General features: G+C 53.3%; 220 protein-coding genes, 2 tRNA genes and 5 pseudogenes (1 of these 227 cut by a window edge). 124 read left to right on the forward strand and 103 right to left on the reverse strand.

What is annotated here, in order from left to right; all coding sequences use genetic code 11:
* The first annotated feature begins 207 nt into the window (after positions 1-207).
* Positions 208-1506 (forward strand): NCS2 family permease, encoded by a 1299-nt coding sequence (locus LH22_RS10175; RefSeq protein ID WP_231638511.1) that lies wholly within the window; start codon positions 208-210, stop codon positions 1504-1506.
* A 258-nt stretch (positions 1507-1764) separates the two neighbouring features.
* On the forward strand, positions 1765-2454 hold the full coding sequence (locus LH22_RS19935; protein ID WP_234472761.1) for an MICOS complex subunit MIC60: 690 nt from the start codon (positions 1765-1767) through the stop codon (positions 2452-2454).
* A 48-nt stretch (positions 2455-2502) separates the two neighbouring features.
* Here LH22_RS19935 and LH22_RS10190 read toward each other — a convergent pair whose 3' ends face one another.
* The gene (locus LH22_RS10190) at positions 2503-3951 is read right to left on the reverse strand and encodes an AMP nucleosidase (protein ID WP_038646283.1); all 1449 of its coding nucleotides are present in this window, start codon (positions 3949-3951) and stop codon (positions 2503-2505) included.
* Positions 3952-4353: 402 nt separating this feature from the next.
* On the opposite strand from LH22_RS10190, the gene LH22_RS10195 reads away from it, so the two are divergent.
* From LH22_RS10195 to ybiX, 9 genes are all read left to right on the forward strand, one after another.
* The gene (locus LH22_RS10195) at positions 4354-5412 is read left to right on the forward strand and encodes a branched-chain amino acid ABC transporter substrate-binding protein (RefSeq protein WP_160868152.1); all 1059 of its coding nucleotides are present in this window, start codon (positions 4354-4356) and stop codon (positions 5410-5412) included.
* Positions 5413-5492: 80 nt separating this feature from the next.
* Positions 5493-6407 (forward strand): ABC transporter permease subunit, encoded by a 915-nt coding sequence (locus tag LH22_RS10200; protein ID WP_038646285.1) that lies wholly within the window; start codon positions 5493-5495, stop codon positions 6405-6407.
* Between the two features lie 10 nt (positions 6408-6417).
* Positions 6418-7701, forward strand: a complete 1284-nt coding sequence (gene livM, locus LH22_RS10205; RefSeq protein ID WP_038646287.1) for a high-affinity branched-chain amino acid ABC transporter permease LivM — start codon at positions 6418-6420, stop codon at positions 7699-7701.
* Entirely contained in the window at positions 7694-8569 is an 876-nt protein-coding gene (locus LH22_RS10210; protein ID WP_038646289.1) for an ATP-binding cassette domain-containing protein, read from the forward strand. Before livM ends, LH22_RS10210 begins: the two co-directional genes overlap by 8 nt.
* Positions 8562-9311 carry an ABC transporter ATP-binding protein gene (locus LH22_RS10215; protein ID WP_038646291.1) on the forward strand — a complete coding sequence of 250 codons (750 nt, stop codon included), beginning with the start codon at positions 8562-8564 and terminating at the stop codon, positions 9309-9311. The genes LH22_RS10210 and LH22_RS10215 overlap by 8 nt, the downstream gene beginning before the upstream one ends.
* Before the next feature lie 120 nt (positions 9312-9431).
* Positions 9432-10844: an EmmdR/YeeO family multidrug/toxin efflux MATE transporter gene (locus tag LH22_RS10220; protein ID WP_034824533.1), complete on the forward strand. Its 1413-nt coding sequence runs from the start codon at positions 9432-9434 to the stop codon at positions 10842-10844.
* A 135-nt stretch (positions 10845-10979) separates the two neighbouring features.
* A complete protein-coding gene (locus tag LH22_RS20710; RefSeq protein WP_167540446.1) occupies positions 10980-11147 on the forward strand; it encodes a hypothetical protein in 168 nt (55 codons plus the stop codon).
* 359 nt (positions 11148-11506) lie between these two features.
* On the forward strand, positions 11507-13786 hold the full coding sequence (locus LH22_RS10225; protein ID WP_038646293.1) for a catecholate siderophore receptor Fiu: 2280 nt from the start codon (positions 11507-11509) through the stop codon (positions 13784-13786).
* A 47-nt stretch (positions 13787-13833) separates the two neighbouring features.
* Complete coding sequence (ybiX, locus tag LH22_RS10230) at positions 13834-14511, forward strand: PKHD-type hydroxylase YbiX (RefSeq protein ID WP_038646295.1); 678 nt, start codon at positions 13834-13836, stop codon at positions 14509-14511.
* Positions 14512-14765: 254 nt separating this feature from the next.
* On the opposite strand, the gene LH22_RS10235 is transcribed toward ybiX, so the two are convergent.
* The 3 genes from LH22_RS10235 to LH22_RS10245 all read right to left on the reverse strand — a co-directional run bounded on the left by LH22_RS10235 (position 14766) and on the right by LH22_RS10245 (position 16563).
* Positions 14766-14841 (reverse strand) — tRNA-Asn (locus LH22_RS10235).
* Positions 14842-14944: 103 nt separating this feature from the next.
* On the reverse strand, positions 14945-15712 hold the full coding sequence (gene mtfA / locus LH22_RS10240; protein WP_038646298.1) for a DgsA anti-repressor MtfA: 768 nt from the start codon (positions 15710-15712) through the stop codon (positions 14945-14947).
* 170 nt (positions 15713-15882) lie between these two features.
* A complete protein-coding gene (locus LH22_RS10245) occupies positions 15883-16563 on the reverse strand; it encodes a hypothetical protein (protein ID WP_038646300.1) in 681 nt (226 codons plus the stop codon).
* 590 nt (positions 16564-17153) lie between these two features.
* Between LH22_RS10245 and LH22_RS10250 the strand changes: the two genes are divergently transcribed.
* Both LH22_RS10250 and LH22_RS10255 read left to right on the forward strand, forming a co-directional pair.
* Positions 17154-17852: a phosphohydrolase gene (locus LH22_RS10250; RefSeq protein ID WP_038646302.1), complete on the forward strand. Its 699-nt coding sequence runs from the start codon at positions 17154-17156 to the stop codon at positions 17850-17852.
* A gap of 76 nt (positions 17853-17928) precedes the next feature.
* Entirely contained in the window at positions 17929-18177 is a 249-nt protein-coding gene (locus LH22_RS10255; RefSeq protein ID WP_034824521.1) for a hypothetical protein, read from the forward strand.
* Positions 18178-18222: 45 nt separating this feature from the next.
* Here LH22_RS10255 and LH22_RS10260 read toward each other — a convergent pair whose 3' ends face one another.
* Positions 18223-19824 (reverse strand): methyl-accepting chemotaxis protein, encoded by a 1602-nt coding sequence (locus tag LH22_RS10260; protein WP_038646305.1) that lies wholly within the window; start codon positions 19822-19824, stop codon positions 18223-18225.
* Positions 19825-19946: 122 nt separating this feature from the next.
* Entirely contained in the window at positions 19947-21347 is a 1401-nt protein-coding gene (gene dcm, locus LH22_RS10265) for a DNA (cytosine-5-)-methyltransferase (protein WP_038646307.1), read from the reverse strand.
* A gap of 127 nt (positions 21348-21474) precedes the next feature.
* On the opposite strand from dcm, the gene LH22_RS10270 reads away from it, so the two are divergent.
* The 6 genes from LH22_RS10270 (at position 21475) to dgcQ (ending at position 25536) form a co-directional block, all read left to right on the forward strand.
* Positions 21475-21951: a very short patch repair endonuclease gene (locus LH22_RS10270; RefSeq protein WP_038646309.1), complete on the forward strand. Its 477-nt coding sequence runs from the start codon at positions 21475-21477 to the stop codon at positions 21949-21951.
* A gap of 70 nt (positions 21952-22021) precedes the next feature.
* A complete protein-coding gene (locus LH22_RS10275) occupies positions 22022-22297 on the forward strand; it encodes a hypothetical protein (RefSeq protein WP_038646311.1) in 276 nt (91 codons plus the stop codon).
* 11 nt (positions 22298-22308) lie between these two features.
* Positions 22309-23220, forward strand: a complete 912-nt coding sequence (locus LH22_RS10280; protein ID WP_038646314.1) for a DUF808 domain-containing protein — start codon at positions 22309-22311, stop codon at positions 23218-23220.
* A gap of 36 nt (positions 23221-23256) precedes the next feature.
* On the forward strand, positions 23257-23391 hold the full coding sequence (locus LH22_RS20975; RefSeq protein WP_255253243.1) for a hypothetical protein: 135 nt from the start codon (positions 23257-23259) through the stop codon (positions 23389-23391).
* A gap of 180 nt (positions 23392-23571) precedes the next feature.
* Positions 23572-23751 (forward strand): YodC family protein, encoded by a 180-nt coding sequence (locus LH22_RS10285; protein WP_034824498.1) that lies wholly within the window; start codon positions 23572-23574, stop codon positions 23749-23751.
* 132 nt (positions 23752-23883) lie between these two features.
* The gene (gene dgcQ / locus LH22_RS10290; protein ID WP_038646318.1) at positions 23884-25536 is read left to right on the forward strand and encodes a cellulose biosynthesis regulator diguanylate cyclase DgcQ; all 1653 of its coding nucleotides are present in this window, start codon (positions 23884-23886) and stop codon (positions 25534-25536) included.
* On the opposite strand, the gene LH22_RS10295 is transcribed toward dgcQ, so the two are convergent.
* From LH22_RS10295 to yodD, 3 genes are all read right to left on the reverse strand, one after another.
* Complete coding sequence (locus tag LH22_RS10295; RefSeq protein WP_038646319.1) at positions 25533-26753, reverse strand: glycosyl transferase; 1221 nt, start codon at positions 26751-26753, stop codon at positions 25533-25535. The genes dgcQ and LH22_RS10295 overlap by 4 nt on opposite strands.
* 23 nt (positions 26754-26776) lie before the next feature.
* Positions 26777-27574 carry a mannosyl-3-phosphoglycerate phosphatase-related protein gene (locus LH22_RS10300; RefSeq protein WP_038646322.1) on the reverse strand — a complete coding sequence of 266 codons (798 nt, stop codon included), beginning with the start codon at positions 27572-27574 and terminating at the stop codon, positions 26777-26779.
* Between the two features lie 363 nt (positions 27575-27937).
* Complete coding sequence (gene yodD, locus LH22_RS10305; protein WP_038646324.1) at positions 27938-28171, reverse strand: YodD family peroxide/acid resistance protein; 234 nt, start codon at positions 28169-28171, stop codon at positions 27938-27940.
* Positions 28172-28489: 318 nt separating this feature from the next.
* On the opposite strand from yodD, the gene LH22_RS20195 reads away from it, so the two are divergent.
* Positions 28490-28648 carry a YqaE/Pmp3 family membrane protein gene (locus LH22_RS20195; RefSeq protein ID WP_034824466.1) on the forward strand — a complete coding sequence of 53 codons (159 nt, stop codon included), beginning with the start codon at positions 28490-28492 and terminating at the stop codon, positions 28646-28648.
* Positions 28649-28715: 67 nt separating this feature from the next.
* Positions 28716-28910 carry a protein DsrB gene (dsrB, locus tag LH22_RS10320; RefSeq protein ID WP_034824463.1) on the forward strand — a complete coding sequence of 65 codons (195 nt, stop codon included), beginning with the start codon at positions 28716-28718 and terminating at the stop codon, positions 28908-28910.
* 77 nt (positions 28911-28987) lie between these two features.
* On the opposite strand, the gene LH22_RS10325 is transcribed toward dsrB, so the two are convergent.
* The 15 genes from LH22_RS10325 to fliF all read right to left on the reverse strand — a co-directional run bounded on the left by LH22_RS10325 (position 28988) and on the right by fliF (position 42952).
* The gene (locus LH22_RS10325) at positions 28988-30694 is read right to left on the reverse strand and encodes a methyl-accepting chemotaxis protein (protein ID WP_038646329.1); all 1707 of its coding nucleotides are present in this window, start codon (positions 30692-30694) and stop codon (positions 28988-28990) included.
* Positions 30695-30870: 176 nt separating this feature from the next.
* Positions 30871-31506, reverse strand: coding sequence for a transcriptional regulator RcsA (rcsA, locus tag LH22_RS10330; protein ID WP_038646331.1), 636 nt, complete (start codon positions 31504-31506; stop codon positions 30871-30873).
* Between the two features lie 629 nt (positions 31507-32135).
* Positions 32136-32924 (reverse strand): flagellar biosynthetic protein FliR, encoded by a 789-nt coding sequence (gene fliR / locus LH22_RS10335; protein WP_038646333.1) that lies wholly within the window; start codon positions 32922-32924, stop codon positions 32136-32138.
* Positions 32924-33193 carry a flagellar biosynthesis protein FliQ gene (fliQ, locus tag LH22_RS10340; protein ID WP_034824451.1) on the reverse strand — a complete coding sequence of 90 codons (270 nt, stop codon included), beginning with the start codon at positions 33191-33193 and terminating at the stop codon, positions 32924-32926. Before fliQ ends, fliR begins: the two co-directional genes overlap by 1 nt.
* Positions 33194-33270: 77 nt before the next feature.
* Positions 33271-34002 carry a flagellar type III secretion system pore protein FliP gene (gene fliP, locus LH22_RS10345; protein WP_034825234.1) on the reverse strand — a complete coding sequence of 244 codons (732 nt, stop codon included), beginning with the start codon at positions 34000-34002 and terminating at the stop codon, positions 33271-33273.
* On the reverse strand, positions 34002-34397 hold the full coding sequence (fliO, locus tag LH22_RS10350) for a flagellar biosynthetic protein FliO (RefSeq protein WP_038646335.1): 396 nt from the start codon (positions 34395-34397) through the stop codon (positions 34002-34004). Before fliO ends, fliP begins: the two co-directional genes overlap by 1 nt.
* A gap of 2 nt (positions 34398-34399) precedes the next feature.
* Positions 34400-34807 carry a flagellar motor switch protein FliN gene (gene fliN / locus LH22_RS10355; protein ID WP_034824445.1) on the reverse strand — a complete coding sequence of 136 codons (408 nt, stop codon included), beginning with the start codon at positions 34805-34807 and terminating at the stop codon, positions 34400-34402.
* Positions 34800-35807, reverse strand: coding sequence for a flagellar motor switch protein FliM (gene fliM / locus LH22_RS10360; protein WP_034824442.1), 1008 nt, complete (start codon positions 35805-35807; stop codon positions 34800-34802). Before fliM ends, fliN begins: the two co-directional genes overlap by 8 nt.
* 4 nt (positions 35808-35811) lie before the next feature.
* Entirely contained in the window at positions 35812-36297 is a 486-nt protein-coding gene (fliL, locus tag LH22_RS10365) for a flagellar basal body-associated protein FliL (protein ID WP_034824439.1), read from the reverse strand.
* 130 nt (positions 36298-36427) lie between these two features.
* Positions 36428-37705 (reverse strand): flagellar hook-length control protein FliK, encoded by a 1278-nt coding sequence (locus tag LH22_RS10370; RefSeq protein ID WP_038646336.1) that lies wholly within the window; start codon positions 37703-37705, stop codon positions 36428-36430.
* Positions 37702-38145: a flagellar export protein FliJ gene (gene fliJ / locus LH22_RS10375; protein WP_038646338.1), complete on the reverse strand. Its 444-nt coding sequence runs from the start codon at positions 38143-38145 to the stop codon at positions 37702-37704. The genes LH22_RS10370 and fliJ overlap by 4 nt, the downstream gene beginning before the upstream one ends.
* Positions 38146-38168: 23 nt before the next feature.
* Positions 38169-39533 (reverse strand): flagellar protein export ATPase FliI, encoded by a 1365-nt coding sequence (gene fliI / locus LH22_RS10380; RefSeq protein ID WP_038646341.1) that lies wholly within the window; start codon positions 39531-39533, stop codon positions 38169-38171.
* Positions 39533-40234 (reverse strand): flagellar assembly protein FliH, encoded by a 702-nt coding sequence (gene fliH / locus LH22_RS10385; protein WP_038646344.1) that lies wholly within the window; start codon positions 40232-40234, stop codon positions 39533-39535. Before fliH ends, fliI begins: the two co-directional genes overlap by 1 nt.
* Positions 40227-41219, reverse strand: coding sequence for a flagellar motor switch protein FliG (gene fliG / locus LH22_RS10390; protein WP_038646347.1), 993 nt, complete (start codon positions 41217-41219; stop codon positions 40227-40229). Before fliG ends, fliH begins: the two co-directional genes overlap by 8 nt.
* On the reverse strand, positions 41216-42952 hold the full coding sequence (gene fliF / locus LH22_RS10395; protein WP_038646349.1) for a flagellar basal-body MS-ring/collar protein FliF: 1737 nt from the start codon (positions 42950-42952) through the stop codon (positions 41216-41218). Before fliF ends, fliG begins: the two co-directional genes overlap by 4 nt.
* A gap of 235 nt (positions 42953-43187) precedes the next feature.
* Here fliF and fliE point away from each other — a divergent pair, with 235 nt between their 5' ends.
* The 3 genes from fliE to LH22_RS20560 all read left to right on the forward strand — a co-directional run bounded on the left by fliE (position 43188) and on the right by LH22_RS20560 (position 44728).
* Positions 43188-43499: a flagellar hook-basal body complex protein FliE gene (fliE, locus tag LH22_RS10400; protein ID WP_034824419.1), complete on the forward strand. Its 312-nt coding sequence runs from the start codon at positions 43188-43190 to the stop codon at positions 43497-43499.
* Between the two features lie 109 nt (positions 43500-43608).
* Positions 43609-44316, forward strand: a complete 708-nt coding sequence (locus tag LH22_RS10405; protein ID WP_038646352.1) for a YnfC family lipoprotein — start codon at positions 43609-43611, stop codon at positions 44314-44316.
* A 229-nt stretch (positions 44317-44545) separates the two neighbouring features.
* Positions 44546-44728, forward strand: a complete 183-nt coding sequence (locus LH22_RS20560) for a hypothetical protein (RefSeq protein WP_045815127.1) — start codon at positions 44546-44548, stop codon at positions 44726-44728.
* A 46-nt stretch (positions 44729-44774) separates the two neighbouring features.
* On the opposite strand, the gene LH22_RS10410 is transcribed toward LH22_RS20560, so the two are convergent.
* Positions 44775-45989 carry a diguanylate phosphodiesterase gene (locus LH22_RS10410; protein WP_038646355.1) on the reverse strand — a complete coding sequence of 405 codons (1215 nt, stop codon included), beginning with the start codon at positions 45987-45989 and terminating at the stop codon, positions 44775-44777.
* A gap of 247 nt (positions 45990-46236) precedes the next feature.
* On the opposite strand from LH22_RS10410, the gene LH22_RS10415 reads away from it, so the two are divergent.
* Positions 46237-46485 (forward strand): hypothetical protein, encoded by a 249-nt coding sequence (locus LH22_RS10415; RefSeq protein WP_038646357.1) that lies wholly within the window; start codon positions 46237-46239, stop codon positions 46483-46485.
* Between the two features lie 57 nt (positions 46486-46542).
* On the opposite strand, the gene LH22_RS10420 is transcribed toward LH22_RS10415, so the two are convergent.
* The gene (locus tag LH22_RS10420; protein ID WP_052059387.1) at positions 46543-47190 is read right to left on the reverse strand and encodes a helix-turn-helix domain-containing protein; all 648 of its coding nucleotides are present in this window, start codon (positions 47188-47190) and stop codon (positions 46543-46545) included.
* Positions 47191-47334: 144 nt separating this feature from the next.
* Here LH22_RS10420 and LH22_RS10425 point away from each other — a divergent pair, with 144 nt between their 5' ends.
* The 4 genes from LH22_RS10425 to LH22_RS10440 all read left to right on the forward strand — a co-directional run bounded on the left by LH22_RS10425 (position 47335) and on the right by LH22_RS10440 (position 49194).
* Entirely contained in the window at positions 47335-47724 is a 390-nt protein-coding gene (locus LH22_RS10425; RefSeq protein ID WP_034824400.1) for a hypothetical protein, read from the forward strand.
* A complete protein-coding gene (locus tag LH22_RS10430) occupies positions 47705-48034 on the forward strand; it encodes a hypothetical protein (protein ID WP_038646360.1) in 330 nt (109 codons plus the stop codon). The genes LH22_RS10425 and LH22_RS10430 overlap by 20 nt, the downstream gene beginning before the upstream one ends.
* Before the next feature lie 82 nt (positions 48035-48116).
* Positions 48117-48800: a hypothetical protein gene (locus LH22_RS19940; RefSeq protein ID WP_156102787.1), complete on the forward strand. Its 684-nt coding sequence runs from the start codon at positions 48117-48119 to the stop codon at positions 48798-48800.
* 127 nt (positions 48801-48927) lie between these two features.
* Positions 48928-49194, forward strand: a complete 267-nt coding sequence (locus LH22_RS10440; protein WP_038646362.1) for a hypothetical protein — start codon at positions 48928-48930, stop codon at positions 49192-49194.
* A 19-nt stretch (positions 49195-49213) separates the two neighbouring features.
* On the opposite strand, the gene LH22_RS10445 is transcribed toward LH22_RS10440, so the two are convergent.
* On the reverse strand, positions 49214-49453 hold the full coding sequence (locus LH22_RS10445) for a DinI-like family protein (RefSeq protein WP_038646364.1): 240 nt from the start codon (positions 49451-49453) through the stop codon (positions 49214-49216).
* Positions 49454-49622: 169 nt separating this feature from the next.
* On the opposite strand from LH22_RS10445, the gene iraP reads away from it, so the two are divergent.
* On the forward strand, positions 49623-49916 hold the full coding sequence (iraP, locus tag LH22_RS10450; protein WP_038646367.1) for an anti-adapter protein IraP: 294 nt from the start codon (positions 49623-49625) through the stop codon (positions 49914-49916).
* A 197-nt stretch (positions 49917-50113) separates the two neighbouring features.
* On the opposite strand, the gene LH22_RS10455 is transcribed toward iraP, so the two are convergent.
* Positions 50114-50437 (reverse strand): DUF6388 family protein, encoded by a 324-nt coding sequence (locus LH22_RS10455; protein WP_034824381.1) that lies wholly within the window; start codon positions 50435-50437, stop codon positions 50114-50116.
* A 148-nt stretch (positions 50438-50585) separates the two neighbouring features.
* Between LH22_RS10455 and yedD the strand changes: the two genes are divergently transcribed.
* The gene (gene yedD, locus LH22_RS10460) at positions 50586-51053 is read left to right on the forward strand and encodes a lipoprotein YedD (protein WP_038646369.1); all 468 of its coding nucleotides are present in this window, start codon (positions 50586-50588) and stop codon (positions 51051-51053) included.
* Between the two features lie 70 nt (positions 51054-51123).
* Here the strand turns inward: yedD and fliT are convergent, their stop codons facing one another.
* The 3 genes and pseudogenes from fliT to fliD form a co-directional block, all read right to left on the reverse strand.
* A complete protein-coding gene (gene fliT, locus LH22_RS10465) occupies positions 51124-51477 on the reverse strand; it encodes a flagella biosynthesis regulatory protein FliT (protein WP_038646372.1) in 354 nt (117 codons plus the stop codon).
* On the reverse strand, positions 51477-51884 hold the full coding sequence (gene fliS / locus LH22_RS10470) for a flagellar export chaperone FliS (protein ID WP_038646375.1): 408 nt from the start codon (positions 51882-51884) through the stop codon (positions 51477-51479). The genes fliT and fliS overlap by 1 nt, the downstream gene beginning before the upstream one ends.
* 9 nt (positions 51885-51893) lie before the next feature.
* A pseudogene (fliD, locus tag LH22_RS10475) lies at positions 51894-53320 on the reverse strand (flagellar filament capping protein FliD).
* A 335-nt stretch (positions 53321-53655) separates the two neighbouring features.
* Between fliD and LH22_RS10480 the strand changes: the two are divergent.
* The 11 genes from LH22_RS10480 (at position 53656) to LH22_RS10530 (ending at position 64678) form a co-directional block, all read left to right on the forward strand.
* Entirely contained in the window at positions 53656-55341 is a 1686-nt protein-coding gene (locus LH22_RS10480) for a FliC/FljB family flagellin (RefSeq protein WP_038646378.1), read from the forward strand.
* A 114-nt stretch (positions 55342-55455) separates the two neighbouring features.
* Positions 55456-55824: a cell envelope integrity TolA C-terminal domain-containing protein gene (locus LH22_RS10485; protein WP_038646382.1), complete on the forward strand. Its 369-nt coding sequence runs from the start codon at positions 55456-55458 to the stop codon at positions 55822-55824.
* 170 nt (positions 55825-55994) lie between these two features.
* On the forward strand, positions 55995-56963 hold the full coding sequence (locus LH22_RS10490) for an HNH endonuclease signature motif containing protein (RefSeq protein ID WP_038646383.1): 969 nt from the start codon (positions 55995-55997) through the stop codon (positions 56961-56963).
* Between the two features lie 143 nt (positions 56964-57106).
* Positions 57107-57829, forward strand: coding sequence for an RNA polymerase sigma factor FliA (locus LH22_RS10495; RefSeq protein ID WP_038646384.1), 723 nt, complete (start codon positions 57107-57109; stop codon positions 57827-57829).
* A gap of 49 nt (positions 57830-57878) precedes the next feature.
* Complete coding sequence (gene fliZ / locus LH22_RS10500) at positions 57879-58382, forward strand: flagella biosynthesis regulatory protein FliZ (protein ID WP_038646386.1); 504 nt, start codon at positions 57879-57881, stop codon at positions 58380-58382.
* Between the two features lie 131 nt (positions 58383-58513).
* Positions 58514-59500 (forward strand): D-cysteine desulfhydrase, encoded by a 987-nt coding sequence (locus LH22_RS10505; RefSeq protein WP_038650031.1) that lies wholly within the window; start codon positions 58514-58516, stop codon positions 59498-59500.
* A 143-nt stretch (positions 59501-59643) separates the two neighbouring features.
* Complete coding sequence (gene tcyJ, locus LH22_RS10510; RefSeq protein ID WP_034824352.1) at positions 59644-60444, forward strand: cystine ABC transporter substrate-binding protein; 801 nt, start codon at positions 59644-59646, stop codon at positions 60442-60444.
* Positions 60444-61112, forward strand: a complete 669-nt coding sequence (gene tcyL, locus LH22_RS10515) for a cystine ABC transporter permease (RefSeq protein WP_034824349.1) — start codon at positions 60444-60446, stop codon at positions 61110-61112. Before tcyJ ends, tcyL begins: the two co-directional genes overlap by 1 nt.
* On the forward strand, positions 61109-61861 hold the full coding sequence (gene tcyN, locus LH22_RS10520; protein WP_038646388.1) for an L-cystine ABC transporter ATP-binding protein TcyN: 753 nt from the start codon (positions 61109-61111) through the stop codon (positions 61859-61861). Before tcyL ends, tcyN begins: the two co-directional genes overlap by 4 nt.
* A 236-nt stretch (positions 61862-62097) precedes the next feature.
* The gene (locus LH22_RS10525) at positions 62098-63186 is read left to right on the forward strand and encodes an acyltransferase family protein (protein WP_038646389.1); all 1089 of its coding nucleotides are present in this window, start codon (positions 62098-62100) and stop codon (positions 63184-63186) included.
* A 409-nt stretch (positions 63187-63595) separates the two neighbouring features.
* The gene (locus LH22_RS10530; protein WP_038646391.1) at positions 63596-64678 is read left to right on the forward strand and encodes an acyltransferase family protein; all 1083 of its coding nucleotides are present in this window, start codon (positions 63596-63598) and stop codon (positions 64676-64678) included.
* An 88-nt stretch (positions 64679-64766) separates the two neighbouring features.
* Here the strand turns inward: LH22_RS10530 and putA are convergent, their stop codons facing one another.
* On the reverse strand, positions 64767-68711 hold the full coding sequence (gene putA, locus LH22_RS10535) for a trifunctional transcriptional regulator/proline dehydrogenase/L-glutamate gamma-semialdehyde dehydrogenase (RefSeq protein ID WP_038650033.1): 3945 nt from the start codon (positions 68709-68711) through the stop codon (positions 64767-64769).
* A 443-nt stretch (positions 68712-69154) separates the two neighbouring features.
* On the opposite strand from putA, the gene putP reads away from it, so the two are divergent.
* The 5 genes from putP (at position 69155) to phoH (ending at position 75950) form a co-directional block, all read left to right on the forward strand.
* Complete coding sequence (gene putP, locus LH22_RS10540; RefSeq protein ID WP_038646394.1) at positions 69155-70639, forward strand: sodium/proline symporter PutP; 1485 nt, start codon at positions 69155-69157, stop codon at positions 70637-70639.
* 658 nt (positions 70640-71297) lie between these two features.
* Entirely contained in the window at positions 71298-72131 is an 834-nt protein-coding gene (efeU, locus tag LH22_RS10545; protein WP_038646397.1) for an iron uptake transporter permease EfeU, read from the forward strand.
* Between the two features lie 54 nt (positions 72132-72185).
* Positions 72186-73304, forward strand: a complete 1119-nt coding sequence (gene efeO / locus LH22_RS10550) for an iron uptake system protein EfeO (RefSeq protein ID WP_034824332.1) — start codon at positions 72186-72188, stop codon at positions 73302-73304.
* A 2-nt stretch (positions 73305-73306) separates the two neighbouring features.
* The gene (gene efeB / locus LH22_RS10555) at positions 73307-74587 is read left to right on the forward strand and encodes an iron uptake transporter deferrochelatase/peroxidase subunit (protein WP_038646398.1); all 1281 of its coding nucleotides are present in this window, start codon (positions 73307-73309) and stop codon (positions 74585-74587) included.
* 574 nt (positions 74588-75161) lie between these two features.
* On the forward strand, positions 75162-75950 hold the full coding sequence (phoH, locus tag LH22_RS10560) for a phosphate starvation-inducible protein PhoH (RefSeq protein ID WP_034824330.1): 789 nt from the start codon (positions 75162-75164) through the stop codon (positions 75948-75950).
* Positions 75951-76018: 68 nt separating this feature from the next.
* Here the strand turns inward: phoH and LH22_RS10565 are convergent, their stop codons facing one another.
* Both LH22_RS10565 and LH22_RS10570 read right to left on the reverse strand, forming a co-directional pair.
* The gene (locus tag LH22_RS10565; protein ID WP_052059391.1) at positions 76019-76897 is read right to left on the reverse strand and encodes a retroviral-like aspartic protease family protein; all 879 of its coding nucleotides are present in this window, start codon (positions 76895-76897) and stop codon (positions 76019-76021) included.
* Positions 76898-76986: 89 nt separating this feature from the next.
* Positions 76987-78000 carry a nitrilase family protein gene (locus LH22_RS10570; protein ID WP_038646399.1) on the reverse strand — a complete coding sequence of 338 codons (1014 nt, stop codon included), beginning with the start codon at positions 77998-78000 and terminating at the stop codon, positions 76987-76989.
* Between the two features lie 95 nt (positions 78001-78095).
* On the opposite strand from LH22_RS10570, the gene LH22_RS10575 reads away from it, so the two are divergent.
* A complete protein-coding gene (locus tag LH22_RS10575; protein WP_038646401.1) occupies positions 78096-78971 on the forward strand; it encodes a LysR family transcriptional regulator in 876 nt (291 codons plus the stop codon).
* A 64-nt stretch (positions 78972-79035) separates the two neighbouring features.
* Here LH22_RS10575 and LH22_RS10580 read toward each other — a convergent pair.
* A tRNA-Ser gene (locus tag LH22_RS10580) sits at positions 79036-79123 on the reverse strand.
* A gap of 245 nt (positions 79124-79368) precedes the next feature.
* On the opposite strand from LH22_RS10580, the gene phoA reads away from it, so the two are divergent.
* Positions 79369-80775, forward strand: coding sequence for an alkaline phosphatase (phoA, locus tag LH22_RS10585; RefSeq protein ID WP_038646403.1), 1407 nt, complete (start codon positions 79369-79371; stop codon positions 80773-80775).
* A gap of 50 nt (positions 80776-80825) precedes the next feature.
* Here phoA and LH22_RS10590 read toward each other — a convergent pair whose 3' ends face one another.
* The 4 genes and pseudogenes from LH22_RS10590 to LH22_RS10605 form a co-directional block, all read right to left on the reverse strand.
* Positions 80826-82142, reverse strand: a complete 1317-nt coding sequence (locus tag LH22_RS10590; protein ID WP_038646406.1) for an IS4 family transposase — start codon at positions 82140-82142, stop codon at positions 80826-80828.
* A 131-nt stretch (positions 82143-82273) separates the two neighbouring features.
* Positions 82274-83284, reverse strand: a complete 1011-nt coding sequence (gene gap, locus LH22_RS10595; protein WP_038646408.1) for a type I glyceraldehyde-3-phosphate dehydrogenase — start codon at positions 83282-83284, stop codon at positions 82274-82276.
* Positions 83285-83362: 78 nt separating this feature from the next.
* The gene (locus tag LH22_RS10600) at positions 83363-84340 is read right to left on the reverse strand and encodes a GlxA family transcriptional regulator (RefSeq protein ID WP_038646410.1); all 978 of its coding nucleotides are present in this window, start codon (positions 84338-84340) and stop codon (positions 83363-83365) included.
* A gap of 51 nt (positions 84341-84391) precedes the next feature.
* Positions 84392-85415, reverse strand: a pseudogene (locus LH22_RS10605) (LacI family DNA-binding transcriptional regulator).
* A 294-nt stretch (positions 85416-85709) separates the two neighbouring features.
* Here LH22_RS10605 and LH22_RS10610 point away from each other — a divergent pair.
* The 5 genes from LH22_RS10610 to LH22_RS10630 all read left to right on the forward strand — a co-directional run bounded on the left by LH22_RS10610 (position 85710) and on the right by LH22_RS10630 (position 90765).
* A complete protein-coding gene (locus LH22_RS10610) occupies positions 85710-86030 on the forward strand; it encodes a PTS sugar transporter subunit IIB (protein WP_038646412.1) in 321 nt (106 codons plus the stop codon).
* Positions 86030-87346 (forward strand): PTS sugar transporter subunit IIC, encoded by a 1317-nt coding sequence (locus tag LH22_RS10615; RefSeq protein ID WP_038646415.1) that lies wholly within the window; start codon positions 86030-86032, stop codon positions 87344-87346. The genes LH22_RS10610 and LH22_RS10615 overlap by 1 nt, the downstream gene beginning before the upstream one ends.
* Positions 87347-87354: 8 nt before the next feature.
* Positions 87355-87687: a PTS lactose/cellobiose transporter subunit IIA gene (locus tag LH22_RS10620; RefSeq protein WP_038650038.1), complete on the forward strand. Its 333-nt coding sequence runs from the start codon at positions 87355-87357 to the stop codon at positions 87685-87687.
* A 30-nt stretch (positions 87688-87717) separates the two neighbouring features.
* Positions 87718-89151 (forward strand): 6-phospho-beta-glucosidase, encoded by a 1434-nt coding sequence (locus LH22_RS10625; RefSeq protein WP_038646416.1) that lies wholly within the window; start codon positions 87718-87720, stop codon positions 89149-89151.
* Positions 89152-89352: 201 nt separating this feature from the next.
* Positions 89353-90765 carry a 6-phospho-beta-glucosidase gene (locus LH22_RS10630; RefSeq protein WP_038646417.1) on the forward strand — a complete coding sequence of 471 codons (1413 nt, stop codon included), beginning with the start codon at positions 89353-89355 and terminating at the stop codon, positions 90763-90765.
* Positions 90766-90883: 118 nt separating this feature from the next.
* Here LH22_RS10630 and LH22_RS10635 read toward each other — a convergent pair whose 3' ends face one another.
* The 4 genes from LH22_RS10635 to pth all read right to left on the reverse strand — a co-directional run bounded on the left by LH22_RS10635 (position 90884) and on the right by pth (position 95112).
* Positions 90884-91912 (reverse strand): methionine synthase, encoded by a 1029-nt coding sequence (locus LH22_RS10635; protein WP_038646419.1) that lies wholly within the window; start codon positions 91910-91912, stop codon positions 90884-90886.
* A gap of 27 nt (positions 91913-91939) precedes the next feature.
* A complete protein-coding gene (locus LH22_RS10640; RefSeq protein ID WP_038646423.1) occupies positions 91940-92917 on the reverse strand; it encodes a DUF1852 domain-containing protein in 978 nt (325 codons plus the stop codon).
* 404 nt (positions 92918-93321) lie between these two features.
* Complete coding sequence (ychF, locus tag LH22_RS10645; protein WP_034824290.1) at positions 93322-94413, reverse strand: redox-regulated ATPase YchF; 1092 nt, start codon at positions 94411-94413, stop codon at positions 93322-93324.
* 111 nt (positions 94414-94524) lie between these two features.
* Positions 94525-95112: an aminoacyl-tRNA hydrolase gene (pth, locus tag LH22_RS10650; RefSeq protein ID WP_038646426.1), complete on the reverse strand. Its 588-nt coding sequence runs from the start codon at positions 95110-95112 to the stop codon at positions 94525-94527.
* 259 nt (positions 95113-95371) lie between these two features.
* On the opposite strand from pth, the gene ychH reads away from it, so the two are divergent.
* Positions 95372-95647 carry a stress-induced protein YchH gene (gene ychH / locus LH22_RS10655; RefSeq protein WP_038646429.1) on the forward strand — a complete coding sequence of 92 codons (276 nt, stop codon included), beginning with the start codon at positions 95372-95374 and terminating at the stop codon, positions 95645-95647.
* Here ychH and LH22_RS10660 read toward each other — a convergent pair.
* From LH22_RS10660 to lolB, 4 genes are all read right to left on the reverse strand, one after another.
* Positions 95644-96819 (reverse strand): GGDEF domain-containing protein, encoded by a 1176-nt coding sequence (locus LH22_RS10660; RefSeq protein ID WP_038646431.1) that lies wholly within the window; start codon positions 96817-96819, stop codon positions 95644-95646. The two genes, ychH and LH22_RS10660, sit on opposite strands and share 4 nt — an antisense overlap.
* Positions 96820-97044: 225 nt before the next feature.
* Positions 97045-97992: a ribose-phosphate diphosphokinase gene (gene prs, locus LH22_RS10665; RefSeq protein WP_034824282.1), complete on the reverse strand. Its 948-nt coding sequence runs from the start codon at positions 97990-97992 to the stop codon at positions 97045-97047.
* Between the two features lie 137 nt (positions 97993-98129).
* Complete coding sequence (gene ispE / locus LH22_RS10670) at positions 98130-98984, reverse strand: 4-(cytidine 5'-diphospho)-2-C-methyl-D-erythritol kinase (protein ID WP_167540456.1); 855 nt, start codon at positions 98982-98984, stop codon at positions 98130-98132.
* The gene (lolB, locus tag LH22_RS10675; RefSeq protein WP_034824277.1) at positions 98984-99607 is read right to left on the reverse strand and encodes a lipoprotein insertase outer membrane protein LolB; all 624 of its coding nucleotides are present in this window, start codon (positions 99605-99607) and stop codon (positions 98984-98986) included. The genes ispE and lolB overlap by 1 nt, the downstream gene beginning before the upstream one ends.
* Before the next feature lie 217 nt (positions 99608-99824).
* Here lolB and hemA point away from each other — a divergent pair, with 217 nt between their 5' ends.
* Genes hemA through kdsA form a run of 6 tightly spaced genes read left to right on the forward strand, consistent with a single transcriptional unit; the run spans position 99825 to position 105135 of the window.
* Complete coding sequence (gene hemA, locus LH22_RS10680) at positions 99825-101081, forward strand: glutamyl-tRNA reductase (protein ID WP_038646436.1); 1257 nt, start codon at positions 99825-99827, stop codon at positions 101079-101081.
* 41 nt (positions 101082-101122) lie between these two features.
* Positions 101123-102205 carry a peptide chain release factor 1 gene (gene prfA, locus LH22_RS10685; protein WP_038646438.1) on the forward strand — a complete coding sequence of 361 codons (1083 nt, stop codon included), beginning with the start codon at positions 101123-101125 and terminating at the stop codon, positions 102203-102205.
* Entirely contained in the window at positions 102205-103074 is an 870-nt protein-coding gene (gene prmC, locus LH22_RS10690) for a peptide chain release factor N(5)-glutamine methyltransferase (RefSeq protein ID WP_052059395.1), read from the forward strand. Before prfA ends, prmC begins: the two co-directional genes overlap by 1 nt.
* Positions 103049-103447, forward strand: coding sequence for a SirB2 family protein (locus LH22_RS10695; protein ID WP_034824269.1), 399 nt, complete (start codon positions 103049-103051; stop codon positions 103445-103447). Before prmC ends, LH22_RS10695 begins: the two co-directional genes overlap by 26 nt.
* Positions 103444-104253: an invasion regulator SirB1 gene (gene sirB1, locus LH22_RS10700; protein ID WP_034824266.1), complete on the forward strand. Its 810-nt coding sequence runs from the start codon at positions 103444-103446 to the stop codon at positions 104251-104253. The genes LH22_RS10695 and sirB1 overlap by 4 nt, the downstream gene beginning before the upstream one ends.
* 27 nt (positions 104254-104280) lie before the next feature.
* On the forward strand, positions 104281-105135 hold the full coding sequence (gene kdsA, locus LH22_RS10705) for a 3-deoxy-8-phosphooctulonate synthase (RefSeq protein ID WP_038646441.1): 855 nt from the start codon (positions 104281-104283) through the stop codon (positions 105133-105135).
* 49 nt (positions 105136-105184) lie between these two features.
* On the opposite strand, the gene LH22_RS10710 is transcribed toward kdsA, so the two are convergent.
* The gene (locus LH22_RS10710) at positions 105185-106501 is read right to left on the reverse strand and encodes an IS4 family transposase (protein WP_038644473.1); all 1317 of its coding nucleotides are present in this window, start codon (positions 106499-106501) and stop codon (positions 105185-105187) included.
* A gap of 136 nt (positions 106502-106637) precedes the next feature.
* Positions 106638-107729 (reverse strand): sodium-potassium/proton antiporter ChaA, encoded by a 1092-nt coding sequence (gene chaA, locus LH22_RS10715; protein ID WP_038646443.1) that lies wholly within the window; start codon positions 107727-107729, stop codon positions 106638-106640.
* 367 nt (positions 107730-108096) lie between these two features.
* Here chaA and chaB point away from each other — a divergent pair, with 367 nt between their 5' ends.
* Positions 108097-108327 carry a putative cation transport regulator ChaB gene (chaB, locus tag LH22_RS10720; protein ID WP_038646446.1) on the forward strand — a complete coding sequence of 77 codons (231 nt, stop codon included), beginning with the start codon at positions 108097-108099 and terminating at the stop codon, positions 108325-108327.
* Positions 108328-108566: 239 nt separating this feature from the next.
* Positions 108567-109235 carry a gamma-glutamylcyclotransferase gene (locus LH22_RS10725; RefSeq protein WP_038646448.1) on the forward strand — a complete coding sequence of 223 codons (669 nt, stop codon included), beginning with the start codon at positions 108567-108569 and terminating at the stop codon, positions 109233-109235.
* On the opposite strand, the gene LH22_RS10730 is transcribed toward LH22_RS10725, so the two are convergent.
* The 8 genes from LH22_RS10730 to LH22_RS10765 all read right to left on the reverse strand — a co-directional run bounded on the left by LH22_RS10730 (position 109236) and on the right by LH22_RS10765 (position 118224).
* Positions 109236-110654, reverse strand: a complete 1419-nt coding sequence (locus tag LH22_RS10730) for a serine/threonine protein kinase (protein ID WP_038646451.1) — start codon at positions 110652-110654, stop codon at positions 109236-109238. It lies immediately after the preceding gene.
* Positions 110655-110719: 65 nt separating this feature from the next.
* Positions 110720-111670 (reverse strand): hypothetical protein, encoded by a 951-nt coding sequence (locus LH22_RS10735; RefSeq protein WP_038646453.1) that lies wholly within the window; start codon positions 111668-111670, stop codon positions 110720-110722.
* Between the two features lie 14 nt (positions 111671-111684).
* Positions 111685-112461 carry a PP2C family protein-serine/threonine phosphatase gene (locus LH22_RS10740; RefSeq protein ID WP_038646455.1) on the reverse strand — a complete coding sequence of 259 codons (777 nt, stop codon included), beginning with the start codon at positions 112459-112461 and terminating at the stop codon, positions 111685-111687.
* Positions 112458-113573, reverse strand: a complete 1116-nt coding sequence (tagH, locus tag LH22_RS10745; RefSeq protein ID WP_038646457.1) for a type VI secretion system-associated FHA domain protein TagH — start codon at positions 113571-113573, stop codon at positions 112458-112460. The genes LH22_RS10740 and tagH overlap by 4 nt, the downstream gene beginning before the upstream one ends.
* A gap of 33 nt (positions 113574-113606) precedes the next feature.
* Entirely contained in the window at positions 113607-114305 is a 699-nt protein-coding gene (gene tagF, locus LH22_RS10750; protein ID WP_038646459.1) for a type VI secretion system-associated protein TagF, read from the reverse strand.
* A gap of 13 nt (positions 114306-114318) precedes the next feature.
* Positions 114319-116433: a type VI secretion system membrane subunit TssM gene (gene tssM / locus LH22_RS10755; protein WP_038646461.1), complete on the reverse strand. Its 2115-nt coding sequence runs from the start codon at positions 116431-116433 to the stop codon at positions 114319-114321.
* On the reverse strand, positions 116433-117647 hold the full coding sequence (gene icmH, locus LH22_RS10760) for a type IVB secretion system protein IcmH/DotU (protein ID WP_038646464.1): 1215 nt from the start codon (positions 117645-117647) through the stop codon (positions 116433-116435). The genes tssM and icmH overlap by 1 nt, the downstream gene beginning before the upstream one ends.
* Positions 117648-117732: 85 nt before the next feature.
* Complete coding sequence (locus tag LH22_RS10765; protein WP_205624975.1) at positions 117733-118224, reverse strand: SH3 domain-containing protein; 492 nt, start codon at positions 118222-118224, stop codon at positions 117733-117735.
* A gap of 480 nt (positions 118225-118704) precedes the next feature.
* Here LH22_RS10765 and LH22_RS10770 point away from each other — a divergent pair, with 480 nt between their 5' ends.
* The 10 genes from LH22_RS10770 (at position 118705) to flhE (ending at position 134369) form a co-directional block, all read left to right on the forward strand.
* The gene (locus LH22_RS10770; RefSeq protein ID WP_038646466.1) at positions 118705-119925 is read left to right on the forward strand and encodes a nitrate regulatory protein; all 1221 of its coding nucleotides are present in this window, start codon (positions 118705-118707) and stop codon (positions 119923-119925) included.
* Positions 119926-120189: 264 nt separating this feature from the next.
* The gene (locus LH22_RS10775; protein ID WP_430904018.1) at positions 120190-121446 is read left to right on the forward strand and encodes a CmpA/NrtA family ABC transporter substrate-binding protein; all 1257 of its coding nucleotides are present in this window, start codon (positions 120190-120192) and stop codon (positions 121444-121446) included.
* Between the two features lie 11 nt (positions 121447-121457).
* Positions 121458-122333: a nitrate ABC transporter permease gene (ntrB, locus tag LH22_RS10780; protein WP_038646472.1), complete on the forward strand. Its 876-nt coding sequence runs from the start codon at positions 121458-121460 to the stop codon at positions 122331-122333.
* A 10-nt stretch (positions 122334-122343) separates the two neighbouring features.
* Positions 122344-123132 carry an ABC transporter ATP-binding protein gene (locus LH22_RS10785; RefSeq protein WP_038646473.1) on the forward strand — a complete coding sequence of 263 codons (789 nt, stop codon included), beginning with the start codon at positions 122344-122346 and terminating at the stop codon, positions 123130-123132.
* Between the two features lie 10 nt (positions 123133-123142).
* Positions 123143-127210: a nitrite reductase large subunit NirB gene (gene nirB, locus LH22_RS10790; RefSeq protein ID WP_081946725.1), complete on the forward strand. Its 4068-nt coding sequence runs from the start codon at positions 123143-123145 to the stop codon at positions 127208-127210.
* Positions 127207-129810: a nitrate reductase gene (locus LH22_RS10795; protein WP_038646476.1), complete on the forward strand. Its 2604-nt coding sequence runs from the start codon at positions 127207-127209 to the stop codon at positions 129808-129810. Before nirB ends, LH22_RS10795 begins: the two co-directional genes overlap by 4 nt.
* An 11-nt stretch (positions 129811-129821) precedes the next feature.
* Positions 129822-130643, forward strand: coding sequence for a uroporphyrinogen-III C-methyltransferase (gene cobA, locus LH22_RS10800; protein ID WP_038646478.1), 822 nt, complete (start codon positions 129822-129824; stop codon positions 130641-130643).
* 87 nt (positions 130644-130730) lie between these two features.
* Entirely contained in the window at positions 130731-131882 is a 1152-nt protein-coding gene (gene flhB / locus LH22_RS10805) for a flagellar biosynthesis protein FlhB (RefSeq protein ID WP_038646480.1), read from the forward strand.
* Positions 131875-133962 carry a flagellar biosynthesis protein FlhA gene (flhA, locus tag LH22_RS10810; protein ID WP_038646483.1) on the forward strand — a complete coding sequence of 696 codons (2088 nt, stop codon included), beginning with the start codon at positions 131875-131877 and terminating at the stop codon, positions 133960-133962. The genes flhB and flhA overlap by 8 nt, the downstream gene beginning before the upstream one ends.
* A 2-nt stretch (positions 133963-133964) precedes the next feature.
* Positions 133965-134369 carry a flagellar protein FlhE gene (flhE, locus tag LH22_RS10815; RefSeq protein ID WP_034828625.1) on the forward strand — a complete coding sequence of 135 codons (405 nt, stop codon included), beginning with the start codon at positions 133965-133967 and terminating at the stop codon, positions 134367-134369.
* 35 nt (positions 134370-134404) lie between these two features.
* Here the strand turns inward: flhE and argS are convergent, their stop codons facing one another.
* Positions 134405-136135, reverse strand: coding sequence for an arginine--tRNA ligase (gene argS / locus LH22_RS10820; protein ID WP_038646485.1), 1731 nt, complete (start codon positions 136133-136135; stop codon positions 134405-134407).
* 168 nt (positions 136136-136303) lie between these two features.
* Complete coding sequence (locus tag LH22_RS20980) at positions 136304-136426, reverse strand: hypothetical protein (RefSeq protein WP_007889544.1); 123 nt, start codon at positions 136424-136426, stop codon at positions 136304-136306.
* 319 nt (positions 136427-136745) lie between these two features.
* Between LH22_RS20980 and LH22_RS10825 the strand changes: the two genes are divergently transcribed.
* Positions 136746-137300 (forward strand): VOC family protein, encoded by a 555-nt coding sequence (locus LH22_RS10825; protein ID WP_038646487.1) that lies wholly within the window; start codon positions 136746-136748, stop codon positions 137298-137300.
* Here the strand turns inward: LH22_RS10825 and LH22_RS10830 are convergent.
* Positions 137297-138435 (reverse strand): annotated as a pseudogene (locus LH22_RS10830) (MalY/PatB family protein). The gene LH22_RS10825 and the pseudogene LH22_RS10830 overlap by 4 nt on opposite strands.
* Before the next feature lie 85 nt (positions 138436-138520).
* Between LH22_RS10830 and cutC the strand changes: the two are divergent.
* From cutC to LH22_RS10845, 3 genes are all read left to right on the forward strand, one after another.
* Complete coding sequence (cutC, locus tag LH22_RS10835) at positions 138521-139273, forward strand: copper homeostasis protein CutC (protein ID WP_038646489.1); 753 nt, start codon at positions 138521-138523, stop codon at positions 139271-139273.
* Positions 139274-139442: 169 nt separating this feature from the next.
* On the forward strand, positions 139443-140303 hold the full coding sequence (locus tag LH22_RS10840; protein ID WP_038646491.1) for a hypothetical protein: 861 nt from the start codon (positions 139443-139445) through the stop codon (positions 140301-140303).
* 115 nt (positions 140304-140418) lie between these two features.
* Positions 140419-141039: a LysE family translocator gene (locus LH22_RS10845; protein ID WP_034828637.1), complete on the forward strand. Its 621-nt coding sequence runs from the start codon at positions 140419-140421 to the stop codon at positions 141037-141039.
* Positions 141040-141042: 3 nt separating this feature from the next.
* Here the strand turns inward: LH22_RS10845 and cmoB are convergent, their stop codons facing one another.
* The 3 genes from cmoB to LH22_RS10860 all read right to left on the reverse strand — a co-directional run bounded on the left by cmoB (position 141043) and on the right by LH22_RS10860 (position 143635).
* On the reverse strand, positions 141043-142011 hold the full coding sequence (cmoB, locus tag LH22_RS10850; protein WP_038646493.1) for a tRNA 5-methoxyuridine(34)/uridine 5-oxyacetic acid(34) synthase CmoB: 969 nt from the start codon (positions 142009-142011) through the stop codon (positions 141043-141045).
* A complete protein-coding gene (gene cmoA / locus LH22_RS10855) occupies positions 142008-142736 on the reverse strand; it encodes a carboxy-S-adenosyl-L-methionine synthase CmoA (protein WP_038646496.1) in 729 nt (242 codons plus the stop codon). The genes cmoB and cmoA overlap by 4 nt, the downstream gene beginning before the upstream one ends.
* Positions 142737-142813: 77 nt before the next feature.
* Complete coding sequence (locus LH22_RS10860) at positions 142814-143635, reverse strand: DUF72 domain-containing protein (protein WP_038646499.1); 822 nt, start codon at positions 143633-143635, stop codon at positions 142814-142816.
* Between the two features lie 233 nt (positions 143636-143868).
* Between LH22_RS10860 and aspS the strand changes: the two genes are divergently transcribed.
* The 6 genes from aspS (at position 143869) to ruvB (ending at position 149550) form a co-directional block, all read left to right on the forward strand.
* Complete coding sequence (gene aspS, locus LH22_RS10865; RefSeq protein ID WP_038646502.1) at positions 143869-145650, forward strand: aspartate--tRNA ligase; 1782 nt, start codon at positions 143869-143871, stop codon at positions 145648-145650.
* Complete coding sequence (gene nudB / locus LH22_RS10870) at positions 145650-146081, forward strand: dihydroneopterin triphosphate diphosphatase (protein ID WP_038646505.1); 432 nt, start codon at positions 145650-145652, stop codon at positions 146079-146081. The genes aspS and nudB overlap by 1 nt, the downstream gene beginning before the upstream one ends.
* 325 nt (positions 146082-146406) lie before the next feature.
* Positions 146407-147150 (forward strand): YebC/PmpR family DNA-binding transcriptional regulator, encoded by a 744-nt coding sequence (locus LH22_RS10875; RefSeq protein WP_038646507.1) that lies wholly within the window; start codon positions 146407-146409, stop codon positions 147148-147150.
* 37 nt (positions 147151-147187) lie between these two features.
* The gene (gene ruvC, locus LH22_RS10880) at positions 147188-147715 is read left to right on the forward strand and encodes a crossover junction endodeoxyribonuclease RuvC (protein ID WP_038646509.1); all 528 of its coding nucleotides are present in this window, start codon (positions 147188-147190) and stop codon (positions 147713-147715) included.
* 207 nt (positions 147716-147922) lie between these two features.
* Positions 147923-148537, forward strand: coding sequence for a Holliday junction branch migration protein RuvA (gene ruvA / locus LH22_RS10885; protein ID WP_034828652.1), 615 nt, complete (start codon positions 147923-147925; stop codon positions 148535-148537).
* An 8-nt stretch (positions 148538-148545) separates the two neighbouring features.
* Positions 148546-149550 carry a Holliday junction branch migration DNA helicase RuvB gene (gene ruvB / locus LH22_RS10890; RefSeq protein WP_038646511.1) on the forward strand — a complete coding sequence of 335 codons (1005 nt, stop codon included), beginning with the start codon at positions 148546-148548 and terminating at the stop codon, positions 149548-149550.
* Between the two features lie 70 nt (positions 149551-149620).
* Here ruvB and znuB read toward each other — a convergent pair whose 3' ends face one another.
* Together znuB and znuC are read right to left on the reverse strand one after the other, a co-directional pair.
* Positions 149621-150406: a zinc ABC transporter permease subunit ZnuB gene (gene znuB / locus LH22_RS10895; protein WP_038646513.1), complete on the reverse strand. Its 786-nt coding sequence runs from the start codon at positions 150404-150406 to the stop codon at positions 149621-149623.
* Positions 150403-151158: a zinc ABC transporter ATP-binding protein ZnuC gene (gene znuC, locus LH22_RS10900; RefSeq protein WP_038650045.1), complete on the reverse strand. Its 756-nt coding sequence runs from the start codon at positions 151156-151158 to the stop codon at positions 150403-150405. The genes znuB and znuC overlap by 4 nt, the downstream gene beginning before the upstream one ends.
* Positions 151159-151235: 77 nt before the next feature.
* Between znuC and znuA the strand changes: the two genes are divergently transcribed.
* The 3 genes from znuA to lpxM all read left to right on the forward strand — a co-directional run bounded on the left by znuA (position 151236) and on the right by lpxM (position 154655).
* Positions 151236-152207: a zinc ABC transporter substrate-binding protein ZnuA gene (gene znuA, locus LH22_RS10905; protein ID WP_038646515.1), complete on the forward strand. Its 972-nt coding sequence runs from the start codon at positions 151236-151238 to the stop codon at positions 152205-152207.
* A gap of 14 nt (positions 152208-152221) precedes the next feature.
* Positions 152222-153550: a murein DD-endopeptidase MepM gene (gene mepM / locus LH22_RS10910; protein WP_038646518.1), complete on the forward strand. Its 1329-nt coding sequence runs from the start codon at positions 152222-152224 to the stop codon at positions 153548-153550.
* Positions 153551-153677: 127 nt separating this feature from the next.
* The gene (gene lpxM / locus LH22_RS10915) at positions 153678-154655 is read left to right on the forward strand and encodes a lauroyl-Kdo(2)-lipid IV(A) myristoyltransferase (protein ID WP_038646521.1); all 978 of its coding nucleotides are present in this window, start codon (positions 153678-153680) and stop codon (positions 154653-154655) included.
* 25 nt (positions 154656-154680) lie between these two features.
* On the opposite strand, the gene LH22_RS10920 is transcribed toward lpxM, so the two are convergent.
* From LH22_RS10920 to LH22_RS10930, 3 genes are all read right to left on the reverse strand, one after another.
* Positions 154681-155916, reverse strand: coding sequence for an MFS transporter (locus LH22_RS10920; RefSeq protein ID WP_038646523.1), 1236 nt, complete (start codon positions 155914-155916; stop codon positions 154681-154683).
* Positions 155917-156008: 92 nt separating this feature from the next.
* Positions 156009-157451: a pyruvate kinase gene (gene pyk / locus LH22_RS10925; protein WP_038646525.1), complete on the reverse strand. Its 1443-nt coding sequence runs from the start codon at positions 157449-157451 to the stop codon at positions 156009-156011.
* Positions 157452-157568: 117 nt separating this feature from the next.
* On the reverse strand, positions 157569-158414 hold the full coding sequence (locus LH22_RS10930) for a MurR/RpiR family transcriptional regulator (RefSeq protein ID WP_038650048.1): 846 nt from the start codon (positions 158412-158414) through the stop codon (positions 157569-157571).
* Positions 158415-158787: 373 nt separating this feature from the next.
* Between LH22_RS10930 and zwf the strand changes: the two genes are divergently transcribed.
* The gene (gene zwf, locus LH22_RS10935) at positions 158788-160263 is read left to right on the forward strand and encodes a glucose-6-phosphate dehydrogenase (RefSeq protein ID WP_038646527.1); all 1476 of its coding nucleotides are present in this window, start codon (positions 158788-158790) and stop codon (positions 160261-160263) included.
* Positions 160264-160448: 185 nt separating this feature from the next.
* On the forward strand, positions 160449-161087 hold the full coding sequence (locus tag LH22_RS10940; RefSeq protein ID WP_034828669.1) for a bifunctional 4-hydroxy-2-oxoglutarate aldolase/2-dehydro-3-deoxy-phosphogluconate aldolase: 639 nt from the start codon (positions 160449-160451) through the stop codon (positions 161085-161087).
* Positions 161088-161189: 102 nt separating this feature from the next.
* On the opposite strand, the gene purT is transcribed toward LH22_RS10940, so the two are convergent.
* Positions 161190-162368: a formate-dependent phosphoribosylglycinamide formyltransferase gene (gene purT / locus LH22_RS10945; RefSeq protein ID WP_038646529.1), complete on the reverse strand. Its 1179-nt coding sequence runs from the start codon at positions 162366-162368 to the stop codon at positions 161190-161192.
* 161 nt (positions 162369-162529) lie between these two features.
* On the opposite strand from purT, the gene LH22_RS10950 reads away from it, so the two are divergent.
* Together LH22_RS10950 and LH22_RS10955 are read left to right on the forward strand one after the other, a co-directional pair.
* On the forward strand, positions 162530-163171 hold the full coding sequence (locus tag LH22_RS10950; protein ID WP_034828672.1) for a tellurite resistance TerB family protein: 642 nt from the start codon (positions 162530-162532) through the stop codon (positions 163169-163171).
* A 118-nt stretch (positions 163172-163289) separates the two neighbouring features.
* Entirely contained in the window at positions 163290-165353 is a 2064-nt protein-coding gene (locus LH22_RS10955) for a prolyl oligopeptidase family serine peptidase (RefSeq protein ID WP_038646531.1), read from the forward strand.
* Here LH22_RS10955 and exoX read toward each other — a convergent pair.
* Both exoX and LH22_RS10965 read right to left on the reverse strand, forming a co-directional pair.
* Positions 165347-166015: an exodeoxyribonuclease X gene (gene exoX / locus LH22_RS10960; RefSeq protein ID WP_038646533.1), complete on the reverse strand. Its 669-nt coding sequence runs from the start codon at positions 166013-166015 to the stop codon at positions 165347-165349. The genes LH22_RS10955 and exoX overlap by 7 nt on opposite strands.
* Before the next feature lie 7 nt (positions 166016-166022).
* Positions 166023-166253, reverse strand: coding sequence for a DNA polymerase III subunit theta (locus tag LH22_RS10965; RefSeq protein ID WP_038646535.1), 231 nt, complete (start codon positions 166251-166253; stop codon positions 166023-166025).
* A 153-nt stretch (positions 166254-166406) separates the two neighbouring features.
* On the opposite strand from LH22_RS10965, the gene copC reads away from it, so the two are divergent.
* Genes copC through LH22_RS10980 form a run of 3 tightly spaced genes read left to right on the forward strand, consistent with a single transcriptional unit; the run spans position 166407 to position 168045 of the window.
* Positions 166407-166784 carry a copper homeostasis periplasmic binding protein CopC gene (gene copC, locus LH22_RS10970; RefSeq protein WP_038646537.1) on the forward strand — a complete coding sequence of 126 codons (378 nt, stop codon included), beginning with the start codon at positions 166407-166409 and terminating at the stop codon, positions 166782-166784.
* Positions 166785-166787: 3 nt separating this feature from the next.
* Positions 166788-167669 carry a copper homeostasis membrane protein CopD gene (gene copD / locus LH22_RS10975; RefSeq protein ID WP_038646539.1) on the forward strand — a complete coding sequence of 294 codons (882 nt, stop codon included), beginning with the start codon at positions 166788-166790 and terminating at the stop codon, positions 167667-167669.
* A gap of 28 nt (positions 167670-167697) precedes the next feature.
* The gene (locus tag LH22_RS10980; RefSeq protein WP_038650051.1) at positions 167698-168045 is read left to right on the forward strand and encodes a YebY family protein; all 348 of its coding nucleotides are present in this window, start codon (positions 167698-167700) and stop codon (positions 168043-168045) included.
* 313 nt (positions 168046-168358) lie between these two features.
* Here the strand turns inward: LH22_RS10980 and LH22_RS20565 are convergent, their stop codons facing one another.
* Positions 168359-168901 carry a tyrosine-type recombinase/integrase gene (locus LH22_RS20565; RefSeq protein ID WP_156102789.1) on the reverse strand — a complete coding sequence of 181 codons (543 nt, stop codon included), beginning with the start codon at positions 168899-168901 and terminating at the stop codon, positions 168359-168361.
* Between LH22_RS20565 and LH22_RS10990 the strand changes: the two are divergent.
* Positions 168891-169655, forward strand: a pseudogene (locus LH22_RS10990) (phage portal protein); the annotation flags it as partial. The gene LH22_RS20565 and the pseudogene LH22_RS10990 overlap by 11 nt on opposite strands.
* Positions 169656-169691: 36 nt before the next feature.
* Here LH22_RS10990 and LH22_RS10995 read toward each other — a convergent pair.
* From LH22_RS10995 to LH22_RS11005, 3 genes are read right to left on the reverse strand one after another with little or no spacing between them, the layout of a single operon-like run.
* The gene (locus LH22_RS10995; protein WP_038646541.1) at positions 169692-170393 is read right to left on the reverse strand and encodes a hypothetical protein; all 702 of its coding nucleotides are present in this window, start codon (positions 170391-170393) and stop codon (positions 169692-169694) included.
* The gene (locus LH22_RS11000; protein WP_038646543.1) at positions 170390-171487 is read right to left on the reverse strand and encodes a hypothetical protein; all 1098 of its coding nucleotides are present in this window, start codon (positions 171485-171487) and stop codon (positions 170390-170392) included. The genes LH22_RS10995 and LH22_RS11000 overlap by 4 nt, the downstream gene beginning before the upstream one ends.
* A gap of 1 nt (position 171488) precedes the next feature.
* Complete coding sequence (locus LH22_RS11005) at positions 171489-172553, reverse strand: hypothetical protein (RefSeq protein ID WP_038650057.1); 1065 nt, start codon at positions 172551-172553, stop codon at positions 171489-171491.
* Between the two features lie 34 nt (positions 172554-172587).
* On the opposite strand from LH22_RS11005, the gene LH22_RS20570 reads away from it, so the two are divergent.
* On the forward strand, positions 172588-173013 hold the full coding sequence (locus tag LH22_RS20570) for a hypothetical protein (RefSeq protein ID WP_156102790.1): 426 nt from the start codon (positions 172588-172590) through the stop codon (positions 173011-173013).
* A 197-nt stretch (positions 173014-173210) separates the two neighbouring features.
* Here LH22_RS20570 and LH22_RS21035 read toward each other — a convergent pair whose 3' ends face one another.
* Together LH22_RS21035 and LH22_RS11015 are read right to left on the reverse strand one after the other, a co-directional pair.
* The gene (locus tag LH22_RS21035) at positions 173211-173324 is read right to left on the reverse strand and encodes a phage filamentation protein Fil family protein (RefSeq protein ID WP_156102791.1); all 114 of its coding nucleotides are present in this window, start codon (positions 173322-173324) and stop codon (positions 173211-173213) included.
* Positions 173325-173333: 9 nt separating this feature from the next.
* Complete coding sequence (locus LH22_RS11015) at positions 173334-173843, reverse strand: phage regulatory CII family protein (protein WP_038650059.1); 510 nt, start codon at positions 173841-173843, stop codon at positions 173334-173336.
* A gap of 540 nt (positions 173844-174383) precedes the next feature.
* Between LH22_RS11015 and LH22_RS20210 the strand changes: the two genes are divergently transcribed.
* The 5 genes from LH22_RS20210 to LH22_RS20715 all read left to right on the forward strand — a co-directional run bounded on the left by LH22_RS20210 (position 174384) and on the right by LH22_RS20715 (position 177577).
* Positions 174384-175034 (forward strand): helix-turn-helix domain-containing protein, encoded by a 651-nt coding sequence (locus tag LH22_RS20210; protein WP_346420835.1) that lies wholly within the window; start codon positions 174384-174386, stop codon positions 175032-175034.
* Positions 174953-175225: a hypothetical protein gene (locus LH22_RS21010; RefSeq protein ID WP_346420836.1), complete on the forward strand. Its 273-nt coding sequence runs from the start codon at positions 174953-174955 to the stop codon at positions 175223-175225. The genes LH22_RS20210 and LH22_RS21010 overlap by 82 nt, the downstream gene beginning before the upstream one ends.
* An 82-nt stretch (positions 175226-175307) precedes the next feature.
* Entirely contained in the window at positions 175308-176624 is a 1317-nt protein-coding gene (locus tag LH22_RS11020) for a DUF6602 domain-containing protein (protein WP_038646545.1), read from the forward strand.
* Positions 176625-176974: 350 nt separating this feature from the next.
* Positions 176975-177301 carry a hypothetical protein gene (locus tag LH22_RS11025; RefSeq protein ID WP_038646546.1) on the forward strand — a complete coding sequence of 109 codons (327 nt, stop codon included), beginning with the start codon at positions 176975-176977 and terminating at the stop codon, positions 177299-177301.
* Between the two features lie 108 nt (positions 177302-177409).
* On the forward strand, positions 177410-177577 hold the full coding sequence (locus tag LH22_RS20715; protein WP_167540447.1) for a hypothetical protein: 168 nt from the start codon (positions 177410-177412) through the stop codon (positions 177575-177577).
* 42 nt (positions 177578-177619) lie between these two features.
* Here the strand turns inward: LH22_RS20715 and LH22_RS11030 are convergent, their stop codons facing one another.
* Positions 177620-177898, reverse strand: coding sequence for a hypothetical protein (locus LH22_RS11030; RefSeq protein WP_038646548.1), 279 nt, complete (start codon positions 177896-177898; stop codon positions 177620-177622).
* A 62-nt stretch (positions 177899-177960) separates the two neighbouring features.
* Positions 177961-178221 (reverse strand): DUF3761 domain-containing protein, encoded by a 261-nt coding sequence (locus LH22_RS11035; protein ID WP_038646550.1) that lies wholly within the window; start codon positions 178219-178221, stop codon positions 177961-177963.
* A gap of 466 nt (positions 178222-178687) precedes the next feature.
* Between LH22_RS11035 and LH22_RS11040 the strand changes: the two genes are divergently transcribed.
* The gene (locus tag LH22_RS11040; RefSeq protein WP_034828689.1) at positions 178688-179335 is read left to right on the forward strand and encodes a metallophosphoesterase; all 648 of its coding nucleotides are present in this window, start codon (positions 178688-178690) and stop codon (positions 179333-179335) included.
* Positions 179336-179337: 2 nt separating this feature from the next.
* On the opposite strand, the gene rsmF is transcribed toward LH22_RS11040, so the two are convergent.
* From rsmF to yebS, 3 genes are all read right to left on the reverse strand, one after another.
* Positions 179338-180762: a 16S rRNA (cytosine(1407)-C(5))-methyltransferase RsmF gene (rsmF, locus tag LH22_RS11045; RefSeq protein ID WP_038646552.1), complete on the reverse strand. Its 1425-nt coding sequence runs from the start codon at positions 180760-180762 to the stop codon at positions 179338-179340.
* Positions 180763-180837: 75 nt separating this feature from the next.
* Positions 180838-183471 (reverse strand): PqiB family protein, encoded by a 2634-nt coding sequence (locus LH22_RS11050; protein ID WP_038646554.1) that lies wholly within the window; start codon positions 183469-183471, stop codon positions 180838-180840.
* Positions 183440-184684, reverse strand: a complete 1245-nt coding sequence (gene yebS, locus LH22_RS11055; RefSeq protein ID WP_038646555.1) for a membrane integrity lipid transport subunit YebS — start codon at positions 184682-184684, stop codon at positions 183440-183442. The genes LH22_RS11050 and yebS overlap by 32 nt, the downstream gene beginning before the upstream one ends.
* Before the next feature lie 216 nt (positions 184685-184900).
* On the opposite strand from yebS, the gene LH22_RS11060 reads away from it, so the two are divergent.
* The 4 genes from LH22_RS11060 (at position 184901) to htpX (ending at position 189336) form a co-directional block, all read left to right on the forward strand.
* Positions 184901-185401 (forward strand): GAF domain-containing protein, encoded by a 501-nt coding sequence (locus LH22_RS11060; RefSeq protein WP_038646557.1) that lies wholly within the window; start codon positions 184901-184903, stop codon positions 185399-185401.
* A gap of 96 nt (positions 185402-185497) precedes the next feature.
* Positions 185498-186178 (forward strand): RNA chaperone ProQ, encoded by a 681-nt coding sequence (gene proQ / locus LH22_RS11065; RefSeq protein ID WP_038646559.1) that lies wholly within the window; start codon positions 185498-185500, stop codon positions 186176-186178.
* A gap of 19 nt (positions 186179-186197) precedes the next feature.
* Positions 186198-188237 (forward strand): carboxy terminal-processing peptidase, encoded by a 2040-nt coding sequence (gene prc, locus LH22_RS11070; protein ID WP_038646561.1) that lies wholly within the window; start codon positions 186198-186200, stop codon positions 188235-188237.
* A 217-nt stretch (positions 188238-188454) separates the two neighbouring features.
* Positions 188455-189336, forward strand: a complete 882-nt coding sequence (htpX, locus tag LH22_RS11075) for a protease HtpX (protein WP_038646563.1) — start codon at positions 188455-188457, stop codon at positions 189334-189336.
* Between the two features lie 52 nt (positions 189337-189388).
* On the opposite strand, the gene LH22_RS11080 is transcribed toward htpX, so the two are convergent.
* Positions 189389-190771 (reverse strand): MFS transporter, encoded by a 1383-nt coding sequence (locus tag LH22_RS11080; RefSeq protein WP_038646565.1) that lies wholly within the window; start codon positions 190769-190771, stop codon positions 189389-189391.
* Between the two features lie 193 nt (positions 190772-190964).
* On the opposite strand from LH22_RS11080, the gene kdgR reads away from it, so the two are divergent.
* Complete coding sequence (kdgR, locus tag LH22_RS11085) at positions 190965-191756, forward strand: DNA-binding transcriptional regulator KdgR (protein ID WP_038646567.1); 792 nt, start codon at positions 190965-190967, stop codon at positions 191754-191756.
* A gap of 36 nt (positions 191757-191792) precedes the next feature.
* On the opposite strand, the gene LH22_RS11090 is transcribed toward kdgR, so the two are convergent.
* Positions 191793-192029 (reverse strand): YobH family protein, encoded by a 237-nt coding sequence (locus LH22_RS11090; RefSeq protein WP_038646569.1) that lies wholly within the window; start codon positions 192027-192029, stop codon positions 191793-191795.
* A 218-nt stretch (positions 192030-192247) separates the two neighbouring features.
* Here LH22_RS11090 and LH22_RS11095 point away from each other — a divergent pair, with 218 nt between their 5' ends.
* The 5 genes from LH22_RS11095 (at position 192248) to rlmA (ending at position 195393) form a co-directional block, all read left to right on the forward strand.
* Positions 192248-192523 (forward strand): YebO family protein, encoded by a 276-nt coding sequence (locus LH22_RS11095; RefSeq protein WP_038646571.1) that lies wholly within the window; start codon positions 192248-192250, stop codon positions 192521-192523.
* Between the two features lie 18 nt (positions 192524-192541).
* Positions 192542-193552 carry an MBL fold metallo-hydrolase gene (locus LH22_RS11100; protein ID WP_038646573.1) on the forward strand — a complete coding sequence of 337 codons (1011 nt, stop codon included), beginning with the start codon at positions 192542-192544 and terminating at the stop codon, positions 193550-193552.
* Between the two features lie 527 nt (positions 193553-194079).
* On the forward strand, positions 194080-194154 hold the full coding sequence (locus tag LH22_RS20580) for a DUF2627 domain-containing protein (protein WP_128599124.1): 75 nt from the start codon (positions 194080-194082) through the stop codon (positions 194152-194154).
* A gap of 83 nt (positions 194155-194237) precedes the next feature.
* Positions 194238-194447 carry a transcription antiterminator/RNA stability regulator CspE gene (gene cspE / locus LH22_RS11105; RefSeq protein ID WP_034828712.1) on the forward strand — a complete coding sequence of 70 codons (210 nt, stop codon included), beginning with the start codon at positions 194238-194240 and terminating at the stop codon, positions 194445-194447.
* 139 nt (positions 194448-194586) lie between these two features.
* Positions 194587-195393, forward strand: a complete 807-nt coding sequence (gene rlmA, locus LH22_RS11110; RefSeq protein ID WP_038646575.1) for a 23S rRNA (guanine(745)-N(1))-methyltransferase — start codon at positions 194587-194589, stop codon at positions 195391-195393.
* Here the strand turns inward: rlmA and LH22_RS11115 are convergent.
* From LH22_RS11115 to manX, 4 genes are all read right to left on the reverse strand, one after another.
* Positions 195390-195848, reverse strand: a complete 459-nt coding sequence (locus LH22_RS11115; protein WP_038646577.1) for a DUF986 family protein — start codon at positions 195846-195848, stop codon at positions 195390-195392. The genes rlmA and LH22_RS11115 overlap by 4 nt on opposite strands.
* A gap of 92 nt (positions 195849-195940) precedes the next feature.
* Complete coding sequence (locus LH22_RS11120; RefSeq protein WP_038646579.1) at positions 195941-196786, reverse strand: PTS mannose transporter subunit IID; 846 nt, start codon at positions 196784-196786, stop codon at positions 195941-195943.
* A gap of 14 nt (positions 196787-196800) precedes the next feature.
* Positions 196801-197601: a PTS mannose/fructose/sorbose transporter subunit IIC gene (locus LH22_RS11125; protein ID WP_034828717.1), complete on the reverse strand. Its 801-nt coding sequence runs from the start codon at positions 197599-197601 to the stop codon at positions 196801-196803.
* 57 nt (positions 197602-197658) lie between these two features.
* A complete protein-coding gene (gene manX / locus LH22_RS11130; protein ID WP_038646581.1) occupies positions 197659-198624 on the reverse strand; it encodes a PTS mannose transporter subunit IIAB in 966 nt (321 codons plus the stop codon).
* A 511-nt stretch (positions 198625-199135) separates the two neighbouring features.
* On the opposite strand from manX, the gene LH22_RS11135 reads away from it, so the two are divergent.
* Positions 199136-200701, forward strand: coding sequence for a TerC family protein (locus tag LH22_RS11135; RefSeq protein ID WP_038646583.1), 1566 nt, complete (start codon positions 199136-199138; stop codon positions 200699-200701).
* A gap of 588 nt (positions 200702-201289) precedes the next feature.
* Here the strand turns inward: LH22_RS11135 and LH22_RS11140 are convergent.
* From LH22_RS11140 to pabB, 4 genes are all read right to left on the reverse strand, one after another.
* Positions 201290-202852 (reverse strand): EAL domain-containing protein, encoded by a 1563-nt coding sequence (locus LH22_RS11140; protein WP_038646585.1) that lies wholly within the window; start codon positions 202850-202852, stop codon positions 201290-201292.
* 219 nt (positions 202853-203071) lie between these two features.
* Positions 203072-204436 (reverse strand): L-serine ammonia-lyase, encoded by a 1365-nt coding sequence (locus LH22_RS11145; RefSeq protein WP_038646587.1) that lies wholly within the window; start codon positions 204434-204436, stop codon positions 203072-203074.
* Positions 204437-204627: 191 nt separating this feature from the next.
* On the reverse strand, positions 204628-205197 hold the full coding sequence (locus LH22_RS11150) for a CoA pyrophosphatase (RefSeq protein WP_038646589.1): 570 nt from the start codon (positions 205195-205197) through the stop codon (positions 204628-204630).
* Entirely contained in the window at positions 205198-206556 is a 1359-nt protein-coding gene (pabB, locus tag LH22_RS11155) for an aminodeoxychorismate synthase component 1 (RefSeq protein WP_038650062.1), read from the reverse strand.
* Between the two features lie 110 nt (positions 206557-206666).
* Here pabB and LH22_RS11160 point away from each other — a divergent pair, with 110 nt between their 5' ends.
* Positions 206667-206852: a YoaH family protein gene (locus LH22_RS11160; protein ID WP_034828730.1), complete on the forward strand. Its 186-nt coding sequence runs from the start codon at positions 206667-206669 to the stop codon at positions 206850-206852.
* Between the two features lie 12 nt (positions 206853-206864).
* On the opposite strand, the gene LH22_RS11165 is transcribed toward LH22_RS11160, so the two are convergent.
* Positions 206865-207209, reverse strand: coding sequence for a RidA family protein (locus LH22_RS11165; protein WP_038646591.1), 345 nt, complete (start codon positions 207207-207209; stop codon positions 206865-206867).
* A 123-nt stretch (positions 207210-207332) separates the two neighbouring features.
* Here LH22_RS11165 and LH22_RS11170 point away from each other — a divergent pair, with 123 nt between their 5' ends.
* The 5 genes from LH22_RS11170 (at position 207333) to rnd (ending at position 213754) form a co-directional block, all read left to right on the forward strand.
* Positions 207333-209243 (forward strand): ATP-dependent DNA helicase, encoded by a 1911-nt coding sequence (locus tag LH22_RS11170; protein WP_038646593.1) that lies wholly within the window; start codon positions 207333-207335, stop codon positions 209241-209243.
* 52 nt (positions 209244-209295) lie between these two features.
* Positions 209296-209994 (forward strand): tRNA (adenosine(37)-N6)-threonylcarbamoyltransferase complex dimerization subunit type 1 TsaB, encoded by a 699-nt coding sequence (tsaB, locus tag LH22_RS11175; protein WP_038646595.1) that lies wholly within the window; start codon positions 209296-209298, stop codon positions 209992-209994.
* Between the two features lie 59 nt (positions 209995-210053).
* Positions 210054-210650: a Slp family lipoprotein gene (locus tag LH22_RS11180; RefSeq protein WP_038646597.1), complete on the forward strand. Its 597-nt coding sequence runs from the start codon at positions 210054-210056 to the stop codon at positions 210648-210650.
* 207 nt (positions 210651-210857) lie between these two features.
* Positions 210858-212534, forward strand: a complete 1677-nt coding sequence (gene fadD / locus LH22_RS11185; RefSeq protein WP_156102817.1) for a long-chain-fatty-acid--CoA ligase FadD — start codon at positions 210858-210860, stop codon at positions 212532-212534.
* 98 nt (positions 212535-212632) lie between these two features.
* On the forward strand, positions 212633-213754 hold the full coding sequence (rnd, locus tag LH22_RS11190) for a ribonuclease D (RefSeq protein ID WP_038650065.1): 1122 nt from the start codon (positions 212633-212635) through the stop codon (positions 213752-213754).
* Between the two features lie 54 nt (positions 213755-213808).
* On the opposite strand, the pseudogene minE reads toward rnd, so the two are convergent.
* The 3 genes and pseudogenes from minE to minC all read right to left on the reverse strand — a co-directional run bounded on the left by minE (position 213809) and on the right by minC (position 215643).
* Positions 213809-214083, reverse strand: a pseudogene (minE, locus tag LH22_RS11195) (cell division topological specificity factor MinE).
* Between the two features lie 3 nt (positions 214084-214086).
* Positions 214087-214899, reverse strand: a complete 813-nt coding sequence (minD, locus tag LH22_RS11200; protein ID WP_034828743.1) for a septum site-determining protein MinD — start codon at positions 214897-214899, stop codon at positions 214087-214089.
* Between the two features lie 33 nt (positions 214900-214932).
* Positions 214933-215643 carry a septum site-determining protein MinC gene (minC, locus tag LH22_RS11205; protein WP_038646603.1) on the reverse strand — a complete coding sequence of 237 codons (711 nt, stop codon included), beginning with the start codon at positions 215641-215643 and terminating at the stop codon, positions 214933-214935.
* 153 nt (positions 215644-215796) lie between these two features.
* On the opposite strand from minC, the gene LH22_RS11210 reads away from it, so the two are divergent.
* The 3 genes from LH22_RS11210 (at position 215797) to LH22_RS11220 (ending at position 217511) form a co-directional block, all read left to right on the forward strand.
* Positions 215797-216072, forward strand: coding sequence for a YcgL domain-containing protein (locus LH22_RS11210; RefSeq protein ID WP_038646605.1), 276 nt, complete (start codon positions 215797-215799; stop codon positions 216070-216072).
* A gap of 267 nt (positions 216073-216339) precedes the next feature.
* Positions 216340-216999 (forward strand): fumarylacetoacetate hydrolase family protein, encoded by a 660-nt coding sequence (locus LH22_RS11215; RefSeq protein ID WP_038646607.1) that lies wholly within the window; start codon positions 216340-216342, stop codon positions 216997-216999.
* Positions 217000-217064: 65 nt separating this feature from the next.
* Complete coding sequence (locus LH22_RS11220) at positions 217065-217511, forward strand: YcgN family cysteine cluster protein (protein WP_038646609.1); 447 nt, start codon at positions 217065-217067, stop codon at positions 217509-217511.
* Between the two features lie 39 nt (positions 217512-217550).
* Here the strand turns inward: LH22_RS11220 and dsbB are convergent, their stop codons facing one another.
* Entirely contained in the window at positions 217551-218084 is a 534-nt protein-coding gene (gene dsbB, locus LH22_RS11225) for a disulfide bond formation protein DsbB (protein ID WP_034828752.1), read from the reverse strand.
* Between the two features lie 316 nt (positions 218085-218400).
* Here dsbB and fadR point away from each other — a divergent pair, with 316 nt between their 5' ends.
* On the forward strand, positions 218401-219120 hold the full coding sequence (gene fadR / locus LH22_RS11230) for a fatty acid metabolism transcriptional regulator FadR (RefSeq protein WP_038646611.1): 720 nt from the start codon (positions 218401-218403) through the stop codon (positions 219118-219120).
* Between the two features lie 37 nt (positions 219121-219157).
* Here fadR and LH22_RS11235 read toward each other — a convergent pair whose 3' ends face one another.
* Positions 219158-220693: a SpoVR family protein gene (locus tag LH22_RS11235; RefSeq protein ID WP_034828757.1), complete on the reverse strand. Its 1536-nt coding sequence runs from the start codon at positions 220691-220693 to the stop codon at positions 219158-219160.
* Positions 220694-221194: 501 nt separating this feature from the next.
* Between LH22_RS11235 and LH22_RS11240 the strand changes: the two genes are divergently transcribed.
* Entirely contained in the window at positions 221195-222496 is a 1302-nt protein-coding gene (locus tag LH22_RS11240) for a D-amino acid dehydrogenase (protein ID WP_038646613.1), read from the forward strand.
* A 21-nt stretch (positions 222497-222517) separates the two neighbouring features.
* A complete protein-coding gene (gene dadX / locus LH22_RS11245) occupies positions 222518-223588 on the forward strand; it encodes a catabolic alanine racemase DadX (RefSeq protein ID WP_038646615.1) in 1071 nt (356 codons plus the stop codon).
* Here dadX and LH22_RS11250 read toward each other — a convergent pair.
* The 5 genes from LH22_RS11250 to LH22_RS11270 form a co-directional block, all read right to left on the reverse strand.
* On the reverse strand, positions 223581-224774 hold the full coding sequence (locus tag LH22_RS11250; RefSeq protein ID WP_038646617.1) for a multidrug effflux MFS transporter: 1194 nt from the start codon (positions 224772-224774) through the stop codon (positions 223581-223583). The two genes, dadX and LH22_RS11250, sit on opposite strands and share 8 nt — an antisense overlap.
* 118 nt (positions 224775-224892) lie before the next feature.
* A complete protein-coding gene (gene wbaP / locus LH22_RS11255) occupies positions 224893-226359 on the reverse strand; it encodes an undecaprenyl-phosphate galactose phosphotransferase WbaP (RefSeq protein ID WP_038646619.1) in 1467 nt (488 codons plus the stop codon).
* A 377-nt stretch (positions 226360-226736) separates the two neighbouring features.
* Positions 226737-226970 (reverse strand): DUF1480 family protein, encoded by a 234-nt coding sequence (locus LH22_RS11260; protein WP_034828766.1) that lies wholly within the window; start codon positions 226968-226970, stop codon positions 226737-226739.
* Between the two features lie 77 nt (positions 226971-227047).
* Positions 227048-228775 carry a potassium/proton antiporter gene (locus LH22_RS11265; protein WP_038646621.1) on the reverse strand — a complete coding sequence of 576 codons (1728 nt, stop codon included), beginning with the start codon at positions 228773-228775 and terminating at the stop codon, positions 227048-227050.
* Positions 228776-229005: 230 nt separating this feature from the next.
* Positions 229006-229468: the 3' portion of a YeaH/YhbH family protein gene (locus tag LH22_RS11270; RefSeq protein WP_034828771.1), read on the reverse strand. The gene runs 815 nt beyond the window's last position; 463 of the gene's 1278 nt are visible here — the last part of the coding sequence; its start codon lies beyond the right edge, outside the window — the gene reads right to left on this strand; the stop codon is at positions 229006-229008.

Genomic DNA, 229468 nt, shown 5'->3' on the forward strand with positions numbered 1-229468 from the left:
CAGAATTATCCTAACCGTAACCGCATTTTGAAACGTAAACGATTGCGTACGGTGATGGCATAGCTATTGCTATGTGGACAGGGGAAAGCGGAAGGTGTGTCTGCCTTGGGTCCAGCGTGTGTCGCTTTCATCAATACAATAATTAGTTTGTTAACCACATTGGCAAGAGAGAACGTGCACCCGTGCCGTCTCCGCTCATGAGAGATGATGATGTTAGAAAAACTCTTCAAACTTAAAGCGCACAACACCACCGTGCGCACCGAAATCATTGCGGGTATCACTACCTTCCTGGCCATGGCCTACATTCTGTTTGTTAACCCGAGCATTCTCGGTGCGACCGGCATGGATAAGGGTGCGGTCTTTGTGGCGACCTGCTTAGCGGCGGCAATTGGCTGTGTGCTGATGGGGCTGATCGCCAACTATCCCATCGCGCTGGCACCGGGCATGGGTCTCAATGCTTTCTTCACTTATACCGTTGTGCTGCACATGGGTTACACCTGGCAGATCGCACTCGGTGCGGTATTCCTGTCAGCGGTGATCTTCTTTGCGCTGTCAATTTTTAAAATTCGTGAGTGGATTATTGCCAGTATCCCGCTTCCCTTGCGCGCGGGTATCGCTGCGGGTATCGGCTTGTTCCTGGCATTGATCGCGCTGGAAGGCGCGGGCATCGTGGTGGATAACCCGGCAACACTGGTTGGCCTGGGCGATCTGACCAAACCGGGTCCGCTGCTGGCTCTGTTAGGGTTCTTCATCATTGTGGCACTGGAAGCGCGTCGCGTAACCGGCGCGGTGCTGATTGGCATCCTGATTGTCACCTTTATCTCGATGGGGATTGGCCTGACGCCATTTGGTGGCGTGTTCTCCGCACCACCGTCAATTGCACCGACCTTTATGCAGTTGGATATCGCGGGTGCGTTTAACGTGGGTCTGGTGAGCGTCATCTTCGCCTTCCTGTTTGTGGATGTGTTCGATAACACCGGCACGTTGCTGGGTGTGACCAAGCGTGCCGGTCTGGCTGATGAGCAAGGCAATGTGCCGAAAATGGGTCGTGCGCTGATCGCTGACAGTGCGGCTGCACTGTTTGGTTCATTACTGGGCACCTCAACCACCACCAGCTATGTGGAATCGGCTGCGGGTGTCAGTGCTGGTGGTCGTACCGGTTTGACGGCGATTGTGGTTGCGGTGTTGTTCCTGCTAAGCCTGTTCTTCTCACCGCTGGCCGGAAGCGTTCCGGTATACGCTACCGCACCGGCATTGCTGTTTGTGGCGGTGTTAATGGCTTCTGGTCTGGCCGAAATCGACTGGAAAGATATCACCACGGCTGCGCCAGTGACCGTGACCGCGCTGACCATGCCTTTGACTTACTCAATCGCTAACGGTATCGCCTTCGGTTTCATTACCTGGACCGTAGTCAAACTGCTGAGTGGCCGTACGAAAGAGATCAATGCCGCACTGGTGATTCTCTCGATTCTGTTCGTTATCAAACTGGGCTGGCTGAGCGCTTAAGTTTTGGTTTCCGGAAGCCCGCTCGGGCTTCCGTGTTTTCAGTTTCATCCCCCGCAAATATTTCCTGTGCGATTTCTCGCAATCCTTCGCTGTGGCGGCTTTTGTTATTTCTCTGCCAGTTTTAGCCTGTGCGGCGTATTGATGCCTGCCTGATTTTTTTTGCCGTGTATGGCGGGTTCGTGGAATGTTTAATCGGCTCGAATCTGTTTCACTACTCTGCAAGGTGAAGAGGTAGCCGGGACGCTCTGGAGGTTTGTAATGGAATACGCCATGCGTACTGCCCCGTTTCTTCCGCCACTTATTTACGTCGTCAGGAATATCGGAGGTTCAAAAATGGAAGAGCTTACTCAACGAGTCGGGTTGTTGGAAAAGACCACCCATCAAATTCAACAGGATGTTGCCGTCCTGACCGCGCGATCGGAGAATTTTGCGACCAGAGCTGATATCTGCACGCTGCGTAGCGAACTGCTGGGTGAAATGGGACAGTCGGAAAAGCGTAGCGATGGCAAGTTTGACAAGATGGCGCTGAATTTCGACGACAAGCTTGGAAAAATGGCGTTGCACTTTGACGATAAATTGGAAAAGTTAGAAGTGCGTATCGACGGCAAGCTGGACAAAATGGCGCTGCACTTTGACGATAAACTGGAAAAGTTAGAAGTGCGTATCGACGACAAGCTGGACAAAATGGAACTGCGCATCGACGACAAGCTGGACAAAATGGAACTGCGCATCGATGACAAGCTGGACAAAATGGAACAACGCATCGATGTGAAGTTTGAACGCATGGATGAAAAATTCGAGAAGAAATTTGTCAGGATCGATGAGAAGTTTGAAAAGCTGAATGTGAAATTTGAAAAGCTGAATGATCGACTAACCTGGTCAATTATGGTGCCCGCTATTCTGGCTGTGCTGGCCTGGTTTGTGAAAGACCTGTTGGTGAAAGTTTGACCTGTAATCCAATATCATTCCGGCCCCAGTGGGACCGGAATGAAGCATTTACCTGAACGGTGGTTCATTAAAGGTGCGCAGTTTCCTTGAATGCAACTTATCGCCCTCAGCACGCAGCAGCTCAACCGCGCAGATGCCGATCTGCAGATGCTCAGAAATCGCCCCTTCATAGAAGCGATTCGCCTGGCCCGGCAGTTTAATTTCGCCGTGCAGTGGTTTATCCGACACGCACAGCAAGGTGCCATAGGGAACGCGGAAGCGATAACCCTGTGCCGCGATAGTGGCGCTCTCCATGTCTACCGCGACCGCGCGGCTCAGGTTGAAACGCAGCGCGGAAGCGGAGTAACGCAGCTCCCAGTTGCGATCGTCCGTTGTTACCACCGTACCCGTGCGCAGCCGCTGTTTCACCTCTTCTCCCGGCATGCCGCTCACGGCCTTAGTGGCGTCATACAGCGCTCGCTGCACTTCAGCAATGCTTGGAATAGGAATGTCCGGCGGCAGCACGCTATCCAGCACATGGTCGTCTCGCAAATAAGCATGCGCCAGCACGTAATCACCGATGGTCTGGCTTTCGCGCAGGCCGCCGCAGTGACCAATCATCAACCAGGCGTGCGGACGTATCACTGCGAGGTGGTCGCAGATGGTTTTGGCATTGGACGGACCCACACCAATGTTCACCAGTGTGATGCCACGACGATTTGGTGACGTCAGGTGCCAGGCGGGCATCTGGTGCTTTTTCCACGCCAGATCAGACATCATTGCTGTGGGATCCTGGGTGTCAGCGGTGATCACCACATCGCCAGCACAGGCAAGGCTGTCATAAGGTGTGGAGGGATCCTGAACCTGTTCAATGGCCCAACGCACGAACTCATCAACATAACGCGTGTAATTGGTAAACAGCACAAACGGCTGGAAGTGCTCCACAGCGGTGCCGGTGTAATGGCGTAAACGCGCCAGAGAGAAGTCGGTGCGCAGCGCATCGAAATGTGACAGCGGGAAAATCGCGTTGGCATGGAAGAGGCCGTCTGCGGTTTCATCGCCAATCTGTGACAGTTCAGTGGTAGGGAAATGGCGCGCAATGCTGGCGCTCATCGAGCGATCCAGTGTCAGGCCATCGATCACGTAGGGGTACGGGATCTCCTGCTGGGAAGGCACCACTTCAACCAGGACGTCGTACTCTTTCTCCAGCATCTGCAGCTGCTCACTCAGATAGTGGCGCAACAGTGCCGGGCGGGTAATGGTGGTGCTATAACTGCCGGTGTGGGTAAAACGTCCCCATGCACGAGTGCGGTTTTGCTGTGGGCCTTCACCCAGCCAGGTGATGCGCAGTTCCGGATAAACAAACAGGCCTTTCTGTCGCGCATCCTCATCCGGTAGCGTGCCCTGTGTCGTGAAATCGCGAATCGCATTACGCAGTGCTTCCACCGCACTGTCATACAGGCGCTCCAGCTCATCCAGTGCTTGCTGGCTACTCAATCCGTTCCGTTGCGTATTCATAGATTCTCCTTCAGGAAACGTGGACCGATTTGACCAGAGCATAGCGGATAAACACCCCAGCACGATGAATAATCTGTGATCGACCGCATTCTGCACCATCACGGTGCTGGTATGCGGCTTAACTCTGGCTATGTTTATGATTAGCAGGGATGTCAACTCGCGCCTTGTCTGCCCTGGCGCGATGTCACTGCAAAAAGCTGCCACCGACCGTCTTCTTTGGCGAGTTTCTTGCTTATTTCATAACCGTGGCCCTACCAGCCACACTATGCGCTGCAAAAGTTTCAGAAATTGATTTCTCCCAGGCCGTGGTATGGCTCCGTTCCTGACCCGTTGAGGATTGAAAGCATGTCTTTGAAATTCATGAAACACCCAGTGAAGGTGGTACTTGCAGGTTGCCTGAGCATGGCATTTTACGCTCAGGCGGATATCAAGATTGGTGTGGCAGGCCCGTTCTCTGGCCCGAATGCGACCTACGGGGCGCAATATTGGAAGGGCGCAAGTCAGGCAGCCGATGATATCAATGCCGCTGGCGGTATTAACGGCGAAAAAATTGTGCTGGTGCAGGGCGATGATGCCTGTGAACCCAAGCAGGCGGTGTCGGTAGCAAACCGACTTGTCGATCAGGACAAAGTGATGGCGGTGGTGGGGCACTTCTGCTCCTCTTCCACCATGCCCGCGTCAGAGGTGTATGACGAAGCTGGCGTGCTGGCGATTACTCCCGGATCAACCAACCCGCAAATTACCGAGCGCGGCATGAAAACCATGTTCCGTATGTGTGGCCGTGACGATCAGCAAGGCGCGATTGCAGCGGACTTCATTATCGACAAACTGAAAGCGAAAAAGGTGGCGGTCATCCATGACAAAGACACTTACGGTCAGGGGCTGGCCGATGCCACCAAAGCTGCGCTGGAAAAACGCGGAGTAAAAGAGGTGCTTTATGAAGGGCTTTCTCGCGGTGAGAAGGACTTCAATGCGCTGGTCACCAAGATTGGCGCGGTGAAACCCGACGTGGTCTATTTTGGTGGCTGTCACCCGGAAGCCGGTCCTTTGGTGCGCCAGATGCGTGAACAAGGCGTGAATGCCGCCTTCTTCTCCGGTGACTGCATCGTGACGGAAGAGATGGTAACAGCGGCAGGCGGCCCTCAGTACACCAAAGGGGTATACATGACCTTTGGCAATGACCCGCGCACCATTCCGGATGGCAAAGCGGTGATTGAGAAGTTCCGTGCCAGCGGTTTCGAACCGGAAGGTTACACCCTGTACGCTTACGCCTCTGTGCAGGCCATTGCGGCGGCTTACAAAGCGGCGGGTAAAGACAACGCGAAAGCCAGCGATTGGTTGAAAGCGAATAGCGTTGACACCGTCATGGGTAAAAAAGCCTGGGATGGTAAAGGCGATCTGAAAGTCTCGGATTATGTGGTTTATCAGTGGGATGACAAAGGCAAATATCACCAACTGTAATTCGATACGCGGCCCCGTATCACGGGGCCTTTCGCCATTGGGCGCGAGGTATGCGCTCCCTTTACGCGCGGGATGGATTTATGGACGCCTTCTTCTTACAGCAGTTGATCAACGGCCTGACGCTGGGCGCAGTGTATGGGTTGATCGCCATCGGTTACACCATGGTTTACGGCATTATCGGCATGATCAACTTCGCGCATGGCGAGTTGTATATGATCTCCGCCTATTTGTGCGCGATAGGCTTAGCACTCCTGAGCTTCTTCGGTATTCACTCCTTCCCGTTGCTGATTTTTGGCACTTTGCTGTTCACCATTATTGTCACGGCGGCTTATGGCTGGGCCATCGAGCGTATTGCTTATCGCCCCCTGCGTAACTCGACACGTCTTGCACCGTTGATTTCCGCCATCGGCATGTCGCTGATTCTGCAAAACTACGTGCAGCTCAGCCAGGGCCCCAACCAGCAGGGCATTCCGACGCTGCTCACGGGGGTGTTGCGCATGGAAGTGGATGGCGGCATTGTGCAAATCACCTGGACCAAGGTCTTTATCCTGATAGCCGCGTTTTGTGGTATGGCGCTGCTCACCTGGATTATTCAGTACACCAAACTTGGGCGCATCTGCCGGGCTGTTCAGCAGGATCGGCGCATGGCATCCATTCTTGGCATTAACACCGATCGCGTGATTTCGCTGGTGTTTGTCATCGGCGCAGCCATGGCCGGACTGGCGGGTGTGCTGGTGACCATGAACTATGGCACGTTTGATTTTTATGCGGGATTCATCATTGGTATCAAAGCCTTCACGGCGGCGGTGCTGGGCGGTATCGGTTCTCTACCTGGTGCCATGCTCGGTGGACTGCTACTTGGGGTAGCGGAAGCGCAGTTTGCGGGGCTGGTTAACTCTGACTACAAAGATGTGTTCTCGTTTTCGCTGCTGGTGGTGATTTTAATCTTCCGTCCGCAGGGACTGCTGGGTCGTCCGCTGGTCGCGAAAGTGTGAGGAAGCCACGATGAATGCAATGACGCAAAAAGCGGGCGTGCGTGAAGCATTGCTCGACACGCTGCTGGCGGGAGTAATTGCGCTGGTGGTGTTTGGTCCGATTGTGGGTGTGGTGCTGGATGGTTACAGCTTCAAACTGTCGCCGCAACGTGTAGCGCTGTTGGTGGGACTGGTGATGGCAGGGCGCTTAATGCTCAGCCTGTTCACCAGTACGCTTTATGGTCAACGCTTTATACGCAAGTTTGAAGGCAATGATGATGGCGTATATGTCCGCGAGCCGGGTTATCGCTCGCGGATGCGCTGGATATTGCCGCTGATACTGATTGCTGCGCTGGCCTTTCCTTTTCTCTCCAGTAAATACCTGCTAACGGTCGCTATTCTGGGGCTGATTTATGTGCTGCTGGGGCTAGGGCTCAATATTGTGGTGGGGTTGGCCGGATTACTCGATTTGGGTTATGTCGCATTTTATGCCATCGGCGCTTATGGCCTGGCGCTGGGCTACGAGTACCTCGGCCTGGGGTTCTGGAGTATGTTGCCGATCGCGGCATTAATGGCGGCGTTTGCCGGAGCGTTGCTGGGGTTTCCGGTGCTGCGCATGCATGGTGACTATCTGGCGATTGTGACCCTCGGCTTTGGTGAAATCATCCGTCTGGTCTTAACCAACTGGTTGTCATTTACCGGCGGCCCCAATGGCGTATCGGTGCCTTCACCGACATTTTTTGGCCTCGAATTTGCTCGCCGGGCGCGGGACGGGGGGGTGCCTTATCACGAGTTTCTGCATCTCGATTACAACCCCAATATGAAATTTATCTTCATTTATGTGGTGCTGGTACTCGTGGTGCTGCTGGTGCTGTTGATCAAGCATCGGTTAACGCGCATGCCCATTGGCCGCGCCTGGGAAGCATTGCGGGAAGATGAAATTGCCTGCCGCGCCATGGGGCTTAACCATGTACTGGTCAAACTCTCCGCCTTTATGTTGGGTGCCTCGACAGCCGGGATTGCCGGGGTGTTTTTCGCCAGCTATCAGGGGTTCGTCAATCCCACTTCCTTTACTTTTTTCGAATCGGCATTAATCCTGGCGATTGTGGTTCTGGGGGGGATGGGCTCGACACTCGGCGTGGTGCTTGCCGCCTTTGTGCTGACGGTCGCGCCGGAACTGCTGCGTAGTTTTGCCGAATATCGCGTGCTGCTGTTTGGCATGCTGATGGTGTTAATGATGATTTGGCGACCACGCGGATTGGTTCGTACCGCGCGTGTGGGTGTTCCGCTGCGGAAAGGAGTGCGCCATGAGTGATGCCATTCTACAAGTTGATCACTTAATGATGCGCTTTGGCGGCATCAAAGCCCTGAACGATGTCAGCCTTTCTGTGGCGCGCGGTTCGGTTACCTCATTAATCGGTCCGAACGGGGCGGGAAAAACCACGGTGTTCAACTGCCTGACCGGGTTTTATCGCGCCACCGGCGGGCGCATCATACTCAATGCCCACCAGCGCAGTACCGACGTGATTCAGGTACTGGGGCAAAAAATTCATCCGCAGGACTGGCTTCATCCGGCACGGCTGGGATCGCGTGTTTGGTACAAAATGTTTGGCGGCGCGCATCTGGTTAACCGTGCTGGACTGGCGCGGACGTTCCAGAACATCCGCTTGTTTCGTGAGATGTCGGTGGTAGAGAACCTGCTGGTGGCGCAGCACATGCAGGTCAATCGTCAACTGCTGGCCGGTGTATTGAATACCCGTGGTTATCGCGAAGCAGAAAACCGCGCGTTAGACCGCGCGTTCTTCTGGCTGGAAAATGTGGATTTGGTCTCCAGCGCCAATCGACTGGCTGGCACGCTCTCGTATGGTCAGCAGCGCCGACTGGAGATTGCGCGCGCCATGTGCACGCGACCGGAACTCATTTGCCTGGACGAGCCCGCAGCGGGACTCAATCCCGTTGAAACCGATGCGCTGAGTCAGATATTGCATCGCTTACGCGCCGATCACCGTATCAGCGTGTTGTTGATTGAGCACGACATGCCGATGGTCATGCGTATCTCCGATCACATTGTGGTGCTGGATCATGGCGATGTTATTGCACAGGGGACGCCGCAGCAAATTCGCCACGATCCCAACGTTATCGCCGCTTATCTCGGCGCAGATGAGGAGAGCGACCATGACTGAACCGATGTTAAGTTTTGAACAGGTGGACGTGTTTTATGGCCCGGTTCAGGCGCTCAGACAGGTTTCCCTGACGGTGAACCAGGGGGAAACGGTGGCGCTGATCGGCGCTAACGGCGCGGGAAAATCTACGCTGCTGATGTCGATTTTTGGCCAGCCGCGCATTGCCAGTGGTGACATTCGCTTACGCGGCGAGTCGATCAGCCATCGCAGCACCCATTTTATCGCCGCCAGCGGCATTGCGCAGGCGCCCGAAGGCCGCCGCATCTTTCCCGATATGACGGTGGAGGAGAACCTGCTGATGGGCACGATTGCGGTGGGCGACCGCTTTGTGAAAGAGGACAAGGAGCGGATGTACCAGCTGTTCCCACGTCTGCTCGAACGCCGCAAACAGCGTGCGATGACGCTTTCCGGGGGTGAGCAGCAGATGCTGGCGATTGCGCGTGCGCTGATGAGCCGCCCTAAATTGTTACTGCTGGATGAACCGAGTCTCGGGCTGGCGCCGATTGTGGTGAAGCAGATCTTCAACATCCTTCGCGAACTCACCCAGCAGGGCATGACGCTGTTCCTGGTAGAACAAAATGCCCGTCATGCGCTGCGACTGGCCGATCGCGGTTATGTGATGGTCAACGGAGAGATAAAACTGAGCGGCAGTGGGGAAGAACTCCTAAATAACGATGAGGTGCGCAGCGCTTATCTCGGTGGTGCAGCGGATCCTGCGGTGGTGGCGACAAAAAGTTTGTAATAATGATTAAATGGTGATGGGAAACACTTTGCATATTTCTCAGTGGCCTATCATCATTATTACTCTTCTTCCTCTCCAAAGTGATTTGGTACTCCCTTGCAAAATCCTGGCGTAGCAGTGATGCGGGCGGTCAGAAATACGGCGTGGTATCCGAAACGTCGCTCTTATCGCACGCTGTTGTGGCGTGAAATTACCCCGTTAGCCGTGCCCATCTTTATTGAAAATCTGTGCGTGATGCTGATGGGCGTCCTGAGTACTTTCCTCGTGAGCTGGCTGGGGAAAGAGGCGATGGCGGGCGTGGGTCTGGCCGACAGCTTCAACATGGTGATTATCTCCTTCTTTGCGGCGATTGATCTCGGCACCACGGTGGTGGTGGCCTTTAGCCTTGCCAAGCGCAACGGCAAACGCGCGCGCGCAGCTACGCGGCAGTCGCTAGGCTTGATGACGGTGCTGGCATTCGTGCTGGTGATTGTGATTGAGATCTGGGGGCATCTGATTATCGATGTTATTGCGGGCAGCGCGGAACCCAAGGTGAAGGAACTGGCGCTGAGCTACCTGCAAACGTCGGCGTGGAGCTATCCGGCCGCGGCGATCGCCCTGATCGGTAGCGGCTCGCTGCGCGGAGCGGGAAACACCAAAATTCCGATGCTGATTAATGGCGGCATGAATATCCTTAATATCGTGATCAGTAGCGTACTGATTTATGGTGCGATGGGGTGGGAAGGGATGGGCTTTGTCGGGGCCGGGTTGGGATTAACCATTTCACGCTATATCGGCGCGGCGGCCGCCATTTATGTGCTGTATCGTGGCATTACGCCGGCATTAAGAATCAGTATCGCCAGCTATTTCCGTCGCTGGGATCGCAACATCCTGATGGAAGTGCTGGGGATCGGGGTACCGGCCAGTATTGAGTCGGTGCTGTTTAACGGCGGTAAATTGCTGACGCAGATTTTTGTGGCAGGTATGGGCACCAATGAAATCGCGGGTAACTTTATCGCGTTCTCCATTGCCACTTTAATTAACCTTCCGGGCAACGCCCTCGGTTCGGCTTCCACCATCATTACCGGTAAGCGGCTGGGTAAAAATCAGGTGATGCAGGCGGAAAGGCAGATTAAACATGTGTTCTGGCTGGCGATGATTGGGCTGTGCACACTGGCATTGATTACCGTACCACTGGCGGGCACGCTGGCTAAATTTTACACCCGCGATCCCGAAGTTATCGAAGTCACCAAACACCTCATCTGGCTCAATGCGGCCTTTATGCCCATCTGGACCGCATCCTGGGTGCTGCCTGCTGGTTTGAAAGGCGCGCGCGATGCGCGTTACACCATGTACGTGTCGATGTTCAGCATGTGGGGTGCGCGCGTAGTTGCCGGCTACGTGTTGGGGATCATGCTCGGTATGGGTGTGGTCGGGGTGTGGCTGGGTATGTTCCTCGATTGGACGGTGCGCGGTGTGTTCTTCTGGTTCCGTTTGACCAGTGGCAAGTGGCTTAACAATTATCGACGCATGCTGGCCAAAAGCCGGGCATAACCTGCATGGCCGCCGTAGCAGTAGGCGGCCATGAATATATGCATTAATTGGGATTCCATCGCATAACTAATCGTTTTGGTTATAAAGCAAGTTACGCTTTACTGTCAGGGTCAACCATTACTGGAGAACCTGACGATGAAAACGATGCTGTCACAGTGGTTCCATCGCCTGATCAACGCCACATCGACACCCGCTGAAGAGCGTGAATTCGATCTCAGCAATCATATTGATCTGCTGATCCCGGTCAGCCAGCTTTATGGCATTGAATTCCACCCGTCGGTTTATCGCTACTATGAGCGATGAACGCCTGCATCACGTTATGCGTTACAGCTACTGGAATGAACTGTGCGCGCTGCTTAAAAACCCGCTGCCCTGTCCAGCGGGTTTTTTGTGCCTGAATGATAGCCCTTCCTGACGACTTCTTGAGCAAACCCTGACGCAACTCTCCTGCTGGCACTGATTGTATTAATTATGTAAGGCCACCGTAAAGAAATGTATTCCCAAGCCGCTGCGCTCATGCAAGAATAAAAAAGTAAATGATAACCATTGGCGTTATCATTTAGGTGTTGCATCCCGAGGCAGTGGAGGTCAGGGCAGGTTACATGCGCTGATTTGCCGGATGCGATGAGCCCGTCAATAACGATAAGAAATTTACCTTTTAAATGGAAAACAATCGCAATTTGCCGTTTGGCAGTTTCAATTCGCTGACCCTGTTCACCGGGCTATGTATCGGTATTTCACCTGCTGCCGCTCTGGCCGCTGATAATGCCAACAAAAAAACAGACGATACTCTCGTGGTGACGGCGCAAACGCCTTCACTGTATGCGCCTAATACATCTGCCGATCCCAAATTCACGCGCCCGCTGGTGGATACCACCCGCACCATGACGGTGATTCCTGATCAGGTTATTAAAGATCAAGGCGTCAATAACCTGACCGATGCACTGAAGAATGTGCCAGGTGTGGGGGCGTTTTATGCTGGGGAAAATGGCAGTTCTTCGACCGGTGATGCCGTGTATATGCGTGGCATGGATACGTCGAACAGCATCTATGTGGACGGTATTCGTGATATTGGTAGCGTGACACGCGATACCTTTAATACTCAGCAGATTGAAGTGATTAAAGGGCCGTCCGGCACCGATTACGGTCGCAGCGCGCCGTCGGGTTCAATCAACATGATCAGTAAGCAGCCGCGTCTGGACACGGGCCTGGATGCATCGGTCAGTGTCGGTAGTGCGTGGATGCGCCGCGGTACGCTGGACTATAACCAGGCTATCAACGACAGCAGCGCGTTTCGCCTCAATCTGATGGGCGAGAAAACCCACGATGCCGCACGCGATAATGTGCAAAATGAGCGTTATGGTGTCGCGCCTTCACTGGCATTGGGTCTGGATACGTCAACACGTTTATACCTGAACTATCTGCATGTACATCAGAACAATACGCCAGATGGTGGCATCCCAACCATCGGCCTGCCGGGATACGCATCGCCGACGGCAGCCACTTCTGCACTCAACCATTCTGGCAAAGTGGCGACCAGCAATTATTACGGCACCGATTCCGATTTCGATAAATCCACCACGGATAGCGGCACCGTTCGCTTCGAGCACGATCTCAGCGACAGCACCACGATTCGTAACACCACACGTTGGTCGCGCGTGAAGCAGGAGTATCTGCTGACCGCAGTAATGGGCAGCACCATTACTACGCCAAATCCTAATGATGTTGGCACCTGGACCTGGACGCGCAACGTAAACCTGAAAGATGTCAGTAACCGCATTCTTACCAACCAGACCAATATTACCTCGAAATTCTATACCGGTTCAGTGGGGCATGATGTCAGTGCTGGCGTGGAATTCACGCGTGAAAACCAGACCAACTACGGCGTCAACGCCATTACTGCGCCTGCGGTTAACATCTACCATCCGATCAGCAGCATTTCTGTGGGAGGGCTGGATCGCAACGGCGCCAATGCCAACGGGCAGACCGATACCACCGGAATTTATGCCTTCGATACGCTGGCTATGACCAAAAACTTCGAGCTGAACGGCGGCATTCGTCTTGATAGCTATCACACCGATTATGACAGTGCCACGGCGTGTGGCGGCAGCGGGCGCGGTGCACTAGCGTGTCCGACGGGCATCGCACGCGGCACGCCGCTCACTACCGTTGATACGGCCAAGTCTGGCAATCTGGTGAACTGGAAAGCGGGTGCGCTCTATCGTCTGACCGAGCAGGGCAATGTTTACGTCAACTATGCTATTTCTCAGCAGCCTCCAGGCGGCAGCAGCTTTGCGCTGGCGGCAGGTGGCACCGGCAATAGTGCTAACCGCACTGATTTCAAACCGCAAAAAGCCAAATCAAGCGAAGTGGGAACCAAATGGCAGGTGCTGGATAAACGCCTGTTGTTGAATGCTGCACTGTTCCGTACCGATATCGAGAATGAAGTGGACGCTAACGACGACGGCACTTATTCGCAAACCGGTAAAAAACGCGTAGAGGGCTATGAGCTTTCAGCTACCGGCAACATCACCCCAGATTGGGAAGTGATCGCCGGTTACACCCAGCAGCACGCTTCGGTGAAAGAGGGCGCAGCGGTTGCTCAGGATGGCTCTTCTGCTATCGCTTATACACCGAAACACGCCTTCACCTTGTGGACGCAATATCAGGCCACTGATGCGATTTCTGTTGGCGCGGGTGCGCGTTACGTGGGCAGTTTGCGTCGCGGCAGCGATGGTGCGGTAGGCACGCCAGACCATACAGAAGGATATTGGGTGGCCGATGCGAAGCTGGGCTACAAGGTTAATAATAACCTCGATCTGCAGCTCAACGCGTACAATATTTTCGATACCAACTATGTGGCTTCCATCAATAAGAGTGGTTACCGCTACCATCCGGGTGAGCCACGTACCTTCCTGTTAACGGCAAACGTGCACTTCTAAGATTCACCATGGGGCGTTCGCGCCCCTATTTATGAGAGAACACCGCGATGATGTATCACATTCCTGCAGTACTGACGCCAGAAGACGTGGCGAATTTCAGTTCGCTGCTGCAACAGGCCGAATGGATTGACGGACGCGCCACGGTGGGCAGCCAGGGCGCCACGGTAAAAAATAATCAGCAGATTGATACGCGTACGCCGCTTTATGATCGCTTGCAAACCGCAGTGATGCAGGCTTTGAACAACAATCCGCTGTTCTTCTCTGCTGCACTACCGCGCTCCATTTCTACACCGCTGTTTAACCGTTACGAACAGGGTGAAACCTACGGCTTTCACGTTGATGGCGCGGTGAGACATAACGGTGCCGCTGGCTGGATGCGAACCGATCTCTCGGCCACGCTCTTTCTCAGTGAACCTGACAGTTATGACGGCGGCGAACTGGTGATTGAAGACACTTATGGTCAACATAAGGTGAAATTGCCTGCCGGCCATCTGGTGCTTTACCCTTCGAGCAGTCTGCACTGTGTCACACCGGTGACGCGCGGCGCACGTGTGGCGTCGTTTCTGTGGATTCAGTCGATGGTGCGTGATGATAAGCAACGCGCCATGCTGTTCGAACTGGACCGCAATATCCAAAGCCTCAAAGCGCGTCATGGTGATAGCGATGAGCTGCTGTCCCTGCTGAACATGTATCACAACCTGTTGCGGGGGTGGACGGAAGTGTAACGAATGAGGGGGGCTTGCAGAGTGCACGCCTTCACCTGATGACGCAAAGGTTCATATTTGAACCTTTGACCTGTTCTATTGAGCGTCCTGGCGTTTAAAATTCAAATCACGCTATGAAAGGCTCAATAAATGAACCTTAAGCGCGCAAAGTCTGGTGAGTGATGTCGAAGTCAGTGTGCCAGAGACGAGGGAGCAACCGTGTGATTAACAGCAAAAAGCCCGCTCAGGTTTCCCTGAGCGGGCTTCTCTAAATATGGCTCCTCTGACTGGACTCGAACCAGTGACATACGGATTAACAGTCCGCCGTTCTACCGACTGAACTACAGAGGAATCGTGTGAACGAGGCGCATATTAATGGCACCTCCTGAATGTGTCAACAGCTAGAAATACATTTGCATTCAACTGGCTAGCAATAGTACAAAGCGATCGCGATTTAATCAGAACCTGCTGAAAGACGCGCCATCGGGTCCTGACGATAAAACAGTTGTAAGTGGCGATACATCGCAGGGAAGCGATCCGCCAGTAAATCAGGGGCGCTGAAAAAGTATTCCGACAGCACTGCAAAGCATTCGGCAGGATCGCTGGCAGCGTAGGGATCGATAGTCGCCGCCTGTTCACCCACCAATTCCACTTCCGCCTCAATCTCTTCCATCGCCTGTAGCAAGTCCTTCTCCCATTGGGCGACATCTCGTAAGGCAATGGCGGGAATACCGCTGGTATAGCCGCTGCCGCGTGCATCGAGTTTATGCGCGATTTCATGGATGACGAGGTTGTAGCCGGAAAGGTCGAAAGAGTCCTGAATATCCAGGGCATTTAACACCACCGGACCTTGTGTCCAGCTTTGACCAGCATGCACTGCAGGTGCCTGGTGGACTAAGCCGCTGCTGTCTTCCCAACGGTCGTCAACATTGAAGGGCTCGGGATAAATTAACACTTCATGAAAGCCATCCAGCCACTCCAGACCGAGCTTCAACACGGGCAGGCAAAACAGCAAGGCAAGGCGTGCCAGCTGTCGTTCGTCGAGTTGCAGTCCATTCAACAGCGAGATTTTTTTTTGTTGCAGAAAGCGTTGGGCAAGCGTGGTCAGGACGCTTTGCTCTTCAGTCGTCAGCAGCGAGAAGATCGGTTGCGCCAGCGCCTGTTGCCAGGGAAGTGCCGTGACGGTTGTATCTACCTGCGCATTCCATGGCCATTTGAACATCGCGCGACTCACTCTGCAGGGCGGAAAGGGTTATCCTGGCGCGACAAAAAAGAAAATGCCAGCGCGGAATCAAAGCCGTGTATTCAATCAGTTACTGCAGGTTTTTTCTGTGATTAAGATGGCAAAGCAGGAAAATTGCCCTCACCCAGGCGGGTGAGGGCTGAAGACAGTTAACTCTCGCGATCAACGCGTTGAAACTCGATCACCCATACCCACGGGTTCACTTCCCAACTGGTGGCGCCATACTGCTTCTGCCACGCTTTACGATAGGCTTCTTTCGGCGATTCTGCGTTCATGTTCATCGTGAAGAAGTTATTCAGGAAGTGCGTATCTGTTTGTACGCCTTCAGCCATGATGTCATCTTCACTGATGTCCTGAATCTTTTCAGCACGTACCGAGGTAATCGCCAAATCAATACGGCTGGCCCAGCGCGGCATATGAATCGCCGTTTGCCAGCCAAACTGCTCGGCGTGCTCCACATCGTCATCCAACTGACCCAGTTCATTGCTGTCGGAACGATACTGACAGAAAGCCGGGCTACGGAACGGCAGTGGATCGCGTTCATATTCGGCGAGTTGCTCTTCTGGCACGATGGGGCCGCGCCAGGTTTCACGCACCCACAATCGGTCACCTGCCTGGCCAAACGGGCAGTGCGAGCTGACATCTGCCATCGACATCAATTTATAGCCATGCAAATGGTTGGCGCTAACGTCAAATGCATGCACGCCTTCGTGATGATCCTGGCCTGGGCCAAAAGCCTGGGTTTTCATAATGCGCCGGGTTTGCGTCTGCTGGCCAACCAGCAGGGCGCGGACCCGCTGTTCGGAAAAAAGAATCGGCCGTTCTTTCATTACGTACCTCATGTAGTGTTACTCACCCGGAAAACTTCGACGAATCACCCGCATCAGCAGATGTGAGAGTTAGCATAATGGGTTTGAATCAATTTGCTTAATAATTTGTCGCCTCAGTATCAGGCTATTCCTGCATATTCCGGTTTTAAAAATGGCGCTTAAGCAAAATACATGCTGGAAATGCCTTCTCAGGCGAGAGAAAACCAGAAATATCCCCTATACAGTACGTTATAACGGCCTGCATGGGAATCTTTTCAGATTTTCCCGTGAGCGTTTATCGCTTTTACCTTGTGATAGTTAGCATCATTAACTGGAATAATTCAAAAGCGTGAATACTGTTGATGGTGGAAATAGATTACGCCTGTTTAACAGAGTTATTTAACTGCAATGACGCTAAGGAAATGCCTAAAACGTGATCTCCGCTGGGAAAGCGACATTAACAGCGCTATAACAAGATCGGGATCGCATTTTTACGCTTTGCACATCCAGGAAGGATGTAAAAAAAGTGTCACGACCAGACCGCTATGATGTCCCCAGGAGCAGCACCCTGAATTGGCGGTGCTTTTATAACAGCAATAAGGAGAAGCACGATGTCACTCACCCGCTGGCAACAACGCTACGAGAACTGGCTGCAGCAAAACTGGCTGCACGATGATAAAGCCCATGATATCGCGCACCTGCGTCGTGTCTGGATGAGCGCCACGCGCATCATGCAGCACAGTGCAGCCGATCCTATGGTGGTCCTCACCGCCTGTTACTTCCATGACGTGGTTAACCTTCCCAAAAACCATCCAGAGCGCCATCTGGCTTCCACCTATGCGGCTGAAGAGACACGCCGAATTTTGCAGCAGGACTTTCCGGACTTCCCACAGGAATTGCTCGAGGGTGTCGCCCATGCTGTCCAGGCGCACAGTTTCAGCGCACGCATCACGCCACTGACATTGGAAGCAAAAATTGTTCAGGATGCCGATCGCCTCGAGTCTTTAGGTGCTATCGGCCTCGCACGCGTTTTCTACACGGCCGGGGCGTTGGGCCGTCCGCTGTTTGACAGTGAAGATCCATTAGGAAAAGAACGTGAATTAGACGATGTGAAATGGACGTTGGACCACTTCCAGAAGAAACTTTTACGCTTGCCCGAAACCATGCAAACCGAAGCGGGGCGCCTGCTGGCGGAGCATAATGCGGATTTCCTGGTGCACTATATGGCTAAGCTGTGCGCGGAATTGCAGGGCAATCTCACCAGCATTGATGAGTCTGTATTAAGGGATTTCAGCCCTATACACTCTTAATATTAAATTTTTATGACAGTCTGTTAACTTTCATCTTCTTCCGCTACGTTGTTGTAAATCAAAAGGGAGTATGAAGATGACCGAGACCGTTAACTTAACCATTAAAATTGACCCGGCTCTGAAAGAGCACATCAAACAGTTAGCCGCCGATAACCAAATCTCCATGAGTCAGGAGATCGTTAACCGCCTGCAGGCCAGTTTACATGCGGTTGAGCAACCGGCCGTCGATAGTCTGAATACCGAAGAAGCGGTCGCTGAACAGCTCTCCGCGTCTGAACTGAAGCAGGTACGTGCACTGCTGAAGAAAGGCAAAAAGAAAAAATAAGCGATATAAAAAACCCGTCATTGACGGGTTTTTTTATCTTTGTACTCAAGCGGCATCGACGCGGAATTGCTGTGCCCGCTGGGCGAGGCGATCAGAGAGTTCACGCAATTGTGTAGCCGAATTGACCTGATGGGCGTTGAGCGCTTCGTTTTGCTGTAGCTGATTACTCATCTCCACCACTTCGTGCGCAATTTTACTGACGCGGTGACTTTGCGCGGTGCTATTTTGCTGCAACTCATCGAGTTGCGTTACGACTCCCGACACCGCGCCGCTGATTTGTGTAAACAACACTTCCAGCGCTTTCACTTTGTCAAAACCATCATTCACATGCTGCTGGGTGTGCTGAATTAAACCATCAATCTGACGCGTTGATTCACCACTCTTTTGCGACAGCAGTCCCATCTCTTTGGCGACGACGGAGAAACTGCGACCGTACGAACCGGCGTGGGCGGATTCAATCGCGGCATTCAACGACAGCAAACGGGTTTGCATCGACAGGCTATCCAGCATGCCGACAATTCCGGCGATATCACCCGAAGCTGTAACGATCTGCTGCATTTTGAGTTCCATATTGTCGACTTCCGTGGCGCAGTTGCGCATCAGGGCATCGGCTGACTGCGCCTCCTGTGTGGCCTGCTGCGAGAACTGCGCACCAATTTCGACCTCTTCAGACACGCGATGTAAACGCTGTGACAAATGGTGGAAGCTGGCATTCTGCGCCTGATGTTGTTGCATGACTTGTTCGTTATGCTGCTGCATATCTTCTGCACCGGCCGCCACGCTGACCGCAACAGTATTAATGTCACTGACAATCTGCTGCAGACCGAAGCGCATCGACTCGATCGACTGAAACAGCTGGCGCGTCTCCAGGCACTGGCGACGCGGCGTGTCATGGCTCGGTACCAGGTCACCTGTGGCAATCTGTTCCAGCTGTCGGTTGGCGCGTCGTAGCGGCAATAGCACGCCGCGCATCAGCAGGCTGGAGGCCAGCACCAGTAGCGCCATCAAAATGGCACTAACGATCAGCGACATATTGCGACTCTGCTTTAGCGTACTGAGGGTATTTTGATTCACGCTGCTCAACTGATGGTTGGCTTGTTCAATCTCGCTGAACCAGGCATCGTTAAACTGCTGCTGGAATGCCTGCATCGGCACCATAAAGAAGGCATTGATGTCATTGGCCGCTAACCCTTTCAACTGCTCTTGCAAACCTTCCGCTAACATTGCAAAGCCCTGAGCCAGCGGGCTGTCCGCTTTAGCATGGTAGGCGGTGAACAGTGCTTGGGCTTTTTTTAACGAATCATCAGAGGCGGCCGCCAGACTTTTCCAGCTATCGACTGAGCCGCTTTGCTGATCCTGCATTAAATAGATACCGGCACGGTGGCTGTTATCACTGGCGGTGAGCAACTCGATACGTGCTTTATCCAGCAGGGCCAATCTTTCCCGCAGTTGATTGGCTTGCTGGAGTGAAATTTGCGTCTGATTAACGTGATTACTGAGCAGCAGTACGCCCGCGAACTGCAGTAAACAAAACAGCACGATAAACAGCAAAAACTGGCTGCGCAGGCTGGTCAGCCAAAGCGGCATACGCCAGGTAAGACGAGTACGTAAACGCAGCGGTAACGAGATTACAGAAAGGAGTGACATCTAACGCCCCCAAAAATAAAAAGGAGTATTGGGAGCGGGCGTGACAGTTCGGTGACAGCGGACGCGATTCAGCGCAAAACAGCATAATGCGCGTCCCTAAAGGAAATTATGGCCCTGTGGCGCTAAGCGTTTTGGCTAAGATGCTGTTCGATAAGTGGCGAAAGTAGCTTTGCCACAGCAGCAAAAACCGGCACCACCACGGAGTTGCCAAATTGCTTATAAGCCTGGGTATCCGAGACCGGAATACGGAACTGGCTTTGCCCCGGCGCCTCAAAACCCATCAGTCGGGCGCATTCGCGCGGTGTTAACCGACGCGGACGCAGGGCCATATTGCTGGCGTGCTGGAAATCCGCTTCACCTTGCGCCTGATCCCAGCCGCGATCAATCAGGATTTCAGAACCGTCTTTGTAGTAGCGCGCTGACAGGGTGCGTACGCATACGTTGGGATTACGGGGATCGTTAAGACCAAAGCCGAAGCCATTACCTTTGGCCTTGTGCTTTTTGGCGTATTGATAGAGATAGTTCCACAGTGTCGGTGACAAGGTGTACTTCGCGTCCGGTGTCGGCTCAAGCAAACTCTGCAGCGTGGGTACCTGCTGCGGATAGTGTTGAGAGAGCGCGCGCAGTGAAAAGCCGTCGCTCAATCCGGTGTCACGACGAATACCCACCAGCAAAATACGTTCGCGATGTTGCGGCAGAAAATGGCGCGCATCTACCACTTTTGCATCCGGTGTCGCGCTGTCGGCGGCATCGGCAACGTCGTATCCGAGTTCGTCCAGCGTCGCCATGATGATGGCAAAGGTGCGTCCTTTGTCGTGGCTCTTGAGGTTTTTCACATTCTCCAATACGAAGAACGGTGGCTTTTTGGCAGCCAAAATCCGCGCCACATCAAAGAACAAGGTGCCTTGTGCTTCACACTCGAAACCGTGTGCACGGCCTAACGCATTTTTTTTGCTGACGCCGGCCAGTGAAAACGGCTGGCAGGGAAAGCCCGCCAGTAGCACCTGATGGTCCGGGATGGTTTGGTCGATGTGCTGATAAATCGCCTGCTCGTCAGCGAGTCCTGCGGGCTGCGTCACTAATCGGATATCACTGTTGAACTGGTGTCGTTGCGGATCGCTATAGTGATTGGCTTTATACGTGCGTACCGCTTCTTTATTCCATTCACTGGTGAACACGCACTGGCCGCCAATCTGTTCAAAGCCGCGACGAATCCCACCGATACCGGCAAACAGGTCGACAAATTGAAATTTAGGCGCGGCGTAATGTGCAGGGCGCGAAGGCAGTAACGCTTGCAGGCTGCTGACTTCACGGCTGGAAAGCGCAGGCACGCTGCTTTTGCCCTGACGAATGCGATTCAGACGCGGCACGCTCCAGTCGCATCCCCCCGCTTCGGTTAAGGTGTGCACCACATCGCGTGCGGCATAGATATCGAGAACCTGCAATAACAGCGATGTGGCGTCATCCGAAGGGGCAGAAAATGAGGGGGGTGAAACCGTCGCGGCGGGATCGATAGCAAGCATGCGTTTTTCCTTAACAGTGAAGCCGCTATGCTATCACTCCTCGCGCCTTCACACACTTGTTGCGCGTGCCTTTCGCTTTTACGCCAAACCGCTAAAGTTGAAAGAGCCTCATTAAAAAGGAGACGCCATGGTCGACGTCCACTCGCAAGCCATTCGCAGCAAAAATATGCGCGCCATTCGCAATCAGGACACGGCGATAGAGCAGCGTATCGCGTTGATTTTAAAAGATCGTGGCTTTAGCTATCGTGTGCAGGATAAAGCGTTGCCGGGTCGGCCTGACTTTGTCCTGCCACAGGAACGAGCGATTATCTTTGTCCATGGCTGTTTCTGGCATCGTCATCACTGCTATTTATTCAAGATGCCTGCGACGCGCACCGAGTTCTGGAATGGCAAAATTAACAGCAATGTTGAACGTGACCGCCGTTATATCGGCCAATTACAACAAAGCGGCTGGAAAGTGCTGATTGTCTGGGAATGCGCGCTGCGCGGTAAATTGCGCCTTGAAGATGAGGCGCTGATTGAACGACTGGAAGAGTGGCTGCTGGCCGCTATGCACAGTGGCGAAATCGATCATCAAGGCTTGCATCACTATCGCGTTGAATAGCGTGTGATTGTTGCTTTTAGCCGCCATAACGGTTTAGATCTTCTCTTTCTCTGGGACGCGGAATCGAGCCATGAGCAGTATCAAACTGACGGTCAAACGCCTGTATCAACTCCGTGATGAACGGATGGTGAACACCCACGCAACGGCACGCATTTATTTGGGCGAGCAACTGGTGGCCACCGAGGAGATCAGCGGAATGACGGAAAGTCCGGTGAGCAAATATGTGCACACTGGCGATCTTGCCGGGCAAACACTTCGCGTCGAATGGGACTGTGCGGGCATCGCTGATATGTCAGTGACGGCGGTTGAGCGATGCCCCTGTTGTCAGGATCACAAAACGGAATAAGGATAACTATTTTGGCAGGAACCAGTTTACTCACGCTTCTGGATGACATTGCAACGCTGCTTGATGATATTTCAGTGATGGGCAAGGTCGCGGCAAAGAAGACCGCTGGCGTATTGGGGGATGATCTCTCACTCAATGCTCAGCAGGTCACCGGTGTAAAAGCCAACCGTGAATTACCCGTGGTCTGGAGCGTAGCGAAAGGCTCTTTTCTCAATAAATTAATCCTGGTACCGCTGGCGCTGATTATCTCGGCGTTTGCGCCCTGGCTTATTACACCGCTGTTGATGCTGGGCGGCGCTTACCTTTGCTATGAAGGCGTGGAAAAGGTGCTGCATAGCCTGAATCACGATAAAGCTGAAAGCAGTCCGGAGGCACGTCAACAGCGTCTGGACAAGCTGGCGCAGCAGGATCCGCGCCAGTTCGAAAAAGATAAAGTGAAAGGCGCTGTACGCACCGATTTTATTCTTTCAGCGGAAATTGTGGCGATTACCTTAGGGATTGTCTCTGAAGCACCGCTGCTGAATCAGGTACTGATTCTGGCGGGGATCGCGATTCTGGTCACGATTGGCGTTTACGGCATCGTGGCGATGATCGTGAAAATCGACGACCTCGGGTACTGGCTGCGGGAAAAATCCTCCACGCTGGCGCAGGCGATCGGCAGTGCGCTGTTAGCCCTGGCGCCCTGGCTGATGAAGGTGTTATCGGTGGTGGGTACGGTAGCGATGTTTCTGGTCGGTGGCGGCATCATTGTGCACGGTATTGCCCCGTTACATCATGCCATCAGTGAGTACAGCAGCGGCTTCCATGGCGTTATCTCCGCCTTGCTGAGCAACGGTGCCAATCTGGTACTCGGATTTATCATTGGGTCGATCGTGCTGTTGGCGGTAAATCTGGTTGCGAAAGTGCGCGGTAAATCGGTATAAAGCGCAGGAATTTATCAATCACGGGTCAGGAGAACGATGATGAACGACGATATGTTTGAATTTGATATCGATGCGCAGCTGGAACAGGCTGAAGCGAAAGCAGCTGAAAAAGCCAATGAAGTCCCGGCTGATATCAGTGATGAAGCAGACTGTGAAGGTTGCAAAATCTGATTTTCCCACCCGGGAAAGCATTCAAAGCCGATAATAATTTTTATCGGCTTTTTTTATAAACAACATTTTACACTGCTTATTCCGATTTCGTCGCAGTAATAACATTATCCTATAGGCACAAATGGGGTTCAGCTGCTATAACTTTATTCGTTCATTCAACGGAAAAAGGGAGGGCGCGGTATGACCTTTGCGATCAGTGACGAAGTTCAGCATAAAGAGGGCGGACCCACAATGGTGGTGACCGGCTATGCCAGCGGAATGGTAGAGTGTCGTTGGTATGATGGCTACAGCGTGCGCCGTGAGGCGTTCCGTAGTGACGAACTGAGTCACTTATCCGGAGCGCGCCAGCTGGCTAGCTAAGCGTGTGCGGGACGGTGATGCCGTCCCGTTGCGTTTTTTACCTATTTGATTTTCCTTTGATCCCTGCCTGTACGACTTTTCTCCTGCTGACTACACTTTTCGCATCCGCCCTTTACCGAATAACTGTCGCCCATGCCCACTACGCCTTTGACGCCACGCACTGGTAATCCTTTTTTACCGGTGCATCTCTGCTTTCTGGCGGTCTTTTTGTTCTCTGCTTTTCTCACCGTGCATGAAGCGATTGAACTGAAAAATAACTATGAAGCACGTCAGCGCGCACAGTTGGCTGAAATCCAGAAAAACCTCGACAGTCAGTTTCAGGAAAGTATCGATGAGCTGATGTTTTACGAGAAAATGCTCAACTATGCGTTGATGCATCCGCTCGATTCGAGCCAAACGCGCGAAGCGATTACCCGCTTTGAGCAACTGCGCCAGCAAACCACCTGGCAATTAAAGTTGGCCAGCCTGCGCAGTATGCCGCTCAATGGGGTGAGTGACAGTTGGCTGGCGCGTGATCCCTTGCTGCTGCGAAAAAACGATCAATTGATTGCAGAACTGCGCGCTGCAATGGAATTCAGCTTTATCATGCAGTTCAGCGACCCCGCTCAGGACTTTCACTCACGCTTTTGGTATATCTCGCGCGCCGGTTTCTTCATCAGCTCACGTCCGCCGCAAAGCCCGCAAGAGCTGGAAGAGAGTTATAGCACCATGACGCAGCGTCCCTATTTTCGCGACCAGGCACCCAATAATCCATTACATGCCCGGTTGCGCTGGACGGAAGCCTATCAGGGGGAATTCAACGAAGGGCTGATGATGACGGTAAGCACGCCGATCGTCAGTCATGGCTACTGGTACGGTGTACTGTCGATGGATTTCACCCAGTCACGCATCCATGCGTTGATGGCCGAAGCACGACACAGCTTGCTGCAAGGCAAGCTGCTGATAGTGGACCGCTCGCTGAAAGAAATCACCCGCTTGCATGCACCCAACGATGAGCCGCTGACGCCTGAACAGCAGGCGCGTCTGGAGAGCCGAATCCGGCAACTGCCCGGTGGTGTCATGCGCCTTGGCACTCAGTTTGCCAGTTGGAGCAAATTAAAGAATGTGGACGCGTATATCGTTAATATTCAGAGCCTGAGGCAGGGGATGTCACAGGAGCTGGGCCGCGTTTCACTCTTCTTACTCAGCATGTGGCTGCTGTTTGTTCTGCTGCTGCTGGTGGCGCATCAGGTCATTATTCGTCTGGTACGTCGTATGGACGATCTTTCCGCCAAACTCACCTGGCGCGCCAACTACGACGGTATGACGCGACTACTCAATCGTAATGCGTTTTTTGAACAGTTTGTCGCGATCTCTGCCCACAGTCAGCAGCAGCAAACGCCGCTTGCGGTGATTCAGCTGGATGTCGATCACTTCAAGAAAGTGAACGATACCTGGGGCCATGCGGCGGGCGATCAGGCGTTGATCAGAGTGGCAGGTGTGATTAGCCATACGCTGCGCAAATATGATGTGGCGGGTCGTATTGGTGGGGAGGAGTTTTGCATCGTGCTGCCGGAAACCACGCTGGCGGATGCGATTGCCGTCGCTGAGCGAATCCGCACGCGTTTAGCGGCAAAAACCATTCTGGTCAATTGTAATTCGACTTTCAACATTACCCTGTCTGCCGGCGTGACCGGCAGCGAAGAGCAGGGCGATTATCATGTGGAGAGCCTGCAAGCCACCGCCGATCGCCGCCTGTATCTGGCGAAAACCGGCGGTCGCAACCGCGTGGTAGCAGAAGATTAAACTTTGCCTTCGTTATCCTCTTCCACTGCCTGATAAATCCGCTGCAGGATATCCGGGAAAGCCGATTGCACGCGGCTCCAGCTGGGAATGAAAGGTTTCTCATTAGGCCGCTCAATAAAGGATTGTCCGGCATCGAGTATCGCCTGAGTGAACATCTCGACCGCCGCTTCCTCAATATGCTGATCAAACTTTAGGCCATTCATTGTCGCTTCGTGGTTGTAAATCTCCATCATATCCAGCGCGTTGCGATAATAAGTGGCTTTGAGCACGCGGAACGAATCACTGGTGAGCGGCACGCCCATGGTCGCCAGCTTACGCAGCAACGATTGCACAATATCATTGCTCATACGTTTCAGGCCGCCGGTGCCATCTTCTTCTGCCAGCGGCTGATGTTTGTGATCGTAGTTATTGGCAATCTCCACCTGACAGGTTTGTCGCGTGGTGTAGTTGCGGTAAATCTCCGATAGCACGCCAATTTCCAGCCCCCAGTCGCCAGGAATTTTGATGCCGTTCAGCACATGGGTGCGCATGGCGAATTCGCCGGAAAGTGGGTAGCGGAAGCTGGTGAGGTAATCCAGATACTCAGAATGGCCATACACTTTTTGTAGCGAACGCAGCAACGGGCCTACCAGCAAGCGACCTACGCGGCCATTGAGCTTGCCGTCCGCAACACGTGCGTAAAACCCTTTACAAAATTCGTATTGAAACGAGGGGTTGGCGAGCGGGTAGAGTAAGCGCGCCAGCATGCTGCGCTCATAGGTGACGATATCGCAGTCATGCAGCGCCACGCACTGAGTGCGATCCGAGGCCAGCGTATACCCAGTGCAGAACCACACGTTACGCCCTTTGCCCGGCTGGCTCGGCGACAACCCTTCTTTATCCAGTTCAGCATCCAGCGCTTTCAATCGCGGGCCATCATTCCACAGGATGCGATGGCGTTGTGGTAAACGAGAAAAGAACTCACGAGCAAAGAGAAACTGGTCGCGGTCAGCACGGTCGAGGCCAATCACAATCTCATCCAGATAAGGCACTTTAGCCAGCTCATTGACGATGTTATCCAGCGCCGGACCCTCCAGTTCTGAGAACAGGGAGGGCAGAATCAGCCCCATTTTGCGTTTGCGCGCGAAACGTACCATCTCTTTTTCCAGCGATTCAACGCTGCGTTGGGTGAGATTATGAAAGTTAGTAATGACACCATTTTGGTAAAAATCACTCATTTTCTCATCCTTAGGTCAGAGGGTTATTCGGGTTGCGCGAGAAAATAGTCCAGCCCTTCACGCCAGCCCTGCGGGCCGACATGCGCGGTGTGATAGACATTCTGTTGATCGCGCCGTGAGAGGATCACCGGAGTTTTACTGAATCCTTTAATCACCACGGCATAATCCACCTGCTCCAGCATCGGCACATCATTGGGGCCATCGCCGAGGCCGATGGTGGTGCGCTTCTCCCCGGTACGTTGTTCGATATGCTGCTGGAGCTGATGCAGTGCAATGCCTTTACCGCAGCCCGCTGGCATCACATGCCAGAATCGTCCTCCCTGGGTGAGCGTCAGGTTGTGTTCCGCCAGCGCCGCGCGAAAATCATCCAGCTTTTCGCCATCATCGCGCCAAAGTATGACTTCTGAAGCATCGCGCAAGCGGCTCTGGCTGGCTTCGGCCAGGGTTAATCCGGTGAAGCGGGCCACGTCCGCATCACTGAAGTCGTGAAAACCGGTGAAACGGAAGGTGGGTTGCAGTGTTTTCAATGAGCGGCACAGCGCAAGATAGTTTTCGCCCGGTTCCTCCGCTGCAATCTGCTCGCCATTAAAAGCGATAAACGCCCCGTTTTCAGCGATGAAAGGGGTACCGGAAAGACCCAGGCGTTTCTGTAAGGGGATCATTTCAGCGGCCGTTTTACTGGAACAAAACACCACGGGAATCGCCTGCTGTTTGAGGCGCTGCAACCATTCACTGGCGGCATCCCAGTTGTAATCATGATGATCTAACAGCGAGCCATCGAGATCGGTCACAATCATCAGCGACGAGTTAAGTCTAAGCATCAACACACTCCTTACGCCAGGCGCGTCCGTAAAGCAGAGAGTAATCAGTATAATAGCGTTATGACGATCACACTTTTATGCGAGTGGTTCACGTCAACTTCCAGGATAAATCTTAAATCAACAGGGTGACGATTAGGGACGTGCACACATTGCGCATAAAAGAAACACAGTAGGCACACGGTGTTTTCGGTAACAAATGGGGAAGGTCATGCTTTTTTGTTCGTTTTACACGCAAGATTGGGACTTGTCTTGTGTTGACTAAAGCGTAGTCTGAGTCAGGTGTTAAGAATTTCCTGGTGTAACGAATTTACTGAATTATTTTACCCGGCCATCCCGCCGGGTATTTTTTTTATGAAATCGATTTCAACGGTTAACTTCAGTGATCGAGAAGTCACGGATATCGAGTTCAAATGCCTCAGCCAGTTCGATATAAGAGTCATAGGCTTCACCATTCACTTTCACCCGGTGAGCGTGTTCCGCTTCCATGAACTCTTTAACCTCGCCTGAGGTTTTCTTCTGAATCGCTTCCAGCAATGCTTCAACGTCAATGTTCACTTCGCGCTGCACGTTGTCACTGTACTCTTTTGCGGTTGTCATAGTCGGCCTCCCAGAGGCGATGAGATTCTTTATCAGTATAGACAACGGGGAGAATGGGCAGGAAAGGGCGGATTTCAGGCAAAAAAAAGCCCGCGCTGCGCGGGCAAAAATCCTTGTTACTTTTAGGTTGACTGCGCCTTTGGGGTTGGTGCAGTACGAAGAAGTGTACGGGCTGCCCGCGTCAGAAGTCTCTCTGCGTACTGTTAAGAAAGTGAAAAGCCGCGTTCTGACAGAACTTTACCCACCTGTCATCTCATTAATCGAATCAGCGGCTATGCTTAGAGCTTGACGATAAATAAGTGATATCAGGGAGTTAGTATGGATTTTATTCGAATTGTAATTGCGATTTTACTGCCACCGCTGGGGGTATTTCTGCAGGTGGGCTTTGGCGGCGCCTTCTGGCTGAATATCCTGCTCACGTTGTGTGGTTACATCCCGGGCATTGTGCATGCAGTTTGGGTAATCGCCCGACGCTGATCCGGATCAGGCAGCCGCCATTTTCTTCCGTTACACTGTATTCAGGACAATATCTGGAGAGTAATCAATGCAGGTGAATGACCGCGTAACGGTAAAAACCGATGGCGGCCCACGTCGCGTGGGTACGGTACTGGCAGTTGAAGGCTTTAACGAAGGGACCATGTATCTGGTGGCGCTGGAGGATTATCCGCTGGGGATTTGGTTCTTTAATGAAAGCGACCATGCGGAAGGGGTGTTTGTTGAGCCCTACGAGGAAGCTTAAGACTGCGTAAAAAATCAGGTGCACATAAGGTGCACCTGTTGTGTATCAACCCCTGCCATCAATGACGGCGTAAGGGTTTAGAACGTTTCCCAGTTGTCATTGCTGTTCGCCGCTGCCAATGCTGGACGCGGTGTCAGCGTAGGGGACTTCAGGGTGGCTGATGAAGGTGCCATCACCCGCGATGCGGGCGAATCGTTAAGTTTAAATGCTGCAACGGCCTGCGTCAGACGGCCCGCCTGATCTTCCAGCGAGGCTGCCGCTGAAGAGGCTTCTTCCACCAGCGAGGCGTTCTGCTGGGTCACGTTGTCCATCTCGGTAACCGCCAGGCTCACCTGCTGAATGCCCCGGCTCTGCTCATCGGAGGCGGCGGCAATCTCCGACATAATATCGGTCACGCGACGCACCGCCTCGACGATCTCACCCATGGTCGAGCCGGCTTCACCCACCTGATGTGAACCGTTATTAATCAGGTCAACCGACTCGGCAATCAGCGATTCAATCTCTTTCGCGGCCTGGGCACTGCGCTGGGCCAGATTGCGCACTTCGCTCGCCACGACAGCGAAACCACGCCCTTGCTCACCAGCACGCGCTGCTTCTACCGCTGCGTTCAGCGCCAGGATATTGGTCTGGAAGGCGATACTGTTAATGACGTTGGTGATCTCAGCAATTTTCTTCGAGCTGCCAGAGATATTGTTCATGGTTTTCACTACGCCATGCACCAACTCGCCACCGCTACGGGCTTTGCCGGAAGCATCCGCAGCCAGTTGACTGGCATGGTGGGCGTTCTCCGCATTTTGCTTCACGGTCGCGGTGAGCTGTTCCATGCTGGCAGCAGTTTGCTCCAGCGCAGAAGCCTGCTCTTCAGTGCGTGAGGACAAATCGGTGTTACCGGCGGAAATCTCGCTTGATCCTTGATAGATCGCAACGGCGCCTTCGCGGACGGTGCCGACAGTACGCACCAGTGCGGCCTGCATCAGTTGCAGATTATGCAACAGGCTGCCGATCTCGCTACGGCCATACGCTTGTTCCGGTGCGGTCAGATCGCCCTGAGCAATGCGCCCGATGCGCTCAACCGACTGACGCAGTGGGCTGATCACCACACGACGCAGGAAGACGAAGGTGAGGAGCACCAATACCAGAGCAGCAGCAAAGGCCACAGCCATGGCAATAAAGCCGACGCGGGACTGGTGCGCGGCTTCCGCGTTGATCGCTTCGGCACGGTCAGTACGAATTTTTATCGCTTTCAGTAATACCGCGTTATACGCATCATCCAACTTGCGTGTCACGTCGGTTTCCTGCGCCACGATCCCTTCGAAGCTGCCTTGCTTAGCCGACTCAATCATCGGCTTCAATCCCTTATCGATATAGTCATTGAATGCCGCGGTGAGTGGCGCATCCAGCGCGATATCTTCTGGCGTTTTCGCCTTGCGGTCCATATAAGTTTTAAAACCGTCACGCGCTTGCTTGATGCGGGTCTCGGTGCGCGCCAGATCGGCACGATAGCCGTCCATTTCCCCAATACGGGCAGCGGCGCCGGATTGCAGCACGTTCAGGCGAGCGGTACGCAGATGGTTCGAGCTATTAGAGATGCCCATACGGATTTGAATTTCATCCGTCGCATCGTTGAGGGAATTATTACTCTGGATTAAGAAATAGCTGGCGAGGCCGATACACAGGGCAAAAAGCAGCAGAATGCCACCAAAGATCATGCTGAAAAGAGGCATCAGGCGCAGGTTCTGCCAGATGCTGAGCTTATATTGCTCATCAATCGATGCTGTTTTCATATCCTTGCTCTCATTTTGGGTAGGTGTTCTGAGAACAAGCATCGGCAGTTCAGGCCAAAGGATTAGGGGGCGAAGTGAGACCTGGCTCGCAGATCCAGGCAAAACGACAAAGGGCCAATCTGCGGATTGGCCCTTTGTCGGCTACGGCTATTTACTCAAACTGTTCACATGCAGGACTATCGCACGTTGACATAAATACCGGAGGTCACGTTATCGGTCAGTCGCACCACATGATAAATAACCTGTTTATTATGTGTCTTAATTTTGCGTTTTATATTACCTTTGTGTGACGATACCGTTTTGGCTTTAATTTGCATCTTGTCTGAAATTTGAATGGTGTCATGACCTGACATCCACATTTTCAGCATATTTGACTCAGTCTGACTTAATGTCAGTGGGTGAATATCCAGGCCTGCTGAAATACGCGGGGTTGCGCTGAGTTTCTTTTGCAGGTAAGTGCCAAGCAGTGAGTCCAGAGTCGAAGTTTTCACCGATTTTGATGTAATAATCAAGTTCTTACGAACGTAGAGGTATTCCTCAAAATGGATGTTCGAGATCGCCATAAAGATAAAAAATAGCGTATCTGGATGCTGCATAATAATGGCGCGAATACGATCGCTGGAATCAGCTTCATGAATAAAACATTCTTCATTAATAAAGACGACACCAGGTTTAAGCTGTTCACATCTTTGTTGCAATTGTTCAATATCAGAGACCGGAGTAATATTTTTCTTTTTAACTCCTTTGGCCGACATATAGTCTGATAATCCCAGGCGTGTGTAGTTACATGAATCCATAATAATCGTTGGCATTATAGCGACCCTCACCAATTTGTTATCCGTTTAAATCAACGATGAATACGCGTTTGCGGTACGAGAGAGATTTCCAAAGACACTTTTTTATTCTGCTCGGCAGATTGGCGAATGATATCCGTGCGCCATCATGACTCTATCCCTGAACCCTTCTGCGAAGTTTTTTGTGTTACTTCCACGTCACTCTTGTCCCCGCGATAGTGGGAATCGCCGGGAGTTTGCATTAAGTGTGTAATTCGCTCTGTTTTTGAGAGCCCTGTCACTATCGCGCAAGTCACAGACAAATCTGATAGGACAATTCTTAAAAACATTTGAATCGCGAAAGTGTGACGTTTCAGCGAGTGTTGACAATGCCGGAAAAAAGGGATTTAGACAAGAAAAATCGCTGTAAAATTTTTTTTGTTTAAAAACAGCCCTTTGAGCATTTATTCAACCAATTCACAAGGTTTATCGCCTTAGGAATCGTCTGACTAAAATACGCGAAGCGCCGTTTAATAAGAATAATTTTCACCTGAAATGCGCATTTATCAGAATAACCTCAGTTGATTTCTGAGAAATATGGTTCGAAAAATGCGCAGATTGATTTTGAATACTTAACTATCGCATAAGAACTTCTACAGAATCGTTAATTATCGTGCGCGGGAGAGTTCTGAGACAAACTGCGCGAGTAAATCAAAGACTTCGCCGAAGAGATGTTCGCAGAAGGGGGCGAGCAGCGGCATCATCATACCCAGACTGAGGATCCCCACCGTTAAGGTAATCGGAAAGCCAATCGCGAAAACCGACAGTTGTGGTGAAACACGGTTTAACAAACCTAGTGCCATGTTTAGCGTGAGCAATAAAACAATTAAGGGTAGCGCTAACATCATCCCATTAAGGAAAATTAACCCGGCGGACTTCACCAGCGCCATAAAAGCATTGGCGTTGAGGGGGTGATCGTTAATCGGCAGGGTATGAAAACTGTCCACCAGCAGCGAAATCAGCCACAGGTGTCCGTTGAAGGTCAGAAACAGCAGCATCGCCAGCATATCGAGAAAACGCGCCAGCACCGGCATGTTAAGGCGGCTGCCAGGATCAAAGAAGGTGGCAAAGGATAAGCCCATCTGTAAACCCACGACTTCACCGGCCATACGCACCGCGGCAAACGCCAGTTGCATCGTCAGGCCAATCCCTACACCAATCAATAATTGCTGTAACAGGATCCAAAAACCGGCGGGGGTAAATAACGTGACTTCAACCGGGGGCAACACAGGAATGACGATCCAGGTCGTCAAAACTGCGAGGCCCACTTTCACGCGCTTGGGAATGGATTTCTCACTCAGCACCGGCGCACTGGCGAAGAGTGCCAGCAAACGCACCATCGGCCAGAAAAATTGAGCGACCCAATGGACCAGCTGGCTGCTATCGAGATTAATCATCAGCCGATGATATAAGGCAAGTTGGTCAACAGATTACGCATGTAATCCAGTATCAGGTTCAGCATCCACGGGCCGGCAATCACCGCGGTGGCGGCAACGGCAAGGATCTTAGGAATAAAGGAGAGTGTCTGTTCGTTGACCTGCGTGGCCGCCTGTAACAGGCTGATGATCAGACCGCTGACCAGTGCCGCCAGCAACAGCGGGGCGGCGAGCATCAGGGCAATTCGCATTGCTTCCTGGCCGATGACCATAACCGATTCGGGTGTCATGCTGCGCTCCTGGCGTTATATGCTGCGGCTTTCAGGCCGGCCGGATTGAGAGTTGCCATCGACTTTTCTCTGCGCCGCTAGGAGTAGAAACTTTGAGCCAGTGAACCCACCAGCAGCTGCCAGCCATCCACCAACACAAATAACATCAGCTTGAATGGCAGAGAAATGGTCGCCGGCGGCACCATCATCATCCCCAATGCCATCAACACGCTGGCAACCACCAGGTCGATGATTAGGAACGGGATAAATACAGTAAAACCAATCTGGAAAGCGGTTTTCAGTTCACTGGTGACGTAAGCCGGCAGCAAAATGCGCATCGGCACGGCTTCCGGGCCTTGAATCGGTGCGGTGTTGGCGAGACGAGCAAACAGCGCTAAATCGGCTTCACGTGTTTGGCGCAGCATAAACTCACGCAGCGGCTGAGCGCCTTTGTCGATCGCTACATCCATGCTGATTTTGTCCTGGCTGAACGGCAAATAGGCATCGCTGTAAATCTTGTCGAAGGTCGGCGCCATAATAAAGAAGGTTAAAAACAGCGCAAGGCCAAGCAAAACCTGATTGGGTGGCGCAGAAGGCGTGCCTAAGGCGTTACGCAGCAAGCCAAAAACAATGATGATGCGCGTGAAGCTGGTCATCATCAGCAAAATGGCCGGAATAAAGGTCAGCGAGGTGATAAACACCAGCGTCTGCACCGGCAGTGACCAGCTCTGGCCGCCATTCGCCAGAGGCTGGCTGACCAGTCCTGGCAATTGCGCATGGGCAACCGGTGCCAGCAACAGCAGTGGCAAAAGGGGAAGCAATCGACGCATCATTGGGGTTTTCCGGGACGTTTAACCAGGTTCTGCAACAGCTGACGAAAATCCTGCGGCGCCACGGTTTTGCTCACCAACTCTTCAGGTGGCAGCGGCGGCAGTGAATGCAGATGGGTAATTTGCTGGGCGGTGACGCCCAGCACTAAACGCGCATCGGCGGTATCAACAATCACTACCCGCTCCTGACGACCCACCTGCACACTGGCGCTAATTTTCAGCGCCTGGGTGTTGACGGTTTTGGGCGCAAAGCCAAGGCGTTTTGCCAGCCAGCCACAGGCCAGAATCAGCAGAACAATCACTGCCAGCACGCTGCTGACTTGTCCAATCACCGAACCGGTAGAGACCACCGGCTGGCTATGAACAGGCTGGCCGATTTGCGCGTTCTTTAACATGCTTAACGGCTCAGACGACGCATACGTTCAGATGGCGTAATAATGTCGGTGATACGCACGCCATATTTGTCGTTCACGACCACGACTTCGCCCTGCGCAATCAGGTAGCCGTTGATCAGAATATCCAGGGGTTCACCCGCCAGGCCATCCAATGCCACCACGGAACCCTGCGTCAGGCGCAACAGTTCTTTGATGGTCATCTTGGTGCGACCCAGTTCCACGGTGAGTTTGACCGGAATATCCATAATCAGATCGATGTCTTGCAGCGAGCCACTGGCGCCGTTGCTTTCAAACGATTTGAAAACGTTCTCTGTTGGATCAGGCGTGCTGGTGGTTGCCTGCTCGTTCATTGCCTCAGCCCACAGGTCGTCCGCAGAAATATCATCGGACGGTTTTTTGCTGTCACTCATCGGGCTGTTCCTCGTTCAGCGAATTCAAAATCGGGTTAATCAGGTGTTCAACACGCAGCGCGTACTGGCCATTCATGGTGCCATATTGGCTGGTCAGCACGGGTACGCCATCGACGTGAGCAATGATGCGGTCCGGCTTCTCAATGGGCAGGACGTCACCAGGTTTCAATTGCAAAATACGTGACAGGCGCATGGATGTTTCCGCGAAGTGGGCAATCAGCTCCAGCTCCGAGTGCTGCACCTGTTTCACCAGATTGTCGCGCCAGTGCGTATCTTCCTGACGGGAGTTTTCCAGTGGTGGATTGACCAGCAGCTCGCGCAGCGGCTCAATCATTGAAAACGGAATACAGATATTAAATTCACCCACCAGGTTACCAATCTCTACCTGGAACGGGGTGTTGACGACGATATCGTTCGGTGAAGTGGTGATGTTGGTAAATTTCACCTGCATTTCCGAACGGACGTACTCAACATCCAGCGGGTAAATCGCTTTCCAGGCATCGCTGTAACCATCCAGCGCCAGCTTCAGCATGCGGCGGATGACGCGTTGCTCGGTATGGGTAAACTCACGGCCTTCCACTTTGGTCGGGAAACGGCCATCACCACCAAACAGGTTATCTACGGCGATAAACACCAGACTCGGTGAAAATACCACCAGCGCAGTACCGCGCAGCGGTTTCAGGTGGATCAGGTTCAGGTTGGTTGGCACCGGTAAATTGCGGGCAAACTCATGGTAAGGCTGAATCTTGATCGCACCGACACTGATATCCGGGCTACGGCGCAGCAGGTTAAACAGCGCCATACGAAAATGACGGGCAAAACGCTCGTTAATGATCTCCAGCGCCTGCAGACGCTCGCGCACCACGCGACGCTGGGTATTGGGATCATAGGGACGGATATCGCCATCGGTCCCTTTGGAACTGTTCTCTACTTCCGCGCTGTCACTGTCGCCATTAAGCAGCGCGTCAATCTCAGCCTGGGAGAGAATGCTATCGCCCATTAAATCACCTCAAAATGAAGGCGGTAAACAGCACGTCACTGACCACCTGTGGCGGTTGCGTTTTTACCAGCGGTGGCGCCAATGCCTGTTTGATCTGCTCAACCAGGGCCTGCTTACCTTGTTCGGTGGCAAGCTGAGCGGCACTTTGACGTGAGAGCAGCAGCAATAAACGGCTGCGCACCTCAGGCAGGTAATCATTCAACCGACGACGGGTATCCTCATCGGGCAGACGCAGGGTAAATCCTACGTACAACACACGGTCGGGATCGTTGTCAGGATTGACCAGGTTAACCGTAAACGTATCCATTGCAAAAAATACAGGGGCGGCCGGTGGCTCAACTTTCGCCGCTTCCGGTTTGTCATCCCCGTGTTTATTCATCATTCGCCAGACTGCATAGCCTGCCACGCTGCAAGCGGCCAGCGTTACAATCAGTAACACCGGTATTAGTAGTGAACGTTTGCGGCCTTTAGCTTTCGCGTTATCAGACATGTTTGCAGTTACTTCCTGTGAATTATGGGCAAGCCTCTCGGCTCGCCTGGACAGATTATCCCGCGTCTTAAGTCAAACAATGGGAAGAAAAGACGCGGGTTTTACGCTTACCTTCAGCGTTTAGCCGCTGTCAGGCAAAGATATCGACAGCGCCGTTACCTGTCGCGCGCGCCTGGAGGGCTGCCGGGACGGCAATAGGCGTTATCTCGTTTTCACTGTCCTGGGAGAGGGTAAAGCTGCCGTACTGGCCATCACGGCGTCCTTCCTGCTGGCCCTGATAATTCTGGCTTTGTGCGAAGGCGTCGCTGCTGACATTACTCTGTCCCAGGTTAATACCGCTCTCCGCCAGCGCTGAACGCAGCTGAGGAAGAGCCGCTTCCAGCGCGGCCCTCACTTGGCTGTGGCTGGAAACCATACTTAACTGCGCCTGATCCTTGTCGAGGGTCAGGTTGATCTGGATTGCACCCAAATCTTCGGGATGTAAGCGCAATTCGGCATTTTGCTGACCGTTGCGACTAAACATCACGATTTGCTGGCTTAACGCCTGCTGCCACTCATTGCTGCCGAGTTGGGCATTCAGCATCGGCGTCGACGGAGTGGTGCTGGTCGTCGCCGTACTGTTGGTCAGTGTGCTACTGCTGCTGACCGGGGCGCTGGTTAAGGCTGTTACCGTGTCGCTCTGAGTATTACGATGTTCTTCCGGTTTGCTGAGCGTGCTCAGCACCTGCTTAAAGCTTTCATCCAGTGACAGCGCGCTGTTACTGTTGCTGGCCGTGGTGCTGGCGGCAGCGGCACTGCTACTGGTTGGCGTCGTACTGGTATCACGGCTAACACCGCTCAGCACATCGCTGGATTTCTTATGAGGCGTACTGTCGGACTGTGCCTCTTGTTCATCTTTCACGGCGCTCTGCAGCGTTCGGCTTAACAATGATCCGTTTAGCGTAGTCCCTGCATCGGCAGATGTTGTATCCGTGCTGGCGCTGACGGCGCTCTGACTGTTTCGCGCTTCAACCGCAACCGGTAACATCGCGAACAGTGCCTGAACATTCTGTAAGTCGCTGGCACTTAACGAACTTGCTTCAGACTTGTCTTTATCATCGGCTGATTTCAGCGTGGCTTTAGTGTTTTCCGGTTGTAAAAGTGCGTTTAACGCCTCTGGTTTGTCCAGTGCCTGCAATAACGCGCTTAATGATGCTTTTGTGACGCCTTTTTCATCGACTTCTGCTGTCAGATCAGTCGATTGCGTGTTAACACCTTGTTGCTGAGCCAGTGTCAGTAAGCGGTTACCCAGTTCAGTGATAAAACCCTGTGGCAGCGCATCTGTACCCAGCAAATTGTCCGATGCAACAGCACTGTCTGCATCGCTGACTTTAGAGGTTTGCGTAACCATAGTTGGCAGCGTAATCATTCGCCTCTCCTCATAGCGGCCCGTTGGGCAAATTCATCCATCCGTTTCTGATCGAGACGGTTTTCTTGTCGTAATGCGTTTTCGGCAGCCCGAGTGATCAGCGTTTGATAAGCATTCAATCGCTTATGCTTTTCTTGCCAGCTGCTCAGCGCCTGATCCAAACGTTGATTCCACTGATTCAGCTGTTGCCGATGCTGTTCAATGGCTTTTTCCAGCGTCTGGATAAACTGGTGATAATTGGTCCAGCGCAGGCTGGAAATACCGCCTGACATATCGGTGTTGAGCTTATTGCGGTACTCATCCTGATAGTCGAGCAGCATGGTGAGCTGCTCATCTGCCTGCTTTACGCCACGGCGCATGTCACCTAAATGAATCACGGCCTGTTCCAGATCCTGCTCCGCCATATCGCGCAGCTTATCGATTGCACTGGCAGTTTTCATGGCTTACCTCGCTTGGGCTCGCGCTAGCCGAACATGGCCTGCAGGTGCAGACTGGCGTCGTCATAGTCGCTGCGTTCGAAAATACCCTGTTGCAGGAAGGCTTCCATCTCAGGGTAAAGCTTGATGGCTTTATCGAGCATCGGATCGCTTCCAGCGGCATACGCGCCTACACTCACCAGATCGCGGTTGCGCTGGAAACTGGAGAGCAGTTGTTTGAACTGACGCACGCGCGCGTAGTGGTTGTCATCAATTAACGCGGTCATCGCACGGCTGATTGAGGCTTCAATATCAATCGCCGGATAGTGACCGGCTTCGGCCAGACGGCGCGACAAGACAATGTGACCATCAAGAATGGCGCGCGCCGAGTCGGCAATCGGGTCTTGCTGATCGTCACCTTCGGTAAGCACGGTATAGAACGCCGTAATCGAACCGCCGCCGTGGGTGCCGTTACCGGCGCGTTCCACCAGGGCAGGGAGCTTCGCGAACACAGAAGGCGGATACCCTTTGGTGGCCGGTGGCTCACCAATCGCCAGGGCGATCTCACGCTGCGCCATGGCGTAGCGGGTGAGGGAGTCCATGATCAGCAGCACGTGCTGGCCGCGATCGCGAAAATCTTCCGCGATGCGTGTGGCATACGCGGCACCCTGCATACGCAGCAGCGGTGAAACGTCAGCCGGTGCGGCGATCACCACCGAGCGCGCACGACCTTCAGCGCCGAGGATGTTCTCAATGAATTCCTTAACTTCACGGCCACGTTCACCGATCAGGCCAACCACAATCACATCGGCTTTGGTGTAACGTGCCATCATGCCAAGCAGCACCGACTTACCGACGCCAGAACCCGCAAACAGACCCATACGCTGACCGCGCCCGACAGTCAGCAGGGCGTTGATCGCTCGGACGCCGGTATCCAGCACATCGTGGATTGGCGTACGTTGCAGTGGGTTAAACGGTGCGGTGATTAATGGCGCGCGATAGCCGGTATCCGGGGCAGGTAAACCATCCAGCGGTTTGCCTGCGCCATCCAGCACGCGGCCGAGCAGTTCTGGCCCAAGTAGCAGTTGTTTACCGCCTTGTGCGTTGTCACCGCTAAAACGGGCATAAACGCGCGCACCTGGCAAAATGCCGTCCACTTCTTCCAGTGGCATCATCAACAGTTTCTGACCGTTGAAACCCACTACTTCACTCTCTACTTCAGTGATGTTGTTGCCGTCGTGACGTTCGATGATGCAGGTCGCACCAAGCGGCAGTTGCAGTCCGGTGGCTTCCAGTACTAAACCGGTGGCGCGGGTCAGACGACCATAGCGGCGCACGGTCTGCACCTGCGAAATACGATCCTCGAAAGCATCGAGTGCGCCAAGCCAGCGGGAAAGACGCGACGAGGTCATTACAAGGTCCCCGGTGCGGCCAGACGGCACAGTTCCTGCCAGCGGGTTGCCACGCTGGCATCGAGATCGCCATCTTCGGCGCTGAGTTTACAGCCGCCGGGATGCAGTGAGTTATCGGCGAGCAGTTTCCAGCCGTGCAGATCCAGCGTCGGGCCCAGTGTCTGCTCAATGCGCTGTAAATCATCAGGATGCACGCGCAGCTGCGGCTTGCCGCTGAACATCGGTTCTTGCTGAATCAGTTGCTGAATCTGGCGCAGCAGGGCGGTGCCATCCACTTGTGTGGCCTGGCCAATCACCGTGCGCGCCGCTTCCAGCGCCAGCTGCATCAGACGTGAGGCGATGACGCTATCCAGCGCTTCCAGCGTGTGATGGAACTCAGTCACTAACTGCTGCATACGCGCCTGCAAGGGCGCCTGCTGCTGTTGGGCATCGGCCAGTCCCTGCTGGAAACCGGCGTCGTAACCGTTCTGCTGCGACTCGGCAAAACCCTTTTGATAGCCTTCGCTGTAGCCTTGCGTCTGTGCATCTTTGCGCATCTGCTGCTGCATGCGCTCCAGCATCTGCTGTTGCTCAGCTTCGGCACTCATTTCGACATCCACAGCCGGCTCTTCCTGCGGCGGTTCTTCTGCCGCTTTGAAGGTGCTGCCTAAATCATCAGGCTGCCAGCGCTGCCACGCACGGGCGGAAAAGGCATCAGACATAAGTTTCCTCGCCACCACCAATTACCATTTCGCCGGATTCTGCCAGGCGACGGACCACCAGCAGGATCGCTTTCTGTTCGTTCTCCACGGCCGACATACGCACCGGGCCACGGTTGGCCAGATCGTCGCGCAGGATATCGGCTGCACGCGCTGACATGTTCTTGAGGAACTTCTCGCGCAGCGGCTGTTCGGCACCTTTCAGTGCAACCAGCAACTGCTCGGACTCCACTTCCTGCAGCAGGCGCTGGATACTGCGATCGTCCACTTCCACCAGGTTTTCGAACAGGAACATCTCGTCGATGATCTTCTGTGCCAGCTCGCCGTCGAAGTCGCGTACCGCTTCGATAACCGCCTCTTCCTGCTGCGTTTTCATCAGGTTGATGATTTCGGCTGCGGTTCTCACGCCGCCCATCTTCGCACGCTTGAGGTTGGTACCATCCAGCAGGCCGTTCAGCACCTCGGTCAGTTCTGCCAGCGCCGCTGGCTGGACACCGCCGAAGGTTGCGATACGCAGCATCACGTCGTGGCGCAGACGTTCGTCGAACAGCGCCAGAATATCCGCAGCCTGGCCACGTTTGAGGTGCACCAGGATGGTGGCGATAATCTGCGGATGTTCGTCGCGGATAAGATCGGCCGCTGCCTGCGGTTCCATAAAGTTGAGCGTTTCCATGCCGCTGGTGGTCTCGTTTTTCTCGAGAATATCTTCCAGCAGGCTGGAGGCACGCTCCTCGCCCAGCGCTTTGATCAGCACCGAACGCAGGTAGTCGTTGGAGTTCAGGCTCAGCGCCGCAAACTGCTCGGCATCCGCTTCAAACTCGCGCAGCACTTCGGTCAGTTGCTTGTGCGACACCTGACGCATCCCCGCCATCGCGGCGCTCAGGTGCTGCACTTCACGCTGGTTGAGATGTTTGAACACCTCGGCCGCACGCTCTTCGCCAATGGTCATCATCAGAATGGCGCTTTTTTCAGTACCGGTCAGACTCATAGTTCTTTACTCATCCATTCGCGGATAACCAGCGCCACAACGCGCGGATCGTTTTCAGACATATCGCGGATGCGCTGGCTCATCACCTCGGCGCTCATGCGGTTATTCGATTTACGCTCTTGATCCAACTCATCTTTACTGAGCTGCACGTTGTAGGCTTCTTCAGATTCCAGCGCTTCCGCACGTGCTGCCGCCGCCTCTGCTGCCGCCTGCTCCTGCGCTTTCTTACGCATCAGCTGCGGACGAACCAGTTTGCGATACAGGATGAAGGCAACCAACGCCACCAGCAGCCAGCGACCACCGCTCATCAACATGTCGAAGAAGGCTTGCGATTGCCAGAACGGCAGGTCACCGCCAGACGGCTCAGTCATGTTGAACTGCGAGTTCACCACGTTGACGCTGTCGCCACGATTCTGCGAGTAGCCCATCGCTTCACGGGTCAGGTCTTCAATCTGTTTGATCTGCTGATCGTTCAGTGCAACGGCTTTGCCTTTGCCGTCATCACGGTAGTTCACCACCACGGCCACTGACAGACGCTGCACATCGCCGACGTTCACCTTGGTGTGGCGAATGGTGCGGTCCAGCTCGTAGTTCACGGTGTCGTTACGGCTTGAACTGCTCGGGCCGCTGCTTTGCTGCGTGCTGGTGGTGGTGCCGTTGTTGTTTGCCGCGTTGTTCTGGCCATTAGCATTCTGACCATTGGCATTCTGGCCGTTGGCATTTTGCTGCTGCGGATTATTAACCGGCGCAGTATTCGCAGGGGCAGGTTGATTCGACAACGCACCCGGCACGCCGCCTGGGTAGGGGCTACCGTTCTGCTGGTTAGTATTGGTCTGACGCGAGCGAATGGCCGTGCTGTTCGGATCGGCGTTCGGTTTGTACTTCTCGTCAGTTTGTTCGCTGCGGTCAAAGTTGATCTGCGCTGTCACCTGCGCATGCACATTGCCCTGCCCAACAATCGGATTCAGGATGGCTTCGATACGTTGCTGGTAACGCGCTTCCACTTCAGACGCGTACTTCAGCTGTGCATCATTCAGGTCACGACCTTCGCTGTCAGAACGGGTCAGCAGGCGACCGGCCTGATCCACCACGGTCACGTTGCCTGGCGGCAGACCGGCGACGCTGCTCGACACCATATGCTGAATGGCCTGAATCTGGCCTTCATCTAATGCACGACCCGGTTGCAGGTTCAATGTCACGGAGGCCGAAGGCGCTTTCTGCTCACGCACGAACAGCGTGGGTTTTGGCATCGCCAGATGCACGCGCGCGCTCTTGACCGGGCCGAGCGTTTCAATGGTGCGGGCCAGCTCACCTTCCAGCGCACGCTGGTAGTTGATCTGCTCGCTGAACTGGCTGATGCCGAACTTCTCTTTGTCCATCAGCTCAAAGCCAACAGAGCCACCTTTCGGCAGCCCCTGTTGCGCCAGGCGCAGACGCAGTTCATGTACCTTATCGGCAGGCACCATCAAGGCACCGCCGTTTTCGGCGAACTGGTAAGGAATGTTCATTTGCGTCAGTTGGGTAACAATCGCGCCGCCATCCTCATCGGAGAGGTTGTTATAAAGGACGCGATAGTCAGGGGCTTTAGCCCACAGCACCAATGCAAAAACCACTGCGATAGCGGCAGCGGCAGCAACAATGATAGGAATTCGCGGATTGGCGCGCAGGCGGGCCAGAAGGTCATTCAGACCTTTCTTTGCGGTATCTTGTGTGGCGGCTGCACTCGCATTCATGACCGATTCCTGCCTGACATAATTGACCGGGTAAGTTGTGGTGACAAAACAGACTCCCTGAAGCAACGTCTTAAATGAAATTCCAATCTTATGGCTGGCATTATTGATGAATCGGGTCACTTCGATGGCTGGATAAGCTGGGTTTTTTACGTTTATTTAGCGCCTTTGTCCTATTGACAGTGTGTTAACTTTTGCAGCGTGAAAATTTAAACCCTTCTTTAATGAGGTACAGGCAATGTCGATTCAGGCAATTGATGGTGTGTTGCAGCAGCTGCAGTTAACGTCGTTACAGGCCAGCGGCAAGCAGGCCGAGTCAACCAATCAGGTAGATTTTGGTGCCACCATGAAAGCCGCACTGGATAAGATCAGCGACACGCAAACCGCGGCTCGCACCCAGGCGCAGGATTTTGAAATGGGCAAACCGGGCATCCAGTTAAACGATGTGATGGTCGATCTGCAGAAATCCTCCATTTCCATGCAAATGGGGATTCAGGTGCGTAACAAACTGGTCTCGGCGTACACCGATATCATGAATATGCAGGTGTAGTAGCGGCACAGATTGTTGCGGTGTCAGGCGGGAAAGCATTTATCTTTTTCAGTAACAGCGGCATGATGCTGGCCTGACACACAGCGTATATCGAGAAGAGGATTCTCACGTGAAGCCCACCCTGCTGCTGCTGATGGCAACGATCTTGCTATCCGGCTGTGATAATAAAAATGCGGACTTTGCACCGCAGATGAAAAATTACGCTTACCTCTATCAGTTCGAAGCCATTCCCGGCAAAGTCAAAAGCACTCATCAGCGCCTGTTTAGCGCCGATGACACGCCAATCTTTGATGTCGATATCGCGTTCGATGGGCAAGGCTGTATTTCCCATGTGAAATCGATCGATAAAGCCGGAGAGATCACCGAAGTGACGCGGGAAGGTGATAAACTGACTGGCACTGAGAACGGCCAGGATGTGGTCGTCACGCTGAATAAGCAGTGCGCGCTATTAAAAAAAGTCACGCCCACCATGACGGTGGATATTGGCTATAACGAACAGGGTTGGGTCGATCAAATCTCCTCTCCCGCCTCTGATGTTAAATTCCATCTGACCTACAATAACGTCGGTGATATGACGCTGTTAAGTATTAAGAAGGGCGATGAGGAAGTTTCACGCGCCAGTGCCAAACATGATACGGACGCGAAAAAGATATCCGACGTGGTCACGACGGTGCAAAGAAACGAGCAGAGCAAGACGGTCACCACCCAGTGCCAATATAAGAATGATGTCCCTTTCCGTTGCGACACCGTAACCACCGACGCCGCAGGGCAAGTGACGGATAGGCAGTACGGCACCATAGATGTCACCTATTATTGATGCCTGAGTAAGCCGCAAATGCGGCTTTTTTTACGCCGTTAATATCGGCGTCGATAAGCGAAGCGCTAAATAAAACAATAACTTACTGATCAAATACGCCTTCGGTATGATAGAGTGTGCCAGTCAGGAAAGCATTCTTCAGAGCAGGGAACTCGGTGTGCAACATGCGCATCACGCGAGGCGTTGAGGAGTGTTGAGTAAGGGCTGCAGCGACAAGAAGCGTGTAAGAATGAAAGAAGGTTATTACTGGGTTAGAGATAAAGATAATCCACCAGAAGTCTGGCGATATATAAAGCAGTTTGGCTGGTATCGTCCCTGCGTTGCCGTGCCCATCACGTTAAGCTCTTTTAAGTTAATGAATTACCAGGTCATCAGCGATCGATTATTACCACCGGGTTATTTCCCGCTTTAAATTAAAAAACCGCCGGCTGATGGGCGGTTTTTGTCATTTCTGGGGCTCAGGACTTAATTTCCGGCCAGGCGATGGCCGGGAAGCCGTTTAACTGCGGACGGGCGAACAAATATCCCTGGAACTGGCTAATGCCCGCGGCTTCCAGCCACATCCACTCTTCCGCTTTCTCCACGCCTTCGGCGATGACCGCAATTTCCAGCGAGTTACAGCACTTAATGATGGCATGCAAAATGGCCTGTTTAGGACCGCTTTTGTGCACATCGCTGATCAACTCACGATCAATCTTAATTTTGTCCGGCTGGAATTTGGATAATAGTGACAGGCCAGCAAAGCCCGCGCCGAAATCATCCAATGCCAGACTGATACCCGCCGATTTCAGTTTACGCACCTGTGCCGCAAACTCATCGGTGCGCGAGATGATCTCATTTTCAGTGACTTCAACAATCACCTGCTCGGGTACCAAACCATTGGCTTCAATCTGCGTCAGCAGAAACTCCACCGCATCAGGAACCGTGACCAAAGACATTGGCAGCAGGTTAATGGAGATACTGTGTTCGCCAATACCTAACTTTTTCGCCAGTTCGAACGCCAGCTTTTTAGACTGAATATCCGCTTGATAAACAGCCTCGCCACCAAAGGCAGAAAAGTACTCGCCAGGTGAACCGCCATTCGGGGTGCGGATTAACGCCTCATATGACGCCACGCGGCGTGCAAACGGATCGATAATCGGCTGAAAGGCAAAGTGGCACTCTTTCAGTGAGTCAATGACTTCATCCTGAAGGGTACGAGAGGGCTCATCCGCAATGAATTCCCAGGTGCTGGCTGCGGGGATTTCAAAGTAGTTTTCTTTATCACGAGCGATTACAAAGGTGCGCAGGAATTGCAATGCGCGATCATCGTAGGTCAGCTGATAGCGCGAGGTACCTTTGTCTAACACGGCTTGTAGCACCATGGATTTATCATGCTCGCGTAAATCAAACAGCTCCATCCCCACTTTGCCGAAGCGGCGAGCGGGAGCAAAGTCATGCATTAACTCCACCAGATTGTGGTGGCGGGCGTCCTGGCAAATGCGATCATAAATACCCTGCACAGCATCACGGGGCCCTTCAAGTAACTGGAAGAAGTGCAGTCCATCAAAAAGCAGAATGCCTGTGACATCGTGCGAACTGTTTTTGTTATTCGCTTTTGTCACCATGTCCTCAAGGGTTTTGATAGGTACGTGGTCATGGAGGTGACTGCGATAAATAATGGTGGTCAGCATAGCGATTGTCCGGACAGCTTATTATTGTGGGGCCTACAGTAGCAGGCCTGGGGCGGGGGCTGTCCACCAATATAGACTCGAACCGTAAACTATTTTCCAATTAATGAGCTAACCGAAACGGCTAGCGAAAGGGCGTCAAATCGAATTGTTAATTAATTGCACTGGGGGAGTATCTACGATAAATAATTTCGATTGAATGGATAAATAAAAAGCGTATCTTGGCCCTCGTTAACCAGAGGTGAGCATAATGTTACGCGACTATTTAAAGATTGATGATAGCGACCGTTTAGTTGAACAGAGCGTATTAAGACTCAACAACCGCGGTCAGGAAGATGTCACTGAATGGCATATTGTTAGCGTAGACGGCAAGCAAAAAGGCAGCGTGACGCTGTTCGACAAGCTCTGCAATCGCCGCTCATATTGCGTTAATTATCGCATTACGCAGAAGGATGTGCACGGGAGGGTTGTCGTCGATCATCTGACCGACGTTTTGTAATAATTGCCGTAGTTTTGATTGTTTTGACCCGCTCATAGGCGGGTTTTTTGCATTCTGTTACCTGACGCGATAGCGGCGCATTTCCATCATAGTTCCGATTAATTCAATCTTTTTCTCAGACGATGTCTGCACAGGAAAATCCTCATTCAACGGTCGTAACGAGAAAATTTGTTCGTCGTGCTGTTCAGTCATCAGGCGATAAATACGTACCAGAACCTCGCTATTGATGTGCGCCAACACCACATCACCCGGTTGCGGCGCAACCGCTGGGTCGAAAATCAGCGTATCGCCGGGTCGGTAGTCAGGTTGCATCGCGGCATCATCCAGAGTGATCGCCAACGCCGATTCACTCAGTTTGCTATCGCTATAGAGAAAGCGGGTTGCCTGCTGCTGAATCAATAAGCGCTGCTCCTGCATCCATGCTGCCGCTTGTGTCAGAGTGATCAACGGCAGGGCGCTGACGTCACTGACTTTAGACGGGGTGGTAAACACCTCGCCCTCACCATCAATAATCCATGCGGCAGTACATTGCAGCAGTTCTGCCAGCCTTAACAGATTCTCGCCACGCGGAAGGGTCTCGTCCTTTTCCCATTGTGAAACAGCAACGTGTGACACGCCAATGCCGCTTGCCACCCCTTGCTGTGTCAGCTTCAGGTTTTTACGACGGCTGCGGATGCGCTCACCCACAGATTCTTTTTTCATCATCTTGACAACTCCTCTGTGTTTTACTTAAGTATACTTAAATTCATTAATTAAAGTAAACTTAAATTCTGATGTTGGCCGCATAGCTGGCAAGGGCGGCCAACATGTTCCTCAGGCGGATCCCTTGCCAGTTAAGAGAGGTGAGGCATGGAAAGTAGTTTGGTGACCAGCGTCGGTGCGCTGCTTCTCGGTGGCGGTGCGGCAGCTGTGTTCTGGAAACCCTTAATGGCAGGCATCGCGGCCATCGTCACCAGCAATCGCGCCGGCGGCGAGATCATCACCAGCTACAAAGAGCAGGTGATGCTTCTCAAAGAGAGCCATGCGCTGATGCGCCAGGAGAATGATGACCTGCGTATTCGCCACGACAAAAACCTGCGGCGCATCTCTTCGCTGGAGACCGATCTACGGCTGATAAAGAACGCGTTGGGCATTCTGTTAGCCACCACGGAATCTGATCATAGCGATAAATTCCGCAGTCAGATCAATCAACTGATCACCACCTTAGAGGAGAGTCGCGATGGTGCAGATAAACAGTGAGTTTTCAGTGCGAGGCCACCGGCGTCAGCTACTGCTAGGCGGCCTGCTGCTGATGCTGTCGCTGCTGTGTGTGGCGATGACGATTATGTTCGTGTTCGTGAATAACAGCGCCAATCGCCGGGTGGAAGACATTCGCCAGCAGTACCGTGCGATTTCGGACCGGAGGGAAGCGCGGGTGGCCGAACTGACCAGCCAGTTAGTGACGTTGCAGAAAAAACTCGATGGCTTGCCGAATCGCACCGCGAACAAAACGGCGGACAAAGTGAAGCAGGTGGTGGGGGAGGACGCGCCGCCCGAATCGACGCATTAAGGAGGCCATGATGAGTATTACCGAGCGGATTGCAGTTGGCTTCGGCCGATTGCGGTCTTTATTAAGCAAGAAGGAGAAAATTATGAGCGACCAAACTGTAATCGAAAATAGTGCAACAACTGCAACACCGGATGCCAGCACGCTGTCACCGTTAGAGAGTTTTGCTAATGAGGTGGCGGGGAAGGCGGAGAGCAGTGCATCAGCGGCAGATGGCTCAACTTCAGCCGTGAGTAACGCGCCAGGGCAGGACGCCATAGCACCAGTGTTAAGCAGCGTGCCTGCAACGGATGCTTCAACGACAAACGTGGATAGTGAACCAGCACAGGACGTCTCAACAGCAGCCGTGAGTAGCGTGCCAGCGTCGGATGCTTCTACGCCCGCGGTGAATAGTTTTCCAGCAGCTGACGCCACACTTCCCGCTGAAGACAGTGCAGCTGTCCCAGACACCTCAACGCCAGCAGTGAATGCTGGCAGCGAGGCACAACCTGCAGCGGCCGTAGCGGATGCAACGGATCTCACTCAGCAGTTGGCCACGCCGGATCCGCTAGCAAACGGTTCTGCCAGCGCCGGGCCTTCATCGGCTTCTACCGTCGGCAATCTGGCTGAGCAGCCTGTAGCAGGAATCATTACGGATGCGGTCAGTCAGGATATCAGCGCTAGCGTGAAGGACTTCACTCAGGCATTCAACTTTGTCGAAAGTGGGGTTGAGAAGTTAGGTACGGCCGCGAAGGATGAGCTGATTGCCCTCGCGCGCAAGTATCTTTAATTCTGTGGCGGCCTTCGGGTCGCCTTTTCATCTTCCGATTATTCTTAATGCGGTCTCGCTATTTTCTACTAACTTTAATCATTCAGACGTTATTTAAACGGGTTTAATTAGCGAAAAGGAAGATAGCATGAGTGATACAGAGGCAATCAAAACCAAAACTGACTACCTGCGTGATGTCACCTCCCAGTTAAAAGAGATGCGTCACTATGCGCAGACCAATACTGAGACGCTATCCAGCCACTGGTTGGCATTTGATGCAGGCGAGTACAAAGATAAAGAGTACGCAGGACGTTTTGACACGCTGCTCAACAAGCAGGGACAGCTGTTAGATGATATTGAGCTGGCGATTCAGGATTTAGAGATCGCCATCAATCACAGCGAGCAAGAAGGCTAAGTTCCCCCACGCTGGTGGCTTAATCGGCCACCAGCCACATCTCGGCTTCATCAAACATCTCTTCAACAATACGCGCTACGGTTGCTTTATCGTTCTTACTTAAATCGGTATCGATAGCGTTGCGTTCCATCGGCTTAACGCGCACCTCAATCTCTGGGAAGACGCGTTGCACGCGTTTCTCAAGCTCCTGCAAAATCATCTCACGCGCGCCCGGCAGACCGGCAACGTTGCGTTTATCGTAAATCAACTCCACAAACATCAGGGCATTCCATTCATCAAGCGGGTGCGCCATATTACTGTAAATAAAAACAGTGGCAAGTGATGAACCGTTGCGCCGCGAAAATTTTTTGTTTCTGGCAAGCGCAGCACCACATTTGCGTTGATACTCAACAGCGTTACACAGGGAAATGGATTCATGAGGGGGTAATATGCGGCAACTGGTGATCGATATTCTGCTGAAAATGGCAAAGATGGATACGGATGCAAAAGAACTGGTGGCACAGGTGGAGGCACAATCACTGCTGCTGGCGGCATTATTGATTCAGGCTAAAGAGGATAATTCGCTGACCATCACGGAAACCGTGCAGGACGCCATCGTTACCGCATCGCGTTCTGGCGAGTTGTTTCTACAGTCAGACGTGGATCTGCTATTGACGCACATTAACCGCCTGCTAGCCGTTGCGCGTTATGTCGAAGTGAAGGGAGTCGAGCGAGAAGGATAGGGTAAAAAATACTACCTCTGGAGGGGAAATCCAGCAACTCCTCCAGAGGCGGCGCAATAGCACCTTCGTTCAAGGACAATCTACGACCGAAGCCGTCAGATAGAAGTTATACAACTTCTTCTGACTTGTACAACTTTTTCCTTGCCGATTTGTGTGGTTGGAGGTGTGCTTGAGATATATTTTTAGGGCCGCTGCGCTTAAAGTTCGTTCTTGATGCAAAACTCTTCCCACGTCATGCCGAGCGCTTCCGCATGTGATTTCAGGTAAGTTTCAATGGCTTCAGCCGCAACCGCTTTATCAGGCTCTGCCAGTTGAATGGAAAACAGCATGCCATCCAGCTTTTTCTGGCGTAAGAATGCCGCATAAATGCGCTCAGCGTGCCACTCGCGCAGTTGGCGCAGTGACAGGTTGGCCGCGCGCGCGTCGCTCTCGGTCAGTTCATCCAGCGCGGCTTGAAAATCGGCGTGTGCGGCAAAAAACATCGTGCGTGCCTGGGCGTAATACTCTTCTGGGGTTTTCATGCGAATTTCCTGCTTATCGACTTGCGCGCTAGTGTAACGTGCGCGAGCCGTATTGTCAGGCTCAGCTGGCTTTTCACCGAGATTCCTTGCGTAACTTACGCGAAAAATTATAACGTAGCCGCCATTGAGGCGAGTGTAGGGACCAGGAATGAAAAAGTGGATGGTATTGGCCGCGCTGGGCTTGAGCGGATGTGCGCAGATCAGCAATTACGATGAAGCGGTAAAAACCCCGGCACCAGTGGAATTGCAAGGTAACTGGCAAACTGTCGGACCGCAGAGCAAGTTGATCAGTGGCCAGGCGATGGGCAGTCTGATCATTGGTGCAGAAGGCGACACGCTGGACTGCCGCCAGTGGCAGCGCGTGATAGCTAAACCGGGCAAGTTAACCCGCCTGAGCGATGAGTGGGTCAACGTGACGCGGCAGGTGCGCGTCATGCCGATAACGCTGGAGAACGGTGAACTGCGTTATGACGGCTTGCGCATGCGTAAGGTCGATCAACCCACCGTTGAGTGCCAGCAGGCGCTGGAGCAGGTGGCGAAGCGTCCAAAAGAGGCGGTGATACAGGATATTCAGCCGCAGATTATGGAGCCGGTGTCGGTCCCTGCGCAGAAGTGATGCCGTAAGCAAAGCATAAAAAAAACGGGTGAGCATCAGCTCACCCGTTTCTCATTCAGCCCGCCGCGCATTAATTCTGCGGCAGATACACATTACCTTGCTTGCCGTAAGCACTCATCACCGACTTTTGCATCGTGGATTGACCAATCAACTGCGACAGTTCGTCCATGCGCGCCTGTAGTAGACGTCTGACTTCACTCTCATTGTCCAGGATATGGCGCAGTACCGGGCGCAGTTGTTCTTGCATAGAGTTGGACGGTGGCGAGGCCTCAGTCGAGCGGGCCAACGTTTGCACCGCACTGACGTAATCCACTTCCTTAATAATCAGGTCATCCCATTCGCCGTCTGCGGCAAGGCGCAGCATTCCATGGCTGAGATCGAGTAGCTGTTGGTAAACGTTTATCAGTTGCGGTGCGTTATTCATTAAACGGCGTCCTGAAGGTGTTGAGGTTGTGCGACTTCTTTCCAGGCATCCGCGATGTTACGCAGAAGGCCTTCTACTTCTTCGAGAGCTTCAACATCATTACGCAGATTCGCCTGAATCAAACGGCGAACCATATAGGCATAAAGACCTAACAGATTGTCGGTGAGGTCATCGCCTGACTGCTCATCCAGACCCTGCTTCAGTCCGCTTTCGATGATGTTAATCGCTTTGGAAATCGAATTACCTTTTCCCTGAATATTGCCATCCTGCATAAACAGGCGAGCACGGATCAGTGCACTGATCGCGCCGTCAAACAGCAGCGTGATCAGTTGCTGTTGGTTGGCGCTCATTACGGAGCTTTCCACACCAATTTTTGCATAGGCCTGAGTGCCATTTGCGCTGTACATGTTCACTCCTTACGATTTCGAGCTAGAGCTGCTTGACGTATCGAACTGCTGCGTCAGGTAAGAACTGGTGCTGTTCAGCGAGCTCATGGTGACGTCGAGCTGGGTAAACTGCGCTTTGTAACGCGCGATCATATTGTTGATACGCGTGTTCATGTCGTTGTACTGCTCGGTCAGATTGTTCAGCGTCTTACTGACACCGTCTTTTGCTGACTGAATGCTGCCAGTGGAAGAGAGCCAGCTGGTGAGGTTAGTGGCCAAGGTGGTGGTGATGCCGGTGGTTTTGCCGTCACCCACAATCATCTGTTTGATGCCATCCGGATCCTTCGTCAACTCGGTTTTGAGCTTGTCGGAATCCAGCGTCAATTCACCCGTCGTCGGATCAGAAGTAATGCCAATCTGTGCCAGCGTTTTATAGGTTGAAGAGCTCGACGAGTTGGTCAACATGCTTTTGATCTGCGTCTGGATGCTGCGCAGGGTGCTATCACCACCAGAGCGCCGTTGCTGGAGTCCTGAGTATCGGAACCAACGTCGACTGCTGTGTATTTGGTCAGGCTATTGAACTGATCCAGCAGGGTGTTGTAAGCAGTGACAAAGTTTGAGATCGCGGTGGTCGCTTTAGAGGTATCTTGCGCGACAGTCAGCGTCTGGTTACCGGTGGTTGTGTCATTCAGGTTGAGCGTGATCCCTTCCAGCGCATCACTGATGGTGTTGCTGCTGTTGGTGATCTCAACGTTGTTCACCGTCAGTTTGGCATCCTGCGCCGCCACGCTCACGTCCATCGGGTTATCGGCATCGGTCTTGGTCGAATCAAAACCGACGATATTGTTCAGGGTGTCATCGCCCGTCACGCTAATCGATGAAACGGCATTGGCCTCACCCGTTTTGGAAGAGGTCAGCGACAAGCGGTAAGAGCCGTCTGCCACTTTGATAATACTTGCGCTGACGCCGGCGCTGGCACCGTTGATGGCGTCACGCATGCCAGTCAATGACGTCTGGTCGGTGGTCAGCGAGATATCTTTGCTGGAGCCATCAGCGAGCTTGATGGTCAGGGTGCGGCTGGTGGCAGAGCTGTCGCCCAATGCGTTGGTGTTGCTGGTTTGCACCGCAGAGGTCAGGGTCTGCGCCTGTGCCAGCTGCGTGACAGCCACATTATATTTACCGGCCACCACAGTGCCAGACGTTGTCGCGCTAAAGGCGCTGCTGCTACTGGTGGCGGTGGTGGCAGAGAACAGGTCTGCACTGTTCAGCGCGGTGTTGGCGGTCTGGAAAGTCGTCAACGCACTGGAGAGCGTACCGTAGGCACTCAGCTTTGCGGTATAAGCGCTCTGCTGATTGGAGATCGGTGTTAAGGAGGCTTTTTCCGCAGTGGATAAGCTATCCAGGATACTACTCAAGTCGAGGCCTGAACCGACACCGAGGGTAGTGATACTAGCCATGTTGTTTCCTTTTCATGTCGACACGGAGAGTGAATACCGCGGTTATCGGCTTATTTGAGGCAAAGTTTAGATTTATTTACCAGCGAGTGATAAAGCGAATAAAGGCTATAGAGAAGGGTATTTCTGGCGCTAGAAAAATGATCAAGTTGCACTAAAGAAGTGCGGGGGCAGGGCGATAAAGATAAGCGTGACAGGTTGAAGGGAAAAATTTTCGCCTGGTACTAAAAAAAATCTAAAGGTTGTTTGAAGGCAGACGATAACAACTTTGACGGCGCTGAAGCCGGCGGGTTGAAGCCCACACCTTAACCAAAGACTTGATTAATAGGAACTTAACCATGGCTCAAGTAATTAACACCAACAGCCTCTCGCTGATCACCCAGAACAACATCAACAAAAACCAGTCAGCGCTCTCAACTTCTATCGAGCGTCTGTCATCTGGTCTGCGCATCAACAGCGCAAAAGACGATGCAGCAGGTCAGGCAATTGCCAACCGCTTCCAGTCAAACATCAATGGTCTGACTCAGGCTGCACGTAACGCCAACGACGGTATCTCTGCTGCGCAAACCACCGAAGGCGCACTGTCTGAAATCAACAACAACTTACAGCGTGTACGTGAACTGACTGTACAGTCTCAGAACGGCACCAACAGCCAGTCTGACCTGGACTCAATCCAGGACGAAATCAAATCACGTCTGGACGAGATTGACCGCGTGTCAGGTCAGACCACCTTCAACGGCGTGAACGTGCTGGCGAAAGATGGCTCTATGAAAATTCAGGTTGGTTCTAACGACGGTGAAACTATCACCATCGACCTGAAGAAAATCGACTCTTCAACCTTGGGCCTGACTGGCTTCAACGTTAACGGTGCTGGATCCGTGGCTAATACTGCTGCAACAGGCGCTGACCTTAAAGCAGCTGGTACTCAGATTGGTACAACCAATGGTTATACAGTCTCTGCTGGATTGAGCAAATCAACAGCGGCAGATGTACTGAGCAGCTTAGCTACTAATGATACTGTCACCGCTACCGTTGATAACGGTCTTACATCTACTCCAGCATCTAATACCTACACTTATGACAAAACAAGCGGTTCATTCTCATTTGGTGTTAATATCGGTGCAAATACAGCCGCTCAAGGTACCAACACGGGCACTTTGCAAAGCTATCTGACTCCTAAAGCAGGTGATACTGCTAAGCTCTCTGTCACCATCGATGGCAGCGCCCAGGATGTTATTCTTTCCAGCGATGGTAAAATTACCGCGGCGGATGATAATTCTGTTCTTTATTTAGATACAACTGGCAACCTGACTAAAAACGGCAGTGGCTCACTGCAACAGGCCACGCTGAGCAGCCTTGCAACTAACCATACTGCTGCACCAGCTGTTAAAGCTGTAGATATCACGGCTGCTGATGGCACGAATATTCACATGGCTGGTGGTAACGCAGCTGGTGATAGCGGTGCTATTACAATTACAAATGCTAAAATTAGCAGTGCAGCTTTAAATTCAGCAAGTACTGCTGCAGGATTCACTACTTCAACTGGTTATACTGTAAGCACTGCTGGTGCTGTGACTTCTGGTGGTAACGATGTATATACTCAGAAAGATGGTACACTGACAACTGATAACACCGTCACCTATTATCTTCAGGATGATGGTTCTGTTACTAACGGCTCAGGCAAAGCTGTATATAAAGATGCTGCTGGTAAACTTACAACTGATGCCGCTACCACATCAGCAACCACCGCAGATCCATTAAAAGCACTGGACGCCGCTATCAGCAGCATCGATAAGTTCCGTTCTTCACTGGGTGCGATTCAGAACCGTCTGGATTCAGCGGTAACTAACCTGAACAATACCACCACCAACCTGTCTGAAGCACAGTCTCGTATTCAGGATGCTGACTACGCCACTGAAGTTTCAAGCATGTCTAAAGCACAGATCATCCAGCAGGCGGGTAACTCAGTGTTGGCTAAAGCTAACCAGGTTCCACAGCAGGTTCTGTCTCTGCTGCAGGGCTAATCGCTACTTAAGCTCCTTGCTTATCAAACCCCGCTTCGGCGGGGTTTTTTTATACCTGCATATCATGAATTTGCAGATATACTCACAGCTCTCACTATTCACAGGACGTGAACCATGCGTAATCGATTTGCCCTTTTAACGCTTCTCCTGGTCTCTGGCTGCGCGCCCATAAAACACCCTCGCACATACACGCAAAATCCTCCTGCGCCCGTTGTTACCGATCTCAAAAGTTATTACGACGCCGTCCACTTTGCTATCCAGACGCAGTTTTTTGACGTCGACAACTACGTTGGTAAAACCTGTCAGATAGACATTGATCTGGATGACAAAGGGCAGCTAAGCGACGTACATATGCGCACCGGTGATTTATCGCTTTGTACCGAAGCGTTGTATGCGGCTAAGCATGCTAAACTGCCGGTACCGCCTTCGGCAGAAGTGCATGAGAAGACCAAACATATGGTGATCAACTTCGCACCTCAGTGATAATTCCTGCATTAAACCAAATTTGATCTCATCAGCGACGATGATTTCCCCCAGCACCCTATAACCCTAAAAAAGTAACCAACCTGTTACAGTCCCGCACAGAATTGCCGATAACTACCCCAGAATCATTCCCATTTTTTGCACGTCTTTTTTCTGTTTCTGGGGTGTCTATGCGCTTCAATTATGACTTGTTACCGGGTGAGCTACTGACCTTCGAAGAGATTGCGTTGCGCTATGCGCAGCAGCATCCTGATGAGAAAGAACTCACCGCCCGCGGGTTGCTGAGCCCGTCGACCAGCTTTCGCAATTTGGTGATCCGCGCGGTGTTTGCGCAGGAGGAGATCAACAGTCCGTTAGAGGATCTGCTGTTCGTCTCTGACGATAACGAGCGCAAAAACTATCTGCGCCGTTTTGAGCACTATCTGAAAAGCCAACAAGCTTTCCTTTATTTCCGCCGTAACGATGAGATTAAGAAGGAAGGGCGCTGGAAGGTGGTGGGTGAAACCCAGGTTTACGCCATGCTGGATCCGAATTCGGCAGAAGCGCAGAACTTGCTCACCAGCCGGGGCTTCAAACTGGTGCTGATGCGACAGACGGAAGAGGAGGAGTATTGGCAGCTGTTTGATCCCCATGCGCACCCTTGCTTCCCACTGTCGCGCAAAATTCAGTTTCTGGTGGTGCTGAGTACGCCGCAGCATAAAGTGCCGACGGCGGTGATGCCAGGCGCAGAAGTCGGGCGGCGCGTAAAGGCGAAAGTGTTCCAGCGTGCCAGCCAGGCAGAGTTTAATTCAGCCGTTAAAGCGCGCTATGGCGCCTGTATTATCACCGGCACGCAGCTTACGGAACGTCACAGCTGGCCGTGGGTGGAGGCCTGCTATATCGATACACAAGAAAATGAAGAAGGTTTTCTTGCCGATAACAGCGTCGATAACGGCTTGTTCCTGCGCAGTGACTTACAGCGGTTGTTTATCAATAAAATGATAAGCATAAACGCGGAAACCGGTCAGGTGCTGTTTAATCCAGCGCTAGAAACTGAAGCGCCGATAAGCGATTTTTATCAGACACTTGAGGGCAAAACCTGTGCACTGTGGGACGCCGTGCCGCCTGGCACGCGGTTAAGGCTGAAAAACCTGCGCTAAAGAAACCACCGATGGCGGTGCATTCCACCGCCATCCATAACAAATTTGAAATAACCTCGCTTTTGCCCGCCTATTCTGCCAATCGAAACCCCTACAGAATTGGATAATCATGCCGATAACTTTATTAACGCAGGGTAGTCACCGTGAACGATCTCTATACGCCCGAAGGCGTGATGGATAAACATTCGCTCTGGCAGCGCTACGTTCCTCTGGTGCGACACGAAGCGTTGCGCTTGCAGGTACGTCTGCCAGCCAGCGTTGAGCTTGACGATCTGCTGCAGGCCGGTGGCATTGGTTTATTAAATGCCGTGGAGCGCTACGACGCGCTGCAAGGCACCGCCTTTACCACTTATGCCGTGCAGCGTATCCGGGGCGCAATGCTGGATGAACTGCGCAGCCGCGACTGGGCACCTCGCAGCGTGCGTCGTAATGCGCGCGAAGTGGCCGGTGCGATGCATCAGGTAGAACAAGCGTTGGGGCGCTCGGCTACTGAGCAGGAAGTGGCTGAACAGTTGAATGTTTCGCTGGAAGAGTATCGGCAAATTCTGCTCGATACCAATAACAGCCAACTCTTCTCCTACGACGAGTATCGGGAAGAGCACGGTGACAGCGCGGAGCTGGTGACGGAGGGGCATGAAGAAGCCAACCCGCTTCATCAGTTAATGGAAGGAAACCTGCGTGATCGCGTGATTGAAGCCATCGAGGCATTGCCCGATCGTGAAAAATTAGTGCTCACACTGTACTACCAGGAAGAACTGAACCTGAAAGAGATTGGCGCAGTGCTGGAAGTGGGGGAATCCCGCGTCAGTCAACTGCACAGTCAGGCGATTAAACGCCTGCGTGCCCGGTTAGCGGGGGCGCGCTGACAGACTCAGTACCTGGCATCGAAAAAATAAAAATACCGGGGACTCAGCAATGGGAGCCAAAGCCAAAGCCAGACCTTTAAGTCGTTATCTTAAAGACTACAAACACAGCCAAAGCAACTGTTCACATTGTGGCAAAGTTTTAGATCGTATGGCGTTAGTGTTTCGCGGACAGATCATCAATAAAGAGGCCATCGCGCGGATGGACCAGATGATTGATGACCAGTTATGGATGAAACTCCAGCCGGAACTGACCGCATTATGTCGTTTCTGCAGCGATATTTTTTGTAATACCCATCCTAATTACTTCGACATTATGGCGTTCAAACAGTATCTGTTTGAGCAGACCGAGATGAGTCACAGCACCATTCGCGAGTATGTGGTGCGGCTGCGTCGTCTTGATGACATGCTGAAAGCGAAAAATTTCCCGGCCGACAGATTACGGGGCAACAGCTGGCATGAATGTCTGGAAAACGATTTGCCGGATGCGGGTAACAACAATTACCGCATCGCACTGCGTAAATATGACCAGTTTTTAGGCTGGCAGCAGGGCTGATTGTGATCCTGCCCTTGTTGTTGCTGAGCATAGCAACAACAGGGGCCGCACTCGCAGAATTCCGGGTGCGACTTTTCTCATCTTCTGCAACACTGTATGGATAATTGCACATTGCCCGAATGGAGGCTGCATTGTCTTTACATCTCTTGCACCAGTTCCCACGTCTTGAATTACTCGGTGCACCTACGCCGCTTGAGCATCTGCCACGGCTTTCTGATTATCTCGGTCGCGATATCTTTATCAAGCGCGATGACTTCACGCCTGTGGCGATGGGCGGCAACAAACTGCGCAAACTCGAATTCCTGGCGGCCGATGCGCTGCGCGAGGGCGCGGATGTTCTGCTGACGGCGGGCGCGATTCAATCCAACCATGTGCGCCAGACGGCGGCGGTGGCGGCGCGCCTTGGCCTCAAGTGTGTGGCGCTGCTGGAAAACCCGATTGGCACGACTTCAGAAAACTATCTCACCAACGGCAATCGCCTGATGCTCGACCTGATGGACGTCGAGGTGGTGATGGTCGATGCGTTGCACAATCCCACTGAACAGCTGGCCGAACAGGCTGAACGTCTCGAAGCTCAGGGTTTCCGTCCTTATATCGTGCCGGTTGGCGGTTCCAACGCACTGGGCGCGCTCGGCTACGTGGAGTGTGCGCAGGAGATTGCGCATCAAAGCGAAGGCGTGGTGGATTTCGCCGCTGTGGTGGTAGCATCGGGCAGCGCCGGCACCCATGCAGGTTTGGCGGTGGGGCTGGAGCAGTTGCTGCCCAATACCGAGCTGGTCGGTGTGACGGTTTCACGCAAAGTCGACGCGCAGTTGCCGGTGGTAGAGCGCATCCGCAGCGCGCTCGCTGAACAGCTGGAAGTGCAGACGCACGCGCCGATCACGCTTTGGGATGACTATTTTGCGCCGCGTTACGGTGAACCTAATGATGAAGGCATGGAAGCGGTGAAACTGCTGGCGCGTCTTGAAGGCATCATGCTGGACCCGGTCTACACCGGTAAAGCGATGGCCGGATTGATTGATGGCATTGCGCAGAATCGCTTCCGTCGTGAAGGGCCGCTGCTGTTTATTCATACTGGCGGCGCGCCTGCGTTATTTGCTTATCATCCTTCGGTCTAAGGCTAAGATAAAAAAGGTTTATAATCCGGCAGCTGCTGTTCTGGCCTGAAATGGGCCTGAATGCAGCGCCAATAACGAAAAGGCGGCAAACCCCGGTTTCGCTGCCTCATTGCACACAACACATCACAATAAATGGGGTAAACATGGCTTTCTCTCCAATTCGTCGCCAACTGGTGATGGGCATGATGGCGGTCGCGCTGGTCGCGGGCGTTAACGTTAAAACGTTCGCTGCAGAAGATCTGCTGGCACAGGTGAAGAGTAAAGGTGAGCTGCGCGTGGGTCTGGAAGGCACCTATCCGCCGTTCAGTTTCCAGGATGAGAGCGGCAAGCTGACCGGTTTCGAAGTGGAATTCGCACAAGAGCTGGCGCAACACCTTGGCGTCAAAGCGGATCTGAAACCGACTAAGTGGGATGGCATGCTGGCGGCACTGGATTCTAAGCGTATCGACGTGGTGATCAATCAGGTAACGATTTCACCCGAGCGTAAGAAGAAGTATGACTTCTCCACGCCATACACCATCTCTGGCGTTCAGGCGCTGACGATGAAGAAAAATGCCGGCAGCATCACCAAGCCAGAGGATCTCTCTGGTAAGAAAGTCGGTGTCGGTCTTGGCTCGAACTACGAGCAGTGGCTGCGTGACAACGTCAAAGGCGTCGATATCCGTACCTATGATGATGACCCAACCAAATACCAGGATCTGCGTTCAGGTCGTGTTGATGCCATTCTGGTGGACCGTTTAGCGGCGCTGGATCTGGTGAAGAAAACCGGCGACACCATGGCGGTTGCGGGCCCGGCCTTCTCCCGTCTGGAATCCGGCGTGGCGCTGCGTAAAGGCAATGACGACCTGCTGAAAGCCATTGATGCGGCGATTGCTGATATGCAGAAAGATGGCTCGCTGAGCAAACTCTCTGAGAAATGGTTCGGCGCGGACGTCACTAAATAATGCAGGAAAGCTTACAACTGGTGCTGGATTCAGCACCATTCTTACTCAAAGGCGCGTTGTTCACGCTGCAGCTGAGTATCGGCGGGATGTTCTTCGGTCTGGTACTCGGCTTTGTGCTGGCGCTGATGCGCCTGTCACATTTCTGGCCAATAAACTGGCTGGCGCGTATCTATGTGTCGATTTTCCGTGGCACGCCGCTGATCGCCCAGCTGTTTATGATCTACTACGGCTTGCCGCAGTTCGGTATCGAGCTGGATCCTATCCCATCAGCGATGATCGGTTTGTCACTCAATACCGCCGCTTACGCCTCTGAATCCCTGCGTGGTGCGATTGCTGCCATTGAACGCGGACAGTGGGAAGCCGCGGCCAGTATCGGCATGACGCCATGGCAAACCTTGCGCCGCGTGATACTGCCGCAAGCGGCGCGCACTGCTTTACCCCCGCTGGGTAACAGCTTTATCAGCCTGGTGAAAGACACCTCGCTGGCGGCCACCATTCAGGTGCCGGAGCTGTTCCGTCAGGCGCAATTGATCACCTCACGTACGCTGGAAGTGTTCACCATGTATCTGGCTGCCTCACTGATTTACTGGGTGATGGCGACGGTGCTGTCGGCATTGCAAAATCGCCTGGAAGCGCATGTGAATCGACAGGATCGGGAGGCGAAATGAGTGCGATTGAAGTACGTCAGCTGGTCAAGCAGTTCCACGGCCAGACCGTGTTGCACGGCATCGATCTGGATGTGGCACCGGGCGAAGTGGTGGCGATTATTGGGCCAAGCGGTTCGGGAAAAACCACCTTGCTGCGCAGTATTAATCTGCTGGAAGTGCCTGATAGCGGCCGCGTCACGGTGGGTAATATCACCATTGATGCCAGTATCGGGCTTAATAAGCAGAAGGAGCAGGTTCGCCGTTTGCGTCAGCAGGTGGGTTTCGTGTTCCAGAACTTCAATTTGTTCCCGCATCGTTCGGTGCTGGAGAACATCATTGAAGGGCCGGTGATCGTGAAGGGTGAACCGAAAGCGGAGGCCATTGCCCGCGCCCGCAGCTTACTGGAAAAGGTCGGTCTGCACGGCAAAGAGGAGAGTTTTCCGCGTCGTCTGTCCGGTGGGCAGCAGCAGCGTGTTGCGATTGCGCGTGCGCTGGCGATGCGCCCGGAAGTGATTCTGTTTGATGAGCCGACTTCGGCCCTGGACCCAGAGTTGGTGGGCGAAGTGCTGAACACCATTCGCGCGCTGGCGCAGGAGAAGCGCACCATGGTGATCGTCACGCATGAGATGAGTTTTGCGCGTGACGTGGCCGATCGAGCGATCTTTATGGATCAGGGCCGTATCGTGGAGCAGGGCGCAGCGAAAGAGCTGTTCAGCCATCCGCAGCAGGCACGAACCCGGCAATTTCTTGACAAGTTTCTTAACCAATAGTCTCAAGCGTCGTCTGGAACTGACGGCGCTTTCTCTTCTCCTGTCTGAATTCTCCCTCTCAGTTTCCTCTGAAAATTGTCAAAGAACCTTCAATTAACTAACTGAAAAATAATATTTTATTGTCTGCAGAAATTCACTGGCAACAGGCAGAATGATTTTTAAGACGCCCCCGATTGAGACATCTTTGTAAATATAAATAATTCTTTACAAATTCATGGCGCAATCAGGATCATAAAATGACACATGCCAGAAATGAAGTCCTCTGGATCAACACGCTAAAAGGGGCCTGCATCCTACTCGTGGTGTTGCACCACTCGATCATCACCACTTTCGCTCCCTCACTGCATCACCTCACGGCCGGCATGGTGCCTGCGCACTGGTGGGTGACCTTCAATACCTATCTTTCTCCGCTGCGTATGCCCGCCTTTTTCTTTGTCTCGGGCCTGCTGGCGGCCAGTTCGATCGTCAAGAAGAGCTGGAAAGAGGTGTTCACCAAGAAGTTCAGCAATATCGTGTATCTCTATTTGCTGTGGGGAGTGATTCAGTGGCTGAGCATTCACTATATCTCCACGCACCTCGGTGAGCGGCTATCCAGCACCAAAAACGCGGCCTATGCCGACACGCCGTTTGAGTTCCTTAAACTGCTGCTGACCTCCATGACCAGCCTGTGGTATCTGTACGCGCTGGCGGGTTTCTTCCTGTTCACCAAGTTGTTCCATCGCCAGAAAATGGCGCTGATGGCACTGGCGATTGTCGCGACCTACGCTGCGCAGTTCAGCCTGATCCCCGGTTGGGGGCCGGCCAGCGTGGCGCAAAACTATCTCTACTTCCTGCTCGGCGTATTCTTCAGCCAGTCTCTGATTGAGATTAGCCAGCTTAAGCGCCAACACTGGCTGCTGTTGGCAGGCATTGCGGTAATTGGCGTGGCACATCACGTGGGCGGCATCTATAAAAATCCGTTCTACAGCCTGCTCACCATCGTGTTTGGTATCGTTGTGTGCCGTTTCCTCAATGAGCGCCTGAACATGGCGTGGCTGAACTGGATTGGCCGTAACACGCTGCAGATTTATGTCCTGCACCGCATTTTCATTGAGTTGCTGGGACTGAGCGCGATTGCCCTGGCGCTGCATTACGGCTGGTTTGGTCATGCGGCCTTCAGTTGGGCATGGGCGCTGCTGATGCCGATAACGGGCGTGGCGCTCTGCGTGACAATCTCCCTGGCGGTGTGGTCACTGCTGAATCGCGGTCCAGGCAGAATGTTATTCCTTTATCCTCGACTGTTGCGAAAACCCGTGCCAGAGACAAAAGCGGCACCGCTGCAATAATCAAATAGGGCCAGTTTGCTGGCCCTAATTATTTCCACTTAGCACAATATTAATATCCGCGTTTATCCATCTGCCACATTTCATAATTATCCGAATAAAATTTGATTTTAATTTGGTTTGTTTGTGGTGGATTGCTCTTAATTTCCCTGTATTAATTGCTCACCTTATTTCCCTCTTCATACCCTTAGTGACTCTAATTTGGGAAGATATTGTTAGCCTGCTTAGCATTTGATTAATATCTGGAACTGTAAAGTATTGTTATATCAGGACCAGTAAAAAACTTTTAGGACTTTCGCTAGAGTCATCCCCCGCCAGCTTGTTTAATAATCGTTGAATAACCAGAAATGCATCATTGCTTATTTCCTCATACTTCTCCTTTTAGACCTACACAGCAGCGGGAGTTAATCATATGAATAACGCCAGGAAAGAAGATATTGCATGGGTCAATACCCTGAAAGGGGCCTGCATATTGCTGGTGGTGTTGTACCACACCGTATTACCCGGATTTGAAGGAACGGTGAAATTATTGACGGCGGGTTGGATACCGGCAGAAATATGGGTGCAGTTTAATACCGTTTTATCTCCGCTGCGTATGCCAGCCTTTTTCTTTGTTTCGGGCTTGCTGGCAACCAACGGGATTCTTAATCGTCCCTGGAAGCAGGTATTTACCAGTCGTATTACCAATCTGTTCTATCTCTATATTTTGTGGGGCTTTATTCAGTGGTGGTCGATTGTGGGTATCTCGACAGAGATTACCGGCCAGCGTATCTCACACAATCTGAATGCCGCCTATGCGGGTTCACTGTTGGAGTTCCTGAAGCTGACGTTTATGGCGATGAGCACCTCGTGGTATCTATACGGACTGGCACTGTATTTCCTGTGTGCGAAGATCTTCCACAAACAGAAAGTGGCGTTGCTGGTGGTCGCGGTTGCGCTTAACTATCTGGCGGTGGAGAAGATCATTCCATACTGGGGACCGCAAAGCGTGGCGCAGTACTTCCTGTTCTTCCTGCTGGGCGCGTTCTGGAGCCCGCTGATGCTGCGTATGAGCGAATGGCGTAGTGAAAATCTCGTGCCATGGGCGCTGCTGGCGGCGGTCTCAGGGATTCACATTATCTTCGGTCTGGATAAGAGCCTGTTCCTGTGCATCATCGCAGTGCTGGCGAGCGTGGCGGCCTGCCGCTGGCTCAATGCGCACTTTAAGATGACGTACTTTAACTGGATTGGCCGTAACACCCTGCAAATCTACGTGATTCATCGCATTTTCATTGAGTTTTTCGGCATGTCAGCGATTTTGTTCGCTCAGCGCCATCATCTGTTTGATTATGCCTGGTTCTCCGTGCTGTGGGCGTGTTTCTATCCGGTTGCGATTGTGGGGATTTGCTCACTGCTGTCGGTGGCGGTGTGGTCTGTAACCAATCGTGGGTTGGGGCAGTCGCTGTTTGTTTTCCCGACCTTGATTGGCATGAAGCGCAACAAGTCTGCGGCGTAAATACAAAGCGTCAAAAACAACGCCGCAACGAATAGGTAAATTCGTCGCGGCGCGTCATGGATAAGGGCCCGTTTGGGCCCTTATCTTTTTAACCAATGGTCATCAAACTGGCGTTACCACCCGCTGCGGCGGTATTCACGCTCAGTGAGCGCTCTATCAACAGACGTTCCAGCAGTAGATTGGTTTCGCCACGCGCGAAGCCCTGCACCGAAACAATCGCACCGTCCCGCGCGGCAACCTGCTCGCACAGCACACGCAATTGATCCGCGTCCCCGTGATAGATCACCGCATCAAACCCGGCTGCCAGCACATCTTTCACCAGCACTACGTGTTTTTGTACGGCCGCAGGTAGAGATTTGCGCAGCGCGCGATGCAACTCATCATCCTGCCACAGCGCCTGGCTGCCCACGCTGGTCACTGCCGCCAGTTGCGTCAGTGCATCCTGCTCGTTATCCGCAATACAGAGGACGTGATCGCGCGGCAGCAGCGTGAAGGTGTTACGTTCACCGGTTGGACCCGGCAGCAGTCGCACCGTACCCGCCTGCGCCAACTCGTCATAACGCTGACAGAGTGCCAGCAGCTCAGGTTTATCCTGCGCCCAGCTCTGCAATGCCTGGTGCGCGCTCATCAGCTCAGCACGCACGGAACTGTCAACCGGACGCTCGGCATCCTGACGATCGAAGGTCTTACGCAGTGCATTGTCCGGGCGGTTTGCCAGCAGGCGATAGAGATACAAAGGACCACCGGCTTTTGGACCGGTGCCCGATAAACCTTCACCACCAAAGGGCTGCACGCCGACGACCGCGCCGACCATATTGCGGTTCACATACAGGTTACCGACCTTCGCACCTGCCGTGACCTGCGCGATGGTTTCATCGATACGCGTATGCACACCCAGCGTCAGACCGTAACCAGAGGCGTTAATCTGATCAATCAACTGTGGCAGGCTGTTACGCGCATAACGCACCACGTGCAGCACCGGGCCGAACACTTCTTTATCCAGATCGCTGACCTGATCCAGTTCGATCAGGGTTGGCTTGATAAAGGTGCCGCTGGTCCACTCTTTGCTGTCTTGCGGATTGTCCTGCGCCGCCTGATACACGGTGAAACCTTTATTGCGCATCGCCTGAATATGGCGCTCGATGTTACCTTTGGCTTCGGCATCGATCACCGGGCCGATATCCGTCGAGAGACGTTCCGGATTGCCCATGCGGCATTCGGCCATCGCGCCACGCAACATTTTCAGGGTGTGATCGGCGACATCATCTTGTACGCACAGCAGACGCAGCGCCGAGCAACGTTGTCCGGCGCTGTCAAAGGCGGAGGCAACGATATCGATCACCACCTGCTCAGTCAGCGCCGAGGAATCCACGATCATGGCGTTCATGCCGCCGGTTTCAGCAATCAGCGGCGTTGGGCGGCCTTGCGGATCGAGACGACCCGCCAGATTGCGTTGCAGCAGCGTCGCAACGGCGGTGGAGCCGGTGAACATTACACCGCGTACACGCTCGTCGCCCGTTAACTGTGCACCGACAGTCTCGCCCTGGCCGGGCAGCAGTTGCAGCACGCCTGACGGCACGCCCGCATCCAGCATGATTTGTACCGCCTGCGCGGCAATCAGCGGCGTCTGCTCAGCGGGTTTCGCCAGCACGCTGTTACCGGCTGCCAGTGCTGCAGCAATCTGACCGGTGAAGATCGCCAGCGGGAAGTTCCATGGGCTGATGCACACCACCGGGCCGAGCGGACGATGGGTTTCGTTATCGAAATCATCACGCACCATACCGGCGTAGTAATAGAGGAAATCGACCGCTTCGCGCACTTCGGCAATGGCGTTGTTGTAGGTCTTACCTGCTTCACGCACCAGCAGACCAATCAACTGCTGCATCTGGCCTTCCATCGCTTCGGCGGCGCGCTCCAGAATCGCAGCGCGTTCTTGTGGCGGGGTGGCAAACCAGATTGGACCGGCATTCACTGCGGCATCCAGCGCTTCCGAGACTTCTGCTTCGCTGGCTTCGCGCACGCTGCCCACCACATCGGCTGGTGCAGAAGGGTTGAGTACCGGACGGCTCACGCCGTCACCCAGATCACCCTCGACCAGCGGCTGGGCAATCCATGGCTGGCTGGCGCTGTTGAGTAGGGCACTGGAGAGTGACGCCAGACGATGTTCGTTCGCCAAATCCAGACCGGCTGAGTTGGCGCGCTTCTCACCATACAGATCGCGCGGCAGCGGGATTTTCGGATGCGGTAAACCGACTGCGCCTTCGGTCAGCGCCATCTTCTCCACCGCAGAAACCGGATCGGCAACCAGCTCATCCAGCGGCAGGGTGTTATCCGCGATGCGGTTAACAAACGAGGTGTTGGCCCCGTTTTCCAGTAAGCGACGGACCAGATAAGCGAGCAGGGTTTCATGGGTGCCGACCGGTGCGTAGATACGGCACGGACGGTTCAGTTTACCGTCTGCCACTTTGCCGACCACCTGCTCATACAGCGGTTCGCCCATGCCGTGCAGGCACTGGAACTCGTACTGACCCGGATAGTAGTTATTGCCTGCCAGCTGATAGATCGCTGCCAGCGTGTGGGCGTTGTGGGTAGCAAATTGCGGATAGATCAGATTCGGTACCGCCAGCAGTTTGCGGGCGCAAGCCAGGTAAGAGATGTCGGTGTACACCTTGCGGGTATAAACCGGATAACCTTCCAGCCCTTCAATCTGCGCGCGTTTGATTTCGCTATCCCAATACGCGCCTTTCACCAGACGAATCATCAGGCGACGGCGGCTGCGTTGGGCGAGATCGATCAGGGAGTCGATCACAAACGGACAGCGCTTCTGATATGCCTGAATGACAAAGCCAATCCCGTTCCAGCCGTCCAGTTCCGGCTCGAAGCATAGCTTTTCCAGCAGGTCGAGCGACAGCTCCAGACGGTCTGCTTCTTCTGCATCAATATTGATACCGATGTCGTAAGAGCGCGCCAGTAAGGTCAGTGATTTGAGGATCGGATACAGCTCTTCCATCACGCGCTCATACTGCGCGCGGCTATAGCGAGGATGCAGGGCCGACAGTTTGATTGAAATGCCTGGACCTTCATAGATGCCACGACCATTGGAAGCTTTACCAATGGCATGGATCGCCTGCTGGTAGGACACCAGATAAGCTTTGGCATCGCTGGCGGTCAGCGCCGCTTCACCCAGCATATCGTAGGAGTAGCGGAAGCCTTTCTCTTCCAGCTTGCGCGCATTGGCCAGTGCTTCCGCAATGGTTTCGCCGGTGACGAACTGCTCGCCCATCAGCCGCATCGCCATATCCACACCTTTGCGGATCAGCGGTTCGCCACTCTTGCCAATAATGCGGTTAAGCGAACGCGACAGATTGGCTTCATTGTGGGTCGATACCAGACGTCCGGTAAACAGCAATCCCCAGGTCGCAGCATTGACGAACATCGACGGGCTGCGGCCGAGGTGCGACTGCCAGTTACCGTTACTGATTTTGTCGCGAATCAGCGCATCGCGGGTTGGTTTGTCGGGAATACGCAGCAGCGCCTCCGCCAGACACATCAGCGCCACGCCTTCCTGTGAAGAAAGGGAGAACTCCTGCAACAGGCTTTGCACCATTCCGGCGCGCCCGGTTGCACCTTTTTGGTGCCGAAGCTTATCCGCCAGGCTGTAAGCAAGCTGATGAGTTTTCTCGGCCAGCGGGGCAGGGAGACGCGCCTGCTCCAGCAGCATCGGTACCGCATCGGTTTCCGGACGACGCCACGCAGCGGTGATGGCTGAGCGCGTGACCGACTGCGGCAAAATATGTTCAGCGAAGTCGAGGAAGGGCTGGAATGACTCGTCTGGCGTGCCTTCTTCACTGGCGGCATCGGCAAGTTGCAGGGGAATTTCTGGCAAAGATTCACCGGCTTCCAGCTGCGAAAGGTAGTTAAAAATCGCCTGTTTGATCAGCCAGTGTGGCGTGCGGTCAATTTTACCTGCCGCCAGTTTAATGCGATCGCGGGTGGCTTCATCCAGCTTCACCCCCATGGTGGTGGTTCCCATGATTTCCTCGTCCTCAAAATATGATTCGACATCAGCGTGGGCTGCACTATCACTCATGTTGCAACTTTGTGCAACCATGTTAAATGTGACCTGAGTTGCACGTTTATCACCGCTTAAAATCAATCTGATGAAAAAGCGGCACAGAACTTGCTGCAAGAAGCTCGCCAAAGTTGCAACTCCGGTCAACGAGAGCACTCTCATGTTGAATAAGGTGCAACTCAAAGTGTGAGCGTGTGCAACCTATTGGCATTAAATCATCGAAGTCAGGTGAAACCATTGTGACAGCTGTGTTAAATGCATTGTGCGCGCCGCCCCTTTGCGGCAGGATACCGCGCCTTAAGAGAAATCGCTTTCTCTGGATGCGGTAAATCCCTGCGTTATCACGTTCCGATGACGCAGGAAAAAGATTTCTCTTAACGGATTAAATAATAAGTGGAGAGAGTATGAGTATAAGTACACCGATGTTGGTGACCTTTGTAATTTATATCCTGGGAATGGTGCTGATTGGTTTTATTGCCTACCGTTCAACCAAAAACTTTGACGACTACATTCTGGGTGGACGCAGTTTAGGCAGCGTGGTCACCGCACTGTCAGCGGGTGCATCAGATATGAGCGGTTGGTTGCTGATGGGCTTACCCGGCGCCATCTTCCTTTCCGGCATTTCAGAAAGCTGGATCGCCATTGGCCTGACTATCGGTGCCTGGCTGAACTGGAAAATTGTGGCAGGTCGCCTGCGCGTGCAGACCGAACATCACGATAACGCTTTAACGCTGCCGGACTTCTTCTCCAGCCGTTTCGAGGACAAAAGCAAGCTGCTGCGTGTTATCTCCGCTGTGGTCATCCTCATCTTCTTCACCATTTATTGCGCATCTGGCGTGGTTGCGGGTGCCCGTCTGTTTGAAAGCACCTTCGGTATGGATTACCAGACCGCGCTGTGGGCCGGTGCTGCTGCCACCATTCTTTATACGCTGGTGGGCGGATTCCTGGCGGTCAGCTGGACCGATACCGTGCAGGCCAGCCTGATGATCTTCGCGCTGATTCTCACTCCGGTGTTTGTGATTATCGCGGTAGGTGGTTTCGATGATTCACTGGCGGTGATCGAAGCGAAAAGTCTTGAAAACCTCGACATGCTGAAAGGGCTCAACTTTGTTGCTGTGATCTCCTTACTCGGCTGGGGCCTGGGCTACTTTGGACAACCGCATATCCTGGCGCGCTTTATGGCGGCGGATTCACATCACTCGATTCGCACAGCACGTCGCATTGGCATGACCTGGATGATCCTGTGCCTGACCGGTGCCGTGGCGGTAGGCTTCTTCGGTATCGCCTACTTCCAGAACCACCCTGAACAAGCGGCAGGCGTAAGCCAGAACGGCGAACGCGTGTTCATTGAACTGGCGCGTATCCTGTTTAACCCATGGATTGCTGGCATCCTGCTGTCTGCGATTCTGGCAGCGGTGATGTCCACCCTGAGCTGCCAGCTGCTGGTGTGCTCAAGCGCCCTGACAGAAGACCTTTACAAAGGCTTCCTGCGCAAAAATGCCAGCCAGAAAGAACTGGTGTGGGTAGGGCGTTTAATGGTGCTGCTGATTGCGTTGATCGCTATCGCGCTGGCGGCCAACCCGGAAAACCGCGTGCTGGGCCTGGTCAGCTATGCATGGGCAGGCTTTGGTGCCGCCTTCGGTCCGGTTGTCCTGTTCGGGGTGTGCTGGAAGCGTATGACACGCAACGGCGCGCTGGCAGGGATGGTGATTGGTGCACTGACGGTGCTGCTGTGGAAACAGTATGGTTACACCGAACTGTATGAAATCATTCCTGGCTTCATCTTCGCCAGTATCGCGATTGTGGTGTTCAGCCTGATCGGCAAAGGCCCATCAGAAGAAGCGCAAGCGCGCTTTGCTGCGGCTGAAGCGGAATTCAACACTAAGTAATGTGGTCTCTGACATATCAAGCCCGCCCGTTAAACGGCGGGCTTTTTTATTGAATAGACAATGTTCAAACGTTCAATGCAAAGCAACAACACTGCCAAATGTTCGATACAGGCTATGCAGAATAGCGAAGCATTTGCGCCGTGAATGGCACCAGTCTGCTCTGAAGCTTCCGTGTGTGTCATTAAAAACGGCAATGCTTAAACTCTCAATTCAAAGCAATACCACAGCCAAACGTCCAATAAAGGCCATGCCGAAGAGCGAAGCGTCCGCGCCATGGACGGCGCGGCCGATCTGCAGGGATGCGTGGTTTCTTCGCGATCGGGATGGCCTTTAGTGGACAGAGCACTGAACGTGCAGCGATACCCCTGCACTGAACCTGCAGCGATAGCCCTGCACTGAACCTGCAGCGATACCCCTGCACTAAACCTGCATTCATGCCCATACGCAGCAGGCTTAGCAGTATCGACTACATAAAACTTCACTTACCAGACCAAACGCCGCGATCTCCTTCGCATAGAATCCGTCGCCCTCCCCGCAAATGAGAAATAATTTCATTAAGTGACTTGTAATTTTACCCGCGATAATGATAATCGATATCGTTTGCACTTTACGTATTTTTACCTAAGGTTTACCCTGCTTAACAATCAAGAGGTTGGTGATGTTCGTACCGTTTCTCATTATGCTGCGTGAAGGTCTTGAAGCAGCTCTCATCGTCAGCCTGATTGCCAGCTACCTGAAACGCACCCAGCGTACACAGTGGTTCCCCGCGATGTGGGCGGGTGTTTTCATTGCCGCAGCACTCTGCTTAGGCCTTGGCATTTTCATCAATGAAACCACCGGCGAATTCCCGCAAAAACAACAAGAACTGTTTGAAGGCATCGTGGGAGTCGTCGCGGTGGTCATCCTCACGTCCATGGTGTTCTGGATGCGCAAAGTCTCGCGCAACATCAAAGCCACACTGGAACGCTCGGTGGATCAGGCATTGCAAAAACAGGGCGGCGGTGGCTTCCCGCTGGTTCTCATGGTCTTTCTGGCCGTTGCTCGTGAAGGGCTGGAATCGGTATTCTTCCTGCTCGCCGCTTTCACCCAGGATGTCGGCTACGCACCGCCGATTGGTGCAGTACTCGGCCTGTTAACGGCGATTGTATTGGGCATGCTGCTCTACTACGGCGGCATTCGCCTCAACCTGGCGAGCTTCTTCCGCTGGACCAGCTTATTCATTCTCTTTGTTGCCGCAGGCCTCGCGGCAGGTGCGATCCGTGCTTTCCACGAAGCAGGGCTCTGGAACCACTTCCAGGACATTGCTTTCGATCTTAGCAACACGCTCTCCACCCACTCGGTGGTCGGTACGCTGCTGGAAGGCATTCTCGGTTATCAGGAAACGCCAAGCGTCAGTGAAGTGGCGGCCTGGCTTATCTACCTGATTCCGGCGCTGCTGCTGTTCTTCTTCCCGGCACGCCCAACGGCCAGTGCTGCACGCACCACACGCTGAAATTAAATCAGGCGCGATTGCGCGCCTGTTCTTCCATGTAACAGGGATATCACTATGACGATTCGCTTCCGCCGTAAGGCGCTGTTAGTTTCGATGCTGGCTCTCTCAGGCGCTGCATCTGCTGCATCCATCCCGCAAGTCACGGTTACCGTCACTGACAAACAGTGTGAGCCGATGTCACTCAATGTGCAGGCGGGTAAAACCCAGTTCATCATCAAAAACAACAGCCAGAAAGCGCTGGAGTGGGAAATCCTGAAAGGGGTGATGGTGGTAGAAGAGCGTGAAAACATCGCGCCGGGTTTTAGCCAGAAACTGACCGCGAACCTCGAAGCAGGCGAATATGACATGACCTGTGGCTTGCTGACCAACCCGAAAGGCAAACTGGTGGTTTCGGGTGAGTCGAAAACCGCTGCCAAAGGCAAAACCGACATCATGCAGCTGGCTGGCCCAATCACGGACTACAAAACCTACGTGATGAGCGAAGTCAAAGAGCTGGTGGCGGGCACTCAGGCCTTCACCGATGCAGTCAAAGCGGGCGATCTGGAAAAAGCCAAAGCGCTGTACGCACCGACCCGTGCACACTACGAGCGTATCGAGCCGATTGCTGAACTGTTCTCCGATCTGGACAGCAGCATCGATGCCCGTGAAGATGACTTCGAGAAAAAAGCCGAAGACCCGAAATTCACCGGTTTCCACCGCATCGAAAAAATCCTCTGGGCCGACAAAACCACCAAAGGTGCTGAAGAGTTTGCCACTAAGCTGAATCAGGACGTGCTGGATCTGCAGACCCGCATCAGCGAACTGGCATTCCCTCCGGCGAAAGTCGTCGGCGGCGCAGCAGGCCTGATCGAAGAAGTGGCAGCCAGCAAAATCTCGGGTGAAGAAGATCGTTACAGCCGTACCGACCTGTCTGACTTCCAGGCCAATATCGACGGTGCACAGAAAATCGTTGATCTGCTGCGCCCACAACTGCAAAAAGCTAACCCGCAGCTGCTGGCGAAAGTCGATGCCAACTTCAAGAAAGTGGACAGCATCCTCAGCAAATACCGCACTAAAGACGGTTTCGAATCCTATGAGAAACTGACCACCGCTGACCGCAATGCGCTGAAAGGGCCGATCACCACTCTGGCGGAAGATCTCTCCCTGCTGCGCGGTACTTTAGGTCTCGACTAATCATGAGCCATAAAAATGACGCGGCGCAGACGTCGCGTCGTCGTTTATTGCAGGGATTAGGCATGTTGGGCGGCGCGGCTGCCCTGAGTGGCGGCTGTCCGTTCCATACGGCAGCCGCGGCTGACAGCTTCTCTCCCGGCACGGTTGCACCCGATGCGCGCCAGCAGGCGCAACCCTTCTATGGCCCGCATCAGGCTGGCATTATCACCCCGCAGCAGGCTTCCATGATGCTGGTGGCTTTTGACGTCTTAGCCAGTGACAAAAGTGACCTCGAACGTTTGTTCCGTCTGCTCACAGAGCGCTTCGCTTTCCTGACCAAAGGAGGCGCCGCGCCAGTTGTCACCAACCCGCAGCTGCCGCCAATGGATTCCGGTATTCTTGGCGCTGATATCGCACCCGATAATCTCACCATGACCCTGTCCGTGGGCACCTCGTTGTTTGATGAGCGCTTTGGTTTAAGTGCACACAAACCGACGCAACTGCAAAGCATGACACGCTTCCCCAACGATTCGCTGGATGCCGATCAGTGTCACGGCGATTTACTGCTGCAAATCTGCGCCAATACGCAAGACACGGTGATTCACGCACTGCGCGACATCATTAAGTACACGCCCGATCTGCTGGCCGTACGCTGGCGGCGTGATGGTTTTATTGCCGATCATGCCGCACGCAGCCATGGCAAGGAAACGCCGATCAATCTGCTGGGCTTCAAAGATGGCACCGCCAACCCTGATACGCATAACCCTGCGCTCATGGATCAATTGCTATGGGTGACGGCGAATCAGCAGGAACCTGCCTGGACGCAGGGCGGGAGTTATCAGGCGGTGCGTATCATTCGTTTCCACGTTGAAATGTGGGATCGCACTCCGCTGGGTGAACAGCAAACCATATTCGGTCGTGAGAAACTTTCCGGTGCGCCGCTGGGCATGAAAGAAGAACATGACGTGCCGGATTACAGTAAAGATCCGGATGGTGATGTCATCGCGCTGGATGCGCATATCCGTCTCGCCAACCCACGCACGCCGGAAACCGACAGCAGTTTAATGCTGCGCCGGGGTTACAGTTACTCCTCAGGGATTACCGGTTCGGGGCAGTTGGATATGGGACTCTTGTTCGTTTGCTATCAGCATGATTTAGCCAAAGGCTTTATCACGGTGCAAAAACGTCTCAATGGCGAAGCACTGGAAGAATATATTCGTCCGATTGGCGGCGGATACTTTTTCGTTTTGCCGGGCGTCCCTGACGAAAAACATTACCTTGGCCAGCCTTTACTGCAGGCCTGATTAATAAACGCACCGCGCCAGCGCAGCGATAAGGTTGTGCTGGCGCTTTTTTCACCGACCGTAAACTTTCCCCTGGTCGCTTCCACTTCCGAATGTTCTGAAAAAGTTCGGCGCGCGTCAAATAATCCATCCAACTGAAAAATAGAGATAATTTAATTTAAGACGAAAATTCTCATGCTTCGCTTATCTCTTTTTCTTTGTCGTGACGTAAAAATACTGTTGCAAAGCATGGTTAATATGATGCACTTTACTCATAAGCGTTGTCAGTTGTGTGGCTAAGTCCACTGGAGTTCGCGCATGACCCGGTCCTTCTATGGACAGTTAAATACACTTCAGCTAGCGCAGTACACTGCGGGGGATTTCTTCCCTCCAAAGTATCCTCTTCACTTTTCAATTATCGTTCCCGAACTATCGCCATTTCTTTACCGGTGCGCTTCAGCGCTTCGTCGTTGTTGCACACTACTCTCAATAGCCAGACCCGGCTTACAAGGAAGCCAAACAAACCTCTAAAGCGTTCAAGTCATCGCCGCGGGTGATCCGCCGCGATAAATGAAACCAACTGTAAGGTGCCACTATGGGAAGACAGAAAGCAGTGATCAAAGCGCGTCGTGAAGCAAGAAGAGTCGTTCGTAGTGATTCTCGCAGTCACCGTCAGCGCGAAGAAGAATCGGTCACTTCGCTGGTGCAGATGGGTGGGTTGGACTCAATTGGCATGGCGCGTGATTCACGCGATCGTGGTCCGATTGAAGCCAGAAATGAAGCTCAAGCGCACTATCTTAATGCCATAGAAACGAAACAGCTGATATTCGCCACCGGTGAAGCCGGTTGCGGTAAAACCTGGATTAGCGCAGCCAAAGCGGCTGAGGCCCTGATCAATAAGGATATCGAAAGGATTATTGTGACGCGCCCGGTTCTGCAGGCGGATGAAGACCTCGGTTTCCTTCCTGGGGATATTTCCGAGAAGTTCGCCCCGTATTTCCGACCGGTATACGACGTTCTGGTTAAACGTCTCGGCGCTTCCTTTATGCAGTACTGCCTGAGGCCTGAAATTGCCAAGGTAGAGATTGCGCCCTTCGCATATATGCGCGGACGTACGTTTGAGAATGCGGTAGTGATCCTTGATGAGGCACAAAACGTCACTGCGGCACAGATGAAGATGTTCCTGACACGCTTAGGCGAGAACGTGACGGTTATCGTCAACGGTGATATCACCCAGTGTGACTTGCCGTCCCACGTCAAATCTGGTCTGGCCGATGCGCTGGCGCGTTTCGAAGAAGACGAGATGATTGGTGTGGTGCGTTTCGACAAAAACGACTGCGTCCGTTCGGCACTTTGCCAGCGCACGCTGCTGGCTTACGGTTAACGATTGAGAAGTTGATTGAGAGTGTAGCGAAGCAAAACCCGGCGCAAGCCGGGTTTTTTTATGGCTGCTCAGCCAGGTTCATTGGCGCGTATCAATAACTGCTGGGCAGGAAAATCGATCAGAACACGATGATGTTGTAAAAAATTAGTGCCTAATAAACCATCCGCCACCATTTTTGAATCAATATCATCCACCAGGGTCGCCGCGATATTTATTTTCCCGGATGTGGCCTGTTTGATATTGATTTGCGTCGCCTGACAACCTTCATCATCCATTTCCGCTATGACTTCTTTGCAAGGAAATACGTTATCTGTTCTATTTAAACGTTTACTCCATAACATTGAGAGTGTTGCACCGGTATCCAGCAGCATATTAAAACTCTCATTATTTTTCATAACCTCAATGATTATGCCTTCATCTGTGATCGTTAAAGGCAGCGTTAACCATTGCTGGCGGTCGATAGTGAAATCGTCCAGCCGATTCGCCACGGTGAACAGGCGATGCGGGTAATCAATCATCAGGACCTTTTGCCGGAAAAGCCCCAATCCGATGACCATACTTTCCGGTCTTTTGCCGTCAGGCTGCAGCGTCAGCCCCCATGGGCTCAGGGAAACACCTTCAACGTTCTCAAAGCTCATGCCATTAACCGAGACATGGTGAAACATGAATTTATCATTCAGGAACACCTCGCCGGTCAGATCGGTGGTGCGCACTTTATCCTTTAACGGCTTTAGCCACGGCACCTGTCGTATAAACGCCGGATCAAAATGGAAAGCAAATGCAGAGCCGGTATCCAGCATAAACTCGCCCTCCTGGCCGTTAATATTCAGCGTGACAATCGGTAATGCACTTTCATCTAATTTAAAGGGGATTTTAATGACTGCTTCAGCTAATGATGTGAACGTCAGTATGAAGATAAAAACCCCATAATGCATGAATCCTTTCATTTGTTTTTTCCTAAGTTGGTATTTACCTCAACCAGATATCTTCAGCGTCGGTATAAATAAAACGCGAAAGGTTTACGCCTCGTGTGGCTTTATGTTTTATCCAAAGATGTTTTATGCGCCATTTTGTGATCGAACACAGGAACATCTTCGGAAAATCGTGCGGTGCGTGCATCCCGCTCATAACCTTGTGGTTCACAGAGCAGGTGATAAAGTTCTGGCCGTCTGCCGTGGATCCAGCGGCGCCCGGTAGACATCGCCAGTAACGAAAGGTCCAGATCGGCGCTCACCAGCGTATCTCTGAATGAAGTGGTTTCGTTGACGATGCGACCATAGGGATCAATTACCATCGCATTGCCGGTGCGGATCTCACCGTTATCCAGTCCTACGCCATTACTGAACAGGATGAACAGTCCATTATCGTGTGCACGCGAGGGCAGCCAGCGCATCAACCAGCCTCGCCCGCTGTCACCCATTAATGCGGCTTCCAGCGCTTCAGGGGCTTGCTGGCGGTTTTCCCAAAGGCTTACAGGGATGGGTTTCATGCCGAAGGGGCTGCGCGAGTGCGTGCCGCCCGTTTGATGTGGCGCAATCAAAATATCGGCACCCAGCAGGGCGGTGACGCGAACGTTATCGGTGAGGTTATTGTCCCAGCAGATAAGAATCGCTATTCGTACACCCCACGGCGTATCAAACACCGTAAATGCATTCCCCTGGGAAATGGATGGATGCTCGAAAGCGTGGATCTTACGATGTACATGGCGTTGACCATCAGGCATGCAAACCGCGTAAGCATTGTAGAGCTGGCCGTTTTGATGCTTTTCAATATAGCCCGCCCCGATCGCCATCTGATAGCGCTCTGCCAGCGCCGCTATCCGTGCCAGTGACGGGCTGTCATCGCTGCGCTCGGCGAGGGCTGCCACTTCATCATGCGATAGCTGAGGCACATGCCAGTAACCCGTGATACACATCTCAGGAAAAGCCAAAACCTGAGTATCTGTCTGAGCGGCCTGATCAATAAACTGTTCCATCAGCGCTAAGTTGTACTGCTTGTCTCCGGCGCGATGACAAAACTGTACGGTGGCAACACGAAGCTGTTTGTTCATGGTGGTTTCTCTCGTAGGGGGATGGCGTGCTATTTCACCAGAGAGAAATCCACCGTGTATAATCACAACTTCGCTCACTTCGATAACCGAATGGAATGGATATTAAACTGCTCCGTGCCTTCGTTACGTTGGCTAAAACCCATGCTTATCACACTGCTGCTGAACAGTTGTGCGTGACGCAACCCGCGCTAACGAAACAAATCCAAACGCTTGAGCACCTTGCGGGTGTCACGCTTTTCCAGCGCGGGCGGCATGGCGCCCGCCTCACTGTGGCGGGAGAGCAGTTTTTGTCCGGTGCGCGGGATATCGTGGAGCGTCATGCGCAGTTTTGTGCCTCGATAGCGGAACGGCAGCAGGGCCAGACGGGAACGTTGACCATTGGATTTGGTATCTCGTCCTTTCGCATGGCACCTGAAAGGGTAGCGGCGTTCCGCACTGCGTATCCTGGCGTGCAGGTGTTATTAAACGACATGCCTTCTGCGGTGCAATGCCAGCAACTGATGGAAGGGCGACTGCAGATTGGATTTGTGCGCTTGCCGGTAACCGAACCGTTGCAAAGTCTTGTGCTGGATGAGGAGCGCTTAGTGCTGGCGATCGCGGCAGACCAGCCTTCCGATCTGGCGGAAGCGAAGGTGTTTATTGAAACTCACCAACTGCTCCAGCTCTCACCCGATCGCGGCAATGGCTTAACGGCTCAGGCGCAGCGCTATCTGTGCGGGCAAGGTTTTCCGCCTTGTAGGGTTGCAGCCGCCGATGATATCCAGACATTGCTGGCACGAGTGGCGGCAGGGGATGGTGTCGCGTTATTGCCGGCGAGTGTGAAACACATCCTTCCTGCTGGCGTCAGGCTATTGCCGCTGGAGGGTGAACATACGCATTGGCAAACAGGTTTGGCCTGGAACGCACAGATCAAAGACCCACTCAGAGACAAGTTCCTGGCGATGGTAATCGGGGATGGCCAGGTAAGTTAATGATGTGGCTGATCTGAAGACAAAAAAAAGCCTGAACTTTCGTTCAGGCTCTTCTTCAAAATGATGGCGGTGAGAGGGGGATTCGAACCCCCGATACGTTGCCGTATACACACTTTCCAGGCGTGCTCCTTCAGCCACTCGGACATCTCACCACATTTTTTCTGCCAACCGCACTGGGTCAACGGGGCGCTACTATAGGGAGTTACCTGAAAACGGTCAAGCCCTATTTTCTCCTTTTGTTCTATCCGCTTAAGCTCTGTGCAGCTTGCTGCATCTCTCGCCGAACTGCGTGTTCTGTCATCAAATTATTCCTTCTCTGCCACAAAAGTGTCACCAGACTGTCGCAGACTTGTCTGCGGAAACATTTGGTTATATTTACTGATAAGGATGCTTATAAATGAAACACATACCTCTTTTCACGGTTTCTCTGCTGGCTTCACTCATCGCAACGTCAGCAGTGGCAGATTCAACAACGTATAGCCGCGCCGCCACCGGTGATATCACCGAACACGGTGGCGCGCGCCGCCTCAGCAGCGACCAGACGGAAGCGCTGAAAGCCTCACTCATCAATACCACGGCCAAAAACGTCATCTTGTTGATCGGCGATGGCATGGGCGACTCGGAAATCACCGCCGCACGAAATCAGGCGATGGGCGCAGGTGGTTTTTTCCCAGGCATTGATGCGCTGCCGTTAACCGGCCAGTACACCCACTACTCGTTAGACAAGAAAACCCACAAACCGAACTACGTGACAGATTCCGCTGCCTCCGCTACCGCCTGGGCAACGGGCACCAAATCTTATAACGGTGCCATCGGCGTAGACGTCAATGGCAAGGATCAGGTCACCATTCTGGAGTTGGCGAAAGCTGCCGGCAAAGCCACTGGCAACGTCTCAACCGCAGAATTGCAGGATGCCACGCCCGCCGCTTTGATGGCGCATGTCACATCGCGTAAATGTTATGGCCCGGAGAAAACCAGCGAACTCTGTCCAACCAATGCGCTGGAGCAGGGCGGTAAAGGGTCGATCAGCGAGCAGATGCTGAAGACTCGTCCAGACGTCACGCTCGGCGGCGGGGCGAAATCGTTCACGGAAAGCGCCAAAGCTGGTGAGTATCAGGGAAAAACCCTGCGCGAGCAGGCTCAGGCGTTGGGCTTCCAGCTGGTCGATAACCTGGATGGCATGAATGCCATCCAACAGGCCGACCAAAGCAAACCGGTACTGGGTCTGTTCTCCGACGGCAATATGCCGGTTCGTTGGCAAGGGCCAAAAGCCAGCTATCACGGCAACATTGATAAACCCGTAGTGACCTGCGAAGTGAATAAAGATCGCCCGGCATCAACACCGACACTGGCGCAGATGACCAAAAAGGCAATTGATTTGCTGAGCACCAATGAGAAAGGTTTCTTCCTGCAGGTGGAAGGCGCGTCGATTGATAAACAGGATCACGCAGCAAACCCATGTGGTCAGATTGGTGAAACCGTGGATCTGGATGAGGCCGTGCAGCAGGCGCTGGCCTTTGCACGCGAGCATGGCGATACCCTGGTGGTGGTGACGGCTGACCATGCGCACAGCAGCCAGATTATTGAAAATGGCAGCAAAGCGCCGGGCCTGACGCAGGCGGTGAACACCAAAGATGGTGCGGTCATGACCATCAGCTACGGTAACTCTGAAGAGGATTCTCAGGGGCATACCGGCACACAGTTGCGTATCGCGGCCTATGGTCCTTATGCGGCTAACGTGGTGGGCCTGACCGATCAGACGGACTTGTTCTTTACGCTGAAGGATGCAATGGGCATTAAGTAACTGCGCCCGTCAGCAACGAGAATCCCCGCATTAGCGGTAATGCTTGTCAGTTAAGATCTTAATGGAGGCCGCAACGGATAACGTTGCGGCTTCTTTTTTACCGCCCTTGGGTAATGCCGCACTCTTCTTTCCGGCAGCACCAGCCCTGGCGCCATCGCCATTACCTCTTCCATTATCCGCGGTATTTTTCCCGGTGAGATGCCCGGTAGCAGGCTCAGATGACTTCTCAGATACAGTGCGGACTGCTTAAAACTCATCTGATAAGGTTCCACACCTTTCAGGCTGTACGCCATCTGCGCCATCATGAACCTCAGAAGGTTATAGGCCAGGACCACGCCCCACAGCTCCTGACGCACAAGTTCTGGCTTTTTGCTTCTCAGCGTCAGCTCATTATTCAGCAGGTGTTGTTTCATCTCGCGGAACCCATGCTCTATTTCCCAGCGATGGCCGTATAAATCCACGACATCTGCTTTGGGATACCTCAGGGGATCGCACATGGATGTCAGGATTTGAACCGTTTTTCCGTTGAGTTCTTTGCTGATAAGCCTTGCCGTCAGCGTGTCCGCAGCTCCCTGCCATTTTTTCTTCGCCTGCGGCGACAGCTGTAATTCCACCAACGCCTGCCCGGCCCCTAAGCTACGGACTATACGGTACTGTGCTCCTTTGCGCAGCGGCAGCATCCAGTGTCTTTCCGTTCCCGCTGACTGCCAGGCGTGCAGCAGACCCAGCGCGTAAAAACCTTTATCAAAGAGGGTCAGAGAGTGGTCGGGGGTCTGTGGGATAAGCTGAGCGGCAAGATCGGCTTCGCCGGCAGCTGAGACGCTGTCGAACGCTGCTGCTGACAGCAGGTGACTGGTGACTTCCATCTGACAGACCATTCGCACCTGCGGCCACTCAGAGCACTTATTAATATTGGCCGTTCGCCCGAAGGCGGCATCATTCTCTGGTGTGTCAGGGGTACGCCATACGGTGCCATCCACCGCCATCAGAGTCAGTCCGTTCCAGTGCGACAGCGGTGTCTTTTCAAACCACAGGCGCTGCGTTTTCTCAAACATTAACCGGATAACATCTTCTCCAAATCGCTGCCGGGCCTGCACAACCGCGCTGGGCGCAACAAAGGGCCTTTTCCCCGGCAGAAGGATATCCAGGTGTGAGACGAGCTGAGTCATCGAATGGGAGCGAAAAAGTGCCATGCCCGTCACTGCCCAGACCATCATTTCCATCGACAACCTGCGCTTACGTAACGTTACTGTCCCGGTATCCGCGAGACACTCGTCAATAAGTTCAGGAGAAAGGAGATCAGAAAGCGTCGAGAACTCCTGAGGAGTAAAGTTATGAACAATATCGAGAGCCTGACTGAGAAGCATAAAAAAATCCGTAATCCCTGAGAGATTACGGATTCTTGCAGAACTGTTGGATCGTTCAACCGATCATTTTTGTCTTAACTGATCGGCATTACGCATTAGCGGGGATTTTTTTAGTTGAGGAGGAGGGCGAATTACAGGCCGCGCTGTGCCATGAGACGTGCTAAATCCACCAGTCGATTTGAGAAGCCCCACTCGTTGTCGTACCAGGCAAGAATTTTCACCAGGTTGCCGCCAATCACCAGCGTGGAAAGGCCGTCGATGATGGATGAACGAGGATCGCCCTGATAATCACTGGAAACCAGTGGTTCATCGCTGTAACCGAGAATCCCTTTCAGCGGACCTTCTGCTGCTGCGGCTTTAAAGGCATCATTGACCTCCTCGGCGGTGACATCGCGTTTAAGCGTCACGGTTAAGTCGACAATCGACACCACCGGCACCGGTACGCGCAATGAATAGCCCGTCAAACGCCCATCCAACTCGGGGATAACACGGCCCAACGCTTTAGCCGCGCCGCTTGAATAAGGCACGATTGACAGCGCCGCCGCGCGCGCGCCGCGCAGATCTTTCTCCGGCTGATCGTGCAGTACCTGGCTATTAGTATAAGCATGAGTGGTGTTCATCAGACCATGCTCAATACCGAAGGCCTGATGGAGAACCTGTGCAGCCGGGGCTAAGCCGTTGGTGGTGCAGCTGCCGTTGCTCACGACGAAATGCTGTTGAGGGTCGTAGCGCTGATCGTTCACGCCCAACACTATCGTCAAATCATCGTTTTTACCCGGCGCGGAGATAATGACGCGTTTCGCGCCACCGCGGGTGATATGCACCGCTGCTTTGTCACGTTCAGTGAAGAATCCGGTGGCTTCGATAACAATATCGACACCCACATCGCTCCAGCGAATATTGGCCGGATCTCGTTCGCTGAACACGCGTACTGGCTTACCATCAATGCGCAGTTCAACTTCACCCGCTTCCACTTCTGCAGGCAGTCGACCCAGCAGAGAGTCGTGTTTCAGCAGATGCGCCAGCGTTTTGCTGTCGGTGAGATCGTTAATCGCCACAATCTCAATATCATCACTGCCCAGTGCGGCGCGGAATACGTTACGTCCGATACGGCCAAAACCGTTAATGCCTACCTTGATCATTATTGACTCCTTATCCGAAGTGGTTGCAGTCAATGTAGGACGATGTGGGATTGGCGTAAACGACAAAAAAGGATCACTTTACGCCATTTTACGGCAGTGAAAGCGTTGGCGATATTCACCGGGCGTGAGATGCAACTGGCGCTCAAAACTGCGGCGCAAATTGATGCTGCTGCCAAATCCGGTGTCGAGGGCGATGCGTTCCAGCGTCGCGCGGCTCTGCTCCAACAATTCGCGTGCGGCAGCCAGTCGCGCCTCTGCGACATAGCGCGCCGGTGACGCACCGGTTTCACGGGTGAATACGCGGGTGAAATTGCGTGGGCTCATCGCGACACGTTCGGCCAGCTTCTCAACCGACAGATCTTCCGCCAGGTTGGCGCGTATCCAGCTTTGCAGATCGTGGATCGGGCCGGTGCTGGTTTGTTGTAGCTGGTAGCGGCTGAACTGCATCTGTCCGCCGGGGCGGCGCAAATACATCACCATATCCTGAGCGATATCGCGTGCCACGCTGAAACCGAAGTCTTCCTCAACCAGCGCCAGCGTGAGATCAAAGCCGGAACTCACGCCACCGGACGTCCAGATTGGGCCATCCTGGATGTACAGCGGGCCACCTTCCACCTGGACGCGGGGAAAGCGGGTTTGCAGCGTTTCCAGCAGACGCCAGTGTGACGTGGCACGGCGTCCATCCAGCAAACCCGCTTCAGCGAGCAGCATCGCGCCACCACAAATTGACACCACACGCCGGGCCTGCGGAGCCGCCAGCCTGATGAAATCCACCACCATGTTGCCCTCTTCGACGCTGTCACCGCGTCCGGTAATCATGATGGTATCCCAGGCGGTGCGGGGATCTACTTCGGCCAGCTTCAGGTCAGCCAGCAGGTTGAGGCCCGACTGACCGTGAATCACCTGATGCGACTGCGTGGTGGCGATACTGACACGATAACGTGGCTGATCGACGCCAACGGGCAGGTGTAGGTTGGCGTGCATCAGGATGTCGGCAATACCGGCGGCTTCAAACAGCATGCCGCCATCGGGGACGATAACGAGAAAGTGCTTCATGGCGAAAAATGCTCATCGTGGCAAAATAAGCCAGATTATCGCACGGTAGCGTTATTTTTGCTGGTAATACGGTCCCTGGGTGATCGAATTACGCAGCACCAGTCGGCCCGGCATCAGTGGCTGCGCCGTCACGCTTTCACCATCCAGCATTTTAGACAGTTGCGTTAACGCGCTCGACACCATCTCAGCAACCGGAACATGCACCGTGGTTAACGCCGGCAGGAGATAGGGCGCAACCGGGATATCATCAAAGCCCAGTAAGGAGACGTCCTGCGGGATGCGCAGACCCGCGTTGTGCAAGGCGCAGGCGGCGCCAATCGCCATATCATCATTGCTGGCGACAATCGCGGAAAATCTCACTTTACGACGTAACAGTGCTTCAACCGCCAGTTGCCCACTGGCGCTGGTCCAGCAGCCGTCCAGCATCAGGTTTTCGTCGTATTCAATGCCATTTTCTATCAACGATGAAATATAGCCTTTCAGGCGACTTAATCCGGTGTGAGAGCTGCCCATCCCTTTGATAAAAGCGATCTCGCGGTGGCCCTGAGCAATTAAATGATTCACAGCGTTGAGGGTGTCATTTTCGTGGTCAGCACACACCGAATATTGCGGATGCTGCTTCAAACGGCGGTTTAACACGATTAACGGCTTACTCATACCAGGAATAAGTGCATCAATATCTTCCACGCTTAAATAGCGCGGATAGATGATCACGGCATCGCAATAGCTATCGATCAAAAAGTTTATGGCTTTACGCTCTTGCTGCGCATTGTGTTTACCATCGCCCAGCACCAGTTGTGAGCCGAGTTTTTTCCGTCATGGTCGCGGCCTGGAATAACAGCTCGGTGAAAAAAGGACCATTGTAAAGCGTGTTGGGCACCATCAGACCAATACTGTGCGAACGGTTGGTCGCAAGACTTCGTGCCAGCAGATTAGGACGGTAATCCATCTCATCTATGGCCAGCATCACCCGATCCCGCACCGTTTTAGACACATAAGCATGGCCAGCCAGCACCCGTGACACCGTGGCTTTTGACACACCTGCGCGTTTTGCGACATCAAGCATTGTCGTCATTTATCTTCCTTCTCAGCGTTCTCGCGCATTGTAGCGCAAAAGCTCAATCTGAAAACCGCAGAGTGAGGCTCTTCTAACCGATAACGTTTTTTCTCATTATCATCCGATTTCATCACATATTTAAAAGGCTAACATAAAAATAATATGAAACCGGTCTCAGATTAATCATATTTTCACTCTTTAAATAAGGTTTAACGGTTTGAGTTATGGATCACAAAAAAAACAAATTGAATCTGTAACCGGTTGCAGAAACGGTTCTCGGCGCGTAATTATTTAAAAAAAACGGAGGGTATCATGGTGAAAATTCTATTGTGTTGTTCCGCAGGTATGTCAACCAGCATGGTGGTACAAAGAATGCAGAAAGCCGCTACGCAGCTGGGTTTAGAAGCCAAAATTGATGCCGTTGGCATGGAAGAGTTCAATGAAAAAATCGCGGAGTATGACTGTTGTCTGTTAGGTCCGCAGATCAAATATAAGCTGGCAGATTTCGAACGCCAGGCGCAGGAATATCACAAACCGGTCACCGTCATTAACACCATGGATTACGGGATGTTAAATGGCGAAAAAATCCTGAAGTCGGCACTCGCCCTGATTGATGCCAATAAGGGGGCATGATGAGTACACTGGCTGACTCTTTATTTGGCGTGATTGAGAACCGCATCAGTCCGATTGCAGCACGACTCTCCTCGCAACGGCATGTGGTGGCCATCAAGGACGGATTTATTGCCTCGATGCCGTTCCTGATTGTCGGTTCATTTATGCTGCTGTTCTCACATCCTCCTTTCAGTCAGGACAGCCAGTGGGGCTTTGCCCAGTGGTGGCTGGGCATGGTGAAGCAGTACAACGACCAGCTGATGATGCCCTACAACATGACGATGGGCATCATGGCGGTGTTTATCACTGGCGCAATTGCCTACAACCTGGCGCAAAGCTACAAACTCAATGGCCTGATGGCGGCGCTGCTGTCGCTGATGACCTTTTTGGTGGTGGCTGCACCGGAAAAGGATGGTGCGTTATCCGTGGCATCGCTGGGCGGGGAAGGGATATTCTCCGCCATCCTGATCAGTCTGTACTGCACGGAAGTGATGCACTGGCTGGTGAAATACAACATTGGCTTCAAACTGCCAGAACAGGTGCCACCGAAGATTCGTCAGTCGTTTGACCTGCTGATCCCCATTATGGTGATTTTCCTGACGCTTTATCCGCTGAACCTGTTTATGGAGAGCCACTTTGGCTTACTCATTCCTCAGGCCATTATGTCGGTGTTTGCGCCAATCATCTCCGCAGCCGATTCACTGCCCGCCGTGCTTATCGCCGTCTTGCTCTGTCATCTGCTGTGGTTTGCCGGTATTCACGGTGCGGCGATTGTCGGTGGGATTTTACAGGCATTCTGGCTGAGTAATCTGGGGCTGAACCAGGAAGCGCTAAATGCCGGCCAGGATATTCCTAAGATCTTTATCGAGCCGTTCTGGCAATTCTTCATCACCGTGGGCGGTTCGGGCGCCACCATGGGCCTGGTGATTCTCTATCTGCGCAGCCGCTCCGCGCATCTGCGCGCCATCGGCCGCCTCGGCTTTGTACCCGGTATGTTTAACATCAATGAGCCGATTATTTTCGGTTCGCCGGTGGTGATGAATCCGCTGCTGTTTATTCCCTTTATCACCACGCCGTTGATCAACGCGGTTATCGCCTGGACCGCCACCCGCACCAACTTGATCAACCACGTCATTTCGCTGGCACCCTGGACCACGCCGGGACCAATTGGTGCCGCCTGGTCAACTGGCTGGGACTGGCGCGCGGTAGTGCTGGTGGCCTTCCTGATTTGTTTATCCACGCTGATTTATTACCCGTTCTTCAAACTGTATGAACGCCAACTGCTTGCGCAGGAAGAAGAGATGGCGCAGGAACAACTGGCAGAGGAGATGAAGTAATGCAAGAGATGCAGGAAATGGAAAGCACGGTGATGGAGCTGATTATTCATGCCGGTGAAGCCCGTTCATCATCGATGCAGGCACTGCAAGCAGCCCGAAAACACAACTGGCAGGAAGCCGATGCGCTGCTGGCCAGTGCCCGAGATGCCGCACGCGAAGCCCACAAAATTCAAACCGCCTTAATTGGTGCGGATGAAGGCTGCGGCAAGATTCCCGTCAATCTGATTATGGTGCATGCGCAGGATCATCTGATGAACGCCATGCTGTGCCGTGATTTAGTCGAAGAGCTGATTTATCTGCATCGTCAGGTGCAGGCGTTGTCGAAAACCCACGTGCAGTAAGACGCTGTTAATCACATAAAAGGATGGATTATGTCTCAGTTACCGGCTGATTTTTTATGGGGCGGCGCCGTTGCCGCGCATCAGGTTGAAGGTGGATGGAACGAAGGAGGTAAAGGACCGAGCATCGTCGATGTGTTAACGGGCGGTGCGCATGGGGTTGAACGTGAAATTACCGATGGGATTGTCGAAGGGAAACACTATCCCAACCATCAGGCCACTGATTTTTATCATCACTACAAAGACGATATCGCGCTGTTTGCCGAAATGGGTTTTAAGTGCTTCCGTACGTCGATTGCCTGGACACGCATCTTCCCGAAAGGCGATGAGCAACAACCTAACGAAGCGGGCCTGCAGTTTTACGACGACATGTTTGATGAGCTGCTCAAATATGGCATCGAACCGGTGATCACGCTGTCGCACTTCGAGATGCCATTGCATCTGGTGAAGGAGTATGGCGGCTGGCTCAATCGTGAGTTGATCGATCTCTTTGTGCGCTATAGCGAAGTGGTGATGAAGCGTTACAAAGGCAAAGTGAAATACTGGATGACCTTTAACGAGATCAACAACCAGCGTAACTGGCGCCGCCCGCTGTTCGGTTACAGCAACTCAGGGGTGATTTTCACCGAACATGAAAAGCCGGAAGAGGTGATGTATCAGGTGCTGCATCATCAGTTTGTGGCCAGTGCCAAAGTGGTGAAGCTGGGGCATCAAATCAATCCTGAATTTAAGATCGGTTGCATGCTGGCGATGGTGCCGCTGTATCCGTGGTCATGCCATCCTGATGATGTGATGTACGCGCAAAAATCGATGCAGGAACGTTATCTGTTTGGCGATGTGCACATGCGCGGCGCCTATCCGTCGTACATCTTGAAAGAGTGGGCGTTGCGCGGTTTCCACATTGAGATGGCAGCGGAGGATGCACAAACACTGCGTGAAGGCTGCACCGATTATCTCGGCTTTAGCTATTACATGAGTAATGCCGTGGAGTATGCCAGTGCGACCCGCATGGACAGCGCACTCGAGGCTTTCCCTGGCAGCCGAAAAAATCCACACGTGCAGGCGTCAGATTGGGGATGGCAGATTGATCCAGTTGGTCTGCGCTACACGCTGAACGCGCTGTATGAGCGTTATCAGAAGCCGCTGTTTATTGTGGAAAATGGTTTTGGCGCCGTTGATCAACGTGAGGCCAACGGTGAGGTAAATGATGACTATCGTATTGCCTACCTGCGTGAACACATCGAGCAAATGAAAAAAGCTGTACTGGAAGATGGCGTGGACCTGATGGGCTTTACGCCCTGGGGCTGCCTCGATTGCGTCTCTTTTGGTACCGGCCAATACAGCAAGCGCTACGGTTTTATTTACGTGGACCGCAATGACGATCAAACCGGCGATTTTTCGCGCTCGAAGAAGAAAAGTTTTGCCTGGTATAAAAAGGTCATCGCCTCGCAAGGTGAAGCGCTTTAAGTCGCATTGCCCGGGCAGGAGGCCCGGGTAAAACAGATGTGTCATCTCTTCTTCAGTAAATATCCTTTCCAGCCTGCGCAGGCAGGCTGAATAAATAACATGAACCTGAGCCAGGAAAAATATCATCCATGCGGTGAGGCGTAATGCTGCCTGAAACGGCGCTGTTGACTCACCTGATTGCAACCAAACGGAGTTAATCCTATGCCAAATAAGATCAAGATTGTCACTATCGGTGGGGGGTCCAGCTATACGCCAGAGTTGATTGAAGGGCTTATCCTGCGTCAGGCGCAGTTGCCGATTGCCGAGTTGTGGCTGGTGGATATTGAGGACGGCGCAGAGAAGATGGAAATTGTTGGCAGTATGGCGGAGCGGATGATTGCGGCCGCTAAACTCGACTGGCAGGTTCATCTTTCTCTCGATCGTAAGGAAGCGTTAAAGGATGCGGATTACGTGACCACGCAGTTCCGTGTGGGGTTGCTGGATGCGCGCTTAAAAGATGAAGTGATTCCTTTGGCCAATGGTTTACTGGGTCAGGAAACCAACGGCCCGGGCGGAATATTTAAGGCGTTTCGCACGATTCCGGTGATTCTCGATATTATCGAGGATATGCGTCAATTGTGCCCTCATGCCTGGCTGGTGGATTTCACTAATCCGGCAGGCATGGTGACCGAAGCGGCGATTAAATATGGCAAGTGGGAAAAAACCGTCGGCCTGTGCAATGTGCCGTTCGGTCATATCACTCAGGCCAGCAGCGTACTCGGTGTGGAAGAGAAAGATCTCTATTTCAAATTTGCCGGGCTCAACCATTTCCACTGGCATCGCGTTTGGGATCAGCAGGGCAATGAACGCACCGCCGAACTGATTGATAAAATCTATTCACCAGACCAGCAGGAAAAAAGCGATGAAGGGCTGAAAAATATTCATCAGATTCCTTTTAATTACGATCAGGTGAAACATCTCGGCCTGCTGCCCTGTGGTTATCACCGCTATTACTATTTGCAGGAACCGATGCTGGCTCATGCCATCGAAGAGTTCGAACAGTATGAAACCCGCGCTGAAGTGGTGAAGAAAACCGAAGCGCGGCTTTTCGAGTTGTATAAAGACGTCAATCTTAACTACAAGCCTGAAGAGTTAAGTCAGCGGGGCGGGGCGCATTACAGCGATGCGGCATGCGATCTGATTGCATCGATTCAAAATAACAGCGGAAAATTGATGGTGGTCTCGACGCGCAATAACGGCGCGCTTGCCGATTTGCCGTTTGATTGCGTGGTGGAGGTCACTGCCGCCATCACTTCTCATGGCGCAGAACCGCTGCGTTGGGGAGCGTTACCGCCTGCGGCGCGCGGCATGATTCAGTTAATGAAAGCCATGGAAGAAACGGTGATTGAAGCGGCCGTTAGTGGCGATTACGGCGCAGCATTACACGCCTTCACGATTAATCCGCTTATTCCGGCGGGCGATACGGCGATAAAAGTGCTGGATCAATTGTTGTATGCCCATAAAGACTATCTGCCGAAGTTCGCCAGTAAAATTGCCGAGATTGAGAAAACCAAACCGGAAATCGTCGCTTTCGTCGATCAGTTACTGGCCGACAGACATGCGCACAGGGCGTGATGAGGTTTTTTCAGGATTGGATGATGCAGGCAGGAGACGGAAGACGGTGCCCGGATGAACATCGCTGGGCACCGAAGTAAAGCACTCACCGTCCTGCTGGGCGGTGAGTGGATCATCATTACGCGGTGAGTTCGTTACGGACGATAGCTGCACCCGCGCTCAAGGCTTCCAGCTTACCTCTGGCCACGCGGCGCGACAGTGGCGTCATACCGCAGTTAGTAGAAGGATAAAGCTTATCGGCATCAACAAACTGCAGCGCTTTACGCAAGGTATCAGCCACTTCTTCTGCGGTTTCAATGGTGTTGGTCGCCACATCAATGGCACCGACCATGACTTTTTTGCCACGAATCAGCTCAATCAGATCCATTGGCACGCGCGAATTCTGGGCTTCCAGTGAAATGATATCGATAGAAGACTTTTGCAGTTTAGGGAACACTTCTTCATATTGACGCCACTCAGTGCCGAGCGTCTTTTTCCAGTCGGTATTCGCTTTAATGCCATAGCCATAGCAAATATGCACGGCGGTTTCGCACTTCAGACCTTCAACGGCTCTTTCCAGTGCGGCAATGCCCCAGTCATTCACTTCATCGAAGAACACGTTAAATGCGGGTTCATCAAACTGAATAATATCGACACCGGCTGCTTCTAGCTCTTTCGCTTCCTGATTAAGAATTTTGGCAAATTCCCAGGCGAGTTTTTCACGGCTTTTGTAGTGGCCATCATAGAGGGTATCGATCATGGTCATTGGGCCTGGCAAAGCCCACTTAATCTGTTGTTTGGTTTGCTGGCGCAAGAATTTAGCATCTTCAACAAACACCGGCTTTTTACGCACCACTTCACCGATCACACTTGGCACGCTGGCGTCATAACGATTGCGGATCTTCACAATCTCACGCTTTTCAAAATCAACGCCGCTCAGATGTTCAATAAAGGTGGTGACGAAGTGCTGGCGCGTTTGCTCGCCATCACTGACGATATCAATGCCCGCTAATTGCTGATCCTGCAGGGATAACAGCAGAGCATCTCTTTTGCCCTCGATTAATTCATCACCCTGCAGTTTCCATGGCGACCACAGCGTTTCAGGTTGAGCAAGCCAGGCCGGTTTCGGTAAGCTTCCTGCCGTTGAAGTAGGCAATAACAATTTCATAATCAATAACCTTTTATTTTGGCTTAATCAAAGAACGTATTGTGCAGACCACTGCTCAAGAATCTCTTGATAGGGTTTGATGAAGTGCTCTTCCGTAAACTTCCCCTGCTCAATTGCCAACTGGCTGCGTTCTTCTCGATCGTAAACAATGCGCGTTAATGAATGATCGCCATGCGTCAGGCTTGGCTGATAGCACTGGCCTGCGGCAGAGTTGGCATTGTAAATCTCTGGGCGGTAAATCTTCTGGAACGTCTCCATGGTGCTGATGGTGCCGATCAGTTCCAGATCCGTGTAATCATTCAGCAAGTCACCGGTGAAATAGAAGGCTAATGGCGCGACGCTGTTTTCAGGCATGAAATAGCGCGCCTGCAAGCCCATTTTGCCGAAATAGTGGTCGGTGAGAGACAGCTCATCTTGCTGATATTCAAAGCCCAACACCGGATGCTGATAGTCAGTACGGTGATAGATATTTTTGCTCGATACACTCAGGCAGATCACCGGCTTTTTATTAAAGCGCTCCTGATAAGCCGACGAGTTGACGAAGCTTTTAAAGATATTGCCGTGCAGATCGCCGAAACCTTCCGGCAGGCTGAAACCGGATTGGTTGTTATTGGCCGCCAGCAGACGCACGCTAAAATCGTAATCACGCACGTAGGACGAGAAGTTATTGCCTACGATGCCGTCGGTACGCTGCTGAGTTTTGCGATCAACAATATTGGTTTTCAGGATCTCAATGACCGGGAAGGTTTTGCCATTGCCTTCAATATCAATTTCCGCAGAAATGATTTCCAGCTCAACGGCATAACGATCGCCTTTTGGGTTATCCGCGTGCGCCAGAGAGTTGAAACGGTTGTTCATCATCATTAAGGCATTGCGCAAATTCTGCTGGCGGTTGGTTCCTCGTGCCAGGTTAGCGAAGTTCGTGGTGATACGCGTATTCTCAGAGGGGTTGTAGTGCTCATCGAAAACGCTGCTCTTAATTGAAAATGCAAAATCGTTGCTCATGATGCTCGGGTATCCTGATTTCTGCTGCAAAACCTCTCCGATTTCAGACGGGTTGCCTTGATGCCTGGCCTACCACCTGCGGGAGAATTCACATTGTCTTAAGTCAATAACAATGCGAATTTTATGCCAGAGTCCCTCAGCGATTGATAGTGATTAAATTTCAAAGCTGCATGAGCCAATTTCATGAGCGGGCTCACACTCTGGATCAGGGCCGTCAGAAGGGGGGATTGATGCGGAAAAGCGAGCGGTGACGGTGGAATAGGTCAGCGACGGAAGCGAAGTGAGAGTGACGCTACGCGAGCGCGATGCGGAAGAATTTACTCAATGAGAAATAAAAAATCCACGCCAGGCGTGGATTTTTTTGCGGTGCTTAATCCATCGGGATTAAATCATCGACGTGAAGATTAGACGTTGAACAGGAAGTTCATCACGTCGCCATCTTTCACGATGTACTCTTTACCTTCTGAGCGCATCTTGCCGGCTTCTTTCGCGCCTTGCTCACCTTTGTAGGTAACAAAGTCGTCAAACGCGATGGTCTGCGCACGGATAAAGCCTTTCTCGAAGTCGGTGTGAATTTTACCGGCAGCCTGCGGCGCGGTGGCACCCACTGGGATGGTCCATGCGCGCACTTCTTTCACGCCAGCGGTGAAGTAAGTTTGCAGGTTGAGCAGGGCATAACCTGCACGGATCACGCGGTTCAGCCCCGGTTCTTCCAGACCCAACTCCGCCATGAACTCGTCACGCTCTTCGTCATCCAGCTCAGCAATGTCGGATTCAACGGCTGCGCACACTGGCACCACCACTGAACCTTCGGCTTCCGCAATCGCACGCACCTGATCGAGGTAAGGGTTATTTTCAAAACCGTCTTCGTTAACGTTGGCGATATACATGGTTGGCTTCAGGGTCAGGAAGCTCAGGTAGCGGATGGCCGCTTTCTCGTCTGCATCCAGTTTCAGCGCGCGCAACATGCCAGCTTCGGACAGGTGCGGCAGGCACTTCTCTAATGCAGCCAGTTCAGCTTTAGCATCTTTGTCGCCGCCTTTGGCTTTCTTCTGGCAACGCTGAATGGCACGTTCACAGGTATCCAGATCGGACAGCGCCAGTTCGGTGTTGATGACGTCAATATCTTCCGCCGGGTTCACTTTGCCGGAAACGTGAATAATATTGTCGTTCTCGAAGCAACGCACCACGTGGCCGATAGCTTCGGTTTCACGGATGTTGGTCAGGAACTGGTTACCCAGACCTTCACCTTTGGATGCGCCTTTCACCAGACCGGCGATATCGACGAATTCCATGGTGGTCGGCACAACACGCTGCGGCTTAACGATTTCGCTCAGCTGATCGAGGCGCAGATCGGGCATTGGCACCACACCGGTGTTAGGCTCGATGGTGCAGAACGGAAAGTTGGCTGCTTCGATACCCGCTTTGGTCAGCGCGTTGAACAGGGTGGATTTACCGACGTTCGGCAGGCCCACAATACCGCATTTAAATCCCATGGTCTGATTACCTTTCTCACTGAGTGTGCGGCACTGGCTGGCAGCGCCGACAGATTCAAAAAATTTCGCGCATTATACACAGAATTGCCTTCTGCGGCGCGGGAATTGGCCTTAGCCAGCCTTGAACGCATGCAGGCGGTTCATCGCCTTGATTTTGTCTTCTTTCAGCCACAACTCAGTACAGCGCACCGCTTCATCCACGGCATCATCAATCAGCTTTTGCTCACTGGCTGGGGGTTTACCCAGTACGAAGCCGGTGACTTTATTGCGATCGCCGGGATGGCCAATGCCAACCCGCAGGCGATGGAAATTGTTGTTATTGCCCAGTTTACTGATGATGTCTTTCAGACCGTTGTGTCCGCCGTGACCACCGCCCTGTTTAAATTTCGCGATGCCCGGAGGCAGATCCAGTTCATCGTGTGCCACTAAAATCTCTTCCGGTGCGATGCGATAAAACGTCGCCATCGCGCCCACCGCTTTGCCGCTGAGGTTCATAAAGGTAGTGGGCACCAACAGGCGCACATCTTCACCCGCCAGTGACAGGCGCGCGGTATAGCCGAAAAATTTTGGCTCTTCTTTTAACGACTGATTATGTCTTTCGGCCAGCAAATCCACATACCAGGCACCCGCGTTATGACGCGTTGCGGCGTATTCAGCGCCGGGATTGGCCAGCCCCACAATCAGTTTAATGCTGCTCACGATGTTTATCCTGTCTTGCTGCGGAAAGGGCGATAGTTTACTGCCTGCAAGCGGCGATGACAAAGGGTGCTGAGTACAGATGATACCTCTGAGTGACTTATCAATTTCTATCGAAATCAAGCCTCTGGCCGTAAAGAAATGTCAGAGATTGTGAAGGATGTGTGATCCTGTCCGCAACTTAACCTGCGGTCATTGCCTAAACTTATGACAAGTTAACCATACGTGCTGTTTTGCTTTTTCATAAGGATGGGGGTGAATCATGAAACGTCAACAATGCCGCTATGTAGGTAATGGACTGATGTGTTTAGGTTTACTGACGATGGTGTTAGGCGTCGGCTATTCCATTATTAATCAGCTACCTGCGTTAAACCTGCCGCAATTCCTTGCCCATGGTGCCATGTTCAGTATCTTTGTCGGGGCACTGCTGTGGCTGGTCGGCGCGCGTGTCAGTGGACGTGAGCGTGTTGAAGACCGCTACTTCTGGTTGCGCCACTACGGTGACAAACGCTGCCGCCGCGATCACTCCTCACATTAAGAGAGAGCCGCTTCCTGCATAGGCTGTAACTGCACGAAATAACGCTCGACGCGGTTACGGCCACTGGCTTTTGCACGATACAACGCTTCATCTGCCAGCCCGAGTAAAATCGGGAAGGTGTGATCGCGATGATAAGCGGTGGCATAGCCAATACTCACCGTGTAGCAAACATCGTTAGGCTGTGAGAGCTGCGTGGCCAGTCGGATTCGCTCACACACTCGTTCCGCATCCTCGCTATTGCCCGGCAGAATCGCCGCAAACTCTTCGCCGCCCAAACGAGCAAAATGCCCCCCGGCGGGCAACAACGCTTGTACCACATGACAAAAATCAATTAATACACGATCACCTTGCAGATGGCCGTAACGATCGTTGATGCCTTTGAAATGGTCGAGATCAAACAGCACAGCGGTGTAAACCAGCGGTTGCGGACTTCGCGTGTTACGCACCACTAATCTGTCGGCTTGCTCAAACAGAGCGCGGCGATTCCAGACGCTGGTCAGGGGATCATGAAGCGAAGCTCGCTTGTGAGCTATCTGCGTGCGTTCGTTGACCATCGCCAGAATGGTAAAAGTCAGGCCAATCACAAATAGAATGGACTCAAGAATCACATAAACCGAAAAACTGGAGCCTGCTATTGCGCCGTGCACCGGTGTGGCGATGGCGTCATCAAGGAAGATACGCGCCACGTGAAACAACAGATGGATCCATAGCAACATCTGCGCGGGCCAAAAAGTCACTTGCAGGGCATCGCGTGATTGCCATAACAACCTTATCAGTGCGCCGGTGTAAATGATGCACAGCAGGCACAGCACTAAAACGCGTTTAGGCTGACTGGCATAAAACTGTGGGAAAGTGCAAAGAATGGCCCATAACAGTGCGCCCGCTAACCAGCTGAAGCCTAAGGGTTTATTGCAGAAAGCACGAAAAGCATTGAGCAGATTGCCGTAGGCCAGCAGCATCACCACGTTGCCAACAGCAATGGGGAGAAAAACAAAGCCAGCACTGCGCAGACTGCTGAGGAAGACCGCCATCAAGGTTAACGTGAGCGCCAGCGTGGTGAACCCCAGCACGCGATCGTACTGTGCACCTACCCAGGCGAACACCAAAATAATGCTCAAAAACCCCAGCACATAGAGCTCGCAAACAAACAGCGTGTAGATGTCGAGAGTCATAGTGGTCGGAGTTCTCAAAAAAAAGTGTGGAGAAAAATACCACTAATCAATGGCCCGCTAAAGCGAAGCATCGCATGTCGTTTGAAAAGAGTGTAAGGCAGGGAGAATAGCGAGTTTTAACGAAATTTATCGCGAAAATATCTGCGCTGAAAGCGGCTTAATCGGTAAATGAAGCGGATTATCAGAAATAAAAACCGGGCGCGAGGCCCGGTTTCATGCAATGTATTAATGTTCGAACATTGCGGAGATGGACTCTTCGTTACTGATACGGCGAATCGCTTCGGCCAGCATGCCAGAGAGCGTTAAGGTACGCACGATTGGCAACGCTTTCATCTCGTCTGACAGTGGAATGGTATCGCACACGATAACCTGATCGATCACTGACTTACGCAGGTTTTCCACCGCGTTGCCAGAGAAGATGGGGTGAGTCGCATAAGCGAAGACACGTTTCGCACCGCGCTCTTTCAACGCTTCAGCTGCTTTGCACAGCGTACCGCCGGTGTCGATCATATCGTCGACCAGTACACAGTCACGACCCGCCACGTCACCGATGATGTGCATCACCTGAGAAACGTTCGCACGCGGGCGACGTTTATCGATGATAGCCATGTCAGTGTCATTGAGCAGTTTAGCAATAGCACGCGCACGCACGACGCCGCCGATGTCCGGAGAAACCACAATCGGGTTTTCCAGGCCAATCTGCAGCATATCTTCCAGCAGGATTGGGCTACCGAACACGTTATCAACCGGGACATCGAAGAAGCCCTGAATCTGTTCGGCGTGCAGATCAACCGTCAGAACACGGTCAACACCTACGCTGGAGAGGAAATCGGCGACCACTTTGGCGGTGATAGGCACACGAGCAGAACGCACGCGGCGGTCCTGACGGGCATAACCAAAGTAAGGGATAACAGCAGTAATACGACCAGCAGAAGCCCGACGCAACGCGTCGACCATCACAACCAGCTCCATCAGATTATCATTGGTGGGGGCACAGGTGGACTGGATGATGAAAATATCACCACCGCGTACATTTTCGTTGATCTGTACACTTACTTCACCATCACTGAAACGGCCGACAGCGGCGTCTCCGAGGCTAGTGTAAAGGCGGTTGGCAATACGTTGTGCTAGTTCCGGGGTGGCGTTACCAGCAAATAGCTTCATATCAGGCACGAGAAGAACCTCAGGCTTGGCGTCCAGAGAATGAACGTTTCAAAAGTAACCGGCGAATACTTTTGAAGTCGTTCATACGGGTGTGTTAATGCGTCACGTGCAGTGCCTGGAACAGGGTGGCACTGTCACGCAAACGCTTAGAGCCCGGAAAGGGTACGTTGCAACGGCGAGTGATTAAGCCCGCGAGCCACAAATCCGTTAATCCATTTCGGGGCAAGCTCCAGCACCTGACGAGCAGCGGACTCGGTGTTAAATTCAGCAAACACACAAGCTCCCGTCCCGGTCAGGCGCGACGGCGCGTATTCTAGCAGCCAGGAAAGCAGCGCATCAACCTCGCGAAAACGTTTTCTTGCCACAGCTTCACAATCATTGTGAAAAGGACGCTGTAACAGTTCATCTAATGTGCGTATCGGTGAATTGCGCGTCAAGTCAGGATCGCGAAAGATATCCGGCGTGCCGATGCTTATGCCAGGATGCGCCACCAGATACCATTTTTCTTCCGGTTCAGCAGGCTGAATCTCTTCGCCAACCCCTTCGGCAAAGGCGGCATGACCGCGCACGAACACCGGAACATCGGCACCGAGCTTGACGCCAAGCGTGGCTAACTCATCCACGCTAAGCTCGGTTTGCCACAAATGGTTGAGCGCCACCAGCACGGTCGCGGCATCAGAAGAACCTCCACCGAGACCGCCACCCATCGGCAGGCGTTTCTCAAGCGCAATTTGCGCACCCGCGTTTTCGGGCAGCGTACCGCGAACGGCCGCTGCCTGTTTTAACATCCGCGCCGCCCGCACGATCAGGTTCTCGTCGTCGGCAACGCCCGCCAGAGGCGTCAACAGCGTAATGTTCCCGCTGCTATCAGGCGTGATTTCCAGCGTGTCGCCGTGATCAAGAAACTGAAACAGCGTTTGCAGATTGTGGTAGCCGTCAGCACGACGGCCGGTAATGTAGAGAAACAGGTTCAGTTTTGCCGGAGCAGGCCAGGTGGTGATCATTGCGTGGTCCAGCTATCCATACGCAGTTTGATACGCTGACCACCTTCGGTCAGTTCCAGGTTGGCCGGCAGCGGTGGATTGACCTTGCTGTCGTAATCAGAGATGTTCACTTTCCACTGCTGGCCATTACGACTGTAATTCACACTCTGCAACTGATAGCTGCTGTTGAGCTGATAATCCGTGGCATCACCCGGCAGACCCATCATCCACTGACGCAGATTCGCGAGTGGGATATCCATGCCGGTCAACTGTGAAATCATCTTCTCAGCGTCATTGCTCACATAGCGCTTGCCTTTGTTATCGACGATTTGCACCACCGAACCCTGCGCATCAAGTTGCAACTCGGTGCTGCCAAGCGGATTGGTTAACAACAGACGATAGCGATCGGCGGCAGTTTGCTGCCAGTTAAAGCGCGCATAGACTTTTTGCTTGTCAGAGAGATAAGCAAAGGCGCCACGCGTTTGATATTGGGTGATTTTCTCAACGGCTTGTTGATGCTGCTGCCATTGCGGTGAGGTGGTGCTGGGGCCAGGACCTTGTGGTTTGTTGATGCTACAAGCAGCCAGCAATACGCTGGCAAGGGGCAAAAGGCGCAACAGCTTGCGCGGGGGCAAATGCATCACGTGGTCGTCTCCTCAGACACGTTTTTACTTCGTAACCGATAACGCTAACCATCCAATACTATGCCGTCAATGCCGATGTAAGGATAATTGCGCACGATCAGTTTAATCTTATTACAGTCATAGCCTTTGTATGGCTTTTCTTGATCTGTGGCATCTTGTAGAATGCGCTTCACAAAGCCCTGACAAATATTGGGACATCCCAACCCGAATCACCATGACGCTGCTTGCTCTCGGAATCAACCACAAAACCGCACCTGTTGCGCTGCGCGAACGCGTTGCGTTTCTGCCAGACACGCTGGATCAGGCTCTGAACAGCCTGCTATCTCAGCCGATGGTTCAGAGTGGTGTGGTGCTCTCAACCTGTAATCGTACTGAACTCTATCTCAGCGTAGAGCAGCAGACAGATTTGCAGGAGAGGCTGGTGCGCTGGTTGTGCGAGTATCACGATCTGCGTGAAGAGGATGTCCGCGCCAGCCTTTACTGGCATCAGGACAACGCCGCCGTCAGCCATCTGATGCGCGTGGCCAGCGGTCTGGATTCGCTGGTATTGGGCGAACCGCAAATTCTCGGCCAGGTGAAAAAGGCCCATGCTGATTCTTCGCGTGACCATGCGCTAAGCAGCGAGCTGGAACGCATGTTCCAGAAAACCTTCTCCGTCGCCAAACGTGTTCGCACCGAAACTGAAATCGGTGCCAGCGCGGTCTCTGTCGCCTTCGCCGCCTGTTCTCTGGCGCGTCAAATCTTCGAATCACTCAGCACGGTAAATGTGTTGCTGGTGGGCGCCGGGGAAACCATCGAGTTAGTGGCGCGTCATCTGCGTGAACATAAAGTGCAGAAGTTGATGATCGCCAACCGCACGCGCGAGCGTGCACAGTTGCTGGCCGATGAAGTGGGCGCCGAAGTGATTGGGTTGGGCGATATTGAAACGCGCCTCGCCGATGCGGATATCATTATTTCTTCTACCGCCAGCCCGCTGCCGATTATTGGCAAAGGCATGGTGGAGCGCGCGTTGAAAGCACGTCGCAACCAGCCGATGTTGCTGGTGGATATCGCCGTACCACGTGATGTCGAACCTGAAGTGGGCAAGCTGGCGAACGCCTATTTGTATAGCGTCGATGATCTGCAAGCGATCATCGAGCAGAATATGGCACAACGCAAAGCCGCTGCCGTCCAGGCCGAAAGCATTGTTGTACAGGAAAGTGGCGAATTTATGGCGTGGCTGCGTGCGCAAAGCGCGGGCGACACCATTCGCGAATATCGCTCACAGGCTGACGACGTGCGTGCCGAGTTGCAGGAGCGTGCGATTGCCGCGCTACGTCAGGGCGCGGATGCCGAGAAAGTCTTGCAAGAGTTAGCGCATAAGCTGACCAACCGTCTTATTCATGCACCAACCAAATCACTGCAGCAGGCCGCGCGCGATGGCGACAGCGAACGCCTGCAGATCTTACGTGACAGCCTCGGTTTAGAGTAATCTGATCTGTCACGACCTATCACTGGGATACCCTCTATTACATGAAGAGCTCTATTGTTGCCAAGCTGGAAGCCCTCCAGGAACGCCACGAAGAAGTCGAAGCGTTGCTGGGCGATGCCGGCGTCATTGGCGATCAGGAACGTTTTCGCGCGTTATCACGCGAATATGCACAGTTGACCGATGTGACCCGTTGCTTCCGCGACTGGCAGCAGGTGCAGGAAGATATCGAAACGGCTGAAATGATGCTCGACGATCCTGAAATGCGCGAAATGGCTAACGAAGAGTTAAAAATCTCGCGTGAAAAGCGTGAAGGTCTGGAGCAGCAGCTTCAGGTGCTGCTGCTGCCGAAAGATCCTGACGATGAACGTTCCTGCTTTGTTGAAGTGCGCGCCGGAACAGGCGGTGACGAAGCCGCGATTTTCGCGGGCGATCTGTTCCGTATGTACAGCCGTTATGCTGAAGCACGCCGCTGGCAGGTTGAGATCATCAGCGCCAACGAAGGTGAGCACGGCGGCTATAAAGAGGTAATCGCACGTATTCATGGAGAAGGCGCTTATGGTCGCCTGAAGTTTGAATCCGGCGGTCATCGCGTTCAGCGTGTACCGGAAACCGAATCACAGGGCCGTATTCATACCTCTGCCTGTACCGTGGCGGTGATGCCGGAATTGCCTGAAGCAGAAATGCCAGAAATCAACGCGGGCGATCTGAAAATCGATACTTTCCGCTCTTCAGGGGCTGGTGGTCAGCACGTTAACACCACCGACTCGGCGATTCGTATTACCCACTTACCCACTGGTATTGTGGTGGAGTGCCAGGACGAACGTTCACAGCACAAAAACAAGGCCAAAGCACTGGCGGTGTTGGGTGCGCGTATTCATGCCGCCGAAACCGCTAAGCGTAATGCGGCAGAAGCCTCAACCCGCCGTAACCTGTTAGGCAGTGGCGATCGTTCCGACCGCAACCGCACTTACAACTTCCCGCAGGGACGAGTGACCGATCACCGCATTAACCTGACGCTATACCGCCTGGATGAAACCATGGAAGGCAAGCTGGATACGCTGATTGAGCCGATTGTGCAGGAGTATCAGGCCGATCAGCTGGCCGCGCTGGCTGGACAGGATTGATGATGATTCGCCACTGGCTCAAGCACGCAGTGGTCGCGCTCTGTGGCGGAGACAGCCCGAAACGGGATGCGGAGATTTTGCTGGGGTTCGTAACGGGAAAATCGCGCAGTTGGCTGGTGGCGTTTGACGATCACGAACTGGACGCCTCCCAGCTTGCCCAGCTCGATGCGCTTCTGGCGCGTCGGTTAAACGGCGAACCAATTGCGCATTTGGTGGGTGAACGTGAGTTTTGGTCGCTGCCGCTGCGCGTTAATGATGCCACCTTGATTCCACGACCGGACACCGAAGTGCTGGTGGAGCAGGCGCTACTGCGCATACCTGCAACCGCATCCTCCTTACTCGATCTTGGCACCGGCACGGGTGCTATCGCGTTAGCGCTGGCGAGCGAACGTCCTGACTGCCAGGTGCTTGGCTGTGATCGAATCCCACCTGCTGTAACGTTAGCCGAAGAGAACGCTCAGCGGCTGCACATCAGCAATGCACGTTTCCTGCTTAGCCACTGGTTTAATGACATTCCCGCTCAGCGTTTCGATGTCATCGTCAGTAATCCTCCTTATATCGACGCCGCCGATGAACATCTGCAGCAGGGAGATGTGCGCTTTGAACCGCTCAGCGCACTGGTCGCCGACGAGGCCGGGCTGGCCGATTTACGTTTGATTATTCACCTTGCGCCGCAGTGGTTGCAGCCTGGCGGCTGGCTGTTGCTGGAGCACGGCTGGCAGCAGGATAAAGCGGTGCGCGAGATCATGACGCAGCACGGCTACCAGCAGGTCAGCAGCATTAACGATTATGGCGGCAATCCGCGCGTCACACTTGGGCAATTTTTTGATTTGAGGAAGCACCATGGCAAGCTGGTATCCGCTGGTTAAACATTTTCACCTGCTGACGGTAGCGTTGACGATCAGCTTGTTTCTGCTGCGCTTTTACTGGTTAACCACCGGCTCAGCGATGCTTCAGCGCCGCTGGGTACGCATTGCGCCGCATATTAATGACACCTTTTTACTGCTCAGTGGCGTGTGGCTGGTGGTGATCACACACTTTTATCCGTTCTCACCACAAGGAAGCTGGCTGACGGAGAAGCTGTTAGGGGTTATTATCTACATCGCCTTAGGTTCCGTGGCATTGAGCCGTCGCCCACGCAAGATGGGGACACGTTGGATCGCTTGTCTGATTGCAATCGTAGCACTGCTGTTTGTGATTAAGCTGGCGATGACCAAAATGCCGTTATTGGGGATAGTATGACCTCGCCAGAGCTAGTTGATTACAGTGAAACACCGTTGAGTGAAGCGGTGATTGGCGCAACCTGCGCCATACGCAATGATTTTTCTGCGCCATCCGTTCAGCAACAGCTGGCGGCATTAGTTGAAGAAGCACGGGAATACGTCAGCAGCGAACAGGATGCCGACTTGCAACTGGGCAAGCTGCTTGAATTGTTTTATCGCCAGTGGGGCTTTGGTGGCGCCAGCGGCGTCTACAATTTGTCCGATGCGCTGTGGATCGATAAAGTGCTGAAGAGCCGACAGGGCACCGCCGTATCGCTGGGGGTGATTCTGTTACACATCGCCGACGAACTGGAGCTGCCGCTGATCCCGGTGATTTTCCCTACCCAGTTGATTCTGCGTGCAGACTGGCTGGACGGTGAAATGTGGTTGATCAACCCTTTCAACGGCGAAACGCTGGATACACATACGCTGGAAGTGTGGCTGAAGGGCAATATCAGCCCGACCGCGAAGCTCTACAATGATGATCTGGATGAAGCCAAAACCATCAACGTGATGCGTAAAATGCTGGATACGTTGAAAGCGGCGCTGATGGAAGAGAAGCAGATGGAACTGGCGCTCAACGTCAGCCAGGTACTGCTGCAGATTGATCCCGATGACCCGTATGAAATCCGCGATCGGGGGTTAATCTACGCTCAGCTTGAGTGTGAACATATCGCACTGACCGATTTGACCTACTTCGTTGAACAGTGTCCAGAAGACCCGGTCAGCGAAATGATTAAAGTGCAGATTCACGCAATTGAACAGAAACAGGTGACGCTGCACTAAGCGTCATCTCGACAATAAGGAAAGGGCATGACTCAGAAAGTAGTAAATATCGGCGATATCAAGGTCGCAAACGATCTGCCATTTGTTCTCTTTGGTGGCATGAACGTGCTGGAATCGCGCGACCTCGCCATGCGTATTTGCGAACACTATGTAAAAGTGACCGACAAACTCGGTATCCCTTACGTGTTCAAAGCCTCTTTTGACAAAGCTAACCGCTCTTCCATCAAATCCTACCGTGGTCCGGGTCTGGAAGAGGGCATGAAGATTTTCCAGGAGCTGAAACAGGCGTTCGGCGTGAAAATCATCACTGATGTGCATGAAGCTTCACAGGCGCAGCCGGTGGCGGATGTCGTTGATGTGATTCAGCTGCCTGCGTTCCTGGCGCGTCAGACCGATCTGGTGGAAGCGATGGCGAAAACCGGTGCAGTCATCAACGTTAAGAAACCGCAGTTCGTTAGCCCAGGCCAGATGGGTAACATTGTCGATAAATTCGCGGAAGGCGGTAACGACAAAGTGATCCTGTGCGATCGTGGCAGCAACTTCGGTTACGACAACCTGGTTGTTGATATGCTGGGCTTCAACGTGATGAAGAACGTCACCAACAACAGCCCGGTGATCTTCGACGTGACCCATGCTCTGCAGACGCGCGATCCGTTCGGCGCGGCTTCAGGTGGACGTCGCGCACAGGTCGCTGAACTGGCTCGCGCGGGTATGGCGGTGGGTATCGCCGGTCTGTTTATTGAAGCGCACCCAGAACCGAACAGCGCGAAATGCGACGGTCCATCCGCGCTGCCGCTGGATAAGCTGGAGCCATTCCTGGTGCAGATGAAAGCGATTGATGATCTGGTGAAGAGCTTCCCGGAACTGGATACCAGCAACTGATTGCGCTATCCAGATGTAAGAAAGGCGCCGATGGGCTAATGCTTGTCAGTTAAGATCTTAATGGAGGCCGCAACGGATAACGTTGCGGCTTCTTTTTTACCGCCCTTGGGTAATGCCGCACTCTTCTTTCCGGCAGCACCAGCCCTGGCGCCATCGCCATTATCTCTTCCATTATCCGCGGTATTTTTCCCGGTGAGATGCCCGGTAGCAGGCTCAGATGACTTCTCAGATACAGTGCGGACTGCTTAAAACTCATCTGATAAGGTTCCACGCCTTTCAGGCTGTACGCCATCTGCGCCATCATGAACCTCAGAAGGTTATAGGCCAGGACCACGCCCCACAGCTCCTGACGCACAAGTTCTGGCTTTTTGCTTCTCAGCGTCAGCTCATTATTCAGCAGGTGTTGTTTCATCTCGCGGAACCCATGCTCTATTTCCCAGCGATGGCCGTATAAATCCACGACATCTGCTTTGGGATACCTCAGGGGGTCGCACATGGATGTCAGGATTTGAACCGTTTTTCCGTTGAGTTCTTTGCTGATAAGCCTTGCCGTCAGCGTGTCCGCAGCACCCTGCCATTTTTTCTTCGCCTGCGGCGACAGCTGTAATTCCACCAACGCCTGCCCGGCCCCTAAGCTACGGATTACACGGTACTGTGCTCCTTTGCGCAGCGGCAGCATCCAGTGTCTTTCCGTTCCCGCTGACTGCCAGGCGTGCAGCAGACCCAGCGCATAAAAACCTTTATCAAAGAGGGTCAGAGAGTGGTCGGGGGTCTGTGGGATAAGCTGAGCGGCAAGATCGGCTTCGCCGACAGCTGAGACGCTGTCGAACGCTGCTGCTGACAGCAGGTGACTGGTGACTTCCATCTGACAGACCATTCGCACCTGCGGCCACTCAGAGCACTTATTAATATTGGCCGTTCGCCCGAAGGCGGCATCATTCTCTGGTGTGTCAGGGGTACGCCATACGGTGCCATCCACCGCCATCAGAGTCAGTCCGTTCCAGTGCGACAACGGTGTCTTTTCAAACCACAGGCGCTGCGTTTTCTCAAACATTAATCGGATAACATCTTCGCCAAATCGCTGCCGGGCCTGCACAACCGCGCTGGGCGCAACAAAGGGCCTTTTTCCCGGCAGAAGAATATCCAGGTGAGAGACGAGCTGAGTCATCGAATGGGAGCGAAAAAGTGCCATGCCGGTCACTGCCCAGACCATCATTTCCATCGATAACCGGCGCTTTCGTAACGTTACTGTCCCGGTATCCGCGAGACACTCGTCAATAAGTTCAGGAGAAAGGAGATCAGAAAGCGTCGAGAACTCCTGAGGAGTAAAGTTATGAACAATATCGAGAGCCTGACTGAGAAGCATAAAAAAATCCGTAATCCCTGAGAGATTACGGATTCTTGCAGAACTGCCGGATCGTTCAACCGATCATTTTTGTCTTAACTGATCGGCATTACGCCGATGGGCGCCTTTTTTTTGCTTTTAATCTGAGCGTCCCACGCTACAACATAATTGTCAGTAAATAGCCGGCGAACAGTGCCAGATGCGCGGCGCCGTTCAGCACATTGGTACGCCCGGTTGAGAACGAAATATGGCACAAAATCAGCGCGGCACTCATGATCACCATATGTGGTGGCTCAAGACCAAATATCAGCTGCTGACCGGTCAGGGTAGCGATGATGCTCACCGCCGGCACCGTCAGGGAGATGGTGGCTAATACCGAACCAAAGAACAGGTTCATCGCGCGCTGTACCTGGTTCATTAACACCGCTTTGATTGCCCCTAACCCCTCCGGCGACAGAATCAGCAACGCCACCAGGAAACCGGTGAACTGCTCAGGTGCATTGAGTTCTGTCAGCAGATGCTCCAGCGTGTTGGCGTTCATCTTGGTCACGCTGATCACGGCGATCAGATGAATGATCAACCATACCGTGTGCCACAGTGAGCTATGCGCGGAAGGTTTACCGTGATGCGGGTCGCCATCGTCACCGTCATCCTCATGCTCATAAACAAACAGGCTCTGATGTGTTTTGGTCTGAATCAGCAGGAAAACGCCGTACATCGCAGCGGAGATCGCGGCAATGATCAGCGCCTGAGCCGTGGTGAAGTTACCGCCTGGCAGCGCATTCGGAAACACCAGCACCAGAATCGCCAGCGGGAAGATGGCAATCATGTACTGCTTTACGCCCGCCAGATTGACATATTGGGTGGCGAATTTGCGTCCGCCGAGCAGCAGCGCAAAGCCCACCAGACCGCCGGTCACAATCATGATGATGGAGTAGAGCGTGTCGCGCATTAGCGCGGGTGCGGCATCACCGGTGGCCATCAAGGCGGAGATCAAACTGACCTCCAGAATCACTACGGAGAGGCTCAAAATCAGCGAGCCATAGGGTTCACCCAGGCGGTGTGCCAGCACGTCAGCATGACGTACCACGCTGAAAGCACTGCAAAGGATGGCGACCAGCGCCAACAGGTTGATGCCGATAACCGGCAATAATGCCGTCTGACCGCCAAAGAAGCTCAGCACCGTCAGCGCGACAATCGGGAAAATCAGTGAGTACTCGGTATGTCGGGTTTTCTCATGTGTAGCCATTCACCATCCTCTCCGGCAAAAAGAACAAAACAGGCGATCAATGCCTGATAAATATAATGACTTTTCTGACGCAGCGCAGTGTAACTTTTCAACAGTTGTGTTTCAGGCTTTTTACGCGACTTTACTTAGTCAGGTTTTTAATGCTAACACGTCAAAATTAGGTGTTATCAACCAATAACATCTAATTTTCATGCTGTTGAAAAATAGTAATGTCACTCTTTTGATAAAATGATGCCTGTTTTTACCTAATTGGAATGCGGTTTATTGGCGCTTTGGGGGTTAAAAAAACCTTGTGTAACTAAAGTACATGTTTGCAATTTTTCCGCTATCTTCCAGACTTAATAGGATCCATAAATCAGGAGGAATCATGCCGTATTCATCCAATCGTGAATTGCCTGACAGCGTGCGCCATGTCCTGCCAAATCACGCTCAGACCATTTATCAAAAGGCGTTCAATAGCGCCTGGGATCAGTATAAAGATGAAGAAGACCGCCGTGGTGATGAATCACGTGAACAGGTTGCGCACAAAGTTGCCTGGGCAGCAGTCAAGCATGAGTACGCCAAAGGCGATGACGACAAATGGCATCCTAAGCACTAGCCACACTCGCGGGTCATAGCGACCCGCTTCACTGTTTTCATTCCCCCTATTCAAGTTATCTGCCAGACAGCCGATGCTATTTACAAAGAATTTCCCCTTTGTGATCGGGGTCAATCTTGAAACTTTTGTTAAAAATGCATTAATGTCTTCTCTTAAGTCGACGCAACGCGTGTTGCCTGTAAGACATCATCTTTGAGGAGCCGAACCGACAGGATGTCAGCGCAGTAGAGGAGGTCGCATTGTTAACCCGGGAATTTCTTTTAAAAGCGGATTGTAAAACATCGTTTGGCGATATCGACGAAGCGCTGCTGTGGAGCTGTGAAAAGCGTGCCGCGTCACTCGCTGCCACACTGGCTTGTCGCCCTGACCAGAGCCCGGTGTGGATTTTTGGCTATGGCTCCCTGATGTGGAACCCGGTTTTTGAGGCGGAAGAAGTGGCTTCCGGACGACTCGAAGGCTGGCATCGTGCTTTCTGTCTGCGTCTGACCGCCGGCAGGGGCACGGTATCGACGCCCGGTCGAATGCTGGCGCTAAAAGAAGGCGGTTCAACCAGCGGTCTGGCTTTTCGTTTACCTGAAGCGCGGCTGCATGACGAGCTGGAGCTGCTGTGGAAGCGCGAGATGATCACCGGCTGTTATCTGCCCACCTGGTGCGAACTGGAACTGGACGATGCTCGCAAAGTGACGGCGTTGGTATTTATCATGGATCCGCGTCACCCGCTGTATGAAGCAGACTCCTGTCGCAGCACCATCGCACCGTTGATTGCCCAGGCCAGCGGACCATTGGGCACCAATGCTCAGTATCTCTACTCCCTCGAACAGGAGTTGGGTAAACGCGGCATGCAGGAAGACGCGTTGACGCGTCTGGCCGCTGAGGTGAGGGCGCTGCAGCAATCTGCAGCGCGTTAACTACGGTTTACCCGGATTAATCAGCCAGGTTCCGGGCTTGTCGATGGTCAGTGATTGGCTCATTACCTGGCTGCCATTTTGCACTTCAATTCGATAACTTCCCGCCGCCAGATTGAGTGAAGCAAAGCCACTGCTGGTGGGTTTCACATCCTTCGCTTCGCCGTTGAGCAGCACTTTCTCGCCCTCCTGCAAGCGCAGATAGACGGTTGCCATACCTGGCGCGCTGGCTGCTGCACTCTGACTCGCCACCGGCGCTGAGGCAGAAGGGGTCGCGGCTATCGGAGCGGTTTCACTGTGGCGATTGGTTTTCCACACCACCACCACCACGGCCAGAATGGCAATGGCAGCGGCGGCGACCAGACCAGGCGAAAGGCGACGCACGTTGCGTGGCGTGACAGGTTCAATCGCCGCCGCTGCATGATTCACCGCCATCACCTGCGGTTCAGGCACCGGCACTACGGCGACGGGTTCAGGCGTTGGGGCTTCCACGGCGACAGGGAAGGTGGTGACCAGGGCTTCAACATCACTCACCGGCAAATCGATCAGGCTGGCAAACGCATCAATGCTCTGCGGACGGTCACCGGGTTTCATTGCCAGCGCACAGTCGATGGCATGCAGTAGCGGCAGCGAATAGCCGGCTGGCTTGCGTTCAACCAAGGGTTGATAGTTATCCTCGATGCAGCGCACCACGCTGACAGGCGGCGCGTGGCCGGTAATCAGATTGTGCAGCACCGCGCCTAGCGCATAGATATCGGTCCAGGGGCCTTGCTCTACCTCACCTTCTTCGCTGTATTGCTCAATCGGGGCAAAGCCGGGCTTCAGCATGATTTCGGTTTCATCAGAGAGATTGCCGATCTCCTTACGGGCTGAACCAAAATCAAGTAACACCGGCAGCTGATTTTCCTGGATTTGGATGTTATCCAGCGAAATATCACGGTGCAGATAACCGGCGGTATGGATGGTGTTAATTGCGCCAAACAGCGGCGGTAACAGCCGACGAATCCAGGACTCATCGATACTGTCCGGGCTGGTCACCTGCCACTCTTTTAATGTCATCCCGCTGTAGTAGAGTGTGCCCATGTAGGCGGTGCCGTTCTCTTCCCAGAAGCGCAACACGTGCAGCAGGCCGGGATGATTGAAGCGTGCCAGCAGGCGCGCTTCCTGAATAAAGCTGTTTCGTCCGGCATTGAACAGTTTCTGGAAACGTTCGCCGCGCAACTCCAGTGACAGATCCGCGGCACGTACTGCCAGCGAGACGGGCATGTACTCTTTGATGGCGATGGTGCGTTCCAGCTGATGGTCCCAGGCACGGTAAACAATGCCAAAGCCGCCGCCGCCAATCACTTCCTTGATTTCAAATTCATTAAACCGGTAACCCGCAGGCAGGGCATTCGGTGTGTGGTTTTCGTTTGCCGACATAGTGAACTCTCTGAACACGTCCTGTAGCGCCTGTCAGTCTGTCGACGTCAGGCGACGACCGCTAATTAATTAATGTTACGCCAGGCACCAATCGCCGGATCGGCAAGATCCGCATGCAGGGTGTCAATCAGTAACACAGTCACTTTTTGCTGTGGCATAAACTGCGACGACCAGGCGCCGCGTAAAGTTTCAACCCGGCTCTTCACCGCATCACTGTCCTGTCCTGCTGTCTTATCCATTTTAATCAGCAGGTTGCCAGTGAATCGCCATACATGTTGCTGGCTGTCGAACGGCAGCACTAGCCAGCTATCTTCGGCATCCGGACGCGCCACAATCATGCGCTGTTTGTTCACTGCCACCACTTCCAGTGCCGGGCCGCTGAGTTTCAGATTGGCAATGGGATAGCCCTGATAGAAATTCACCGCCAGCGAGCGCGTTTTATCTCCGCTCATCAGTGTTAACTCACTGGGGCCTTCCAGCCAGCCTTCCGTGGAGCAGTGCTGTTGTGGGTTATCCGGAATAAACAGCGAGTCGCCGTTTTCGTCCCAGGAGGTGCGGAAATGGCAACCTGCGGGTAAAGCGAAGTGTTGCAAAGGGCTGTTATCTGCCGGTCGCGAGAGATCCAGCGGGGCGGCATTGCTGGCACTGGCGCTGGCGGTGGCATCGTTGATCACGATTGGCCGCCAGTTCTGCAGTTTTGCTGCGCTGCCATTGGCCAGTACGCTGCCGTCTTTATTGGTCATCTGCCATGGGATTTCGTCCAGCGTGCCGCATTGATTCGCCAGCAGTGTGCCAACGCGTGGCAGGAAGCTGGTCAGAATGCTGGAATCGGTGCTTTTGCCGGAAACAATACGCAACGGCAAGGTCTCTTTGCACCAGTCGTTGGGTGAATTGCTGGCTACATTATCGATATAGACTTCAAGCGACAGACTCGGCGAATAGACCACGCGATAATCATCAGCTTGCGCATTTAGAGCCAGCAACAGGGTCGCTAAGCCCGGCAACCACACTTTCATAAGGGTCCTTGGGATCAATAACGTGTCGGCAGAAAACGTGCCGCATCAGCCTGGGAATAAAGCAGCGTCGCTTCCTGCGGTTCGCCAATCCAGATGGCCAGAGCGCTGAGATTGTCGCTTTTTACACTGCGGTTAACGGCTTGTTCCATCAAAGTCAGCCACTCTTCGCAGGCATTGACCATGCGCAGGGCTTGTTCCATCTCGTGAGTGGTCAGATTGAGCCAGAACCCGTCCGTGCAGACGAGAAACGCATCGCCATCCGTTAAGGGAATCACTTCACTAAAGGTGGCGGGACGTGCAGGCTCAACGCCGAGCGCATTATAGAGTAAATTACTGTTAATTCCGGTATTTTCATAGCCTGCTTCCCGCAGCTGCTGGGCCAGACTATGGTCACGTGTCACCTGACTCAACACCCCATGACGGAAGTGATAAACCCGGCTGTCACCTGCATGCGCCCACCATGCGCGCTGTGTCTCGCGGTCAATAAACAGCGCGGCCAGCGTGGTGCTCATGCGTGCATATTTCGGATTTTTTCCCTGCGCCTCAAGCAACACCTGCTGACAGTGCTCAATCGCTGCGCGTGTGCTTTCGGGCGTGAACGTCGGATTGTTGTGTAACTGTGTCAGCAGCGTATCCCGCACGATTTGCGCCGCTTTATCACCGCCAGGCAGACCGGCCACGCCATCGCAAACCAGAAAGCAGGCTTTGCGCTCATCCAGCTCGGCCCCGGTGCGATCCTGGTTTTCATCGCGCATTCCCTGCTGGCAACGGCTGGCAAACATCATTTTCATGCGTCTTCGGTCCGAGTCTGGGAATCTTTATATTGATTCACTTCCATGTCATACGCATGCAGGAAGGCTTCACCAAACAGGGTATGGAAGTCATCTTCAATTTCACCGGCAGTGCGCTGGTAGTGGCGTGAAAAGTAATCCCACAAGGCCGCTTTACGCCCGCCGTTAAACGGTAGCTTAGGCAACACGCCATCTTTACGTGCTTCCTCTTCCAGCCGTTGCGGATTGAAGGATTGCAGCATCGCCGCGATGATCGCGCGGATGCCCGCAATCATCCCCAACTGATGCGCCTGCAAATCCACCAGTGCATCGCGCACTGCCGCTTCTGGCGGCATGAAACCGGGCATCTGACTCTGATAAATCTGCATCAATACCGTTTTACCCGAAGGCAAAATTTTAAACGGATTATTCGCCTCATTGAGGATCATCGTCATGTCGGCTTTCACGCCGCGTTTGAGGATCGAACGGGAAGAGAGCAGGGCAACAGTGCCTTGCGAGAACAGGCTCAGCATACGGCCCGTCACGCGCATCTGCTCTTCGGTGATTGTCGTGTGATGGCCATTATTCAACCCCATGCCTTCCAATAGCGCGGCCAGCAGCTTGTCTTGATCGGCTTGCGGCAGCGTGGCGGGAGCCGAAGGGGCATCACTTTGTGGGTCAATACCCAGGCGTGGATCAGTACGGCGCTCCGGACGCGCCGCAGTGGATTCCGGCACCACGTCGAATGCCTGCTGCATACCGAGTGGATCGGCCGCACTGTCCGCGAAGAACGTGAGCGGGTCATCCTGCTGGGTGCTCTGGCAGGCAGGATCGCGCACCTCAAGGCCATAATCGCCGATTTGCAGTGCATCACCATGCTGTAATTGCACTTGTGAACCGCGCTGTAGCGCCACGCCGTTCAATACCACTGAGGTCACACTGCCCTGATTGGTCAGACGGCACTCACCTTCCGGGGAGATATGCACCAACGCCTGCAAGCGTGAAATGGCGCGCGATTCGTCAGGCAGTACCAGATCGTTATCCTGACTGCGGCCAATGGTTCCCCCAGGCGGTTTAAAAGCAACCGTCTTTGCTGGCACATCCGTATTGCACTGCACAATGGTAAATTGCATGAGTCATCCTGTTAACAAGGCAAACGCTGCGGCTCATTCAAACATGGGTGGATAGAGGCCGTTGCGTCCCGGCTGTGCACCTGCCGCCGGGTTAAACAGTAACGCAAAAAGTTGCGCGGTGAGCGGCCCACTGTGTTTATGTGTGGCGTGGGCAAAACCGTCACTGCGATTACTCCACCAGTAGCTAATGTGCTGCTGGGGATCAAATTTATCCGCCACTTCACGCCAGCTCAGCGTACAGGGCAGATCATCAAAACCAATCACATCCATAATATCGCTGCGCTGATTATCCGGGACCACCAGCGGCGTCACGCGTTGCATCTGCTGCTCCAGCGCATCGGGGTTCAGCCGGTCACGCACGCCGCGCAGTAGCAGCGTGCCCAGCTCCTGAAACCAGTCGCCCGACATGGCCAGCTGAGCGCTGTGCCAGTGGCTGAGCGGAAAACTTCGCAAGGCCAGCAGCGGCCAACTGCGCCCTACGCGATCGCACGAGGGCATCAGGCAGCCCATCTGCACCTGCTGACGCAGCGGCGACAGCGGCAGAACAAAATTCCAGACAGGTGCGCGCAGAAACAGCTGAGTGGAGGCATCGGGTTGCTGATGCCAGTGCATGAGCCCCTGTTGAAACCAATGGCTCCAGGGCGTCACGGTATTCTCACTCAGGCGCTGGCGCAGGAAATCGCCGGTGGCCGGCAATTTGCCGTACCAACCCGGCGCGGTGTGCGTCGCCATGGTTACCTCACCATTACTCACTGTGTCCGGTCAATCGCTGCGAAGCCCGCTGTGGTGCAATCGCCAGCGAACTGCCATTCGCACCAGCAATTTTCAGATTTTCCGCAAGCTTGCGCATCATTAGTGCGTTATCTCGCGCATAAGGTGACGACTGAATCTGCTGATCCAGAAGCTGGCTAAGATGCCAGTCAAGCTGCTGCAAATCCCGGGCGCTGACATCATCTGGCAGATTGCGTTGAAGATTCTGCATCAGCCAGGCACGCAGGAATTCGCCGTCATAATTGCGCGGCTGATACAACATCTGATAGGCACGCAGCGCATTGCGGCTGTATTCATTGTCGTTACCGGGATCATCACGCAGCAAATTGGTGATTTGCTGGGCCACGCGCGGTAACAGCAGAGACTTAAGCGCATTTTGATAAAGCACCCATGCCGCATCGCTTACCTGGTTGCCACGATACAGACCCGCGCGCATGCTAAGCGGTGGATTGTCGAGGGAAAAGCGCTCCGACAAAGGCAACTTCACCAGGTTATTTAAGAAGGGTAGCAGATCAAAGATATTATCGGCTGGCTGATGAATCACCTGCTGACTCTGACGAGTCATCGGCTCAATACGCGCGGCGACCTGGTTAAGATATTGCTGGTTCTGGAAATAGCTGGCCAGCCATAAACCGGAGAGCAAGAGCAGTGCACCGGTCAGCGCACCGTAGCCAATCCAGTGAAACAGGCGGTTGCGGTATTCCCAGTGGCGGTTGCTGCCCGCCAGGCCACTTTCGCGGAACACCAGATCGCTCAGCAGGTCACGGATAAAGAAGCTCTGGCCTTTGTTGCCAGGGATGGGATTATTACGAGTCACGCTATCCCAGGTTGCGAAGCGACTCTCACCGGTGTGCGGCAACTGCAGCTTACGGTTGAGTTCGCCCATGATGCGGTCAAACGGTAAGCCTTCCTGTGTGCCGCTGGTAAAGAATAAGCCGCGCGCTGACCAGGCAATCTCATCCTCATGGCGCGAGAACACCACATCAAGGTACTCATTCAGCAGCGGGCGCAGGGAGCTGAACTCCTGTGGAAACAGGAAACAGTCCGCACGTAGGGTGAGATCGCGTTCGTTTGCCATCACCATCGGCAGTTGCTGCTTTAGGCGCTGTTCTAGATGCTGATATTGCAGGCTAAAACTGGTATGCCAGTCATCTTTGTGCGGTTTGCCGGGTTCCCATGGGAAGGTGAATCCCCAAATGGCGTCGCGCTGTGGTTTGCTCAAGCCTTCGTGGAAGCTTAAAAAACCTTTCAGCAGATCGGTCTTGGTCACCATCACATACACCGGGAAATGAATACCGGTTTGCTGATACAACTCCTGCATCCGGCTTCGCAACGCGCTGGCCTGCGCATGACGCGCCTCCGCGGAATCGGTGAGCAGGTCAGCCACGCTGATGGTCATGATCACGCCGTTGATTGGCTGGCGTGTGCGATAGCGTTTCAGCAGGTTAATGAAACTCTGCCACTCGGCGCCGTCGCGTGCACGCTGGCTCTCCTGCAGGGCATATCGCCCTGCGGTATCGATCATCACCGCGCTGTCGGTAAACCACCAGTCACAGTGCCGCGTGCCGCCGACGCCGCGAATCGCCGCTTTGCCAAGGCTATCGGTCAGCGGAAACTCCAGTCCGGCATTGAGCAGGGCGGTAGTTTTCCCTGCGCCGGGCGCCCCAATCATGACATACCAGGGCAGTTGGTAGAGATAGTGGCTCTGAAAACGTGCCAGCCAGTTCTGTTGATGACGACGACCAAACTGTGTGCGTTTCAGGCGCAATGCGGCTTCGCTGAAGCGCTGAGCCAGCAGCGCATCAGTGGCCTGACGATCGGACAGCTCTTCGTGACTCATCTCCTGCAAACGGTTGAGGAGTTTACTGTTAAACCAGCCACGCCAGATCGCCGGGATAAACTGGAACAGCACCCAGCAAAAGAACAGCAAACCGACCAGGAGTTGACGAGGAAAAACCGGCTCAAGCGGACGGGTATCTCCCCAACTCCACAACGGGCCGAGCATCCACAGCACACAGCTTAAGGCGGTGACACCAATCAGGCTCCACAATAGGCGGTGGGTTAACAGATGTTGCAGCGATGCGCGCATCACTCACCTCCTGGATGATTGCCGAGGGTTTCCGGTGCGGCAAACAGGGTGATCTCCACACGCCGGTTGCGCGCGCGGTTTTCATTGCTGTCATTGGGCAGCAACGGATTACTGTCGCCGCGGCCTTCCGCTTTCACACTGTGCCCTTCAGCCAGTTGCGGATTCAGTAATTGGGTCACGGCGCGTGCGCGCGCAAAGGAAAATTCATAGCTTGAGGCAAAACGCCCATCCACCGGGCTGTTATCGGTGTACACCGACACCAATACCGTTCCTTTAACGGTTTTCATGGCGCTGGCAACGTGTGCCAGCAGCGCGCGACCGACCTGATTGACCACGGTACCGTCCGGGGAGAAGAGTTTATCGGCGGGAATGATCACCTTACTGCCAAATGCGCCATCGCTGACTTCCAGTTGACCGGCGGCGATCACATCATTCAAACGCTGATGCAAATCCAGCAACGCCTGTGGAGAGGTAGGTCGACGGCCAGGCATAATTTGTGGCAGCGGAGTTTGATAGATGGCGCGCAGCAGCGGCTCGGCCGCATTGCCCAGCCGCCAGTTCAGGCCGCTGTAAATCAGGCAGGCAATCAGGGCCGCTAGCATCGCACAGGCCCATAACGGCACCATCGGACGGGTTAAGCGACTGACCAGAGGATGCACTTCCACCAGTGGCGCGGCCGGGTTAGCGGTCGACGGGCGTGTTTCCTGGATCAGTTGAGCGAGACGTTTACGAATCCCTTCACATTGTGCACGGCCGTTATCGCTACCGCGATAACGGCCTTCATAACCCAGCAGCAGACAGTAATGGATCAGCTCCAGCAACCACAGGTGTTGCTGCGGGCTTTGCGAGACGCGGGAAAGCAGCTGAAATACTTTTTCGCCGCCCCAGCTTTCATTATGGAAAGTGACCAGCATGCCGTTCCCTGACCACACACCCCGCGTACCCCACGGGGTTTGCGCGGCGGCTTCATCCAGTACGCTGCATAAGCAGTAGCGTGCACCAATAATCATCTCAAACGGCAAACCGGCTTGCTTACAACGATATTCGAATTGGCGGATCTCTTCAATCAGTAACTGACGTAAACCGGCGGGATCGTCATGCGTAGCAGCCTGCCGTATACGGACAACGGCATTCAATATCGGTGCTGCGGCATTAAGCAAAAGGTTATCGTTGCCCGCGACAATGCCATCGCGGACAACAGAATCCTGGGTCATTAAATATCTTTTTTCCTGGCAATGGCGCCAGGGAGCGTCCACAGAGTGCGACCTTGCTGTGAACAATCTGCGCCATATTGCATTATCAGTCTAGGATCCAGGTCGCGGTATCGTTGGTGCGGCAAGCCTTGCTGGCACCGCCAACGGCCACGCAGACCTGTTTAGTACGGCGGGGACGTGGACGGTCGCTACGCACGGTGGCGTCATAACGGCTACTTTCAACCCCGGCTTTCGGCGGGATGTAACCAATCAGCTGTCCATTGGGTTCATCGGCAACGGCTAACCAACTGTGGTCGACACGTCCCAGTACTTCAAACGGTTTCGCGTTATCGAGATAACGAACAACCTTGCCGCCATAATCAGGCGTGGTCATCACCGACGCCGCATAGAGTGCGCGGAAACTCCCATTAACCGGCGTGAATTCGCCTGGCGCTGCCACCGCATGACGGTGGACTAGCTTGACGCCATTGACCTCACTGGTGACCAGGGTGTCATCAGTCATCGGCGGTGGTGGCGCTTTACAACCCGCCAACGTCAATACTGCCAGCAGAGTGAGCAACAGACTCTTATTCACCATGAACCTCAAATTTCATCAGATTAGCTGCAGATTAATATGTGGCACACGCATCTAAGGCGGGCAGAGTATGCAGCGGGAAAGCCATCAAAAAACAGTCAGATTACAGAAAGATAGTGCTGTGTTCAGTCTACCTAAGACTTTTGAGAATTCAATCCATTGCATAGCGAGAAAGCCCGTGCTATCGGGCGGAAATAGCGCATATCAGGGTGATAAAAAACCTGTGCCTTTAGTGATAGATAAGCTGAGTTTACTTATTTAGTCGTGTAAGCGTGTGACGCAGGCGATAAAGCCGAAGAGCTGCAGAAAGATGTCTCGAAATTGATAAATGATCTTAATCTTTTCTTAAGGTTGAAAAAAGATTGCGCAGGTAAACAATTTTCTTACTTTCGGAATTTCCGCGCGCATTTCCGCCAGTGCTAAAGCCAGTCCGGCACGGCTTTTGCTTAAAATCGTTATGTCTATTTTGCGCGAGAAAACGTGATGAGCCGGGCCCTAGAGTATTTGCATGCCAGCCGCGCCAGCGAAATTGCCAGCTTGCGACGGCTAATGCGCACAGGCGAACAGATTCTCGCCATTAGTGAGTTAATTCACGTGCTGCAACGTGAACGCGGTGCCAGCAACATCTGGATCTGTTCAGCCGGACGGCTGTTTGGAGATGAGCTGGACGCGCGCGCGCGTGAGGTTGAGCAGCGTCAAAAAATTGCCTTAACAGTCCTGCCGGAAGCGGTGGCACAGCCGGGTTACAGCCGTTTCTGTATGCTGATTGCGGCAGCACTGCAGTCGTTAGAGAGTCTGCCATCACTACGTCAGCATATTCGGGAGGGGCAATACAGCCATGCAGAGGCGATGGAGGGCTTTAATCACATTATTCGTACCTTACTGAATCTGGTCTTCGAGGCTACGGATACCGCCAGTGAGCCCGCAATTTCCCGTGCACTGATTGCGCTCTTTAGCTTTATGCAGGGTAAGGAGCTGGCGGGGCAGGAGCGCGCCACGGGGTCTGCCGGTTTTGCTGCCGGGCAGTTTACCCCGGAACAGCGTCAGCGGATTCAAATGTTGATTGCCGCTCAGGAGCAAAGCTTCGCAACCTTTAGTCAGTTCGCGGATGCGCAAAATCAGCAGCAATGGCTGTTGATGGCAAATGCGGACAGCCAGATTGAGCGTCTGCGTCGCATTGCCTGCACCGGTGCGCAGTGCGGTGAAAATGGTGTGTTGCAATGGTTCACGCTGCTGAGCCAACGTCTCGATCAAATGAAACAGATCGAGGATGGGTTATGCAGCACATTAATGGCGTGTTGCCAGCGTGCCATTACCACCAGCGAACAAGCTGAACCGCAACACCTGGCGACCAATCAGGACGCGAGCTTCTCCTTGTATGTCGCAGGCGCCAGCTGGCTGGGTGAACAGGAAGCAACGCTGGACAGTAACGGCCTTGCCCCTCAACTCGGCCGCTCGGTGTTGTCGCTGATCCGTGAGCAGGCGCAACGTTTACAAGCGCAGGCGGATGAACTTGCCACCATGCGTGCTTCTCTGGATGAACGAAAAATTATCGACCAGGCCAAAGGATGGCTGATGCAGCAGCACGGTTTTAGCGAGCAAGATGCGTGGCAAGCGCTGCGTAAAAGCGCCATGAATCAGAACAAACGCATGCTGGATATTGCGCAGGCGATCCTCGCCGTGGCGGCGACGCTGAAGCCATAACCCAAAGGAGGTAGTTGCACAAACCTTGTGCGTATTGTGCGTCAGGGCAGTGCAAAGCGTTGTCAGATTCTTGCGTCATTCCCGCGGTAATATTGATTTTTCAGTGAAAAATTTTCTGGCACAGGCTTTGCACTAATTCATAGACATTGCGCATTTGTTTCGCCAACGGCGGTGAAGCGAGTGCTTTGGATAAAGGCGTCCGGCCCCATGTTTTAACGACATGCGGGAGGACGCCTTTTTTTATTTCTTTTTTTCAGGAAGCGCATGATGAGTAAAACGCGGTTTGCAGTCTCACGTCGTCAGTTCCTGCTGGGTAGCGCGGTGGTGGGGAGCAGTTATTTACTGCCAGGCTTACGTAATGCGGTGTGGGCCGCCGGTTCAGATGCGCCCGAAAAGAGCAGCGTGCGCGTCGGCTTTATTCCACTCACTGACTGTGCTCCGGTGGTGATGGCGTCGGTTAAAGGTTTCGACAAAAAATACGGGCTGACGTTACAACCGAGTAAAGAAGCCAGCTGGGCGGCGGTGCGTGACAAACTCACGGCCGGTGAACTGGATGCCGCGCACGCGCTTTACGGCATGATCTACGGCTTACAGTTGGGTGTGGCAGGGCCACAACACGACATGGCCAACCTGATGACGCTGAATAACAACGGTCAGGCCATCACGCTCGCTAATCAATTGAAAGAGCAGAAGATTACAGATGCTGCCAGCTTGCAAAAGCTGATCGCCAGCCAGGCCAAAGGCACTTACACCTTTGCGCACACTTTCCCCACCAGCACCCACGCGATGTGGCTCTATTACTGGCTGGCAAATGCCAGCATCGATCCGTTTGAAGATGTGCGCACCGTTGTGGTGCCACCGCCGCAGATGGTGATGAACATGAAGATGGGCAACATGAGCGGATTCTGCGTGGGCGAGCCATGGAATCAGCGTGCCATCAGCGACAACATCGGTTTTACCGCCACCACCACCCAGCAAATCTGGCCCGATCATCCGGAAAAAATTCTCGCCACCCGTGCGCAATGGGTCAAAGAAAACCCCAATACCGCGCGTGCGATGACGGCCGCGGTACTGGAAGCGGCGCGCTGGATCGATGCTTCTGATGAAAACCGTAAAGAGACCGCTGCTGTGTTAGCCGGGCGGGCATGGATCAACACCAAAGTTGAAACCTTAGAAGGGCGCATGCTCGGCCAGTACGAAAACGGACTGGGCCAGCAATGGCAGGATGCCCATGCCATGCGTTTCTTCCACGATGGCGAAGTGAGCTACCCGTGGCTGTCTGACGGCATGTGGTTCCTGACGCAAATGAAGCGCTGGGGCATGGTGAAAACCGCACCGGACTACGCTGCTGTTGCCCGTCAAATCAACCGTATCGATATCTATAAGCAGGCTGCCACGGCAGTCGGCGGTATTTCTGTTCCCGCCAGCGAAATGCGCAGCAGCACGCTTATCGACGGCAAAGTGTGGGATGGCAGCAATGCTGCCGCCTATGCCGACAGTTTCACCATCAAACGTAGTTAAGTGAGGTCAGCATGAAATCTGAAGCTCGTACGCTGAACGCCGCGACGCCCGTCGTCGCTCAACCGGCGCAGGTGATTGCGCTTAACGTGCCACAGAAACCGCGCGCACGTCAGCGCTGGCTGCGGCCGCTGCTACAGCGACTGATCCCGGCGAGTTGCGGCGTCATTCTGCTGCTGTTTGTCTGGCAACTGGCATCAATGTCGAGCAAAGGCTTCCCAACGCCTTTTGCCACCTGGCAGGCGGCCGTGACGTTGTTCGCCGATCCCTTCTATAACAACGGTCCTAACGATCAGGGTATTGGCTGGAACGTGGTGGCCTCACTACAACGCGTGGCGGTGGGCTTTGGTCTGGCGGCGCTGGTGGGCATCCCAGCCGGTTTCCTGATTGGCCGCTTCACCTTTGTGGCGCGCATGTTTAATCCAATCATCGCGCTGCTGCGTCCGGTCAGCCCACTGGCATGGCTGCCGATTGGTCTGCTGCTGTTCCAGCGTGCGGAACCCGCTTCCAGCTGGACCATTTTCATCTGCTCGATCTGGCCGATGGTGATCAACACCGCCGAGGGCGTGCAGCGTATTCCGCAGGATTACCTTAACGTCGCCCGCGTGCTGCAACTCAACGAATGGACGGTGATGCGGCGCATCCTGTTCCCGGCGGTATTACCCGCGGTGCTCACCGGCATGCGCCTGTCGATGGGCATCGCCTGGCTGGTGATCGTCGCTGCCGAGATGCTGACCGGCGGGCTCGGCATTGGTTTCTGGATCTGGAACGAGTGGAACAACCTCAATGTGGAAAACATCCTGATCGCCATTGTGGTGATTGGCGTGATCGGGCTGTTGCTGGAGCAGGCACTGATGCTGCTGGCACGTCGTTTTAGCTGGGATAAATAGGGAGCCGATGATGAATCCGATTATTCGCGTACAACAGGTGAGTCAGCGTTTTAATACCGCCAGCGGTGAATTTCTGGCTCTCGATAACGTGAGTTTTGATATCCACGCGGGCGAAACATTGAGCCTGATTGGTCACTCCGGCTGCGGTAAATCCACCTTGCTCAACCTGATTGCTGGCCTAACCCAACCCAGCAGCGGTGTGCTGCTGTGTGAAAACCGTGAAATCAGCGGCCCCGGCCCCGAGCGTGCGGTGGTGTTCCAGAACCATTCATTGCTGCCATGGCTGACCGCGTATCAAAACGTCGAGCTGGCGGTGCAGCAGGTGTTTAAAGGGCAAATGAGCAAAGGCGAGATGAGCGAGTGGATCGAACACAACCTCAATCGTGTGCAGATGGGCCATGCCATGCACAAGCGTCCCTCGGAAATCTCCGGCGGCATGAAACAGCGCGTGGGTATTGCACGTGCGCTGGCGATGAAACCGCGCGTGCTGCTTTTAGATGAACCCTTTGGGGCTCTCGACGCCTTAACGCGTGCCCATCTGCAAGACAGCGTGATGCGCATCCAGCAGGAGCTGAAAACCACCATTGTGCTGATCACCCATGACGTGGATGAAGCGGTGTTGCTGTCGGATCGCGTGCTGATGATGACTAACGGCCCGGCGGCGCAGGTTGGCGAGATCCTCACGATTGATCTGCCACGCCCACGTTCCCGCGTGGCGCTGGCGGATGAGCCGCGCTACCACCAGCTACGCCAGCAGGTTCTGCATTTCCTCTACGAAAAACAGACGGCAGTGGCGTAAGGAGCGGGCGATGGTACAGCATCTGGTGGTGATTGGTAACGGGATGGCGGCGATGCGCATGGTGGAAACCTTGTTGCAACGGGCGCCAGGCTGCTATGCCATCACGGTGATTGGCCGTGAAGCACAGGGCAATTACAACCGTGTGCTGCTGTCACCGGTGCTGTCTGGGGAAAAAGACTTCGCTGACACGTTGATTCACACGCCGGAATGGTATGTCGCACACGACGTGCAACTGCTGATGGGTGAAGAAGCGCTGCAGGTGGATCTCATTGCACGGACGGTATTCACCGACCAACGCACGCTGCACTGGGACAAGCTGGTGTTCGCCTGTGGTTCACAACCCCGAATGCCGGATCTGCCGGGTGTTGAGCGCCCGCAGGTGTTGGGATTTCGCACCTTGCGCGATGTCGACACCATGCTGGCACAGGATGGACCCGTGGTGGTGCTGGGCGGCGGATTGATTGGGGTGGAAGCGGCTGCGGCGCTGCGCCTGCGCGGGCGCGACGTCACGCTGCTGCATCACCGTCCATGGCTGCTAGATCGCCAACTGGATCAACAGGCAGGCGCGCTGTTGACCCAGCATCTCACCCAGCGCGGGATCCACTGCCGGCTTGGCGTGTCGCTGCAATCGATCCATCGCGATCACGTTACGCTCACCGATGGCACGTCACTGCTTGCTCAGCAGGTGGTGATGGCGATTGGCGTCGTGCCTGAAATCGCACTGGCACAGCAGGCTGGCGTACCGTGCCAGCGCGGGATTCTGGTCAACCGTCAGCTGCAAACCTCGGTCGCTCACGTCTATGCACTGGGCGAATGCTGTGAAATCGACGGTGAAACTTTTGGTCTGGTGGCACCTTGCCTCGCTCAGGCTGAGGTGCTGGCGGCACAGCTGGCCGGCGAGCCAGTGGCGGATTTTCACCATCAGGAGAGCGGTACGCGGCTCAAAGTCACTGGCATTGAGATGTTCAGTGCGGGCGACATCCGCGAAGGTGAATCCATCATCAGTTTTGATCCTTTCGACGGCCACTATCGCCGTCTGTTCTTACGCGATGGCGCACTGCGCGGCGTGCTGCTGTTTGGTGACAGCCAGGGCGCCAGCACGCTGCTAACCCAATTACAACAGGCGGAACACGTAGGCATTCACGCGCTGTTCGGTCTGGATAATCCCTTAACGCAGCCTGGTGCTGCAGGAAGCAATGTGATGAGCAAACCTCTTCTCGCCGTGGTGGGCCACGGCATGGTCAGCCACCATTTTCTTGAGCAGCTGGTGAGTCGCGAACTGCATCACCACTACCATGTCGTGGTGTATGGCGACGAACCTCAAATGGCGTATGACCGTGTGCACCTGACGGAATACTTCACCGGAAAAAGCGCCGACGATCTGTCACTGGTCAGCGACAACTTCTTCGCGCAACACGGAATAGAACTGCGCACGGGGTGCGAAGTGCTGGCGATTGATACCGACAAGCGCAGTCTGCGTGATGCCAGCGGAGCAGAACTGGCGTGGGACAAACTGGTGCTGGCCACGGGTTCCGTACCCTTTGTGCCACCGGTGCCGGGACGAGAGAGCCCACGCTGTTTTGTCTATCGCACGTTGGCCGATCTGGATGCCATCGCGGCCTGCGCCAACCAGGCCACGCGCGGTGTGGTGATCGGGGGTGGTTTACTGGGTCTGGAAGCGGCTAATGCGCTCAAGCAACTGGGACTGGAAACCCACGTGGTGGAGTTCGCTCCGCGTCTGATGGCGGTGCAGCTGGATGACGGCGGCGCGCAGATGCTGCGCGGCAAAATTAGCGCACTGGGCGTGCAGATCCACACCAGCAAACAGACCGAAGCGATTGAAAGTCAGCCGGACGGCAGCGTGCAGCTGCGCTTTGCCGATGGCAGTGTGTTAGAAACCGATCTGATTGTGTTCTCAGCGGGTATCCGACCCCGTGATGCACTGGCGCGGGCGGCGGGTATTCAGCTCGGCGAACGGGGCGGCATTGCCATTAACGACGGCTGTGAAACCAACGTCGTAGGCGTCTATGCGATAGGCGAGTGTGCGCTGTGGCAAGGACAGATTTTTGGGCTGGTCGCGCCGGGCTATCAGATGGCGCGGGTGCTGGCAGCACAGCTGGCACAGGAGGAACTGGCGTTCAACGGCGCGGACATGAGCACCAAACTCAAACTGCTTGGTGTAGAAGTGGCATCGTTCGGTGATGCGCATGGCCGTACCGCAGACAGCCAGAGTTATCACTGGACCGACAATCCCAAAGGCATCTACAAAAAGCTGGTGGTGTGCAAAGACAGTAAAACATTGCTCGGCGGGGTACTGGTCGGTGACAGCGGTGATTACAGCAACCTGTTACAGATGATGCTCAACAAGATGCCACTGCCGAGTGAACCAGAAAGCCTGATTCTGCCGCAGCTGGCAGGCGCGCCCTCTAAAGCGCTGGGCGTGGCCGCGTTACCGGAAACCGCACAAATCTGCTCCTGCCATAACGTCAGCAAAGGCGACATTTGTGACGCCGTGCAGGCTGGTTGCGGCGATATGGCCGCGATCAAAAGCTGCACCAAAGCCGCTACCGGCTGTGGCGGCTGCAGCGCACTGGTGAAACAGGTCATGGAACTGGAGCTGGCGAATCAGGGCGTGGTGGTCAAAAAGGATATCTGCGAGCACTTTGCCTACTCAAGGCAGGAGTTGTATCACCTGATTCGCGTCGGCAAAATCACCACCTTTGATCAACTGATTCAGCAACATGGTCGTGGCCATGGCTGTGAAGTGTGCAAGCCGCTGGTGGGCTCGCTGCTGGCTTCTTGCTGGAACGAGTATCTGCTTAAGCCGCAGCATTTGCCGTTGCAGGACACCAATGACCGCTACTTTGCCAACATCCAGAAAGATGGCACTTACTCGGTGGTGCCACGTGTGCCTGCCGGGGAAATCACACCCAAGGGGCTGATTGCGATTGGTGAAGTGGCGGCACGCTACGATCTCTATACCAAGATTACCGGCGGACAGCGCATCGATCTGTTTGGTGCACGACTCGAACAGTTGCCTGACATCTGGGAAACTCTCATTGCGGCGGGCTTTGAAACCGGCCATGCCTATGGCAAATCATTGCGCACCGTGAAGTCCTGTGTGGGGTCGACCTGGTGCCGTTATGGCGTACAGGACTCCACCGCGTTCGCTATCGCGCTGGAGAACCGCTACAAAGGGCTGCGTGCCCCGCACAAGATTAAAATGGCGGTGTCGGGCTGTACGCGTGAGTGTGCGGAGGCACAGAGCAAAGACATTGGGGTGATCGCCACTGACAAAGGCTGGAACCTTTATGTCTGTGGTAACGGTGGCATGAAACCGCGCCATGCCGATCTGTTCGCCAGCGACCTGGACGATGCGACACTGCTACGTTATGTAGACCGCATTCTGATGTTTTATGTGCGTACCGCCGACCGTTTACAGCGCACCAGCGTGTGGATGGACAACATGGAAGGTGGGCTCGATTACCTGCGCAGCGTCATTATCGAGGATGCCCTCGGCATTGGCGACATGCTGGAGCAGGAGATGCAAGTGGTGGTGGATCGCTACCAGTGCGAATGGCAGAGCACGCTACAGGATCCCTCCCGTCGTGCACTGTTTACTACCACGATTAACAGTCAACAAATGGATGAGACCCTCAACTATGTGCGTGTGCGCGAACAACGCCAACCTGCCGCCATGGACATCATTCCGGTCACCAACGTGCCTGCCGAACCCTGGAGTGAAATCTGCGATGTGACCGCCATTCCTGAGGCTGCGGGCATGGGCGCACGACTGGGAAGCCAACGCGTGGCGCTATTCCGTTTTGGCGAAACCTTTTACGCGCTAGAGGATATCGAACCGGGCACGCAAGCCAGCGTGCTGTCTCGCGGCATTCTGGGTGATGTTGCGGGTGAGCCGGTGGTGATCTCCCCGCTGTACAAGCAGCGCATACGTTTACGTGATGGGCAAAGTTTAGATAACGCCGAGCATCAACTACGCTGCTGGCCAGTGCGCGTGGAGGGCAGCAAAGTGTGGCTGGGCCATCAGCCCATTCTTGCGCTCGCGGCGGCATCATGAAAACCACCTGCCCATACTGTGGCGTCGGCTGTGGCGTGGAGATTAAGGCGCCGGATCAGCTGGTAAGCGGTGATCTGCAGCATCCGGCGAACTTTGGTCGCCTGTGTGTCAAAGGATCTGCGTTGGGTGAAACGCTGTCTCATGAGGGGCGTTTGCTTTGGCCGCAGATCCATGGCGAACGCGTCAGCATGGATGAAGCGCTGGATCATGTCGCACAGGGCTTGCGCGATATTATCGACAAGCATGGCCCGCAGGCCGTAGCGTTTTACGGTTCCGGCCAGCTGCTTACTGAGGATTACTATACCGCCAACAAGCTGATGAAGGGCTTTATCGGCGCCGCCAATATCGATACCAACTCACGCTTATGTATGGCATCGGCGGTGGTGGGCTACAAACGTGCATTCGGTGCCGATGCCGTGCCCTGCTGTTATGAAGACATCGAGCAGGCGGATATGGTGGTGCTGGTGGGTTCAAACGCGGCGTGGGCGCATCCGGTGGCGTGGCAGCGCCTGGTGCAGGCGAAAACCGATCGACCAGAAATGCAGCTGGTGGTGATCGACCCACGTCGCACCGCCAGCTGTGATATCGCCGATCTGCATCTGGCTCTGCAGCCGGGATCGGACAGTGCGCTCTTCGCCGGGCTGCTTAACTGGCTGAACGAGAATGAGGCGGTGGATGAAACGATGCTGCCGCATCTGGCGAACGTCGAAACCACGCTGGAGGCCTGCAAAGCGTGGGATCTGGCCACGGTGGCCGTCGCCTGTCAACTCAGTGAGCACGCTATTCTCAGCTTCTGGCAGCGGTTTGCTGCACAACCACGCGTACTCACGCTGTGGTGTATGGGCATTAACCAGTCACAAACCGGCAGTGACAATAACAATGCGATTATCAATGCGCATCTGCTGAGTGGAAAAATCGGCTATGCAGGCGCGGGTCCCTTTTCATTAACCGGACAGCCGAATGCCATGGGCGGGCGTGAGGTCGGTGGCTTAGCGAATCAGTTGGCGGCGCACATGGGGTTCAGCGCAGTGGAAGTGGATCGCGTCAGTCGCTTCTGGAACAGCCCTCATGTGGCGCGTCAGCCCGGTTTAACCGCGGTTAATCTGTTCAATGCAATTAATCGTGGCGAAGTCAAAGCGGTGTGGATCATGGGCACCAATCCGGCGGTGTCGATGCCGGAAGGCAATCGTGTCGCTCAGGCATTGGCCCGGTGCGAATTGGTGGTGGTATCAGAAGTGAGCGCGCGCAGTGATACGGCTGATTTAGCTGACGTATTGCTGCCCGCGCAAGGGTGGGGCGAAAAGAACGGCACGGTGACCAATTCTGAACGCCGTATCTCACGTCAGCGCAGTTTTATCGCCCCAGCCGGCGAAGCGAAACCTGACTGGTGGTTACTGGCGCAAGTCGCTCAGCGTCTGGGATATACCGAAGCCTTTGCCTGGCAGCACCCCAGCGAAATTTTCGCCGAGCATGCCGCACTGTCTGGCTTCGAAAACCATGGCCGCCGCGCCTTCGATATCAGCGCACTGGCACATATTACGCGAGAACAATATGACCAGCTCGCACCCGTACAGTGGCCGCTGAATGACCGCGCGCCGACGGGCACCGCACGGCTGTTTGCCGATCGTCGTTTCTTTCACGTGGATGGCAAAGCACGTTTGCTGCCGCCCGCCATTCCAGTTAAGACGCTGACCAGTTCGCATTATCCCTTATTGATGAACACCGGGCGCATTCGTGATCAGTGGCACACCATGACGCGCACCGGCAACGTGCCGCGCCTGATGCAGCATTACGATGAGCCTTTTGTCGCGCTGCATCCGCATGATGCTGCGGCGCACGGCTTGAGCCAGGGCGACCTGACACGCGTACAGTCTGCGCTCGGCTGGTGGAGCGGCCGCGTGGTGATCGACAGCGGGTTAATGCGTGGTCAGCTGTTTATCCCGATGCACTGGACACGCCAGTTTAGTGCACAGGCAAATGTAGACGGCTTAGTGGCGGCTCACTGCTGTCCTGACTCTGGGCAACCTGCGTTGAAGCAGACCGCCGTGCGTTTGCAACCTCTGCGTCCGGCATGGCAGGGATGGCTGTTCCTGCCTGAGGTGATAACGCCGCAGCCAGTGCTGTATTGGTCGCGTGCGCCGCAGCAGGGGGCACAGCGTTATGTGCTGGCGGGCGAGGCGCAGGCAGCGGATTGGTTAATGCAGCTCCCCACGATGCAGGAACTGCAGTGGCAACAGGCGCGGGCGGGACAGCAGCTGCACATGCTGGGCTGGCGTAACGGTCGATTAATGTGTGCGTTTTATGCTGCTCCCTGGCTGCCAGAGATCGATCATGGCTTTGTGGCGCGAGCCTTTACGGAAACACCCTCTTCTCCACAGCAGCGCCATGTGCTATTGGGCGGACGTCCCGCATTGGGTGAAAGCCAGGGGCGGACGATTTGCAGTTGTTTCGGCGTGGGTGAAGTGGCAATCCGTCGGGCGATTGAGCAGGGCTGCGATTCTCCAGCGGCACTCGGTGCAGCGCTGAAGTGCGGCACCAACTGTGGCTCCTGTATTCCGGAGCTAAAAAACTTACTGGCAACCCTGCGCGTGGCGCAGTAGCGGAGAGCATCATGACTCAGGCCATTGGGCGTCTCGATAAACTGTTCAACCCCCAGAATGGAGAGGCGACGCCAGGGGGTGTCTGGCTGGTGGGGGCCGGGCCGGGCGATGTCGAACTGCTGACGGTAAAAGCGTTGCGTTTGATCAAAAGCGCGGACGTGGTGGTGTATGACCGCCTGGTGAGCGACGCGATCATGGCTGAAGTCCCGTCCGGTACGCTGGCGATTGATGTCGGTAAAAAGCCGGGCAGCCATGGCCTGAAGCAGGCGCAGATTAATCAGCTGCTGGCGGATCTGGCGGCCAGTGGTCGATCGGTGGTGCGTTTGAAGGGCGGCGATCCCTTCATTTTCGGCCGCGGCGGGGAAGAGATGCTGTTTCTGCAGCAGGCGGGCATTGCCTGCCATGTTGTGCCCGGTATCACCGCAGCGGCAGGTTGTGCGGCGGCAAGTGGCATCCCGTTGACGCATCGTGACTGTGCGCAGTCTTTGCGGTTAATCACCGGACATGGCAAAAGCGGCGAGCCGCAGCTTGGCGACGCCAGCCTGGCCGCCGCCAATCAGACGCTGGTGTTCTATATGGGGCTGAAATGGAGCGAGAGCATCAGCGCTCAGTTACAAGCCCATGGACGCGCTGCCACTACGCCAGTGGCGATCATTGAAAATGGTACACGGCCTGACCAGCGCGTGATGGTGACGACGCTGTCGGACCTGAGCGCCACTATTGCACGTGAGCAGGCGCAATCCCCCGCATTGTTGCTGGTGGGAGAGGTGGTGCGCTTTTATCGCCAGCCCCATACTGCTGATCTCAGCGCAATTTCACTTATGGCTAAATAAACTCGTATTTTCCCCCCTTAATCCACGCTTTAGCCTTGGCGGGTTTTGGCATCCTATGCTCAGAATTCCTGCCAGCTGAGGTATGTCGTGGCTGAAGAGAGCGACGAGGACAAAACAGAATCGCCCACGGCGCACCGACTAGAGAAGGCGCGAGAAGAGGGGCAGATTCCGCGATCGCGCGAGCTGACATCGGTACTGATGCTGCTGGCGGGCTTGCTGATCCTGTGGCTTGGCGGCGAACTGATGGCTGAACAGCTGGCCAGCATGTTGGCCACTGGCTTTCGTTTCGATCATGCCATGGTGACCGATGACAAAATGATCATCGCCCACATCAGCAACCTGATCGGCCAGGCAGTGATGGCGCTGCTGCCGTTGATGGCAGGTCTGGTGATCGTGGCGATTGCTGCACCGATGCTGCTGGGTGGGATCAATATCAGCGGTAAATCGATCAAGCTGGATTTCAACAAGCTGAACCCGTTGAGTGGTCTTAAACGCATGGTTTCCTCCCAGACCTGGGCGGAACTGCTAAAAGCCATTTTGAAGGCGGTGCTGGTGGGGCTGGTGGGTGGCTGGTACATCTGGTCACACTGGCAGGAGATGCTGCGGTTAATCAGTGAATCACCCGTCAACGCGCTTCATCACGGTTTAACCATGATTGCCATTAGCTGTGCGTTGATCATGCTGGGCCTGGTACCCATGGTCGGTTTCGACGTGTTCTGGCAGCTCTACAGCCATTTCAAAAAGCTGAAAATGTCCCGCCAGGAAATCCGCGACGAACACAAACAAAACGAAGGTGACCCGCACGTCAAAGGGCGCATTCGTCAGGCGATGCGTGCGGCGGCCCGCCGTCGCATGATGGCAGATGTACCGAAAGCCGACGTTATCGTCACCAACCCAACGCACTACTCGGTGGCGTTGCAGTATCAGGAAGGCAAGATGAGCGCGCCAAAGGTGATTGCGAAAGGGGCCGGCGATATTGCGTTAAAAATTCGTGAGCTGGCAAAAGAACATCGCATTCCGATTTTAGAAGCACCGCCGCTGGCGCGTGCGCTGTATCGACACACGGAAATTGGTCAGTTCATCCCCGGCGCGCTTTACGGTGCCGTGGCGGAAGTGCTGGCCTGGGTATGGCAACTGCGTCGCTGGAAACGTGAAGGTGGCCTGATCCCAACCAAACCAAAACAGCTGCCGGTTCCGGCAGACATGGACTTTGCAGGAGAGAACAGAAACGATGGCTAATCTGGCCGAAAAGCTGCGTTTACCGGGCAACTTTAAAGACACGCAGTGGAAGGTGCTGGCTGGACCGATACTGATCATGTTGATCCTGTCGATGATGGTGCTGCCGTTACCTGCCTTCATTCTCGACCTGCTGTTCACCTTCAACATTGCCTTATCGATCATGGTGTTGTTGGTGGCAATGTTTACCCAGCGTACGCTTGAATTCGCTGCATTCCCGACCATTTTGCTGTTCTCCACGTTGCTGCGCCTGGCGCTGAACGTCGCCTCAACCCGTATTATCCTGCTCGAGGGCCATACGGGTGCTGATGCCGCCGGACGCGTGGTTGAAGCTTTCGGCCACTTCCTCGTGGGCGGTAACTTTGCCATCGGTATCGTGGTGTTCATCATCCTCGTTATCATCAACTTTATGGTTATCACCAAAGGTGCCGGACGTATCGCCGAAGTGGGCGCGCGTTTTGTGTTGGATGGGATGCCCGGTAAGCAGATGGCGATCGATGCCGACCTTAACGCCGGTTTAATCGGTGAAGAGGAAGCCAAACGTCGACGTAGCGAAGTGACCCAGGAAGCCGATTTCTACGGTTCAATGGACGGTGCGAGTAAGTTCGTACGTGGTGACGCCATCGCCGGTATTTTGATTATGGTGATTAACGTCATCGGCGGTCTGTTGGTGGGCGTGGTGCAGCATGGCATGGATCTGGGGCACGCAGGTGAAACCTATACACTGCTGACCATCGGTGACGGCCTGGTGGCACAGATCCCGGCGCTGGTCATCTCTACCGCTGCGGGTGTTATCGTGACGCGCGTCAGCACCGATCAGGATGTGGGCGATCAGATGGTCTCCCAGCTGTTCAGCAATCCGCGCGTGTTGATGCTGAGTGGTGGTGTTATCGGTCTGCTCGGCCTGGTGCCGGGTATGCCCAACTTTGTCTTCCTGCTGTTTACCGCCGCGTTGCTCGGTCTGGCCTGGTGGTTGCGCGGTCGGGAGATGAAACCGAAGACTTCCTCGGAACCCACTAGTCTGGTCAAAACGCAGGAGACCCCCGCCACGGTGGAAGCTTCCTGGAAAGACGTACTGCTGGAAGATTCGCTGGGTCTCGAAGTGGGTTATCGCCTGATTCCCATGGTTGATCATCTGCAAAACGGTGAGCTGCTGGGCCGCATCCGCAGTATCCGTAAAAAAGTGGCACAGGAGGTGGGCTTCCTGCCGCCGGTGGTGCACATCCGCGACAACATGGAGTTGCCGCCTGCGCGTTACCGCATCCTGATGAAAGGCGTGGAAATTGGCAGCGGTGATGCCTATCCGGGGCGCTGGATGGCGATCAACCCTGGTACCGCAGCCGGCTCTTTGCCGGGTGAACCGACAGTCGATCCTGCCTTCGGTTTAGCGGCAATCTGGATTGATAGTGCGTTGAAAGAGCAGGCGCAGATTCAGGGCTTTACCGTGGTAGAAGCCAGTACCGTGGTGGCAACGCATCTGAACCACCTGATTGGTCAATACGCCAGCGAGTTGTTTGGCCGTCAGGAAGCGCAGCAGCTGCTGGATCGTGTGACCCAGGAGATGCCGAAGCTGACGGAAGATCTGGTGCCGGGCGTCATCACCCTGACCACCCTGCACAAAGTGTTGCAGAACCTCTTGATTGAGCGCGTTTCGATCCGCGATATGCGCACCATCATCGAAACCCTGGCGGAACATGCGCCGGTCCAGACCGATCCGCAAGAGCTGACCAGCGTGGTACGTGTGGCGCTGGGCCGTGCGATTACTCAGCAGTGGTTCCCGGGTAACGGTGAAGTGCAGGTGATTGGACTGGATGCCACCTTAGAACGCCTGCTGCTGCAAGCCTTGCAGGGCGGCGGCGGGCTGGAGCCCGGTCTGGCCGATCGTCTGTTAGTGCAGACGCAAGGCGCATTGCAACAGCAAGAGATGACAGGAGCACCGCCGGTGTTGCTGGTGAACCACCCGCTGCGTGCCTTACTGGCACGATTCCTGCGCCGCAATCTGCCACAGTTGGTGGTGCTGTCAAATATGGAACTGACCGACAATCGCCAGATCCGTATGACCGCCACCATCGGAGGTAAATAACCATGCGTCGTTGGTGCTGGGCATTAATGATGTTACCGATGATGGCGTTGCCGCTCTATGTGGATGCAGCCGGATCCTGGAATGACAGTGCCAGTGGCCCGAGCCTCGGCGTGCGCGGCAACTGGCACACGACGCCGGCTTTAAAGGCCCCTTCGCCCGCTGTGGGCACCATCACGGTGGTGAACTGGCGTTACCAGTTGAGCCGTCCAGCCCCCTCGGGGTTGATTGTGCGTTTGTGTGCGACTCAGCGTTGCGTAGAGATTGAGGGCGGCAGTGGTTCAACGCGTAGCCTGGCGAATATTCCGGCTGACGAAACGTTGCATCTGGCGTTCGGTTTTCAGGGGAAGGGCGCGTTACCGCCGGGATTACGAGTGGTGAGCAGTGAAGTGACGGTGAATTACCAATAGCCCATAAAAAACCCGCCGAGGCGGGTTTTTTGTTATTACATACGCTCGACGGTTTTGATACCCAGCGTATCCAGACCTTGTTTCAGCGTTTTAGCGGTCAATGCAGCCAGTTGCAGACGGCTTTTACGCACCTGCTCATCCTCGGCGGAGAGGATTGGGCAGTGCTCGTAGAAGCCAGAGAACAGGCCAGCCAGATCGTACAGGTAAGCACACATCACATGCGGTGTGCCATCACGCGCAACCAGGGTGATCACCTCTTCAAACTGCAACAGGCGAGTCGCCAGTTGCGCTTCACGCTCTTCGGTCAGCACGATGTCGCCGCTCAGGCTGTCAGCTTCAATGCCGGCTTTACGGAACACAGAAAGCACGCGCGTGTAGGCATATTGCATGTAGGGTGCAGTGTTGCCCTCAAACGCCAGCATGTTATCCCAGTCGAAGATGTAATCGGTGGTGCGGCTTTTTGACAGATCGGCATATTTCACCGCGCCGATACCCACCACTTCCGCCAGATCCTTCAGCTCTTGCGCTGACATTTCCGGGTTTTTCTCGCTGACCAGCGCATGCGCACGTTCAACAGCTTCATCCAGCAGATCGGCCAGCTTAATGGTGCCACCGCTGCGGGTTTTAAATGGACGACCATCTTTGCCCAGCATCATGCCAAACGCATGGTGCTCCAACGGCACAGACTCGGGCACGTATCCGGCTTTACGCACAATGGTCCACGCCTGTTGCAGATGTTGATGCTGGCGCGAATCGATGTAGTAAAGCACACGGTCGGCATGCAAGGTTTCATAGCGGTATTTGGCGCAGGCGATATCGGTGGTGGTGTAGAGGTAGCCGCCATCCTTTTTCTGGATGATCACCCCCATCGCTTCGCCTTCCTTGTTTTTAAACTCATCAAGGAACACCACGGTTGCGCCTTCGCTGGTCACGGCCAGCCCCTTTTCACGCAGGTCGCTTACGATGCCAGGCAACATATCGTTGTACAGGCTTTCACCCATCACATCTTTACGCGTCAGCGTCACGTTCAGGCGGTCATAGACTTCCTGATTCTGGCTCATGGTGATATCAACCAGTTTTTTCCACATTGCGCGGCAATATTCGTCGCCGCCTTGCAGTTTCACCACATAACCACGGGCGCGTTCGGCGAAGGCTTCGTCCGCATCATAGGTGACCTTGGCTTCGCGGTAGAATTCTTCCAGGTCCGCCAGCGCGATATCTTCGTGATGCTCATTCTGCTGCTTTTCCAGATAGGCAATCAGCATACCGAACTGGGTGCCCCAATCGCCGACGTGGTTGGCGCGGATCACGTTGTGGCCGAGAAATTCCAGCGTACGTACCGCAGCGTCACCGATGATGGTGGAACGGACGTGACCGACGTGCATCTGCTTGGCGACGTTGGGTGCCGAGTAGTCAATGACAACGGTTTGTGGCTTGAGGCTGCTGACGCCAAGGCGCGGCAATTGCAGAGCCTGCGCGGCCTGGGTAGCCAGCCAGTTGCGATCGAGGAAGATATTGATGAAGCCGGGGCCGGCGATTTCGACTTTGCTGGCGATGCCGGCGAGATCCAGATGCTGAATCACCTGTTCAGCCAGCTGGCGCGGAGCCTGACCGAGCTTTTTCGCCACAGCCATGATACCGTTCGCCTGATAATCACCGAACTGCACTTTAGCCGACTGACGAACCTGAGGTTCACAATCCGCTGGCGCACCCGCCGCTACCATTGCCTGACCGACTTTATCGGATAGAAGAGCCTGAATATTCACCGCGTTACCTTCATATGCTGAAAAGGCCCGCCAGTGGCGGCGAGCCGATGCCTTCATCCCGCAACAGCGCGGCGGGACGGAAAAATAAGAGGGGAAGTATACGTGAAATGTTAAAGTGCGTCAGCTTTTAGCATGCGCAATGGCGGGTAACAGCAACCCGCGCGCCGATTAACGGCGACGCGGGTGACGACGAGGATTTTTAACGCTTTTGTCTTCACGCACCTTCCAGTGGCGGGAAATTGCAAATCCCATCAATGCAATCAGGACCGCGACAACAATGAGCATAGACATAGAGCCATTCCTTGTGGTTGTGAAACACAAATTTATAAGAAAGGGTATCAAGCTGCAATTGTTTGCAACTGAAATAAGACTTATCTCATTGTATTAATTATCGTTAATATTAACAGTGATTTAAGGTGTTTTCATAAAGTAACTGCTGGACCTATTTAGGCGAATAATCCTAAAGAGAGGGCCTATTTATGCGGTTTCAGGTCTTTTCCATGATGAAATCGGAGGAATCCGACGACTTTGTCAAGGGGATTCTGAAGCGCTGCTGTTTTTAAATTGATTAAAATAATTGAACTAATATTGATGTATCTGGAGTGTTGAGATGAATTTTCCTGCGGAACTGAGTGATTTAGAACAAGACCTGGCTCGATTTGAGCGCTCCTTGCAGCAATTTGCTGAAAGATTAGGGCTGCGGTTATCCGAACATGAGGCTGATCACCTGGCGGTGCGCTGCCATCAGTTCGCAACGGCGGAGCGCTGGAAGGCGGGATTGCTGCAGATGGGCAGTCAGTTTTCCGAAGCGATGATCAACGGGCGTCCGATCTGCTTGTTCAAATTGCATCAGCCGTTAACGCTCGCGGGATGGCAGGTCGATGTGATTGAGTTACCCTGGCCGGGTGAGAAATTGTATCGCCATGAAGGCTGGGAACATGTGGAAATTGTGTTGCGCGGTGAGCCAGAAACATTGGGTATGCGCGCGATGGCCTTGCTCTCCGATCATGCACTGACGCAACCCGGCATTTCGTTTAAAACCAGCGCGCCAAAAGGTGAGCATGAGCGTTTGCCCAACCCGACACTGGCGGTGACGGACGGGCAAACCACCATCAAGTTTCATCCCTGGCGATTAGAAGAGATTGTCGCCAGTGAACAAGGCTAACGCCGTGCCAAGACCGCGCTGTGCAATCGGCTCACCGCCTGCTCCAGTAAAGCGCGCGTGCAGCCGAAGTTAAAGCGCACGAAGTTGTCATCCCCAAAATCGCGGCCGGGTGAAAAACCGAGGCCGTGTTTTTCAAAATAGAGAGCGGGACTGGCCACATCCAGCTGGCTGGCATCAATCCAGCCGAGATAGGTCGCTTCGGGCGAATTCATGTGCAGTTCGGGGAGTGCATTCACCTGCGCCACCAGCCAGTCGCGATTCGCTCGCAAGTACTGGATTTGCGCCTCCAGCCATGCATCACCTTCACGCCAGGCTGCTTCTGCTGCCACCAGTGCGAGAATATCGACCCCTGGCACAATACCTTCGCGTACCTGTTTAAACCGTTTGCGTAATTCAGGATTGGGGATAATCGCCATTGATGCGCCCAGACCGGCGATGTTGAAGGTTTTCGACGGCGAGATGAGCGTAATGCTGCGCTGTGCGGCATCATCACTCAATGCCGCGAAAGGCGTGTGGCGGGCATCAGGCGACAAAATCAAATCACAGTGAATTTCATCAGAACAAACGATTAAATCGTGTTGCTGAGCAAACGCCAGTTGCGCCTCCAGTTCCTCGCGACGATACACCGTGCCGCCGGGGTTTTGCGGATTGCACAGCATCAGCAGACGTTCATTACCCTGCATCGCAGCCGTATCGAGATCGACGACCCAGCGGTCGTGCTGTAATTGCAGCGGCAAATTGATCTGTTCACGCTCGGCGAGTTTTGAGGCAGCGCGGAACGGTGGGTAAATCGGTGTTGGCGCGACTGTGCGTTGCCCAGCCTCGGTAAACGCGCGGACCGAAAGGTTAAGGCCACTGACGACACCAGGCAGCATAACGATCCATTCCGGCTGAATAGGCCAGTTGTAGCGCTGCGCCAGGCGGGAAACAGTGATATCAATCAATCCCGTGGGCGTACCGCCATAGCCAAAACACCGTGATCGGCGCGTTTTTTAATGGCCTCAATAATGCAGGGTGGCGAGCGAAAATCCGTGTCTGCAACCCATAAAGGCAGCACATCACGATCGCCATATTTGTGCCACTTCAAACTATCGCTGTGACGACGGTCTATCCATTGATCAAAATCGAATGCCATAGTGAGGTTTCCACGTAAACTGTCCAATTAAGCAGACTAACTTAAGCCATCCTCTCGAGCCAGAAGTCATGAAAAGGAGCAAGCTATGACGAAACTGGAAATTTGTTGCTACGGCATCGACTGTGCAATGACTGCACAGCAGTCCGGTGCCGATCGCGTGGAACTGTGCAGTGCCCCACGCGAAGGCGGGCTGACGCCGTCAGCTGGCGTGCTGGAAGCCGCACAGCGTGAACTGTCCATACCGGTTCACCCGATTGTTCGCCCGCGTGGCGGCGATTTTTGTTACACCGCACAGGAATTTGAGGTGATGAAATCCGACGTGGCGCTGATGCGTGAACTCGGTTTCCCCGGCGTGGTGATCGGCATGCTAGATGAAGATGCCCATGTGGATATTGTGCGCATGCGGCAGATCATGGCGCTTAGTGATGGCATGGCGGTGACCTTCCACCGCGCTTTTGATTTGTGCCACAGCCCCAAACGTTCGCTGGACGTACTGGCGGATTTAGGCGTTGCGCGTATTTTGACTTCCGGCCAGCAGCAGAGCGCGGAAACGGGAATTGCATTGTTGCGGGAACTAAATGAACTGAGCACGGGTCCAATTATTATGGCCGGTGCCGGAGTCCGTTTGAGCAATTTGCAGAAATTTATTGATAGTGGGCTGCAGGAAGTCCACAGCTCCGCAAGCCGATTAGTTGCTTCGCCGATGCGCTACCGTAAAGCCGGTGTTTCTATGTGCTCCGAAGCAGAAGTCGACGAATTCAGCCGAACTTGTGTCGACGGCGATGTGGTCGAAGCGATGAAAAGTATGCTGGAAATGACCGCGGTTCGTGTCGCCTGAGTTCGCACCCGTTTTGCCGCGCAGCACGCCAAAACTCTGACGTGATGTTTGCAAGTACCAAACCCCAGTGAATTTTGCTGGGGTTCTTTTTGTCTGCCGTATAGCCGTTGATAGCGCATTGTTAAAAAAGATGCTTTGATTACTCTATGGCTTAGCGCGGATAACATTCATGAAATCCTACTCTTGTGCTGTTTTAGTGCTGCTGTTCCCCCTGTCTGGCACGGCGCTGGCGGTGAGCACTGCCTGTCCGCCTCTGAGCAAAAACATTACCAGCAGCAACAACTGGATTATGCTGGGGGGTGATGCCAAAGGCGCGGTACGTCAGGTGGTGGCAGGGGAATTCGGTAAAGATGTCGATTCGCAGAAACGCGTGCTGGGGCAGTTCGATCAGTGCGGGGATTTGATGGTTGCCGACATTACGTATGACAAGAACGAAGGCAACGTGGTGCTGACCATGGAGCAGCACATCGCCCGCGTGCAGCGAGGTTGGGTGGCGGAGTATGCCTACCTGGTCAAAGTGGTAAAAGCGGGCAAAGAGGAAGTGGTGGATAACCGCCAGGGCACCATCAGTTGGCAAATGGGCCAGCATGGCAACATCATCAGTTCGTCCGACAAATTCACCAGTATGGGCAAAGATGGCTTCACCGATACCACCTACCGCTACGATAAACATTTCCGCCTGGAGAAGAGCGTCGCGCGCGGCAGTGATGTGATGACCAACGGAGAGAGCACCTGGCGCTGGAATCCACAAGGGCTGGTCACCTCATCGTCCAGTGCGCGCGGTAAAGACACCTACAGTTATGATAAGCAGTGGCGAGAGCTGCGGCTTAATGGCTTCGCTACCACGCCTGTCAGTACCTTAAGTTCAGTTGATGAGTGTCAGTTATGGGATGAGGTGGGCAACTGTACGTTGAGTTATCTGCATGAAACCGAGGTGTTTGCCAAAGGCACCATCGAGCGTCACCTGAGCTCTGCCTATAAATATCAGTATTGGGATCGCCCGCCAGCCGTGGCGGATGAGGGGGAATAAGCCGTTTTATCATTGCTGGCAAGTTGACAATTATTATCAATTGCTGACGGAAGGTAACTATCGTCAAGATGTTGCGGCAAGGTTAAGATAGTGGCCAACTGACAGGGAGCTCGCCATGACACTGATATTCTCATTTCTTTTTGCCATTACTATTCTGACGTTAACGCCAGGCTTTGATACCGCGCTGGTGCTGCGTTCCGCAGCCGCACAAGGCTGGAAACGGGCATCAGCCACCGCTTTGGGCGTCACCATGGGCTGTCTGGTGTGGGGCGTAGCGGTGGGGCTGGGTCTTGGCGCGCTGCTGCTGGCTTCCGAAATGGCGTATAACCTGCTGAAGTGGGTCGGCGCCGCCTATCTGCTCTATCTCGGCGTTAAGTTGCTGTTGAATCCCCGCACTCAGGCGGAAGAGAGCCAGAGTGTGCAGGGCAAAGAGCAAAGCTATTTCGCCTGCTTCTCGCGAGGATTATTCGGCAATCTGTTAAATCCGAAAGTCGGTGTGTTTTATGTCACTTTCCTGCCACAGTTTATTCCGGCCGGTGCGTCAGTGGCGCTATGGTGCACCCTGATGGCGTTAACGCATATGATGATTGGCCTGGTATGGAATGCGGTATTGATTGGCGGCAGTCAGTATTTTGCTGCGCATCTGCGTCGTCCAACCGTGCTGAAAGTGATGGATCGTTTGACTGGCTGTGTGTTTATCGGTTTCGCCGCGAAGCTGGCGCTGTCGCGGCGTTAAGCATTACGGCTTGCGTGCCACCAGTACCGCGCGTAGCGGTGCTGGATAACCTTCAATGGTTTTGCTGCTGTCGTTAGGATCGAGGAACTCGGCCAGTGATTCGCTGGTCATCCAGCTGGTGCGACGTTGCTCTTCCGTTGATGTCACCGCGTAATCCGCAATGCGCACATCGACAAATCCGCACTTCTCCAGCCAGCCTTTCAACGCGGCGGCAGACGGAATAAAGTAGACGTTACGCATTTGCGCATAACGTTCACCCGGTACCAGAACGGTGTTTTCATCCCCCTCAACCACCAGCGTTTCCAGCACCAGCTCTCCCTCGCTGACCAGTTGATTTTTCAACTGCAGTAAATGATCGAGCGGCGAGCGGCGGTGATACAGCACACCCATGGAAAACACGGTGTCGAAAGCCTGCAAGGCGGGCAGTTGTTCGATGCCAAGTGGCAGCAGATGGGCGCGACGATCGTCACCCAGCAGCTTGCGCACCGCTTCGAACTGACACAGGAACAGCTGCATCGGATCGATGCCGACTACCAGCTTCGCGCCTGCGCCAATCATGCGCCACATGTGATAGCCGCTGCCGCAGCCGACATCCAGCACCGTGCGATGCGTCAACGGCGAGATATGCGGCAGCACGCGATCCCATTTCCAGTCCGAGCGCCATTCGGTATCAATCTCGGTGCCGTAAAGGGAATAAGGACCTTTGCGCCAGGGCATCAGGTTGCGCAACAGGTTTTCAATACCAAGACGTTGGCGATCGGTGAGATCGTCAGCCGTGGCCGTGACGCTGTTGACCAGATCCAACGTTTGCGGGTTTAGCAGCGGCAGATAATCCACTGACTTTTCCCAGTCACGGAATTTACCGTGCAGATTTTCACGCTGCCAGGCCGCTACTTGTGCGGGTAAGACTTCCAGCCAGCTCGCCAATGGGCCGGTGGCGATTTGCTGATAAAAACGGCCAAAATCAATCATTTCAACGCTACCAAAGAACCAAAGTTAAAGCACTGGAACCACAACTCAGCGTGGGCAAAACCGGCGGTTTTCAGACGCGCTTTGTGCGCTTCTACACTGTCGGTGAGCATGACGTTTTCCAGCATGCTGCGTTTCTGGCTGATCTCGAGTTCGCTATAGCCGTTAGCACGTTTAAAATCGTGGTGCATGTTGAACAGCAGATCGCCCACTTCGCTATCTTCAAAGCTGAACTTCTCAGACAGCACCAGCGCGCCGCCAGGGTTCAAGCCGTTGGCGATTTTTTTCAGCAGTTCCAGACGTGCAGGAGGCTCAAGGAATTGCAGGGTAAAGTTCAGCACCACCATTGAAGCATTCTCAATATGGATATCCTGAATATCCGCTTCAATCACCTGTACCGGCGTGTCCGCGCGGAAGGCATCAATGTGACGGCGGCAACGCTCCACCATCGCCGGAGAGTTATCCACGGCAATAATCTGGCAGCCCGGCACGTGAATATTGCGGCGGACAGAGAGCGTGGCGGCACCCAGCGAGCAGCCGAGATCGTAAACCTGGCTATCAGGCTTCACGAAGCGTTCTGCCAGCATGCCAATCATCGAAATGATGTTGGAATAACCCGGCACCGAGCGCTGAATCATATCGGGAAAGACTTCAGCCACGCGCTCGTCAAAGGTCCAGTCACCCAGCTTATCGATGGGCGCAGAGAATAGCGTATCGCGGTCAGACATAATGAAAAGTCCGGAGAGAGGAATCGGAAAGGGCGCTATTCTGTCAGAAAGTCCCGCAGGCTGCACCCGCTTTGAGTTTAGAACAAGCTGCTTTGTTGCGGCCAGTCGGGCAGATTGCGCAGCGAAGGCTCAAGCTGCAACAGTTGAGGCCACAGCGCCTGCAGCAAGGGAAACACCTCGCCCATATCCGGCGTATGGATAAACAGCATCGGATCGCTTTCTGTCTGCCACTCCGCCAGTTTATGTTGCCACGGCTGGAACAGCGGCACGCTCTCATCCACGCTATCGCTGCCGATAAAGCGCACCATCGGTTGCGAACCGCTGCGCACAGCATGCGTTGGCACGCGCGGTTTTTTCGCCCGGGCGTCCACGGCGGCGGCGCTTTGCGAGGTGGACGCGTGCACCGGACGGCTATCGAGGATCACGCGATTCACGCCGCGTTCCAGCAGGCCACGGTTGAGCGCGCGCTCAGCCTCGCCTTTGGCAAAAAACTGCTCGTGGCGCACTTCCACGCCGTAACTAAACCCGCGCGGCAGGCTATCAAGGAACAGCCACAAGTCTTTCAATTGCGCAGGTGAAAAGGTTGCCGGCAGTTGCAGCCAATACTGCCCGATGCGCTGGCTTAACGGATCGAGCAAGCGGAAGAATTCGTTCAGCAGTTCATCGCAGTTCCGAAGCGCGGCTTTATGGCTGATGCTGTTGGGAAATTTAAAGCAGAAGCGAAAGTCATCGTGTGTCATATCGCGCCAGCGCATCACTGCTTCCGGAGAGGGCAGCGCATACAGCGTGGTGTTGCCCTCGACGCAGTCAAACAGCTGTGCGTAATCCGCCAGAGTTTCCAGGCCATACTGCTTCCAGCGGGGATGCTGCCATTGCGGTAATCCAATGCGAAGTGTCAAACGTGGCTCCTGAATCCTTTTGCGGGCGGGAATAGGCCAGGTAATGTACCCTGTTTTGGTGTTGGCAGGAAAATCCGTGCGATAAACCGCAATGTTTTGTCCGCTTTGATCTGGCTCTACTTATCCTGCCTGGGTTTTTCCATTATAATAGCCGCCTTTTTTGCGACAGCATCTCAGAAGGTTACGCGGCCTGATGCTGTCTGGCAGCAGCGGCGAAGTTAAAAGGATACGTTATGCGTACAGAATATTGCGGACAGCTCAATCTGTCTCACGTGGGTCAGCAAGTCACTCTCTGCGGTTGGGTTAACCGCCGTCGCGATCTGGGTAGCCTGATTTTTATCGATATGCGCGACCGTGAAGGTATCGCACAGGTATTCTTCGACGCCGATCATCAGGACGCTTTCCAGCTGGCCTCTGAGCTGCGTAACGAATTCTGTATCCAGATCACCGGCACCGTGCGTGCGCGTGAAGAGAAAAACCGCAACAGCGATATGGCCACCGGCGATGTCGAAGTGTTTGCTCATGCGCTGAACATCATCAACCGCGCTGAACCACTGCCGCTGGACTCTAACCAGACCAACAGCGAAGAAGCGCGTCTGACCTATCGCTATCTGGACCTGCGTCGTCCGGAAATGGCGCAGCGCCTGAAAACCCGTGCGAAAATCACCAGCTTCGTGCGTCGCTTTATGGATAACGAGGGCTTCCTCGATATCGAAACCCCGATGCTGACCAAAGCCACGCCAGAAGGTGCGCGTGACTATCTGGTGCCAAGCCGCGTGCATAAAGGCAAATTCTATGCGCTGCCGCAGTCCCCACAGCTGTTCAAACAGCTGCTGATGATGTCCGGTTTCGACCGCTACTATCAGATCGTTAAATGCTTCCGTGATGAAGACTTGCGTGCTGACCGTCAGCCAGAATTCACCCAGATCGACGTGGAAACCTCTTTCATGACCGCCGAGCAGGTGCGTGAAAAGATGGAGCGTCTGATTCGTGAACTGTGGATCGACGTGAAAGGCGTGGATCTCGGTGATTTCCCGCAAATGACCTTTGCCGAAGCCATGAACCGTTACGGTTCTGACAAACCCGATCTGCGTAACCCAATGGAGCTGGTGGACGTGGCTGATCTGCTGAAAAGCGTGGAATTCCAGGTGTTCGCTGGCCCGGCTAACGATCCGAAAGGTCGTGTTGCCGCGCTGCGTGTGCCGGGTGGCGCAGCGCTGACGCGTAAACAGATTGATGAGTACACCAAGTTTGTTGAGATTTATGGCGCCAAAGGTCTGGCGTGGATGAAGATCAACGAGCGTGCAAAAGGCTTCGAGGGTGTACAGAGCCCGGTCGCGAAGTTCCTGACGCCAGAAATCGTGGAAGCGATTCTGAACCGCACCACTGCGCAAGATGGCGATCTGATCTTCTTCGGCGCTGACCGTGCCAAAATTGTCACAGATGCTCTGGGTGCACTGCGTCTGAAAGTGGGCCGTGACCTGAAGATCACTGACGAAAGCATGTGGGCACCGCTGTGGGTCATCGACTTCCCAATGTTTGAAGCGGATGAAGAGGGCGGTCTGGCTGCGATGCACCACCCGTTCACCTCGCCGAAAGAACTGACGGCTGAACAGCTGGCGGTTGACCCGACGCAGGCCGTGGCGAACGCTTACGATATGGTGATCAATGGCTACGAAGTGGGCGGCGGTTCCGTGCGTATCCACAACGGCAAAATGCAGCAGACCGTGTTCAGCATTCTCGGTCTTACCGAAGAAGAGCAGCGCGAAAAGTTTGGCTTCCTGCTGGATGCCCTGAAATACGGTACACCACCGCATGCGGGCCTGGCCTTTGGTCTGGACCGTCTGACCATGCTGCTGACCGGCACCGATAACATCCGTGATGTTATCGCGTTCCCGAAAACCACTGCAGCGGCGTGCCTGATGACCGAAGCGCCAAGCGAAGCCAACCCGGCAGCGCTGTTGGATCTCGGCATTCTTGTGGCGCCGAAGAAAGAAAAGTCAGAGAACAAGTAATGGGCTATAAACATCCGGTTTCAGTGCTGGTGGTGATTTTTGCGCGAGATACTGGCCGGGTGTTAATGCTGCAGCGACAGGATGATGAAAGTTTCTGGCAATCTGTGACGGGCAGCCTGGAAGCGGGTGAAAGTCCGCGCCAGGCGGCAGAACGCGAAGTGTCGGAAGAGCTGGGTATCGATGTCGCGGGCGAACAGCTGGTGCTGGATGATTGCCACAAGCATATTGAGTTTGAAATCTTCCCGCACTATCGCCATCGCTACACACCTGGCATCACGCACAACCGTGAGCACTGGTTCCGGCTGGCACTTCCGCAAGAGCGCGATCTCCTTCTTACGGAGCATCTCGCCGCGCGCTGGCTCGATGCTGCCGCAGCCGCAGCCCTGACCAAGTCCTGGAGTAACCGCCAGGCAATCGAAGAATTTACCTGAATGCCCGCCGCCGCGCGTTTTTCCGGCGGCAATTAAGGTAGATTCCACGAATTCGACGAAGCGTATACCCTTCGTACTTAAATCCGGTGCCAGGCATTCATCTTGCACCGCTAAAATTGAACAGATGGGCGTAATCGGCACAAAGTGTCAGTTACAGGTTGCCCAATAATGAACAGTCAGGCGTTATCGGCGCAGCAAGGTTGTTCACCGCCAGCGCACAGCAACCGGAGCGTACTTTTGTACGTGAGGATTGCGAGCACTGCCGGGGGACAAGATTGCAAGTGAGATAGCCTGCACCCTGTTAAAGATCGGAGAAACAGTAAAGATGGCTGGACATAGTAAATGGGCGAATACCAAGCACCGCAAGGCGGCGCAGGACGCTAAGCGCGGTAAAATCTTCACCAAAATCATTCGTGAGCTGGTGACCGCAGCGAAACTGGGCGGCGGCGATGCCGGCTCGAACCCGCGTCTGCGCGCAGCAATGGACAAAGCCCTGTCCAACAACATGACCCGTGACACCATGAACCGTGCGATTGCACGCGGCGTGGGCGGCGAAGATGATTCCAACATGGAAACCATCATCTATGAAGGTTACGGTCCAGGCGGCTCAGCGGTGATGATTGAGTGTCTGAGTGACAACCGTAACCGTACCGTGGGCGAAGTGCGTCACGCCTTCACCAAAACTGGTGGCAACCTCGGCACCGACGGTTCCGTTTCTTACCTGTTCAGCAAAAAGGGTGTGATCTCCTTTGCGCCAGGCCAGGATGAAGATGCGGTCATGGAAGCGGCGCTGGAAGCCGGTGCGGAAGACGTGGTGAGCTACGACGACGGTGCGATTGATGTGTTTACCGCGTGGGAAGAACTGGGTGCAGTGCGTGATGCGCTGGAAGCCGGTGGCCTGAAAGCGGATACCGCTGAAGTCTCAATGATCCCTTCCACCAAAGCGGAAATGGATGCGGAAACGGCACCGAAACTGTTGCGTCTGATCGACATGCTGGAAGATTGCGACGATGTGCAGGAAGTTTATCATAATGGTGAAATTTCTGATGAGATCGCGGAAACGCTGTAATGGCGTTTTCCATTAACCGAACAGCCGGAGGCGCGTAGTGGCGATCATTCTCGGGATTGACCCCGGCTCGCGCGTCACCGGTTACGGTGTGATTCGTCAGGTTGGCCGCCAGCTCAGCTATCTGGGCAGCGGCTGTATCCGCACCAACGTTACCGATCTACCTTCTCGCCTCAAATTGATTTACGCCGGGGTGACGGAAATCATCACCCAATTCTCGCCAGACTATTTTGCTATCGAGCAGGTATTTATGGCGAAGAATGCAGACTCAGCGCTAAAGCTGGGCCAGGCGCGCGGCGCAGCGATTGTGGCGGCGGTGAATCTCGATTTGCCGGTGTTCGAATATGCAGCGCGTCAGGTCAAACAAACGGTAACCGGCACCGGTGGGGCAGAAAAAAGTCAGGTTCAGCACATGGTGCGCACCTTGCTGAAACTACCCGCTAACCCGCAAGCCGATGCCGCTGATGCGCTGGCCATCGCCATCACCCATTGTCACCTGAGCCAAAACACCACGCGATTGAGTGACGCTAAGCTGGTGATGACGCGTGGACGATTGCGGTCCGGCTGACGAAAACCCAAACATTGAAGGCTGGATATTGATCCAGCCTTTTTTATGATATAAATACCCGTCATATTTCCACTGTCTGATGCGCGGGCTGCCCTTGTTCACCTGAATCACTGACCTCAGTGCGTTCATCGTGATGCGCTCGCTTGCCGCTTTAACGTCAGCGGAAATCAATCAGGTATTTTTAGGATTATATAAGGAACTGCTCAGGTGATTGGTCGCTTACGAGGCAATATTCTGGAAAAACAGCCGCCGCTGGTGTTAATTGAGGCGCACGGTGTGGGTTATGAAGTGCACATGCCAATGACCTGCTTCTACGAGCTGCCGGAGATCAATCAGGAAGCGATTATCTTCACCCAGTTTGTGGTGCGTGAAGATGCGCAGCTGCTGTTCGGCTTCAATAACAAACAAGAGCGTGCGCTGTTCCGTGAACTGGTAAAAGTGAATGGCGTGGGGCCAAAGCTGGCACTGGCGATCCTTTCTGGCATGTCAGCACAACAGTTTGTGACCGCCGTTGAGCGTGAAGAGATCGCGTCATTGATCAAGTTGCCTGGCGTCGGCAAGAAAACCGCCGAGCGTCTGGTGGTGGAGATGAAAGACCGCTTTAAAGGCATGCACGGCGATCTGTTTGGCAGTGACTCGACCTTCACATTGACCACGCCGTCTGAAGCACCAGCAGCGAATGACGCTGAGGCCGAAGCGGTGGCTGCACTGGTGGCGCTTGGCTATAAACCGCAAGAAGCCAGCCGCATGATCAGTAAAGTCGGCAAACCTGATGCGGATTGCGAAACGCTGATCCGTGAAGCTCTGCGCGCAGCTATTTGAGGTAATGCATGATTGAAGCCGATCGCCTGGTCTCGGGCGGCTCTATAAATGAAGAAGAGAGCCTCGACCGTGCCATTCGCCCTAAGCTCCTGGCGGAATACGTGGGGCAACCGCAGGTGCGCGAGCAGATGGAGATCTTCATCAAAGCAGCGCAACTGCGTGGCGATGCGCTGGACCATCTGCTGATTTTCGGCCCGCCGGGATTAGGTAAAACCACGCTGGCTAACATTGTGGCGAATGAGATGGGCGTGAATTTACGTACCACCTCCGGTCCGGTGCTGGAAAAAGCGGGCGATCTGGCTGCGATGCTGACCAACCTCGAACCTCATGACGTGCTGTTTATCGATGAGATCCACCGCTTATCACCGGTGGTGGAAGAGGTGCTCTATCCGGCGATGGAAGATTATCAGCTGGATATCATGATTGGCGAAGGCCCAGCGGCGCGCTCAATTAAACTCGATTTGCCCCCCTTTACCCTGATTGGCGCCACCACGCGCGCGGGCTCGCTGACATCACCGCTGCGCGATCGCTTTGGCATCGTGCAACGTCTTGAGTTTTACAACGTACCGGACCTGCAACACATCGTCAGCCGCAGTGCAGCGTGCTTAGGATTGGCGTTGAGTGAAGAGGGCGCGCTAGAAGTGGCGCGCCGTGCCCGTGGTACACCGCGAATCGCCAACCGTTTATTGCGTCGTGTACGCGATTACGCTGAAGTTCGTGCCAGTGGTGTGATGAGTGGGGAAGTCTCTGCCAGCGCACTCGATATGCTCAACGTCGATAATCAGGGTTTCGATTACATGGACCGCAAGCTTTTGCTTGCGATCATCGACAAGTTCTCGGGTGGTCCGGTAGGGTTGGATAACCTGGCGGCGGCGATTGGTGAAGAACGGGAAACCATTGAAGATGTGATTGAACCCTTCCTGATTCAACAAGGATTTATTCAGCGCACGCCGCGCGGCCGTCTGGCCACGCAGCATGCCTATAAGCATTTCGGCATCAGCCGCGAAGAGTAAAGCCGGCGTTTGTCCGGCTTAGCGATTTCACGATCGGGCATTCACGAAGGGGCCATTAATGGCCCCTTTATTACGACGCCGGCTTTTTCGCCATGCTGATGATGAACAGCACAGCGGCGCAGAGTACGACGGAAGGGCCAGCGGGCGTGTCGTAAGTGGCAGAGAACGTCAGTCCGCCAGTGACCGCCAGAATGCCAATTATCACCGCAAACCCGGCCATCTGTTCTGGTGAACGGGAAAAACGACGCGCTGTGGCGGCGGGAATAATCAGCAGTGAGGTGATAATCAGTGCACCGACAAACTTCATTGCCACACCAATGGTCAAGGCGGTGACCAGCATCAGCATCAGGCGCGTGCGTTGAATGTTGACGCCATCCACTTGAGCCAACTCCGGGCTGATGGTCATCGACAGCAGTGAGCGCCACTGCCATGCCATTACTGCCAGTACAATGGCCACGCCAGCGCCCATCATCCACAAATCATCCGGTGTGACCGCCAGCAAATCGCCAAACAGATACGCCATTAAATCGACGCGTACACCCTGCATCAGGCTGACCACCACCAAACCCAGCGACAGCGCGCTGTGCGCCATAATGCCGAGTAACGTATCAATGGCCAGATGCGGACGACGCTCCAGCCACACTAAGCCCAGAGCCAGAAATACAGTCACCAGAATCACGGCATAATAGGGATTCACATTGAGCAGCAGGCCAAAGGCCACGCCGAGCAGCGAAGCGTGCGCAAGGGTATCGCCGAAATAAGACATGCGACGCCAGACCACAAACGAGCCAAGCGGACCCGCCGCCAGCGCCAGCAGCACGCCACCGAGCCAGCCGGGTAATAACAGTTCAATCATGACGGACCATTTCCTTTACGCAGCACAATTCGTCCCTGTAAATCGTGACGGTGATTGTGATGATGGCGATAGATTGCCAGTTGCTGCGCGCCACGTGGGCCGAACATGGCGATAAATTCTGGATGCTGAGACACCGCTTCTGGCGTGCCGGAACAGCAGATGTGGTGGTTGAGACACAGCACTTCGTCAGTTTTTGCCATCACCAAATGCAGATCGTGCGAAACCATCAGCACGCCACAGTTGAGTTCCTGGCGAAGCTGATCGATTAAATCGTAGAGCGCCACTTGCCCATTCACGTCAACGCCTTGCGTAGGTTCATCTAACACCAGTAACTGGGGTTGATTGAGCAGGGCACGCGCCAGCAGCACACGCTGGGTTTCACCACCCGAAAGTTTTTGCAGAGGCGCATTGAGCAGATGTCCGGCCTGCACGCGTTTCAAAGCCGGGAGAATAGCATCACGCTTGCTGCCACGCGTCAGACGCATAAACCGCTCAACGGTGATCGGCAACGTCGGGTCAATGTGCAATTTCTGTGGCACATAGCCGATGCGTAAACCGGGGGTGCGTTTGACGCTACCGCTTGTTGGCGTAAGAAGGCCGAGCACCGTCCGGACCAGCGTCGATTTGCCCGCGCCGTTCGGCCCAAGCAGCGTCAGTATTTTCCCCGGCTCCAGTGTCAGGCTGATACCTGCTAGCACAGGGCGCTGGGAAAACTTCACGGAGATGTTTTCAAGTGTAACAAGTGACGACATATTATTTACGGGTTGCATTGAATTTCGAATGTTATAATATCACATTCCATCAACAGGTCACGATGGAATGACGCATTATGTTACACATTAAGCAGCGCTTCGCTTTCACTCTTCCTGCTGCGGCACTCGCCGCCGCCTGCGCGATGCCCGCGCACTCAGCCGTAGTCGCTTCAATCAAACCGATCGGATTTATCGCAGCGGCGATTGCCGATGGCGTGACGCCAGTGGAAGTGCTGTTGCCAGATGGCGCTTCAGAGCATGATTATGCTTTACGTCCTTCTGATGTAAAACGTATTAAAAACGCGGACTTAGTGGTATGGGTTGGACCAGAAATGGAGGCGTTTCTGACCAAGTCTGCGGCAGAGTTACCTGAGGCTAAAAATCTCGAAATAGCGGCGATGCCAGGGGTGAAACCGCTGCTGATTCGTGGTGGTGAAGACGAGGACGAACATGAGCACGGTCACGATCATGACCATGACTCAGATAAGTCTGAAGACCAGGAGCCGTCTCATACACACCACCACCATGGTGAGTTTAATATGCACCTGTGGATGTCACCTGAGATTGCGCGACAATCTGCGGTTGCAATCCACGGAAAATTATTGGAACTTATGCCGCAAAGCAGAGCCAAACTTGACGCGAACCTGCAGCAGTTTGAAGCAGAATTAGCAGATGCGGATAAGCATATTGGCGCGCAGCTTGCCCCCGTTAAGAGTAAGGGTTATTTCGTTTTTCACGATGCGTACAGCTACTTTGAAAAACACTACGGTTTGTCCCCTGCTGGACATTTCACCGTCAACCCTGAGATCCAACCGGGCGCCCAGCGTTTACATCAAATACGAACACAGTTGGTTGAGCAGAAAGCCGTATGCGTTTTTGCTGAACCACAATTTAGGCCGGCCGTCATCGATGCCGTGTCTCGCGGAACCAGCGTGCGCAAAGGCACACTTGATCCGCTGGGCATGGGAATCAGCTTAACCAAAGACAGCTATGTGAAATTCCTCTCACAGTTGTCGAGCCAGTATGCGAGCTGCCTGAATGGAGCATAGAGGAATAAGTAAAAGTGCAGCAGATAGCCCGCTCTGTCGCCCTCGCATTTAATAATTTGCCGCGTCCCCACCGCGTTATGCTGGGTTCATTAACTGTTATCACGTTGGCCGTCGCTGTTTGGCGGCCTTACGTTTACCATCCCCATGATGTTGCCCCCATCGTGAAAGACATCACGCTGGACAAAAACGAATTGCGCACGCTGTTACCCGAAGCCAGTGAGCCGATCGATCAGACCACGGTTGAACCGGAAGAAGAGATTCCGGCCGATGACATCGATAAAGATGTGCAGGACAACCCGAATCAACACGATTACACCGTTTCCTCTGGCGATACCCTGAGCAGCGCACTGAATCAGTACGGTATTGATCTCAGTGATATCAATGCGTTAGTCAGTAGCGATAAAGACTTCCGTAACCTGCGCGTCGGCCAGCAACTCAGCTGGACGCTGGATGCGGATGGTCAACTGCAAAACTTTACCTGGGAAGTGGATCGCCGCGAAACCCGCACTTACGAGCGTCAGCCGAATGGCAGCTTTAAGATGCAGCAGGAGATGCAAAAGGGTGAGTGGCAGAATAGTGTGCTGAAAGGTGAAGTGCGTGGCAGCTTTGGCGCCAGCGCCCAGCGGGCAGGCTTGACCAGTGCTGAAACCAGCAACGTCATTAAAGCCATGCAGTGGCAGATGGATTTCCGCAAACTGCGCGCCGGGGATGATTTCAGCGTGCTGATGTCCCGCGAGATGCTGGATGGCAAAAGTGCGCAGAGCCAGCTGCTCGGCGTGCGTCTGCGTACCGGCGGCAAAGATTACTACGCGTTCCGCGCTGAAGATGGCAAATTCTACGATCGTAACGGCTCAGGCCTTGCCCGTGGTTTTATGCGCTTCCCGACGGTGAAACAGTATCGCGTCTCCTCCAACTTTAATCCGCGCCGTCTTAACCCGGTAACGGGCCGCATCGCGCCGCACAAGGGTGTCGATTTCGCACTGCCTATCGGCACACCGGTGCTTGCCGTCGGTGATGGAGAAGTGGTGATGGCAAAAAATGGCGGGGCGGCAGGTAACTATGTGGCGATTCGTCACGGTCGTCAGTATATGACCCGTTATATGCACCTGAGTAAGGCGCTGGTGAAACCAGGACAGAAAGTGAAGCGCGGTGACCGTATTGCGCTGTCCGGCAACACCGGGCGTTCTACGGGGCCACATCTGCATTACGAAGTGTGGATCAACAATCAGGCCGTCAATCCACTCACGGCAAAACTGCCGCGTATGGAAGGGCTGACGGGTAAAGACCGCAGCAACTATCTGGCGGACGTGAAGAGTTATCTGCCACAGCTGGCACTGAAATAACCCATTTCTGTAGCCAATATTGAAAAAACCGACGAATTATTCGTCGGTTTTTTGCTATCTGACGCATGATGATTGCAAAATTAACCACCGTCACTATCATTGTCCCGTCATTGTCAGAGGCGAGTGCATGGAAACCCGAAAGAAAAATAACAGTGAATTTATTCCCGTTTTTCAACGTTCTTTTTTAAAACCGAAATATTGGGGCAACTGGCTGGCGATTGGTGCGCTGGCGGGCATGGCAATGCTGCCAGCCAAAGTGCGTGACCCGATTTTGGGTGGATTGGGGCGCTTTGCCGGTAAGCTGGCAAAAAGTGCGCGTCGTCGTGCGCTGATCAATCTCTATTATTGCCTGCCGGAGTTAAGCGAAGCACAGCGCGAAGAGATTGCTGATCGTATGTTTGCCACCGCGCCACAGGCGATGGTGATGATGGCTGAGTTGGGGATGCGCGATCCTGCTCGTGTGCGCCAACGCGTTGACTGGCACGGCCGTGAAATTATCGAAGCCTTGCAGGCCAACAAAGAGAACGTGATTTTTCTGGTGCCGCACGGTTGGGCCGTGGATATCCCGGCGATGCTGCTGGCGTCAGAGGGCCAGATGATGGCGGCCATGTTCCATAATCAGAGCGATCCGCTGCTGGATTATGTGTGGAACACCGTACGCCGTCGCTTTGGTGGCCGCATGCATGCACGTAATGACGGTATTAAGCCATTTATCGCTTCGGTGCGTCAGGGCTATTACGGTTACTATCTGCCGGACCAGGATCATGGCCCGGAGCACAGTGAGTTCGTGGATTTCTTTGCCACCTACAAAGCAACACTGCCCGCAGTCGGCCGTTTGATGAAAGTGTGTCGAGCGCGCGTGGTGCCACTGTTTCCGGTGTACAACAGCGAGACACATCGTCTGGAAATCTATGTGCGACCACCGATGGACGATTTGCTGGATGCCGACGATAACACACTGGCGCGGCGAATGAATGAGGAAGTTGAGATATTTGTGCGGCCGCATCCAGAGCAATACACCTGGATTTTAAAGCTGCTGAAAACGCGCAAAGAAGGGGATATTGAACCTTATGCGCGCAAGGAGCTTTATCCTCGCAAGAAATAACGAAGGGGCCGATTGGCCCCTTTGATTATTCTACCGATTCAACGTGGCTGCGTCGGATACGTTCACGCAGGAACAGCGTCACCAGGCCAAACCACAGCACACCCGCCGCAAAATTGATGCCGCTGAACCATGGCGTACCGCCACTGAAGTAGCCTGCTTTCGCCAGTTCAATCCCGATAGCCAGCGTCAGAATACTGATCATACCCAGCATGGCTGCCACGCTGCCTTTCCCTTCGCTGCTGGAATACAGCGTCAGACGATACAGACCGGCGTTGACCATGCCCGCACCAAAGGCATACAGACTTAATCCTGCGGTCAGCAGCAGGTAGGTGTGGCTGTCGAGCAGGTTTGCCAGCCACGAGATACTTAAACCTATCAAAATCGGCCACGCAGCGAATTTGACCGGCTGCTCGATGGGAACGCGACCCGCCAGTTTACCCAGCGTCAGGTTACCAGCGATCATGGCGAGGAACACCGGCAGTTGCAGCAGCGCATACTCCATGCGCGATAAGCCCTCGTCATGCATCAGAATCACGGGCGACAGGGCAACCCAGGTCAGAATCGGAATAAACACCAGGCCAATAGCGAAAGATCCATACATCACCTGACGATCGCGTGCCAGACGGCCATAGGCGCGTGCCAGATTGGGCAGGGCAATGGAATGACTGCGATCGCCAGCGGTTTCCGGCATGATGCGCCACAGCACCACAAAAGCCACCACGCTACAAATCGCAAACAGCCAGAACATGCTACGCCATTCACCCACGGTCAACCAGGCGGCACCCGCCAGCGGACCGGCCAGCGGGGCTAAGAGGGCCACGTTAGCCATTAACGCCATCATGCGCACCGCTAAAGCCTCATCAAACGCTTCCTGCACTGCGGCATAACTGACTGCACCGATAAAGCACAGGCTGATGCCCTGGATAAAGCGCAGGGTGACAAACTGTTCGATGTTCGTGACCCAGGTGGTCAGAATGCAGGCCGCAGCAAAGAACAGAATGCCGAACAGCAGGACTGGACGGCGACCATATTTGTCCGAGAGCGGACCGAGCAGCCACTGCAGCACCACGCCGCCCATTAGATAAGCAGTAAGAGAAGTCGACACCCATTCCGGGCCGACGTTGAATTCAGAAGTGACCAGCAGCATGCCGGGCTGAATCATGTCATGGGCGATGTAAGTCGCGAACTCAAACAACACCAGCGCGAGCGGGAACAGCAGCACCCGTCCGGTGAGTTGGGTAATCGGTTGATAGCGGGCCATCTGGCCTCCTTGTCAGAAAAAATAAAAACGCGACTGCCAGGCAGTCGCGTTTATCCATGTTGTTACAGCCGCTGTTGGTGGAGCGTGCGCGTTTAGTCTACGCGCAGAACACGGCTGGTGTTGGTGGTGCCGGTGGTCGCCATCACGTCGCCCTGGGTGACAATCACCAGGTCGCCCGAGACGAGGAAACCTTTGTCGCGCAGCAGGTTCACTGCATCATGCGCGGCGGCTACACCATCATTGTTGCTGTCGAAATAAACTGGCGTCACGCCGCGATACAGCGCAGTCAGGTTCAATGTACGTTCGTGACGTGACATGGCGAAGATCGGTAGGCCAGAAGTGATACGTGAGGTCATCAGCGCGGTACGGCCCGATTCGGTCATGGTGATGATGGCAGAAACACCCTGCAGGTGGTTGGCTGCATACATCGCGGACATCGCAATCGCTTCTTCCACGTTGTCGAACTGCACTTCAAGACGGTGCTTAGACACGTTGACGCTTGGGATTTTTTCCGCACCGAGGCATACTTTCGCCATCGCAGACACGGTTTCCGCTGGATACTGGCCAGCAGCCGTTTCAGCTGACAACATCACAGCATCGGTACCATCCAGCACGGCGTTCGCCACGTCCATCACTTCAGCGCGGGTTGGCATCGGGTTAGTGATCATCGACTCCATCATCTGCGTGGCGGTGATGATGGTACGGTTCAGCTGACGCGCACGACGAATCAGCGCCTTCTGGATACCCACCAGTTCTGGATCACCAATCTCAACGCCGAGGTCGCCACGTGCCACCATCACTACGTCAGAGGCGAGGATGATATCATCCATCGCTTCTTGTGACGCAACGGCTTCAGCACGTTCGACTTTGGCCACCAGTTTGGCATCACAACCTGCATCGCGCGCCAGGCGGCGAGCGTAGTTCATGTCTTCCCCATTACGTGGGAAGGACACGGCAAGATAATCCACGCCGATTTTCGCGGCGGTGATGATATCGACTTTATCTTTCTCCGTCAGCGCTTCTGCAGACAGACCGCCACCGAGTTTATTGATGCCTTTATTGTTGGAAAGCGGGCCGCCGACGGTGACTTCGGTGAAGACTTTCACACCCTGAACTTCCAGCACCTTCAACTGCACACGACCATCATCCAGCAGCAGGATGTCGCCAGGCACCACGTCTTCTGGCAGGCCTTTGTAGTCGATACCGACTTTCTCTTTATCGCCTTCGCCTTTGCCCATATCCGCATCCAGCAGGAAGCGATCGCCGACATTCAGGAAGACTTTGCCTTCTTTGAAGGTGGAAACACGAATTTTTGGACCTTGCAGGTCGCCCAGAATCGCCACGTGACGGCCAAGCTTAGCGGCAATCTCACGCACCTTGTTGGCGCGCATCTGGTGGTCTTCCGGGGTGCCGTGGGAGAAATTGAGTCGCACCACGTTCGCGCCCGCCGCGATGATTTTTTCGAGGTTATTGTCGCGATCGGTGGCTGGGCCGAGGGTAGTTACGATCTTGGTTCTTCTGAGACGTCTTGACATGAAGGACTCCGTTGACAAAGGTTCGTGTCACTCTCAAGGGGACACGGTGTAATCGCATATTCTATATGATCGATGGGCTGTGATTCGACTCACATTGTGAATGTGATGTTAATTATTTTACTGCACCCGCTTTTCAAGGCGCGAATCTTTGAGCGCTTCTTTCACCCGTTTCAGATTTTCGCGGAAAGCCGCGCCAAGCTCAAGGGTAAAACCTGTCGCCAAAACATCAACCACGGTTAATTGCGCAAGGCGGGAAACCATCGGCAGGTAGATATCCGTATCTTCAGGTACATCGAGCGTCAGTGCGAGGGTTGCTTCTGCCGCAAGGGGTGAACCCGGAGAGGTGATAGCCAGTACTGTGGAAGCGTTTACACGCGCCAGGCGAGCCAGTTCTATCATATTTTTGGTTCGACCAGTATGTGATATGAGAACAAAAACGTCATTTGGCCCACTATTTATGCAACTCATGCGCTGGATCACAATATCCTCTGACCAGATGACTGGCAGATTAAAGCGCAGGAATTTATTGGTCGCGTCGTGCGCCACAACCGCTGAGGCGCCAAGACCAAAGAAGGCGATTTTTCGGGCCTGAGTCAGAGCCAAAACGGCTTGATCAATGACCTGTAGATCCAACTGTTGGCGCACATGGCTTAAGCCGGCGAGGGCGGAATCAAAAATCTTGTGGCTGTAACTTTCAACGCTGTCATTTTCTTCCACATCGCGACTGACCCAGTTCGGTCCTTTCGCCAGACTCTGCGCCAGCCGTAACTTGAAGTCGGGGAAGCCGCGCGTGCCCATACGATGACAAAAGCGATTAACGGTCGGTTCGCTGACATCGGCGGCACGGGCCAGGGTAGCGATGCTGGAGTGCATCGCCTGCTGCGGAGCGGCAAGAATCTGTTCTGCCACTTTCCGTTCTGATTTGCTCAGCGCGTGAAGTTGCGCCTGAATATGTTCCAGCATGTCGTTAACCCGATGCGTCTCAATCACTTTCGTCGCGTTCATCACATGATAAAACGCTGCCAATTCACAACAATATACCGTGTAATACACCCTCGCACGCAGCAGCGGACAAATGTAAGCGCGTTTTTTTTGTCATACTTTGATCGTTGCCGGGTTTTATCCCGACAAACATCGAAACAGAAAAAGCGGCAAAAGCGCACACCACAACACACCTTTGTTCGCCATCATGTTCAAAGTAATGGCTAATGCCACACCGCGTCTGGGTTGTTCCGATGCGGGGAAAAAAGTACATTGTGCTGTAAGAAAATTACAATAAGGACCTGGGATGATGAGGACGCTCAAACCGGGTATATCCTGCAACGAGGAGAGGAAAATGTCGGTAACACAAACAGCCCAGGCATGCGATCTGGTTATTTTCGGTGCCAAAGGCGATCTTGCTCGCCGGAAACTGTTGCCTTCACTGTATCAGCTGGAGAAAGCCGGTCAGATTCACGACACCACACGCATCATCGGCGTGGGGCGCGCGGAGTGGGACAAAGACGCGTACACCAAAGTGGTCCGTGAAGCGCTGGAAACCTTCATGAAGGAGAAAATCGACGAAGCGCTGTGGGATAAACTCAGCAGCCGTCTCGATTTCTGCAACCTCGACGTTAACGACACCTCGCATTTCACCAAACTGGGCAAGATGCTTGACCAGAAAGATCGTGTCACCATCAACTACTTCGCCATGCCGCCGAGCACCTTTGGTGCCATTTGCGACGGTCTGGGCGCCGCCAAGCTGAATGCTAAACCGGCGCGTGTGGTGATGGAGAAGCCGCTCGGCACCTCGCTCGAGACCTCGCAAGAGATCAATGACAGCGTTGGCAAGTACTTCGAAGAGAGCCAGGTGTTCCGTATTGACCACTATCTCGGTAAAGAGACGGTATTGAACCTGCTGGCACTGCGTTTCGCCAACTCCATCTTCGTCAATAACTGGGATAACCGCACCATCGATCACGTGCAGATTACCGTGGCGGAAGAGGTGGGTATCGAAGGCCGTTGGGGTTACTTCGATAAAGCTGGCCAGATGCGCGACATGATCCAGAACCACCTGTTGCAGATTCTCACCATGATCGCCATGTCACCGCCATCCGATCTCAGTGCGGATGCCATCCGTGATGAGAAAGTGAAGGTACTGCGTTCGCTGCGTCGTATCGACCAAACCAACGTGCGTGAAAAAACCGTGCGTGGCCAGTACACCGCCGGCTTCGTGCAGGGCAAAAAAGTGCCAGGCTACCTGGAAGAAGAGGGCGCGAACAAGCAGAGCGCCACCGAGAGCTTCGTGGCGATCCGTGTTGATATCGACAACTGGCGCTGGGCGGGCGTGCCGTTCTACCTGCGTACCGGTAAGCGCTTGCCGACCAAATGCTCTGAGGTTGTGGTGTACTTCAAGAACCCAGAGATGAACCTGTTTAAAGACTCCTACGCTGAACTGCCGCAGAACAAGCTGACGATTCGTCTGCAGCCAGATGAAGGTGTGGATATCGAGATCCTGAACAAAGTGCCGGGTCTGGATCACAAGCACAAACTGCAGACCACCAAGCTGGATCTGAGCTACTCCGAGACCTTCAACCAGTCGCATCTGGCGGATGCCTATGAGCGTCTGCTGCTGGAAACCATGCGCGGTATTCAGGCGCTGTTTGTACGCCGCGACGAAGTGGAAGCGGCGTGGGGCTGGGTAGATTCCATCATTGATGCCTGGAACGCCGATGCCGAAGCGCCTAAGCCATACCAGGCCGGCACCTGGGGCCCGGTGGCTTCCGTCGCGATGATTACGCGTGATGGCCGTTCGTGGAATGAGTTTGAATAAGCCTTAAAATCCAAGCCCGCCATTGAGCGGGCTTTTTTGTGCCCAAAATTCATTTCTCTTAAAACTGAACCAGAGTTTCAAAAAATTTTGATATCCGATAGACGCCGCTCCAGCCAATCTTGTATGGTAGAGCCCAAACATTGACAGCCGGATGTGAGTCGGGCTGATGCAACCAAGGAAACGTGATGAAGAACTGGAAAACCACTGCTGAACAGATCATGACGACGGGCCCGGTTGTGCCGGTGATCGTGGTGAATAAACTGGAACACGCCGTGCCGATGGCCAAAGCGCTGGTGGCTGGTGGTGTGCGCGTACTGGAAGTGACGCTGCGTACGCCGGTCGCGATGGATGCGCTGCGTGCGATGATCAAAGAAGTGCCAGAAGCGATTGTCGGCGCGGGCACAGTGATCAACACCCAGCAGCTGAAAGAGGTGACTGACGCCGGTGCGCAGTTCGTGATCAGCCCAGGTTTGACCGAGCCGTTGCTGAAAGCCGCAGTTGAAGGTCCGGTGCCACTGATTCCGGGCATCAGTACCGTTTCTGAACTGATGTTGGGTATGGATTATGGCCTGCGCGAGTTTAAGTTCTTCCCGGCTGAGGCGAATGGGGGTGTTAAAGCGCTGTCAGCGATTGGCGGTCCGTTCCCGCAGGTGCGTTTCTGCCCAACCGGCGGTATTTCACCCGCCAACTATCGTGACTACCTGGCGCTGAAAAGCGTGCTCTGTATTGGTGGTTCGTGGTTGGTGCCGAATGATGCGCTGGAAAGCGGCGATTGGGATCGCATTACGCGTCTGGCTCGCGAAGCCGTTGAAGGCGCGAAATAACGCATTTGCAGATTTAATCGAGCGCGCATCATTGGAACTGAAAGGGCGGCCTGGTGGCCGCCCTTTTACGCTTTCTCAATAGACGAATAGCAGCCGAGGGGATTAGCCCTCAACTTTCACGGCTGCGGCGCTTGCTACGGCACGTGCAATCGCCTCGTCGGTATTGTCACCGGTTGCCAGTGCTACGCCGAGGCGACGCTGACCGGCAATTTCCGGCTTGCCGAACAGGCGCAGTTGCAGACCGGCACCCAATGCCGCTTCGATGTTCACAAACTGCACATTGTTGCTGTCCAGCTGTGGCAGAATCACCGCCGAAGCCGCCGGGCCATACTGGCGAATGCCACCGATTGGCAAGCCGAGGAACGCACGCACATGCAGTGCAAACTCGGACAGATCCTGAGAAATCAGCGTCACCATGCCGGTATCGTGTGGGCGTGGCGAGACTTCGCTAAACACCACCTCATCACCGCAGACAAACAGCTCAACGCCAAACAGACCGTATCCACCTAATGCTTTCACCACGTTGGCTGCGATATCCTGAGCGCGTTGCAGCGCCAGGTCGGTCATCTGCTGTGGCTGCCAGGATTCACGGTAATCGCCATCTTCCTGACGATGGCCAATCGGCGCGCAGAAATGGATGCCATCTACTGCGCTGATGGTCAGCAGGGTGATTTCGAAATCAAATTTCACCACGCCTTCAACGATCACGCGACCGGCACCGGCACGACCACCTTGCTGTGCGTAATCCCAGGCTTTATCCAACTGGCTCGCTTCGCGGATGAAGCTCTGACCTTTGCCCGATGAACTCATCACCGGTTTAACGATGCACGGGAAGCCAATTTCATTGGCGGCCGCTACGAAATTCTCTTTGCTGTCAGCGAACTGATAGGTTGAAGTCGGTAACGACAACTCTTCTGCCGCCAGACGGCGAATACCTTCGCGGTTCATGGTCAGGCGCGCAGCACGCGCGGTAGGCACCACTTTCTGGCCTTGTGCTTCCAGTTCCAGCAGTTTTTCAGTGGCAATAGCTTCAATTTCTGGCACCACAAAGTGCGGTTTTTCCTGCGCGATTAACGCAGCCAGCGCATCACCGTCCAGCATATTGATCACATGGCTACGGTGCGCAACGTGCATTGCAGGTGCATCGGCATAACGATCCACGGCAATCACTTCCACACCCAGACGCTGACACTCCAGCGCCACTTCTTTGCCCAATTCGCCTGAACCTAACAGCATCACACGCGTTGCGGCAGGGCGCAGCGCGGTTCCGAGAGTCGTCATAATTTCACCTTAGCAGTCAAAATGCGCGCGCAGTATATACGAAAACGTTTGCGTACTCACGCATTCGCCTTCATCAGGTTTGCCATACTTTTCCCGCTCTGACGTTACCTGACACAAGCTGCGGCAGCATGGAACGCGGAAACTTAAACGGGAGTTAAACGATGAGCAATTGGTTGCAGCAAATCCAGTCGGTGCTGGCGAAGAAGGGCGGCGACGGCAAAGCCGGTGGTTTGAGCGATATGCTGGCACCCGGCGCGCTGGGTGGGTTAGCGGGATTGCTGGTGGCGAGCAAGTCTACACGAAGCCTGTTGACCAAATATGGCGGCAAAGCCTTGCTGGTCGGTGGCGGTGCGGCAGCGGGTGCCGTGCTGTGGAATAAATACAAACAGCGTGTGCGTGAAACGCATCAGGATGAGCCGGGATTTGGTCAGTTGCAGACGCCCGTTGATCAGCGCGCTGAACGTCTGGTGACGGCGTTAGTATTCGCCGCCAAAAGTGATGGTCATATTGACGATCGTGAACGCGCCGCCATTGAGCAGAATATCCATCAGGCGGGTTATGGTTCACAGGCGGAAACGCTGATACAGCAAGCGATGAACCGTCCGCTCGATCCACAGTGGCTGGCAGCAGATGTGAAAAACGAAGAAGAGGCGCTAGAACTCTATTTCCTGAGTTGCGCCGCTATCGATGTGGATCACTTTATGGAGCGCAGCTATCTCTCTGCACTGGGCGATGCCCTGAAGATCCCGCAGGATGTGCGCGACGGTATTCAGCGCGATATTCAGGCGGAGAAAGCCGCATAATTGAACGGAGGGCCTGGTCATGGGGCCCTTCACTGTACTTCCTGTGCGCTGCTGCTTGGCTTCCCGCGTGATAAGTGCCACGCTTGCTGAATGTTGTCTTTCAGGGAAAGGAGCCAGAATGAACCAGCCGCAAGCGAAGAAAATCCCCCACGTCATGAACCTGCACGGTGAATCGCGTACCGATAACTATTATTGGCTGCGCGATGACGAGCGTGAAAACCCAGAGATTCTGGCACATCTGCACGCCGAGAATGCTTACGGTAAAGCGATGATGGCGTCACAGGACCCACTGCAGGAGCGGGTATTAAAAGAGATTGTCGACCGCATCCCGCCGCAGGACCACTCCGTCCCCTACGTAAAAAACGGCTATCGCTATCAAAGCCGCTACGAGGTGGGCAACGAATATCCGCTCTATTTTCGTCAGTCGGTGAACGCACCAGCGGATGAACCCTGGCAACTGCTGATCGACGGTAACCAGCGTGCCTCCCACAGCGATTTCTACACCATGGGCGCACTGGCCATTTCTCCTGATAACCAGGTGATGGCGCTGGCGGAAGATTTTCTGTCGCGTCGTCAGTATGGCATCCGTTTCCGTAACCTCGAGAGTGGTAGCTGGTATCCGGAAGTGCTGAGCAATGCTTCTTCCAGCGTGGCGTGGGCCAATGATTCGCGCACGCTGTACTACGTGCGCAAGCACCCGAAAACGCTACTCGCGTACCAGGTGTGGCGCCATGAGTTGGGCCATCCGCAATCGGACGATCAGCTGGTGTATGAAGAGCAGGATGAGAGCTTCCACCTCAGCGTGCATAAAACCACCTCCGAGCACTTCATCCTGATTGCGATGTACAGCACCACCACCAGCGAGATCCAGCTGATTGATGCTGAGTATCCGGATGCGCAGCCGCAGGTGTTCTGCCCGCGTCGCCGCGATCATGAATACAGCATCGATCACTACAATCATCAGTTCTACATCCGCTCGAATCGCGACGGCAAAAACTTTGGCCTGTACCGCAGCGCGTGGCTGGCCGAGAACCGCTGGCAGGCGTTGATTCCGGCACGCGATAACGTGGTGCTGGAGGATTTCCAGCTGTTCCGGCATTGGCTGGTGGTGGAAGAGCGCCAGCGCGGCGTCAACACGCTACGCCAAATCAACTGGGAAAGCGGAGAAAGCATCGGGATCGCCTTTGACGATCCGGCTTATGTCACCTGGCTGGCCTACAATCCTACCCCGGAAAGTGACACGCTGCGTTATGGCTACTCATCCATGACCACGCCGACCACGCTGTTTGAACTCAATATGGAGACGGGCGATCGCCGTGTGTTGAAACAGACGCCAGTGCCGGGCTTCCACTCAGAGGACTACAAAAGCGAACATCACTGGATCACGGTGCGTGATGGCACAGAAGTGCCGGTATCGCTGGTCTATCACCGCAAGCATTTCAAACCGGGCAGTAATCCCCTGCTGGCATACGGCTATGGCGCTTACGGCAGTAGCATGGATGCCAGTTTTGGCACCAGCCGCATCAGCCTGCTGGAGCGCGGCTTTGTCTACGCGATTATCCATGTGCGCGGTGGTGGCGAGTTGGGGCAGCAGTGGTATGACGATGGTCGCCTGAAGAATAAGATGAATAGCTTCACCGACTTCATTGATGTGACGCAGGCGCTGGTGGCGAAAGGCTACGGCAATCCGCAGCAGCTGTATGCGATGGGCGGCAGTGCGGGCGGCTTATTGATGGGCGGTGTGATTAACCTAGCCCCCGAACTGTTCCACGGTGTCGTGGCACAAGTGCCGTTTGTCGATGTGGTGACGACGATGCTGGACCCATCGATCCCGCTGACCACCGGCGAATATGACGAGTGGGGCAACCCGGAGCAAGAAGAGTTTTATCACATCATTCGTCAGTACAGCCCGTATGACAACATCGAAGCGAAAGCCTACCCGCATCTGTTAGTGACGACAGGATTGCACGATTCCCAGGTGCAGTATTGGGAACCGGCGAAGTGGGTAGCAAAACTGCGTGAGCTGAAAACCAACGATACGTTACTGCTGCTGTGTACCGAGATGGATTCCGGTCACGGCGGTAAATCGGGGCGTTTTAAAGCGTATGAAGGAGTCGCGCAGGAGTTTACTTTCCTGATTGGTCTGGCGCAGGGCAGCTTGCCAGACCGCGTCGATTATTGATCGACCTTCACGTACTTGCGCAGCGCCTGCCGTAACGGTGGGCGCAAATCGCGCACATTTTCCAGCACCCAGCGCAAGTAGCCGGGATCTTTGCGCGCAATGCTACCGATGCTTTGCCCACGATATTTACCAAATGGGAACACATCACCGCTGACTTCTGCGGGCTGACAGCGGCCGACCATATCACTGACGCTCCAGCCGGAGGTCTCCATGATGCGGATCAGCAGCGCAGCGGTGACATAGCAGTCATACAATGCACGGTGCGCATGCAGTTCGGCAGGTGGCGTGACGTCCAGCTTCAGGCTGTGACGCAGTGCCTGATTACCGTATTTAATGCCCGGCCACAGCTGGCGTGCCAGCGTCATGGTGCAAATCCATTCACCGGGCATGATGGGCAGCATGCGACGATCGAAACTGGCATTGTGCGCGACATAATGTGGGCTGCCATGATAGCGACCAATCGCTTCTTCAATGGTCGGCTTATCGGCGACCATCGCTTCCGTAATGCGATGCACCGCCATGGCCTGACGGCTGATAGGGCGGTCCGGGCAAATCAAATCGCTCATCGGATTGACGATCTGTCCGTCGATCACATCCACCGACGCGACTTCGACCACGCCGCCTTGCAAGCCACAGGTTTCGGTATCGATAACGCGTAACATAGGTTAATTACTTCTGTTTGGGTTCGTAGGGCAGGCGAGAGAGGCTGAGCGATGTCTGGCGATAGCTCATCAAACGCTGGCGGAACCACTCGCGCAGGGCTTCCGGTTGCTCGCGCTCAACCATTTCCGCGATCACGGGCATGTTGTAGCGCTCTTTAAAGGCCACACCTGCGGCGGCCAGATCGACATTCACTTTGTCTTTCTCTTCCTGCGACAACAGGGCAAGGTTTTGGCTCATGCATTTCTCCTGATAAACAGGGGCAAAAGTAATGGTTTCCTCTTTACGGATCAAGGAAATTGGATCGCACCGCAAGTCTCGACACGTCTTTGCCAGCGGCGTATCCTGCTGCCACGTTTGCGGCAGAGCGCCGCATGGCAAAGGGAAGAAGTGATGAAGAAAACTGCGTTAAACCCGATTATGGCGCTGTTGCTGGCGTCATCCACGTTGGTCTTCAGTCAGTTTGCACTGGCACATGCTCACCTGAAAACGCCGGTTCCCGCCGATAAAGCGGTGATCGACAGCTCGCCACAAAATCTTACGCTGACCTTCACTGAAGATGTTGAGCCTGCCTTCAGTGGTGTTGAGGTGCTCAATGCCCAGAATCAGCCAATGGCCGTGGAAAAAGCCAAACTCAACGACAAGCAGCATGATCAGTTGATCGTACCGATCAGCAAACCGCTGCCGTCAGGTCACTATCAGGTGAACTGGCATGTGTTGTCCGTTGATGGTCACAAAACCAAGGGAAGTTACGCGTTCAGCGTGAAGTAATCGATGAGCCTGAGCACGTTGTGGATTGGTCTGCGCGCCCTGCATTTTATTGCGGTGTTATTGCTGGCTGGCAGCGCGTTCTATACGGCTCTGCTGGCGCCACGGCGTTATCGCCCGGTGCTGGCGCAACGTCTGCACTCAATTTTAGTGACGACAGCGCTATTGAGTTTGCTCAGCGCGGTATTCATGCTGGCCACGCAAACCGGTTTGATGAGCGGCGACTGGCGCAATGTCGGTGACGTGGAAACCTGGCAAGCGGTATTAGCCACGCGCTTCGGCGCGGTGTGGCGTTGGGAGCTGGGGTTCGCACTGCTCACCACGCTGGTTTTGCTGCTGCGTGGCACACTGCGCCAGCAGCTCTTGCTGATCAGTGGCCTGTTGCAGTTGGTGGCGCTGGCTGGCGTCGGGCACGCCGCGATGCGCGATGGTTTACCCGGCTTATTGCAGCAGAGCAATCACGCGCTGCATTTGATTGCTGCTGCATTCTGGACCGGCGGCTTACTGCCTCTGTTAATACTGATGCGTGAAGCCCGACAGATTACGTATCGCACCGATGCGATTCGCTGCATGATGCGCTTTTCGCGTTATGGGCATCTGGCTGTCGCACTGGCGTTGCTGACCGGGATGATCAACAGCCTGATGATTGGCGGCACGCCGCTCAATTGGGGTGCCACGCTGTGGGGTGCGATGCTGGTGGTTAAAGTGATGCTGGTGATGATGATGGTGGGCATTGCGCTGATCAATCGCTATATTCTGGTGCCACGTTTTCGCGTCGCGGGCAGCCACGCGCCGCAGCAGTTTATTCGCCTGACGCAGCTTGAGCTGCTGCTGGCCATTGTTGTTGTCGGATTGGTTAGCGTGTTTGCCACGCTGTCACCGGCCTGAATTGTAATGAATGAAAAATGAGGTCGATATTTTGCTGAAGAAATTGATTCCAGCCTGCATTCTGATGGCGCTGTGCAGCCAGGCGATGGCCGCACAGATTATTACCGTCAGCCGCTTTGAGATTGGCAAGGACAAATGGCCCTTCACCCGCGAAGAGGTGATGCTGACCTGTGAGAAAGATGGCGCGCTGTTTGCCATCAATCCGAGCACCTTGCTGCAATATCCGCTGAATGATAAAGCCCATGCACGCGCTGACGCGGGTAAAGGCACTCAGCAATCCATCGATACCATCGTGGCGGAAGACAAAGCGCATTCTGGCCAGAAAATGAGCCTGCAACCGATCGTTGATCGCGCGCAACAGCTGTGCGGTAAGTAATCCCTGCAAAATTCGGGCGTAGCGCACAGTTTTGCCGCTACGCTTGCTTTCCTGATGTGCCAGCACGATCACAGAGTTGGCAGCTTCCTGCCCGCATCATGACGCTTGGCTGGAAAATAACCACCCTTGGACTACCTTTAAATGGCAAGGCGAACTCGCCTTCAAAAATGCCAACTTTTAGCGCACGGCTCTCAAAGAGCCATTTCCCTGGACCCGATACAGGAATCGTATTGGGTCTTTTTTTGTTCGCTATTCAACATCAATAACCTATCTATTTATCAATAAGTTATCACCCATCCTGCTACACTGAGTTCTATCCTGTTATAACTCCCGCCGCCATTTTGCCGCCATTTTTGGCGGCCATGACCGCCAACGGATTGCAGTGAATAGCATCTTCGAGATGCTTAGGCGCGAAGTGGGTATAACGCATGATTACGCGTATGTCCGGGTGCCCGAGGATGCGCTGCAGCACCAGTATGTTGCTATCGGTCATCATAAAGTGGCTGGCGAAACTATGGCGCAGCACATGGCTCATTTGTCCTTCTGGCAGCTCAATACCGGCGAGACGTATCACCCGATAAAACTGGCGATAATACTCCGCGAATAACTTTCCCTCTTTGTCTTTCAACTCATCGTGCAGCTCTTTACCGATCGGTACAGTGCGATTGCGTATGCCTTTGGTATTAATGAAGGTGATTTTCTGTGGGGAAATCTTTGAGGATTTTAAAGCTGCAGCTTCATTCCAGCAGCATCCGGTCGAAAGACAGATTCTAATTATAAGCGTCAGCTCTGGATTGCCATGCATTTCACAGGCCGCAAACAGTTTCTTAATTTGCGCCTCGTTTAAGCGCAACATTCTGGCGTCAACGTTTATCCCGCACCCGCTGCTGAGCCAGCAGGAGTTCAGCAAGTTTGCGCTCGACTATCTGGTGTTCGGCAACGCCTTCGCCGAGCTGCGCCGCAACGCGCTCGGCAAACCGCTGCGTCTGGAAACGTCACCGGCCAAGTATACGCGGCGCGGCGTGGAGGATGGGGTTTACTGGTTCGTGAACGAGTGGAAGGGGGCGCACCAGTTCGACGTGGATCAGGAGCTGTACGGCCTGCCGGAATATCTTAGCGCATTAAATTCCGCCTGGCTGAACGAGGCGGCAACGCTGTTCCGCCGCAAGTATTACCAGAACGGCACGCACGCCGGTTACATCCTGTACATGACCGACGCGGCGCAGAGCAGCAGCGACATCGAGCGCATGCGCCAGGCGATTCGCGATACCAAAGGGATCGGCAACTTCCGCAACCTGTTTATGTACGCGCCCAACGGCAAGCCGGACGACATCAAGATTTTGCCGCTGAGCGAAGTGGCTACCAAAGATGACTTTTTCAATATCAAGAAGGCCAGCCGTGATGACCTGCTCAGCGCGCACCGCGTACCGCCGCAGATGATGGGGATTATCCCGGACAGCGCAGGCGGGTTCGGGGATGCGGTGAAGGCGGCGCAGGTGTTTGTGAGGAATGAATTAACACCGTTGTAAGAGAGAATGAAAGAACTTAATCACTGGTTAAATGAAGAAGTAATAAAATTCCAAAAATATAAATTGGAAGTAGGTGAATAATAAAAATTGGCGGCGGTAGATTGTACCGCCGGAACTTCAAATTTCTTTTTTGAGTAAGTGTTCGCTTATGGTTGTGTCAAAAAAAGGGATTAGATTTTCAGCAGTGCAAAGAGAACCACTTCTTGAAAGCTCAAATTCGCATTTTTCTTCTAACAAGAAACCTGAAGCCTTTACTTTGTCTAAAGAATAACCCCTATTATTAATGATGCTTTCTATATCGGAAATGGCATTCTTTTTAGACGTTATTTCTATGGATGCTTTTGCGTTATCATTAATCACCAAGCTGCTAATCTTAACCTTTTTAATATTTATAAGGTTTAGATGGTAATTGGAATGCAATACTTTAATGTATTCATCTATCTGAATATCAACCAAACCAAACCCAATCTTGTATTTTGATATAGAACTAAGTTTATCCGTAAGAGGACGCAAAGATTTTGGTGGATTGATTATACATAGTAAATATAACTTATTGGTTATCTTGGAAATTGAAAATTCAAATGACTCGTATGTTAAAAGCTCTTGAGAATTTTCATTACCGTAAGGATCTACAGAGAAATTTATGTTTATCTTTTCCTCTGTGTAAGTAGATAGGATCTTGTCATTTTTTAATGAGGTGTTTGAGTATCCATGTCCTTGTGATTGAGAGTAGGGATGCGATTTAATCAGTAAAAACATTTCATCTATGGATAAATTACTTTTAAGTCTGTTGTACTTGACCCGCACTTGATTTCTCATGATTCGCCTCCTTGAGCCATTTCAGTTATATCAATTATAATTGAACGGGCTGTTTTTTCAATGAGTCGATTAAAAAACAATTCTTTCTCATCTCTCAATGGATAAAATGTTTTGTTATATTTCCCATCCCCTTTATATTTTTTCTCTCCTCTTGAAATATAAGAAAACCCGCTAAAAGAATCAGCGTCATCAAATTGGGCTTCAAACTCATAGATGTTTTTATCTGCACTCTTATCTATTACTCGCCACTTAATACGACAAATGTAAAAGCCTCTATCATACAACGAATTTATTTCATCAGACTTTAAAACTCCCTGACCTTTTAGCGATGCTTTATCAACATGAATTCCATTACTTCCATCTCCATCACTGCCATCTGGCTTGGGATGATACACATAAGCATCCGTTACATCATCAAGTTCATAACCTTCCATTTCAGTTATCAATCTAGTAAAGAAGTCTGTTCTATATTGTGGGTCGTCAATGTTTTCTAAGCTTACACTCTTTATATCAAGCTGAGCATCGGATATAGAGGAACCTTCTTCGATTGCTTTATCGGTGGAAAGCCTTTCAATAAGGTCTAGAAACTGTTTTTCATAAGATTCTGTTTGCTCATTGTCAGGACGACGAATGACATAACCCTCATCTTGAGGCTCTAGTTCAATCAGTGCTTGCTTCTTTACCACCTGTTTGAAATCACTCTTAGAGAAATTAGTAGACATATACGTGACATATATTTTAACCACTCCGCTTTTGTCAGCAATTACATGGCAAAGATCCTTTTTTTCAATAAGAATTTGCTTGAAATCCTCAGCAGCAGAGAGGATTGTTCCTTTGTCAGGCATGTTATATATTTCCTTAGAAGTTACCCTTTCCCTTCTAGGTTCACTGCCTAACATTGATGCTATTTTTTGATGATCGTAATAATCATGAGTAAATTTTGAGAAGTTCTTAGATAAAACTTTTTTGGAGGTTTTTTTTGAGATGATGATCCCCCGAGATAGAAACAGTTCTCTAAGTTCGTTTTGAGTTACTTGTGATTGGTTTAATGCATCACAAAGTACTTTATCAGTAACACTATAAATATCGTTCATCTTATCTTTCCCAAGACATAGCTTCTGAACTATAGAATTCTTTAACGGTTGGAACTAAATGGAGTTCCATTGCTAACAACTTCTGCTTAGCACTTTCGTCATAGTTCCAATCTAAGGCGTATTTTTCTAATGCTCTTTGAAAATGCGATCTTATAGAATCATTTCTATCACTCGTAGCGATGCGAATACGAATGTTATTTTTTCCATTTAAAATTTGATAGTTCGATAAAAGATCTAGCAAATAATAAAATTCCATATCAGAAGAACCGGGGCGATTATAATAAACAATATATCCTGGAGGATAACATTCAAACTCTTTTTGGGTTTCTCTGTTAAATGAATATACTGCATCATGTTTGATTATTAAAAAGGGTGCAGTTAAAGACTCTACAGTGGCTGGGAAGTAATCGTCCGTAACCACAACTTTGTGATAGACCAATTGTGGGTAATAGAATCCATATTCTTCCCTAGGGAATTGGTTGTCTCTAACCAATTCATTCATGTCCGCTATTATGGACAGCATATAACTAATTGTCTTTGGTTCTATTATATGGAGTTGCTGACCTTCAGATATATTTATATTATCTAACTTAATGGACTTAGGACGTTTTCCTCTTCCCTTCGGCGGTGGAGGATCAAAGAAATTATAAAAATTATGTTCAAAGTCATTATCATGATTATATACAAATAGCAGGCCGCGAACTTCACTATCACCTGCACAAATGTTATATTTTTCACGCCATTGAGAACTGTATCTAGCACAAGATATTGTTTCTCCCAATGAGGATAACGCACCTTCAATCATATCAACATTAATTGAACCTTTAGCATAACTTTTAAGGTCTGTATTCAGAAGTATCGTTTTATTAAGATAGGGGTCTTTATAACTAAATACGACATCGACAGGATGCGTATGGGCTTGTTTTTTATCAATGGGTTTATGATTATCTTCATCGATACATGCAAAGTCTTGATCGAAGGGACCAGAAATTTTCCATTTAAACCGCTCAAAAATTTTTGACGAAACAATTTTAGCTAACTCTTCAATTGGTCCATTCTCTGCCACAAGTACACCCCTTATAAACTGTGAGATATTTCCTATGGACAAGATAAGGAATCGTAAAAACATTTACAATACTTATGTAAGTTCAAAAGTGGTTTTCGCAACAGCGTCTGCGCGCAATGCTACCCCCCACGCCTGCCCGCTTTATGCATCGCTTTTCATGCAGATGCATGCACTACGTGAAGCCGCGGCAGCAGTGAGCACCATAGCGATTGACGATCCTTTCAGGATCATGCGAAATCATGCACAAAAATGCGGTTTGCTGCACTACGAAAAAATCCACCAAAATGGTGGCTTAGGGCAGGGGAGTTACCGAGATGAAATCATTCAGCTTGGCGGAAAATGGCATCCTGATAAATCGCCGTATCAATCATTCCCGCCATCTCACTTATCATCGACAGAGCCGTTTTTTAACTCGTCTTCTTTGCAATGTGCGACAAGTGATACGTCAGTAATGAACTGAATTCTTGCCAAGGTCGCGCTAAGATTATCTCTATCCATCAGTCGATTAACTCCTCTTTTTAATGAACTACTGTATATATAAGCAGTATCATAGTGATAAGGAATCGTAAAGAATCGTGCAGCTCGGATTGGTCCGAGCGCTGCTTTAATGAGCAGCTCTACTAGTTTTATGTCGTTTTGCTAGCGAAGCAAATCCTTCTAGAACTGTTGAGGGCTTCCTTCTGTCCCTGAACAGATGTCACCTAAAATCCAGCCGTGTCCGTAGGACATTGACGGGCTTTGCCTTTTGAGCTGTGCAGCAAATGAAATCATGACTGCACCTCAGACCGCGCAAAACGAAGCGCCAAGACCGCTGATCGCATCGACTGTTGAAGACAGAGCAGGGTTAGACTGTATGCGCGCTTGAACGGGCAGCGCTGCAAGCGTTAAGCAACGAATGCCGCTGTTAACGTTTTGCAGCAGGCCGCGTTTGCAGCTCGCGTTCATTTGCTCATTGGAGATCGCGCCTGCCGCGAGTTGACCAACCTCGGCGGTAGCCTTCATCACATACAGCGGCAGCTTATCGTTCGCCACTTCGTTTATCGGCACGCAAGGCAAGCACTGGATTTGCGCAAGCAGGCCATCAATCAGCGTTGCGTCTTCGGTGACATCGGTAAGCACTAACACTTCTTGCACGGTGAGCTGGTGCGGCTGATTGGGATTCAGTTTGGTACACAGCGTTTGCGCCCGCAGGCCTGCCTGCTGTGCAACGTCTTCCATGTTGTGCGTTAACGCGAACTTGCGACAGGCATCGTCGTAATGTGCATGGTTAGAAACTTTGAAATCAAACATGTTTAAAATGCCCTCGACTTGCAAAATCAAATTAGGGTTTGATGTAGCGACATTTGATTGCGTGTTGAGGGTTTTTTCACGCCATGCAGCAACATTGATAAGTGGGTTGCCATGTTTGGTCATTGTGGTTGGTACTTTCTCACCGGTCTTTTTGTTAGTGTGGTTCTGTGTGTAGATGAACGAAGGGGTGGGGGCTAGTAATACCACTCCGTTAGAGATCCATTTCTCTAGCACCGACTCGCTGATACGGTTGGCTGCTGCGAAGTCTTGTTTAGACATGGTTGGTGAAATTGCGAGCGCGACAGCTTTGTTCACGGCATCGTTAACCACTTCACTGATGGCGGGCATTAAAATAGCAGCGACATTGGCAATGAAATCTTTAGATTGCAATTAGTCAAATGCGTTTTGGCTGTTTGCATTTTCTGTATGCATAACGCAGTATCTCCCATTAAATAGCGTGTTCTACGGTGTTACATGTGGTGTGTACATACGGTGGATCACAATTGTGATTGTGTAAACTGCTTTTGTGGTTGGTTATGTATGTCTAATTTAGAGCCTAATCCTCAAGAGGTGATTGAGGGGCTGCTTTCGGCTTATGGTGTAGCAACACAACGCGCATTAGCAAAGGCGCTCAATGTGCCATCAAATAATGTAAGTGCTTGGTCTCAACGCAACAGCGTTCCAGGTAGTGCGATTATCAAGTGCGTTCTTGATACTGGTGTTGACCTGCAGTGGCTTGTTAACGGGAAATTTGCAAAAGCAAATTTAAAGCGGGTTGGTGGATTGCCTTCTGGTGCAGAACTTTTAAATGAGATCATGTCCAGTGGAGGAAAAGCAGTTCTGCGCAGAATCATGGATGCATATGGATTCACTCTTCAAAAACAACTTTGCGAGCTTCTAGGTATTTCGTCTGGAACGGTAAGCACTTGGGTTAGAAGAAATTACTTTCCCGGAGATGTAGTTGTCGCTTGCGCACTTGACACTGGCGTTTCTTTGCAATGGTTGGCAACCGGAAAAGGTTCAACTCGAAACGAAAATCAGCAAGATAGTCGAAACTATTCAATACCTCATAAAAATTTGACTGCTGGGATTTTACAAGATGCAGGTTGTTGGAATATAAACCTGCGTTTTTTCCGCAAAAAATCAGCGAGCCGACTTTCGTATCAAGCAGCACTGGCTCTTGGGTTTTAGATATGAAAATTACTGGTTTAAGCAATGGTCAATGGCTGCTAGGAATCGATGATGCGCATGATATGTATGAAGTTACACTTCTGCCTGGTAAAAAAATTAGTGTATTAAAAAATGGTTCAGGTTTTACCTGTTCCATTAGTGAGGTGAATATAGTTGGGAAAGTCGTCTTAATAATGACGTATAGTCTTTGATTGGGTAATTACCCCAGGGTTTTTTCTAGGTTTTTAATATCAAAATAATGAATTCATAGCTAATTTTTAAGGAGGAGCTTGAGTGCTAAGAAAATCATCAGAATTACTCAGGGAATTTATTGAATATGAAAAAAAGGTGCTGGCAGAACTTCCGGACATGCCACACATGCCAACTTTAGGGGATGCCTATGAAGAAATAACTAAAACTATGCTTGAAAAAGATTATGTTTTGCCACCTGAGTTTGATTTACATGTTGTTTCAGGATTTATAACTGTTAATGGAAAATTATTACCCCAGCAAATTGATTGCATGCTTGTTGTTGGAAAGGGGGTAAGATACGGACGTACAGACAAATATCTATGCGAAATAGACCAAGTTTTATGCGTTTTTGAAGTAAAAAAAACCTTAAACAAGGCAGACCTTAGCGATGCTATGGAACATTTGGCAGCTATTCGACGTGCCCACACTGATAACTTCGAACGGAAGGTTGAAGAAGGATTTTTACCAAAAATAGATAATGCTAGTAAGCATTTTTCACAATTAACTGGAAGGGAAACTATTGTTAATTATGAACAAATCAATTCTCTGCCTCCAGAGGATGGGATTTTACTCTATTCATTAGTTCAAGAGATTTTAGCACCAGTAACGATCATACATGGCTATGCCGGATATAAAAAAGAAAGTGGGTTGAGGGGAGCATTTGGAGACATTCTTCAGGAGAAGTTTGATAGTGGGGATAATTCATTCGGCGTTCTGTCCTTACCAAATATAGTAACGTCAAATGAATTCAGTCTCGTAAAAACAGGAGGACTTCCATTTATTGTCCCAAACAAAAACTCAGAATGGGTTTCAATTATATCGACTAGATTCAATCCATTGGAGATAATATTAGAGGTCGTCTGGTCTAAAATATCCAGTCATTTTGAAGTGGCTATGCCATGGGATGATGATGTTTATATGAATAATATATCACCTTTCATGCTGGCAATACCTAAAGCTCAAGGCGAACAGGTTGGGTGGAAGTATGAAACGATAGATTGGAATGAAAAAAAATTATTAAGGAGTGATGATAATACTTGGTCGCCAGATTTTTTAAATCCGGCTCAAATGTCCATAATGAGGTTGATATCAGCTTATGGTGAGTTAGAGATTAATTTTGAGAATGAAAAATACTTCGAAGAAAGATATGGCGTTGAATTGAAAACTGAGATTGCTGCTCTCATCTCAACCCGCATTTTTATGATGAGCCGCGATTCTATCAAACCAATCAATCAGCATACTCTTTTGTTAGATGGAGAAGATGGCACTGGGTATGTTGCAAGTGATAGAGACAGATTTGATAGTTGGTGCTCGATCAACGATATTGAGCCACATTATACTCACATGGTTATATATTGATTATGAAATGACTAGGGAGTTTACATTTCATCCTTTTGCTAATATGGCGATAAGAAGCCAATTTGTCGCCACATCCCATTGTAACCTATTGATGTTAAATGGTTATGATAGCATTGGGTCTTTTTTGTTCTATTGATTTTTATGATTAAAATTTTATTTTCACCCAGATTTCCCGAAATTTGTCCGAATCTTTATATCCGAATCAAATTCCTACCCCTCAATCCTTACCCAATCTTTGCGCAAAATACCCGCAATTCCCCCCAGCTAATCCGCCAATCGCGCCACGCTTCACGTGCTACATTTCGTCTCAGCCACACGCCAACCCTGCCAGCCTAAACGAGAGTCTTGCGATGTTAAAACCTGCTGTCCTGTTTACCGCGATGCTGCTTCTCAGCGGCTGCGCACTGAAGCAATACCCGCAATCACCCAAAGTCAGTGATGAAGAAGCGCAAACCTACAACTGCGCGGCACTGGATCAGGAGATCGCGAAATCCCACAGCGTCCAGCAGCAAATCGACAAAACCGGCGAGTTTGATGCGCTCACGGTGATTGGTTTTATCGGCGATTTTGGTATTGGCAACGGTATCGCCAAGGCCAGCGCTAACAAGCATGCGACTGCGCGGTTGAATCAGCTGGAACAATTAAAAACGGTGCGTTGCGGGCATCCAACGGCGTAATAGATCTATGCCAGCACGAAAGATGCGGACATTTAACAGCAGCCAGATAGCGTGAAAAATGGTATAAGAGTGCGCACTGTTTGTATTGCCGATTAATAAGGATCCTTCATGGCAAATGCGCAATATCTTCTCTGGGTAATGATTGGTACCTTAACGCTGCTGAGTCTCTTTATTGGTGTTGTCGTCGGGCGGACGAAAACCCCGCGTGTAGGCTTTGCGACCTTCGCCGGATTGTGGGTATTCTTCTTGCTAGCGATATTCTTCCTCTCGCGCTAGAGAACACCGTTTGCCACACGGCTTGTGTGGCAAATCAGTTGGTTAAGCAGTGTGGTGTAAAGCGGCACGATGCTGAGCAATTAGCGTGTTAGCCAGGTAACGATCTTCTTCATGTTGCGACACGTAATATTCATATGGGTCGCGCACGCCAAGGCTATAAATATAATCCAGGTGAGCTTGTTTAACTTCCCGATTAATATATTGCACTACCTCTAATCCCAATTCATCCGCATAGACTGGCGCTTTGCTTTTAATGTCGCGAATCAAGTCCGCGTTATTTTGCATGAAAAGCTCCAGATCGATTTTGTAATAGTCTTTCATTGCTCACTCCTTAAGAAAATACTGTCCTTTAAGTCTGGCACACGCTGTTAATTGCGTGTGGCTTAAGATGCCAGCCACGCCGCAACGCCGCCGTGACGCGAGCAGGTGCCGCGATGATGGGTGCTAAAATTGTATGAACCATCGCGGCAACGGGCCGTTGCGCCTTCGGGTACGTCATTATTTTGCGTATGCGCGGGGCGATGGATCGACTGTCCTTCGCTGTTGATATAACTGCCTTGCTCGATCAGTTCAACGTGCCTTTTGGCGTGTGAGGGCATGCTGACCAGCAACAGCATCAGTGTGATTACAGAAAGCCTTTTCATGATCTCTTTGCGGTGGAAAGGGGGATAGGAGGTTATCGGCAGCAAGGATAAAAGCTTAAATCACCATCACTAATGTAAGCGAAGCGTAAAATACAATGATGAGAATGATAGTTAATATCATTTAACTTGTTCGGCATTGTCTGGATTGATAGAGTAGCCGCCGTCCCGCACAGAGCTAACGCCTTTAATGAGCGCCGGAGATAAGCGCCGGACGGGACTTTCATCAGGGCTGCAGGACGCGGCCGCTGTTGAAACTTCTGAGATGACAAAATCCTTCAGCCCACAAACAGCAGATGCACCAATCGCGCCAGCGATTCCAGCAGCAACAGGCTGCCGAGAAATATAAACACCAGTACACCGATAAATTGTTTACGGCTGCTCACGCTGCTCCCTCCCCTGGCTTCATCTCACCGGACTATACTTTATGCCGGGTTCACTAAACTTCCAGTCAACCGGGGAAGATTACATGTTTTACCAGACGGTGAGTGCCAAAACGTGGCGTAACATTTGGGTGGTGGGTGATTTGCATGGTTGCCGCGCTCAACTGGATTCGCAACTGATTCTGCATGACTTCGATAAAGAGCGAGACCTGCTGCTGTCAGTGGGGGATTTAATCGATCGCGGGCCCGACAGCCCTGGCTGCTTGCAACTGTTGCAGGAGCCATGGTTTCGCTGTGTGCGTGGTAATCACGAACAGATGGCATTGTCGGCGCTGGAAGGCCAGGATCCGATGCTGTGGATGATGAACGGCGGTGACTGGTTCTGGCAGTTAAAAGGCGCGGATTTAATTGCGGCACGTCATGCGCTTAAACGCTGTGCCGATCTCCCGCTGATTTTGCATCTGGAGTTAGCCGATCGCGTGGTGGTGATCGCCCATGCCGACTATCCAGCCAGCCATTATGAGTTGGGTCAGGACGTGGACTGGCATCAGGTGGTGTGGAGCCGCGATCGTCTCGGCCGCCATCATCGTGGCGCTTCCGCCAGTATTGACGGTGCGAGCGATTTCTATTTTGGCCACACGCCGCTGGAACAGCCGCTCAATGTGGCGAACCAGCATTACATCGACACCGGAGCAGTATTCGGTAATCGCTTAACGCTGGTTCAGCTGCAGTAGAGTTAACGGAACAAACGCCCGTCGCGCACCAGTTCACGTGGATAGCTATTTTTGATGCGGTTACTGACTTTCTTGGCTAAACCCAATGGCTGTTGCTGATAGGTGACGATCACTTCATCGCGAGCCGGGGCAGTTTCAGGGTGAATATCCTGGCCGCGATACCAGCTTTCTGCTTCCGTTTCCGTCAATTCGAAATCCAGTGCGCTGCCAGGTTTTGTCAGGGCAACCACGGCTTCATGCTGCCAGCGATAGCCTTTCGGGAAAGTCTCTGCCAGCTTCAGGCCAATGCGTGAGAACCGGACTCTGCCGAGCCAGTTTTCCAGCGCAGCCGGGAACAGCCACAGTTCTTTATCACGCAGCCACAGCGAGTGATGTTCATCCCACTCGATACCCACCTTAGCTGCCGCCTGTTGCACTTCAGCAACCAGCTTGCGGCTGGCAGGCGAGAAGGGCAATTTACCCACTTTATAGGTGGGCACGGGCAACGCCGGGATACTGGCGGTTTTGCGCAGGCGTGCGACAAAGAAGCCTTCACTGTCGAAAATCTGTGGGAAGACATGCAGGAAGCCTTCCGGCGTCAATGCACGCTCGGCACCGTCAAACAGCTCGCCCAGAGGCACGATTTCAACCGCATCGGGATAGCGCTGCTGCAACCAGGCGATGACCTGTTGGTTCTCAATCTGGTTCAGCGTGCAGGTGGAGTAGATCAACGTGCCGCCAGGTTGTAATGCATGGAATGCACTGTCGATCAGGTCACGCTGGGTTGCGGCAATCTCTTCAGTACTGGCCAGCGTCCAATTACGCAGGGCGTCGGCATCTTTGCGCACTACGCCTTCGCCGGAGCAGGGTGCATCCAGCAGGATGGCATCAAACTGTTCAGGAAGGGCGGCGCCAAACACGCGGCCATCAAAGTGCGTTAATGCCACGTTGCTGACGCCACAGCGGCTGATATTGGCATGAAGCACTTTTACTCGACTGGCTGAATATTCATTGGCGAGGATCGCACCTTCGTTGCGCATCAACGCTGCCATTTGCGTGGTTTTGGAACCGGGTGCCGCAGCGACATCCATCACCTTACGTGCTTCCGGCGCGGCATCAAATAACGCGGTCACCGGCAGCATTGAACTGGCTTCCTGAATGTAGAACAAACCACTCAGGTGCTCAGCCACACTGCCCAGCGGCAATGTCTCATCTTCCCGCTCGATCCAGAATCCTTCGGCGCACCAGGGAACCGGCGTTAAGCGCCAGCCATAGTGCGCGGTGCGTGCTAAAAACGCCTCCACGCTAATTTTCAACGTATTGACGCGCAGGCTGCGGCGCAGCGGCTGTTGGCTAATCGCCAGGAAACGCTGCAGTTCATTTTCGTCAGCCAGGCTGGTGCGCATCAGCGCAAGGAAATCTTCAGGAAAGCGATCGGACACGGACATTTACCGGGGTATCAAATTTAGCGCGAAGTGTAACACGTGCAAATAAAACGGGCAGCCCGCAGGCTGCCCGATTGCTTAATTGGGATCCGGAATCGCCGTTCCCCAACTGCGCCACTCTTTCGGCGCTTCATCCTGCAACAGGAAGTGTTTATCAGCACCGGCCTGTGGCGCCAGCGGCACCGTCGGCGGTGTGGCAAATTGAATGCCGCCACGAATGAACTGCTGGAAGGTGCCGGTTTTCACTACGCCACCAATCAGACCGAAGTCGAGGTTATAGCCAGACGCCAGCCAGAACACGGAGTTATTACGCACCAGATGCTGATATTTTTTGCTGATGCGCAGCGCGATCTGTACGCGATCCGCCATGTTGCCCAGCGAAGTACCGGTTACCGTACCCACTTCCACCCCACGGAACAGCACCGGGGTACCCAACGACAGCGAACCGGCTTCGGTAGCATCAACATAAATGTTGAGTCCGTTGAGGTAACGCGAATCGGTGATGGTACTCTCCTGCAACTCAAAGGTACGTGCCTGAGCCCCTTTGCCGGGATCGACATTGAGGTAAGGCTGCAGCAAGGTCTCCAGATGATTAACACCCGCTGGCGAAATTTCCGGTGAGACCACCGAGAAGCGACTGCCGATACGCGCAAAGTCCTGCACATACTCGGGATAAAGCACCGCTTTCGCCACCACCTGATTGTTGTCTTTACTCAATGCCAGTGATTCGACCTGGCCGACATTAATGCCGAGGTAACGAATCGGCATGCCCGCGGCCAGCTTGCTGGCATCAAAGGTATGCAAGGTGATCTGGCTGCCGACTGCACGCGCAGCCGTTTCAGAGGCATAAAGTACGCGTTTCACGCCTTTCGCTGCTTGCGCGCCAGTGAGGTTATCGAAGCTGATCGCGCCTTTCAGCGCACGGTTAAGCGGCGAAGCCTGCACGGTTAAACCGCTGCCGTTGAGTTGTACTTTCGCACCACCTTCGGCCCAGAATACGCTCTCGCTGGTCAGCAGCTTGCGGTATTGCGGCTCAATGTGGATGGAAATCTCAAAGGCATCGGCGCGCGGCACCACATCCACCACTTCACCCACCTGGAATTTACGATACAGCACCACTGAACCGGCCTGCACATCTGGCAAGCTGTTGGCGGTCAGTTTCAGTGTGGTTGGCGGCTGGTCACCAATAATCCCTTCCTGCGCACGCTCAGCATCGGCATATAAAGGATAACGGGCGGAAGGATCGCCTTTCGCCCCCGGCACCAGACGTATGCCGCCGTCTACCCATTCACGGGCACTGGCACCCAGCACCTGCATTCCATCTAGACCAAACTTCACGTCGAGACGGCTATTCACGATGAATTTGCTATCCGCGTGCACCAGATGGCGATATTCCGGATTGATGGCTACCGCAAAGCTAATGCCATTCTCATCCAGTTGGCGCGAAATGACCTGCCCAATCTTCATGCCGTACAGCATCACCGGCTGACCGCCATCAATACCATAGGTTTCCGGCGCGCTGAGTTTTACCGTCAGGACATCCGGTTTTTGCAGCAGGGTTTCGCTGGCAGGCAGCACGGTAAAGTGATCCTGCGCGGGACCTTCACCCGGTACCAGTTCGAAGGTGTTACCGGTCAGCAAGCTGCTGAGATTGGTGTCGGTCAGGCTCAGCTTTGGCGCACGCATTTCAATGCGGGTACCGCTGCGCATCAGGCTGGTTACCGAAGGATCCACGGTGAGTTCGCCGGTGACTTTGCCGCCCGGCAACAGATTGAGTTTGGTCAAGGTGCCGACTTCCAGACCCTGATACATCAGTGGCGTGCTATTCGCTTTGAGGTTATCGCCGCTCGGTAAATCCAGACTGATCTGCACACCACGCTGGCTGCGTGCCAGATCAGGGTAGAGCTGATAGTTTTCGTCGCTGTTGGCCTGCTGGCCTTCTTCTGGAGAATCAAAGGCAATTGCGCCATTCACCAGCGCGGCCAGGCTCTCCAGCTTCACTTTGGCACCGCTCAGACTGACGTCAGCGTCTACTCCAGACACGTTCCAGAAGCGGCTCTGCTTTTTCACCAGATTGACGAAACGACGCTCAATCAATACGTCGACCGTGACGCCATCAGTATTACCGTTGATGCTGTAGTCATAGACGCGTCCCACCGGGATTTTGCGGTAGTAGACCAGCGAACCGGTGTTCAGCGAGCCCAAATCGGGAGAGTGCAGATGGAGCAGCAACTCGCCGGTGTTGACGCGATACTTGGGTTGCGTGTCCAGCGCGGTAAAGTGCTCACGCGGATTGCCGCCGCCAGGCATCATGCCAATATAGTTACCGCCCACCAGCGCATCCAATCCTGAAACGCCCGCCAGCGAGGCTTTCGGCGTCACCAGCCAGAACTGTGTATTGTCCTTCAGCGCATCGCGCATATCGCTCTTGATACTGGCCTTGATCTGGATGCTGTGATAATCATCGCTCAGCACAATACCTTGCACGGTACCCACTTCCACGCCCTGATAGCGAATCGGCGTACGGCCCGGCACGATGCCATCCGCGGTCTGGAAGTTGATGGTGATAGTGGTACCGCGTTCCTGATAGTTGGTCCATAGCAGCCAGCCAGCAATCAGCAGGGCAATAATGGGCAGTAACCAGAACGGCGAAACCTTGCGTTTGTTACGCAGGTTGGCGCTAGTCGGTGTAGTCGGCGTTTCCTGTTGCATGTGCATCCCAGATCAGGCGGCTATCAAGCCACTCTACAGCCATAATGGTCAGGATGACTGCCGCACCGAAATAGAAAGCGGCAGGTCCCATGGTAAAAGCCAGCAGTTGATCGCGATTCACCAATGACATGGTGACCGCAATCACGAACAGATCCAGCATTGACCAGCGTCCCACCCAGGTGATGGCACGCAGCAGTCGAATACGGGTTTTTAAGCCCTGTTCACACTTAAAATGGATGCTGACCAGCAACGTCAGCATCACTAACACTTTGGTAAACGGCACCAGAATACTGGCGATAAACACCACCGCCGCTACCGGGATGTTACCGGAAGCCAGGCCCAGAATACCGGAGAAGATCGTATCTTCACGGCGCGCGCCATTGACGTAAACCACTGAAATCGGCAGCAGGTTAGCGGGGATCAACAGCACAATCGAAGCGATCAGCGCGGCCCAGGATTTCTGCAAACTGTGGCGACGACGGAAGTCGAGCGGGGTGTGACAACGTGTACAACGTCCGCGATCGTCCGGCACACCGGTTTGATGGCAGTTCAGACACACCTGCCACAGTTCAGGGGGGGACGTCGGCAAAGCCTGCGGATAATAGTGTTCCCACAGCTCTTCCACGTTAAGGTGAATCAGCGTCAGCAGGCTCAGCACCGTCAGCGCGATGTAGGCCACCAGACCGTAGCCCACTTCCAGCGCGGCATAATCCTGCACCTTAATAGAGGCGACCGCCACACCGACCAGATAGATATCCAGCATCACCCACTCTTTGAGCTTCTCCAGCATTAGCAACACCGGACGCAGGTTCATCCCGATGGCGTTACCAATCCATAAATAGCAGATGCCAGCGACTAAGGTTACCGGTGCACCAATGGTACAAAACGCCACCATTGAGGCCGTCAGCACGTTGCCCTGCTGCGCCATCTGGATGACGCCTTCCACCAGGCTGGCGTTGATGCGCATGCCAAGCAAGCGAATATCCACCAAAGGCAGGCTGAAGGCGAAGGGCATCAACACGATCATGGTCACGGCCATCACAGTGAGTCGCGTCATTGACCAATCGCGGCCGCTTTGAATTTTTGCATGACAGCGCGGGCAATGCGCCGACTGATGCGATTTCACATCCGGTAAGGAAAAAAGGGTATCGCATTGCGGACAACGCTGATAACGTGCGTGGGGCAACGTCTGGCTGATAGCGTGAATTTTCATAGGTGACGCAAGTGGCCCATCGTTCGTTACGTTTACCGGCATGCTGTTCAGAGCATTCTGACTGCAATAGGGAGTGGTACAAGAATAGTTTAACCACCGACTGCTAAGGGTATAGTAACTAACACAATGATTCACCTGATGGGGCTGGATTATTAGTGCTTATTTTAACAACTGAGTGACAACAAGCTCACGACAGTGACGAGTTATGGTTAAACAATGAACAAAAAAGCCTTTTACGAGGATTTAAATCGTGATGTCCGCGCACTGTTAGCGGGCGAAACCTCTTTCCTGGCAGCACTGGGTAATTGCAGTGCGCTGTTGTTTGAACGCCTGGAAGGCGTGAACTGGGCAGGATTCTACTTGCTCACCGAGCCGAATACGCTGGTGCTGGGCCCGTTCCAGGGAAAAATTGCCTGTGTACGCATTCCGGTGGGCAAAGGGGTTTGTGGCACAGCGATTGCAGAAGATAAAGTACAGCTCGTTGAGGATGTGCATGCGTTCCCTGGCCATATCGCGTGCGATGCGGCCAGCAACGCTGAAATCGTGATTCCTCTGAAAGTGAATGGCACCGTTGTCGGTGTACTAGACATTGATAGTACGGTTTATTCTCGCTTTGATAGTGAGGATGAAGCGGGGCTGGTGGCCCTTACCGACGGGCTTTGTGAAGTGCTGGCGGGCAGTGACATCGAAAAATTTATTCAACTGTCACGCAGCTAATCGACTGGATCACATAGCATTTGGCGATGTTGTCATTATAATGTCGCCTGTTCATGCCTGCTCTGGTCGGCAAACCCGTAGTAATCAGGAAATTTCATGGAAAATCAACCTAAGTTGAATAGCAGTAAAGAAGTGATCGCCTTTTTGGCGGAACGTTTTCCGCAATGTTTTAGCGCCGAAGGTGAAGCGCGTCCGCTTAAAATCGGTATCTTCCAGGATCTGGTTGAGCGCGTTCAGGGTGAAAACAGCCTGAGCAAGACGCAACTGCGTTCAGCCTTGCGCCTTTATACCTCAAGCTGGCGTTACCTGTACGGCATTAAAGCGGGTGCAATCCGTGTTGATCTCGATGGCAACGCCTGTGGCGTGCTGGACGAACAACACGTTGAACATGCGCGCAAGCAGCTGGAAGAAGCCAAAGCGCGCGTTCAGGCGCAGCGCGATCAGCAAAAAGCGAAGAAACGCGAAGCCGGTGAAGAGACCGCTGAACGTCGTCCTCGTAAACCTGCTCCTCGCAAAGCGGCTGAAGGCGAAGCACCACGCAAGCCTCGTCCACAGGCACCGCGTGCCGCATCAGCAGAACGTACTGCTGCACCGCGCCCACCGCGAGCTAAACCTGTCACTGACACCTCAACTTTGCAACCCGGCCAGAACATCAAAGTTAAAGCAGGCAAAAGTGCAATGGACGCCACCATTCTTGAAATCACCAAGGATGGCGTTCGGGTGCAGCTCGCTTCCGGCATGGCTATGATTGTGCGCGCAGAACACTTGCAGTTCTGAAACGGAGGCTGACCTCGGCATGAACAACATTTTAAAGATCGGTATGATCGCGGGCCTGCTGTTAGCAGGCCCCACCTTTGGCGCAGATAACATTACCCGCGCCGACCAGATTCCACAGTTACATGAAGACCCGCAGCATCCTACCGTCAGTGAACGCGTCACTTCGCGTTTCACCCGTTCTCACTATCGCCAGTTCGATCTGAATCAGGATTTCTCTGCGAAAATTTTTGATCGCTACCTGAATCTGCTCGACTACAACCATAACGTGTTGTTGGCTTCAGACATCGCGCAATACGCCGATAAGAAAACCACGTTGGGTGATGAACTGCGCAGCGGTAAGCTGGATGTGTTCTACGATCTCTACAATCTGGCGCAGAAACGCCGCTTCGAGCGCTATCAATATGCGCTGAGCGTGCTGAATCGCCCGATGAATTTCACCGGCAATGACACCATCGACATTGACCGTGCAAAATCACCCTGGCCGAAAAACAGCGATGAGCTGAACGCGCTGTGGGATGCCAAAGTCAAATATGACGAGCTGAGCCTGAAACTGGCCGGCAAAGATGACAAAGATATTCGTGAAACGCTGACTAAGCGTTACAACTTTGCCATTCGTCGCCTGGCGCAGAGCAACAGTGAAGATGTGTTCCAGCTGGCGATGACCGCCTTTGCGCACGAAATCGACCCGCACACCAACTATCTTTCACCGCGTAACACCGAACAGTTCAACACCGAGATGAGCCTGTCGCTGGAAGGTATCGGTGCCGTGCTGCAGATGGACGATGATTACACGGTCATCAACTCCATGGTGGCCGGTGGACCGGCCGCGAAGAGCAAATCCATCAGCGTGGGCGACCGTATTGTCGGTGTTGCCCAGCCAGGCAAGCCAATGGAAGATGTGATTGGTTGGCGTCTGGATGATGTTGTCTCCAAAATCAAAGGACCGAAAGGCAGTAAAGTACGCCTGGAAATCCTGCCTGCTGGCAAAGGCACCAAAACCCGCACCGTGACACTTACGCGTGAAAAGATCCGTCTGGAAGATCGCGCGGTGAAAGGCACCGTACATAACGTCGGTAAAGAGAAAGTCGGCGTACTTGATATTCCAGGCTTCTACGTTGGCCTGACTGACGATGTTAAAGTGCAGCTGCAAAAACTGCAGAAGCAGAACGTCGACAGTATTGTGATTGATTTGCGTACCAACGGCGGCGGTGCTCTCACCGAAGCGGTATCACTGTCTGGTCTGTTTATTCCAAGCGGCCCAGTGGTGCAGGTACGTGACAACAACGGTCGCGTGCGCCAGGACAGCGATAACGACGGCATCGTTTATTACAAAGGTCCGCTGGTGGTGCTGGTCGATCGTTTCAGTGCTTCCGCATCTGAAATCTTTGCTGCAGCGATGCAGGATTACGGCCGCGCTCTGATTGTCGGTGAACCGACCTTTGGTAAAGGCACCGTGCAGCAGTATCGTTCGCTGAACCGCATCTACGATCAGATGCTGCGTCCAGAATGGCCGGCGCTGGGCTCAGTGCAATACACCATCCAGAAGTTCTATCGTATCAACGGTGGCAGTACTCAGCGTAAAGGCGTGACGCCGGATCTGCTGATGCCAACCGGCGTAGAAGCGGCGGAAACCGGTGAGAAGTTTGAGGACAACGCGCTGCCATGGGATAGCGTGAATGCCGCGACTTACACCAAAACCGGTGATATCACCGCGCTGGTACCGCAGCTGACCAAAGAACACGCCGATCGTATCGCTAAAGATCGCGAGTTCCAGTACATCATGAAAGATATTGCGCGCTTTGACGCGATGAAGGACAAACGCAATATCGTGTCGCTCAATCTCGGCCAACGTGAGAAAGAGAACCACGAAGATGATGCACTGCGTCTGGAACGCATTAACGCGCGCTATCAGGCAGAAGGCAAAGCCCCGCTGAAGAGCATTGAAGATTTGCCGAAAGACTACAAAGAGCCAGACCCGTATCTGGACGAAACCGTGAAAATTGCCAATGACATGGCGCAGCTGGAGAAAACCCAGCCTGCTGCCGAAGGCGCGAAGTAAATTTTCGCTGAATAAAAGCACCGCTCCGGCGGTGTTTTTTTTTCATCAAAGGTATTGTTCATTGTGGCTAATGGGCCGATTTGCGCACATCATTACCAAATGTAAAGTTATGTCTTTTTAGACACTTAAAGATTAAGGTTGCTTGAAAACCTGCGCAATGGACATAGGATGTATATCCGCGCATGAGCGCGAGCACAACTGAGGAAGATTAACGTTTATGATGCGTATTGCGCTTTTCCTGGTCACCAACCTGGCGGTGATGTTGGTATTCGGACTGATTCTGAGTCTGACAGGAATTCAGTCAAGCAGTGTTCAGGGTCTGATGATTATGGCAGGTCTGTTTGGCTTTGGCGGTGCGTTTGTTTCACTGCTGATGTCTAAATGGATGGCATTGCGCTCCGTCGGCGGTGAAGTGATTCAACAACCCCGTAACGAGACAGAACGCTGGCTGATGGATACCGTCAGTCGCCAGGCTCAACAGTCCGGCATTGCGATGCCACAAGTGGCGATCTATCACGCGCCAGACATTAACGCCTTTGCGACCGGTGCACGTCGTGACGCCTCACTGGTTGCGGTCTCGACCGGCTTGCTGCAGAACATGAGCCGTGATGAAGCGGAAGCGGTACTGGCGCACGAAATCGCCCACATCGCTAACGGTGACATGATCACCATGACGCTGATTCAGGGTGTGGTGAACACCTTCGTGATCTTCATTTCGCGTATTATCGCGCAGGTGGCATCGGGCTTCCTGTCGGGTAACCGTGACGGTGAAGAGAGCAGCAACGGTAACCCGCTGGTCTATTTTGCGGTCGCGACCGTGCTGGAACTGGTGTTCGGCATTCTCGCCAGCATCATCACCATGTGGTTCTCACGTCACCGTGAATTCCACGCGGATGCAGGTTCAGCCAAACTGGTGGGCCGCGAGAAGATGATTGCCGCTCTGCAGCGTTTGAAAACCAGCTACGAGCCGCAGGAGCCAAGCAGCATGATGGCATTCTGCATTAACGGTAAAAGCAAATCGTTGAGCGAATTGTTTATGTCGCATCCGCCGCTCGATAAGCGTATCGAAGCGCTGCGTAACGGTGACTATCTGAAATAATGGTTTGGCTGTTGCAATAAACAAAGGTGCCCAATTGGGCACCTTTGTTGTTTTATGACTTCACCGTCTCACTCGATTGCGTCATCCGCGACATACTGACGACGGCTGCCACCGTGGCGAAGCTCCCCGCTAAAACCAGTGATGCATGTGTTCCGCTGTCGTTAAACAGATTGAACATCAAGGCAACCAGTGCGGCACCGCTGCTCTGACCGACCAAACGCGCCGTCCCTAACATACCGCTGGCGCCACCGCTGCGATGGCGCGGGGCAGAGGAGATAATCGTGTGATTATTCGGAGACTGGAACAGGCCAAAGCCCGCACCGCACAGCATCATTCGCCAGATAATATCAATATCAGTGGGTTGTGTAGGCAGCAGTGCCAGTAAGAACAGACCCGCCGCAAACATCGCCAGCCCCAGGCCACCCAATAATCCCGCATGGACTTTCTCAATCAACCGGCCGGCAATCGGTGCCAGCACCATGGTGGCCAGCGGCCAGGGTGTGAGCAGCAACCCGGTCGCCACTTCATCCCGTCCCAGCACGTTTTGCAGGAAGAATGGCAATGAAACCATTGCCAGCATCTGCGCGCAGAACGAGCAAATAGAAGTGCACATCGACAACGAAAAAATGGGGATGCGCAGCAAATCCACCGGCAGCAGCGGCACTGGCATCGCCAATTGGCGACGAACAAACACCACGCCCACCAACACCAGTGCTACGACTTCCGCCAGAATGAGCCAGTGATCCTGCCCCTGTGAGAACCCGCTGAGAGCCGATATGAGCAGGCCAAAGAACAGGGCGTTCATGATGGCGCTGGGAATATCAAACTTCTGCTGTTTGGCTTTCTGCGTGTTATCCGGCAGAAAACGCAGCGCTAGCCATAATGCCACAATGCCCAGCGGCACGTTGATCAGGAATAACCATTTCCAGCTGGCGATGGAGAGAATCGCGGCAGCCACCGTGGGGCCCGCAGCGCTCGATACCGCGACGATCAGCGAGTTAATCGCCATACCGCGGCCGAGATAACGCTGCGGATAGATAATACGAATTAGCGCTGTGTTCACACTCATCAGTGCCGCGCCGCCAAAACCCTGCAGGATACGCGCCACGGTAAGCATATTGAGTGAAGAGGAGAGGGCGCAGAACAGTGAAGTGGCGATAAACAACGCCAGCCCTACCTGATAAACACGGCGATAACCCAACATATCGCCGAGAAAGGAGAGCGACAGTAACGAGATAACAATGGCGATTTGGTAGGCGTTAACAATCCAGATTGATTCCGCCGGACTGGCATTCAGTTCGCGCGCAATGGTGGGTAACGCGACGTTAGCAATGGCACCATCCAGTACTGCCATCATGATGCCTAACGCAATAGTGATAATCGCGCCGTACCGCTGCGGAACAGGTAATCCATCCTGAGAGACTGTAGGGGACATAAATGAAATAAATGAAGGAAGTGAATATCATCATGCTAATCAATTTTGTGACGGAAAGCACCGCATTCATTGACAAAAAATTACGAAGGAATGTGTCGCTGAGTGCCAGTCGTTGCCGCCGTTGGGCTGAAACGCATATACTGGCGCTTCTGTTCCGTTTTTTTTGAAACACCGTCAAAAAAGGATACGCGCAATGGCGAGCAGTGATAACGATAAACAGCCAGACTCCGTCTCTTCGGTAATGAAAGTGTTCGGCATTCTGCAGGCGTTAGGCGAAGATCGTGATCATGGTATCACCGAACTGTCGCAACGCGTGATGATGTCAAAAAGCACGGTTTACCGCTTTCTGCAAACCATGAAATCATTGGGTTACGTGGCGCAGGAAGGGGAAAGTGAAAAATATTCGCTGACGCTCAAGCTGTTTGAATTGGGTGCCAAGGCACTACAAAACGTCGACCTGATTCGTAGTGCCGATGTCGAAATGCGAGAACTGTCGCGTTTGACCAAAGAAACTATCCATCTGGGTGCGCTGGAAGAAGACAGCATTGTCTATATCCATAAAATCGATTCACTGTATAACCTGCGCATGTACTCGCGCATCGGGCGTCGTAACCCGTTGCACACCACCGCCATCGGTAAAGTATTGCTGGCGTGGCGCGATCGCACTGAAGTTCAGGAGCTCCTGAGCGAAGTTGAATTTCGTCGCAGCACTGCAAACACCATCGTCAGTGCTGAAGGGTTGCTTGAGGTATTAGATCAAGTAAAAGTGCAGGGCTTCGGTGAAGATAACGAAGAGCAGGAAGAGGGCTTACGCTGTATTGCCTTGCCGGTTTTCGACCGCTTCGGCGTGGTGATTGCTGGATTGAGCATCTCGTTCCCGACAATCCGATTCTCTGAAGAAGCAAAAAACGAATATGTGGCGATGCTGCATCGTGCTGCGCGCAATATTTCTGATCAGTTGGGTTACCACAACTACCCATTCTGAATAGCTGAACGGGCTGTCGCCAGCCCGTTTGAATCACTAATTATCTACCACTTCGCCACTTTTCTTCAGCAGTGGACAATCGGTAACACCCACAATACCGCTGTCGGTATGCAGATATTGCGCGGTGATCATGCCGCGTGCAGTGAGATAGCTACACTGTAAGCCCAGTCCTGCGGCGTTTTTGTTGCTTCCGGTGAGTACGCCATAGCCGGTGAGCAGCATCCCTAGCCAGACCACTGCTACCACGATTATCGCCCGAATGAATAGTTTCATTTTATCTCCTTGTGATACACAACGCAGCTATCCTGAAGTCGCTGCGATTTCTATAGTAGCAGCATGACGCGTCCTGCTTATGAAATCGATCAGAGATAACTGAAAGCCATCAAGATGCGGGATAATCTGCTTTCCACCGGCAACCATTATCTTTTCCGCACACAACGAGTAGAATCAGCGGCGGTGTAAGTGTTTTATGTTTGACAATAGAGGCAGTTATGAACGAGTTAGCCGCAAATACCAGTCCGCTGTTCAGTTATGGTGTACTGGCCATCATTATTGTTGTGGCCTTGATAGCCTGGTTCTTCGTTAACCGGGCCAGCATGCGCGCCAGTGAACAGATTCGTTTGCTGGAAGCACTGCTGGAAGAGCAGAAAAAACAGAATGCATTGTTGCGCCGCCTGGCGGATGCTCAACCTGACACGGCAAAACAGCAGGAGGAAGAAGACGCCGTAGAACAGCGCGACTTCATCCGTATGATTCCAGAACGTTAAACACATGATGGAGCAGTAATGGCCTGGCAAAATCCCTGGTACGACGCAGCGCTGGCGCATCACACGCCAGAAGGTTTCCGCAACCCGGAACCGGAATTGCGCCAGCCAGGGGATTTGCAGCGCTGGCGGCGGGAGCGCAAAGCGGACCATTTGCCGCTGCCGCCTCAGGCCGGTTATCCGGCATTTATTGCCCGCTGGTATCAGGAAAGCGATCTGGGTGGTGATGACGATCGCATCTGGTGGTTAGGTCATGCCGCCGTGTTGATGCGGCTCAATCGCCGCTATATTCTCATCGACCCGGCACTCTCTGCGCGTGCTTCACCGCTGCCGTTTGCTGGACCACAGCGTAAAACGCCCGCTCCGCTCCATATTGCACAGTTGCCACATCTCGACGTGGTACTGATTTCGCACAATCACTACGACCATCTCGATCGGCCTACGGTAAAGCGCATCGCACGTCATTTCCCGGATGCGCAATTTGTTGTGCCGCTGGGTATGGGAACCTGGTGCCGCAAACGTGGCGTGCGTCATGTCACCGAGCGCGACTGGTGGCAATCCATTGATATCGCAGGAGTGACGTTGACTGCCGTACCCGCGCGACACTGGAGCATGCGAACTTTCTGGGATCGCAATCGCTCATTGTGGTGTGGCTGGGTGGTGCGAAACCAGAATGTGAATTTTTGGTTTTCAGGTGACAGTGGCTATAGCGAAAACCTGTTAGAAATTGCAGAACGTCTCGGGCCCTTTAATCTTGCCGCGTTGCCCATTGGCGCTTATGCACCAAAATGGTTCATGCGCGGCCAACATATGGACCCCGATCAGGCGGTGCGTTTATGGCAGGCGATAGGGCGTCCGTTAACGCTGCCGATCCACTGGGGTGTGTTTGAGCTGGCGGATGATCCTTTAGATGAACCCCCTGCCGCTCTGGCGCAAGCAATGCAATCCGCGGGAGAAATGGACTCACGCTTTGTGCCATGGAGAATAGGCACCAGCCGAAGCCTGCGGAATAGCGATTCAGATGTGTCCTAAGCCCGATTTGTTAAATCAAGTGTCGCAGTGCGTTTTTTTAACATTTAATTGTAGAGTCGTTAGTTAAAAATAAGATAACCGCCAAAACGAGCGTGCATATATTTGGGGCAAGAGCGCTTATATTTTCCTGATTTTGGTGCAAAACAATTAATGACTTGTACTTAATAAATCTGGATGTACAAGTTTTGCACAGTGCACGAATCTTGCATTCCGCGTTATTTTTTGGGCGAAATATTTTATCAATGCCATATTAATGCAATACTTTTTGCGTAACCTTGGCCGCTTTAATTGTGCTGGTTTAAGTTGCGTCGCTACGCTTGACTAATGTAAGTACTGGCGCTAACTACTCTGACATATAACATTTTTTTGTGCAGTTATTCCGTCATCTGTCAATATGCTAATGGCAGAAGAGTGCAGAGCAACGGCCAATTATGTGCGTCATGTCGATCACCGTTTAAAAATGGCTTGCCATTAATTTGCGGATATGTGATAACGACTCTTGGGTCAAACGAGGTACAGTTCTGTTTATGTATGGCATCTTCAGTAAAGAAGTTACGAGTAAAGACGTTGACGTTGAATTCCGCTTCCTTGCCGAACCTTAAATTAGTGCCTCATTCAGTAACGTCTCTGGTTTATCTGTAAGACTGCCTTCGGGCAATATAAACAATCAAAGGAATTTGCAAAAATGGCAAAGATTAAAGGTCAGGTTAAGTGGTTCAACGAGTCTAAAGGTTTTGGTTTCATTACTCCTGCTGACGGCAGCAAAGACGTGTTCGTACACTTCTCTGCAATCCAGGGTAACGGCTTCAAAACTCTGGCTGAAGGCCAGGCTGTTGAGTTCGAAATTCAGGACGGCCAGAAAGGTCCAGCTGCAGTAAACGTAACTGCTATCTGATTTCGTTTTCAGACTCGGTGCCATGCGCCGCTGACACGAATTGTAAAGCCCTGGTCTCTGATCGGGGCTTTTCTTTTATCCTTTCTGTTGCCAGACGATCAGGGTAAACTGCGCGCGAATCGTGAACCCGGAGTTGTCTATGTCTTTGATTTGCCCACTTTGCCAGCAACATTTGCATCAGCAAGCTAACAGCTTCCGCTGCGATTCCGGTCACCAATTCGATCAGGCGAAAGAAGGGTACGTCAATTTGTTGCCGGTGCAGCATAAAGGCTCAAAGGAACCGGGTGACAGTGCGGAAATGCTGCTGGCTCGCCGTGTATTTCTTGATGCCGGACACTATCAACCCTTGCGCGATTCGGTGGCGCAACATCTGTCGCAGCGTCTGAATGGCAAGGCTGCTCAGGTATTGGATATTGGCTGTGGTGAAGGTTATTACACTGCAACAATGGCGCTAGCGCTTCCACAAGCACAGTTGTTTGGCCTTGATGTAGCGAAAGCGGCGATTCGTATGGCGGCTAAACGCTATCGTGCGGTGAAATTCTGTGTCGCCTCCAGCCAGCGTTTACCCTTCGCCGACGCATCGCTGGATGGCATTGTGCGCATTTACGCTCCTTGCAACGAAGCGGAATTGAGTCGCGTCGTCAAAGCGGGCGGCTATCTACTGACGGTGACACCGGGCCCACATCATCTGGAGCAGTTCAAAGCGCTGATTTATCGTGAAGTGCAGCTGCACGCGGCAGAAGAAAAGGCTTACGAAGGTTTCAGGCAGGTCGAGCAACACAACCTGCGTTATGAGATGACGTTAAATGGGGCCGAAGCGGTGAGCTTGCTGCAGATGACACCTTTTGCCTGGCGTGCGCGCGAAGAAGTCTGGCAGACACTGGCGGCAGCCGATACCTTTAGCTGCGACGCCGACTTCATGCTGACGCTATGGCAGCGCGCTTAACGCGCTTCCACCAGCGTATTGTAGATACGTTCCAGGTCGTCGAGCTGTTGCACTGCAATCAGCAGGCGACGCTGTTCCAGCTGCATGACTAAGATGCCATCCTCAGACAAGTTCATACTTTGAATGCGACGATAGTCGATCCACACGCTGCCGAAGAACAGTCCCTCGGTCTTCATCAACAATTTCGGCGTGCGTAGCCAGAATAGCCAGATCGCCATAAAGCACAACACCATCAGCAGCGTGGTGGTGAGTTGCGGGCCATGGTTGCTGACGTTATTCCACAGCAGAATCAGCAATAACACGATAAAAATACCGCTGTCGATTTTATGGCGACGACGCAGCGCGACACGCAATTTGGTCGGCCCTTTGCGCCGCGGCAGGATAGCGTCATCGTAAATCGCGAACAGGGCAAAGGCGATGACCAGCAGGGCAATCAGAGCGTCAGTCAGTGACATTACATTTTCTTCCTCAACCGAATTTACCTCAACGTTGGCGCTCAGGTAACCTCGCTTAAAACGGCCGGGGGCCAAAGCCCCCGGCGAGATGATTACAGACCGAGCAGGCCGATCCAGTAACCAAAGATACCCAGGGCAAAGAAGCCCACGATAATCCACAGTGCGTTAACTTTACGGCGCAGCAGCCACATACAGCCGAAGGTCAGCAGCAGCGGGATTAAGCCCGGCATCAGCTGATCGAGGATCGATTGAACGGTCGTCACGGTGGTTTTGCCGGTGTGATCGGTAATGCGCGACACCACAAGCGGCACGTTCACGTGTGTCCACTTGTTGACCAGCGCCCCCATGACAAACAGGCCGAGAATCGACGCCCCCTCCGTAAGCTTTTGCAGGAAGCCGCCACCCATATCGCTGACAATATCCACGCCTTTGCGATAACCATAAGCCACACCGTAATAACGCGTCAGCATACGCACGGCGTTAAACAGAATGAAGAACAGCAGGGGACCGAGCAGGCTGCCGCTCATCGCGATACCGGCACCGAGTGCAGCAAACACCGGGCGAACGGTACCCCAGAAGATCGGGTCACCAACCCCCGCCAGCGGTCCCATCAGGCCAACTTTAATACCGTTAATCGCGGCATCATCAATCGCTGCGCCGTTAGCACGCTGCTCTTCCATCGCCATCGTAACGCCCAGCACAGGTGCAGCCACGTATGGATGGGTGTTGAAGAACTCCAGGTGACGCTTAATGGCCTGTTTACGATCGTCGTTGTTCTCAGGATAGAGGCGACGAATCACCGGTACCATCGAGAAGCAGAAGCCCAGCGCCTGCATACGTTCAAAGTTCCATGAACCCTGAAACAGGTTAGAGCGGATGAACACACCACGGACGTCGCTCGGGGTGAGTTTCTTTTGCGTGTTAGTTGTATCAACCATGATTTCACCTGTTCCTAGTCGAGTTCGTTGTCGAGGTCATTGTGTGCAGGACCGGCAGCGGCCGCGCCTGCTGTACGGTTATATTTCGGCGCCAGCTGGATATACAGCACCGCCATGACCACACCAATCACGCCCAGAGCAACCAGGTTGAAGTTGGTGAAGGCCGCCGTCACAAAGCCCAGATAGAAGAACGGCATCAGGTAGCCTGCGCGCATCATGTTGATGACCATCGCGTAACCCACGACGACGATCATGCCACCGGCGATGTTCAGACCGTTGGTGACCACTTCTGGAATCGAGCTCAACAGTTCCTGTACCACGCTGGTACCCACTGAAATCGCCACGATCAGGGCTGGAATGGCAATACGCATCGCCTGCAATACCAGAGCAGAGACGTGAATCCAGCTGATGGCGCTCAGATTGCCTTTCTCGGCGGCCTTATCGGCAGCGTGCTGGAAGGCAACGGTGATGGTACGGACGATGATGGTCAGAACCTGACCGGCTGCCGCCAGTGGAATCGCCAGTGCGATACCCGCACCAACGCTTTGGCCACCTGCGATAACCAGAATGGTCGAAATGATGGAGGCCAGTGCCGCATCGGGTGCAACCGCCGCACCGATGTTCATCCAGCCCAGCGCGATCATTTCCAGGGTACCACCGATGATGATACCGGTTTTCATGTCACCCAGAACCGCACCAATCAAGGTACAGGCCACCAGTGGACGGTGGAACTGGAACTCATCAAGAATCGATCCCATCCCGGCAATACAAGCCACAATAAATATCAGGATGATTTGTAGCGTGGTTATTTCCATTGCTTTTCTCCTCAGCAAGGTCTCAAGTATTCGCCCGCCAGCGCAGGCAAAAGCGAACTACTGATTGACCTTGGCAATCAGGTCCATCATTTTCAGTCTTGGGTCGTTTGAAACTTTACGCACTTCCAACTCGATACCGCGTTCATTCAGTTTACGGAAGGCTTCAATGTCCTTCTGATCGACCGAAACGGCGTTGTTGACCTGGGTTTTACCCTGTTTGAATGCCATGCCGCCGATGTTGACCGACTTGATATCCACGCCTTGTTCAACAATCCGTTCTACATCGGTAGGATTGGTAAACAGCAGCATCACGCGGTCACGACCGTATTTCGGGTTGTTCCACACGCGGATCATTTTGGCGATGTCTACCACGTGGGCGGTTACGCCCGGCGGTGCCACCTGGGTCAGCAGCGTTTTACGCACATGATCGTTGGCGACTTCATCGCTAACGACAATGATGCGCGTGACGTTGGTCTCTTTGGTCCAGCGGGTTGCCACCTGGCCGTGAATTAAACGGTCATCGATACGGGCCAGACCGATCTTCATGTGCTCGCCTGGCGCCAAAGGCTTTTGCGGTTGCGCCGGGGCTTTTGCGGCAACCGGTGCTGCAGCTTCCGGGGTAGGGGTTTCGGTCTTCAGGGCTTTAACGCCTTCACGACCGGCTTCCACGGCAATGTGAATCAATTCCTCAAAGGATGGGTTGTCATCGCGCCCCATCAGGGTTTCCACCAGCATCGGGATATTCACCCCGGCGATGACATCATAATCCGGCTTATCCACCACAATGCGGCTGGCCGCGTTGAATGGACTGCCGCCCCAGGTATCCACCAGGAACAGCACGCCTTTCGACGTGTCGAGTTCTGCCAGTCTCGCCTGATACTTTTCGATTAGCGTTTCTGCATTTTCGCCGGGCACGAAATCAATCCATCCGACATTTTCCTGCTCACCCAACAACATTTCTGCTGTTTTAAGCAACTGTTCTGCCGCCCAGCCATGTGTACCAATTACAATAGCAATGGTCACTTGCTACCTCCGTTCGCATGAGAGATTCTCTGGCATTGCCGGGAATCATTGAGAATTACCGTTGTTGATTCAGGTGGATCGTTTGGGTCTAAGATGAAGAGTCGCATCAATAAATATTCCGAAACTGTCCGCTGCACAGCAGTAAGGTCGCGATTTATTTTAGTGTGCGAAAAAATAATTTATGTGATGTTTGTCAGCTATTTCGAGCGTAACGCTGCAAAATTGCATTTATGTTCACTATTCCTGCGTTTGTGCAGTTGTTTGTAAATGTAATAAAATTTTTTGACGTTGTTGATGTAACTGATACATTAGCGTTCTGTTTAATATTCAGGAGTATCGGGCTTCAGCTCACCTATATGGACCGTCACCGACGTCGCTCAACATGTTCTCAGCGCTTTCTGGCGCACACTACAACGCTCTTCAGCGTGACCTCATTTGCTAACGATCTCTCGTCTCGCTTCACAGCGCAGGCTCAATCTCGTTCGCCCCTCTGTGCTGTAAGGAGTCATTGATGGAATTTCTCTTCGACCCCTCAATTTGGGCGGGTTTGCTAACGCTGATCGTGCTGGAGATCGTTCTCGGCATCGACAACCTGGTGTTCATCGCTATCCTTGCCGACAAGTTGCCACCGAAACAGCGTGATAAAGCGCGTCTGATTGGTTTATCCCTTGCCCTGGTGATGCGATTAGGCCTGCTGTCGCTGATTTCCTGGATCGTGACATTGACGCGACCCCTATTCAGCGTAGGCGATTTCAGTTTTTCCGGGCGAGATTTAATTCTGTTGTTCGGTGGTTTGTTCCTGTTATTCAAAGGAACCATGGAACTGCATGAGCGGCTGGAAAACCGCGGCATGGAACATCAGGGCAACAAAGGTTATGCCAGCTTCTGGGCCGTGGTGATCCAGATTGTGGTGCTGGACGCGGTATTCTCGCTGGATGCGGTGATTACTGCGGTGGGCATGGTGAACCATCTGCCGGTGATGATGACGGCCGTGGTGATCGCCATGGGTGTGATGCTGTTGGCTTCGAAGCCGTTGACCAATTTCGTCAATGCCCATCCGACGGTCGTGGTGCTTTGCTTAAGCTTCCTGCTGATGATTGGTTTGTCATTGGTAGCGGAAGGCTTTGGTTTCCACATTCCGAAAGGCTATCTGTACGCTGCAATTGGCTTCTCGATTGTTATTGAGCTGTTCAACCAAATTGCGCGCCGTAACTTTATTCGCCACCAGGAACATCGGCCGATGCGTGAACGCACCGCCGAAGCGATCTTGCGCCTGATGGGGGGCCGCCAGCGTCATCAGCCGGCCACCACAGAAGAAGCTTCGCTGACGCAGGCGATGCCACAGGAAGCATTTAAAGACGAAGAGCGTTATATGATCAACGGCGTGTTGACGCTGTCACAGCGCTCAATTCGCAGCATCATGACGCCACGCGGAAACATTTCATGGGTAGATGCCGAACGTCCAGTGGATGAAATTCGTATTCAGCTGCTCGACACGCCGCACAGTTTGTTCCCGGTGTGCCGAGGTGAGTTGGATGAGATCATCGGTGTGGTACGTGCCAAAGAACTGCTGGTGGCGCTTGAGCATGGTATGGACGTGGCGACGTTTGCTGCTACCACTCCGGCGATAGTGGTGCCTGAAACGTTGGATCCGATCAATCTGCTGGGCGTGCTGCGCCGCGCTAAAGGCAGCTTTGTCATCGTCACCAACGAATTTGGTGTGGTGCAAGGTTTGATTACCCCACTGGATGTGCTGGAAGCGATTGCCGGTGAGTTCCCGGATGAAGATGAAACGCCTGATATTATCGCGGATGGTGATGGCTGGTTAGTGAAGGGCGGTACCGATCTGCATTCACTGCAGCAGTTGCTTGACCACCATGAACTGGTTGACAGGGAAGAGGATCATGCCTCGCTGGCGGGTCTGTTGATTGCCCAGAAAGGCCAACTGCCGCAGCCTGGTGAGATCATCGACCTGCCGCCGCTGCACTTCCAAATCATTGAGGCTACCGATTATCGTATCGACCTGGTGCGCGTCACCAAAGATAAGCCGCATGAAGATGAAGAGCATGAGGCGTAAGCGCTAAGTTAATTGTCATCGAAAAGGCCGACATCCATGATGTCGGCCTTTTTTATTCCTATGTTTCGCAATGAATGACGCTGACACCTTTCACACTCACACTGAGGAGTAGGTAATGGACGAGTATGTTAAACGCATAACGCGATTGATCCATTCCAGGTTCAACATTGTGCAGACCGCAAAAATGCCACATGAAGCCGGTAAAGGGGGATGAGGAGTAAAGCGTACGCCGCAGGGATGCGGCGTCCGAGGCTACAGGGATGTATTCACGCCGTCTTTACGGAACATCCCCCTTTACCGGCTGGAACGCACCATCAGACACAGCCATCGAACGCACCCTCAGGTACAGCCATCGAACGCACCCTCAGACACAGCCATCGAACGCGCCCTAAGACACAGCCATCGAACGCACCCTCAGGTACAGCCATCGAACGCACCCTCAGACACAGTCATCGAACGCACCCTCAGGTACAGCCATCGAACGCACCCTCAGACGCAGCAATCGAACTCACATCAGACACAGCAATCCAGCCCAACATCAGATACAGCAGTCCAACCCAACGTCAGACACTGCAATCCAGCCTAACATCAGGCCCTAAGATGCGCCTGATGCTGTTCCAGCCACACAGGGAAATCTTCGATTGGCATTGGACGGGCGTAATAATAGCCCTGTAAATGATCCACGCCGCGTTCACGCAGATAGTGTGCCTGCTCAGCGGTTTCCACGCCCTCAGCCACTAAGGCAATGTTCAAACGCTGCGCCAGCGAAATCACCATATCGGTTACCGTGGCGTTAATCGCATCGGTGCCGATGGCCGCAGTGAAAATCTTGTCAATTTTCAGCACGTCTGGCTTCAGATCTTTCAGGTAGGCGAGGGAACTGTGGCCAGTGCCGAAATCGTCGATCGCCAGACGTACGCCGATCTCATGAAGCTGCGATACCACAGATTGATCGATCACCGGCAAGGCATCACGCTCAGTCAACTCGACCACCAGCTCTGGCAGCGGGTTAGCGGGCCACCAGATGCTTTGCAGGTCCTCGACAATCGCACGATCGCGGAAATGGCTGGCGGCAACGTTAATCGCAATATGGAAAGAGGAACATTGTGGCAGGTTGGGCAACTCATTAACCACTTTGGCTAACACAAAGCGCGTCAGTGGTGCTATCAGGTTCTGACGCTCAGCTAGCGGGATAAACACATCCGGCGCAATCCAGCCCTGACGCGCATTATGCCATCGCAGCAGTAACTCCATGCCATCGCACTCACCACTTTTGGCATTGATCAGCGGCTGACAGTACACCATAAATTCATTCGCGGTAATGCCATAACTGATTTGCCAACTGAGGCTCATGCGGTTCGCGGTGGCTAACCAAACGATATAACCCATCAGCAAGCTCAGCAACACCGCGAGCGGCAATTGGGAAGGCAGCGTATGCAACGCCAGACGTGCCGGAGAAGGGCCATACAAGGTAATGCTGTAGGGGTAACGCAGTGAAGCCTGATCGAAAGCCACTTCATCTTCCGATGGCTCTGTCTCTTCAATCAGCGGATTACCATATTCCAGACTCTGTCCGCCGACATTAAAAATGGCCCGTTCGACCCAGGGTAACTGCGGCTCCAGCAAATAATTCGTCATCAATTCCACATTGATAACCTGTAGCAGCCCATCGCGATTATCCAGCGATTTGGGCGTCCACAGCAGCAAGACCGGTGAACCTTTCAGCAGGTAGTTATCCGTGGTCAGCATCATGCGCTGATTGTTAATTGCCAGTTCCGGATAGGTCTGACTAAACGAAATATTGCGCGGACCGTAAATGCTGGAGCAGTAAATGCTGTCGTCCTGCACCAGTAGAATGGTGCGCACGGTCTGCAATGAAGAAATCTTTTCGATCAACGGATAGCGAACTTGTGCGCAAGGTACGCCAACCAGCCCAAGCGTGTTGTTGGCGGACACATCCAGCGGGGAGAACATACGGTCAAAGCGCTCAATGGCGCGGCTGGCAAAATTCAGTGACTGCTGCTCAATACGTGATTTCTCTTCGATATAACGAAAAGTCAGCGTGAGAATCAGAACCAGCGCCGCGATCACCAACGCAATAAGCAAACGCTTACGGCGAAATTGACCAACAAATTGCTGGGGAATGAGCATCAGTAACCACCTTGCAAAACAAAAATTGAAGCCAAATTAACGTGTAGGTTATCGGCATGGAGGCGGCCAGGTTTAGCGCAGCGCAGAGAAAAAAAGCGGCACTAAAAAACAGCGCGGCCACTAAGGGCCGCGCGCAAATTAATGTATCTGGTTTACTCACCAGGAGGTAGCGTGAGATGCAGAAAATAATTCAATTGATTACTTTTTCAGCATGTCTCGTTAATCACATTGCACTTTGATCGCCAGACCACCGCGAGAGGTTTCACGGTATTTGGCATTCATATCTTTACCGGTTTCGTACATGGTTTCGATCACCTTATCCAGCGAAACTCGCGGCTCACTGGTACGGCGCAACGCCATGCGCGCGGCATTGATGGCTTTGACTGAGGCGATGGCATTACGTTCGATGCACGGCACCTGCACCTGGCCTGCCACCGGATCACAGGTCAATCCCAGATTATGTTCCATGCCGATTTCAGCAGCGACACACACTTGCTCCGGGCTGGCGCCAAGCAGTTCCGCCAGGCCAGCGGCAGCCATCGAACAAGCCACACCGACTTCGCCCTGGCAGCCCACTTCGGCACCGGAAATCGAGGCGTTCATTTTATACAGCACGCCAATGGCACCCGAAGCCAGGAAGTAACGGATGAAGATGTCTGGCGTCACGGTCTCAATAAAGTGATCGTAGTAAGCCAGCACTGCAGGCACGATACCGCAGGCGCCGTTGGTTGGCGCGGTCACCACACGTCCACCGGCGGCATTTTCTTCATTCACCGCCAGGGCAAACATGTTAATCCAATCAATCACGTTCATCGGATCGTTGGAGTGTTTGGAGGAGGACACCAGCAAACGACGCAACGAGGCTGCACGGCGCGGCACCCGCAGTGGACCAGGCAATACGCCTTCCGTATTTAAGCCGCGATCGATACAGGCCTGCATGGTTTGCCACACGTTGCCGAAATAGGCATAAATGTCTTCACGACTGTGCAACGCCAGTTCATTCTTCATCACCAAACCGGAAAGTGACAAACCGCTTTCATGGCAGTGGCTCAACAACTCTTTGGCAGAGTTGAACGCATACGGCACGGATACCTCATCCAACACGGATTGGCCGAAATGCTCTTCATCAACGATAAAACCGCCGCCGATGGAGTAGTAAGTCTTGGTCAGGATCAACAGATCGCCGGCGAAGGCGAAAACCGTCATGCCGTTTTCATGCAACGACAGATTTTCACTGCGGAACACCATGCCGCCTTCGCGTGGGAAATCGACTTCACGCGCACCCTTGGCCAGCAGCAGGCGCTCGCGCTGTTCTACATCTTTAATAAAGGCGGGAATGCTATCGATATCTACCGTGGCAGGCTCAAACCCAGCCAGTCCCATAATGATGGCGATATCGGTATGGTGACCTTTACCTGTGAGCGACAGCGAGCCATAAACGTCGACGGCAATACGCGTCACGTCCTGCAGCTTGCCCTGTTCGGCCAGCAGATCAACAAACTGCTTGCCCGCTTTCATCGGACCTACGGTATGTGAACTGGATGGGCCAATGCCCACTTTGAACATGTCAAAAACACTAATCACCGGTGACACTCCTCACAAATCTTATTCTGCACGGCTGAGGCCGTTTATGCGGCTAATAGTAATCGCCCGCGTGACTGAGCGAGCAGCTTTTCGCATGAAATAAACTAATTATAATGCACAGAAATAGTTATCCCATTCAGCTGTTGTGAAGTGGATCGAGTTTATGGCGGAAGTAACACGCAGTGTGGAACTCAGGGAAGGGCGATTTGCTGACTGAGTGCGCGAATAATACCGGCGGTCATGCCCCAGATAAAATAATCCTCATACCAGGACAACCACACCTGATGCTGACGATGACCTCGGCGCAAGGTGAGTCCACTGTAGCGGCTGAGACGCAGGGCTTCTGCCAGTGGCATCGCAAAGGTGCTTTCCACTTCGTCAGGATTAATATCAAGGGACAGGCCAGCGGGAATGATGCCGACCACCGGCGTGACGGCAAAACCGGTGCTGCTGGTGACCGGCGGTAACACCCCCACAACGTTGACCATGGCGGGTTGAATGCCGACTTCTTCTTCGGCTTCACGCAGTGCGGTATGAATGAGCGAATTATCCGTTGCATCCTGCATCCCGCCCGGGAACGCTACCTGACCGGCATGCTTGCGTAAATGTGATGAGCGACGCGTCAACAGTAACCCGGGTTCAACACCGTCTATTACGGGCACCAGCACCGCCGCCCGCCGCCCGCTGATAACGCTTTTAGGCGCACTCACAGGGGGTTGCATGACAAAGCGGTTCAGGAACTGGTCAAGCGTTAGGCTCATTTACACCTCGCCGCTCAGGCTGGGCAAAATACGATTGACCTTGTGGAAGGTCTCCTGATATTCCAGCTCCACATCGCTATCCGCCACCAGGCCACCACCTGCCGCACAATAAAGATGCTGATTTTCAGCGATTAACGTGCGGATGGTGATGCTGGTATCCATGCGACCACACAAGCTGATGTAACCGATGCTGCCGCACCAGGCGTTGCGGCGCTGCGGTTCCAGTTCCTCAATAATCTCCATAGCGCGTATTTTCGGTGCACCGGTAATGGAGCCGCCGGGGAAACAGGCGCGCAGGAGATCGGTTGCGCCGAGATGTTGAGGTAGTCGCGCGCGCACGGTGCTCACCAGATGATGCACCGCCGGGAAAGGTTCCACCACAAACAGCTCAGGGACGCTGACGCTGCCGGGTTCAGCCACGCGGCCAATGTCATTGCGCAGCAAATCGACAATCATCAGGTTCTCGGCGCGATCTTTTTCCGCATGGGCCAGTTTCTCTGCCTGTGCGCGATCGGCTTCTGGATCGGCTAAGCGTGGCAAAGTGCCTTTGATCGGGCGGGTTTCAATCTCCTGCTGCTGTAGGGAGAGAAATCGTTCCGGCGACAAGCTAAGAATGACGCTCTTAGGCAAGCGAATAAACGCACTGAAGGGCGCGCGGTTGTCGCGGTTGAGTCGTAAAAAGGCCAGCCACTCGTCGCCATGATAGCGAGCCTGAAAGCGTTGAGCCAGGTTCACCTGATAACAATCACCGGCTTGAATGTAGTGCTGAACCTGGGCAAAACGCGCAGCGTACTCATCAAAACTGAGGTTTGACTGCCAGTCGCTGGTCAGTGAAAACCCTTTAGGCTGCGGAATCGCCTGCGCCTGCAGCCACTGCCAGCGTTGCCCGGCATCGGTGAGTGAAATCAGGGTGAGTTTTTGCTGATGATGATCCGCGATCAAAGCCCAATCGTAGATGCCGACTGCCATATCCGGCGTCGCCAAATCCTGCTCCGCGCGCTGCGGTAAGGTTTCAAAGCGGCGTCCCAGATCGTAGCCAAACAAACCCAGCGCGCCGCCCTGGAAAGGCAGATCAGCATCAAACAGGGGTGTCGCGCCCAGCATTTCGCACTGTTGCTGCACCAGGTGCAGTGGATCGTCGGCGGAGAGTATCACCTTGCCATCACAGTCGATTTCCGTCATCTCACCGCGCGTGGTGAGCGTGGCACGGGGATCCGCCGTTAAAATGTCAAAACGATTATCGGCATGGTCGGCATGGCCAGAGGTGAGCAACATCGCCCAGGGACGATGAGCAAGCGCAGAAAAACGGTGCAACAGCGCATCCGGCGTATACTTCAGGTTAAGGGTTTTTACGATCATCGGGCTAATTAATCCAACAAGCAGGCGCGTAGCCTGGCACATTTTTTTGTTGCTGGCACCTGTTTGTTCCGCGTGGAATAATGCGTTCCCTTTTGCACCAGGAGCAAATAATGTTTACAGGTCTTCCGGCTTTATCTCATGAACAGCAGCAGCAAGCTGTGGAACGTATCCAGGAATTGATGGCAGGTGGCATGGCGAGTGGTCAGGCGATTGCGCAGGTGGCGCACGAGATCCGTCAGAGCTATCAGGGTGAATCGATTCGGGCGATGTTCGAAGACGACGAAGAAGACGAATAACGCCCGAAAGGGTTACAGCGCAGCGATGATTTTGATTTCCACTTTGTATTTTGGATTCATCAAGTCGGCTTGCACGGTGCAACGTACCGGCGCGTTGTCAGGTGAAACCCACTCATCCCATGCACGATTCATGGCAGGGAAATCGGCTTTATCGACCAGGAAAATTGTGGCATCAAGGATCTTACTTTTGTCTGATCCGACACGAGTCAGAATCGCGTCAATCACCGCCAGCGCGTTGGCGGTTTGCGCTTCGGCATCTGCATCCAGATTTTCTGGCACGCTGGTGTAATAGACGGTCTGGTTATGCACAACGGCTTCTGACATGCGGGGTGCGGGATCAATACGCGTAATGGTCATGGTGTTCTCCTGTAATTTCGCTGCGCTAGCCTGCCATATCCAGTAGGGCGCTGTCATCTGTTGTGGTCGCCTCAGGGGAATCCTGACATAATTACAGTGTTTTTGACCAATCGGTGAGGATGTGTGGCAGACGATTTTGCAGCTGATGGCGCGCTGGCGCAGGCTATTCCAGGTTTCAAACCGCGTGCCGCGCAGCGTGAAATGGCGCAAGCGGTCATGGAAGCGGTGAAGAAAGGCGGTGAGCTGGTGGTCGAAGCCGGCACCGGGACCGGTAAAACCTACGCCTATCTGGCGCCCGCACTGCGTGCGAAAAAAAAGGTCATTATCTCAACCGGTTCCAAAGCTTTGCAGGATCAGCTGTATAACCGCGATTTGCCCACCATCGCTCGTGCCCTGAAGTTCAGCGGTAAAACCGCTCTGCTGAAGGGACGTTCCAACTATTTATGCCTCGAACGTCTGGAGCAGCAAAATCAAACCGGTGGCGATCTGACAGTACAGGCGCTCGGGGATTTGATTAACGTGCGCAGCTGGTCAAATCAAACTTCGGATGGTGACGTCAGCAACTGTTCCGGCGTCGCCGAAGACAGCCCGATCTGGCCGTTTGTCACCAGCACCAATGATAATTGCCTGGGCAGCGACTGCCCGCTCTACAAAGATTGCTTCGTGGTGAAAGCGCGTAAGAAAGCCATGGATGCCGATGTGGTGGTGGTGAACCATCATCTGTTCCTTGCCGATCTGGTGGTCAAAGAGGGCGGCTTTGGCGAACTGATCCCAGAAGCGGATGTGATGATCTTCGATGAAGCGCATCAGTTACCCGATATCGCCAGTCAATACTTTGGTCAGCAACTTTCGAGCCGCCAACTGCAGGATCTCGCCAAAGACATCATTATTGCCTATCGCACTGAAGTGCGCGACGTGCAGCAGTTGCAGAAATCAGCCGACCGTCTGGCACAGTGCGCGCAGGATTTCCGCTTAACACTGGGCGAGCCGGGTTTTCGCGGCAATCTGCGTGACCTGCTGAGCGACAACAACATCATGCGTATGCTGACCTTGCTGGATGATGCGCTGGAACTTTGCTACGACGTCATCAAATTGTCGCTGGGACGTTCCGCGTTATTGGACGCGGCATTCGAGCGCGCGGCACTGTATCGCACCCGTCTGAAACGCCTGCGTGCCATTGATGAACCGGGTTTCAGCTACTGGTATGAGTGCAGCAGCCGCCACTTTACGCTGGCGTTAACGCCGCTATCGGTGGCAGAGCGTTTTCGTGAAGTGATGGACAACCGTAAAGCCGCCTGGGTATTCACCTCCGCGACCCTTGCGGTGAATGAGCAGATGAGTCATTTTTCCAGTCGTTTAGGGGTGGATAAAGCCACCACCATGATTCTCGACAGTCCCTTCGATTACACGCAGCAGGCGCTGTTGTGTGTGCCACGCAATATGCCGGAGCCGAATCAACCCGGCGGTGCCCGTCAGCTGGCACGGATGATGAAACCGCTGATCGATGCCAATAAAGGACGCTGCTTCTTCCTCTGTACTTCCCACAAGATGATGCGCGAACTGGCCGCCGAATTTCGTGCCTCGATGACCATACCCGTGTTGCTGCAGGGAGAAACCAGCAAAGGCCAACTGCTGAAGCAGTTCCTTGAAGCCGGTAACGCCTTACTGGTGGCGACCAGCAGTTTCTGGGAAGGCGTCGATGTGCGCGGGGATGCACTGTCGCTGGTGATTATCGATAAGCTGCCGTTTACTTCGCCGGAAGATCCGCTGCTTAAAGCGCGAATGGAAGACTGCCGGCTGCGCGGCGGCGATCCCTTTAATGATGTGCAACTGCCGGATGCCGTGATCACCCTGAAGCAGGGTGTCGGCCGTTTAATCCGCGACACGGAAGACCGGGGTGTGCTGGTGATTTGCGATCAGCGTCTGGTGTCGCGTCCGTACGGCGGGTTGTTCCTCAACAGTCTGCCACCCACGCCGCGCACCCGCGATTTGCAGCGCGCCATCGCCTTCGTCCGCCAGCCAGAGAAGCACTAATTTGTACCAGGCTGTGTTAAGATGCGCGCCATTTTGACTTTCAGAGGTTGTTATGTCCGCCCGAATTTTAGCTCTGGACACGGCGACAGAAGCCTGTTCTGCCGCGCTGCTCAATCAGCAGCAGATCGATGCCCGCTTTGAAATCGCCCCGCGCGATCACACCCAACGCATCTTACCGCTGGTACAAGAGCTGTTGCAGGCGCAGCAGCTGGCGCTGACGGCCCTCGATGCGCTGGCGTTTGGCCGTGGGCCAGGCAGTTTTACTGGCGTGCGCATTGGCATTGGTATCGCGCAAGGGCTGGCGCTGGGTGCGAACTTGCCGATGATCGGCGTATCTTCTCTCGCGACTATGGCTCAGGGCGCATGGCGCTTAACTGGCGTTGAGCGCGTGCTGGCCGCTATTGACGCGCGCATGGGCGAAGTTTACTGGGCCGAATATCAGCGTGATGCTAACGGTGAATGGCAAGGTGCGGACTCGGAAGCCGTACTGAAACCCGAAGATGCACAGGCACGCATCGCCCAGTTAAGCGGCGAATGGGCAACGGTGGGCACCGGCTGGGCAGCTTATCCGCATCTGTTAAGCTCGACCGGCGCAACCTTAGTGACCACGGAGGTGACGCTGCCGGCAGCCGAGGATATGCTGCCGCTGGCACTGAGTGCATGGCAGCGCGATGAGGTTGTCGCAGTGGAAAATGCTGAGCCAGTGTACCTGCGTAACGAAGTGGCATGGAAAAAGTTGCCGGGCCGATGAGTGTGACGCAACTATTCCGTAAGCGCCCAGTCTAACTGAGAAATAACAGGAGAAGTGCTATGCCAATAAGTCGTAAAGGGATGTCTGGCGCTTTGTTAGCTTGTGCGCTGTTGCTCAGCGGCTGCGTTTCGGTACCAGATTCCATTAAAGGGAGTTCTCAACTTCCACAGCAAGATTTATTACGCGTGATGAATGCGCCGCAGCTGTATGTCGGCCAGGAGTCCCGTTTTGGCGGTAAAGTGGTGAAAGTCACTAACCTGACCGGTCTCACACGCCTGGAAATTGCCACCCAACCGCTGGATGACAGTGCGCGGCCACGTTTAGGCTCTGCATCAGTAGGACGCATTTTTGCCGATATTCGCGGTTTCGTTGATCCGGTGGATCTGAACAATCAATACATTACGGTGTTGGGCAACATTAAAGGCACCGAAAAAGGTGAGATTGGGAAAGCCAGCTACAACTTCGTGGTGGTGGATGTGCGCGGCTATCAGCGCTGGCACCTGACTCAGCAGGTGATGACGCCTCCGCAGCCTATCGATCCCTGGATCTGGTATGGGCCAACGCGTCGTCATCCGGGTTATTGGGGGCCAAATCCTTATTGGGGGATGAACATGAATACCGGTCCCGCGCAGGTGGAAACTATCCTGACCGAATAATTCATCTTCATTATTTGACGGCCCGGTCGCGGTGCTCGCGACCGGGCTTTTTTATTGGGCGCGCAACCGATGCGCGAAATTTAGTGATGCGCTTCGCAACCTGAAAATGCCGAAACAGGCAAACTGGTACAATCAGTTAAAATATTGTTAACAACACTGATTGCAGAGGCGGCGATGGCTACGCAACAAGAATATCGGGGTGATTCTTTGAATAAGGTTTGGCTTAAACGCTATCCGGCAGATGTTCCTGCGGAGATTAATGCGGACCGTTATACCTCTTTGGTCGAACTTTTCGAGCACGCAGCATTGCAGTACGCCGATCAAACGGCGTTTATTAATATGGGTCAGCCGATGACCTATCGTCAGCTGGATAAGCAAAGTCGTGACTTTGCGGCCTGGCTGCAACAGGGGTTGGGCCTGAAGCAGGGCGACCGCGTGGCGCTGATGATGCCAAACTTGCTGCAGTATCCGGTGGCGCTGTTTGGCGTATTGCGTGCGGGTATGGTGGTGGTCAACGTTAACCCGCTGTACACGCCGCGTGAGCTCAAACATCAGCTGAATGACAGCGGTGCCAGTGCGATTGTCATTGTGTCTAACTTTGCGCACACGCTGGAAAAAGTCGTCGCGGAAACGCCAATCAAGCACGTGATGCTGACGCGCATGGGTGACCAACTTGCCCCGATCAAAGCCACGCTGGTTAATTTCGTGGTTAAGTATGTTAAGAAGCTGGTGCCGAAATACCATCTGCCAGGTGCGGTGCCATTCCGCAGCGCATTGCAGCAGGGTGCGCAGATGACTTACCAGCGTCCGACACTGACGAACAGCGACCTGGCATTCCTGCAATACACCGGCGGCACCACCGGCGTCGCCAAGGGCGCGATGCTGACTCACGGCAACATGCAGGCTAACCTGGAGCAGACCAAAGCCACCTATGGCAAACTGCTGCGTGCGGGCAAAGAGCAGGTGGTCACGGCTCTGCCGCTCTACCATATTTTTGCGTTAACGGTAAACGGCCTGCTGTTTCTCGATCTCGGCGGTGCCAACCTGCTGATCACCAATCCGCGTGATATCCCCGGTTTTGTCAAAGAGCTGAGCAAATTCCCGTTCACCGCCATTACCGGCGTCAATACGCTGTTTAACGCGCTGCTAAACGACGAAAACTTTAATAAGCTCGATTTCTCTACGCTGCGTCTCTCTGCTGGCGGCGGCATGGCCGTGCAAAAGGCCGTGGCTGAGCGCTGGGAAAAACTCACCGGGCATTATCTGCTCGAAGGTTATGGTTTGACCGAGTGTTCACCGCTGGTATCGGTCAATCCGTATGACATCACTTGCCACACCGGCAGCATCGGTCTTCCTGTACCCTCCACGGATGTGCGTATCGTCGATGACGAAGATAACGATGTGGCGCCAGGCGAACCGGGCGAACTCTGTATTCGTGGTCCACAGGTGATGGTGGGTTACTGGCAGCGACCGGATGCCACCGAAGAAGTGTTGAAAAATGGCTGGCTGCACACCGGTGATGTTGTTACCGTTGATGGCGAAGGTTTTATTCGCATCGTCGATCGGAAGAAGGACATGATTCTGGTGTCAGGCTTTAACGTGTATCCTAACGAAATCGAAGATGTGCTGATGCAGCATCCGAAAGTGCGCGAAGCCGCCGCAATCGGTGTGCCCAGCGACCTTTCCGGCGAAGCGGTGAAAGTGTGCATCGTTAAAAAGGATCCGTCACTGACGAAAGAAGAAGTGCTGGATCATTGCCGCCGTCAGCTCACCGGCTACAAAGTGCCGAAGATTATTGAGTTTAGAGATGAGCTGCCGAAGACCAACGTGGGCAAAATTTTGCGCCGCGAATTGCGTGAAGAGGCGAAGCGAGAAGGGCAGTAAGCTGCCTTTCTCTCCAGGTTAACGCCGGCTCAGTCCGGCGTTTTTATTGCTTTTAACATGGAGCGCTGCGCGAAGTGTGCCGCAGCGAGAATGAATACGTGAATTACACTTTGATCGACCAAAACAGCCAGCTGGCTGCCGTGTGCGAACAAGCGCGCCAGCATGATGCCGTTGCGCTGGATACTGAATTCGTGCGCACGCGCACTTACTATCCGCAGTTGGGTCTGATCCAGCTGTTCGATGGTGAACAACTGGTTCTGATCGATCCGCTTAACATCAGTGACTGGACGCCGTTCATCGCACTGCTGCAAGACAAGCAGGTGACAAAATTCCTGCACGCCGGTGGCGAAGATCTTGAAGTTTTCTTGCATCGTTTTAAATGCCTGCCCGATCCGATGATCGATACTCAAATCCTGGCGGCCTTCGCTGGGCAGCCGCTGTCATGGGGCTTCGCTTCGATGGTTAATCACTTTAACCAAATCGAACTGGATAAGAGCGAATCCCGTACTGACTGGCTGGCGCGCCCGCTGACTGAGCGTCAATGCGACTATGCTGCAGCAGATGTCGCGTATCTTCTGCCGATTGCCCATCAGTTAGTTGAGCAGACGCAAGCCGCAGGCAACATGGCTGCAGCGCTGAGCGAATGCGATAATCTTTGCCAGCGCCGTCTTGACGTTTTGCAGCCAGAGGATGCATGGCGCGACATCACCAACGCATGGCAGTTGCGTCCGCGCCAGTTGGCAGCGCTGCAACGCCTGGCGGCATGGCGCTTGAACATCGCCCGCCAGAAAGACATGGCCGTGAATTTTGTGGTACGTGAAGAGAATCTGTGGAAAGTAGCGCGCTTTATGCCGGGTAGCCTGGGGGAACTCGATCATCTGGGCCTGAACGGTCATGAAATCCGCTTCCACGGGAAAGCGATGGTGGCGCTGGTGGCGGAAGCTCAGGCTCAGGATGAAGCGACCTTGCCACAACCGTTGCCCAATCTGATTGACCATCCACATTACAAACAGGCATTTAAAGCCATCAAAGCGCTGGTGTTACAGGTAAGCGAAGAGACGGGTTTCAGTCAGGAGCTATTGGCTTCACGTCGCCAAATCAATCAGGTGTTAAGCGTTTACTGGGGTTTGAAAAGCGGATGCCGTACACCAGAATTACTGACTGGCTGGCGTGGTGAATTGCTGCAAAAACGAATCGACGAGATCCTGCAGGCGCTATAAGCGGAATGTTTTCCCCTGCGCACAACGCAGGGGAAAATCAGGAACCCGCTACAATCATTTAGGAACGTCTTCCGTCTCCGTCTCCGGCAGTGTGACGTTGAGTTCCAGGATGGAGATATCGTCCCCTTTCTGATCCAGCTGAACGGTCACCATATCCGGGTCAATTTTCACGTACTTACAGATCACTTCCAAAATATCGCGCTTCAGTTGCGGCAGATAATGGGGCTCACTGTCGCCCCTTCTGCGCTCGGCTACGATAATTTGCAGCCTTTCCTTGGCTATGTTGGCTGTGTTCTTCTTACGGGATAAAAGAAATCTAATAATGCCATTGGTTATCCCCCGAACAGGCGTTTCAGGAAACCCTTCTTCTCTTCTTCAATAAAGCGGAAGGGGCGTTCTTCGCCAAGCAGGCGATCTACGGTATCAGCGTAAGCTTTACCGGCGTCAGAGTTAGCGTCGAGAATGACCGGCTCACCCTGGTTAGAAGCACGAAGTACCGACTGATCTTCCGGGATCACACCCACCAGTGGTATACGCAGAATCTCCAGCACGTCTTCCATGCTCAGCATGTCGCCACGCGTCACGCGGCCTGGGTTATAACGTGTCAGTAGCAGATGTTCTTTCACCGGGTCCTGGCTGTTTTCAGCACGACGCGATTTAGAAGAGATAATGCCGAGGATGCGGTCGGAGTCACGCACGGAAGAGACTTCCGGGTTGGTGGTGATAATCGCTTCATCCGCAAAGTACAGTGCCATCAACGCACCGGTTTCGATACCCGCAGGGGAATCACATACGATGAAGTCGAACTCCATCGCGGCCAGGTCGTTTAATACTTTTTCCACGCCTTCGCGGGTCAGCGCATCTTTATCACGTGTTTGTGAAGCAGGCAGAATATAGAGTTGCTCCGTGCGCTTGTCACGAATCAGTGCCTGGTTCAGTGTTGCATCGCCCTGGATGACGTTGACGAAGTCATAAACCACACGGCGTTCACAGCCCATGATCAGGTCGAGGTTACGCAGACCGATATCAAAATCGATCACGACAGTTTTCTTGCCTTTCTGCGCTAAACCGGTTGCGATGGCCGCGCTTGACGTGGTCTTGCCAACGCCCCCTTTACCCGATGTAACTACAATGATGCGTGCCATAAATGTTGATTTCCTTAACGAAAGAAAAGGGGCCTAATAAAGTGTCTGAATGGTGAGCGCGCCCTCTTTAAGGCACAGGCGCGCGGCTTTACCAAAGAATTCCGCCGGTATCTGATCCATGATCCAATATTCCCCGGCAATAGAGACCAACTCGGCTGCGAGGTTGGTACAAAAAATCTGGCTGTCACGTTCGCCACTGGCACCCGCCAGCGCACGACCACGCATCATGCCGTAAATATGAATATTGCCGTCTGCCACCAGTTCGGCACCGGCGCTGACGCTGTTGGTGACGATAAGGTCGGCATTCCGTGCGTAAATTTGTTGGCCTGAGCGCACTGGCGTATTGATGATGCGGGTTTTACTGGCGGTTTCAGCCACCGGTGCCACGATCGGCGGCGCATCTTCTGCCACTGGCGCTTCTGCACGCTTGCGATTCTCTTTGCCTTCTGACAACACCGGCAAGCCTGCTCGGGCAATCATCTTTTTCAGGGCTTCATCTTTACAACCGCTGACACCAACAATCCGTAAACCAGTGGCGATGACCGCCTGCTGCATCTGCTTCCAGTTGATGTCACCGTTCAGCGCTGACACATTGAGCACCACCGGCGCATTCTGCAAAAACGCAGGTGCCTGGTCGATTTTGTCCTGCAGCGCCTGACGAATCACCTCGGGTTGTGAATGGTGCAGATGAACCACTGACAGGGTAAAACTGCTTCCCTTGAATTCGATTGGCGTTTGCGACATCTGTCCTGACTCAGTCCTGTTTTACGACCCTAAGATGTACGTCGATAAAATCGTCATTAACATCAAACGGTCAATATTCGAAGTTCTGCAAGCATGTTATAGTTACTGCTATATTCAGGCAAGTGACGCCACAGGTTAATTCGAGTAAAAAATATGTTTTGTGTGATCTACAGAAGCCCGCAACGTGAACAAACTTATCTTTATGTTGAAAAAAAAGACGATTTTTCGCGCGTTCCTGAAGAACTGCTGCGTGGCTTTGGTAAACCCCAGTTAGCAATGGTGCTGTCACTGGACAAACGCGAAAAACTGGCTAATGCAGATATCAATAAAGTTAAGCAAGGTTTGAGCGATCAAGGCTATTATTTACAGATCCCACCACCGGTTGAAAGTCTGCTCAACATTCATCTTGATCAGAGTAAAAAAGTTTAATTCGGATTCATCTGTAAATATGCCCTGTAAATATCCTCAGTGTTATTTGCATTAATTATTCGCCCGCTTTAAAGCAATATTGCGGGCAATAATCTCCGGCGGTGATCCTGTTTGTTGAGCATGATTAACGACTTTTGACAATTTCCGCCACGTCTGCCGCTATAAAACCGCTAATATAATCTTCCTCAGCTTGCCGCGTTCCGGCGCTGAACCTGACCTATCCGCCAGTCAGACTGGCATCAAACACAACTAATGCAGGGGAACAGCATGTATCAGCATCGTAACTGGCAGGGCGCTTTGTTGGATTATCCCGTCAGCAAAGTGGTTTGCGTAGGCAGCAACTATGCGAAGCACATCAAGGAAATGGGCAGCGCCACGCCGACAGAACCGGTGGTGTTTATCAAACCGGAAACGGCGGTGTGCGATCTGCGTCAGCCGCTCTCAATTCCCGCTAACTTCGGCGAAGTGCATCACGAAGTGGAACTGGCAGTGTTGATTGGATCAACACTGAAGCAAGCCAGTGAAGAGCATGTGGTGAAGGCCATTGCCGGATATGGCGTGGCACTGGATCTGACGCTGCGCGATGTGCAGGCGGGCTTAAAAAAAGCCGGGCAGCCGTGGGAAAAATCCAAAGGGTTTGATAACTCCTGCCCGCTGTCAGGTTTTATTCCGGTTTCTGAATTCAGCGGCGACCCGCAAGACACCGAACTGAAACTGGTGGTGAATGGTGAAGTGCGCCAGCATGGCAGCACGGCGGATATGATTCACAAAATCCTGCCGCTGATTGCCTATATGAGTCAGTACTTTACGCTGCGCGCCGGCGATGTGATTCTGACGGGCACCCCGGAAGGTGTCGGGCCAATGCGATCTGGCGATAAACTCGAAATCTCGCTGGCCGGTCACGGAATTACCACCCGCGTACTGTAAAACTTGCATCACCGCACCTAACCCTTTATAAGGTGCGGTCTTATTGCACAACCCGGACCGCGATCATGACTGAACAACCTTTCTGGCAGACAAAACGCCTTGACCAAATGGACGATGCAGAGTGGGAATCACTGTGCGACGGCTGCGGCCAGTGCTGCCTGAATAAGTTGCAGGATGCGGACACCGACGAAATCTATTTCACCAATGTGGCCTGCAATCAGCTGAACATCAAAACCTGCCAGTGCCGTAACTACGAGCGCCGGTTTGAATTTGAAGAGGACTGTATCAAGCTGACGCGTGAAAACCTCACCACCTTTAACTGGTTGCCGCGCACCTGCGCCTATCGTCTGTTAGGCGAAGGCGGCACATTGCCTGCCTGGCATCCATTGGTGGCCGGTTCGAAAAAAGCGATGCATGCGCAGCGTATCTCGGTGCGGTATATCGCGGTGCGGGAGAGTGAAGTGCGCGACTGGGAAGATCACATTATCGATCGGCCCGATCGTAACGGTTGACGTGATAACAGGCAGCGAGAGCTGCCTGTTTTGTTTTGATTAGCGGCTAAACAGATCGCGGCGTTTTGGCTTAAACGGCTGGGCAATCAGTACCAGTGCCCCAACCAGCAGATACGCGGCAAAGATGACGATCATCCACTGCGGCATACTCCATGTCAGGAATGTCCAGCTGCGTTCAGCACAATCACCGCTGGCTACAAATACCGATGGCAGCCATTTATCCAACGGCAGCCAGGTCGGGAAGCGCGCGGCAAAGTCACAAGTGACAAACGGATTCGGGTGCAGCTGAATATTCGTATGTTCAATCGAAAGCATTAAGCCCTTATAAGCGCTGTAGAGCCAAATCAGGATAGCGGCCCAGCGCAGTGGCAGGGACTTCGGGGCGAACGCGCCAACGATACCTGCACCCATGACGCCAAACAGCGCACAACGTTCGTAGATACACATCACGCAGGGTTTCAGTCCCATGACGTGTTGAAAGAAGAGTGCAGTCAGTTCAAAAGCCAGTGCTGTCAGAGCCAGCAATAACCATGCCCCGCGTCCTCGTGAGCATTGATTCAAATATCGCAACATATTGCTTATCCTGTAACCATTAATGCTTCGCAGTGTAAACCAAAAGCGTAACCGTGCCAGCCAGGTAAGGGGAAAAAATCATGTACAAAAATGACTTAAGCCTGATCCAGGCCATAAAAATCGCATTTACTGATCAAGCGGAGGTGACAGAAGGTCCATACCACGCAAACGAGTGCGTTGCCGTCTGACCGGTTAAAAACACCGCTGAATTTTGCGCCAGCGCGCGCTTTTAATCGATTGTCAGTCTATTTCCGCTATAGCCGCTCTGGTATGATGAGTGCCATTACGACAAAGAAAGCAATGAGAAATAAATGCTATGGTGATTAAGGCGCAAAGCCCCGCAGGATTTGCTGAAGAGTATATTATTGAAAGCATCTGGAACAGTCGCTTTCCGCCGGGGTCTATTCTGCCTGCTGAACGTGAGCTTTCTGAACTGATTGGCGTCACGCGCACTACGCTGCGTGAAGTTTTACAGCGTCTGGCACGTGATGGATGGTTAACCATTCAGCATGGTAAACCCACGCGCGTGAATGATTTCTGGGAAACCTCCGGTCTTAACATTCTCGAAACGCTTGCCCGCCTCGATCACGATAGCGTACCGCAGTTGATTGATAATCTGCTGTCGGTGCGTACCAATATCGCGTCGATTTTTATCAGCCGCGCACTGCGCCATCATCCGGACAAAGCGCGCGAGGTGCTGGAAACTGCACTGAGCGAAGAGGATAAAGCAGAAGCTTACACCGAACTGGATTATCGCGTGTTCCGTGGTTTGGCCTTTGCCTCCGGTAACCCGATTTATGGATTGATCCTGAACGGTTTGAAAGGGCTGTATACCCGCGTGGGGCGCCACTACTTCTCTAATTCTGAGGCGCGTCAGCAGGCTCGTAGCTTCTATCGTCAACTGGCGGATTTGTGCAGTGTGAATCCCACACAGGACCAGATTGTCGATACAGTACGTGAGTATGGTCGTCGCAGTGGAGAAATCTGGCATAGCATGCAAAAAAGCATGCCCGATGATTTAGCCAGCAAGCGCTAAAAGAAAACCGGACTTTAACAGTCCGGTTTTTTTATGCTTACAGTGCCGGGCCACGTGAAGGCGAACGGTCCAGCAACTCAACGCTGCCATCTTCGTTCTGTTGTTCCAGAATCACATCGAAACCCCACAACCGATGCACATGCTTTAGCACTTCGCGGCGGCTTTTATCCAACGGCGCGCGTTGCTGTGGCACGTAGCGTAAGGTCAGCGAACGGTCGCCGCGCAGATCCACATTATAGACCTGAATGTTAGGCTCCAGATTGCTCAGGTTGTACTGTGCTGACAGTTGCTGGCGGATGGCGCGATAGCCTGCCTCATCGTGGATCGCGGCAATTTCCAGGAAGTTATTGCGATCGTCATCCATTACCGTAAACAGGCGGAAGTCTCGCATCACTTTGGGTGACAGGAATTGGCTGATGAAACTCTCATCTTTAAACTCGCGCATGGCAAAGTGCAGCGTTTTCAGCCAGTCGGAACCCGCAATATCCGGGAACCAGTAGCGATCTTCTTCCGTCGGTGACTGGCAGATACGCTTGATATCCTGGAACATGGCGAAGCCCAAAGCGTAAGGGTTTATGCCGTTATACCACTGGCTGTTATACGGTGGCTGATACACCACATTGGTGTGGCTGTGCAGGAACTCCATCATAAAGCGTTCCGACACTTTCCCTTCGTCGTATAGATGGTTGAGGATGGTGTAATGCCAGAACGTCGCCCATCCTTCGTTCATCACCTGCGTCTGTTTCTGCGGGTAAAAATACTGGCTGACCTTACGCACGATGCGCAGCACCTCACGTTGCCAGGATTCCAGCAGCGGGGCGTTTTTTTCCATAAAGTAGAGCAGATTTTCCTGCGGTTCCGAAGGATAGCGCGCCGCTTCCACGTGCACGGACTCCTTCTCTTTACGTGGCAGGGTGCGCCATAACGTATTCACCTGGCTCTGCAGATACTCTTCACGGCTTTTTTGCCGCGCTTTCTCTTCCTGCAGCGAAATTTTTTGCGGACGCTTGTAGCGATCAACGCCGTAGTTCATCAGAGCATGGCAGGAGTCGAGCAGCCGCTCCACTTCTTCGACGCCATATCGCTCTTCGCAATCAGTGATGTAGTTACGCGCGAATAACAGGTAATCGACGATGGAGCTGGCATCGGTCCAGCTGCGGAATAAATAGTTATTTTTAAAGAAAGAGTTGTGCCCATAGCACGCGTGCGCCATCACCAGCGCCTGCATGGTCATGGTGTTCTCTTCCATTAAATAAGCAATACAAGGATTGGAGTTGATGACGATCTCGTAGGCTAAGCCCTGCTGACCATGTTTATAGCGTTGTTCGGTTTCAATAAATTTTTTACCGAACGACCAGTGGGCATAGTTAATCGGCATACCCACGCTGGAGTAGGCATCCATCATTTGTTCGGAGGTGATGACTTCGATTTGATGCGGATAGGTATCAAGCCCGTAGCTTTTCGCTACACGGTCAATTTCTGCCAGATAAACATCAAGCAGTTCAAAGGTCCAGTCGGGTCCATCACTGAGTCGTTTACTGCTCCGGGTTGGCTCGTCAAAGATTGTCGTCATAGCGCACCTCTGTTTTGCAAGCGGCAGGCAACGGAGTGTCACCTGTCACGATCGTTTAAGGCTTCATCCTGAGAAAGACGGCCCAATAAAACTGAGCGAACACTTCAATGATAGTCCACTGTCGCTTATCCGAAACCGGAACTCAATCGAATTCTTTTGGCAGAAAATCATTCAAAAATCGTCGCTTAAGTCATTACTGATGACAACTCTTGGTTTTTAGCTAACTTGCAGAATAAAACTCTGTTTATAAGCGCATTATATGACTGCGACGCTTTCTCCTGAAAAAAGAGAAAAGCACTCCCTTACGCATAATAAATTGCTGATTAATGGTTTTATGGCATAAAAAATCCTGATTTTTGCACTGACTCATGATTTCTGTGTGCAGGAAGGTGAAAAACATGTGAAATATGTCTGTCGAATGTAAGATAAGAAGTGCTGTCTGGTTATGCTGATACAAACAGCATTCATAGTTGATTATGCTTTTGCCGCGGCGAGGGGCTTATGCGCGTAGTGATTCTTGGAAGTGGTGTCGTGGGAGTGGCGAGTGCCTGGTATCTGGCGCAGGCTGGACATGAGGTGACGGTCATCGATCGCCAGCCGGGGGCCGCGCTGGAAACCAGTGCCGGTAACGCTGGCCAGATCTCTCCAGGTTATGCGGCGCCTTGGGCGGCACCGGGTGTGCCACTGAAAGCGGTTAAATGGATGTTCCAGCGCCACGCGCCATTGGCCGTCCGCCTCGATGGCAGCAAGTTCCAGCTGGAATGGATGTGGAACATGCTGCGCAACTGTGACATGCGCCATTATCAGGAAAACAAAGGACGCATGGTACGTATCGCGGAATACAGTCGTGATTGCCTGAAAGCATTGCGCGCCTCGACCGGTATCGCCTATGAAGGCCGGCAGGGCGGCACCTTGCAGTTGTTCCGCACTCAGCAACAGTTTGAGAGCGCCAGCAAAGATATTGCCGTACTCAAAGATGCCGGCGTGCCTTACGAACTCCTAGAAGCACACCAGTTACACAGCGTTGAACCGGCGCTGGCCACGACGGCACATAAACTGACCGGCGGGCTGCGTTTACCGAATGATGAAACCGGAGACTGCCAGCTGTTTACGCAGCGCCTGGCCGAGATGGCAGCCGCTGCGGGTGTCACCTTCCGCTACGACACTCAGGTTGACCAACTGCTGCGTGAAGGCAATCGTATTTACGGCGTGAAGTGTGGCGAAGAGGTGATTAAGGCGGACGCCTATGTGGTGGCGTTCGGTTCCTACTCGACCGCGCTGCTGAAAGACATCGTGTCAATTCCGGTCTATCCGCTTAAAGGCTATTCCCTCACTATTCCGATTAAGAATCCAGACGCAGCCCCCGTCTCCACCATCCTTGATGAAACCTACAAAGTGGCGGTCACGCGCTTTGACGATCGCATCCGCGTGGGGGGCATGGCGGAAATTGTTGGTTTTAACACCAAACTGACGCCTGCACGACGTGAAACGCTGGAGATGGTGGTCAGCGATCTCTATCCTGAAGGCGGTTTTGTTGAACAGGCCACGTTCTGGACAGGATTGCGTCCGATGACGCCGGACGGCACGCCGATTGTCGGGCGTACACCGCTGTCCAATCTCTATCTCAACACCGGTCACGGAACGCTGGGATGGACCATGGCCTGTGGTTCCGGTCAGCTTTTGGCCGATTTGATTTCCGGTCAGAAACCGGCGATTGCCGCAGACGATTTGTCAGTACTGCGCTACCTGCCGGGTTTCGAACCCCATTCGTCGCCGTTGCGTAACGCTAACGCGGCGCGTTGAGACCTCAGGGAGAGCACAAGCATGTCACGTCCTACTGGCGCCACCATTAACCAACAGGCGCTGCGCCACAATCTCGCGATTGTACGGCAGGCTGCACCGCAGTCGCGGGTTTGGTCAGTGGTCAAAGCCAATGCTTACGGGCACGGTATCGCGCGTGCCTGGCAAAGTCTGGCAGAGACCGATGGTTTCGCGCTGTTGAATATGGAAGAAGCGATTCTGTTGCGTGAGCAGGGTTGGAAAAAACCGATTCTGTTGCTGGAAGGTTTCTTCCATGCCGAAGATTTAACCTTGATCGATCGTTATCGTTTGACCACCAGTGTGCACAGCAACTGGCAGATTCAGGCGCTGGCCAAAGCTTCACTTTCTGCACCGGTTGATATCTATGTGAAGATGAACAGCGGCATGAATCGGCTGGGTTTCCGTCCGGAACAGTTGCAGGCGGCGTGGCAGAAACTGCGTGCGCTCCCTAACGTCGGTGAGATGACGCTGATGGCACATTTTGCGGACGCGGAAAACCCGGAAGGACTTATCGAACCGATGAAGCGCGTTGAACTGGCCGCCGAAGGTCTGGATTGCCCGCGCTCGCTCTCCAACTCTGCCGCCACTTTGTGGCATCCAGAGGCGCACTTTGACTGGGTGCGTCCGGGGATCATTCTCTATGGCGCATCGCCAAGTGGGAATTGGCAGGATATTGCCAGCAGCGGCTTGCAGCCGGTGATGACGCTGAACAGTGAAATCATTGGTGTGCAGCAGCTCAGTGCTGGTGACGGCGTGGGCTATGGCTATCGCTATCATGCATCGGGCGCACAGCGCATTGGTATTGTGGCCTGCGGCTATGCAGATGGCTATCCGCGCCATGCGCCAACCGGCACGCCAGTCAGCGTTGACGGTATTCGTACCCAGACGCTGGGCGCGATCTCCATGGATATGATGATGATTGACCTCGAACCTTGCCCGCAGGCCGGGATTGGTTCCAAAGTGGAACTGTGGGGCAATCAGGTGAAAATCGATGAGGTGGCGAAAGCCGCTGGCACGGTGGGCTACGAGCTGATGTGTGCGCTCGCGCCCCGCGTACCAGTTGAGATTATTTAAGCGCGGTCACGCTGCCGTGCATCTTCTTACTGCAGCGCCAGGCACTCAGGGCCAGCGCTGCACCTAAAAGCATCATTAAAGCCAGTGCTGATTTTTCTGCGACCGGCAATGCCACAATCATCAGGCTGCCACCCGCGCCGCACGCCATCTGAATAAACCCCTGCAAGGCCGCGGCAACGCCTGCCTGCTGCTGATACGGTTCTAACGCGTAGCTGGTGGCGGGGCCAACGGTAAAGGCCAGTCCTGCAACCGATACCGCCACCGGAATCATATACAGCGCCCAGTGTGTCTGCCATGCGCCAGGCAACAGCGTCATTCCCGCCAGCAGCAGAATGGCACCCAGCAGCATGGTGACAAAGCCCATCGCCAGGCAGAACGGGCGTCCGGCTTTACGGATAGTCTTATTCACAAACGCACTGACCAGCATGATCCAAAAGCCGTTGGCACCAAAGGCAAAGGAGAATTGCAGGGGCGTCAGACCCCCTTCCGTCATTAGCACGTGGGGGGCAAGTGACACATAAGTCAGCACCATGCCGAGCGCACCCGCGTTGGCAAACGCGAAGGCAAGAAAACGCGGCTCACGTGCAATCGCCGCATATTGCGCTAACGGCAATCCTTTGACGCGTAACGTATCGGCTGGACGGGTTTCCGGCAGGAAGAACACCACAATCAAACCAATGACTGCAGCATAGCCACACAGGAACCAGAAGGGCGCTCGCCAGCCGTAGGCTTCAGCAAGGATACCACCCAGTAGTGGCGCCAATGCCGGCACAATATTCAATGCACCATTGAGAAAACCATAGGCGCGCGCAGCTTCATCACCGCTTAAACGATCGCGCACGCCACTGAAGGCCACCACCGCACTGCAACAGACCGCGCAGCCCTGAATCAAACGGGCAAGGAAGAACACTGGCCATACGGTGGCCGTTGCCGCCACGGCGCTGCCAATGATGTAAAGCACCAGACCAATGATCGCAATCGGCTTACGGCCAAAATTATCCACCAAGGGTCCGGTCACCAGCTGGCCGATGCCCATCACCAGTAAGAACAGCGGGATGGTGATCTGAATCAAACTGACCGGACTGTTAAGGCCTTCAGCGATTTGCGGCAGAGTAGGAAGGTATAAATCGATGCCGAGTGGTGCCAGCAGCACCAGGCTTAAAAGCAGCAGGGTAAATTTTTGCATCTGAAACCAGAAACGTCCTGTTAAACAAGCGGGAAGGGTAATGACTTAGCAGGGAAAAAGAAAGGAATAAAAAAGCGATGTCTGCTGAGACAACACAGACATCGCATCGCGGGTAGGATCAGTAGGCCCCGTCGCGGCGTAACACCACACCTGCGGTTTTAAACAGAATGGCGATGTCGGTCCACAACGCCCAGTTTTTCACATACCAGGAATCGAAATAGACGCGAGTATCATAGTCGATATCGTTACGACCGCTCACCTGCCACAGACCGGTCATGCCCGGTTTCGCCATCAGGTAATAATCAACATCCCCCGCATAGCGTTCCAGCTCAACTTCAATCACCGGACGTGGACCCACCAGACTCATTTCACCACGAATCACATTCCACAACTGCGGCAATTCGTCGAGGCTGGTTTTACGCAGGAAACCGCCAATTTTGGTGATACGTGGATCGTTTTTCAGTTTGAAATCACGATCCCATTCTGCGCGCGCCTCTTCGCTGGTCGCCAGCAGATTTTGCAACACTTCCTGAGAGTTAGTGACCATCGAACGGAATTTCAGGCATTTAAACTTCACGCCATCCTGCCCAACACGTTCATGCCCATAGATCGCATTGCCGCCATCACGTTTTACCATCGCACACAGCAGACCGAATACCGGGGCGAGGAACAGCAGCAACAGGGAGGCGACCACAATATCGAAGGTACGCTTGAGGAAGCGAGAAGAACGTTTTGCCAGGTTATTACTGACGCGCAGGATCATCACTTCGTGGCTGAAGATGAATGACATATCCGTACCGTAAAGCGGCACGCCGCGCAGGGTTGGGATCACGGAGATCGAGCGGCACTTCATTTTGGACAGGAACTTCAGCCATTTATCGCGCACCACCTGCTGTTCAAACTCAGTGGCGACGATAAATTGCGTGTTGTCGCGATCCATCGTTTGCCAGTTGATGTCTTTCCAGGTGATCACGGGTACACCATTAACGTTCTCAGGATGGTGCTCATCTTCCAGTGAGATGAAAGCCTGGACGTTGTAGCCGAGGATTTCCTCACTCTGCAGTGCTGCATAAGCTTCCATGGCATTCTTGCCTGAACCAATAATGATGGTCTCTTTCTGCCACTGACCTGCGCGGTTGATGGCTCGCTTGACCACCGCACGCATCAGCGGCAGCAGTAGCAGTGCGTAAGTCCAGCTAAACACCCAAACCATGCGCGAGAAGTCCCACTTGGAGATGGCGATCAGCGCCAAATCCAGCAGCGAAAAAACGAACAGGGTTTTTACAATCTCTTTTAACTCGAACCAAAACGGTTTGCGGTAAGTGTAATGACGCATGCGCACCCAAAACCACGCGGTGCAAAGTACAGAAAGCCCTAATTGAGCGATAAAGCGGTATTCAATCTGCTGCGGCGGAATAAAGGTGTCCAGTTCTCCCCAAATACCCTGAACGGTTGCTGCAGATAGAAACAAAGCCAGATTCAGAGCAATTAAATCCGAAAAGCTTAAAGCGACTTTTGCGATGAGATTTTTACGCAATCCGCTCCACGAGCGGGTTGCATCATTCATTACCAATGTACTTGCCATAAAACCTGCTCTCTTTTCTTAAGTAAAAGATGGCCTGACCAGAATCAAGTACGCGCTCAGGAGTTGTCCACCGAAAATAAAAAGAAATGATTTTTCAGTGCGATATAAGTCAATGCTGCCATAAGCGCTGCATGGAAAGGGCCGTTTGAGACGTGATGTACGTCACGAAAAGCTGCAGCAACGTTTAAGAGTATGCAGGAGTTATTTGACAGAGTTAATATGGAAATAGTCTTAAAAGGAAATAAATGCTGCGTGAAATAGTGAGTTAGCTAATTGAAATACAAGGTTAAAACCAAAAAAAACCCAGATAGAACGCTTCATTTTAAGACTGCTTTTAGGAATGACCGCCATACGAAGCGGATGGCGGCGGGGGTACATCAGGCGGGTTTTTTTAATACCCAGCGGTCTTGTTGCTTGTCATAGTGTCCGATCTGCAGATCGACGGGCTCGCCATCAATCCACGCCGGCACACTGGTTTCATGATCCCAGCCATCGAGTTGGTAACTCAGGCCGGGGTTGGTATTGCAGGGAATGCTGATGGTATCGAGCTTTTCAGCATTCAGTTCTGCATCAACGATCTCGTAACGACCAATTTTTACCACGTGTCCCATGCGCTTCTCCCGTTTGTGCTGGGTGGAATAGTGATCATAGTAGCTCACACGCAGTTTTGGCGTTTTCGCAGTTCGGATTACTCCTTGTCTTCCATGACACGTACGCCAATTTTAACGATTTGGTTGTCCTCTTTCTCCGCCACGGTCCAGGTCAATTGGTTCCACTCCACCTGATCGCCCACCACGGGTGTACTGCCTAGCAGGCCCATCACCAGTTGACCGAGGGATTGCTGATCGTTGGTGGTTTCATCAAGTTCCAGCCCATAAATTTGCGCCACATCGCGTAAACGTGCCTCGGCATCCAGAATGAAGTCACCAAAGAAGCGTTGATCGAGCGCGACGGGTGGCGACTGACTGAACATTTTACCTAAAGCGGGCAAATCGCGTTCACGTCCAATCACACATAGCACATCGCCCTCTTTAAGGCGCGTACTGCCATTGGGATGCATCAGCGCGTTATCGCGGAACAGGGCAGCGATGCGCGTTTCGCGTGGCATCTGCAAATCACGCAGCGCGGCACCGATACACCATTTGTCAGCACTGAGTTGGTAAACAAACTGCTCCCAGGGGTTTTCAGGGTGGATATCCAGTCCGACGCGGCTAATAGGTGAGGCAGTAGGGGGAACCACAACTTTGGCGCGTTTGGCCGCATAGCCCAGCGAGGTGCCCTGTAGCATTAGCGACACGAGAACCACGAAGAAGGCGATGTTGAAGTAGAGCTTGGCGTTTTCCAGCCCGGCCATCATCGGGAATACCGCGAGGATAATAGGGACTGCGCCACGCAGGCCAACCCAACTGATAAAGATGCGTTCGCGGCCGGTAAAACCTTTAAATGGCAACAGACCCACCAGAATTGAAAGCGGGCGCGCCACCAAAATCAGCCAGAGAGATAAAATCATGGCTGGAACGGCGATGTGCCACAGATCAGATGGCGTCACCAGTAAGCCGAGCACGATAAACATGCCGATCTGACTCAACCACGCCATACCATCGAAGGTTTGCAGAATACCGTGACGGTTGCGGATCGGGCTGTTACCCAGCAGATAACCACACAGGTAAACGGCCAGTATGCCGCTGCCTTCCATGACCGTGGTCAGTGCAAACACAATGATGCCGCCGCTTAACGCCAGCAGGGGGTAGAGACCTTGTGCCAGATTGATACGGTTTATCAGTTGCTGTAGTGCCCAGCCGCCGCCCAGCCCCAGTACAATACCGAGACCGAACTGTTGCACCAGATGCACCACAAACATCCAGCTTAAGCCTGACTGGCCTTGCTGGATCATGTCAATCAGCGTGATGGTCAGGAATACCGCCATAGGATCGTTACTGCCGGATTCAATTTCCAGCGTGGAGCTGACACGTTCGTTAAGCCCTTTATCCCCCAGCAGCGAGAAGACTGCGGCGGCATCGGTGGAACCGATAATCGCGCCAATCAGGAAACCTTGCATCAAATCGAGTTTAAAGAGCCAGGCCGCCGCCAAACCGGTTAAACCGGCGGTTATCATCACACCGACCGTGGCGAGCGATAATGCGGGCCCCAGCGCCACCTTGAATGAGCTGGCTTTGGTGCGCATGCCGCCATCCAGCAAAATAATGGCCAGCGCGAGGTTGGATACCAGATACGCCACGGGGTAGTTGTCAAAAGCGATGCCGCCAATTCCGTCAACGCCAGTCAACATGCCTAACGCAAGGAAAATCACCAGAATAGGGATGCCAAGCCGTGACGAGAATGAACTCAGAAGAATACTTGCTGCAACCAGCACGGAACCAATAATAAACAAACTGTAAATCATGCTGGCATTCAACGGCGTTCTCCTGCGGTACGAGCGAAAATGACAAACTGCGGGGGATTCACACAGACAAGGTGAAAAGATAATGCCTTATCAATAGCTTGTCAGCGCTTAATTGCATATTTTTTCAATCTGCGGAGCGCTATCCCATAGATCGTTAAAATTGTGTGAAAAATCAGCGGGGATTTGAGGCGAATGAGCGGTGGCGCGGAAAAGAAAAAGCCGGTCAATGACCGGCTTGATGTTCAGGCTTCTGCCACCTGTTTGTGGAAAAGTTCTCTAAATACCGGATAAATGTCTTCTGGCTCGCGGATGTGCTGAATCGCGAAGTTATCAAACATGGCCTGCAGATGTTCATACTCACGCCACAGCGTCTGGTGCGCACGGCGCGTGATTTCGATGTAGCTGTAATAACGTACAACCGGCAAAATATGTTTGGCCAGAATCTCATGACATAACGGAGAGTCATCCGCCCAGTTGTCACCATCAGAGGCCTGTGCCGCATAAATATTCCACTGCGCCGGGTCATAGCGCTCTTTAACCACTTCATCCATTAACTTCAATGCGCTAGACACAATGGTGCCGCCGGTTTCCTGCGAGTAGAAGAACTCCTGCTCATCGACTTCTTTCGCCTGCGTATGGTGACGGATATACACCACCTCCACATTTTTATAGGTACGGCTCAGGAACAGATAGAGCAGAATATAA

The organism is Pantoea rwandensis (genome assembly GCF_000759475.1).
In the GTDB taxonomy this organism is placed as follows: domain Bacteria; phylum Pseudomonadota; class Gammaproteobacteria; order Enterobacterales; family Enterobacteriaceae; genus Pantoea; species Pantoea rwandensis_B.

What these genes read in the sequence shown, in the direction of transcription:
- LH22_RS10175 (WP_231638511.1), top strand. Translation starts at nt 208, where the DNA reads ATGATGTTAGAAAAACTCTTCAAACTTAAAGCGCACAACACCACCGTG.
- LH22_RS19935 (WP_234472761.1), top strand. Translation starts at nt 1,765, where the DNA reads ATGGAATACGCCATGCGTACTGCCCCGTTTCTTCCGCCACTTATTTAC.
- LH22_RS10190 (WP_038646283.1), bottom strand. Translation starts at nt 3,951, where the DNA reads ATGAATACGCAACGGAACGGATTGAGTAGCCAGCAAGCACTGGATGAG.
- LH22_RS10195 (WP_160868152.1), top strand. Translation starts at nt 4,354, where the DNA reads ATGGCATTTTACGCTCAGGCGGATATCAAGATTGGTGTGGCAGGCCCG.
- LH22_RS10200 (WP_038646285.1), top strand. Translation starts at nt 5,493, where the DNA reads ATGGACGCCTTCTTCTTACAGCAGTTGATCAACGGCCTGACGCTGGGC.
- livM (WP_038646287.1), top strand. Translation starts at nt 6,418, where the DNA reads ATGAATGCAATGACGCAAAAAGCGGGCGTGCGTGAAGCATTGCTCGAC.
- LH22_RS10210 (WP_038646289.1), top strand. Translation starts at nt 7,694, where the DNA reads ATGAGTGATGCCATTCTACAAGTTGATCACTTAATGATGCGCTTTGGC.
- LH22_RS10215 (WP_038646291.1), top strand. Translation starts at nt 8,562, where the DNA reads ATGACTGAACCGATGTTAAGTTTTGAACAGGTGGACGTGTTTTATGGC.
- LH22_RS10220 (WP_034824533.1), top strand. Translation starts at nt 9,432, where the DNA reads ATGCGGGCGGTCAGAAATACGGCGTGGTATCCGAAACGTCGCTCTTAT.
- LH22_RS20710 (WP_167540446.1), top strand. Translation starts at nt 10,980, where the DNA reads ATGAAAACGATGCTGTCACAGTGGTTCCATCGCCTGATCAACGCCACA.
- LH22_RS10225 (WP_038646293.1), top strand. Translation starts at nt 11,507, where the DNA reads ATGGAAAACAATCGCAATTTGCCGTTTGGCAGTTTCAATTCGCTGACC.
- ybiX (WP_038646295.1), top strand. Translation starts at nt 13,834, where the DNA reads ATGATGTATCACATTCCTGCAGTACTGACGCCAGAAGACGTGGCGAAT.
- mtfA (WP_038646298.1), bottom strand. Translation starts at nt 15,712, where the DNA reads ATGTTCAAATGGCCATGGAATGCGCAGGTAGATACAACCGTCACGGCA.
- LH22_RS10245 (WP_038646300.1), bottom strand. Translation starts at nt 16,563, where the DNA reads ATGAAAGAACGGCCGATTCTTTTTTCCGAACAGCGGGTCCGCGCCCTG.
- LH22_RS10250 (WP_038646302.1), top strand. Translation starts at nt 17,154, where the DNA reads ATGTCACTCACCCGCTGGCAACAACGCTACGAGAACTGGCTGCAGCAA.
- LH22_RS10255 (WP_034824521.1), top strand. Translation starts at nt 17,929, where the DNA reads ATGACCGAGACCGTTAACTTAACCATTAAAATTGACCCGGCTCTGAAA.
- LH22_RS10260 (WP_038646305.1), bottom strand. Translation starts at nt 19,824, where the DNA reads ATGTCACTCCTTTCTGTAATCTCGTTACCGCTGCGTTTACGTACTCGT.
- dcm (WP_038646307.1), bottom strand. Translation starts at nt 21,347, where the DNA reads ATGCTTGCTATCGATCCCGCCGCGACGGTTTCACCCCCCTCATTTTCT.
- LH22_RS10270 (WP_038646309.1), top strand. Translation starts at nt 21,475, where the DNA reads ATGGTCGACGTCCACTCGCAAGCCATTCGCAGCAAAAATATGCGCGCC.
- LH22_RS10275 (WP_038646311.1), top strand. Translation starts at nt 22,022, where the DNA reads ATGAGCAGTATCAAACTGACGGTCAAACGCCTGTATCAACTCCGTGAT.
- LH22_RS20975 (WP_255253243.1), top strand. Translation starts at nt 23,257, where the DNA reads ATGATGAACGACGATATGTTTGAATTTGATATCGATGCGCAGCTGGAA.
- LH22_RS10285 (WP_034824498.1), top strand. Translation starts at nt 23,572, where the DNA reads ATGACCTTTGCGATCAGTGACGAAGTTCAGCATAAAGAGGGCGGACCC.
- dgcQ (WP_038646318.1), top strand. Translation starts at nt 23,884, where the DNA reads ATGCCCACTACGCCTTTGACGCCACGCACTGGTAATCCTTTTTTACCG.
- LH22_RS10295 (WP_038646319.1), bottom strand. Translation starts at nt 26,753, where the DNA reads ATGAGTGATTTTTACCAAAATGGTGTCATTACTAACTTTCATAATCTC.
- LH22_RS10300 (WP_038646322.1), bottom strand. Translation starts at nt 27,574, where the DNA reads ATGCTTAGACTTAACTCGTCGCTGATGATTGTGACCGATCTCGATGGC.
- yodD (WP_038646324.1), bottom strand. Translation starts at nt 28,171, where the DNA reads ATGACAACCGCAAAAGAGTACAGTGACAACGTGCAGCGCGAAGTGAAC.
- LH22_RS20195 (WP_034824466.1), top strand. Translation starts at nt 28,490, where the DNA reads ATGGATTTTATTCGAATTGTAATTGCGATTTTACTGCCACCGCTGGGG.
- dsrB (WP_034824463.1), top strand. Translation starts at nt 28,716, where the DNA reads ATGCAGGTGAATGACCGCGTAACGGTAAAAACCGATGGCGGCCCACGT.
- LH22_RS10325 (WP_038646329.1), bottom strand. Translation starts at nt 30,694, where the DNA reads ATGAAAACAGCATCGATTGATGAGCAATATAAGCTCAGCATCTGGCAG.
- rcsA (WP_038646331.1), bottom strand. Translation starts at nt 31,506, where the DNA reads ATGCCAACGATTATTATGGATTCATGTAACTACACACGCCTGGGATTA.
- fliR (WP_038646333.1), bottom strand. Translation starts at nt 32,924, where the DNA reads ATGATTAATCTCGATAGCAGCCAGCTGGTCCATTGGGTCGCTCAATTT.
- fliQ (WP_034824451.1), bottom strand. Translation starts at nt 33,193, where the DNA reads ATGACACCCGAATCGGTTATGGTCATCGGCCAGGAAGCAATGCGAATT.
- fliP (WP_034825234.1), bottom strand. Translation starts at nt 34,002, where the DNA reads ATGCGTCGATTGCTTCCCCTTTTGCCACTGCTGTTGCTGGCACCGGTT.
- fliO (WP_038646335.1), bottom strand. Translation starts at nt 34,397, where the DNA reads ATGTTAAAGAACGCGCAAATCGGCCAGCCTGTTCATAGCCAGCCGGTG.
- fliN (WP_034824445.1), bottom strand. Translation starts at nt 34,807, where the DNA reads ATGAGTGACAGCAAAAAACCGTCCGATGATATTTCTGCGGACGACCTG.
- fliM (WP_034824442.1), bottom strand. Translation starts at nt 35,807, where the DNA reads ATGGGCGATAGCATTCTCTCCCAGGCTGAGATTGACGCGCTGCTTAAT.
- fliL (WP_034824439.1), bottom strand. Translation starts at nt 36,297, where the DNA reads ATGTCTGATAACGCGAAAGCTAAAGGCCGCAAACGTTCACTACTAATA.
- LH22_RS10370 (WP_038646336.1), bottom strand. Translation starts at nt 37,705, where the DNA reads ATGATTACGCTGCCAACTATGGTTACGCAAACCTCTAAAGTCAGCGAT.
- fliJ (WP_038646338.1), bottom strand. Translation starts at nt 38,145, where the DNA reads ATGAAAACTGCCAGTGCAATCGATAAGCTGCGCGATATGGCGGAGCAG.
- fliI (WP_038646341.1), bottom strand. Translation starts at nt 39,533, where the DNA reads ATGACCTCGTCGCGTCTTTCCCGCTGGCTTGGCGCACTCGATGCTTTC.
- fliH (WP_038646344.1), bottom strand. Translation starts at nt 40,234, where the DNA reads ATGTCTGATGCCTTTTCCGCCCGTGCGTGGCAGCGCTGGCAGCCTGAT.
- fliG (WP_038646347.1), bottom strand. Translation starts at nt 41,219, where the DNA reads ATGAGTCTGACCGGTACTGAAAAAAGCGCCATTCTGATGATGACCATT.
- fliF (WP_038646349.1), bottom strand. Translation starts at nt 42,952, where the DNA reads ATGAATGCGAGTGCAGCCGCCACACAAGATACCGCAAAGAAAGGTCTG.
- fliE (WP_034824419.1), top strand. Translation starts at nt 43,188, where the DNA reads ATGTCGATTCAGGCAATTGATGGTGTGTTGCAGCAGCTGCAGTTAACG.
- LH22_RS20560 (WP_045815127.1), top strand. Translation starts at nt 44,546, where the DNA reads ATGAAAGAAGGTTATTACTGGGTTAGAGATAAAGATAATCCACCAGAA.
- LH22_RS10410 (WP_038646355.1), bottom strand. Translation starts at nt 45,989, where the DNA reads ATGCTGACCACCATTATTTATCGCAGTCACCTCCATGACCACGTACCT.
- LH22_RS10415 (WP_038646357.1), top strand. Translation starts at nt 46,237, where the DNA reads ATGTTACGCGACTATTTAAAGATTGATGATAGCGACCGTTTAGTTGAA.
- LH22_RS10420 (WP_052059387.1), bottom strand. Translation starts at nt 47,190, where the DNA reads ATGATGAAAAAAGAATCTGTGGGTGAGCGCATCCGCAGCCGTCGTAAA.
- LH22_RS10425 (WP_034824400.1), top strand. Translation starts at nt 47,335, where the DNA reads ATGGAAAGTAGTTTGGTGACCAGCGTCGGTGCGCTGCTTCTCGGTGGC.
- LH22_RS10430 (WP_038646360.1), top strand. Translation starts at nt 47,705, where the DNA reads ATGGTGCAGATAAACAGTGAGTTTTCAGTGCGAGGCCACCGGCGTCAG.
- LH22_RS19940 (WP_156102787.1), top strand. Translation starts at nt 48,117, where the DNA reads ATGAGCGACCAAACTGTAATCGAAAATAGTGCAACAACTGCAACACCG.
- LH22_RS10440 (WP_038646362.1), top strand. Translation starts at nt 48,928, where the DNA reads ATGAGTGATACAGAGGCAATCAAAACCAAAACTGACTACCTGCGTGAT.
- LH22_RS10445 (WP_038646364.1), bottom strand. Translation starts at nt 49,453, where the DNA reads ATGTTTGTGGAGTTGATTTACGATAAACGCAACGTTGCCGGTCTGCCG.
- iraP (WP_038646367.1), top strand. Translation starts at nt 49,623, where the DNA reads ATGCGGCAACTGGTGATCGATATTCTGCTGAAAATGGCAAAGATGGAT.
- LH22_RS10455 (WP_034824381.1), bottom strand. Translation starts at nt 50,437, where the DNA reads ATGAAAACCCCAGAAGAGTATTACGCCCAGGCACGCACGATGTTTTTT.
- yedD (WP_038646369.1), top strand. Translation starts at nt 50,586, where the DNA reads ATGAAAAAGTGGATGGTATTGGCCGCGCTGGGCTTGAGCGGATGTGCG.
- fliT (WP_038646372.1), bottom strand. Translation starts at nt 51,477, where the DNA reads ATGAATAACGCACCGCAACTGATAAACGTTTACCAACAGCTACTCGAT.
- fliS (WP_038646375.1), bottom strand. Translation starts at nt 51,884, where the DNA reads ATGTACAGCGCAAATGGCACTCAGGCCTATGCAAAAATTGGTGTGGAA.
- LH22_RS10480 (WP_038646378.1), top strand. Translation starts at nt 53,656, where the DNA reads ATGGCTCAAGTAATTAACACCAACAGCCTCTCGCTGATCACCCAGAAC.
- LH22_RS10485 (WP_038646382.1), top strand. Translation starts at nt 55,456, where the DNA reads ATGCGTAATCGATTTGCCCTTTTAACGCTTCTCCTGGTCTCTGGCTGC.
- LH22_RS10490 (WP_038646383.1), top strand. Translation starts at nt 55,995, where the DNA reads ATGCGCTTCAATTATGACTTGTTACCGGGTGAGCTACTGACCTTCGAA.
- fliZ (WP_038646386.1), top strand. Translation starts at nt 57,879, where the DNA reads ATGGGAGCCAAAGCCAAAGCCAGACCTTTAAGTCGTTATCTTAAAGAC.
- tcyJ (WP_034824352.1), top strand. Translation starts at nt 59,644, where the DNA reads ATGGCTTTCTCTCCAATTCGTCGCCAACTGGTGATGGGCATGATGGCG.
- tcyL (WP_034824349.1), top strand. Translation starts at nt 60,444, where the DNA reads ATGCAGGAAAGCTTACAACTGGTGCTGGATTCAGCACCATTCTTACTC.
- tcyN (WP_038646388.1), top strand. Translation starts at nt 61,109, where the DNA reads ATGAGTGCGATTGAAGTACGTCAGCTGGTCAAGCAGTTCCACGGCCAG.
- LH22_RS10525 (WP_038646389.1), top strand. Translation starts at nt 62,098, where the DNA reads ATGACACATGCCAGAAATGAAGTCCTCTGGATCAACACGCTAAAAGGG.
- LH22_RS10530 (WP_038646391.1), top strand. Translation starts at nt 63,596, where the DNA reads ATGAATAACGCCAGGAAAGAAGATATTGCATGGGTCAATACCCTGAAA.
- putA (WP_038650033.1), bottom strand. Translation starts at nt 68,711, where the DNA reads ATGGGAACCACCACCATGGGGGTGAAGCTGGATGAAGCCACCCGCGAT.
- putP (WP_038646394.1), top strand. Translation starts at nt 69,155, where the DNA reads ATGAGTATAAGTACACCGATGTTGGTGACCTTTGTAATTTATATCCTG.
- efeU (WP_038646397.1), top strand. Translation starts at nt 71,298, where the DNA reads ATGTTCGTACCGTTTCTCATTATGCTGCGTGAAGGTCTTGAAGCAGCT.
- efeO (WP_034824332.1), top strand. Translation starts at nt 72,186, where the DNA reads ATGACGATTCGCTTCCGCCGTAAGGCGCTGTTAGTTTCGATGCTGGCT.
- efeB (WP_038646398.1), top strand. Translation starts at nt 73,307, where the DNA reads ATGAGCCATAAAAATGACGCGGCGCAGACGTCGCGTCGTCGTTTATTG.
- phoH (WP_034824330.1), top strand. Translation starts at nt 75,162, where the DNA reads ATGGGAAGACAGAAAGCAGTGATCAAAGCGCGTCGTGAAGCAAGAAGA.
- LH22_RS10565 (WP_052059391.1), bottom strand. Translation starts at nt 76,897, where the DNA reads ATGAAAGGATTCATGCATTATGGGGTTTTTATCTTCATACTGACGTTC.
- LH22_RS10570 (WP_038646399.1), bottom strand. Translation starts at nt 78,000, where the DNA reads ATGAACAAACAGCTTCGTGTTGCCACCGTACAGTTTTGTCATCGCGCC.
- LH22_RS10575 (WP_038646401.1), top strand. Translation starts at nt 78,096, where the DNA reads ATGGATATTAAACTGCTCCGTGCCTTCGTTACGTTGGCTAAAACCCAT.
- phoA (WP_038646403.1), top strand. Translation starts at nt 79,369, where the DNA reads ATGAAACACATACCTCTTTTCACGGTTTCTCTGCTGGCTTCACTCATC.
- LH22_RS10590 (WP_038646406.1), bottom strand. Translation starts at nt 82,142, where the DNA reads ATGCTTCTCAGTCAGGCTCTCGATATTGTTCATAACTTTACTCCTCAG.
- gap (WP_038646408.1), bottom strand. Translation starts at nt 83,284, where the DNA reads ATGATCAAGGTAGGCATTAACGGTTTTGGCCGTATCGGACGTAACGTA.
- LH22_RS10600 (WP_038646410.1), bottom strand. Translation starts at nt 84,340, where the DNA reads ATGAAGCACTTTCTCGTTATCGTCCCCGATGGCGGCATGCTGTTTGAA.
- LH22_RS10610 (WP_038646412.1), top strand. Translation starts at nt 85,710, where the DNA reads ATGGTGAAAATTCTATTGTGTTGTTCCGCAGGTATGTCAACCAGCATG.
- LH22_RS10615 (WP_038646415.1), top strand. Translation starts at nt 86,030, where the DNA reads ATGAGTACACTGGCTGACTCTTTATTTGGCGTGATTGAGAACCGCATC.
- LH22_RS10620 (WP_038650038.1), top strand. Translation starts at nt 87,355, where the DNA reads ATGCAGGAAATGGAAAGCACGGTGATGGAGCTGATTATTCATGCCGGT.
- LH22_RS10625 (WP_038646416.1), top strand. Translation starts at nt 87,718, where the DNA reads ATGTCTCAGTTACCGGCTGATTTTTTATGGGGCGGCGCCGTTGCCGCG.
- LH22_RS10630 (WP_038646417.1), top strand. Translation starts at nt 89,353, where the DNA reads ATGCCAAATAAGATCAAGATTGTCACTATCGGTGGGGGGTCCAGCTAT.
- LH22_RS10635 (WP_038646419.1), bottom strand. Translation starts at nt 91,912, where the DNA reads ATGAAATTGTTATTGCCTACTTCAACGGCAGGAAGCTTACCGAAACCG.
- LH22_RS10640 (WP_038646423.1), bottom strand. Translation starts at nt 92,917, where the DNA reads ATGAGCAACGATTTTGCATTTTCAATTAAGAGCAGCGTTTTCGATGAG.
- ychF (WP_034824290.1), bottom strand. Translation starts at nt 94,413, where the DNA reads ATGGGATTTAAATGCGGTATTGTGGGCCTGCCGAACGTCGGTAAATCC.
- ychH (WP_038646429.1), top strand. Translation starts at nt 95,372, where the DNA reads ATGAAACGTCAACAATGCCGCTATGTAGGTAATGGACTGATGTGTTTA.
- LH22_RS10660 (WP_038646431.1), bottom strand. Translation starts at nt 96,819, where the DNA reads ATGACTCTCGACATCTACACGCTGTTTGTTTGCGAGCTCTATGTGCTG.
- lolB (WP_034824277.1), bottom strand. Translation starts at nt 99,607, where the DNA reads ATGCATTTGCCCCCGCGCAAGCTGTTGCGCCTTTTGCCCCTTGCCAGC.
- hemA (WP_038646436.1), top strand. Translation starts at nt 99,825, where the DNA reads ATGACGCTGCTTGCTCTCGGAATCAACCACAAAACCGCACCTGTTGCG.
- prfA (WP_038646438.1), top strand. Translation starts at nt 101,123, where the DNA reads ATGAAGAGCTCTATTGTTGCCAAGCTGGAAGCCCTCCAGGAACGCCAC.
- prmC (WP_052059395.1), top strand. Translation starts at nt 102,205, where the DNA reads ATGATGATTCGCCACTGGCTCAAGCACGCAGTGGTCGCGCTCTGTGGC.
- LH22_RS10695 (WP_034824269.1), top strand. Translation starts at nt 103,049, where the DNA reads ATGGCAAGCTGGTATCCGCTGGTTAAACATTTTCACCTGCTGACGGTA.
- sirB1 (WP_034824266.1), top strand. Translation starts at nt 103,444, where the DNA reads ATGACCTCGCCAGAGCTAGTTGATTACAGTGAAACACCGTTGAGTGAA.
- kdsA (WP_038646441.1), top strand. Translation starts at nt 104,281, where the DNA reads ATGACTCAGAAAGTAGTAAATATCGGCGATATCAAGGTCGCAAACGAT.
- LH22_RS10710 (WP_038644473.1), bottom strand. Translation starts at nt 106,501, where the DNA reads ATGCTTCTCAGTCAGGCTCTCGATATTGTTCATAACTTTACTCCTCAG.
- chaA (WP_038646443.1), bottom strand. Translation starts at nt 107,729, where the DNA reads ATGGCTACACATGAGAAAACCCGACATACCGAGTACTCACTGATTTTC.
- chaB (WP_038646446.1), top strand. Translation starts at nt 108,097, where the DNA reads ATGCCGTATTCATCCAATCGTGAATTGCCTGACAGCGTGCGCCATGTC.
- LH22_RS10730 (WP_038646451.1), bottom strand. Translation starts at nt 110,654, where the DNA reads ATGTCGGCAAACGAAAACCACACACCGAATGCCCTGCCTGCGGGTTAC.
- LH22_RS10735 (WP_038646453.1), bottom strand. Translation starts at nt 111,670, where the DNA reads ATGAAAGTGTGGTTGCCGGGCTTAGCGACCCTGTTGCTGGCTCTAAAT.
- LH22_RS10740 (WP_038646455.1), bottom strand. Translation starts at nt 112,461, where the DNA reads ATGAAAATGATGTTTGCCAGCCGTTGCCAGCAGGGAATGCGCGATGAA.
- tagH (WP_038646457.1), bottom strand. Translation starts at nt 113,573, where the DNA reads ATGCAATTTACCATTGTGCAGTGCAATACGGATGTGCCAGCAAAGACG.
- tagF (WP_038646459.1), bottom strand. Translation starts at nt 114,305, where the DNA reads ATGGCGACGCACACCGCGCCGGGTTGGTACGGCAAATTGCCGGCCACC.
- tssM (WP_038646461.1), bottom strand. Translation starts at nt 116,433, where the DNA reads ATGCGCGCATCGCTGCAACATCTGTTAACCCACCGCCTATTGTGGAGC.
- icmH (WP_038646464.1), bottom strand. Translation starts at nt 117,647, where the DNA reads ATGACCCAGGATTCTGTTGTCCGCGATGGCATTGTCGCGGGCAACGAT.
- LH22_RS10765 (WP_205624975.1), bottom strand. Translation starts at nt 118,224, where the DNA reads ATGGTGAATAAGAGTCTGTTGCTCACTCTGCTGGCAGTATTGACGTTG.
- LH22_RS10770 (WP_038646466.1), top strand. Translation starts at nt 118,705, where the DNA reads ATGAGCCGGGCCCTAGAGTATTTGCATGCCAGCCGCGCCAGCGAAATT.
- LH22_RS10775 (WP_430904018.1), top strand. Translation starts at nt 120,190, where the DNA reads ATGATGAGTAAAACGCGGTTTGCAGTCTCACGTCGTCAGTTCCTGCTG.
- ntrB (WP_038646472.1), top strand. Translation starts at nt 121,458, where the DNA reads ATGAAATCTGAAGCTCGTACGCTGAACGCCGCGACGCCCGTCGTCGCT.
- LH22_RS10785 (WP_038646473.1), top strand. Translation starts at nt 122,344, where the DNA reads ATGAATCCGATTATTCGCGTACAACAGGTGAGTCAGCGTTTTAATACC.
- nirB (WP_081946725.1), top strand. Translation starts at nt 123,143, where the DNA reads ATGGTACAGCATCTGGTGGTGATTGGTAACGGGATGGCGGCGATGCGC.
- LH22_RS10795 (WP_038646476.1), top strand. Translation starts at nt 127,207, where the DNA reads ATGAAAACCACCTGCCCATACTGTGGCGTCGGCTGTGGCGTGGAGATT.
- cobA (WP_038646478.1), top strand. Translation starts at nt 129,822, where the DNA reads ATGACTCAGGCCATTGGGCGTCTCGATAAACTGTTCAACCCCCAGAAT.
- flhA (WP_038646483.1), top strand. Translation starts at nt 131,875, where the DNA reads ATGGCTAATCTGGCCGAAAAGCTGCGTTTACCGGGCAACTTTAAAGAC.
- flhE (WP_034828625.1), top strand. Translation starts at nt 133,965, where the DNA reads ATGCGTCGTTGGTGCTGGGCATTAATGATGTTACCGATGATGGCGTTG.
- LH22_RS20980 (WP_007889544.1), bottom strand. Translation starts at nt 136,426, where the DNA reads ATGTCTATGCTCATTGTTGTCGCGGTCCTGATTGCATTGATGGGATTT.
- LH22_RS10825 (WP_038646487.1), top strand. Translation starts at nt 136,746, where the DNA reads ATGAATTTTCCTGCGGAACTGAGTGATTTAGAACAAGACCTGGCTCGA.
- cutC (WP_038646489.1), top strand. Translation starts at nt 138,521, where the DNA reads ATGACGAAACTGGAAATTTGTTGCTACGGCATCGACTGTGCAATGACT.
- LH22_RS10840 (WP_038646491.1), top strand. Translation starts at nt 139,443, where the DNA reads ATGAAATCCTACTCTTGTGCTGTTTTAGTGCTGCTGTTCCCCCTGTCT.
- LH22_RS10845 (WP_034828637.1), top strand. Translation starts at nt 140,419, where the DNA reads ATGACACTGATATTCTCATTTCTTTTTGCCATTACTATTCTGACGTTA.
- cmoB (WP_038646493.1), bottom strand. Translation starts at nt 142,011, where the DNA reads ATGATTGATTTTGGCCGTTTTTATCAGCAAATCGCCACCGGCCCATTG.
- cmoA (WP_038646496.1), bottom strand. Translation starts at nt 142,736, where the DNA reads ATGTCTGACCGCGATACGCTATTCTCTGCGCCCATCGATAAGCTGGGT.
- aspS (WP_038646502.1), top strand. Translation starts at nt 143,869, where the DNA reads ATGCGTACAGAATATTGCGGACAGCTCAATCTGTCTCACGTGGGTCAG.
- nudB (WP_038646505.1), top strand. Translation starts at nt 145,650, where the DNA reads ATGGGCTATAAACATCCGGTTTCAGTGCTGGTGGTGATTTTTGCGCGA.
- LH22_RS10875 (WP_038646507.1), top strand. Translation starts at nt 146,407, where the DNA reads ATGGCTGGACATAGTAAATGGGCGAATACCAAGCACCGCAAGGCGGCG.
- ruvB (WP_038646511.1), top strand. Translation starts at nt 148,546, where the DNA reads ATGATTGAAGCCGATCGCCTGGTCTCGGGCGGCTCTATAAATGAAGAA.
- znuB (WP_038646513.1), bottom strand. Translation starts at nt 150,406, where the DNA reads ATGATTGAACTGTTATTACCCGGCTGGCTCGGTGGCGTGCTGCTGGCG.
- znuC (WP_038650045.1), bottom strand. Translation starts at nt 151,158, where the DNA reads ATGTCGTCACTTGTTACACTTGAAAACATCTCCGTGAAGTTTTCCCAG.
- znuA (WP_038646515.1), top strand. Translation starts at nt 151,236, where the DNA reads ATGTTACACATTAAGCAGCGCTTCGCTTTCACTCTTCCTGCTGCGGCA.
- lpxM (WP_038646521.1), top strand. Translation starts at nt 153,678, where the DNA reads ATGGAAACCCGAAAGAAAAATAACAGTGAATTTATTCCCGTTTTTCAA.
- LH22_RS10920 (WP_038646523.1), bottom strand. Translation starts at nt 155,916, where the DNA reads ATGGCCCGCTATCAACCGATTACCCAACTCACCGGACGGGTGCTGCTG.
- pyk (WP_038646525.1), bottom strand. Translation starts at nt 157,451, where the DNA reads ATGTCAAGACGTCTCAGAAGAACCAAGATCGTAACTACCCTCGGCCCA.
- LH22_RS10930 (WP_038650048.1), bottom strand. Translation starts at nt 158,414, where the DNA reads ATGCTGGAACATATTCAGGCGCAACTTCACGCGCTGAGCAAATCAGAA.
- zwf (WP_038646527.1), top strand. Translation starts at nt 158,788, where the DNA reads ATGTCGGTAACACAAACAGCCCAGGCATGCGATCTGGTTATTTTCGGT.
- LH22_RS10940 (WP_034828669.1), top strand. Translation starts at nt 160,449, where the DNA reads ATGAAGAACTGGAAAACCACTGCTGAACAGATCATGACGACGGGCCCG.
- purT (WP_038646529.1), bottom strand. Translation starts at nt 162,368, where the DNA reads ATGACGACTCTCGGAACCGCGCTGCGCCCTGCCGCAACGCGTGTGATG.
- LH22_RS10950 (WP_034828672.1), top strand. Translation starts at nt 162,530, where the DNA reads ATGAGCAATTGGTTGCAGCAAATCCAGTCGGTGCTGGCGAAGAAGGGC.
- LH22_RS10955 (WP_038646531.1), top strand. Translation starts at nt 163,290, where the DNA reads ATGAACCAGCCGCAAGCGAAGAAAATCCCCCACGTCATGAACCTGCAC.
- exoX (WP_038646533.1), bottom strand. Translation starts at nt 166,015, where the DNA reads ATGTTACGCGTTATCGATACCGAAACCTGTGGCTTGCAAGGCGGCGTG.
- LH22_RS10965 (WP_038646535.1), bottom strand. Translation starts at nt 166,253, where the DNA reads ATGAGCCAAAACCTTGCCCTGTTGTCGCAGGAAGAGAAAGACAAAGTG.
- copC (WP_038646537.1), top strand. Translation starts at nt 166,407, where the DNA reads ATGAAGAAAACTGCGTTAAACCCGATTATGGCGCTGTTGCTGGCGTCA.
- copD (WP_038646539.1), top strand. Translation starts at nt 166,788, where the DNA reads ATGAGCCTGAGCACGTTGTGGATTGGTCTGCGCGCCCTGCATTTTATT.
- LH22_RS20565 (WP_156102789.1), bottom strand. Translation starts at nt 168,901, where the DNA reads ATGTTGCGCTTAAACGAGGCGCAAATTAAGAAACTGTTTGCGGCCTGT.
- LH22_RS10995 (WP_038646541.1), bottom strand. Translation starts at nt 170,393, where the DNA reads ATGAGAAATCAAGTGCGGGTCAAGTACAACAGACTTAAAAGTAATTTA.
- LH22_RS11000 (WP_038646543.1), bottom strand. Translation starts at nt 171,487, where the DNA reads ATGAACGATATTTATAGTGTTACTGATAAAGTACTTTGTGATGCATTA.
- LH22_RS20570 (WP_156102790.1), top strand. Translation starts at nt 172,588, where the DNA reads ATGGACAAGATAAGGAATCGTAAAAACATTTACAATACTTATGTAAGT.
- LH22_RS21035 (WP_156102791.1), bottom strand. Translation starts at nt 173,324, where the DNA reads ATGATTTCATTTGCTGCACAGCTCAAAAGGCAAAGCCCGTCAATGTCC.
- LH22_RS11015 (WP_038650059.1), bottom strand. Translation starts at nt 173,843, where the DNA reads ATGTTTGATTTCAAAGTTTCTAACCATGCACATTACGACGATGCCTGT.
- LH22_RS20210 (WP_346420835.1), top strand. Translation starts at nt 174,384, where the DNA reads ATGTCTAATTTAGAGCCTAATCCTCAAGAGGTGATTGAGGGGCTGCTT.
- LH22_RS11025 (WP_038646546.1), top strand. Translation starts at nt 176,975, where the DNA reads ATGTTAAAACCTGCTGTCCTGTTTACCGCGATGCTGCTTCTCAGCGGC.
- LH22_RS20715 (WP_167540447.1), top strand. Translation starts at nt 177,410, where the DNA reads ATGGCAAATGCGCAATATCTTCTCTGGGTAATGATTGGTACCTTAACG.
- LH22_RS11030 (WP_038646548.1), bottom strand. Translation starts at nt 177,898, where the DNA reads ATGAAAGACTATTACAAAATCGATCTGGAGCTTTTCATGCAAAATAAC.
- LH22_RS11035 (WP_038646550.1), bottom strand. Translation starts at nt 178,221, where the DNA reads ATGAAAAGGCTTTCTGTAATCACACTGATGCTGTTGCTGGTCAGCATG.
- LH22_RS11040 (WP_034828689.1), top strand. Translation starts at nt 178,688, where the DNA reads ATGTTTTACCAGACGGTGAGTGCCAAAACGTGGCGTAACATTTGGGTG.
- rsmF (WP_038646552.1), bottom strand. Translation starts at nt 180,762, where the DNA reads ATGTCCGTGTCCGATCGCTTTCCTGAAGATTTCCTTGCGCTGATGCGC.
- LH22_RS11050 (WP_038646554.1), bottom strand. Translation starts at nt 183,471, where the DNA reads ATGCAACAGGAAACGCCGACTACACCGACTAGCGCCAACCTGCGTAAC.
- yebS (WP_038646555.1), bottom strand. Translation starts at nt 184,684, where the DNA reads ATGAAAATTCACGCTATCAGCCAGACGTTGCCCCACGCACGTTATCAG.
- LH22_RS11060 (WP_038646557.1), top strand. Translation starts at nt 184,901, where the DNA reads ATGAACAAAAAAGCCTTTTACGAGGATTTAAATCGTGATGTCCGCGCA.
- proQ (WP_038646559.1), top strand. Translation starts at nt 185,498, where the DNA reads ATGGAAAATCAACCTAAGTTGAATAGCAGTAAAGAAGTGATCGCCTTT.
- prc (WP_038646561.1), top strand. Translation starts at nt 186,198, where the DNA reads ATGAACAACATTTTAAAGATCGGTATGATCGCGGGCCTGCTGTTAGCA.
- htpX (WP_038646563.1), top strand. Translation starts at nt 188,455, where the DNA reads ATGATGCGTATTGCGCTTTTCCTGGTCACCAACCTGGCGGTGATGTTG.
- LH22_RS11080 (WP_038646565.1), bottom strand. Translation starts at nt 190,771, where the DNA reads ATGTCCCCTACAGTCTCTCAGGATGGATTACCTGTTCCGCAGCGGTAC.
- kdgR (WP_038646567.1), top strand. Translation starts at nt 190,965, where the DNA reads ATGGCGAGCAGTGATAACGATAAACAGCCAGACTCCGTCTCTTCGGTA.
- LH22_RS11090 (WP_038646569.1), bottom strand. Translation starts at nt 192,029, where the DNA reads ATGAAACTATTCATTCGGGCGATAATCGTGGTAGCAGTGGTCTGGCTA.
- LH22_RS11095 (WP_038646571.1), top strand. Translation starts at nt 192,248, where the DNA reads ATGAACGAGTTAGCCGCAAATACCAGTCCGCTGTTCAGTTATGGTGTA.
- LH22_RS11100 (WP_038646573.1), top strand. Translation starts at nt 192,542, where the DNA reads ATGGCCTGGCAAAATCCCTGGTACGACGCAGCGCTGGCGCATCACACG.
- cspE (WP_034828712.1), top strand. Translation starts at nt 194,238, where the DNA reads ATGGCAAAGATTAAAGGTCAGGTTAAGTGGTTCAACGAGTCTAAAGGT.
- rlmA (WP_038646575.1), top strand. Translation starts at nt 194,587, where the DNA reads ATGTCTTTGATTTGCCCACTTTGCCAGCAACATTTGCATCAGCAAGCT.
- LH22_RS11115 (WP_038646577.1), bottom strand. Translation starts at nt 195,848, where the DNA reads ATGTCACTGACTGACGCTCTGATTGCCCTGCTGGTCATCGCCTTTGCC.
- LH22_RS11120 (WP_038646579.1), bottom strand. Translation starts at nt 196,786, where the DNA reads ATGGTTGATACAACTAACACGCAAAAGAAACTCACCCCGAGCGACGTC.
- LH22_RS11125 (WP_034828717.1), bottom strand. Translation starts at nt 197,601, where the DNA reads ATGGAAATAACCACGCTACAAATCATCCTGATATTTATTGTGGCTTGT.
- LH22_RS11135 (WP_038646583.1), top strand. Translation starts at nt 199,136, where the DNA reads ATGGAATTTCTCTTCGACCCCTCAATTTGGGCGGGTTTGCTAACGCTG.
- LH22_RS11140 (WP_038646585.1), bottom strand. Translation starts at nt 202,852, where the DNA reads ATGCTCATTCCCCAGCAATTTGTTGGTCAATTTCGCCGTAAGCGTTTG.
- LH22_RS11150 (WP_038646589.1), bottom strand. Translation starts at nt 205,197, where the DNA reads ATGAGCCTAACGCTTGACCAGTTCCTGAACCGCTTTGTCATGCAACCC.
- pabB (WP_038650062.1), bottom strand. Translation starts at nt 206,556, where the DNA reads ATGATCGTAAAAACCCTTAACCTGAAGTATACGCCGGATGCGCTGTTG.
- LH22_RS11160 (WP_034828730.1), top strand. Translation starts at nt 206,667, where the DNA reads ATGTTTACAGGTCTTCCGGCTTTATCTCATGAACAGCAGCAGCAAGCT.
- LH22_RS11165 (WP_038646591.1), bottom strand. Translation starts at nt 207,209, where the DNA reads ATGACCATTACGCGTATTGATCCCGCACCCCGCATGTCAGAAGCCGTT.
- tsaB (WP_038646595.1), top strand. Translation starts at nt 209,296, where the DNA reads ATGTCCGCCCGAATTTTAGCTCTGGACACGGCGACAGAAGCCTGTTCT.
- LH22_RS11180 (WP_038646597.1), top strand. Translation starts at nt 210,054, where the DNA reads ATGCCAATAAGTCGTAAAGGGATGTCTGGCGCTTTGTTAGCTTGTGCG.
- minD (WP_034828743.1), bottom strand. Translation starts at nt 214,899, where the DNA reads ATGGCACGCATCATTGTAGTTACATCGGGTAAAGGGGGCGTTGGCAAG.
- minC (WP_038646603.1), bottom strand. Translation starts at nt 215,643, where the DNA reads ATGTCGCAAACGCCAATCGAATTCAAGGGAAGCAGTTTTACCCTGTCA.
- LH22_RS11210 (WP_038646605.1), top strand. Translation starts at nt 215,797, where the DNA reads ATGTTTTGTGTGATCTACAGAAGCCCGCAACGTGAACAAACTTATCTT.
- LH22_RS11215 (WP_038646607.1), top strand. Translation starts at nt 216,340, where the DNA reads ATGTATCAGCATCGTAACTGGCAGGGCGCTTTGTTGGATTATCCCGTC.
- LH22_RS11220 (WP_038646609.1), top strand. Translation starts at nt 217,065, where the DNA reads ATGACTGAACAACCTTTCTGGCAGACAAAACGCCTTGACCAAATGGAC.
- dsbB (WP_034828752.1), bottom strand. Translation starts at nt 218,084, where the DNA reads ATGTTGCGATATTTGAATCAATGCTCACGAGGACGCGGGGCATGGTTA.
- fadR (WP_038646611.1), top strand. Translation starts at nt 218,401, where the DNA reads ATGGTGATTAAGGCGCAAAGCCCCGCAGGATTTGCTGAAGAGTATATT.
- LH22_RS11235 (WP_034828757.1), bottom strand. Translation starts at nt 220,693, where the DNA reads ATGACGACAATCTTTGACGAGCCAACCCGGAGCAGTAAACGACTCAGT.
- LH22_RS11240 (WP_038646613.1), top strand. Translation starts at nt 221,195, where the DNA reads ATGCGCGTAGTGATTCTTGGAAGTGGTGTCGTGGGAGTGGCGAGTGCC.
- dadX (WP_038646615.1), top strand. Translation starts at nt 222,518, where the DNA reads ATGTCACGTCCTACTGGCGCCACCATTAACCAACAGGCGCTGCGCCAC.
- LH22_RS11250 (WP_038646617.1), bottom strand. Translation starts at nt 224,774, where the DNA reads ATGCAAAAATTTACCCTGCTGCTTTTAAGCCTGGTGCTGCTGGCACCA.
- wbaP (WP_038646619.1), bottom strand. Translation starts at nt 226,359, where the DNA reads ATGGCAAGTACATTGGTAATGAATGATGCAACCCGCTCGTGGAGCGGA.
- LH22_RS11260 (WP_034828766.1), bottom strand. Translation starts at nt 226,970, where the DNA reads ATGGGACACGTGGTAAAAATTGGTCGTTACGAGATCGTTGATGCAGAA.